The sequence below is a fragment of the Corynebacterium ihumii genome (assembly GCF_028609825.1).
Taxonomy (GTDB): Bacteria; Actinomycetota; Actinomycetes; order Mycobacteriales; family Mycobacteriaceae; genus Corynebacterium; species Corynebacterium afermentans.
The window spans coordinates 1,123,452-1,352,358 of record NZ_CP063190.1; the positions used below are offsets into that span (position 1 = coordinate 1,123,452).

The 228,907-nt window shown below is 64.9% G+C and carries 210 protein-coding genes, 8 tRNA genes and 2 pseudogenes (2 of these 220 only partly in view); 77 read left to right on the forward strand and 143 right to left on the reverse strand.

Features of this window, described 5'->3' with window-relative positions; genetic code table 11:
• Nucleotides 1–1,261: the 5' portion of a DEAD/DEAH box helicase gene (locus CIHUM_RS05580; protein ID WP_034999047.1), read on the reverse strand. The gene continues 50 nt to the left of window position 1, outside the view; only the first 1,261 of its 1,311 coding nucleotides appear in the window; it begins with the start codon at nt 1,259–1,261; its stop codon lies beyond the left edge, outside the window.
• A gap of 43 nt (nt 1,262–1,304) precedes the next feature.
• Nucleotides 1,305–2,774, reverse strand: coding sequence for an NADP-dependent phosphogluconate dehydrogenase (gene gndA / locus CIHUM_RS05585; protein ID WP_034999045.1), 1,470 nt, complete (start codon nt 2,772–2,774; stop codon nt 1,305–1,307).
• Nucleotides 2,775–2,826: 52 nt separating this feature from the next.
• On the opposite strand from gndA, the gene CIHUM_RS05590 reads away from it, so the two are divergent.
• Nucleotides 2,827–3,276, forward strand: coding sequence for a PaaI family thioesterase (locus tag CIHUM_RS05590; protein ID WP_239218927.1), 450 nt, complete (start codon nt 2,827–2,829; stop codon nt 3,274–3,276).
• Here CIHUM_RS05590 and CIHUM_RS05595 read toward each other — a convergent pair whose 3' ends face one another.
• The 5 genes and pseudogenes from CIHUM_RS05595 to CIHUM_RS05615 all read right to left on the reverse strand — a co-directional run bounded on the left by CIHUM_RS05595 (nt 3,277) and on the right by CIHUM_RS05615 (nt 9,446).
• Nucleotides 3,277–4,347, reverse strand: a complete 1,071-nt coding sequence (locus tag CIHUM_RS05595; protein WP_034999043.1) for a magnesium and cobalt transport protein CorA — start codon at nt 4,345–4,347, stop codon at nt 3,277–3,279.
• Between the two features lie 206 nt (nt 4,348–4,553).
• Entirely contained in the window at nt 4,554–5,429 is an 876-nt protein-coding gene (pflA, locus tag CIHUM_RS05600) for a pyruvate formate-lyase-activating protein (RefSeq protein ID WP_034999041.1), read from the reverse strand.
• A gap of 3 nt (nt 5,430–5,432) precedes the next feature.
• Nucleotides 5,433–6,041, reverse strand: a pseudogene (gene grcA2 / locus CIHUM_RS11040) (autonomous glycyl radical cofactor GrcA2).
• Nucleotides 6,021–8,024, reverse strand: a pseudogene (locus CIHUM_RS05610) (pyruvate formate lyase family protein); the annotation flags it as partial. The pseudogenes grcA2 and CIHUM_RS05610, both read right to left, overlap by 21 nt.
• Before the next feature lie 84 nt (nt 8,025–8,108).
• Nucleotides 8,109–9,446, reverse strand: a complete 1,338-nt coding sequence (locus tag CIHUM_RS05615) for an NAD(P)/FAD-dependent oxidoreductase (protein ID WP_034999036.1) — start codon at nt 9,444–9,446, stop codon at nt 8,109–8,111.
• A gap of 133 nt (nt 9,447–9,579) precedes the next feature.
• Here CIHUM_RS05615 and CIHUM_RS05620 point away from each other — a divergent pair, with 133 nt between their 5' ends.
• Nucleotides 9,580–10,899, forward strand: a complete 1,320-nt coding sequence (locus tag CIHUM_RS05620) for an SAM-dependent methyltransferase (RefSeq protein WP_034999034.1) — start codon at nt 9,580–9,582, stop codon at nt 10,897–10,899.
• Nucleotides 10,900–11,051: 152 nt separating this feature from the next.
• Here the strand turns inward: CIHUM_RS05620 and CIHUM_RS05625 are convergent, their stop codons facing one another.
• Together CIHUM_RS05625 and CIHUM_RS05630 are read right to left on the reverse strand one after the other, a co-directional pair.
• Entirely contained in the window at nt 11,052–11,762 is a 711-nt protein-coding gene (locus CIHUM_RS05625) for a YceI family protein (protein ID WP_273680249.1), read from the reverse strand.
• 7 nt (nt 11,763–11,769) lie between these two features.
• Nucleotides 11,770–12,117 carry a hypothetical protein gene (locus CIHUM_RS05630; protein ID WP_238635272.1) on the reverse strand — a complete coding sequence of 116 codons (348 nt, stop codon included), beginning with the start codon at nt 12,115–12,117 and terminating at the stop codon, nt 11,770–11,772.
• A gap of 119 nt (nt 12,118–12,236) precedes the next feature.
• On the opposite strand from CIHUM_RS05630, the gene CIHUM_RS05635 reads away from it, so the two are divergent.
• Nucleotides 12,237–12,614: an RNA polymerase-binding protein RbpA gene (locus CIHUM_RS05635; protein WP_034999032.1), complete on the forward strand. Its 378-nt coding sequence runs from the start codon at nt 12,237–12,239 to the stop codon at nt 12,612–12,614.
• Nucleotides 12,615–12,696: 82 nt separating this feature from the next.
• Here CIHUM_RS05635 and CIHUM_RS05640 read toward each other — a convergent pair whose 3' ends face one another.
• The 5 genes from CIHUM_RS05640 to CIHUM_RS05660 are packed head-to-tail and all read right to left on the reverse strand — an operon-like array spanning nt 12,697 to nt 17,686.
• Entirely contained in the window at nt 12,697–13,740 is a 1,044-nt protein-coding gene (locus CIHUM_RS05640; RefSeq protein WP_081634427.1) for a polyprenol monophosphomannose synthase, read from the reverse strand.
• Nucleotides 13,697–15,274, reverse strand: a complete 1,578-nt coding sequence (gene lnt / locus CIHUM_RS05645; protein WP_034999030.1) for an apolipoprotein N-acyltransferase — start codon at nt 15,272–15,274, stop codon at nt 13,697–13,699. The genes CIHUM_RS05640 and lnt overlap by 44 nt, the downstream gene beginning before the upstream one ends.
• Nucleotides 15,275–15,817: an FxsA family protein gene (locus CIHUM_RS05650; RefSeq protein ID WP_051106426.1), complete on the reverse strand. Its 543-nt coding sequence runs from the start codon at nt 15,815–15,817 to the stop codon at nt 15,275–15,277. It abuts the gene before it with no gap.
• 26 nt (nt 15,818–15,843) lie between these two features.
• Nucleotides 15,844–16,578 (reverse strand): SDR family oxidoreductase, encoded by a 735-nt coding sequence (locus CIHUM_RS05655; protein WP_034999028.1) that lies wholly within the window; start codon nt 16,576–16,578, stop codon nt 15,844–15,846.
• Nucleotides 16,571–17,686, reverse strand: coding sequence for a M24 family metallopeptidase (locus CIHUM_RS05660; RefSeq protein ID WP_420536124.1), 1,116 nt, complete (start codon nt 17,684–17,686; stop codon nt 16,571–16,573). The genes CIHUM_RS05655 and CIHUM_RS05660 overlap by 8 nt, the downstream gene beginning before the upstream one ends.
• Before the next feature lie 23 nt (nt 17,687–17,709).
• Here CIHUM_RS05660 and CIHUM_RS05665 point away from each other — a divergent pair, with 23 nt between their 5' ends.
• Nucleotides 17,710–18,279, forward strand: a complete 570-nt coding sequence (locus CIHUM_RS05665) for a trypsin-like serine peptidase (protein WP_034999022.1) — start codon at nt 17,710–17,712, stop codon at nt 18,277–18,279.
• Here CIHUM_RS05665 and CIHUM_RS05670 read toward each other — a convergent pair.
• Genes CIHUM_RS05670 through dop form a run of 8 tightly spaced genes read right to left on the reverse strand, consistent with a single transcriptional unit; the run spans nt 18,276 to nt 27,343 of the window.
• Nucleotides 18,276–21,038 (reverse strand): DEAD/DEAH box helicase, encoded by a 2,763-nt coding sequence (locus CIHUM_RS05670; RefSeq protein ID WP_034999020.1) that lies wholly within the window; start codon nt 21,036–21,038, stop codon nt 18,276–18,278. The two genes, CIHUM_RS05665 and CIHUM_RS05670, sit on opposite strands and share 4 nt — an antisense overlap.
• Nucleotides 21,039–21,043: 5 nt before the next feature.
• Entirely contained in the window at nt 21,044–22,054 is a 1,011-nt protein-coding gene (tatC, locus tag CIHUM_RS05675; protein WP_243427150.1) for a twin-arginine translocase subunit TatC, read from the reverse strand.
• 9 nt (nt 22,055–22,063) lie between these two features.
• Nucleotides 22,064–22,327: a Sec-independent protein translocase subunit TatA gene (gene tatA, locus CIHUM_RS05680; protein ID WP_034999018.1), complete on the reverse strand. Its 264-nt coding sequence runs from the start codon at nt 22,325–22,327 to the stop codon at nt 22,064–22,066.
• A gap of 35 nt (nt 22,328–22,362) precedes the next feature.
• Nucleotides 22,363–23,289: a helix-turn-helix transcriptional regulator gene (locus CIHUM_RS05685; RefSeq protein ID WP_034999016.1), complete on the reverse strand. Its 927-nt coding sequence runs from the start codon at nt 23,287–23,289 to the stop codon at nt 22,363–22,365.
• Nucleotides 23,289–24,242: a helix-turn-helix transcriptional regulator gene (locus CIHUM_RS05690; protein WP_051106390.1), complete on the reverse strand. Its 954-nt coding sequence runs from the start codon at nt 24,240–24,242 to the stop codon at nt 23,289–23,291. The genes CIHUM_RS05685 and CIHUM_RS05690 overlap by 1 nt, the downstream gene beginning before the upstream one ends.
• Nucleotides 24,243–24,248: 6 nt before the next feature.
• On the reverse strand, nt 24,249–25,616 hold the full coding sequence (pafA, locus tag CIHUM_RS05695; RefSeq protein ID WP_101494235.1) for a Pup--protein ligase: 1,368 nt from the start codon (nt 25,614–25,616) through the stop codon (nt 24,249–24,251).
• Between the two features lie 28 nt (nt 25,617–25,644).
• Nucleotides 25,645–25,833 (reverse strand): ubiquitin-like protein Pup, encoded by a 189-nt coding sequence (locus CIHUM_RS05700; RefSeq protein WP_034999014.1) that lies wholly within the window; start codon nt 25,831–25,833, stop codon nt 25,645–25,647.
• A 10-nt stretch (nt 25,834–25,843) separates the two neighbouring features.
• Complete coding sequence (gene dop, locus CIHUM_RS05705) at nt 25,844–27,343, reverse strand: depupylase/deamidase Dop (RefSeq protein ID WP_034999012.1); 1,500 nt, start codon at nt 27,341–27,343, stop codon at nt 25,844–25,846.
• 66 nt (nt 27,344–27,409) lie between these two features.
• On the opposite strand from dop, the gene CIHUM_RS05710 reads away from it, so the two are divergent.
• Entirely contained in the window at nt 27,410–28,894 is a 1,485-nt protein-coding gene (locus CIHUM_RS05710) for a peptide MFS transporter (protein ID WP_034999010.1), read from the forward strand.
• 103 nt (nt 28,895–28,997) lie between these two features.
• On the opposite strand, the gene pdxS is transcribed toward CIHUM_RS05710, so the two are convergent.
• Nucleotides 28,998–29,873 (reverse strand): pyridoxal 5'-phosphate synthase lyase subunit PdxS, encoded by an 876-nt coding sequence (gene pdxS / locus CIHUM_RS05715; protein WP_101494234.1) that lies wholly within the window; start codon nt 29,871–29,873, stop codon nt 28,998–29,000.
• 58 nt (nt 29,874–29,931) lie between these two features.
• Between pdxS and pdxR the strand changes: the two genes are divergently transcribed.
• Entirely contained in the window at nt 29,932–31,314 is a 1,383-nt protein-coding gene (gene pdxR, locus CIHUM_RS05720; RefSeq protein WP_262360371.1) for a MocR-like pyridoxine biosynthesis transcription factor PdxR, read from the forward strand.
• Between the two features lie 19 nt (nt 31,315–31,333).
• Complete coding sequence (locus CIHUM_RS05725) at nt 31,334–32,356, forward strand: NAD(P)/FAD-dependent oxidoreductase (protein WP_081634426.1); 1,023 nt, start codon at nt 31,334–31,336, stop codon at nt 32,354–32,356.
• An 18-nt stretch (nt 32,357–32,374) separates the two neighbouring features.
• On the opposite strand, the gene arc is transcribed toward CIHUM_RS05725, so the two are convergent.
• From arc to CIHUM_RS05740, 3 genes are read right to left on the reverse strand one after another with little or no spacing between them, the layout of a single operon-like run.
• The gene (arc, locus tag CIHUM_RS05730; protein ID WP_081634425.1) at nt 32,375–33,895 is read right to left on the reverse strand and encodes a proteasome ATPase; all 1,521 of its coding nucleotides are present in this window, start codon (nt 33,893–33,895) and stop codon (nt 32,375–32,377) included.
• A 29-nt stretch (nt 33,896–33,924) separates the two neighbouring features.
• On the reverse strand, nt 33,925–34,758 hold the full coding sequence (locus CIHUM_RS05735; protein WP_034999003.1) for a tRNA (adenine-N1)-methyltransferase: 834 nt from the start codon (nt 34,756–34,758) through the stop codon (nt 33,925–33,927).
• A gap of 15 nt (nt 34,759–34,773) precedes the next feature.
• Nucleotides 34,774–35,985 (reverse strand): M18 family aminopeptidase, encoded by a 1,212-nt coding sequence (locus CIHUM_RS05740; RefSeq protein ID WP_034999000.1) that lies wholly within the window; start codon nt 35,983–35,985, stop codon nt 34,774–34,776.
• Nucleotides 35,986–36,011: 26 nt separating this feature from the next.
• Between CIHUM_RS05740 and CIHUM_RS05745 the strand changes: the two genes are divergently transcribed.
• Nucleotides 36,012–36,887: a RecB family exonuclease gene (locus CIHUM_RS05745; RefSeq protein ID WP_051106424.1), complete on the forward strand. Its 876-nt coding sequence runs from the start codon at nt 36,012–36,014 to the stop codon at nt 36,885–36,887.
• Here CIHUM_RS05745 and CIHUM_RS05750 read toward each other — a convergent pair.
• The 7 genes from CIHUM_RS05750 to CIHUM_RS05780 all read right to left on the reverse strand — a co-directional run bounded on the left by CIHUM_RS05750 (nt 36,884) and on the right by CIHUM_RS05780 (nt 44,620).
• Complete coding sequence (locus CIHUM_RS05750) at nt 36,884–38,551, reverse strand: formate--tetrahydrofolate ligase (protein WP_034998998.1); 1,668 nt, start codon at nt 38,549–38,551, stop codon at nt 36,884–36,886. The two genes, CIHUM_RS05745 and CIHUM_RS05750, sit on opposite strands and share 4 nt — an antisense overlap.
• Nucleotides 38,552–38,556: 5 nt before the next feature.
• Nucleotides 38,557–39,867, reverse strand: coding sequence for an anaerobic C4-dicarboxylate transporter (locus CIHUM_RS05755; RefSeq protein WP_034998996.1), 1,311 nt, complete (start codon nt 39,865–39,867; stop codon nt 38,557–38,559).
• A 98-nt stretch (nt 39,868–39,965) separates the two neighbouring features.
• The gene (gene aspA, locus CIHUM_RS05760) at nt 39,966–41,405 is read right to left on the reverse strand and encodes an aspartate ammonia-lyase (RefSeq protein WP_034998994.1); all 1,440 of its coding nucleotides are present in this window, start codon (nt 41,403–41,405) and stop codon (nt 39,966–39,968) included.
• Nucleotides 41,406–41,459: 54 nt separating this feature from the next.
• Nucleotides 41,460–42,128, reverse strand: coding sequence for an HAD family hydrolase (locus CIHUM_RS05765; RefSeq protein ID WP_262360370.1), 669 nt, complete (start codon nt 42,126–42,128; stop codon nt 41,460–41,462).
• Nucleotides 42,121–42,519 carry a hypothetical protein gene (locus CIHUM_RS05770; protein ID WP_034998990.1) on the reverse strand — a complete coding sequence of 133 codons (399 nt, stop codon included), beginning with the start codon at nt 42,517–42,519 and terminating at the stop codon, nt 42,121–42,123. Before CIHUM_RS05770 ends, CIHUM_RS05765 begins: the two co-directional genes overlap by 8 nt.
• Before the next feature lie 24 nt (nt 42,520–42,543).
• Complete coding sequence (mshC, locus tag CIHUM_RS05775) at nt 42,544–43,758, reverse strand: cysteine--1-D-myo-inosityl 2-amino-2-deoxy-alpha-D-glucopyranoside ligase (protein ID WP_034998989.1); 1,215 nt, start codon at nt 43,756–43,758, stop codon at nt 42,544–42,546.
• Nucleotides 43,759–43,774: 16 nt separating this feature from the next.
• Entirely contained in the window at nt 43,775–44,620 is an 846-nt protein-coding gene (locus CIHUM_RS05780) for an undecaprenyl-diphosphate phosphatase (RefSeq protein ID WP_034998987.1), read from the reverse strand.
• 70 nt (nt 44,621–44,690) lie between these two features.
• On the opposite strand from CIHUM_RS05780, the gene CIHUM_RS05785 reads away from it, so the two are divergent.
• Both CIHUM_RS05785 and CIHUM_RS05790 read left to right on the forward strand, forming a co-directional pair.
• Nucleotides 44,691–45,743 (forward strand): YncE family protein, encoded by a 1,053-nt coding sequence (locus CIHUM_RS05785; RefSeq protein ID WP_034998986.1) that lies wholly within the window; start codon nt 44,691–44,693, stop codon nt 45,741–45,743.
• 12 nt (nt 45,744–45,755) lie between these two features.
• Complete coding sequence (locus tag CIHUM_RS05790; RefSeq protein WP_034998985.1) at nt 45,756–46,835, forward strand: quinone-dependent dihydroorotate dehydrogenase; 1,080 nt, start codon at nt 45,756–45,758, stop codon at nt 46,833–46,835.
• Here the strand turns inward: CIHUM_RS05790 and CIHUM_RS05795 are convergent.
• From CIHUM_RS05795 to tetA, 4 genes are read right to left on the reverse strand one after another with little or no spacing between them, the layout of a single operon-like run.
• On the reverse strand, nt 46,832–47,188 hold the full coding sequence (locus tag CIHUM_RS05795) for a hypothetical protein (protein WP_034998984.1): 357 nt from the start codon (nt 47,186–47,188) through the stop codon (nt 46,832–46,834). The genes CIHUM_RS05790 and CIHUM_RS05795 overlap by 4 nt on opposite strands.
• A gap of 10 nt (nt 47,189–47,198) precedes the next feature.
• Nucleotides 47,199–47,732: a YbhB/YbcL family Raf kinase inhibitor-like protein gene (locus CIHUM_RS05800; protein ID WP_034998982.1), complete on the reverse strand. Its 534-nt coding sequence runs from the start codon at nt 47,730–47,732 to the stop codon at nt 47,199–47,201.
• A 21-nt stretch (nt 47,733–47,753) separates the two neighbouring features.
• Nucleotides 47,754–49,559 carry an ABC transporter ATP-binding protein gene (locus tag CIHUM_RS05805; RefSeq protein ID WP_034998980.1) on the reverse strand — a complete coding sequence of 602 codons (1,806 nt, stop codon included), beginning with the start codon at nt 49,557–49,559 and terminating at the stop codon, nt 47,754–47,756.
• Nucleotides 49,560–51,122, reverse strand: a complete 1,563-nt coding sequence (tetA, locus tag CIHUM_RS05810; RefSeq protein WP_420536125.1) for a tetracycline efflux ABC transporter TetAB subunit A — start codon at nt 51,120–51,122, stop codon at nt 49,560–49,562.
• Nucleotides 51,123–51,230: 108 nt separating this feature from the next.
• Between tetA and CIHUM_RS05815 the strand changes: the two genes are divergently transcribed.
• Nucleotides 51,231–51,319, forward strand: a tRNA-Leu gene (locus CIHUM_RS05815).
• Between the two features lie 57 nt (nt 51,320–51,376).
• Here CIHUM_RS05815 and CIHUM_RS05820 read toward each other — a convergent pair.
• Nucleotides 51,377–51,604, reverse strand: a complete 228-nt coding sequence (locus CIHUM_RS05820; RefSeq protein WP_034998976.1) for a hypothetical protein — start codon at nt 51,602–51,604, stop codon at nt 51,377–51,379.
• A 65-nt stretch (nt 51,605–51,669) separates the two neighbouring features.
• On the opposite strand from CIHUM_RS05820, the gene CIHUM_RS05825 reads away from it, so the two are divergent.
• The 4 genes from CIHUM_RS05825 (at nt 51,670) to CIHUM_RS05840 (ending at nt 55,564) form a co-directional block, all read left to right on the forward strand.
• Nucleotides 51,670–52,338, forward strand: a complete 669-nt coding sequence (locus CIHUM_RS05825; RefSeq protein WP_081634424.1) for an ABC transporter ATP-binding protein — start codon at nt 51,670–51,672, stop codon at nt 52,336–52,338.
• 3 nt (nt 52,339–52,341) lie between these two features.
• Nucleotides 52,342–54,084, forward strand: coding sequence for an FtsX-like permease family protein (locus CIHUM_RS05830; RefSeq protein ID WP_034998974.1), 1,743 nt, complete (start codon nt 52,342–52,344; stop codon nt 54,082–54,084).
• Nucleotides 54,085–54,281: 197 nt separating this feature from the next.
• Entirely contained in the window at nt 54,282–54,974 is a 693-nt protein-coding gene (locus CIHUM_RS05835; RefSeq protein WP_034999349.1) for a TVP38/TMEM64 family protein, read from the forward strand.
• 20 nt (nt 54,975–54,994) lie between these two features.
• Nucleotides 54,995–55,564: a hypothetical protein gene (locus CIHUM_RS05840; RefSeq protein WP_034998972.1), complete on the forward strand. Its 570-nt coding sequence runs from the start codon at nt 54,995–54,997 to the stop codon at nt 55,562–55,564.
• On the opposite strand, the gene CIHUM_RS05845 is transcribed toward CIHUM_RS05840, so the two are convergent.
• The 3 genes from CIHUM_RS05845 to CIHUM_RS05855 are packed head-to-tail and all read right to left on the reverse strand — an operon-like array spanning nt 55,536 to nt 58,103.
• Nucleotides 55,536–56,810 (reverse strand): SPFH domain-containing protein, encoded by a 1,275-nt coding sequence (locus CIHUM_RS05845; protein ID WP_051106387.1) that lies wholly within the window; start codon nt 56,808–56,810, stop codon nt 55,536–55,538. The genes CIHUM_RS05840 and CIHUM_RS05845 overlap by 29 nt on opposite strands.
• The gene (locus CIHUM_RS05850; RefSeq protein WP_034998970.1) at nt 56,811–57,239 is read right to left on the reverse strand and encodes an NfeD family protein; all 429 of its coding nucleotides are present in this window, start codon (nt 57,237–57,239) and stop codon (nt 56,811–56,813) included.
• A gap of 21 nt (nt 57,240–57,260) precedes the next feature.
• The gene (locus tag CIHUM_RS05855) at nt 57,261–58,103 is read right to left on the reverse strand and encodes a DUF3097 domain-containing protein (RefSeq protein WP_034998969.1); all 843 of its coding nucleotides are present in this window, start codon (nt 58,101–58,103) and stop codon (nt 57,261–57,263) included.
• Nucleotides 58,104–58,143: 40 nt separating this feature from the next.
• Here CIHUM_RS05855 and CIHUM_RS05860 point away from each other — a divergent pair, with 40 nt between their 5' ends.
• A complete protein-coding gene (locus tag CIHUM_RS05860) occupies nt 58,144–58,896 on the forward strand; it encodes a hypothetical protein (protein ID WP_034998968.1) in 753 nt (250 codons plus the stop codon).
• Here CIHUM_RS05860 and CIHUM_RS05865 read toward each other — a convergent pair.
• The 3 genes from CIHUM_RS05865 to CIHUM_RS05875 all read right to left on the reverse strand — a co-directional run bounded on the left by CIHUM_RS05865 (nt 58,893) and on the right by CIHUM_RS05875 (nt 62,704).
• A complete protein-coding gene (locus CIHUM_RS05865; protein WP_034998966.1) occupies nt 58,893–59,930 on the reverse strand; it encodes a ferrochelatase in 1,038 nt (345 codons plus the stop codon). The genes CIHUM_RS05860 and CIHUM_RS05865 overlap by 4 nt on opposite strands.
• Before the next feature lie 18 nt (nt 59,931–59,948).
• Nucleotides 59,949–61,679: a DIP1281 family NlpC/P60 protein gene (locus CIHUM_RS05870; protein ID WP_034998965.1), complete on the reverse strand. Its 1,731-nt coding sequence runs from the start codon at nt 61,677–61,679 to the stop codon at nt 59,949–59,951.
• Between the two features lie 548 nt (nt 61,680–62,227).
• A complete protein-coding gene (locus CIHUM_RS05875) occupies nt 62,228–62,704 on the reverse strand; it encodes an Rv1476 family membrane protein (RefSeq protein WP_051106385.1) in 477 nt (158 codons plus the stop codon).
• Between the two features lie 209 nt (nt 62,705–62,913).
• Here CIHUM_RS05875 and acnA point away from each other — a divergent pair, with 209 nt between their 5' ends.
• The 3 genes from acnA (at nt 62,914) to CIHUM_RS05890 (ending at nt 67,096) form a co-directional block, all read left to right on the forward strand.
• Entirely contained in the window at nt 62,914–65,691 is a 2,778-nt protein-coding gene (gene acnA / locus CIHUM_RS05880) for an aconitate hydratase AcnA (protein ID WP_187370386.1), read from the forward strand.
• Between the two features lie 93 nt (nt 65,692–65,784).
• A complete protein-coding gene (locus CIHUM_RS05885; protein WP_034998960.1) occupies nt 65,785–66,336 on the forward strand; it encodes a TetR/AcrR family transcriptional regulator in 552 nt (183 codons plus the stop codon).
• A 37-nt stretch (nt 66,337–66,373) separates the two neighbouring features.
• On the forward strand, nt 66,374–67,096 hold the full coding sequence (locus CIHUM_RS05890) for a glutamine amidotransferase-related protein (protein ID WP_034998958.1): 723 nt from the start codon (nt 66,374–66,376) through the stop codon (nt 67,094–67,096).
• Here CIHUM_RS05890 and CIHUM_RS05895 read toward each other — a convergent pair.
• Nucleotides 67,093–67,761, reverse strand: a complete 669-nt coding sequence (locus CIHUM_RS05895) for an NAD(P)H-binding protein (RefSeq protein ID WP_034998957.1) — start codon at nt 67,759–67,761, stop codon at nt 67,093–67,095. The two genes, CIHUM_RS05890 and CIHUM_RS05895, sit on opposite strands and share 4 nt — an antisense overlap.
• 41 nt (nt 67,762–67,802) lie before the next feature.
• On the opposite strand from CIHUM_RS05895, the gene CIHUM_RS05900 reads away from it, so the two are divergent.
• Genes CIHUM_RS05900 through CIHUM_RS05910 form a run of 3 tightly spaced genes read left to right on the forward strand, consistent with a single transcriptional unit; the run spans nt 67,803 to nt 70,189 of the window.
• A complete protein-coding gene (locus CIHUM_RS05900) occupies nt 67,803–68,072 on the forward strand; it encodes an ACT domain-containing protein (protein ID WP_034998955.1) in 270 nt (89 codons plus the stop codon).
• Nucleotides 68,073–68,081: 9 nt separating this feature from the next.
• Nucleotides 68,082–69,446: a PFL family protein gene (locus CIHUM_RS05905; protein WP_034998953.1), complete on the forward strand. Its 1,365-nt coding sequence runs from the start codon at nt 68,082–68,084 to the stop codon at nt 69,444–69,446.
• 53 nt (nt 69,447–69,499) lie between these two features.
• A complete protein-coding gene (locus CIHUM_RS05910) occupies nt 69,500–70,189 on the forward strand; it encodes a MerR family transcriptional regulator (RefSeq protein WP_074432005.1) in 690 nt (229 codons plus the stop codon).
• A gap of 581 nt (nt 70,190–70,770) precedes the next feature.
• Here CIHUM_RS05910 and CIHUM_RS05915 read toward each other — a convergent pair.
• Both CIHUM_RS05915 and CIHUM_RS05920 read right to left on the reverse strand, forming a co-directional pair.
• Nucleotides 70,771–71,013, reverse strand: coding sequence for a PLDc N-terminal domain-containing protein (locus tag CIHUM_RS05915; RefSeq protein WP_034998951.1), 243 nt, complete (start codon nt 71,011–71,013; stop codon nt 70,771–70,773).
• A gap of 903 nt (nt 71,014–71,916) precedes the next feature.
• Complete coding sequence (locus tag CIHUM_RS05920; RefSeq protein WP_148363845.1) at nt 71,917–72,213, reverse strand: hypothetical protein; 297 nt, start codon at nt 72,211–72,213, stop codon at nt 71,917–71,919.
• Nucleotides 72,214–72,928: 715 nt separating this feature from the next.
• Between CIHUM_RS05920 and CIHUM_RS05925 the strand changes: the two genes are divergently transcribed.
• Both CIHUM_RS05925 and CIHUM_RS05930 read left to right on the forward strand, forming a co-directional pair.
• Nucleotides 72,929–73,621, forward strand: a complete 693-nt coding sequence (locus CIHUM_RS05925; protein WP_034998949.1) for a hypothetical protein — start codon at nt 72,929–72,931, stop codon at nt 73,619–73,621.
• 128 nt (nt 73,622–73,749) lie between these two features.
• Nucleotides 73,750–75,351: an HNH endonuclease signature motif containing protein gene (locus CIHUM_RS05930; RefSeq protein ID WP_051106384.1), complete on the forward strand. Its 1,602-nt coding sequence runs from the start codon at nt 73,750–73,752 to the stop codon at nt 75,349–75,351.
• Between the two features lie 25 nt (nt 75,352–75,376).
• On the opposite strand, the gene CIHUM_RS05935 is transcribed toward CIHUM_RS05930, so the two are convergent.
• From CIHUM_RS05935 to CIHUM_RS05970, 8 genes are all read right to left on the reverse strand, one after another.
• Entirely contained in the window at nt 75,377–77,005 is a 1,629-nt protein-coding gene (locus CIHUM_RS05935; protein ID WP_034998947.1) for an ABC-F family ATP-binding cassette domain-containing protein, read from the reverse strand.
• A gap of 210 nt (nt 77,006–77,215) precedes the next feature.
• A complete protein-coding gene (locus tag CIHUM_RS05940; protein ID WP_034998945.1) occupies nt 77,216–77,590 on the reverse strand; it encodes a metal-sulfur cluster assembly factor in 375 nt (124 codons plus the stop codon).
• Nucleotides 77,591–77,592: 2 nt separating this feature from the next.
• Nucleotides 77,593–78,042 carry a Fe-S cluster assembly sulfur transfer protein SufU gene (gene sufU / locus CIHUM_RS05945; protein ID WP_034998943.1) on the reverse strand — a complete coding sequence of 150 codons (450 nt, stop codon included), beginning with the start codon at nt 78,040–78,042 and terminating at the stop codon, nt 77,593–77,595.
• Entirely contained in the window at nt 78,039–79,271 is a 1,233-nt protein-coding gene (locus CIHUM_RS05950) for a cysteine desulfurase (protein WP_034998941.1), read from the reverse strand. The genes sufU and CIHUM_RS05950 overlap by 4 nt, the downstream gene beginning before the upstream one ends.
• Nucleotides 79,271–80,026 carry a Fe-S cluster assembly ATPase SufC gene (gene sufC / locus CIHUM_RS05955; RefSeq protein WP_034998939.1) on the reverse strand — a complete coding sequence of 252 codons (756 nt, stop codon included), beginning with the start codon at nt 80,024–80,026 and terminating at the stop codon, nt 79,271–79,273. The genes CIHUM_RS05950 and sufC overlap by 1 nt, the downstream gene beginning before the upstream one ends.
• 12 nt (nt 80,027–80,038) lie before the next feature.
• Nucleotides 80,039–81,202 (reverse strand): Fe-S cluster assembly protein SufD, encoded by a 1,164-nt coding sequence (gene sufD, locus CIHUM_RS05960; RefSeq protein WP_034998938.1) that lies wholly within the window; start codon nt 81,200–81,202, stop codon nt 80,039–80,041.
• Complete coding sequence (gene sufB / locus CIHUM_RS05965; protein WP_034998936.1) at nt 81,203–82,648, reverse strand: Fe-S cluster assembly protein SufB; 1,446 nt, start codon at nt 82,646–82,648, stop codon at nt 81,203–81,205.
• Entirely contained in the window at nt 82,641–83,408 is a 768-nt protein-coding gene (locus CIHUM_RS05970; protein ID WP_262360369.1) for a helix-turn-helix transcriptional regulator, read from the reverse strand. Before CIHUM_RS05970 ends, sufB begins: the two co-directional genes overlap by 8 nt.
• A 122-nt stretch (nt 83,409–83,530) precedes the next feature.
• Here CIHUM_RS05970 and mptB point away from each other — a divergent pair, with 122 nt between their 5' ends.
• The 5 genes from mptB (at nt 83,531) to CIHUM_RS05995 (ending at nt 88,883) form a co-directional block, all read left to right on the forward strand.
• Nucleotides 83,531–85,243 carry a polyprenol phosphomannose-dependent alpha 1,6 mannosyltransferase MptB gene (gene mptB, locus CIHUM_RS05975; protein ID WP_243427149.1) on the forward strand — a complete coding sequence of 571 codons (1,713 nt, stop codon included), beginning with the start codon at nt 83,531–83,533 and terminating at the stop codon, nt 85,241–85,243.
• On the forward strand, nt 85,236–86,162 hold the full coding sequence (locus tag CIHUM_RS05980) for an ABC transporter ATP-binding protein (protein ID WP_034998934.1): 927 nt from the start codon (nt 85,236–85,238) through the stop codon (nt 86,160–86,162). The genes mptB and CIHUM_RS05980 overlap by 8 nt, the downstream gene beginning before the upstream one ends.
• Nucleotides 86,162–86,926 carry an ABC transporter permease gene (locus CIHUM_RS05985; protein WP_034998932.1) on the forward strand — a complete coding sequence of 255 codons (765 nt, stop codon included), beginning with the start codon at nt 86,162–86,164 and terminating at the stop codon, nt 86,924–86,926. The genes CIHUM_RS05980 and CIHUM_RS05985 overlap by 1 nt, the downstream gene beginning before the upstream one ends.
• A gap of 135 nt (nt 86,927–87,061) precedes the next feature.
• A complete protein-coding gene (locus CIHUM_RS05990; protein WP_081634448.1) occupies nt 87,062–87,925 on the forward strand; it encodes a COX15/CtaA family protein in 864 nt (287 codons plus the stop codon).
• A 1-nt stretch (nt 87,926) separates the two neighbouring features.
• On the forward strand, nt 87,927–88,883 hold the full coding sequence (locus CIHUM_RS05995) for a quinone oxidoreductase family protein (RefSeq protein WP_034998929.1): 957 nt from the start codon (nt 87,927–87,929) through the stop codon (nt 88,881–88,883).
• Here CIHUM_RS05995 and CIHUM_RS06000 read toward each other — a convergent pair.
• Nucleotides 88,880–89,833: a heme o synthase gene (locus CIHUM_RS06000; RefSeq protein ID WP_262360368.1), complete on the reverse strand. Its 954-nt coding sequence runs from the start codon at nt 89,831–89,833 to the stop codon at nt 88,880–88,882. The two genes, CIHUM_RS05995 and CIHUM_RS06000, sit on opposite strands and share 4 nt — an antisense overlap.
• A 120-nt stretch (nt 89,834–89,953) precedes the next feature.
• Between CIHUM_RS06000 and tkt the strand changes: the two genes are divergently transcribed.
• From tkt to pgl, 5 genes are read left to right on the forward strand one after another with little or no spacing between them, the layout of a single operon-like run.
• On the forward strand, nt 89,954–92,125 hold the full coding sequence (gene tkt / locus CIHUM_RS06005; protein WP_081634422.1) for a transketolase: 2,172 nt from the start codon (nt 89,954–89,956) through the stop codon (nt 92,123–92,125).
• A 9-nt stretch (nt 92,126–92,134) separates the two neighbouring features.
• Entirely contained in the window at nt 92,135–93,226 is a 1,092-nt protein-coding gene (gene tal / locus CIHUM_RS06010; protein WP_034998925.1) for a transaldolase, read from the forward strand.
• A 1-nt stretch (nt 93,227) separates the two neighbouring features.
• Nucleotides 93,228–94,766: a glucose-6-phosphate dehydrogenase gene (gene zwf / locus CIHUM_RS06015; RefSeq protein ID WP_034998923.1), complete on the forward strand. Its 1,539-nt coding sequence runs from the start codon at nt 93,228–93,230 to the stop codon at nt 94,764–94,766.
• A 17-nt stretch (nt 94,767–94,783) separates the two neighbouring features.
• On the forward strand, nt 94,784–95,713 hold the full coding sequence (locus CIHUM_RS06020) for a glucose-6-phosphate dehydrogenase assembly protein OpcA (RefSeq protein ID WP_034998920.1): 930 nt from the start codon (nt 94,784–94,786) through the stop codon (nt 95,711–95,713).
• Nucleotides 95,703–96,386 carry a 6-phosphogluconolactonase gene (gene pgl, locus CIHUM_RS06025; protein WP_034998917.1) on the forward strand — a complete coding sequence of 228 codons (684 nt, stop codon included), beginning with the start codon at nt 95,703–95,705 and terminating at the stop codon, nt 96,384–96,386. Before CIHUM_RS06020 ends, pgl begins: the two co-directional genes overlap by 11 nt.
• Nucleotides 96,387–96,409: 23 nt before the next feature.
• Here the strand turns inward: pgl and secG are convergent, their stop codons facing one another.
• The 18 genes from secG to CIHUM_RS06115 all read right to left on the reverse strand — a co-directional run bounded on the left by secG (nt 96,410) and on the right by CIHUM_RS06115 (nt 114,697).
• Nucleotides 96,410–96,646 carry a preprotein translocase subunit SecG gene (gene secG, locus CIHUM_RS06030; protein ID WP_034998914.1) on the reverse strand — a complete coding sequence of 79 codons (237 nt, stop codon included), beginning with the start codon at nt 96,644–96,646 and terminating at the stop codon, nt 96,410–96,412.
• A gap of 81 nt (nt 96,647–96,727) precedes the next feature.
• Nucleotides 96,728–97,501, reverse strand: a complete 774-nt coding sequence (tpiA, locus tag CIHUM_RS06035) for a triose-phosphate isomerase (RefSeq protein ID WP_034998912.1) — start codon at nt 97,499–97,501, stop codon at nt 96,728–96,730.
• Between the two features lie 14 nt (nt 97,502–97,515).
• Nucleotides 97,516–98,727: a phosphoglycerate kinase gene (locus CIHUM_RS06040; protein ID WP_034998911.1), complete on the reverse strand. Its 1,212-nt coding sequence runs from the start codon at nt 98,725–98,727 to the stop codon at nt 97,516–97,518.
• A gap of 91 nt (nt 98,728–98,818) precedes the next feature.
• The gene (gene gap, locus CIHUM_RS06045; protein WP_034998910.1) at nt 98,819–99,829 is read right to left on the reverse strand and encodes a type I glyceraldehyde-3-phosphate dehydrogenase; all 1,011 of its coding nucleotides are present in this window, start codon (nt 99,827–99,829) and stop codon (nt 98,819–98,821) included.
• Nucleotides 99,830–100,067: 238 nt separating this feature from the next.
• Nucleotides 100,068–101,036 (reverse strand): DNA-binding protein WhiA, encoded by a 969-nt coding sequence (gene whiA, locus CIHUM_RS06050; protein WP_034998909.1) that lies wholly within the window; start codon nt 101,034–101,036, stop codon nt 100,068–100,070.
• Nucleotides 101,037–101,086: 50 nt separating this feature from the next.
• Nucleotides 101,087–102,052 carry a gluconeogenesis factor YvcK family protein gene (locus CIHUM_RS06055; RefSeq protein ID WP_034998908.1) on the reverse strand — a complete coding sequence of 322 codons (966 nt, stop codon included), beginning with the start codon at nt 102,050–102,052 and terminating at the stop codon, nt 101,087–101,089.
• A 34-nt stretch (nt 102,053–102,086) separates the two neighbouring features.
• On the reverse strand, nt 102,087–102,998 hold the full coding sequence (rapZ, locus tag CIHUM_RS06060) for an RNase adapter RapZ (protein ID WP_101494233.1): 912 nt from the start codon (nt 102,996–102,998) through the stop codon (nt 102,087–102,089).
• 54 nt (nt 102,999–103,052) lie between these two features.
• On the reverse strand, nt 103,053–105,113 hold the full coding sequence (uvrC, locus tag CIHUM_RS06065; RefSeq protein ID WP_034998904.1) for an excinuclease ABC subunit UvrC: 2,061 nt from the start codon (nt 105,111–105,113) through the stop codon (nt 103,053–103,055).
• Nucleotides 105,114–105,116: 3 nt separating this feature from the next.
• Nucleotides 105,117–105,650 carry a PH domain-containing protein gene (locus tag CIHUM_RS06070; RefSeq protein WP_034998903.1) on the reverse strand — a complete coding sequence of 178 codons (534 nt, stop codon included), beginning with the start codon at nt 105,648–105,650 and terminating at the stop codon, nt 105,117–105,119.
• 77 nt (nt 105,651–105,727) lie between these two features.
• Nucleotides 105,728–106,213 carry a 6,7-dimethyl-8-ribityllumazine synthase gene (gene ribH, locus CIHUM_RS06075; RefSeq protein WP_074432002.1) on the reverse strand — a complete coding sequence of 162 codons (486 nt, stop codon included), beginning with the start codon at nt 106,211–106,213 and terminating at the stop codon, nt 105,728–105,730.
• A 23-nt stretch (nt 106,214–106,236) separates the two neighbouring features.
• Nucleotides 106,237–107,490, reverse strand: a complete 1,254-nt coding sequence (locus tag CIHUM_RS06080; RefSeq protein WP_034998901.1) for a bifunctional 3,4-dihydroxy-2-butanone-4-phosphate synthase/GTP cyclohydrolase II — start codon at nt 107,488–107,490, stop codon at nt 106,237–106,239.
• 11 nt (nt 107,491–107,501) lie between these two features.
• A complete protein-coding gene (locus tag CIHUM_RS06085; protein WP_034998900.1) occupies nt 107,502–108,089 on the reverse strand; it encodes a riboflavin synthase in 588 nt (195 codons plus the stop codon).
• Nucleotides 108,070–109,068 carry a bifunctional diaminohydroxyphosphoribosylaminopyrimidine deaminase/5-amino-6-(5-phosphoribosylamino)uracil reductase RibD gene (gene ribD / locus CIHUM_RS06090; RefSeq protein ID WP_034998898.1) on the reverse strand — a complete coding sequence of 333 codons (999 nt, stop codon included), beginning with the start codon at nt 109,066–109,068 and terminating at the stop codon, nt 108,070–108,072. The genes CIHUM_RS06085 and ribD overlap by 20 nt, the downstream gene beginning before the upstream one ends.
• Nucleotides 109,065–109,727 carry a ribulose-phosphate 3-epimerase gene (gene rpe, locus CIHUM_RS06095; protein WP_034998895.1) on the reverse strand — a complete coding sequence of 221 codons (663 nt, stop codon included), beginning with the start codon at nt 109,725–109,727 and terminating at the stop codon, nt 109,065–109,067. Before rpe ends, ribD begins: the two co-directional genes overlap by 4 nt.
• A 10-nt stretch (nt 109,728–109,737) precedes the next feature.
• Nucleotides 109,738–111,216, reverse strand: coding sequence for an RsmB/NOP family class I SAM-dependent RNA methyltransferase (locus CIHUM_RS06100; protein ID WP_034998892.1), 1,479 nt, complete (start codon nt 111,214–111,216; stop codon nt 109,738–109,740).
• Nucleotides 111,213–112,142: a methionyl-tRNA formyltransferase gene (gene fmt / locus CIHUM_RS06105; protein ID WP_034998890.1), complete on the reverse strand. Its 930-nt coding sequence runs from the start codon at nt 112,140–112,142 to the stop codon at nt 111,213–111,215. Before fmt ends, CIHUM_RS06100 begins: the two co-directional genes overlap by 4 nt.
• Before the next feature lie 13 nt (nt 112,143–112,155).
• Complete coding sequence (gene def / locus CIHUM_RS06110) at nt 112,156–112,647, reverse strand: peptide deformylase (RefSeq protein ID WP_034998887.1); 492 nt, start codon at nt 112,645–112,647, stop codon at nt 112,156–112,158.
• A 40-nt stretch (nt 112,648–112,687) separates the two neighbouring features.
• Entirely contained in the window at nt 112,688–114,697 is a 2,010-nt protein-coding gene (locus tag CIHUM_RS06115; RefSeq protein ID WP_034998885.1) for a primosomal protein N', read from the reverse strand.
• A gap of 135 nt (nt 114,698–114,832) precedes the next feature.
• On the opposite strand from CIHUM_RS06115, the gene CIHUM_RS06120 reads away from it, so the two are divergent.
• Genes CIHUM_RS06120 through CIHUM_RS06130 form a run of 3 tightly spaced genes read left to right on the forward strand, consistent with a single transcriptional unit; the run spans nt 114,833 to nt 117,063 of the window.
• Nucleotides 114,833–115,816 carry a polysaccharide deacetylase family protein gene (locus CIHUM_RS06120; RefSeq protein ID WP_051106381.1) on the forward strand — a complete coding sequence of 328 codons (984 nt, stop codon included), beginning with the start codon at nt 114,833–114,835 and terminating at the stop codon, nt 115,814–115,816.
• 17 nt (nt 115,817–115,833) lie between these two features.
• Nucleotides 115,834–116,193, forward strand: a complete 360-nt coding sequence (locus CIHUM_RS06125) for a hypothetical protein (RefSeq protein WP_034998882.1) — start codon at nt 115,834–115,836, stop codon at nt 116,191–116,193.
• Nucleotides 116,194–116,196: 3 nt separating this feature from the next.
• On the forward strand, nt 116,197–117,063 hold the full coding sequence (locus tag CIHUM_RS06130) for a hypothetical protein (RefSeq protein WP_034998879.1): 867 nt from the start codon (nt 116,197–116,199) through the stop codon (nt 117,061–117,063).
• Here the strand turns inward: CIHUM_RS06130 and metK are convergent.
• The 11 genes from metK to pyrR all read right to left on the reverse strand — a co-directional run bounded on the left by metK (nt 117,060) and on the right by pyrR (nt 128,725).
• Complete coding sequence (gene metK / locus CIHUM_RS06135) at nt 117,060–118,277, reverse strand: methionine adenosyltransferase (RefSeq protein ID WP_034998877.1); 1,218 nt, start codon at nt 118,275–118,277, stop codon at nt 117,060–117,062. The genes CIHUM_RS06130 and metK overlap by 4 nt on opposite strands.
• A 141-nt stretch (nt 118,278–118,418) precedes the next feature.
• The gene (coaBC, locus tag CIHUM_RS06140; RefSeq protein ID WP_034998875.1) at nt 118,419–119,675 is read right to left on the reverse strand and encodes a bifunctional phosphopantothenoylcysteine decarboxylase/phosphopantothenate--cysteine ligase CoaBC; all 1,257 of its coding nucleotides are present in this window, start codon (nt 119,673–119,675) and stop codon (nt 118,419–118,421) included.
• Nucleotides 119,676–119,763: 88 nt separating this feature from the next.
• Nucleotides 119,764–120,060, reverse strand: a complete 297-nt coding sequence (rpoZ, locus tag CIHUM_RS06145; RefSeq protein WP_289624555.1) for a DNA-directed RNA polymerase subunit omega — start codon at nt 120,058–120,060, stop codon at nt 119,764–119,766.
• Nucleotides 120,061–120,095: 35 nt separating this feature from the next.
• A complete protein-coding gene (gmk, locus tag CIHUM_RS06150; RefSeq protein ID WP_034998871.1) occupies nt 120,096–120,683 on the reverse strand; it encodes a guanylate kinase in 588 nt (195 codons plus the stop codon).
• 2 nt (nt 120,684–120,685) lie between these two features.
• Nucleotides 120,686–121,009: an integration host factor, actinobacterial type gene (mihF, locus tag CIHUM_RS06155; protein ID WP_034999332.1), complete on the reverse strand. Its 324-nt coding sequence runs from the start codon at nt 121,007–121,009 to the stop codon at nt 120,686–120,688.
• Nucleotides 121,010–121,232: 223 nt separating this feature from the next.
• Entirely contained in the window at nt 121,233–122,060 is an 828-nt protein-coding gene (pyrF, locus tag CIHUM_RS06160) for an orotidine-5'-phosphate decarboxylase (RefSeq protein ID WP_034998870.1), read from the reverse strand.
• Nucleotides 122,060–125,416 (reverse strand): carbamoyl-phosphate synthase large subunit, encoded by a 3,357-nt coding sequence (gene carB / locus CIHUM_RS06165; RefSeq protein ID WP_034998868.1) that lies wholly within the window; start codon nt 125,414–125,416, stop codon nt 122,060–122,062. The genes pyrF and carB overlap by 1 nt, the downstream gene beginning before the upstream one ends.
• Before the next feature lie 23 nt (nt 125,417–125,439).
• Entirely contained in the window at nt 125,440–125,919 is a 480-nt protein-coding gene (locus CIHUM_RS06170) for a carbamoyl-phosphate synthase domain-containing protein (protein WP_034998867.1), read from the reverse strand.
• A gap of 3 nt (nt 125,920–125,922) precedes the next feature.
• The gene (locus CIHUM_RS06175) at nt 125,923–127,206 is read right to left on the reverse strand and encodes a dihydroorotase (RefSeq protein WP_273680161.1); all 1,284 of its coding nucleotides are present in this window, start codon (nt 127,204–127,206) and stop codon (nt 125,923–125,925) included.
• Nucleotides 127,203–128,153, reverse strand: coding sequence for an aspartate carbamoyltransferase catalytic subunit (locus tag CIHUM_RS06180; RefSeq protein ID WP_034998865.1), 951 nt, complete (start codon nt 128,151–128,153; stop codon nt 127,203–127,205). Before CIHUM_RS06180 ends, CIHUM_RS06175 begins: the two co-directional genes overlap by 4 nt.
• The gene (pyrR, locus tag CIHUM_RS06185; protein WP_034998864.1) at nt 128,150–128,725 is read right to left on the reverse strand and encodes a bifunctional pyr operon transcriptional regulator/uracil phosphoribosyltransferase PyrR; all 576 of its coding nucleotides are present in this window, start codon (nt 128,723–128,725) and stop codon (nt 128,150–128,152) included. Before pyrR ends, CIHUM_RS06180 begins: the two co-directional genes overlap by 4 nt.
• Before the next feature lie 130 nt (nt 128,726–128,855).
• On the opposite strand from pyrR, the gene CIHUM_RS06190 reads away from it, so the two are divergent.
• The 3 genes from CIHUM_RS06190 to CIHUM_RS06200 are packed head-to-tail and all read left to right on the forward strand — an operon-like array spanning nt 128,856 to nt 131,142.
• Nucleotides 128,856–130,187, forward strand: a complete 1,332-nt coding sequence (locus CIHUM_RS06190; protein ID WP_034998863.1) for a TIGR01777 family oxidoreductase — start codon at nt 128,856–128,858, stop codon at nt 130,185–130,187.
• Nucleotides 130,184–130,666: a type III secretion system chaperone family protein gene (locus CIHUM_RS06195; RefSeq protein ID WP_034998862.1), complete on the forward strand. Its 483-nt coding sequence runs from the start codon at nt 130,184–130,186 to the stop codon at nt 130,664–130,666. Before CIHUM_RS06190 ends, CIHUM_RS06195 begins: the two co-directional genes overlap by 4 nt.
• The gene (locus CIHUM_RS06200; RefSeq protein WP_034998860.1) at nt 130,666–131,142 is read left to right on the forward strand and encodes a YbjN domain-containing protein; all 477 of its coding nucleotides are present in this window, start codon (nt 130,666–130,668) and stop codon (nt 131,140–131,142) included. Before CIHUM_RS06195 ends, CIHUM_RS06200 begins: the two co-directional genes overlap by 1 nt.
• Here CIHUM_RS06200 and CIHUM_RS06205 read toward each other — a convergent pair.
• The 16 genes from CIHUM_RS06205 to aspS all read right to left on the reverse strand — a co-directional run bounded on the left by CIHUM_RS06205 (nt 131,139) and on the right by aspS (nt 148,128).
• Complete coding sequence (locus tag CIHUM_RS06205) at nt 131,139–131,981, reverse strand: PPK2 family polyphosphate kinase (protein WP_034998858.1); 843 nt, start codon at nt 131,979–131,981, stop codon at nt 131,139–131,141. The two genes, CIHUM_RS06200 and CIHUM_RS06205, sit on opposite strands and share 4 nt — an antisense overlap.
• Before the next feature lie 113 nt (nt 131,982–132,094).
• Nucleotides 132,095–132,727: a transcription antitermination factor NusB gene (gene nusB / locus CIHUM_RS06210; protein ID WP_273680162.1), complete on the reverse strand. Its 633-nt coding sequence runs from the start codon at nt 132,725–132,727 to the stop codon at nt 132,095–132,097.
• Nucleotides 132,727–133,290 (reverse strand): elongation factor P, encoded by a 564-nt coding sequence (gene efp / locus CIHUM_RS06215; protein ID WP_034998857.1) that lies wholly within the window; start codon nt 133,288–133,290, stop codon nt 132,727–132,729. Before efp ends, nusB begins: the two co-directional genes overlap by 1 nt.
• A 51-nt stretch (nt 133,291–133,341) precedes the next feature.
• Nucleotides 133,342–134,433, reverse strand: a complete 1,092-nt coding sequence (locus CIHUM_RS06220; protein ID WP_034998855.1) for an aminopeptidase P family protein — start codon at nt 134,431–134,433, stop codon at nt 133,342–133,344.
• Nucleotides 134,433–134,867, reverse strand: coding sequence for a type II 3-dehydroquinate dehydratase (gene aroQ / locus CIHUM_RS06225; RefSeq protein WP_034998853.1), 435 nt, complete (start codon nt 134,865–134,867; stop codon nt 134,433–134,435). The genes CIHUM_RS06220 and aroQ overlap by 1 nt, the downstream gene beginning before the upstream one ends.
• Nucleotides 134,868–134,869: 2 nt before the next feature.
• On the reverse strand, nt 134,870–135,922 hold the full coding sequence (aroB, locus tag CIHUM_RS06230) for a 3-dehydroquinate synthase (protein ID WP_034998851.1): 1,053 nt from the start codon (nt 135,920–135,922) through the stop codon (nt 134,870–134,872).
• Between the two features lie 31 nt (nt 135,923–135,953).
• Nucleotides 135,954–136,469, reverse strand: coding sequence for a shikimate kinase (locus tag CIHUM_RS06235; RefSeq protein WP_034999328.1), 516 nt, complete (start codon nt 136,467–136,469; stop codon nt 135,954–135,956).
• A gap of 149 nt (nt 136,470–136,618) precedes the next feature.
• Nucleotides 136,619–137,842 carry a chorismate synthase gene (aroC, locus tag CIHUM_RS06240; protein WP_034998850.1) on the reverse strand — a complete coding sequence of 408 codons (1,224 nt, stop codon included), beginning with the start codon at nt 137,840–137,842 and terminating at the stop codon, nt 136,619–136,621.
• 37 nt (nt 137,843–137,879) lie between these two features.
• Nucleotides 137,880–138,380 carry an A24 family peptidase gene (locus tag CIHUM_RS06245; protein WP_337956117.1) on the reverse strand — a complete coding sequence of 167 codons (501 nt, stop codon included), beginning with the start codon at nt 138,378–138,380 and terminating at the stop codon, nt 137,880–137,882.
• Nucleotides 138,316–139,137 (reverse strand): shikimate dehydrogenase, encoded by an 822-nt coding sequence (locus CIHUM_RS06250; RefSeq protein WP_034998847.1) that lies wholly within the window; start codon nt 139,135–139,137, stop codon nt 138,316–138,318. The genes CIHUM_RS06245 and CIHUM_RS06250 overlap by 65 nt, the downstream gene beginning before the upstream one ends.
• Before the next feature lie 3 nt (nt 139,138–139,140).
• Nucleotides 139,141–140,289: an endolytic transglycosylase MltG gene (locus CIHUM_RS06255; RefSeq protein WP_243427148.1), complete on the reverse strand. Its 1,149-nt coding sequence runs from the start codon at nt 140,287–140,289 to the stop codon at nt 139,141–139,143.
• A gap of 2 nt (nt 140,290–140,291) precedes the next feature.
• On the reverse strand, nt 140,292–140,780 hold the full coding sequence (gene ruvX, locus CIHUM_RS06260; RefSeq protein ID WP_034998843.1) for a Holliday junction resolvase RuvX: 489 nt from the start codon (nt 140,778–140,780) through the stop codon (nt 140,292–140,294).
• 140 nt (nt 140,781–140,920) lie between these two features.
• On the reverse strand, nt 140,921–143,587 hold the full coding sequence (gene alaS, locus CIHUM_RS06265; protein ID WP_034998841.1) for an alanine--tRNA ligase: 2,667 nt from the start codon (nt 143,585–143,587) through the stop codon (nt 140,921–140,923).
• 73 nt (nt 143,588–143,660) lie between these two features.
• Nucleotides 143,661–145,022 carry a replication-associated recombination protein A gene (locus CIHUM_RS06270; RefSeq protein WP_034998840.1) on the reverse strand — a complete coding sequence of 454 codons (1,362 nt, stop codon included), beginning with the start codon at nt 145,020–145,022 and terminating at the stop codon, nt 143,661–143,663.
• Between the two features lie 12 nt (nt 145,023–145,034).
• Nucleotides 145,035–146,297, reverse strand: coding sequence for a protein kinase family protein (locus CIHUM_RS06275; protein WP_034998838.1), 1,263 nt, complete (start codon nt 146,295–146,297; stop codon nt 145,035–145,037).
• Nucleotides 146,298–146,304: 7 nt separating this feature from the next.
• Nucleotides 146,305–148,128: an aspartate--tRNA ligase gene (gene aspS / locus CIHUM_RS06280; protein WP_034999326.1), complete on the reverse strand. Its 1,824-nt coding sequence runs from the start codon at nt 148,126–148,128 to the stop codon at nt 146,305–146,307.
• A 181-nt stretch (nt 148,129–148,309) separates the two neighbouring features.
• Between aspS and ypfJ the strand changes: the two genes are divergently transcribed.
• On the forward strand, nt 148,310–149,236 hold the full coding sequence (gene ypfJ, locus CIHUM_RS06285) for a KPN_02809 family neutral zinc metallopeptidase (protein WP_034998836.1): 927 nt from the start codon (nt 148,310–148,312) through the stop codon (nt 149,234–149,236).
• 136 nt (nt 149,237–149,372) lie between these two features.
• Here ypfJ and CIHUM_RS06290 read toward each other — a convergent pair whose 3' ends face one another.
• Nucleotides 149,373–151,091, reverse strand: coding sequence for an IS3 family transposase (locus CIHUM_RS06290; protein WP_273680163.1), 1,719 nt, complete (start codon nt 151,089–151,091; stop codon nt 149,373–149,375).
• Nucleotides 151,092–151,264: 173 nt separating this feature from the next.
• On the opposite strand from CIHUM_RS06290, the gene CIHUM_RS06295 reads away from it, so the two are divergent.
• Nucleotides 151,265–151,987, forward strand: coding sequence for a CBS domain-containing protein (locus tag CIHUM_RS06295; RefSeq protein WP_034999324.1), 723 nt, complete (start codon nt 151,265–151,267; stop codon nt 151,985–151,987).
• A 55-nt stretch (nt 151,988–152,042) separates the two neighbouring features.
• A complete protein-coding gene (locus CIHUM_RS06300) occupies nt 152,043–153,437 on the forward strand; it encodes an L-serine ammonia-lyase (protein ID WP_034999322.1) in 1,395 nt (464 codons plus the stop codon).
• Here the strand turns inward: CIHUM_RS06300 and hisS are convergent.
• The gene (gene hisS / locus CIHUM_RS06305) at nt 153,434–154,732 is read right to left on the reverse strand and encodes a histidine--tRNA ligase (protein WP_034998835.1); all 1,299 of its coding nucleotides are present in this window, start codon (nt 154,730–154,732) and stop codon (nt 153,434–153,436) included. The genes CIHUM_RS06300 and hisS overlap by 4 nt on opposite strands.
• Before the next feature lie 48 nt (nt 154,733–154,780).
• Nucleotides 154,781–155,416, reverse strand: coding sequence for an MBL fold metallo-hydrolase (locus CIHUM_RS06310; RefSeq protein ID WP_187370384.1), 636 nt, complete (start codon nt 155,414–155,416; stop codon nt 154,781–154,783).
• Nucleotides 155,417–155,523: 107 nt separating this feature from the next.
• Here CIHUM_RS06310 and CIHUM_RS06315 point away from each other — a divergent pair, with 107 nt between their 5' ends.
• Together CIHUM_RS06315 and CIHUM_RS06320 are read left to right on the forward strand one after the other, a co-directional pair.
• Complete coding sequence (locus CIHUM_RS06315; RefSeq protein WP_034998831.1) at nt 155,524–156,483, forward strand: peptidylprolyl isomerase; 960 nt, start codon at nt 155,524–155,526, stop codon at nt 156,481–156,483.
• A 142-nt stretch (nt 156,484–156,625) separates the two neighbouring features.
• Nucleotides 156,626–156,925: a hypothetical protein gene (locus CIHUM_RS06320; protein WP_034998829.1), complete on the forward strand. Its 300-nt coding sequence runs from the start codon at nt 156,626–156,628 to the stop codon at nt 156,923–156,925.
• Nucleotides 156,926–157,152: 227 nt separating this feature from the next.
• Here CIHUM_RS06320 and CIHUM_RS06325 read toward each other — a convergent pair whose 3' ends face one another.
• From CIHUM_RS06325 to CIHUM_RS06420, 20 genes are all read right to left on the reverse strand, one after another.
• Nucleotides 157,153–159,207: a bifunctional metallophosphatase/5'-nucleotidase gene (locus CIHUM_RS06325; RefSeq protein ID WP_034998828.1), complete on the reverse strand. Its 2,055-nt coding sequence runs from the start codon at nt 159,205–159,207 to the stop codon at nt 157,153–157,155.
• 185 nt (nt 159,208–159,392) lie between these two features.
• A complete protein-coding gene (locus CIHUM_RS06330) occupies nt 159,393–161,624 on the reverse strand; it encodes a RelA/SpoT family protein (protein WP_051106379.1) in 2,232 nt (743 codons plus the stop codon).
• A 92-nt stretch (nt 161,625–161,716) separates the two neighbouring features.
• Nucleotides 161,717–162,292: an adenine phosphoribosyltransferase gene (locus CIHUM_RS06335; protein ID WP_051106378.1), complete on the reverse strand. Its 576-nt coding sequence runs from the start codon at nt 162,290–162,292 to the stop codon at nt 161,717–161,719.
• A 17-nt stretch (nt 162,293–162,309) separates the two neighbouring features.
• Nucleotides 162,310–163,932: an ABC transporter substrate-binding protein gene (locus CIHUM_RS06340; RefSeq protein WP_034998824.1), complete on the reverse strand. Its 1,623-nt coding sequence runs from the start codon at nt 163,930–163,932 to the stop codon at nt 162,310–162,312.
• A 13-nt stretch (nt 163,933–163,945) separates the two neighbouring features.
• Complete coding sequence (gene secF, locus CIHUM_RS06345; protein WP_074432001.1) at nt 163,946–165,157, reverse strand: protein translocase subunit SecF; 1,212 nt, start codon at nt 165,155–165,157, stop codon at nt 163,946–163,948.
• A 2-nt stretch (nt 165,158–165,159) separates the two neighbouring features.
• Entirely contained in the window at nt 165,160–167,085 is a 1,926-nt protein-coding gene (gene secD / locus CIHUM_RS06350; RefSeq protein WP_074432000.1) for a protein translocase subunit SecD, read from the reverse strand.
• Between the two features lie 156 nt (nt 167,086–167,241).
• Entirely contained in the window at nt 167,242–168,318 is a 1,077-nt protein-coding gene (ruvB, locus tag CIHUM_RS06355; RefSeq protein WP_034998823.1) for a Holliday junction branch migration DNA helicase RuvB, read from the reverse strand.
• Nucleotides 168,319–168,330: 12 nt separating this feature from the next.
• A complete protein-coding gene (gene ruvA / locus CIHUM_RS06360) occupies nt 168,331–168,945 on the reverse strand; it encodes a Holliday junction branch migration protein RuvA (protein ID WP_034998821.1) in 615 nt (204 codons plus the stop codon).
• Nucleotides 168,942–169,475, reverse strand: a complete 534-nt coding sequence (gene ruvC, locus CIHUM_RS06365; RefSeq protein WP_034998819.1) for a crossover junction endodeoxyribonuclease RuvC — start codon at nt 169,473–169,475, stop codon at nt 168,942–168,944. Before ruvC ends, ruvA begins: the two co-directional genes overlap by 4 nt.
• Nucleotides 169,476–169,579: 104 nt before the next feature.
• A complete protein-coding gene (locus CIHUM_RS06370) occupies nt 169,580–170,332 on the reverse strand; it encodes a YebC/PmpR family DNA-binding transcriptional regulator (RefSeq protein WP_034998818.1) in 753 nt (250 codons plus the stop codon).
• 66 nt (nt 170,333–170,398) lie between these two features.
• Nucleotides 170,399–170,854, reverse strand: coding sequence for a hypothetical protein (locus CIHUM_RS06375; protein WP_034998816.1), 456 nt, complete (start codon nt 170,852–170,854; stop codon nt 170,399–170,401).
• Nucleotides 170,851–171,939, reverse strand: a complete 1,089-nt coding sequence (locus tag CIHUM_RS06380; protein WP_034998815.1) for a glycosyltransferase family 4 protein — start codon at nt 171,937–171,939, stop codon at nt 170,851–170,853. The genes CIHUM_RS06375 and CIHUM_RS06380 overlap by 4 nt, the downstream gene beginning before the upstream one ends.
• 5 nt (nt 171,940–171,944) lie before the next feature.
• Nucleotides 171,945–172,889 carry a phosphatidylinositol mannoside acyltransferase gene (locus CIHUM_RS06385; RefSeq protein WP_034998813.1) on the reverse strand — a complete coding sequence of 315 codons (945 nt, stop codon included), beginning with the start codon at nt 172,887–172,889 and terminating at the stop codon, nt 171,945–171,947.
• Nucleotides 172,890–173,525 carry a phosphatidylinositol phosphate synthase gene (gene pgsA / locus CIHUM_RS06390; protein WP_034998811.1) on the reverse strand — a complete coding sequence of 212 codons (636 nt, stop codon included), beginning with the start codon at nt 173,523–173,525 and terminating at the stop codon, nt 172,890–172,892.
• A complete protein-coding gene (locus tag CIHUM_RS06395) occupies nt 173,518–174,138 on the reverse strand; it encodes an ATP adenylyltransferase (RefSeq protein WP_034998810.1) in 621 nt (206 codons plus the stop codon). The genes pgsA and CIHUM_RS06395 overlap by 8 nt, the downstream gene beginning before the upstream one ends.
• The gene (gene thrS, locus CIHUM_RS06400; RefSeq protein WP_034998808.1) at nt 174,122–176,176 is read right to left on the reverse strand and encodes a threonine--tRNA ligase; all 2,055 of its coding nucleotides are present in this window, start codon (nt 176,174–176,176) and stop codon (nt 174,122–174,124) included. The genes CIHUM_RS06395 and thrS overlap by 17 nt, the downstream gene beginning before the upstream one ends.
• A 109-nt stretch (nt 176,177–176,285) precedes the next feature.
• Nucleotides 176,286–177,503, reverse strand: coding sequence for a Dyp-type peroxidase (locus tag CIHUM_RS06405; RefSeq protein WP_034998806.1), 1,218 nt, complete (start codon nt 177,501–177,503; stop codon nt 176,286–176,288).
• 13 nt (nt 177,504–177,516) lie between these two features.
• A complete protein-coding gene (locus tag CIHUM_RS06410) occupies nt 177,517–178,128 on the reverse strand; it encodes a copper chaperone PCu(A)C (RefSeq protein WP_034998805.1) in 612 nt (203 codons plus the stop codon).
• A 10-nt stretch (nt 178,129–178,138) separates the two neighbouring features.
• Entirely contained in the window at nt 178,139–178,711 is a 573-nt protein-coding gene (locus CIHUM_RS06415) for a copper resistance CopC family protein (protein WP_051106377.1), read from the reverse strand.
• A 258-nt stretch (nt 178,712–178,969) separates the two neighbouring features.
• Nucleotides 178,970–179,041 (reverse strand) — tRNA-Val (locus CIHUM_RS06420).
• A 237-nt stretch (nt 179,042–179,278) separates the two neighbouring features.
• Between CIHUM_RS06420 and CIHUM_RS06425 the strand changes: the two genes are divergently transcribed.
• The 6 genes from CIHUM_RS06425 (at nt 179,279) to CIHUM_RS06450 (ending at nt 179,871) form a co-directional block, all read left to right on the forward strand.
• A tRNA-Gly gene (locus tag CIHUM_RS06425) sits at nt 179,279–179,354 on the forward strand.
• Between the two features lie 19 nt (nt 179,355–179,373).
• A tRNA-Val gene (locus CIHUM_RS06430) sits at nt 179,374–179,445 on the forward strand.
• 35 nt (nt 179,446–179,480) lie between these two features.
• Nucleotides 179,481–179,556: transfer RNA gene (locus CIHUM_RS06435), tRNA-Gly, on the forward strand.
• Nucleotides 179,557–179,599: 43 nt separating this feature from the next.
• Nucleotides 179,600–179,673: transfer RNA gene (locus tag CIHUM_RS06440), tRNA-Cys, on the forward strand.
• Nucleotides 179,674–179,688: 15 nt separating this feature from the next.
• Nucleotides 179,689–179,760: transfer RNA gene (locus tag CIHUM_RS06445), tRNA-Val, on the forward strand.
• Nucleotides 179,761–179,795: 35 nt separating this feature from the next.
• Nucleotides 179,796–179,871, forward strand: a tRNA-Gly gene (locus CIHUM_RS06450).
• Nucleotides 179,872–179,913: 42 nt separating this feature from the next.
• Here CIHUM_RS06450 and CIHUM_RS06455 read toward each other — a convergent pair.
• Nucleotides 179,914–180,888 (reverse strand): asparagine synthase C-terminal domain-containing protein, encoded by a 975-nt coding sequence (locus CIHUM_RS06455; RefSeq protein ID WP_034998803.1) that lies wholly within the window; start codon nt 180,886–180,888, stop codon nt 179,914–179,916.
• A 2-nt stretch (nt 180,889–180,890) separates the two neighbouring features.
• Complete coding sequence (locus CIHUM_RS06460) at nt 180,891–182,351, reverse strand: hypothetical protein (protein ID WP_034998802.1); 1,461 nt, start codon at nt 182,349–182,351, stop codon at nt 180,891–180,893.
• 81 nt (nt 182,352–182,432) lie between these two features.
• Here CIHUM_RS06460 and CIHUM_RS06465 point away from each other — a divergent pair, with 81 nt between their 5' ends.
• The 3 genes from CIHUM_RS06465 to msrB are packed head-to-tail and all read left to right on the forward strand — an operon-like array spanning nt 182,433 to nt 184,790.
• On the forward strand, nt 182,433–183,128 hold the full coding sequence (locus CIHUM_RS06465) for a pyrimidine reductase family protein (RefSeq protein WP_158293373.1): 696 nt from the start codon (nt 182,433–182,435) through the stop codon (nt 183,126–183,128).
• Between the two features lie 28 nt (nt 183,129–183,156).
• Nucleotides 183,157–184,392, forward strand: a complete 1,236-nt coding sequence (locus CIHUM_RS06470; RefSeq protein WP_243427147.1) for a glycosyltransferase family 87 protein — start codon at nt 183,157–183,159, stop codon at nt 184,390–184,392.
• Nucleotides 184,389–184,790 (forward strand): peptide-methionine (R)-S-oxide reductase MsrB, encoded by a 402-nt coding sequence (msrB, locus tag CIHUM_RS06475; protein ID WP_034998800.1) that lies wholly within the window; start codon nt 184,389–184,391, stop codon nt 184,788–184,790. The genes CIHUM_RS06470 and msrB overlap by 4 nt, the downstream gene beginning before the upstream one ends.
• 53 nt (nt 184,791–184,843) lie before the next feature.
• On the opposite strand, the gene hemQ is transcribed toward msrB, so the two are convergent.
• Nucleotides 184,844–185,545: a hydrogen peroxide-dependent heme synthase gene (hemQ, locus tag CIHUM_RS06480; protein ID WP_034998798.1), complete on the reverse strand. Its 702-nt coding sequence runs from the start codon at nt 185,543–185,545 to the stop codon at nt 184,844–184,846.
• Nucleotides 185,546–185,697: 152 nt separating this feature from the next.
• On the opposite strand from hemQ, the gene CIHUM_RS06485 reads away from it, so the two are divergent.
• Together CIHUM_RS06485 and CIHUM_RS06490 are read left to right on the forward strand one after the other, a co-directional pair.
• Entirely contained in the window at nt 185,698–186,312 is a 615-nt protein-coding gene (locus tag CIHUM_RS06485) for a DUF3000 domain-containing protein (RefSeq protein ID WP_034999308.1), read from the forward strand.
• A gap of 12 nt (nt 186,313–186,324) precedes the next feature.
• Nucleotides 186,325–187,530 carry an HRDC domain-containing protein gene (locus tag CIHUM_RS06490; RefSeq protein WP_034999306.1) on the forward strand — a complete coding sequence of 402 codons (1,206 nt, stop codon included), beginning with the start codon at nt 186,325–186,327 and terminating at the stop codon, nt 187,528–187,530.
• Here the strand turns inward: CIHUM_RS06490 and dxs are convergent.
• The 4 genes from dxs to dut all read right to left on the reverse strand — a co-directional run bounded on the left by dxs (nt 187,527) and on the right by dut (nt 192,335).
• Nucleotides 187,527–189,464: a 1-deoxy-D-xylulose-5-phosphate synthase gene (gene dxs, locus CIHUM_RS06495; RefSeq protein ID WP_034999303.1), complete on the reverse strand. Its 1,938-nt coding sequence runs from the start codon at nt 189,462–189,464 to the stop codon at nt 187,527–187,529. The two genes, CIHUM_RS06490 and dxs, sit on opposite strands and share 4 nt — an antisense overlap.
• 89 nt (nt 189,465–189,553) lie before the next feature.
• Nucleotides 189,554–190,831, reverse strand: coding sequence for a class I SAM-dependent RNA methyltransferase (locus CIHUM_RS06500; RefSeq protein WP_187370383.1), 1,278 nt, complete (start codon nt 190,829–190,831; stop codon nt 189,554–189,556).
• A complete protein-coding gene (locus CIHUM_RS06505; protein WP_051106375.1) occupies nt 190,832–191,821 on the reverse strand; it encodes a DUF3710 domain-containing protein in 990 nt (329 codons plus the stop codon).
• Between the two features lie 85 nt (nt 191,822–191,906).
• Nucleotides 191,907–192,335 carry a dUTP diphosphatase gene (gene dut, locus CIHUM_RS06510; RefSeq protein WP_034999296.1) on the reverse strand — a complete coding sequence of 143 codons (429 nt, stop codon included), beginning with the start codon at nt 192,333–192,335 and terminating at the stop codon, nt 191,907–191,909.
• A 192-nt stretch (nt 192,336–192,527) separates the two neighbouring features.
• On the opposite strand from dut, the gene CIHUM_RS06515 reads away from it, so the two are divergent.
• Entirely contained in the window at nt 192,528–193,061 is a 534-nt protein-coding gene (locus tag CIHUM_RS06515; protein ID WP_243427146.1) for a DUF3093 domain-containing protein, read from the forward strand.
• Between the two features lie 80 nt (nt 193,062–193,141).
• Here CIHUM_RS06515 and CIHUM_RS06520 read toward each other — a convergent pair whose 3' ends face one another.
• A complete protein-coding gene (locus tag CIHUM_RS06520) occupies nt 193,142–193,435 on the reverse strand; it encodes a DUF4193 domain-containing protein (protein WP_034998795.1) in 294 nt (97 codons plus the stop codon).
• 166 nt (nt 193,436–193,601) lie between these two features.
• Between CIHUM_RS06520 and ppgK the strand changes: the two genes are divergently transcribed.
• Together ppgK and CIHUM_RS06530 are read left to right on the forward strand one after the other, a co-directional pair.
• Nucleotides 193,602–194,360: a polyphosphate--glucose phosphotransferase gene (gene ppgK / locus CIHUM_RS06525; protein ID WP_034998793.1), complete on the forward strand. Its 759-nt coding sequence runs from the start codon at nt 193,602–193,604 to the stop codon at nt 194,358–194,360.
• Between the two features lie 168 nt (nt 194,361–194,528).
• On the forward strand, nt 194,529–196,046 hold the full coding sequence (locus tag CIHUM_RS06530) for an RNA polymerase sigma factor (RefSeq protein WP_273680165.1): 1,518 nt from the start codon (nt 194,529–194,531) through the stop codon (nt 196,044–196,046).
• Between the two features lie 85 nt (nt 196,047–196,131).
• Here CIHUM_RS06530 and CIHUM_RS06535 read toward each other — a convergent pair whose 3' ends face one another.
• From CIHUM_RS06535 to CIHUM_RS06545, 3 genes are read right to left on the reverse strand one after another with little or no spacing between them, the layout of a single operon-like run.
• Nucleotides 196,132–196,746, reverse strand: a complete 615-nt coding sequence (locus tag CIHUM_RS06535) for a DUF4190 domain-containing protein (RefSeq protein WP_051106373.1) — start codon at nt 196,744–196,746, stop codon at nt 196,132–196,134.
• Between the two features lie 48 nt (nt 196,747–196,794).
• Complete coding sequence (locus CIHUM_RS06540; RefSeq protein WP_034998790.1) at nt 196,795–198,558, reverse strand: DEAD/DEAH box helicase; 1,764 nt, start codon at nt 198,556–198,558, stop codon at nt 196,795–196,797.
• Nucleotides 198,555–198,809, reverse strand: coding sequence for a DUF3039 domain-containing protein (locus CIHUM_RS06545; RefSeq protein ID WP_034999293.1), 255 nt, complete (start codon nt 198,807–198,809; stop codon nt 198,555–198,557). Before CIHUM_RS06545 ends, CIHUM_RS06540 begins: the two co-directional genes overlap by 4 nt.
• Before the next feature lie 51 nt (nt 198,810–198,860).
• On the opposite strand from CIHUM_RS06545, the gene CIHUM_RS06550 reads away from it, so the two are divergent.
• From CIHUM_RS06550 to galE, 6 genes are all read left to right on the forward strand, one after another.
• On the forward strand, nt 198,861–199,283 hold the full coding sequence (locus CIHUM_RS06550; protein ID WP_051106372.1) for a DUF3099 domain-containing protein: 423 nt from the start codon (nt 198,861–198,863) through the stop codon (nt 199,281–199,283).
• Between the two features lie 26 nt (nt 199,284–199,309).
• On the forward strand, nt 199,310–200,869 hold the full coding sequence (locus CIHUM_RS06555) for a DUF7782 domain-containing protein (protein ID WP_243427144.1): 1,560 nt from the start codon (nt 199,310–199,312) through the stop codon (nt 200,867–200,869).
• A gap of 16 nt (nt 200,870–200,885) precedes the next feature.
• A complete protein-coding gene (gene dtd, locus CIHUM_RS06560; RefSeq protein ID WP_034998789.1) occupies nt 200,886–201,320 on the forward strand; it encodes a D-aminoacyl-tRNA deacylase in 435 nt (144 codons plus the stop codon).
• Nucleotides 201,321–201,431: 111 nt separating this feature from the next.
• On the forward strand, nt 201,432–202,433 hold the full coding sequence (locus tag CIHUM_RS06565; RefSeq protein WP_034998787.1) for a sigma-70 family RNA polymerase sigma factor: 1,002 nt from the start codon (nt 201,432–201,434) through the stop codon (nt 202,431–202,433).
• 136 nt (nt 202,434–202,569) lie between these two features.
• Nucleotides 202,570–203,247 (forward strand): metal-dependent transcriptional regulator, encoded by a 678-nt coding sequence (locus tag CIHUM_RS06570; protein WP_034998786.1) that lies wholly within the window; start codon nt 202,570–202,572, stop codon nt 203,245–203,247.
• A gap of 37 nt (nt 203,248–203,284) precedes the next feature.
• Nucleotides 203,285–204,274: a UDP-glucose 4-epimerase GalE gene (galE, locus tag CIHUM_RS06575; RefSeq protein WP_034998784.1), complete on the forward strand. Its 990-nt coding sequence runs from the start codon at nt 203,285–203,287 to the stop codon at nt 204,272–204,274.
• A 7-nt stretch (nt 204,275–204,281) separates the two neighbouring features.
• Here the strand turns inward: galE and CIHUM_RS06580 are convergent, their stop codons facing one another.
• Entirely contained in the window at nt 204,282–205,469 is a 1,188-nt protein-coding gene (locus CIHUM_RS06580) for a DUF4192 domain-containing protein (RefSeq protein WP_158293372.1), read from the reverse strand.
• A 181-nt stretch (nt 205,470–205,650) separates the two neighbouring features.
• Between CIHUM_RS06580 and CIHUM_RS06585 the strand changes: the two genes are divergently transcribed.
• The 4 genes from CIHUM_RS06585 to CIHUM_RS06600 all read left to right on the forward strand — a co-directional run bounded on the left by CIHUM_RS06585 (nt 205,651) and on the right by CIHUM_RS06600 (nt 214,216).
• Nucleotides 205,651–206,718, forward strand: coding sequence for a PAC2 family protein (locus tag CIHUM_RS06585; RefSeq protein WP_243427143.1), 1,068 nt, complete (start codon nt 205,651–205,653; stop codon nt 206,716–206,718).
• Between the two features lie 33 nt (nt 206,719–206,751).
• Nucleotides 206,752–209,292, forward strand: a complete 2,541-nt coding sequence (locus CIHUM_RS06590) for a DEAD/DEAH box helicase (RefSeq protein ID WP_081634417.1) — start codon at nt 206,752–206,754, stop codon at nt 209,290–209,292.
• 98 nt (nt 209,293–209,390) lie between these two features.
• Entirely contained in the window at nt 209,391–210,638 is a 1,248-nt protein-coding gene (locus tag CIHUM_RS06595) for an NAD(P)/FAD-dependent oxidoreductase (RefSeq protein ID WP_034998777.1), read from the forward strand.
• A gap of 146 nt (nt 210,639–210,784) precedes the next feature.
• Nucleotides 210,785–214,216 carry a bifunctional proline dehydrogenase/L-glutamate gamma-semialdehyde dehydrogenase gene (locus CIHUM_RS06600; RefSeq protein WP_034998776.1) on the forward strand — a complete coding sequence of 1,144 codons (3,432 nt, stop codon included), beginning with the start codon at nt 210,785–210,787 and terminating at the stop codon, nt 214,214–214,216.
• Between the two features lie 142 nt (nt 214,217–214,358).
• Here the strand turns inward: CIHUM_RS06600 and ahpD are convergent, their stop codons facing one another.
• Together ahpD and CIHUM_RS06610 are read right to left on the reverse strand one after the other, a co-directional pair.
• Entirely contained in the window at nt 214,359–214,883 is a 525-nt protein-coding gene (ahpD, locus tag CIHUM_RS06605) for an alkylhydroperoxidase, AhpD family (RefSeq protein WP_034998774.1), read from the reverse strand.
• A 39-nt stretch (nt 214,884–214,922) separates the two neighbouring features.
• Entirely contained in the window at nt 214,923–215,519 is a 597-nt protein-coding gene (locus tag CIHUM_RS06610; RefSeq protein WP_034998772.1) for a peroxiredoxin, read from the reverse strand.
• Nucleotides 215,520–215,636: 117 nt separating this feature from the next.
• On the opposite strand from CIHUM_RS06610, the gene CIHUM_RS06615 reads away from it, so the two are divergent.
• Complete coding sequence (locus CIHUM_RS06615; protein ID WP_034998771.1) at nt 215,637–216,593, forward strand: hydrogen peroxide-inducible genes activator; 957 nt, start codon at nt 215,637–215,639, stop codon at nt 216,591–216,593.
• Nucleotides 216,594–216,608: 15 nt separating this feature from the next.
• Entirely contained in the window at nt 216,609–220,574 is a 3,966-nt protein-coding gene (hrpA, locus tag CIHUM_RS06620) for an ATP-dependent RNA helicase HrpA (protein ID WP_034998767.1), read from the forward strand.
• A gap of 15 nt (nt 220,575–220,589) precedes the next feature.
• Here hrpA and nrdR read toward each other — a convergent pair whose 3' ends face one another.
• Nucleotides 220,590–221,048 carry a transcriptional regulator NrdR gene (gene nrdR / locus CIHUM_RS06625; protein WP_034998765.1) on the reverse strand — a complete coding sequence of 153 codons (459 nt, stop codon included), beginning with the start codon at nt 221,046–221,048 and terminating at the stop codon, nt 220,590–220,592.
• A gap of 56 nt (nt 221,049–221,104) precedes the next feature.
• Nucleotides 221,105–221,227, reverse strand: a complete 123-nt coding sequence (locus tag CIHUM_RS06630; RefSeq protein ID WP_262360367.1) for a hypothetical protein — start codon at nt 221,225–221,227, stop codon at nt 221,105–221,107.
• Nucleotides 221,228–221,695: 468 nt separating this feature from the next.
• Here CIHUM_RS06630 and lexA point away from each other — a divergent pair, with 468 nt between their 5' ends.
• The 3 genes from lexA to CIHUM_RS06645 all read left to right on the forward strand — a co-directional run bounded on the left by lexA (nt 221,696) and on the right by CIHUM_RS06645 (nt 223,570).
• Entirely contained in the window at nt 221,696–222,376 is a 681-nt protein-coding gene (gene lexA, locus CIHUM_RS06635; protein WP_034998763.1) for a transcriptional repressor LexA, read from the forward strand.
• 50 nt (nt 222,377–222,426) lie between these two features.
• Entirely contained in the window at nt 222,427–223,215 is a 789-nt protein-coding gene (locus CIHUM_RS06640; protein ID WP_034998761.1) for a DeoR/GlpR family DNA-binding transcription regulator, read from the forward strand.
• A gap of 85 nt (nt 223,216–223,300) precedes the next feature.
• On the forward strand, nt 223,301–223,570 hold the full coding sequence (locus CIHUM_RS06645; protein WP_034998759.1) for an HPr family phosphocarrier protein: 270 nt from the start codon (nt 223,301–223,303) through the stop codon (nt 223,568–223,570).
• Nucleotides 223,571–223,645: 75 nt separating this feature from the next.
• On the opposite strand, the gene CIHUM_RS06650 is transcribed toward CIHUM_RS06645, so the two are convergent.
• On the reverse strand, nt 223,646–224,956 hold the full coding sequence (locus tag CIHUM_RS06650; RefSeq protein ID WP_034998757.1) for a uracil-xanthine permease family protein: 1,311 nt from the start codon (nt 224,954–224,956) through the stop codon (nt 223,646–223,648).
• Nucleotides 224,957–225,057: 101 nt separating this feature from the next.
• Here CIHUM_RS06650 and nagB point away from each other — a divergent pair, with 101 nt between their 5' ends.
• Nucleotides 225,058–225,783, forward strand: coding sequence for a glucosamine-6-phosphate deaminase (gene nagB / locus CIHUM_RS06655; protein WP_034999287.1), 726 nt, complete (start codon nt 225,058–225,060; stop codon nt 225,781–225,783).
• Here nagB and hflX read toward each other — a convergent pair.
• Nucleotides 225,780–227,315: a GTPase HflX gene (hflX, locus tag CIHUM_RS06660; protein ID WP_081634416.1), complete on the reverse strand. Its 1,536-nt coding sequence runs from the start codon at nt 227,313–227,315 to the stop codon at nt 225,780–225,782. The genes nagB and hflX overlap by 4 nt on opposite strands.
• Nucleotides 227,316–227,385: 70 nt before the next feature.
• Between hflX and CIHUM_RS06665 the strand changes: the two genes are divergently transcribed.
• Both CIHUM_RS06665 and CIHUM_RS06670 read left to right on the forward strand, forming a co-directional pair.
• Complete coding sequence (locus tag CIHUM_RS06665) at nt 227,386–228,138, forward strand: hypothetical protein (protein ID WP_034998755.1); 753 nt, start codon at nt 227,386–227,388, stop codon at nt 228,136–228,138.
• A 19-nt stretch (nt 228,139–228,157) separates the two neighbouring features.
• The gene (locus CIHUM_RS06670) at nt 228,158–228,673 is read left to right on the forward strand and encodes a hypothetical protein (protein WP_034998753.1); all 516 of its coding nucleotides are present in this window, start codon (nt 228,158–228,160) and stop codon (nt 228,671–228,673) included.
• Nucleotides 228,674–228,712: 39 nt separating this feature from the next.
• Here the strand turns inward: CIHUM_RS06670 and CIHUM_RS06675 are convergent, their stop codons facing one another.
• Nucleotides 228,713–228,907: the 3' portion of a hypothetical protein gene (locus CIHUM_RS06675; protein WP_034998751.1), read on the reverse strand. It continues 717 nt past the right edge of the window; only the last 195 of its 912 coding nucleotides appear in the window; the start codon falls outside the window, past its right edge; the stop codon is at nt 228,713–228,715.

Sequence of the window (228,907 nt, forward strand, 5' to 3'; positions counted from 1 at the left end):
GGTTGTTTCCGCCGCCGCGGTTAGCATTGCGGCTCCGGTTGCCGGAGGCAGCGGGCTTGTTGGTCCGCCGGGGCTGGCCCGGCGGAGGAAGTGGCGCGCCTTCCGGTTTGCGTGCACCGGTGATTGTAACCAAGGATTCCGACAGCGGAGCCACCCGAACCTCGGGCGCGTTAACGCCAGCCTTGCGCAAAAGCTGCGCAACTTCCTTGGTTTGGTCGTCCATCACGAGTGTGACCACGGTGCCGGACGTGCCCGCGCGCGCCGTGCGGCCGGCTCGGTGCAGGTACGCCTTGTGCTCCGCGGGCGGGTCAACGTGCACGACCAGGGAGACGTCGTCGACGTCGATGCCGCGCGCGGCGATATCTGTCGCAACCAACACCGGGGTGGAGCCGTCGGCGAAGCCCTCCAGTGCGCGGGTACGCGCACCCTGGCCCTTGTCGCCGTGCAGGCCCTGGGCCTGGATGCCAGCGCGGCGCAATTTCTTCACCTGGCGGTCCACACCGTGCTTCGTGCGCATAAACATGATCGTCTTGCCCTCACGCGCGGCGATCTGCAGGGCGATCTCGTTGCGCTCCTCACGGCCGCCCACCAGGAGGCGGTAGTGGTCCATCGTGTCCACCGCGGCCTGCACTGGGGCGGTGGAGTGGGTCACGGGATCGTGCATGTAGCGGGTGATGAGCTTTTCCACGTCCCCGTCGAGGGTGGCGGAAAACAGCAGTCGCTGGCCGTCTTTCGGTGTGCGGTCCAAAAGCTTGCGCACCTGCGGCAAAAAGCCCATGTCCGCCATCTGATCTGCCTCGTCGAGCGCGGTGATCTCCACGGCGTCGAAGAAGAGTTTTTTCTGGTTGATCAGGTCCTCGGCCCGGCCGGGGGTGGCCACCAGCAGGTCCACCGGAGAGGCAAGGGAGCGGATGTGGTGGTTGATGTTCACTCCGCCCACGACGTCGAGCACGCGCAGACCCAGCGCGGCCGCCGGGTCCTCGAGGCGCTCGCGGATCTGGGCGGCAAGCTCACGCGTCGGCGCCAGCACCAGCCCGCGCGGGTGGCCCGGGGAGCTCGGCGCACCGGCGAGGCGCGCCAGCATGGGCAGGCCGAACGTGAAGGTCTTGCCGGAGCCTGTCGGTCCGCGGCCGAGCACGTCCTGGCCGGCGAGCGCGTCGGGGATCGCCGCCTTTTGGATGGGGAAGGCCTCGGTGATGCCCTGCTTGCTCAAGACGTTGACAATGGCCCGGGGCAAACCGAGGTCGGCGAAAGTAGTCATTCAGTGCAGTCTACGCGGTCAGGGGTACCCGGGAAAAGCCGAACTAATAGCTGAGTTCCTCGCGCTCGCCGGACCAGGTGGTGTGGAACGTGCCCTCCATGTCCACGCGCTTGTACGTGTGGGCGCCGAAGAAGTCGCGCTGGCCCTGAATCAGGGCGGCCGGCAGGCGCTTGGTGCGCAGCGAGTCGTAGTAGGACAGCGAGGAAGCGAACACCGGCACAGGCAGGCCCAGCTGGGTCGCGGCGACGACGACGCGGCGCCAGGAATCCACCAGCCCCTTTTCCAGCTCGCCCTTGAAATACGGGTCCAGCAGCAGCGACGGCAGCTCCGGATCCTTCTCGTACGCCTCGGTGATGCGGTCCAGGAACTTCGCGCGGATGATGCAGCCGCCGCGCCAAATACGCGCCAGATCACCCGGCTTGATGTCCCAGTTGTGTTCCTGGGAGCCGGCGTTGATCTCGTCGAAGCCCTGTGCGTACGCCACCAGCTTGGAGGCGTAGAGCGCGCGTCGTACGTCTTCAATGAACGATTGCTTATCGACGCCTACGGTGTCCAACGTCGTCGTCTCACCCGCCGGCAACCCGATCTCCTGGGCCGCTTCGCGCTGCGCAAGGGCAGAAGACAACGCGCGGGCGAAGACGGCCTCGCCGATGGCCGTGGTGGGCACGCCGAGGTCCAGGGCCTCCTTGACCGTCCAGCGGCCGGTGCCCTTCTGGCCGGCGGCGTCCACGATGATGTCCATGAACGGCTTGCCGGTGCGCGCGTCCACCTGGCGCAGCACCTCAGCGGTGATTTCGATGAGGTAGGAATCCAGGTCGCCCTTGTTCCACTCCGTGAAGATGTCGGCGATCTCTGCGGGCTCAAGGCCCGCCGCATAACGCAGTAGGTGGTAGGCCTCTCCGATGACCTGCATGTCGGCGTACTCGATGCCGTTGTGCACCATTTTGACAAAGTGCCCGGCGCCGTCAGGGCCGATGTGGGTCACGCACGGGGTGCCGTCCACCTTCGCGGAGATGTCCTCCAGCAGCGGCCCGAGGGTCTCCCAGGACTCCGCCGGACCACCGGGCATGATGGACGGCCCGCGCAGCGCGCCCTCCTCGCCGCCGGAGATGCCAGCGCCGACGAAGTGGCGGCCGGCAGCGGCCACCTCGCGTTCGCGGCGGATGGTGTCGGTGAACAGGGCATTGCCGCCGTCGATAATGATGTCGCCCTCATCCATCGCCTCCACGATCTGGGCGATCACCGCATCCGTGGCGGCGCCGGCCTGGACCATTATCACGGCCTTGCGCGGGCGCTCCAGCGACGCGACAAACTCCTCGATCGTCTCCGCGGGAATAAAGTCGCCCTCGTGGCCGAACTCGTCGATCACCGCACGGGTCTTTTCCGGGGAGCGGTTGAAAATCGCCACCGTGTGGCCCTTGGAGGCGAAGTTGCGGGCGAGGTTGGAGCCCATCACCGCCATACCGACAACACCGATTTGAGCAAGCTGGTCACCGTTGCGTGTAGCAGTCATACGCCGGATTCTACGCGGGGTGCATCCGCTCGCGCCCGTATGATTGGCCGCCATGGACATGGAGAAGAATCTGCGCCTGTACCAAGAGGTCATCGAGGTCCCGCTGAGCAGCGAAGAGCTCGAGTACATCAACTCCGTCGAGTTCGACTTCGCCCAGACCCTCGGGCTGAAGCTGACCTACTGCTCCAAGGACCGCCTGGAAGGCGAACTTGAGGTGGAACAGCGCCACCTGCAGCCCACCGGCATCGTCAACGGCGGACTCTACTGCGTGATCGGGGAGACGCTGGCATCTATCGCAGCGGTGGCTGCGAGCGGAAAGCCCGCGGTGGGGATGAGCAACTACACTGACCTGCTCGGCAGCGTGCGGGGAGGCCAGACGATTCGTGCGGTGGCCGAGCCCGTGCACGTCGGTAAGCGAACGCATCTTTGGCGAGTGGAGATGACCGCCGACGGCAAACTGGCCGCCGTGACCAACCTGAAGCTGATGGTGCTAGAGGTCTAGCTACAGCCAGTTGTTCTTGCGGAACCACCACCAGATCGCCGTGATCGCCGCGAACATGACCAGCAGCGCGGCCGGGTAGCCGTAGCGCCAGCCCAGCTCCGGCATGACTTCGAAGTTCATGCCGTAGATACCGGCGATCAGCGTCGGCACGGCAGCCATCCCGACCACCGCAGAGATCGTGCGCATGTCCGAGTTCTGCTGCATGGTGATCTTTGCTACCGACGCATCAAGAAGCGACGTGAGACGCTCATCGAAGCCGGACAGGCGGTCGCTGACGATAGTGGAGTTGTCCTGCACGTCGCGGAAGTAGGTGCGCAACACCTTTCGCATGAAGTCCTTGTTGTTGGTCAAGCCATTGCGCAAGGCGGGAGCGAGCGGATCGATGGCGTGGCGCATCTCCAAAATCTCACGCTTGTAGGTGTAGATCTTGTCGATGTTGATGTCCCGGCGCGGGGTGAACACCTCGTTTTCCAGCTCGTCCACGTCGTTTTCCAACAGGTCGGTGACCTTGAGGTAGTTGTCCACCAAGTAGTCCGACACCGCCCAAGCAACAGCCGTGGGGCCGAGCACGGCCAGATCCTCCTCATCCTCGATCTTTGGGGTCAGATCTGGCAGGTGTGCGCCGTGGCGAATGGTGATGGCGAACTTCTCGCTGACAATCATCTGCACCTCGCCGGTGGAAATGATCTCGCGGGCGTCCGCGACCTCTTCATCGTCGCGGTAGGACACCGAACGCACGACCATGAATAGCTGCTCGTCGTGGCGCTCGATTTTCGGGCGCTGGTGAGCGTCCACAACGTCGTCGACCACGAGGTCTTCGATGTCGAAGATCTCCGCGATCTTTTCCATCTGCTCCGTAGACGGCTCTTTCAGGCTGAGCCACACGAAGGCATTTTCGTAGCGCTCTACAACCTCCAGCGCATGCGCCATGCGCACATTGCCAGGCTGGCGCTTGCCGTCCACGAACACGCGGCAGAAGTCGATTTGGCGTTCGAGGGGGACCGGAATGCTGCGCGTGGGGGGCTGTACCTTCTTTGGACGTTGCCCCGGCATTGGGATACGAGGCGGCATAGCTTCAAGCCCCCTTTCACTGGTACGAGGGGCTCGAGGCATGAAGCGTTCGCCCCTGTGCGGCGGGAGAGCGCGCTGCGGGGCGCGCCGGTCAACTTAGGTGATATTACGCGCTAACGGGCGGTTGTCTAACGGGGGTGCAAAACTGCACAACCCCGTTTCCGACAACCGCCCTTAATGCGGGTTAGCGCGTGTAAAGAACCTCGCTAGAATACGTTCAGACCGCGACTGCGGAAGATCTCGCGGACGTGTTCCACGGACTCCGGCGACGGGGGAGAGACCCCTTTGAGCTCGTAGTCCATGCCAATGCGGTTCCATTTGTCCTCGCCCATGTTGTGGAAGGGGAGGACCTCAACGCGCTCCACGGTGCCCTTCCAGCGTGCGACAATGTCGGCCACGGCCTGCACATTGTCCTCGCTGTCCGTCAGGCCGGGCACAAGCACGAAGCGGATCCACACCGATTTGCCCTTTTCGTGCAGCCGGTCGCCGAAGTCGATCGTCGGCTGCAGCTGGCGCGCGGTGACATTCTCGTACGTGCCGGGCAGACCCGACTTCACGTCCAGCAGGAACAGATCGATGTTGTCCAGGTCCTCGTCCGTCAGGCGGGAGCCGAGGAATCCGGAGGTGTCGATCGTGGTGTGCACACCAGCGTCGTGGACTGCCTTGAGCAGGCGACGAGTGAACGCGATCTGGAATAGCGGCTCACCGCCGGAGAGGGTCAGTCCGCCACCAGAGGCGTTGAACACCGGCTTGTAGCGAAGCACGCGGCGCACGACATCGTCGATTTGCTCGAGCGTGCCGTCCTTCATTTCCATCGTGTCCGGGTTGTGGCAGTACTTGCACCGCAGCGGGCAACCGGACAAGAAGATGGTCATCCGGGTGCCGGGGCCGTCGACAGCTGTGACCAGCTCCCACGAGTGGATAAGACCAATCTCGCCTGTGCGGCGGGCCTCAAACAGCTCGGGGCGGGTGATCTCAAGGTCGTCGGTGGACAGTCCGCCTAAACCGGCAGCGACGCCGCGCACGCGCTCGCCCTGTTCGGGCGCAAGCGTGACGACGCCGCTAGTTCCGTCTTGCGCCATATGTTAAGCGCCCTGGTGGAAGGTACGGGAGATGACGTCGCGCTGCTGCTCCTTCGTCAGCTTGACGAAGTTGACGGCGTAGCCGGAGACGCGGACGGTGAGGTTCGGGTAGTTCTCCGGGTGCTCCATAGCGTCCTCCAGCGTGGACTCGTCCAACACGTTGATGTTGGCGTGGTACAGGCCGGAGTCCATGTTGTTAGCGGAGCGGGAAGCCTTCATGGAAGCGAGGCGCTCGTCGAAAGTAGGGGTGGTCATGATGTTTTCTCCTTCAGAGTGAAAAGGTGGATGGGGAAGTCTGAGTTAGGCGGGGTTGATGACCGTGTCGGCGTGGTCCATGATGAAGCCGGCGTCCAGGACACCGACCAGGTTGGTCACCTGCTCGTCTTTGTTTCGGCCCAGGCCCGACGGGGTGATGGTGTTGGTCAGCGAGATACCGTCCAGCGCATCGTTGTAGTCGAGCTTGCCCACGGAGAGCATGGACGCGACCATGCCGTGGTTGTCCGCGCCGTTCTCCGGGTTAGCGCCCGGTGCGAACGGGGTGCCGGCCTTGTGGCCGGAGGGGAACGAACCGGTTGCCTTGCCGTAGACCACGTTGGAGGTAATCGTCAGCACCGACTGGGTCGGGATGGCGTCGCGGTACAGCGGGATCGCCTTGATCTTCTGCATCACCGTGTGCACCACCGTGGCCGCGATGTCGTCCGCGCGGTCGTCGTCGTTGCCGTAGAACGGGAACTCGCCCTCGGTGACGTAGTCGACGATCAGGCCGGTCTCGTCGCGGACCGGGGTGACCTTCGCGTACTTAATAGCCGACAGGGAGTCCGCCACGATGGACAGGCCGGCAATACCGCAGCCCATGGTGCGAACGATATCGGAGTCGTGCAGCGCCATCTCGATGGACTCGAAGGCGTAGCGGTCGTGGCAGTAGTGGATGATGTTCAGGGCCTCGACGTAGGTGCCGACAACCCAGTCAAGCATCTCCTCGTACTTCTGCCAGACCTCGTCGAAGTCCAGCGGACCGTCGCCCTGAATCGGGGTGTGGTCGCCGTCGGTGACCTGCTTGCCGGTGACTTCGTCGCGGCCGCCGTTCATGGCGTACAGCAGAGCCTTCGCGGCATTGACACGGGCGCCGAAGAACTGCATCTGCTTGCCAACCTGCATCGGGGACACGCAGCAGGCGATGGCGGCATCGTCGCCCCACTTGTCGCGGATCTGCTTGTCGGACTCGTACTGCAGCGACGAGGTCTCGATGGAGATCGCGGCGCAGAATTCCTTGTAGCCCTCCGGAAGCGCCGGGTCCCAGAAGATGGTGATGTTCGGCTCCGGAGCCGGACCTAGGTTGCGCAGCGTCTGCAGTAGACGGAACGCGGTCTTGGTCACCTGGTGGCGGCCGTCCTCGGAGAAGCCGGCATCAGTCCAGGTTGCCCAGTACGGGTCGCCGGAGAAGATCTGGTCGTAGTCCTCGGTGCGCAGGAAGCGGACGATGCGCAGCTTGATCACCAGTGCGTCGATGATCTCCTGAGCCTCGACCTCGGTCAGGGTGCCGTTGGCCAAGTCGCGCTCGAAGTACGCATCCAGGAAGGGGGAGAGGCGACCAATGGACATGGCGGCGCCGTCCTGGCTCTTCACGGAGGCGAGGTAGCCGAAGTAGGTCCACTGCACGGCTTCCTTGGCGTTGGTTGCCGGGCCGGAGATGTCGAAGCCGTAGTCCTCAGCCATCTTCTTCAGCTTCTTCAGCGCCTTGATCTGCTCGGCGTGCTCCTCACGGTAGCGAGCCCAGTGCTCGGAGAAGCCCTTCTCCAAGGAAGCGTTCTTCGCCTGCTGCTTCTCCTCGATAAGGAAATCCACACCGTAGAGAGCCACACGGCGGTAGTCGCCGATGATGCGGCCACGGCCGTAAGCATCCGGCAGGCCCGTCACGATGTGGGAGGAGCGCGCCGCGCGGATGCGCGGGGTGTAGATGTCAAAGACGGCGTCGTTGTGGGTCTTGCGGTACTGCGTGAAGATCTTCTTCACGTCCGGGTTGACCTCTTTGCCGGCCTCCTTGATGGCCTGCTCAACCATGCGCCAGCCACCGTTCGGCATCATTGCGCGCTTGGTCGGAGTGTCCGTCTGCAGACCAACAACGACGTCGTCGTCCTCCGAGATGTATCCCGGCTTGAAGGCGTCGATGTCGGCGGGTGTTTCCGTGTCCACGTCGTAGACACGGCGCTCACGCTCGACGGCGAGGTAGTTCTTGTCAAGGTAGTCCCAGAGGCGCAAGGTCTTTTCCGTGGCACCTTCAAGGAACGATGCATCCCCGTCGTACGGGGTGTAGTTGCGCTGGACGAAATCGCGGACGTCGATGCGTTCCATCCACGGGCCCGGCTTGAAGCCGTCCCACGCGCGGTTTTCAATTTGCGGCTCTGTCGAAACAGTCACAGTTGCACAGTCCTTCTTTAAAGCATTTGAGGATCTCGCGGCTGCGCTTGCCCATTTACTTACCCATGTACTTTCAAAGCGCGGGCCGCTCAAGAACCATTGTAAGCGATGATTCAGAGCTAATAGTAATACGATTGGTGTGACATTGTGCACAACTGTCGTGGGTGAAAATGGCATGAAAGAACCGGCCCAATGCCTGTGGAGATAGGTTCTGGGCCGGTTTGGATCGTCGTCGGCGAAACGCCAGGGGAGGACGAAGGGTTACTTCTCGTTGTCCAGCACAGGTCCCTCGAGCTGCCCCTCGGTCACCGCGAGGTTGTGGCGGGTACGCGAGAACGCGTTGATGGTCCACTCGGTGGCGGCCACAAGACGGTTGCGGGTGCCAGTGAGGAAGGACAGGTGCACGCCCAGCCACATCAGCCAGCCGATGAAGCCGGTGATTTCCACCTTGCCCATCTTCACAACCGCGTTGAAGCGGTTGATGATGGCCATAGAGCCCTTGTCGAAGTACTCGAACGGGTCACGGTTTTCCGGAGCGACGTCGTGTTCGACCTGCTCCTTGATGATCTTGCCCACGTAAGCACCGGACTGGATAGCTACCTGCGCAACGCCCGGGAGGCGGTCGCGGTTCATCATGTCGCCGACGATGAACAGGTTCGGCTCGTCGCCCACGGACAGGTCGGCGTTGACCGCAACCTTGCCGGCGCGGTCGGCCTCGACACCGAGCTGATCGGCAATCTGCTTGCCCAGCGGGGAAGCGGCAACACCAGCGGACCAAATCTTGGTCGGGGTGCTGATGGTGGTCTCCTGCTCGGTCTTCATGTCCTTGTAGGTCACGGAATCCGCGTCCACGTTGGTCACCATCGCGTTGAGGATGACGGTCACGCCCGCCTTCTCCAGCTCGCGCTGCGCCTTCTTGCCCAGGCGCTTGCCAAACGGTGGCAGGACCTGTGGCGCGCCGTCCAGCAGGTAGATCTTGGACTGCTCGGTGCTAAAGGAGTAGCGGCCGGAGGTGAATGCGCGGTGCGCCATCTCGGCCACCTGGCCGGCCAGCTCCACACCGGTCGGGCCTGCGCCGACGATGACGAAGGTCAGCTCACGCTCGCGCTCTTCCGGCGTTTGCGCCAGCTCAGCGCGCTCGAAGGCTGCGATGAGGCGGGCGCGGATCTCAAACGCGTGGTCCAACGTCTTCAGACCCGGAGCGAACTGCGCAAAGTGGTCGTTGCCAAAGTACGACTGGCCAGCACCGGCGGCGACGATGAGCGAGTCGTAGGAGAAGGTGGTCTCCTTGTCGCCCTCGACGGAGGTGACGGTCTTCGCCGGAACATCGACGGTCTCCACGGTGCCGCGAACAACGCGGACGTTCTGTTGACTGCCAAACATCTGGCGCACATCGCCGGTGATTTCGCCGGAAGACATCAGGCCGGTTGCCACCTGGTAAAGCAGCGGCGGGAAGAGGTGGTGGTTGGTGTTGTTGATCAGCGTGATGTCGACATCTGCGTCTGCGAGCTCTTTCGCCGCATTCACGCCGCCAAAACCTGCGCCCACGATGACAACGTGGTGGCGACTACCTTCGGGGCGGTACACCTGAGAGGCCATGAGTGATATCTCCTCGGGATAATGACGTTATTGATGGAACGGCATACATAGTACGCGCCCTCCAATAAACTGCGCGGGCAGGCTCCGCCGTGGCACCTCATATCTCAGTGCTGCGCGGACTAGCATTCGAGAAATGGCCGAGAGCACTCCCGCGAACATCCCCGTGCACCTTCAACCAGTTGATGCAGACGCGTGGCCGGGGGTGGCCGATATTCCGAAGCCGGGCAGGTTGCGAACGAGGCTCGCGGAGGCCGGCTTCGCTCGTGCTTGTGCGAAAGCGGGCCTGTCGTTCGAAGGAGACGGCGCAGATATAGCGGTTGAGCGCGCTGAGGTGTTTCAACGCGTCGCGGCGAGCGGGTGGGTTGGGCTCGCGGAGGGCTACATGGCGGGAGAGTGGTCGACAGGGGGTTCGCAGCAGCTTGTCGACGTCCTGACGGCCCTCCTACGTACCGGCTACTGCCCGCGCACCCGCCGCGTGGACGCAGTGCGGCCAGCAACGCCAGGGGAGTTGCCGCCGGATCTAGTAGCGCACTTTTCGGGCGATGGACTCAGCGCGTTCCAGGGGCATTTCGCCACCGGAGTGGCCACCACGCAACGGGTGCGGATGAAGTCGCACACTAAAGGCGCAGGCAGAGGTCGTGAGCCCCGCGATCATTTCGTAGACGTGACGGAAATTGGGGCGCCCATGGAGTCCGGCAGGGCGGATCTGCAAGATGCGCAAAACCGCAGCATAGAAGCTATTTTAGAGAGCCTGAACGTGGCATCTGGCACGCACCTGTTGGAGTATCCGTCCGGAGGCGGCGCTTTAGCGTTCGAGGCCGCTGCGCGCGGGGCGACTGTCGATGCCGTGACCCGCGATTCGCGTCTGTACGCCGCGATGCGCGAGCGGCTGATTCTCGCGGGCACAGACGGATCCGTCACCGTGGACCGCATCGCGGAGGGCCCGGCAGCCGTAGCCAAGCAACGAAGCGGTGCTTACGACGCGGTCGCGAGCATGGAGGTGTTTGAAACCATGCCGCAACGCCAGCAGAGAAAGTATCTGCTTGCCGTGGACGCGCTGCTTGGTCAGGGAGGGCGAGCAGCCATGCAAACGATGGTGCGCACGCAGGCGTACAACCGCACGGCGGATCTCGCGCTGGAGTCGCTGCGGGCATATATCTGGCCGGGACTGTATTTTTCGACGGTTACGGAGATTGGCAAGACAGTCGACCGCGAGACCGAACTGCGCGTCGTGGCGCAGACGTCGGCGCCGGAGCACCTCGCAGCGTCGCTGCGTCTGCAGCGCGTCACGTTCGACGGCAAGCTGCGCGACGCGGCGGCCGACGGCTACGATGCCGTGTTCCGCCGCCTGTGGGTGTGGCAGTTCGCGTTGCGTGAGGCGATGGCGCGGCTGGGGATGATCGATCTGACGCAGATCACGTTCGCGCGGAGAAACAGGAGAGGACGCCGCTAGTGGGTGGTCGCGGCCATCGGAACGTTACTTGACATAATGTACATTATCGGACAGGCATATACGGATAAACAGTAAAAGGGCGCCGCACGCTCCTTGCGTCCGGCGCCCTTCCATATACCCCTGTTAACGTAACGTTACGTAAAGGAGTCCATCTACTTGGTCATGTTGATCCGCACGTTCACTTCGCCCTCCTCGGCGATTTTCGCCGCGACGAGCTCCGGGGTCTCAACGCCATAGTCCAGGCGGTTGATCGGAATATCGCCGGCGACGATCAAACGGTCGCCCGAACGCGCAACGTCGAACTCGTGCGTCACCTCGTTCGTCGTGCCGTGGATGGTTAGCTCGCCGGTGAGTTCTGCGGTGCCCACGCTGCCGTCCTCCGGCACGGCGGACACATCAGCCGGTTGCGTCACCTTGAACGTAGCCTCCGAATACTCGTCCGTGTGGAAGATGCGGCGCCGCACCGACGAGTCGCGCTTGTCGCTGTCGGACGACAAGTGCTGCATGTCAACGGTAATCTCGCCGGCGGACAGCGTGCCTTCGGTAATCGTGGCAAAGCCTGTGACCGCGCGCGTGGACGCCGATGTGCTGCGGCGCTCGCCCGGCAGCACCTCTTCAAATGTGAAGCCGGCGGATGTGACGTTGTCGCCCGGGCGGTTAGTTACCGTCCATTCGCCGTCAAGCTCTGTGGAGGCTGCGGACACGTTGTCGGCGTCAATCCCCTCTGTCTTCACGCCGCCGCCCTTAAACAGGGTCATAAACAGCGGAATCATGGCCACGAGCACCGCCACGACGATGAAAATGGAAACGAAAACGATTAAGGTTGTGCGCGTCTTTGCGCTGGTTGCCGCGCGTTTTTCCACTTGGAAATCACCTCAGCCTTTCAAGTTGCTGAGCCAATTCTACTAATTCGTCACAAAGCGGTGCCAAATCGTCAGGGCCTGCCCCTTCCGCTGCTGCCGTGCGGATATCCTCCGCGGCGCACCGCAGTGCGTACAGGCGATCGCGGTATTCTGCGACCTTGTTGCGGTTGAGGATGACCGCGTCCTCCTCAACGGACGTACCGGCAAGCATGGTGCGCTGCTCGTAGGCGCGCTGCTTGCAGGAGGGTCCGCAGTACTTGCGCTTTCGGCCACGGCCTCGGTTTACCGGGATCTCCTTGCCGCACCAGGCGCATGTGGCTGTCTTCTTGGTCAGGGCACGTAGCTTATCCGTCACAGCTTCCTAGTCTATTACATGTGTCGATTACGCGAAAGTGGCCGGGAACAATTCCCAGAACTGCACCGTTATACTGAAGCGACTGAAAAACAAACGGGTTGAAAAGGATGGTGAGTGCCATGGCTGATCGAGTTCTTCGCGGAAGCCGCATGGGCGCAGTCAGCTACGAAACGGACCGCGACCACGATCTCGCGCCACGCCGGATGGCAAAGTACCGCACCCCCAACGGTGAAGTGTTCGAGGTGCCGTTTGCGGACGACGCCGAAATTCCCGAGGAATGGATGTGCAAGAACGGCCAGGTAGGCACCCTCATGGAGGGCGAAGGCGTGGAATCCAAGCCCGCCAAGCCGCCGCGCACCCACTGGGACATGCTGCGGGAGCGTCGCAGCATCGAGGAGCTCGACGTCCTGCTTGAGGAGCGCCTTGAGCAGCTGCGTAAGCGCCGCCGCACCGCCGCCCGCATTGCGAAGGAACAGCAGCAGGCCAACGAGAGCTAACGCCGCTTCAGGACGGCGTAACGCACGTGCCCGCCCCCGCGAAACGAATTCGCGGCGGCGGGCACGTGCCTATGAGCTGCCGTTAATTCTTCCGCTTGCCGTCGAAGCCGAGCGCGTAGAGCGCCTGGCGGAAGGTTTCCTCGCCCAGGTGGATTGCGGTGTTGAGGCGGCGGGCGGCGTTTGACTGGAGCTTGCCCAGGTTGGCGTTGTCGATCTCGTGCTTAGCCACCGCTCCGAAATCGCCGAGCGCGTTGACAATCTGCTCGGGAGCGTCGGCGGCCGTGCGGCGGACGTCGGAAAGCTTCGAGTGCTCCACGGCGTAGACGAGCTGGCGCACGGTCTCGGAGGTCAGATCCTTGACAAAGGTTGCCTTCTCCGAAACACCCCACTTGGTGACCTCGGCCAGCGATGCGGTGGCGAAGCTGGCGTCCAATTTGGACTCGCCGAGCTTACGGTCCTCAAACGTGATCGGCACCTCGCGGATGTCGAAGCCGAGCTTGTCCACCTTGTGGGCGATCTCTACCTGGAAGATGTATCCCTTGGTAGACAGGGAATCCAAGTCTAACTCCTCCAGCACCTCGCGCTTGAAGGCGCGGTAGCCGGCGGTCATATCGGCCACGTCCGTGCCGAGGGCGAGAGAGACGTACTGGTTGCCCAGCTTGGACAGCAGGAAACGGTTCTTCGGCCAGTTCACCACTTCCCCGCCCTCGATGTAGCGGGAGCCGATGGCCAGGTCCGCGCCGTTATCCAACGCGTCGAGCAGCCCGTGCAGCTCCTCCGGTGCGTGCGAGCCGTCGGCGTCCATCTGCACCAGCACCTGGTAGTCGCGCTCCAGGCCCCAGTTGAAGCCGGCGCGGTAGGCGGCGAGCAGGCCGTCCTTGCCGGTGCGGTGCAGCACGTTGACCTCGTCATGGGCCGCGGCGAGCTCGTCGGCCTTCGCACCGGTGCCGTCCGGCGAGTTGTCGTCAACGACGAGGATGTCCACGGCATCCTTCGTAGCCAGTACGCGCTCGACGATAAGCGGGAGGTTCTCTACCTCGTTGTAGGTCGGAATGATCACCAGGGTCTGGTTGGCCACGGCGCTAGTTCTCCTCGGTTTTACGCTGTTGTTCTCCGGTAGGAGCATACCCGCGCCCACGTTGGCGCGCGGACACGGCTGCGGCAATCATCAGCGCCACACCGGCGGCGACCATCAGCCACTCCAAAAGCTGCCCGAACCGCACCGCGGGAGTAGTACCGGTACGCAGCGGAAGCGTCTCGATCAGATGCGCGGGTTCGAAGATCTCCGTCTGCTGGGACACTCGTCCATCCGGGTGCACGATCGCCGAGACACCCGAGGTGGCAACGACCACCACTGCCCTGTCGGTTGCGATCGCGCGCATCCGGCTCATCGCCAGCTGCTGATACGTCATGTCCGTGAACCCGAAGGTGGCGTTGTTCGTCGGCGTGGACAGGATCTGCGCGCCGCCGCGCACCGCCATGCGGTACGCCTCGTCTTCCGCCACCTCGTAACAGGTGGCAACGCCAACTGGAATGCCGCCCATGTGGACTACACCGTTGTCGTCGCCAGGCTTGAAGTCGCCCGCCAAGTCCACCAGATCCGAGAAGTTGCGGAAGAAATCGCGCATGGGCATGTATTCGCCGAACGGCTGCAGGAAGCGCTTGTCGTGGCGCTCGCCTGGCCCTGTCTCCGGGTCGAAGACCACCATGGTGTTGCGGGCGCCGACATCGTCGCGGGTGAGCGTGCCCACCAGCAACGGCGCATCCACGCCGCGCACTGCCGCACCCACCAGGGCCTCGGCCTGCGTGTCGACGAACGGGTTGACGTCGGAGGCATTTTCCGGCCAGAACACCATGTCCAACTTGTCGCCGGATTCGTTTGCTTCTTCCGCGAGCCGCAGGGTCTCGTTGACGTGGTTGCTCAGTACCGCCCGGCGCTGCTCATTGAAATCCAGACCCAAACGCGGCACGTTGCCTTGCACGGCCCCCACCCGTGCCTGGTCGACGGTGGAGCTGTCCTTTCCCACGCCGATATTGGCGATCAAGCCGGCAGCCAACGGCAGGATGATGGCGGCAACGGCCGCGCGGCGCGAAGCGGCGTCGAGAAGCGAGACGCACCCGACCGCCACGAGCACGGTGGCGACGGTGACCAGCGCGGGCCCACCCCACGCCGATAGTGCCGCGAGCGGGCCGTTGATCTGCCCCCACGCCAGGCGCACCCACGCAAAGCCACCGAAGGGCCACGAGGAACGCACGAACTCGACCGCCAGGTAGACCAGCGGGAACGTGAACGCACCGTAGCGCCAGCGGGCCACCAACACGCCGAACGCGCCGGTGGCCAGCGCGTAGAGCGCCATCGTGATGGCCAGTGCGATGTATGGCATGGCGCCGACAAACTCGCCGACCCACGGCAGCAGGAACAGGTAGCAAAACAAGCCATGCGTGAACCCGATCAGCGCACCGAAGCGGGCGGAAGGACGCTCCTGCGCCTCCCCGGCCATGCCCAGCGCCGCGGTGGCGCGCCTGGGCCACGGCATGAGTGTGAGCCACAGCAGCGCGATGCCGAGCACGGCAGCCCACCAGTGGCCGAGAGGTTCGTACGAAAGGTAAACCAGCCAGCCAGAAACGGCGGCGAGTCCGAAACGGAGAAACGCCGGCATTTAGCGCGCCCCGCCGGCGCTGCCGCCGCCACCGTCCGGATCCTGCGGGCGCTCAGGGCTGTCCATGCGGTACCACTGCTCTAGCTCGTCGGCGTCGATGACCGACTCCTGCGGCTGCGCGTCGCCTTGCTGCTTGAAGGATCCGTAGGTGGTTTGGAACTGCCCCATCGGCGTGGCGTCGTAGACACGCACACCGAGGTTCTCCACGGCGGCGCGCGCCCGCTTGGTCATGGTCTTGCGGATCAACGCGCGCGTCGGGCCAAACACCAGCGGCAGGCCGATCAGCGAAGTGACGAAGCCGGGGATGACGGAGAGCGTCCAGCCCCCGATGAGCAGCGCGGAATCACCCGCGAGCTTGCCCACGCTAGAGCGGCCGTGCGCTGCCTGCAGCAGCGAGTTGCGCAGCGCCATGCTGGCTGCGGCGCCGCCGGCAATCATGAGCACGAAAATCGCCAAAAGCGCCCAGCCAACACCGATGGCTTTGGCCACCAGGAAAAACGCGAGCGCTTCGACGACGAAGTATGCGAGAAGAGGAATCGGCATGGCCACGAGGGTACCTGGCTCGGCGGCTACCTCGGCATGTGCCTCCACACCGGCCTCGGCACCACGAGCATGACGGCTGCGAGGACGGCCAGGCGCCGCGGGATCCACACCGTGGCGCTTTTGCCCCGCGCCGCGGCGTCCACCACCGCGTCTGCGACAACATCCGGGGTCACCGACATCACCGCAGGTTTCATCCCTTCAGTCATGGATCCGATGACGAAGCCTGGTCGCGCGAGGATGAGGCTCAGACCTGTGCCGTGCAGCCGGTCCATCAGGCCTTGGCAAAACGCGTCCAGGCCCGCCTTAGTGGAGCCGTAGACGTAGTTGGCGCGGCGTGCCCGCCACCCGGCGATGGAGGAGAAGGCGAAGATCTCCCCGCGTGCCATCTCGTCAGAAAGCACCGTAAGCATGCTCACCTGCGCAAGGTAGTCCACAGTGGCGATGCGCGCGGCCTCGTGCTCGTTGCGCTCTGCGAGCTCCTGGTCGCCGAGGATGCCGAACGCCACGATCGCGGTGGTGACATCGCCCGCCTCGCGCACGATGCGGCGGTGCGCGTCTAAGTCGGTGGCGTCGAAATCGAACGTTCGCACCGCTGTGGCACCCGCGGCGAACAATCGCTTCTCGACGTCCGCCAGGCCCCCACTCCCCCTGGCCGCCAACACGACCTCACGGCCCTGGCAGACGCGTGCCGCGATCTCGCCGCCGATGTCGCTGCGCGCCCCGAGCAGGAGCACTGCGCCCTGACCAGCAGCGCTAGGCATCGTTTACGCCTAGCGTGCGGCGGGTGTGGTTGAGCGTTTCAATGACGTTCGCGGTCATGCGCACGATGTCCTCGATGCGCATGCCCCACTTGCCTGGCACGTAGATGCCCGGCTCGATGGAAAATGCCATGCCCTCGCGCAGCACCACGTCGGAGCCGGCGATAATGAACGGCTGCTCGTGGCCGGAAAGGCCGATGCCGTGGCCCAGGCGGTGAGTGAAATATTCGCCGTACCCGGCGTCTTCGATCACCTCGCGCGCGGCGGCGTCGAGCTCGCCGGCAGTGATGCCGGGCTTGGCGGCAGCGCACGCGGCGTCGAACGCGCGCTCAAGCACTGCGTAGGCCTCCAGGAAGTCCTTCGGTGCCTTGGCAGTCTCGCCTACCACGTGGGTGCGGGTGCAATCGGACTGGTAGCCGGACGGCAGCGCGCCACCCAGGTCCACCACCACGGGGTCCCCCTCTTCGAGGACACGGTCGGAGAAGTCGTGGTGCGGGTTGGAACCATTGGGCCCGGAGCCGACGATGACGAAGGAGACGGATTCGTGCTCCTCCAGGATCAGCGCGTGCAGCTCGTCCGCGATCTCGCGCTCCGTGCGTCCGGGCTGGAGCAGATCAGCGGCGCGCTCGTGCACGCGGTCGATGGCTGCGCCGGCCTTTGCCAGCTCGACGGCCTCCTCGTCGTCTTTGACCATGAACAGCTCCGCCACCGCGTCGGAGGCAAGCTCGGTTGCAGGCAGCAGCGCCTGGAGGGCGAAGACGTGGTCCGCGGTCAGCGACGACCCGAGGCCCACGGTGCCGTCTTCAAGCGTGTCCGCTACCAGCTTGTACGGGTCTTCCCCGTCGCGCCAGCCGATGACTTCGACGTCTGCGGCGCCGTCCAGCCCCAGCGACTGGATGTCGGTCACCGGTGCCACCACGGTGGTGCCGCCAGGCGCGATCACAAGCGCGGTGAGCCTCTCGTGCGAGGAAGTCCAGGAACCGGTGAGGTAGGCGAACTCGGCGCCGGTGCCGATGACCAGCCCACCCAGACCGCGCTGTTTGACCAACTCGACGGCTTCCTGGCGGCGTGCGGTGTACGTATCAGAGTCGAATGCAGTCATGTGCGCCATGGTAGATCGCTAGCATCGTGGGAGTGTTGCCTGCCCTGAACCGCTCCGTCGCCCGCCTCAGCGCTCCGGGTGGCGGCTACTGCTCGGGTGCGCTCATCGCCCCCGACATCGTGCTCACCTGCGCGCATTTCTTCCGTGAGCGCCCGCATGCAGGGGCGCGGGTGCGTGTCGACGGCTCCGTGTTCCCCGTCGACAGTCTCAACATTCTGGCCGGCACGGATGTCGCACTCGTCCGGCTGCCGGATCGAGTTGAGGCTACTCCGTTCGAGCTCGGGCCGTCGCCGCGCTTGTTCGCCCGTACGCTCACTCTCGGATACGGCGGTCAGGCTCGCAGCGTCCAGGCGCGGCCGGGTCTCTACCTGGGCACCCTGCCGGTATCCTGGTCCAGGAAGCGCGTGACCCGGGTGCGTCCGGCTGGCCTGGTGTACGCCAACCCGCCGGCGGTGAAGGGCGATTCCGGCGGTCCTGTGCTGGTCGGGGGAAAGGTCGTTGGCGTGCAATCCCTCATCCTGGATCCGGGCGGCACGAACCTGCGCATCGCCACCGTGTCGCTGTGGCCGCGGGGGCTGGCGCGGTCGCTGCGGGGGCTCTAGTTGCCGATCGCCACCACGCCGCGACGGATCGCGTCAACAGCCCGGTTGGCGTTGTCCCGGATCTGGTCCGAATAGCCGGTCTTTTTGATCTGTTCCAACAGGTCGATCGCCTGGCGGCACCAGCGCACGAAGTCGCCGGGAGTAAGTTCGGCGCCCGATTCCGCCGCCGCGGCCAGTGCGTAGCCCAGCGGCGCACCGGCGGTCCACTGATGGATGGACAGACAGAACCCGGGGTCCGGCAGACGGGTCGCGGGCAGGTTGTGGCGCTGCTCGTCGGCAACCAGCTCGCCGTAGATGCGCATCGTCTCGTTCATCGCGTCAGCCATGGCGTCGGTGGCGGCTTCGGGGCTGCCGCCGGTGGCACGCCGGTTTTCAAAAACCACCATGGAGGCCACACCGGCGAGTTCGGCCGGGTCCAGGTTGTCCCAAATGCCGCGCTTGAGGCACTGCGCGACCAAAAGATCGGAGACGTTGTGGATGCGGGAGAGGCGCTCGCCTTCGTCGGTGACCTGCGGTTCACCGTCGAGAAGCTCAACGTAATCCATCTCCGTGAGCAACCCGATGATGCGCTCGAACGTGCGGCCCAGCGAATCTGTGGAGGTATCCACGCGCCGCTCCAGCTTGGCAAGCGTGCGCTCCTCGCGCACGATTTCCTCGGCGGTGCGCGCCAGAATCTCCCTATCCGCCGCCGGCCAGTCGTGCACCGGGTGGTTGCGGATGGCCTCACGCAGCGCGGTGACCTTCTTGTTCGGCCGCACCCGGGACTGCTCACGCAGGCGTTTCGGTGCGTTGAAGTGGCCCCGGTGCAGAAGTGACGCGACCTTGCGGGCGTGGCGGCGCGGCTGGTCCTGCATGTGTCGCGGCACCTTGATGCGGCCCACAACAAGTGGCGGGTTCTTGAACGCAGCGGCGTCGATGCGCCCGGACCAGCCGCGCTCCGTGGTCACCCAGGGGCGCGGGTCGTGCGGCTTGCCCGCGGGTTGCACCACGGCGGCAAGCTCCGGCTTGCGCTTGCTGGGCAGCGCGATGACCTGACCCACCTGCAGCGAGCCGAGGATCTTGATGGTTTCGGTGTGGCGGCTGTCCAGGTGGTCGCGGCGGGCTTGCTTTTCCTCCTCCGACAGATCTCGGCGCAGCTGGGAGTACTCGACCAGCTCGGCGGCCGCGTCGTCGCTCGGCGGAGCAAAGGCGGAGATGTCACGCTCGAGCTTGGAGCGCAGCGAGCGCACTTTCTGCTGGAGACGCTCGATGTCGCGCACCTCGCCGACGACGGAGCGGTCCGTTTGGAACTGGGCGAAGGACTGCTCGATCAGACGGATGGAATCGTCGAAGCCATTCATGGCCAGCATGTTGATGGCCATGTTGTAGCCGGGCTGGAACTGGGAAATCAGCGGATACGTGCGTGTGGACGCCAACCCCGCCACCTGGTGCGGGTCCATCGCGGGCGCCCACTGCACCACGGCGTTGCCGATGTGGTCGATGCCACGCCGGCCAGCGCGCCCCGTGAGCTGGGTGTACTGGCCCGGGGTGAGGTCCACGTGCGCTTCGCCGTTGAACTTGACCATCTTCTCCAACACAACGGTGCGCGCCGGCATATTGATGCCCAGCGCCAGGGTCTCGGTGGCGAAAACGACCTTGACTAAGCCGCGAACGAACAGTTGCTCCACGATGTGCTTGAACGCGGGCAACAGGCCAGCGTGGTGCGCGGCGAACCCACGCATCCAGGCGGTGCGCACCTGGCGGAAGTTCAGCACCTCCAAGTCCTCTTCGGGGATGCCTTCCACGCCGTCGTCGATGATCTGCTCGATCTCCGCGCGCTCCTCAGGCGTGGTCAGCTCCTTGCGGGAGCGCAAACACTGAAACAATGCTCCGTCGCAGCCCGCGCGGGAGAAGATGAACACGATCGCCGGCAGCATGTCCTGGCCTTGCAGCGCGGAGACGACCTCGGGCCGGCCGACGGGGCGCACTTTGTCCTGGCCGCGCGAGCGTCCGCTGCGCGAGCGCGAGCGAAAGCCCCTCCCCTCCTCGAAGTCGCGGCGGCCCTCGTCGGAGGAGCCCGCCTCTATGCGCTCGATGGCGTGCTCGAGGCTGCGGTTGACCCGCCCGCCGGTGCCAGGCTCGAACAGCGGGAACATCTTGCGGCCGACCATCATGTACTGGCTCAGCGGCACCGGACGGTGCTCGGAAACGATGACCTCAGTGTCACCGCGCACTGCGTCGAGCCACTCGCCGAATTCCTCGGAGTTGGACACGGTGGCGGACAGGCCGATCAGGCTCACGGAATCGTCGAGGTTGAGGATGATTTCCTCCCACACAGCACCCCGGTCCCGGTCCGCAAGGTAGTGGATCTCGTCCATCACCACGTGCGTGAGCCGATCCAGCTGCGGAGACTCCGCGTACAGCATGTTGCGCAGCACCTCGGTGGTCATCACCACGATCTCGGCAGAGCCGTTGATGCTGGTATCCCCGGTAAGCAGGCCTACCGCGTCCTCACCGTGCTCTGCGACTAAGTCGTGGTACTTCTGGTTGCTCAGCGCCTTAATCGGTGTGGTGTAGAAGCACTTCGTGCCGCGGTGCAGTGCGAGCGCGACGGCAAACTCGCCGACGATGGTCTTGCCCGAACCGGTGGGCGCGCACACCAGCACGCCGCGGTCCTGCTCCACCGCCTGGCAGGCATGGAGCTGAAAGTCGTCGAGTGCAAACGGCTTCGCGTCGGCGAATTCCCGCAGAAACGATGTACCAGGATCGGGGGAAAGCATGCCCCCTACAGTACGTCCCTGAAATCTGCTCCGCCCGCGTAGCCCCGCGGCGAGGAGTTGCGCTGGCGCTCCGGTGCGCGCTGCACCGGTGCCGGGCGCTCAACCGCCTCCGCCCCGATGCTGCTTGCGGGGCCGACGGATGTCGGCGCCTCAATCGGGCCGGAGGCTTCCTCGTCGTCCAGATCCATCCAGTCGGGGCGCTCGCGCTTTTGCTTGCGGTCGTTCCAGCGGCAGAACTGGAAGGCCATCTCCACCAGCAGACAGATGGAGATCGCCAGCGCTACCATGGAAAACGGCTCCTGGCCCGGCGTCATCACCGCGGCGAAGGCGAAGATGCCCACGATGATCAGGCGGCGCTTGTCCTTGACGTGCTCGTAGCGCAGGATGCCCAACATGTTGAGCATGATGATGATCAGCGGCACCTCGAAGCTGACGCCGAAGATGACGACGAGCGCGAGGAGGAAGTTGTAGTACTCCCCACCTGTCAGTGCGGCGACCTGGAACTCGCTGCCCATGGTAATCAGCACGTACAGGCCCTTATCCAGCACGAAGTACGCGAGCAACGCACCGGAGACGAACAGCAGCACCGCAATGGTGATGAAGCTGAACGTGTAGCGGCGCTCGTTTTTGTGCAGGCCCGGGGTGATGAAGTTCCAGATCTGCATGAGCCACACCGGCGATGAAAGAACCAGCCCAGCGAGAGCGCCCACTTTAAGGCGCAGCATAAACATCTCAAACGGGTTGGTAGCGAGCAGGCGGCATTCGCCGTCGCCAGTGAAATCCGCCCGGAGATTCGACGGCAGGTTGCAGTAGGGTCCGCGGATGATCTCGCCCAGCGGCATCATGCGCGGCGGGGCGGCCTGGTACCAGATGAAGCCGATGATGGTGCCGACGACGATCGCGGCCAGCGAAATTATCACTCGCCGCCGGAGCTCCTGGAGGTGCTCCACCAGCGACATCTCACCGGCCGGGTTCTTCGCTCGCTTCGGCTTCTTGGGAGTTTTCGTGCGTGCCATCAGGCAGACTTAGCGCGGATTGTTCTCCGGACGCTCCCAGAAGTCCGCCTCCTGGGCAGCGCTGCGGGTCTCCTGTGCCGGCGCAGCGTCGATCTGACGCTGCTGTGCCGGGGTGTCCGCCTCGTCTTCGTTTCGCATCTCCTTGACCTCGGACTTGAAGATGCGTGCGGAGCGACCCATGGAACGCGCCAGGTCCGGCAGCTTGTTTGCGCCGAACAAGAGCAGCACGAGGAAGATGACGATGATGAGCTCGGTCCATCCAATACTTGGCATGGGTTGTCCTTTCCGAAGACGGTGTAACGCTCAGATTAGTCTAACGCGTCTAGTGCACGTTGCGCGCGCGACATAGCTTCTGCGGCCAGAACTGCAGGTTCGACGATGCGAACCCGGTCAGCTTGGCTGAGGCTGAAGCGAACCAGCCAGCTGTCGCTGCCGTAGCGCATGGTCGCCGGGAGCCATGCGCCCTGCGCTTGCGCATCTTCCAGTTCGATGTCCCAGTAGTCCGCAAGCCACGTGGCCTCTTTATGGATCAGCAGTTTGGCTTGCGGCTGGTCGGCCATGCCGAACGGGTCCGCCGGGTCGAAGTCTGTGCCGGGGGTCTCCGAAGGAACGTCGAGAAGCTCAGCATGCTGGATCCTGTCCAGGCGGAACGTCTTCGTCTCCCCGCTGTCCGTGGCGCGCAGGTAGGTAGCGCCGGACTGGTGGAACAGGCTCGCGGGGTCCACCTCGCGCTCGGTGACGGTGTCCGAGGATGCGGAGTAGTAGGTGATGCGCAGCTTGCGCTTGGCGGCGAGCGCCTCCGCCACGGTGCTAGCGACGCCGGCTTCAGCGGTGTGCTCCGCGTCGCCGACCGCCTGCGACGTCGTCACCGCGCGGATCTTCTCCGCGGCGGAGCGCACCGCGCGGCCGTCCACAAGTCCCGGCATGGTTTCCAGGGAATCCAGCAGGATGAGCAGGGCGCTCGCCTCCGCCGGGGAAAGACGCAGCGGGGTGGTCATCCCCTGGTCGTCTATGATGTCGACGCCCTTCCAGGAGTACTCCAGGTCGATCATCTCGCCGGGGCCGGTACCCACGCCGGAAAGAAACAGCAGCTCGAAATCGTCGCGCACCTGCATCGGGTCCGCGCCCAGGTCGCGGGCGATCTCCATCGGCGTCAGTCCCGGGTGGTTCGATGCGTACGCCAGCAGGTTCAGCAGGCGCACCACGCGCTCCTGGCGCTTGAAGTCCACGGCCATTAGTCGCTCCCCTCTACAGCGGTGCGCAGCAGCTTAACGACGTCCTGTCGGACCTGCACCGGCTCCACCGCGACCACGCTCCCGGCGAGGCTGGCGATGGTCCGCACAGCCCAGTCGCGGTCCACGTCGCGCAGCGTGATGGTGTCATGGTCTTGCCCACCCGTCTCGACTCCGGAGGCGCGGGTGCCGCGCTGGGCGAGTTCTTCGCCGGTGCCGTGGGTGACGGTGACGGTGGCGTCGATAAGCTCGCCGCGCAGCGTCTCCTCTACCAGCGCCTGCAGGTCGCCTGCGCGCTCGTGGAACGCGTCGCTGTGGCGCACCTTCTTCAGCCCCGAGATCTTTTTCAGGCGGAACACGCGCACGTCTTCACGCTCGATGTCGTAGCCGACGAAGTAGGCGCGGTTGTTCAAAGACACCACGCCCCACGGATCCACCACGCGGCGCTCCGGGTCCTTGCCTGGGGCGCGGACGAAGTCGAAGGAGATGCGCTGCTTCGCCTGCACACACTTCACAATCGCGCGCAGGGTGTCGGGACGCAGCTGGAAGATGTCGTTGGACACGCTCATCAGCGCCGGCGCGTCCATGGAGCGCGTCGCGCCCGAGGCTGCGAGCTTGGTCCAGCCGGAACGGGCAAACTCGCCGAGCGAGCCCGGCTTGCTCAAATCCGCGGCAAGGCCCACCACGGAGGCTTCCTCGGCGGTCAGGTCCACGGCGGGCAACTCGTAGAGGTCCTTGACCACCCAGACTTCGCCGTCCTGGTAGCGCGCGGGCACGCCGAGGTCGCGCAGCTCGCGCACGTCGCGCTCAATGAGGTGGGTGGCGGCGTCGCGGGTGCGTCCCCCGTAGCCGTCCACATTCGTCTGCACCCAGGCCACGTCGCGTTTTGCGGGCGAGGCCAGCAACGCAAACGTGAGCCCGACTTGGCGCACGACCATGTCATTGTCGTTGGGCACCGCGACCTACCCTTCTGCTGCTTCTTGCGCCCGCACCCAGCTAATCAGGTCGGCTGCGGCATCGTCCGCGTTGGCGAACGGGTCCTGCAGCTCCACGGTGCGGGGTTCCGGGCGGTTGACCTTCAAGTGCACCCAGTCGACATTATGCGCAAGGCCCCGCTCGCGCACGGCGGTGAGGAACTCGCCGCGGATGGCTGCGCGCGTTGTCGCCGGCGGGTTGTCCACCGCCTGCTCGATGGCGGCATCCTCGATCCAGCGCGCCGCCAACCCCTTACGCTCCAGCAGGTAGAACAGGCCGCGCTCGGGGTTGATGTCGTGGTACGTTAGGTCAATCTGGGCGAGTTTCGGGTGGTCCCAGCCGCAGCCGAGCCGGTCTTTGAACTGGGTGAGCAGTTTGCGCTTGATCACCCATTCGATCTCCGCGTCCACGCCAGAGAAGTCCTGCGTGGCAATGGCGTCGAGCACGCGGGACCACAGGTCCACCACCCGCGCCATCTCCTCATTCGGCGTGCCCTCATCCGGGCGCTGCTCAAGCCAGCGCTTCGCCGCGTCGAGGGTGCGCTGCTGCACCTCGAGCGCGGTGACGGTGCCGCCCGCTGCAAGGGTGAGTTCGATAGCACCTGTGGGGTCAGCGGCGATGTCGCGGATGTGCGCAATCGGATCCGCCAGTTCCATGTCAGGCAGGTCGAAGCCCGCTTCCAGCATCTCGATAACCAGCAGCATCGAGCCGACCTTCAGGGCGAAGGTGGGCTCGGACATGTTGGAATCGCCCACAATCACGTGCATGCGGCGGTACCGGTGGGAATCACCGTGAGGTTCATCGCGAGTGTTGATGATCGGCCTGGTCCGCGTGGTGGCGGACGAAACGCCCTCCCACACCTGGTCTGCGCGCTGGGAGATGACGAACTTGTCCCCCGCGATCTTGCCCGCGCCGCAGATCAGCTGGCGAGTGATCAGAAACGGCAACAACTGTTGGCCGAAGGACTTCAGCGCGAGCTCGCGGCTGATCAGGTAGTTCTCGTGCGCACCGTAGGAGTTCCCGCGCGAATCCACGTTGTTTTTGAACAGGTAGGTCGAACCTGCGAAGCCGTCGTTACGCAGCGCCTCATCGCACTGCTGCGACAACTGGTGGAAGATCCGCTCCCCCGCCTTGTCGTAGGCGAGCAGTTGGCTCAGCGAATCGCACTCCGCGGTCGCGTACTCAGGGTGCGAGCCCACATCCAGGTACAGGCGCGAAGCGTTTGAGGTGAACACGTTGGAGCTGCGGTGCTGCGCGACCACCGGGCGAAACAGGTAGCGCGCGACCTCTTCGGGCGTGAGCACCTGACGTGAGCCGTCGTAGGCGGCCACGCCGAACTCCGTTTCCACGCCCATGACTCGGCGCGGGTAGCTGGTGGTCAGCTTACTGCCCGCCCTTCTGCACAAACGACTTCACAAACTCCTCCGCGTTTGTGTCCAACAGCGCGTCAATTTCGTCGAGCAGGTCGTCGGTGCCGGAGGTGTTGATCTGGGCCTGGCCGGCCGATTCCGCGGCGACGTCCTCGCCGTGGTTGTCCCCGCCGCCGGAAGCGTGTGTCTGTTGCGTAGCCATAGATGCAACCTTAGCGTTCTGGGGTCAGCCCCAGGCCGGACAACAGCTCGCGTGTTGTCGCGGAGTTTTCGATTAACTCCCCCACGTCCGCTTTCGTGTGGCTGCCCAGCAGGTCCAGCGGTACCCGGTAGAGCTGCCCGTCCACCGTAAACAGCATGGACTGCCAGTTCGACGCCGTTAGGTCCTCGGCGAACTTCTCGCCGGCGCGTCCCCGAAAGTAGGCGCGGGTGTCCTCCGGCGGGTGCACCGCGGCACGCGCGATCTCCTCAGCGCTAACCATCGTGCGCATCGCTCCCTTGCGCACCAGCGCGTGGTACAGGGACGTCTTTGGATCGATGTCCGCGTACTGCAAATCAATCGCCTGCAGCTTCGCCTGGGTTGCGCCGCGCTGCTCAAACCTGCGCACCAGCGCCCACTTCGCCGTCCAATCCAGCCGGTCGGCGGTGGACAGCGGGTCGCGCTCGAGATCGTCGAGGACCTCGCCCCACATCTTGAGCACTTGCTTATCGACGTCACTGCGCCCCTCGCAGCCAGCCCTGTATTCACGGAGGATGGAGATCGCTGACAACCTCTGGCCGTCGAGAAGCTCAAGCTCGTATTGCAGCGTGGGGTCGTGGCTGACTGCCTTGATGTCCCCCACCGGGTCTTTCAGGCGCAAGTGCGAAAAATCCACGCCAGACTCAATCGCGTCGAGCACAAGCGAGGTCATGCCGAGTTTGAGGAAGTTTGAGAACTGGCTCATGTTCGCATCGCCCACGATGACGTGCAGGCGGCGGAATTCCTCCTCGGGTGCGTGCGGCTCGTCGCGCGTGTTGACGATGCCGCGGTTGAGCGTGGTCTCCAGCGAAACTTCCTGCTCGAAGTAGTCCGCGCGCTGGGAGATTTGGAAGCCCGGTTCCTGCGACTCCTGGCCGATGCCCACCCGGCCCGCACCGATGATGACCTGGCGGGTAACGAAGAATGGGATCAGCGCCTGGGTGAGGTCCTCGAAGTTGGTGTGGCGCGAATACAGGTAGTTTTCGTGGCTGCCGTAGGAGCGGCCCTTGCCGTCGACGTTGTTCTTGTAGAACTTCAGCGGCGGGCACGGCTCGTGCTTGGCCAGCACGGAGACCTGCTGCTCCCACAGCTCGCGTATGCAGGCGGCGGCGTCGTTGAGGACGATGTCGCCGGCGGCATCAAAGACCATGGCGTCGAAGGCGTTCGAGCATTCCGGGCTGGAGTATTCCGGGTGCCCGTGGTCGACGTAGTAGCGCGCGCCGTTGGTGGTGACTACGTTGGCCACCCCGATCGCGTTTGCGTCCACAACCGGCACGCTTCGGTAGCGCTGCAGGTCGAAGCCGCGGGCGTCTTTCAGCGGGGCTTCTTCCGCATAGTCCCAGCGGGTGCGGGCCTGGGTGCGCAGCGCCGCGTAGGCAACCACCGAGTGCGTGGAGGTAACCAGCGGGCTGATCTGCGGATTGTCCGGGCAGGTGATGCCGTACTCCGTCTCGGTTCCCAAGTAACGCGTCATAGGTAACGAGCCTACAGGCGTGTCTGTGTTTGGAAAATAATACGATGCGACGTATTTTATTTGAGTATGACTTACGTAACACAGCCCGGTGCGGCCGTGCCGCAGACCGAGCGCAAATTCTTTGGCCAGCCCTGGGGGCTGGCCAACCTCTTCGGCATTGAGCTGTGGGAGCGCTTCAGTTTCTACGGCATGCAGGCGCTGCTGGCCTACTACATGTACTACTCGGCAACCGAGGGTGGTCTCGGCATCGACGAGCCCACCGCGCTGAGCCTGGTTGGCGCATACGGCGGCTTCGTCTACATGATGGCGCTGCTCGCCTCCTTCGTGGGCGACCGCATCCTCGGCGCCGAGCGCACCCTGTTCTACTCGGCGATCCTGGTCATGATCGGCCACGTCGTGCTCGCCCTCGTTCCGGGCGCCACGGGACTCGCCATCGGCCTGGTGTGCATCGGCATCGGTTCCGGCGGCGTGAAGACGGCGACCCAGGTGGTGCTCGGCGACCTGTACACCCGCGAGGACCCGCGCCGCGACGCAGGCTTTTCCATCTTCTACATGTCCGTCAACATCGGCGGCCTGCTCGGCCCTTGGCTTACGGGCTTAGTGTGGGGGCAGGCTGGCTTCCACTGGGGCTTCGGCCTGGCCGCCATCGGTATGGCTATCGGCCTGGTGCAGTACATGCTCATGCGCAAATCCACCATCGGCGCCGCCGGCTCCGAGGTGCCCAACCCGCTGCCGCGCTCGAAATGGGCACCCGTAGGTTTCGGCGCGCTTGCCGTTGCCGCGATCGTGGTCGGTCTGCTCACCACGGGCATCCTGCCACTGGACTTGCTGAGCTGGGTTGTCTTCGCCATCGCCCTTGCTGCGACGGTCATTCTGCTGTGGGAGATGTTCGCCTCCGACAAGGTCACCGCCCACGAGAAGTCGCGCCTGACCGGCTACATCCCGCTGCTCGCCGGCTCTGTCGCGTTTTTCGCCATCTTCCAGTCGCAGTTCACTGTAGTGGCGCTGTACACGGATCAGCGAGCCAATTTGGACTTCTTCTGGACTGAACTCGAGCCCTCACAGGTGCAGTCCTTCAACCCGCTGTTCATCATCATCTTCGCGCCGATATTCGCCGCCATGTGGACGAAACTGGGCGAGCGCCAGTGGGCTTCTGCCACGAAGTTCGGCGTGGCCAACATCATCATCGGCCTGTCGCTGTTCATCTTCCTGCCGTATGTGGGCAAGGGCGAAAACTCCACCCCGCTTGCTGTACTGGTGCTGATCCTGTTCCTGTTCACCATGGGCGAGTTGCTGCTCTCCCCTGTCGGTAACTCGCTGGCCACCAAGGTCGCCCCGGTGGCGTTCAAGTCGCGCCTGTTCGCGGTGTGGCTGATGTCCGTATCCATGGGTACCGCGCTATCCGGCGTGCTTGGCTCGCTGTATAACCCAGACGACGCCACCGCGGAGCGCACCTTCTTCCTCACTCTGTCCGCGATCACCATCGCACTCGGCGTGGCGCTTATCGCCATCAGCCGTTGGGTCGTGCGCAAGTTTGGGGACGTGCGCTAGGCGGAGCTTGCGTCGCTAAGCAAAAGCTCGTTACTCGCACATCGTTTATCGCCTCTCGGGGACTAACGAGGTGCAGGTAACGAGCTTTACGCGTTTCTCGGCCCTACCAGCCGCGCTCGGCCAGGCGGTGCGGCGCGGGAAGGTCTGCGACGTTGATGCCGACCATCGCCTCGCCCAGGCCGCGGGACGCCTCGGTGACCACCGCGATGTCGTTGAAGTTCTTCGTGGCCTTCACCACGGCCTTCGCGCGGGCCTCCGGGTTGCCGGACTTGAAGATGCCAGAGCCGACGAAGACACCGTCCGCGCCGAGCTCCATCATGAACGCGGCGTCCGCCGGGGTGGACACGCCGCCGGCGACGAGCAGCGGTACCGGCAGCTTGCCGTTTTCCGCCACCTGGGCCACCAACTGGTACGGAGCCTGCAGCTCCTTGGCCGCGACGTAGAGCTCATCGCGGTTGTTCGCCCAGATCGCCTGCAGCGCTGCGATCTCGCTGGTGATCTTGCGGATGTGCTTGGTGGCCTCAGAGACGTCACCGGTGCCGGCCTCGCCCTTGGAGCGGATCATGGACGCGCCCTCGTTGATGCGGCGCAGCGCCTCGCCGAGGTTGGTCGCGCCGCAGACGAACGGCACGGAAAAGCCCCGCTTGTCGATGTGGTTGACGTAGTCGGCGGGGCTGAGCACCTCGGATTCGTCGATGTAGTCCACGCCCAGGTGCTCGAGGATCTTCGCCTCCACCACGTGGCCGATGCGGGCCTTGGCCATCACCGGGATGTCGACGGTGTCGATGATGCCCTCGATGAGATCCGGGTCAGACATGCGGGCCACACCACCCTGGGCGCGGATATCGGCAGGCACGCGCTCCAGCGCCATGACGGCGGACGCGCCTGCATCCTCGGCGATCTTGGCCTGCTCGGGCGTGACCACGTCCATGATCACGCCGCCGATGAATTTCTGGTTCAACTGTTCTGCATCAGACATACCGCTTAGTCTGCCCCGCCAACTGGTAGATTCCAAGTGCCAGTTCCATTTAGTTTCTTTGGACCAGTTGATGCTGCTGCACATCTCCCGCGACCACCCAACGCCCATCCCCGCGCAGATCGCCGCGGGCATTCGCGACGCCGTTGCCACAGGCGCGCTTTCGCCTAACGACGCCATCCCGTCCACCCGCGCCCTCGCCGAACAAATCGGCGTCTCCCGCGGCAGCGTGGTGACCGCCTACGACCAGCTCGAGGGCGAGGGCTACCTTCTGACCAGCCAGGGCGCACCGACGCGGATCCACCCGGACCTCACCGTCGCCACGCCTCTGCCCGAGCCCATCGCCGACACGCCTGACCGCACAACCCCGAAGGCCCGAATCTCCCTAAAGCCCTCGCCCGGCAGCGCGGGCACGATCCGCCCTGCAACGTGGCGAAAGGCGTGGCGCGAGGCCGCCGCGGAACCCGGCAACACCGTGGACAAGTCCGGCGAGCCCGAGCTGCGCCACGCCGTGGCCGAGCACCTCCGCCTCGCCCGAAGCATGCGCGTGTCCCCGGACCAGATCGTGGCCACCGGCGGCTCACGCGAGGGGCTCATGTGCATCCTGACTGCTCTCGGCCCTAACCTGCGGGTCGGCGTGGAAGACCCCGGGCATCCTGGCCTGCGTCGCGTGATCCCGCTTGCCGGCCACGAGGTCGTGGAATGCGTAACTGACTCCGACGGCATAGTGGTCAACGAACTCCCCGACTCCCTCGACGCCTTGCTGGTCACCCCGTCGCACCTTTACCCTTTCGGCGGCGCTATGCCCGCCGCCCGCCGTGTGGAGTTGCTCGAGTGGGCCGCGCGCACCAGCACCGTGGTAATCGAGGACGACTTCAACACTGAACTGCGCTACCGTATCTCCCCGCAGCCGGCGCTGTCCTCGCTTGCCACCCGCGCGGACGTGCTCACCCTCGGCACGTTTTCAACGCTGCTGTCGCGAGAGCTCGCTGCGGGGTACGTCGTAGCCTCGCCTGCAACTACCGAGTTGCTACGCGAAGTCCGCAGCGTGCTCGGCATGCCGGTTTCTTCCGTGACGCAGCGGGCGATCGCGCACCTGCTTAACGACGGCGTCGCCCGCCGCGCCTCCCGCGCCGTCCATCGAGGGCTGGCGCAGCGCCGCGAAGTTCTAAACGAGCAGCTTGTCCCACTGTTCAAGGGCGCCCGACTCGCACCCGGCGACGGCGCGGACCTCACGGTTCGTTTCGGCACCCGAGAAGAGCGCGACGAGTTTGAAACGCGTCTGCTTGAGGCCGGCATCGCGTCCGGGCACGAATCCACCTTGTGGACCAACAGCGGCGACGGTTTGGTGCTGAGCTTTGCACACCTCAGCGCCGGCGATTTCGATGTCGCTGTCGACACAGTTGCTCAGACGCTCGCTACCCTGGGCAGAGCCCAGACGTGAAGCGAAAGAGGGAACGGATATGGACGAGACCAGCTACCTACTGAACTCACCTGCAAATGCACGGGCGCTGCGCGAGCGTCTCGTTCGTCTTGAAGGCAACGTCGCCGAGAGCAAGGAACTCGCATCCGACGCAACAAGCTTTGCGAGTCAACACTTTGACGTCGTTGTCGTCGGTGGCGGATTCGCCGGGACCGCGGCAGCGATCAATCTCGCGCGAGCGAACAGGAAGGTATGCCTCGTGGACGCGGGTACGCCTAGGAACCGCAATAGTGAGCACATGCACGGCGTGATCGGTCTCGACGCAGCGAATCCCTCCGCACTGCTTGCCCGCGGCCACGCCGAGTTCGTGTCGTACGAGGGCCTTCTCATCGATGGACGCGTAGAAGCCCTGGAGCACCTGGACACGGGTGATTGGTTGGTGAAGCTTGCGTCAGGCGAGGCATCCACGGCTTCGCAAGTGCTGGTTGCAACCGGAATCACGGATGTGCTTCCCGAAGTGCCTGGGTTGAGCGAGATGTGGGGAACCCGTGTCTTTCACTGCCCCTACTGCCACGGCTACGAAGTCAACGGCAAGAACCTCGGTGTCGTAGGAGGCAAGAACCCGGGGTTCACCACCAGGATCGCAACGCTGCTGACCAAGTGGGCCTCCAGCGTCACGCTTTACGCCAACGGGATGGACCTGAGCCCAGAACAGCGCGAACGCCTTGAACAATGCGGGGTAGCTCTCGTCGTCGATGACGTATTGCGAGTTTCACCAGCCACTGACGACGACCACGCCGTCGAGATCACCACTGGCTCAGAGTCGGTTCATTATGAAGCCTGCTTCACTGGTCCGGAGTTCAAGCCGAACGACGAACTCCTCCGGGGAGCTGGCTGCAGTGTTGCAGATGGCTGGGTCCAGGTGGAAGGAGGAAAGACCTCACAGCCTGGACTGTGGGCGGTCGGCAACGTAGTTAGCTCGCCGGATCAGGTCTCTCAAGCGCTTGGATCGGGTGCCGCCGTGGCTATCGCCATCGACCAGCATCTCTTCGACCAGAACTAGACGACGGAAAGCGATCCGCTACCCGATGACCTCCGCGGCGACGACGCGCTTGCCGTGGCGACCAGTGATCCGCGCCCACTCGTCCGGGTTGGCGGTGTTCGGCATGTCCTCGCTCTCGTCCTGCTCGGCGCGGACAGCCTGGCGCAGGTGCTCCTCGGTCAGGCCCGCGGTAGATACGCCGGAGAGGTGGTCCTTGATGGCCAGCTTCTTGGCGCGGTCCACCACGTTGGCGATCATCGCGCCGGAGACGAAGTGGTGGTAGTGCAGGGTTTCGGCGGAGCCGTCGACAAGCTCTAAGCGCACATAGGGGCGCGGGGCGAACATGGCGTCGGCGGTGGCGTCGATAAGCACCTCGCGCGGGGACGCAAGTGGGACCTCGTCGGTGATGTAGCGGGCGAGGATGTCCTTGGCTTCGTCTTTGTTGGGGCGCGAGACGCGGATTTTGATGTCCAGGCGGCCTGGGCGCAGGATGGCCGGGTCGATGAGTTCCTCGCGGTTGGTCGCGCCGATGACGATGACGTTGGCGATGTCCTCCACGCCGTCGATCTCGGTGAGCAGCTGCGGCACCACCGTGGTCTCCATGTCGGAGGACACGCCGGAGCCGCGGGTGCGGAAGATGGACTCCATCTCGTCGAAAAAGACGATCACCGGGTTGCCTCCGGCGGCCAGTTCTCGGGCGCGCTCGAAGATCAGGCGGATGCGGCGCTCGGTTTCGCCGACAAATTTGTTCAGCAGCTCAGGGCCCTTGACGTTGATAAAGTGCGCCTGTCCCCCGTCGCCGATGCGCTGCGACAGCGAATTCGCCACCGCCTTGGCGATGAGCGTCTTGCCGCAGCCGGGCGGGCCGTACAGCAAAAGCCCCTTCGGCGGGCGCAGGTCGTAGGCCTGGTAAAGCTCCGGGTGGGAAAACGGCAGCTCCACGGAATCCTGGATCGTCTCGATCTGGGAGCTCAAACCACCGATGTCGGCGTAGGTGACGTCCGGGATCTCGTCCAGGGACAGCTGGTTGACCTCGGTCTTCGCGATACGCTCAAACGCGTAGCCGGCAGAGGCGTTGACCAGCACCGTGTCGCCGGCGCGGGCGGATTCGCGCAGCGGCCCGGCGAGCATGACGATCGATTCGGCGCCCTGCTGGTCCGTCACAATCGCTCGGTCCGCGCCGACGCGCTCGACCATGGTGGCCAACTGACCGGTGGGGTCGAACCCGCAGGTCTCCACCACGATCGTGCCTTCGCCCAGCCGCACGAGCGTGCCGGGAACCAGCTTGGAGGGATCCACCAGCGGCGAGACCTTCAGCCGCATGCGCCGGCCGGTAGTGTGCACCTCCGCCTCCCCGTCGCGCGGGGCGGGTGCGAGGTAAATCCCGTACGTCGATGCCGGCTCGTTGAGCTCCTCGACCTTCGCGTACAAGTCGTTGAGCTTGTCGCGGCTGACTTTCAGCAGCTCAGCGAGCTTCTCGTTGCGCGACCCGAGATCGCGGTTCTTGCGCTTGAGTTCACGCAGCTCCGGTCCGAAGGCATCGTCGTGGATTTCAGGCATGCGTTCGAGCCTACATAGGAGCGGGCTGCCTATCGACGAGCTTTGCGCTGCGGCCGCGGCGGCGTCACCCCGTCGGCAAGCCTGCGGGTCCACACGAGGAATGCCGTGTGCGCGTTCATGCGGTGCTCCGGGCGCGTGGCAAGGCCATCCACCTTCCACTCGCGCAGCAGGGTTTCCCACGCGCGCGGCTCGGTGAAGCACTTCGCCTCGCGGATAGCCTCCATGATGTTCATCAACTGCGGCACGGTGGCCACGTACGTCATGAACACACCACCGGGGATGAGGACGTTTTTCACCGTGGCGATGAAGTGCCACGGCTCCACCATGTCCAAGATGACGCGGTCGACCTGGCCGTCCAAGTCTTCCGGGGTGACCTCGCCGAAGTCGCCGAGACGCGGGGTCCACCACTCGGGCTCGCCGCCGAAGTAATCGGCGACGTTGTCTTTGGCGAACGCCAGGTGGTCGTCGCGGATCTCGTAGGAGTAGACGTGGCCTTCCGGGCCCACGGCGCGCAGCAGCGACATGGTTAGCGCGCCGGAGCCGGCGCCCGCCTCGAGCACGCGGGCGCCCATGAAGATGTCGCCCTCGACCAGGATCTGGGCGGCGTCTTTCGGGTAGATCACCGCGGCGCCGCGGGGCATGGACAGCACGTGGTCCACCAGCAGGTGGCGGAAGCACAGGTAATCGGAGCCGAGTGTTGACTTCACCACGGTTCCTTCATCGGCGCCGATGATGTCGTCGTGGCTGACTATGCCCTTGTGCGAGTGGAACTGCCCGCCCTCTTTCAGTTCGATGGTGAAGTGGCGGCGCTTCGCGTCGGTGAGCTGCACCTTGTCGCCTGGCTGGAACGGTCCCGAATACATGGCGGTAAGTATGCCTTACTGCGCCACCGCATAAAAAGCCGTCAGCGCGCGCACGAAGTAGTCCATGTCGTCCACACCGCACAGCTCGCGCGCGGAGTGCATGGACAAAAGCGGCACGCCGACGTCCACCGTGGGAAGGCCCAAGCGCGTCGCCGAAATCGGGCCGATGGTGGATCCGCACGGCACGGCGTTGTTACCCACGAACGTCTGGTGCGGCACACCCGCCGCGCGGCAGGCCAGGATCCATTCCGTCTCCGTGGCGGCGTTGGAGGCATAGCGCTGGTTCGCGTTGATCTTGAGCACCGGGCCCTTGTTCACCAGCGGGTGGTGGGTGGGGTCGTGCTTGCCCGGGTAGTTCGGGTGCACAGCGTGGGCCGCGTCGGCGGAGACCTGGATGGAATTTGCAATGATCTCGGCCGGGTCGCCGAAGCCCGCCGCAACCTTGGCCAGCACCCGCTCCAGCAGCGGGCCGCCGGCGCCCGCGGTGGATGCGGAACCGACCTCCTCGTGGTTGAAAGCCGCAAGCACCAGGATGTCCTCGGCGTCGTCCTTCGCCGCCAGCATTGCCTCAAGGGACGCCCACACGCTGGTCAGGTTGTCCAGGCGGCCGGCGGCCAGCAGGTCGCCTAAAACCTCGCCGCGCTGCGCGTCCGCGGTGATCAACTCGTGCGCCACAATGTCCTCGGCGTTAAGCCCCGCAGACTTTGCCGCTAGCTCCAGCAGCGGTCGGTCCACGCCCAGGATTGGCTGGGTGTGCACCTGGCGGTCGATCTCCGGCATCTCGCCGCGGTAGAGGTGGATGGCCAGGTTGGGCACTCGCGCGACCGGGCCGGTGTTGACCAGGTGCTCGGTGCGGTCCGCGGTGACCACACGGCCCGCAAACATCAGGTCGCGGTCGAACCAGCTGGCCAGAATCGGCCCGCCGTAGACCTCCACCGCAGCCTGGCGGAAGCCCTCGCGCACCACGTCAGGGTCCGGCTTGGCCATCAGTCCCGGCGAATCTGTGTGGGAGCCGACCACCCTGAACCGTGGGCGGGCTTTTTCGGGCACCCACCAGGCGACCACAGCGCCGTCGCGCTCAATGAGGTGGCCGCCGGGGGCGTGTGCGCCGTCGTCAAGCGAAATGCTCCGTGTAAACCCCGCGGCCTGAAGCCTTTCGGCGACGGCCGCGCTCGCATGGAACGCGGAGGGGCTTTGGGCGATGAAATCGATGAACGGCTGTGTCATGGCTCCACTCTATGATGTTGGGCACCATGTCTGATGCCAGCACTCCCCCACGCCCAATTGCCATCTCACCGTCGCGCGCCTCCGACTACAAACGCTGCCCGCTGCAGTACAGGCTGCGCGCCATTGACAAGATCCCGGAACCGTCCACGGAGGCGCAGGTCAAAGGCACACTGGTGCACGCCGTGCTGGAAGAAATGTTCGCCTGGCCCCGCGAGGAACGCACGTACCCGGCGGCGGTCAAACGGCTCAAGCCGAACTGGGAGAAGATGCGCGAAGCCGACCCCGCTTGCGCCGAGCCGGTCGCGGACGAGTACCAGTTGCTTGTCGACGCCCGCACGTTGCTGCGCGGCTACTTCACCATGGAAAACCCCCTGGGTTTCGATGCGCAAGCCCAAGAGTTGCCGGTGGACTTCACGCTGCCCAACGGGGTACCGGTGCGCGGGTTCATCGACCGTGTGGACATTGCTCCCACCGGCGAGGTGCGCGTGGTCGACTACAAAACCGGCAAAAAGCCGCTGCCCCGCTACTCCCAGGACGCGCAGTTCCAGATGCGCTTCTACGCGCTGGTGTACTGGCGCATGTTCGGGGTAGTGCCCACGCAGCTGAAGCTGATGTATCTGAAGGTGATGGACTCGATGATCCTCGCCCCGTCACGCGAGGAACTGGAGTACTTCGAACGAGACCTAGCGGAGCTGTGGTTCAAGATCGAGGCCGACGGCAAGGCCGGCACGTTCCGCCCGCAGCAGTCTAAGCTGTGCGGATGGTGCGCCTTCCAGCACCTGTGCCCGGTCTTCGGCGGCACTCCCCCTGAATACCCCGGGTGGCCGGGGTCGCGGGCGGAGGCACGTAGCGACGGCGGCGCCTCCGACGGCGCCGCGCCCGGGGATGGGACTGAGGCCTAGAACAGGCCGGAAACCACGCCGTCGGCGTCGACGTCGATGTTGTTGGCGGCCGGCTGCTTGGGCAGGCCCGGCATGGTCATCACGTCGCCGGTGAGCACGAGCACAAAACCGGCGCCGGTGCGCGGAACGATGTTGCGCACGTGCAGCGTGTGGCCCTCCGGTGCGCCGAGCTGTGTCGGGTCGTCCGAGAAGGAGTACTGCGTCTTGGAGATGCACACCGGCAGGTTGTCAAAGCCGTTGTCCTTGAGGGTCTGCAGGTCCTTCCGCGCTGCGGCGGAGTACTGCACGTCGGCGGCGCGGTAGATCTCCTTCGCGATCGTCTCGATGGACGCCTCCACACCTTCGGCGGGGTCGTAGAGCGGGTGCGAAGTGCCCTCGGTGAGGTTGTCCAGCAGGGTCTGTGCAAGCTCGAGCGCGCCGTCGCCGCCCTTCGCCCACACATCCGCCTCAGCCAGCGCGATGTCCTTGGCCTGCGCCCAGTTCTTCAGGAATTCGAGCTCGGCCTCGGAATCCGTGGCGAAGCGATTGAGCGCAACCACAGGGGTCACACCGAACTTGCGAACGTTTTCCACGTGGCGCTCAAGGTTGACAATTCCTTCCTCCAGAGCACCGACGTTCTCCGCCGACAGGTCCGCCTTGGCCACGCCCGCGTTGTATTTGATGGAGCGGATCGTGGCCACAATGACGGCACCGGCGACATCGAGGTCCCCGTAGCGCGCCTTAATGTCGAAGAACTTCTCCGCGCCCAGGTCGGAGCCGAAGCCGGCCTCCGTGAGCACGATGTCCGCGTACTGCTGGGCGGTGCGGGTGGCGATCAGGGTGTTGCAGCCGTGGGCGATGTTGGCAAACGGGCCGCCGTGGATGAACGCCGGCGTCCCGCCGAGAGTCTGCACCAGGTTCGGGTTGACCGCATCCTTGAGCAGCGCGGCCATCGCGCCCTGGGCACCGAGGTCGCCGGCTGTGATCGGCTTCTTGTCATAGGTCAGCCCGATGGTGATGTTGGCCAGGCGCTGCTTCAGATCCTCCAGGTCCGTGGCCAGACCCAGAATCGCCATGATCTCGGAGGCGGCGGTGATGGTGAAGCCGGTCTCCGCCGGCACGCCGTGGGCCGGCCCGCCCAGGCCGGTGACGACGTTGCGCAGCGCGCGGTCGTTGACATCCACACAGCGCTGCCAGGTCACACGGCGCGGATCGATGTTGAGCGCGTTGCCCTGGTGGATGTGGTTGTCAATGAGCGCGGCCAGCGTGTTGTTGGCACTGGTGATCGCGTGGAAATCGCCGGTGAAGTGCAGGTTGATCTGTTCCATCGGGACCACCTGGGAGTAACCGCCGCCGGCGGCGCCGCCCTTGATGCCCATCACGGGGCCGAGCGACGGCTCACGCAGGGCCACCATGGCGTTCTTGCCCAGCTTCGCCAGCGCGTCCGTCAGACCGATCAGCGTAGTGGACTTGCCCTCGCCCGCAGGGGTTGGCGAAACACCGGTGACCACGACGAGCTTGCCGGGGGCGTTCCCCGGGCTCTGGGTGATGTCCACCTTGGCCATGTGCTTGCCGTACGGGATCAGCGCATCGTCGGACACCCCAGCCTTCTCAGCGATCTCCGCATTCGGAGCGAGTGTGTGGGCCTGAGCAATTTCGACGTCAGTCAACGGTTGTGCAGTCATGCACCTCACACTACAACGGCACCAATGGCATAACCCAGAATTACGCTGACAAAGATGCACACCACACCCGGAACAAGGAACGGGTGGTTAAACACGTATTTACCGATGCGGGTGGAGCCGGTGTCGTCCATCTCCACCGCGGCGAGCAACGTCGGGTACGTCGGCAGCACGAACAGCGCCGAGACTGCGGGGAAGGCGGCGAGCGCAGTCAGCGGGCTCACACCGATCGCAAGCGCCGCCGGAATGAGCGCCTTCGCCGTCGCCGCTTGGGAGTACAGCAGCGATGCGGCGATGAAAAGCACGACCGCGAGCAGCCACGGCTGTGCAGTGAGCACGTCGCCGGCGATGTTTTGGATGTCCTCGATGTAGTAGTTGATAAACGTCGTGCCCAGCCAGGCCACACCGAGCACGCACACGCAGGCGGACATGCCGGAACGGAATACCTGCGTGTTCAGGATCTCCGCTGCCGTCGTGCGGGTGACCAGGACGATGGTTGCCGCGGCTCCGAGCATGATGGCCATGATCGCCTCGTTGCGCGGGATGGTCGGGTTGGCAATGAGCCCCACCTGATCAGAGATCAGCGTGGCGTAGACCATCACAACCACAATTGCGGCGAGGAAGATGCCCACCGAGGCCTTTGCTCCCTGGGGCGGGACGTAGTGCTCGCGCGATGCCGGCTGCGCAACGAGGCCTTCGGACACCCGCTTGCGGTAGACCGGATCATCCTCGAGATCCGCGCCCGATGTGTTGGCGATCCAGGCCATGGGGAAAATTGCCAAGAACGTCGCGGGGATCATCACCGCCAGCAGCTGGAGGTATCCCACCCCGAGCGGCTCGAGTACGGAGGCCATGAACACCACCGCGGCGGAAATCGGCGAGGCGACGATAGCCATCTGCGAGGCGATCACGGCCGCCGACAGCGGACGCGAGGGCCGCACCTTGCCTTCCTTGGCCACCTCCACGATGACGGGCATGGTGGAAAAGGCGGTGTGGCCGGTGCCGGCGAGCACCGTCATCAGCCACGTGACAATTGGGGCGTAGACCGTGATGCGCTTCGGGTTGCGGCGCAGGAAACGCTCTGCCAAATCCACCAGGTAGTCCATGCCGCCGGCGAGCTGCATCGCGGAGATAGCGGCGATAACGCACATGATGATGCCGATGACATCGAACGGGATAGCCTCCGCGCTGACTGGCATCCCGGTGGCGCCCAGCAGCAGCACGCCGAGCCCGCCGGCGAAGCCGATGGCGATAGATCCCATCCGCGCTCCCACCACAATCGCTCCGAGGAGGATGATGATGTGGACGGCAAGTAACACGACGGGCTCCTTCAGACAGTTATTAGGTCATCCCATTATCTGTCCGGAGGAGCCCGAAACGGAAATGCAGCCGATGTGATGTTGGCTACGCGGCTCGGCTACCCTTCCAAGCTCGGCTCGTCGTCGACGTAGAGCTTGCCCCGGTACTCGGGGTGCATGAGGTTTTCCTTGCTCAGCAGCTTCTTCAGGTCCTCTTCCTCGATGAGGCCCTTCTCCAGCACGAGGTCGTAGACACTCTTGCCGGTTTCCGCCGCCTCGCGGCCGATGAGGTCGCCGTTGTGGTGGCCGATCACCGGGTTGAGGTAGGTGATAATCCCGATGGAGTTGGTCACGTACGCCTCGCACACATCCTGGTTGGCAGTGATGCCGGTGACGCACTTCTCGCGCAGGGTCTTCGCTGCATTGGCGAGCAGGCGGATGGACTCGAACAGGGATTGACCGATGACCGGCTCCATCACGTTGAGCTGGAGCTGCCCCGCCTCGGAGGCCATGGAGATGGTCACGTCGTTGCCGAAGACCTTGAAGCAGACCTGGTTGACCACTTCGGGGATCACCGGGTTGACCTTCGCCGGCATGATCGAGGACCCCGCCTGCCTCTCCGGCAGGTTGATTTCGTTCAGACCGGCGCGCGGGCCGGACGACAGCAGGCGCAGGTCGTTGCAGATCTTCGACAGCTTCATCGCGGCTCGCTTGATAGCGCTGTGCATCATCACGTAACCGCCCGTGTCGGAGGTGGCCTCGATCAGGTCCGGCGACGCTTGGATGTCCAGGCCGGTGACCTCGCGCAGTGCTGAGACCACCTGGTCACGGTAGCCGCTCGGGGTGTTGATGCCGGTGCCAATGGCGGTGGCACCCAGGTTGACCTCCAGCAGCGAGTCGGCCGCGCCGCTAATAGTGCGCTGCTCCTCAGCGAGGTTGGCGCCGAATGCGGTGAATTCCTGGCCCAGGGTCATCGGGACGGCGTCCTGCAGCTGGGTGCGGCCCATCTTGATGATGTCGGCGAACTCGTCGCCCTTCGCACGCAGTGCCTTCTGCAGCTCGTCGAGCTCCTCCAACAGCCCCTGCACCGCGTAGTACACGCCGAGGCGGAAACCGGTCGGGTACGCGTCGTTAGTGGACTGCGACATGTTGACGTCGTCGTTCGGGTTGATCACCGAGTAGTCGCCCTTATCGCGGCCGATCAACTCGAGCGCGAGGTTGGCCACCACTTCGTTGGTGTTCATATTCAGTGACGTGCCCGCGCCGCCCTGGAAAACGTCGATCGGGAACTGGTCCATGCACACGCCCTCGTCCAGGATCTTGTCGCAGGCCGCCATGATTGCCTCGGATTTGTCCTTCGGCAGGGCGTGCAGGCGGCGGTTAGCCATCGCGGTGGCTTTCTTCACCTGCACCATGCCGCGAATGAACTCCGGCACGTCGTTGACGGTGCTCCCGGAGATCTGGAAATTGTCCCTGGCGCGCTGGGCGTGGATGCCGTAGTAGACGTCAGCGGGGACCTCGGCGGTGCCGAGGAGGTCTTCTTCAGTACGAGTGCTCATGAGCGCCACTATACGTAGCAAGAAGCTTCTCGACGGGCGCTGCGTACCCCCGTTTTATGCCTGTCGAGCTGCAGAAAACCAATCGTCCACGTCACTGGCGCCCGAGCCGACAAAATTGTCCGGAGCGAACTTCAACACACCGGCGGGAACCTCATCGGCAAGGCCCAGCACCGCGCAGCCGGCGGCGGCACCTGCGGACATGCCGTGCCAAGAGTCCTCCACCACGAGACACTCCCCCGGTTCTGCGCCCGCGCGGCGGGCGGCCTCGAGGTACATGTCCGGCGCCGGTTTGGAGCGCTTCACCTCGTCGCCGGTAATGGTGCCGGCGAAAAACTCACGGCCGATCGCGTCGATGCACGGATCAGCCAGCACCCGCTCCGTGTTGGTGCACACGAACATCGGCGTGCCCCGCCGCGCGAGCGACTCGAGCACTCCTCCGATGCCGGGGTTGAGCTCGATGCCGGTGGCGAACAGCTCGCGCATGCGGTCGAACATCCAGGTGCGGTAGCGCTCCAGGTCGCCGTCTCGAAGCTCGTAGCCCGCCCACTCGGCCACCACGTTCAAGGTGTTGGGGAAGCTGCCGCCGATGGTCTTGGCGCGCACCTCGGGGGTCAGCGGGCGTCCCAGTAGCTCGCCGAGCTCGTAGGTGGCCTTGCCCCACAGCGGTTCCGTGTCGATAAGTGTGCCGTCCATGTCCCAGAGGACGGCGGCCGGCCTACTCAAGTTCCGGCAGCTCGTTGAGCGCCTCGTCCGTGGCACCGGTCGCGGCCGCGGCACGGAACACCAAGGTCTCGATGTCGGCCTTCTCCTCCGGCTCGAGCACCGCGTTGGCGTGCTTCTCGTTGAATTCCTCGAGGTTGTCGTAGAACGGCGCCACGACCTTGACCAGCGCGTCGCCCTCAGGGTCGTCGCCGAGCAAGTCGAGTGCGTCCAGGAACATCTCCAGGAGCTTTTTCAGATCCGGCAGCACTGCCGGGTCGAAGGGCTCTTCCCACAGGTCCTTGTCCTCGTCCTGGAGGTAGGAGCCGGTGGCGAAGGTGGTTAGGTCGTCGATGAATTCGTCTACCTCGGGCTGAAACTGGGCCCGAATCGAGTTGTCCGCAGCTGCGCTCATGCGCCCCATTGTGCGCGAGACGAGCTAAATGCGCACGCCGAGCAGCCCGTCGAGGGCGGTGGCGATGATCTGGTTGTGGTCGCCGGCCACGCCGTCGAGAAGCGAAAGTGCCTCGGGGGTGTTGAGATCGTCGGCGAGAATCGCGCGAAGCTTGTGGACGACTTCCGTCGCCTCCGCCTCACTGACCTCCTCCGAAAGCTGCTCTCGCCAACGCGCGAGACGCTCTTCTGCCTCGGCGAGGATCGCGTCGGAGAAGTCCCGGTCCTCGCGGTAGTGGCCCGCAAAGACGGCCAGGCGGATCGCCGACGGGTCGTGGCCCGCCTCCGAGAGCTTGTGCACGAACACGAGGTTGCCCAGGGACTTGGACATCTTCACCCCGTCGAGGGCGATCATGCCGGCGTGGACGTAGTGGCCAGCCATGCGGTCGACCTCCAGCGCCGCCTCAGCGTGCGCCGCGGAAAATTCGTGGTGCGGAAACGCCAGGTCGGATCCGCCGCCCTGGATGGAGAAGTGCCCGCCCAGACGGTTGGTCGCAATCGCGGAGCACTCCACGTGCCAGCCCGGCCGGCCCGGCCCGAACGGCGAATCCCAGGCGGGCTCGCCCTCGCGGTGGCCGCGCCACACCAGCGCGTCCAACGGGTCGCGCTTGCCTTCGCGGTCTGGATCGCCGCCGCGCTCAGCGAAGTACTCCTCCATGGTCGCACGGTCCAGGTTGGACTCGTAGCCGAACTGCTTGGTGGCCTCGATGGAGGCGTAGATGTCGCCGTGGTCGAGCTCGTAGGCGGCGCCGGCGTCGAGAAGCTGCTGGACCATCGCGATCACCTCGTCGACTGACTCCATCGCGCCGATGTAGTCGCGCGGCGGGATCACGGACAGGATCTCCATGTCGCTGCGGAACAGGTCGATCTGGCTGGTGCCGAGTTCGCGCCAGTCCACACCGTCGCGTTCAGCGCGCTCGAACAGCGGATCGTCCACGTCGGTGATGTTTTGCACGTAGTGGACCTTGTGGCCGTTGGCCATGAGTTGGCGCTGCGCCAGATCGAAAGTGAGGTAGGTTGCGGCGTGGCCGAGGTGGGTGGAGTCGTACGGCGTGATGCCGCAGACGTACATCCCCACCTCCCCGTTCGCGTCCGGGGTGGTGTCTACTTCCTTGACGCGCTGATCGGCGGTGTCGTAGAGCTTCAGCGCCACCGGGGTGCCGGCGACTGCGGGTACGGACGGGTCGGGCCATGCATGCATGCGCACAACCCTACAACTACGCGGCCATGACGCCAGTGCCGAGCAGCGCCATGACGAGTAGGCCCAGCGGAATGCGGTAGGCGGCGAACCACGCGAACGAGTGGTTGGACACGAACTTCAGCAGCCAGGCAATCGAGATGTAGCCGACCACGAAGCCGATGCCGGAGCCGACGAGCAGCTGCAGACCGCTCGCCGCCTGACCCGCCTGAGGGTCGAAGGCGTCCGGCAGGGAGAACAGCCCGGAGGCCAGCACGGCGGGAATGGCAAGCAGGAAGGAAAAACGGGTGGCAACCTCGCGGTCGACGTTGAGCAAGAGGCCGCCGGAGATGGTGCCGCCGGAGCGCGACACACCCGGGATGAGCGCCAGGCACTGCCACAGACCCATCACAACCGCGTCCTTCATGGTCAGGTCTTCGAACCCGCGAGTTTTCTTGCCGCGGCGCTCGGCCAGGATGAACACCAACGAGAACAGGATCAGCACGGTGGCGGTGATCCAGAGGTTGCGGAAGTTCTCGCGGATTAAATCCTTGAGCAGCACGCCCGCGATGCCGACCGGGATGGTGCCGGCGATGACCATCCAGCCCATGCGGTAATCGAAATTCCTCTTGGACTTGTCCGCCAGGCCGGCGAACCAGGCGGTGAGGATGCGCCAGATGTCTTTGGCAAAAAACACCAGCACGGCCAGCTCAGTGCCCAGCTGGATCACGGCGGTGAAGCTGGCTCCGGCGTCTTCGCCCCAAAACAGTTGGGAGACGATGCGCAGGTGGCCCGAGGAAGACACTGGTAGAAACTCGGTGAGGCCCTGGACGATGGACAGGACGATCACCTGGGCCCAGGACATTGTGGTGGCGGGATCAGTCATGGCGAAAGACACTACCCCGCCCGCTTAGCCATCGCGGTACGCGACGGGCGCGTTGCTAGGCTTTGACCTTGTGAATGCTCGTTTGTTTGCCCCCAGTTCCCGCCTCCGCTTCGCCGCAGTTTCCGGTGCCGTCGCGGCAGCCCTGGCCTTGAGCGCCTGCGGCGCGTCTCCCTCCGCCAAGATCGAGGAAGCCGGCGGTGAGGCGGCCGCGAACATGGGCAGCGCTGAGCCTGTGCAGTCCCCGCAATCTTCGGGCCCGGCGGGCACCGTGGTGGATTTCGAGCCGGTGCGCGATGTGGACGTCACGAACGGCCGCATCGGCGTGCGCACGGACAACGCGCTGACCATCGGCACGCTGGAAGAGATCCAGCAGGGCAAGGCCGCCCGCCACGAGCTGGATGCCTCCTGCGGAGAGGCTTCTGCCAACGCCGGCACCTTCGCGCTTGCCTGCGCAGGCGAGATCAAGCTTTTCGGCGACCGGGAGGAGACTATTGCCACGGAGAAGCCGGTCACGGTGGCCACGGTGGCGTCGACAGGCGAGGTGCTCGCAGGCAGCGACACTGAGCGCAAGGTGTGGGTCTTCGACGGCGACGAGCTGAAGGACACCATCGATGTCGCGCGCGAGACCGACCAGCTTGAGGCGGTGCAAGTGGACGGCCAGCGCGACTCCGTGGTGCGCACCAACCGCTTCGACACCACCATTCAGGACATCGACTGGAACGGCTCGCGCCAAGGCGGCACCCTGCGCGTGGGCCTAGGCGTGAGCAAGGTGCGCGGCGGCGAGCACGGCCTGGTGCTGGCCGCGGACTCCAACGGCAACCAGATCCACGTCTACACCACCGACGACATCATCCGCCTCCAGCAATCCGCACCGGTGCCGGAGGCTCCCTGGGACGCCGCGTGGGACCCAGCGCAGCGCCTCGCGTGGGTCAGCTCGCTTGCCAGCAACACGGCCACCGGTTACGACATCTCCCAAGGCGTTCCGGTGAAACGCAAGCACTTCGCCACCGTCGCCGATGCCCAGAGCATCATTACGCTTGACGACGGCACCGTGGTCGCCGCCTCCGCATCCGGCGACGGCATCCAGATCGTCTCCCCCGCCGACCAGACAGAGAGCAAATAGGAGATACCACCCATGACGCTCTACGACCGCGCACTCAAGCTCATGTTCCTGTTGCCGCCGGAGCGCATCCACGGCATCATCAGCGGCGCACTACAGACGCTGCACCTGGCCACCCCGGTCAACCGAGTGATGGAAAAGGCCGTGCGCGTGCACGACCCGGTGCTGCGCCAGACCGTTTTCGGCGTGGACTTCCCCGCCCCGCTGGGCCTGGCGGCCGGCTTCGATAAGAACGCCGAGGCGATCGACGCTTGGGGCGCGGTCGGCTTCGGCTACGCCGAGATGGGCACCGTGACCCCGAAGTCCCAGCCGGGCAACCCCACACCGCGCTTGTTCCGCTTGCCGGAAGACAAAGCGATTTTGAACCGCATGGGCTTCAACAACAAGGGCGCGCTCATGGTCGCCGACAACCTCCGCGCGCGTCGCTCCCGCGACGTGGTGGGCATCAACATCGGTAAGAACAAGACGTCCGAAGACGCCGTGGCGGATTACCGCGCCACCGCGACGCTGCTCGGCGGGCTGGCGGATTACCTGGTGGTCAACGTCTCATCCCCCAACACCCCGGGTCTGCGCGACCTGCAGGCGGTTAAGGAGCTGCGCCCGATCTTGGAGGTGGTAAAGAAGTCCACCACCACCCCGGTGCTGGTGAAGATCGCCCCGGATCTTTCCGACGAAGACATCGACGCCGTGGCTGACCTCGCCGTGGAGCTGGACCTTGCCGGCATCGTGGCCACCAACACCACCATCTCCCGCGACGGGCTGAACACTCCCGCTTCCAGGGTGGAGAAGATGGGCGCGGGCGGGATCAGCGGTGCCCCGTTGGAGAAGCGTTCGCTCGAGGTGCTCAAGCGCCTCAACGAGCGCGTGGGCGACAAGCTGGTGCTGGTCAGCGTTGGCGGCATCTCCACACCGGAGCAGGCGTGGGAGCGCATCGCCGCGGGCGCGAGCCTGCTGCAGGGCTACACTCCGTTCATCTACGGCGGGCTGGGCTGGATCCGCGGCATCCACCGCGGGATCGCCGCGCAGATTAAAGCCCACGGCCTGGACTCGATCGAGCAGGCCGTGGGCAGCGGGCTAGAGTGGAAAGCGCTTTAAGCGTGACCGGCTGCGCTGCGGCGCAGCACCACCGCGCACAGCCCAGCGGCGAGCGCCCAGCCGATCAGCCAGAACGGTGTGGTCGCCATCAGCTGGGTGTCCGGCGCGATGAACCCGAGCCCGATGAGCACTACGGCTGCGATAAGTGCACCCACCTGGGTGCGCGAGCCTTCCTGTTTGGTGTTGTAGGTGGCAAAGGCGCCGACGATAGCCACCGCAGCGATGACGGAGAGCACCTGCGGGGTAATCGGGAACGTGGCGTCGCCTCGGAGCAGCGCCAGCACGGCGTAGAGCACTAACACGAGTGCGATGCCCAAAAACGCGCCGCCGACGCGAAGTTGCACTGGAACCATTCGGCGAATCTTACTGGTTTTCGTACCAGCCCCAGATGATGGCGCGGCCGAGCGAGTGGAAGTTCAGGTTGAAGCCGAGCTGGGTGGGGTTGGCAATCTCGTCCGCGGGCAGCTCCATGTCCACCGCGTGCACGGCGAAGAGGTAGCGGTGCGGGCCGTGGCCTGCCGGCGGATTGGCGCCGTAGTAGCCCTTAACGCCGCTGTCGCCGGTGAGCACCACTGCACCGACGCCGAGACCCTCCTTCGCACCTGCTCCGGCGGGCAGCTCGGTGACGTCCGCGGGGATGTTGAAAGCGGACCAGTGCCAGAAACCTGACGCAGTCGGTGCGTCCGGGTCGAAACAGGTCACCGCGAAGGTCTTGGTGCCCTCCGGGGCGCCGGACCAGGACAGCTGCGGGCTGGTCGCGTTGTCGCCGGCTAGTGCGTCGGCAAGACGCTCGCCGTCGACGATGTCCTCGGAGACGATGTCGAAGGACGGCACGTCCGTCAGCGGCGCGTACGGGTCGGGGCCGGGGAAACGGTCGGATACATAGTTGGCAGTCATGTCCCCATTCCTACCGGAGAGCTAGTGACACCCGCCACTCCACGCGGCGAAAAGTTGCGCGTATCTCCCGCCGGCTGCCATGAGCTGGGCGTGGGTGCCGTCCTCGATGATGCGTCCGGCGTCCATGACCAATATTCGGTCCGCGGCCGCTGCCTGGTCCAGGCGGTGCGCCACCACCAACGCCGTGGTGCCCTCCGCGATGCGTGCGGCCGCCTCTTCCAGCGCGTTCGTGGCGTCGCTGCCGGCTTCTGCCGTGGCCTCGTCCAGGATGAGCACCTTCGGGCCTGACAGTGCGACACGCGCGAGCGCGAGCTGCTGCTCCACCTCCGGCGGCAGCTCCTCCGCGCCCGCGCCGACGGCGGTGTCCAGCCCTTTCGGGAACAGGCGCGCGAACTGGGTGCCATCGGGGTCGAGCCCGACGGTTGCCAACGCCCGCAATAGGTCCGTGTCGGTCGCACCCTGTGCTGCCATCGAGAGATCCTCGCGCAGGGAGCCGGCGAACAGGTGGACGTCCTGGGTGAGCAGAGTGACGTTCCTCGCGGTCCACGTGTCGCTGACCTGCGAGGTGTCCACCCCTCCCACCCTGATGCTGCCAGCCGTGGGCTCCACCAACCCCGCGATAAGCGCGGTGAGGGTGGACTTGCCAGCGCCCGAGGTCCCCACCAGCGCGGTGGTCGTTCCCGCCTCGAGTGTGACGGAGAGATCCTCCAGCACATTGGCGCCACCCGGGTACGCGAAGGAGACGTGGTCGACTGCCACATCCACGGGCTTGGTCAGGTCCTCCGGTACGACTGTGGCGACGCGGCCGTCCGCGAGCTTGGCCAGGCTCACCGCGCGGCCCACGGCGGTGGCCGCACTCTGCAGCTCCCCGACGAAGAACAGAGCGTTGAACACCATGACTTCGGCGCGGATCACCATGAACACCGCTGCACTCGCCTGGCCCGGGGTGACAGCGCCGGTGGAGGCAAGCCAGGCACCCACACCGAGGGTGAGCAGCACCCACGCGGCGAAAGCGACCTGACCGATGCCCATGAGCCGGATGAACCAGGGCACGCGGTCCATCTCCGCCTCTACCGCGCCCCAGGAGGTCCGCCGCATCCGGGCCAACGCCCAACGCTCCAGGTCGAAGGCGCGCAGCGTGGGCAGGCCCCGGACGGTGTCCAGCAGCACCGCGTTGCGATGCGCCTCCGCCACGCTCACCGCGTTGGAGGCATCCGGGATGGCGCGGACCACCGCGCGGGCGAACGGGTAGGTGCAGACGCAGATCAATAGCAGGATCCCGGCGAAGCGGACGTCGATAAGCAAAAGCCCGATAAACGTGATCGGAAAGACGAACACGGTGGTAAGCACGCGCGAGCCGATAGCGGTGATGGTTTGGACGACGTCGTCGATGTCCTTGGTCATGCGCGTGATCACGTTGCCGGTGCCGAGCTCCATCACCCGCGGCACGGGTGCGCGCAGGATCGCGTCGAGGCAGCGACGGCGCAGGTCGATGGACGCGCGGGCGACCTTGAGGCCCACCACGTAGTTGCCCAGGGCCCGCAGGAACATCTCGACGAGCATGCAGGCCAACGCGAGACCTACGGTCCACATGAAGGCGCGGGTGCCGGTGCCCAGCAGCGGAACCGCACCGCCGGTAAGCGGGTCGACGCTGCGGCCGAACAGGTTTGACTGTGTGGTGTAGACGGCGACGGTGAGCGCCTGGATGATCAAAAGCCCCGTCCACCAACGCCTGTCCAGCGCGTTCGGCAGTGCCGAGAGGTACGCGAAGGTTTCCTTCACGCTCGCGGGGGCGACCGCGTCAGTGCGTTCGTACTCGCGCTGCATCTACGCCACCTCCAATGCGGTTCCGGCGTGCTGCCACGCCGAGTTTCCGGTGATCACCACGGTCGTTTTGTCCGCCCTGAGCACCGCTACGGCTTCCACGACATCCGCCTGGGTCACGGAATCGAGCCCCGTGGTCGGATCGTCCAAGATCAACACCTCAGGGTCGGCGGCGAGCGCCCGAGCCAGCGCGACGCGCTGCCGCTGCCCGCCGGAAAGGTTCAGGCCGGCCTCCCCCAGCGGCGCGTCCGGCAGCTCGCCGTTTTCGCCTATGCCGCCGAGCCTGCGGAGGATGTCCTGGCAGTGGGCGGCCGCGAGCGCTTGCTTCACCGCGTCCTCCGGCACGTCCCCGCGCGGATTCACATTGTCCGCAATGGTGCCCTCAAAAACGTTGACGGTGTGCGGCGGGAACAGCACATCGGCGCGCTGCGCCCACGCAACGGCTGTGGCGTAGGAGCGCTCCGCCGGCTCGAGGATCCACAGTCCCGCACCTGGGACCGGGGTGTCTGTCGGCTCAGGCCCCGCGGTGTCGTCGCCCGCGTGGTGCAGTTGCTGGATACGCTGGCCGCTGGCCACCGCCCTGCCCCACCCGCTGGCTAAGTCGCCGAACGCGAAGCCCGCCATGTTCAGCGCGGGCGGCACCAGAAGCGCCACGGACGTCAACTGGCCCGGGGTGATCTCGCCGCGCAGCGTCATCCATGCGGCCAGCCCCACGATGCCCAGGTTGCACAACCACGCCACGCATAACCGGGCAAAACCCAGCCACACCTCTACGCGCAGATGGGTGAGCATGAGGCGCTTCGCCTTGGCCGTCTCCGTGTGAAAGCGGTGAGCGACGGTCCCGCCCGCCCCCAGGCCCTTGACAGTGCGCAGGCCCTGCGAGGTATCCGTGGCCAAGCTCGCCACGTCAGCCTCCGCAGCACGCCGCTTGAGCGACACCCGTGTCACCGGACCGGCAGTCCACGCCGCAAACAACGCGATGACAAGCGCGCTTACGGGAATGGCGAGCGAGACCCACGGACTAACCGTCCACATCGCCACAATTGCGCCCGCGGCGTAGCCGATGGCCATCAGCGGAAACGACAGCAGCTCGCGGTAGCGGCCAATAGTGTTCGCGTCGGCGTCGATGGTGTTGAGCACCGTGCCAGGGCTCATCGCCCCCGCCCCGCGGCGCAGCACGCCCGAGGACAGGTGTTGCTGCGCGTTGTGGGTGACGCGGCGCACCGAGGCTGCGGCCAAGCCGTCGCCAGTGGCCTCACCGGCGAACTGGATGATGAAGATGCCGACCAGCACACCGAAGAGCCACCACGCGTTGAACTTTTCTTCCCCCACCAGGCCGTCCACGATCATGCCCACCACTACCGGCGCAAAGGCAGCGATGCCGGAGCCGATGAGGTAGCTCAGAATGTGCAGCACCAACACGCCCGGATATGCGCCAACCATGTCCCTGACCACCCGGTTCCCGCTGCTCCAGCGTGCCGGATGGAGCCGTGCCGGATCGTCCGCTGGCGGCGCGGGCGGGACGAACCAGCTGTACGTCTTCATTCTGCGCGGCGGTGGCATCATTCTGGAAAATCTAGCAAATATTCAGGGTTGTACTGGCGATTTGGCGGTTCAATCGCCCCGCCCTATAGTTATGCGAGTGCCCAGCCGAGAGGCTGAAAAACACCCTAAGCCCGGGTGGCGGAATGGCAGACGCGCTAGCTTGAGGTGCTAGTGTCCTATTAACGGACGTGGGGGTTCAAGTCCCCCTCCGGGCACCATCGGATACCCCCGTCGCAATGTTGTGGCGGGGCGTTTTTTATTTTCGCTGTTGACCACTACGACCAGCTGGGTCCATTCATCGCGCCGATCAATCCCCCGCTCGATCCATCTGTGCCCGGATTCTCAAACTCGAAGTGCCGGTCCAAAATCACCACGAACAACAACCCGAGCGCAGAGAACACGAGCAGCACCGCCAGCAGGTGGTACTCGGAGATCTGCCCTTTCGCTACCGGCCCGACGATGAACACGGTGGCTAGCTGGCTCGCAGGCGATAACCCGCCCACAGGCTGTCACTCATGATAAACGTGTTCGTGCAATTGCCGATAGGGGTTTGGTGCTCGGGTAGCGGATGCCCTCTAACAAGATAGGAATTGTGATGGTCGCAATAGTTTGGAATAAAATCTCTTTCCGATACTCGAAATATGGGCCATATATTCTGCGGGATGCCGCGCTGTCGTTGTCACAGCCTGGCATCTACGAAGTCCGGGGCCCATCGGGAAGCGGTAAATCCACGGTTCTGGATCTGTTAGCCGGTCTGCGCTCACCCAGTGAAGGCAGGGTAACCATCGACGGTAAACGGTTCGGAAAGGGCGCGGCCAAGAAGCTAACCTCGTGGCGGGCCACGCACGTCGGGTACGCACCACAGGCACCGACCCTCCTGCCTAGCCTCAGCTGCCGGGAGAACCTCGAGCTGGCAGTTCACGTTGCCGGACGGGGCCTCGACGCCCAGGGCAGGGAAGAGCTGCTTGGCACGTTGGGCATGCAGCCTTTCACAGAAGCCCTGCCGGCGGAGCTATCCGGGGGTCAACGCCAACGCATTGCGGTGGCCCAGGCACTAGCTTCCCAACCGGACTTGGTGCTCATGGATGAGCCCGTCAGCGCGCTTGATGGAGCGAATGTCACCGTGGTCGAGGACTTGTTGCGCCAGTCGGCGAAGCGGGGAGCGATAGTGGTCTATTGCTCCCACCGTGAGCTTTTCGACGGGCAGGCAAAAACGCTGCTGCAGATGGGGGCATAGCCCATGAAGACCATGACTCCCACCGCCGCCTACCGGAGAGAGCTGTCGGTGACGGCGCGCCCCTTCATCGGGGGCATCGTACTGGCTGCGGTAGTAATAGGCACGCTCGTCGGCACCATCCTTTACGTCGCATTCTCGACTGGCGGAAGCAGCGACTTCAAGGCCGGCGTGACGAATATGAGCCTGATTGCGATCATCCCGGCATTCGCCGGAGTCCGGTTGGCGCATCAGAATTTTATCGCTGACCACCGAAATACCGTGCAAGCGCTGCGGATTCTCGGCATAGGCAGGGCGTTTTTCACCAGACACCTGCTCCTGCAAGGGGCGTGCCTGGCGCTTCTAGCAAGCGCTTCGGCGGTCGTGTTGGGACGGTTGTTAGCGACGCCGCTTTTCAAGGTGATTCTGCTAGGGCTCAACAAGCAGCTGCCAGATCACTGGGGCTCGCCCATTGACGTTGCCTGGTCGTCACCGCTGGTCTTAGTCCCCCTGTACCTTCTCGGCGTGGGGATTCTCAACGTCGACAAGGAGCTAGCCAAAACCGGGGATCTGGGAGCGGCGACAGTAGGTAAGTCCAAATCCTTGATGGGGCTGGTTGGCCTAGTGCTCGCAGTGGTCAATATTGCCGCGGGTATCTGGTGCATGGTGGCGACTCCGCCAGGGCCTGTCGTGTTGATATTCGTCTTCACCTTGCCGTTCCTCGCTGTCACACTTGCCGGCACCTTCGCCCGGGCGCTAGCTCGCTGGGCAGCAGCGGCGATCAAAAAGGTGAGCGGATGGTCGGCACCCGCGCTAGGCATCCGCTCCTCCGAAACCGTCGGGACGACCTCGAGGGTGGGGCTTGCTACCGCGCTCGTAGCCATTCCGCTGGCAGGCTTCACAGGTGCACAGACCTCGTTATGGGCGGCAAATTACGTAGGCTCCCAGAATTTCCAAACGGTCCCAGTCGTCGTTGGCCAAGATTTTCGCCTACTAGAAGCGCAGGAAGCAGACGGTGTATGTGAGGAGATCGGCGACGACTGCCGTGGGGTGGTCTACTGGCAGCCTTCGGACTTCGAATCCGCCGGGGAGACCTCCGTACCGATGGAGAAAGCGAATGACTATTCTCTGGCCGGATCGAATGACCAAGTGTTAGGGCAGCTACTCTCGCCCGCGGCGCCGGTGAAAGCTCACAGCCCCTTCTACCCAGACTTCATGGTGCCGTTCTCCGGTATTTCTAGCGAGTCTCCGGTCGAACCGGAATGGGGGCTTCCCGTGGTCGCAGAATCGGTTAGCGCACCGGATCATCTCCGGGTGGAGTCCGCGCAGGATTGGGTACGGCATGTGGATATGGATAGCCAGATCATGTACGGGCCCCACGGCGACGGAACCGCCGGCTTCGTCCCCACCGCGGCCTACACTCTGCTGGCGATCTGCCTGGTCCTTGCGGTCTCTGTGATGGGCAAGCGGGCCAATTTGCATGCGTTCTTCTCACCACTGCGTCTTCTGGGCCGTACCCAAGGCGCGATCCAGCGAGCAGAGTTCTGGGCAATCCTCTTTCCGTACTGTGTTGCCATGCTGACAGCGCTCCTAGTGGGCATCTGGTACACGGTCGCCGTCCATGTCGCAGTCTCGGGGTACCCGGGGGCGCTGCTGCCTTACCTTCCCCCAGGGCTATGGGTGCTCTTTGTCCTCGTCTTCTTAGGCACGAGTTCGACTGCCTTCTTGCCAACTCCAGACAAGGACGAGCGTGGCGCAGATGCGCCCTAGACACTGGTGTGCCGGCGCCTAAGAGGCTCTTCCGGTTTCGGGTTGCAACAACAGCGACCGCGCCGTCGGCTCATAGGACACCCCGATTCCAAGCACTGTAAATGCCAAAGAAAGTACAAACAGGCCGACGCACGATGGGTTGCGTTGACGTGAGCTCATGAGTCCCCCTCCTCAAGTTGGTTCCAGACTACAGCCCGATGGAAGATAGCGGGGTGAATCGTTTGCGGAAGGCACCACGGAACCGGATCGCACTTATCGTTGCGGCCGGCGCGTTGTTCGTCGCAGCATGGATGCTTCTCGACGTCCCTCCGCTGTCGACGCTCCGCACCTGGTCCGATGAGACCGGTGTCTGGTTCCCTGTCCTGTTCTGGCTGCTGTACGTACTGATCACCCAGTTCCCCATCCCCAGGACGCTGATGACTGTCTCCGCCGGCATCCTTTTCGGCACCGCCCGCGGAATACTCATCGCGCTGACGGCCACGACGGTCAGCGCAGTCATTTCGCTACTCATCGTCCGGACGCTACTGAGGGACTGGGTGGAGCCGCGCCTGACACACCCGGCCGTTGAGAACATCAACCGGCGGCTTGAACAACGTGGTTGGTTGGCTATTTTGAGCTTGCGCATGATCGCAGCGGTGCCATTTTCCATCATGAACTACGCCGCGGCACTCACCCGTGTGCCCGTGGCCCCGTTCGCGCTGGCGACCCTGGTGGGTTCTGCGCCCGGCACGATCCTGGTCACCCTGTTCGGCGACACGCTCACCGGCGATGCGGACCCGGTGTTCGTGGCGATCATGGCGGTGCTAGCTGTCGTCGGCGTCGCGGGGCTGCTGCTGGACGCGCGCTTGCCCACCCGCTCAGGACGTGTCGGAGTCAAGCCCCAAGGGTAGACAGGGGTACGCTACGGCCCATGATTGCCGTGCATGCGAGGTACCGGGGCCGCGAGAAGGCCCGCGCCACCGTGGTGGAGCGCTCCGCCGAGGCGCTGAGCTCCCTGCCCGGTGTCGCAGGCTTCGAGGTGCTCGGGGTGGAGGACATCCGCTCGCAGGTCGCGGACGCGGAGGCTGCGCTCAACCTGATCATGGCTCTGCTTTCAGACGGCAACTGGGCCATCGGGCTCGGCATCGCCGACGGCGCAGGCTCCACCCGCGACGCTTCTGCCACGGCGACTACTGCTGTCGGGACGAGGGCGGGCCAGGTGCGGGTGATCGTCGATAGGCAAAATGCGACGACTGAAGCCGCGGACATCGCGGCGACCTTCGCCCTGATGTCGCACGTGCTGCACAAGCGCACCTACGAAGGGCGCGAGGCGACGTCGCTGGTGCGACGCGGCATGAACCAAAATGAGGCCGCCGCAACCCTGGGCATCTCCAAACAGGCGATGAGCCAGCGGTTGCAGGCGGCCGGGTGGCCCGCGGAGCAGGCCGGGTGGCAGCTAGCGCTGAATTTGATTACTCGGGCTGCTGGTCAGGGCGAGTAACAGGGCGCGAGACCGGGTCGGACTGCGCCTCCGGCTGGAAGGTCTGCTCAAAACCGGTCTGCTGCGGCTCGCCCGTGGTGATCTCGCGGCGGGTGGCGCCGCTGGATTCCGGTTTGATCGAATCCTGCGCTGAATCCTGGGTCGGATCCGGGTCGTCCACGTGCTTGTTCGCCACCGCACGCGCCTCGGCGAGCGCCTTCGCCAGCTCCGGGTCGGTGGAGGTGTCGAACCAGCGGTCGGTGTTGTCCGCCTGGGCCATCTCCCGGTCGCGGTCGTTCGGGGACTCCGCCTCGTAGCGGAACACGCCGTCGTCGTCCTTGTCGGCGAACGCGCGGGCGAACTGCTGCAGCGAGTCGCCGAACTGGGACGGGATCATCCACATCGTCGCCGCGTCGTTGTTGGCGATCTTCGGCAGCTGCTCCAGGTACTGGTACGCCAAAAGCTCCGGAGTGACGCCGGAAGACTTGATCGCAGCGTTGACCTTCTGGATCGCGCGGGCCTCACCCTGCGCAGCCAGGTACTTGGCGGCGCGCTCACCCTCGGCGCGCAGCATCATCGCCTGGCGCTCCGCCTCCGCGTTGAGAATCGCGGCGTGCTTCTCGCCCTCCGCGGAGAGGATGCGGGCCTGCTTCTCACCTTCTGCGGTCTTGATGTCGGACTCGCGCTTACCTTCCGCGGTGAGAATCATAGCGCGCTTCTCACGGTCCGCCTTCATCTGCATCTCCATGGACTGCTGGATGGACGGCGGCGGATCAATCGCCTTGAGCTCCACACGGCTAATGCGCAGGCCCCACTTCGCGGTGGCCGCGTCCAGCTCGCCGCGCAACCGGCGGTTGATGGTCTCGCGCGAGGTCAGCGTCTCTTCAAGCGTCATGCCGCCGACGACGTCGCGGAGCGTAGCCACAGAAATCTGCTCCACGCCGACCAGGTAGTTGTCCACGCCATAGATTGCCTTGGCCGGGTCGTTGATCTGGAACGTGACCACCGTGTCGATCGCCACAGTCAGGTTGTCCTGCGTGATCACGGCCTGCGGCGGAAAGGACACCACGCGCTCACGAGTGTCCACGCGCTCGCGCACCCGGTCGATATAGGGCACGAGGAACGTCAGCCCGCCGGATGCGGTGCGGGTGTAGCGGCCGAGACGCTCAATAACCGCCGCTTCGCCTTGCGGGATCAGCTTGATTGACGCGGTGAGAATTGCCACCACCAGCGCGATGATGACGAAGAATGTGATAAACCCTCCCATTTAGGGCTCCTTCCACACGACAGCGACGGGGCCGTCAATATCGTAAACGGTCACGCGGGATCCCGCCGGGATGGTTTCCGCCGGATCGAGGCCGCGGGCGGACCACAGGGAGCCGTCGAAACGCACCTGGCCCTCGCCGCCCACGATGTCCTCGACGACCTCCGCAGTGCTGCCGACCAGCGCCCGCGGCGAATCGTCCAACACCAGCGGCTTTTCCATGCGCCGGCGCAGTGGCGGACGCAGGAAGAACCAGAACAGCGCGGACGAGACGGCGAACACAGCGACTTCCGCCCACATGGGCACGCCGCCGAGCGCCACAAGCGCGGTGGTCAGCGCGCCCGCGCCGAGCATGAGCAGCGTCAGCTCGCCCACAGTCAATTCCAGAAGCGCCAGCAGCGCCGCAGCTAAAAACCAAAGCAAAGGTCCCACGTGACGTACCTTACATGTGTTCTAGAGATCGTTTTTGGATAATTCCGGGTTGGTGACGAAGTCCACCAACCGCTCTACCGCTCCGATGAGCGTGGAATCCAGGTCCCGGAAGGTGCTCACTGACGACGACACACGCCGCCACCCTTCCTTCGGGTCCGACCACCCCAGCCGGCGGCACACCCCGGTCTTCCAATCCTCACCGTAGGGCACCTCCGGCCACGCGGGAATACCCACACTAGACGGCTTCACCGCAGCCCAGATGTCAACGTATGGGTGGCCCGTGACCAGCACGTGCGGGCCGACGTGCTCCACCAGCCGGGATTCCTTCGTGCCTTCGATCAGGTGGTCCGCCAGCACGCCGATGCGCCGGCCCGGGCCGGGCTGGAACTCATCCAGGCGCTCCTGCAGGTTGTCCAGGCCTTCCAGGTACTCCACCACCACGCCTTCGACGCGGAGGTCGTGGCCCCACACCTGCTCCACAATCGCGGCGTCGTGGATGCCTTCCACCCAGATGCGCGACGGCATGGCCACTTTGGCCTCGACGTTGCCTACTTTCCGGGAGCCGGAGTTGGACCGCTTCGGCCCGTCGTCGCGCGGCGCCACGTAGCGGGTCAGCGTCACGCGCTGGCCCTCCACCATGAACGCGCCGGGCAACATCTTGAACAGGCGCTGGGTGCCGTAGCGGTCCTCCAAGCGCACGAAGTCGCCGTCGTAGGTCCGCTCGAAGCCCACCACCGCGCCGACGAAGTCGTTGCCCACGATCTCCACGATGATGCCGGGTTCCGCCGGCATCTCCGGGTAGCTCGGGCGCTTGCTCCGCGCGTGTCCGCTGAAAATGTCTCCGCTGTACCGGCTATCTCCCATAATGCGTCCGCATTGTATCGGCCCCGTTACACTGGCCCGGATGCACACGCGCGCCGAAGTCTATTCACCCCTGCAAAACACCGCCGTCTGGCTGGCGGCGTGGCTCTACAACGTCGAATCCTCCGACGACACCGTCGACGCGCTCACGGATCTCGGAGGTGCACACTCGTACGGCAGCCTGCCTATGGCGCATTTGCTTCACGACGTCCGCTCCGCCGCCGACCTCACCACCCCCGGCCCCGCAATCAGACTCGTCCTCTGGGGTCCTGGCCAGGCACCGCGGCTGCGGGCTGGGTCCCGCGCGATGGAGGCGCTGACCCAGGCCGGGGCGCTGGTGGTGCGCGGGGCGGGGATGCACCACATTCTGGTGCCGGAATACTCTGGCAGCGGGGTGAGTTGGCGCTGGTTCGAAGACCCGGAACCGCTGCCGGAGCCGGAATGGCTCTCCCCTGGCGAGGCGGACCAGCTGCTCTCCCGCGCCACCGACCAGGCGGCCGTGCTGATCGAGGCAGCCGGCGGCACCCGAAAGGATCTGCCCAACCCGCGGCTGGCGGTGGGCACGCTCGCGGACTTCTACGACACCCCGGGGCTTCCCGCCGGTGTCACCCCGCGCGCGGCGAAACTCTTCGCCCGGGCGGACAGGGTGGCTGCCACGATTGAAACGGTCACCGACCGCCTGGACGACCACTCCTTCGACCCGCAGCTGTTCGCGCTCTGGCGCCACGTGCGCTCCGCCCGCATGGCTGGTGTGGCCGATGCGGTGGTGGACTACCAGCGCGAGTGGGCGCGCTAGCGGCCCGGCCGCTTCACCGGCGCGCAGCACCCTTCCTTGCACGGCGCGCCATTAACGGTGCAGCCCTGCACCGTGACTGAAGACAAGGTTTTAGGCTTGACTTCCGTGCCGACGGCCTCGGCGATATCGACCACCATGCCGGCGAACGCGGGCTTGAGGCCGACGGTCGGGGTGCGCGTCAGGGAAACCCCCATCTCCTCGCACGCTTGCTTCAGCTCGGTGTCGAGGTCCCAGACCACCTCCATGTGGTCGGTAATAAACCCGATAGGCACACAGATGAGGTGCTCCATCCCCTCGCGCTGAAGCTCCTTGGCGCGGTCCACCACGTCCGGCTCCAGCCACGGCGTCGCCGGGTTTCCGGAGCGCGACTGCCACACCACCTCGTAGCTATCTACGCCGGCTTGCTTTGCGACGAGCTTCGCCGCCTCTGCAACCTGCCTCGAGTACAGGTGTTGGTCTGCCGGCCCGCCGGAGTTCTGGTCCGCGGCGGTGGGCACGCTGTGCGCGGTGAACAGCACGCGGGTGTCGCCGGTTGCCTTCTCCACGGCAGCGCGCAATCCCTCTGCCACGAGGTCCACGAATGTCGGGTGCCCGTAAAACTGCCAGAGCTTCGTGTAGGTGATCTCCGGCGTGACCTCCCGGATTCGTTGGATGTCCTCGTCGTACTGCCGGCAGGCTGAATACCCGCCCCAGGCACTGGTGGCGAATACGAGGACGTTCCTGTGGCCGTCGTCAAGCAATTGCTTCGCTGTCTCCTCGGCGACCGGGTGCCAGTTGCGGTTGCCGAAGTAGACGGGCAGGTCGATGCCGCGCGCCGACAGCTCAGCCTCGATCTTGGCGATGAGCTTGCGGTTTTGCCCGTTGATGGGGCTCACACCGCCGAAGTGGAAGTAGTGCTCGCCGACCTGTGCCAGCCGCTCGCGCGGGATGCCGCGCCCGCGAGTGACGTTCTCAAGAAAAGGAATAACCTCGTCCTCCCCTTCGGGGCCGCCGAAGGAAAGGACGAGGAGTGCGTCGTAGTCGTTGAGAGCCATGCCCTCGAGTTTATCCCGCTAGAGCAGGCGCACCGCGTTCGGAGCCATGCCGGACCAACGCACCGGAGCAATGGTGACGTTCTGGCCGGCCTGCGGTGCCTCGATCATGGTGCCGTCGCCGAGGTAGATGGCCACGTGCTGGTTGCCGCCCGGGCCCCAGAACAGTAGGTCGCCGCGTTGGGCCTCGCTCGCCGGGACCTGGGTGCCGCGCTGGTACTGGTACCCGGTGTAGTGCGGCAGCGCCACGCCGGCGGCCGCAAACGCGTAGAGCACCAAGCCGGAGCAGTCGAAGCCGGACACCGAGCCGCCGTTCACGCCGGTGGTCGGGCCGTTGGCGTCGCCGCCGCCCCACACGTACGGGGTGCCAATCTGGGACTGCGCACGCGCGATCACAGCCTCCACCTGGGAGGAATCCGATACCGCGGCGACAGACTTCTGCGACTTGGCGGAGACGTCAGCGGCGGTCTCGACCTCGGGCAGCACTGCGGAGAGGGAATCCGTAGAGTCCGCAGTTTCCGTGGTGTCGGAAGTTTGCTCGACCGTGCCGAGTGCACCGTTGAGACTGTCCGCGAAGGCGGTGACCAGCTCGGCGGCATCCGCATTGGAATTGTCGAAGGAGCCGTGGTTGGCCGCCACGCCGCCGACCATCGCGATACCAGCCGCGACAGCGCCAACCTTCGCGATCGTGTCGCTGTCCAGCGCCGGTAGGCCGGCGGTGGACGACAGCGCCGCAATATCGCTATCCGACGACGTCTGCGCCACGGTGCGCACCGCATCGACCACGGTTTCACGGCTGGGCTCGGGCGCCTCCGGAGCGTCGTTGGACACGCGCTGACGAACCAGATCCACGACCTCTTCCGGCACCTCGTAGGTGGTGTCGCCCTTGGACACGGTCAGCGTGGCCGCGTACGGGTCGGCAGCGATGGCGTTGTCGGACTCGGCTGCGGCGGTGTCTGAAGTTTCAGGCTGCGCCTGGGGCGCGTCAGCCTCCACTTCGGTCTGGGCCTGGTCCACTTGCGCCTTATCGGTCTGGGCGGGGCGCTGTTGATCCAGTTCCTTCTGAGCAGAATCCAGCTGGGACTGGGCGGCGTCGCGTTCGGCGACGGATGCCTCGAGGGCGGCGCGGTTGGCGTCGAGAAGCTCACGCGCGCTCGCCTCGGCCTGCTTCGCCTCGGCCTCCGAAGCGTCGGCAAGCTCGCTGGCCTGGCGAAGCGTGGCCTCCTCATTAGCCGCCTGGGCGCGGGCCTGCTCGGCTTCAGCAAGCTTCGCCCGCTTCTCCTCCGAGCGCTGGCGAAGGAAAAGCGAGCGATCCAGCACGTCGCGCTGGGTGTCCTTGCCACTGACGGCGACGAGCGCGTCGCTCGGGCTGGAGCCACGGTACTGCGCTCGGCTCAGATCATCGAGCTCGGCGCGCAGGGCGTCGACACGCTCCTGCGCCTCGTTGAGACGGCGCTTCGCCTCATCCTTGCCGCGACGAGCCTGCTCTGCCTTGACCTGCGCATCGTGCAGGTCCACCAGCGACTGGTTGACGGACTCCTGCAGGCCGCCGAGGTCCAAGTTGAGCGCGTCGACGTCGGCCTGCGCACGGGACACAGCGGTCACAAGCTCGCTCATTCCGGAAGCGGAACTCTGACCATTGGCGGCCGGGCTGACTAGGCCCGCCACCAAAGAAATGGTTGCGGCACACACGGTGGCGCCGAGCACATTTCGCGCACGGCCAAACCGGGTGCCCCTTTGTGGATTAGCCACGAAGGTGCTCCTCACACCGCCCGTCGCGCACACTTCAACAGCGCTCGGGCGATCAAGAAAACCCGAGGCTTCAAAGCGCATGCGAAAACCGTGACTAGCGGTTCCACGAGCGGTCTAGATGTTGACTACTGACGCGGCAGCACGAATCGCGACTGCCACAGCGGTGCCCTGGAACCTGGTACTCGGCGTGCTTCCCCACATGCCCGAACCTTCGCGGACGCTTGACTAGAGCGCCCTTACGGTGCCATTGCGTTGCGTGTGACAATCATCGACCCGCGAGCCGATACGGGAACCATACGTCAAGGCAACAAACTTGTATCTCTTTTGTTACAAACAATCTCCTGAGTCAAGCCTGTTCACATGATTCACACCCGTCTCACCAGCGCGAACTTCGACCTCGGCGCGTTACGTGACTTTTGTCACACCAACGGCTGCGTGCTCGTAGAAGTTGACCAAACTGTTGAAATCGCGGAATTTGACCTGAGGGTTTTCGGGCGGCTTGTCAACTTTTACGAGCGAGGAGGTCAAGCGCCCAGGCTTGTCGACGCCTAGTCGCCGTGGCGGGCGGAAAGCGCCGCTGCCGTGGCAACCACGGCGAGCACCAACACAGCGACCGCCACGGTCAGCGGCCAGTTCACCGAGAACGTGTTGGCGGCGTCGGCGAAGGCGTGGACGCCGACAACATAGTCCGGCTCAGCGACCATCGTCCGTTCCCCGCGCTCCACCTGTGCGCGGGTCAAAGAGTCGCTGACCCCGACAGCCACTTGCGGGGTACGCACCAGAACCGTGTCCAAACCAGTCTCGGCGGCGGCGTCCTGCGCCAGGTCGCGCAGGTCCGCGATAACTGGCGGTGTCTGCTCGAGCACAATCATTCCCACCGGAGCGAAAGCGTCGGTGTTGGCGTCGGCGAGAGCGGCCTCGAGGGCCGGACCCAGCTCCGCGTTGACGGGATTGTCGGTACCGAACGCGACAGGGGACGATGCGAGCTGGGAGGCGAGCTCTTCAAGCGTGGCTTCGGTCTGCATTGGCGTCTCTCCTCGGGCTGCCCGACGATCCAGATGGTCGATTTTGGAGTCTAACGGTGGGAACCGTTGGTGCGTCGATAGGCGCAATGCAAAAACATAACGCGCGTACTGTTAATATGGGCGCGGAACTATGGAAGGTCGCATAGACTGGTGGCTTGACCATAGGGTCGCTAATCCCTGATTTCATACGACGAGAATTGGAGCTCACCGTGGCAGAAAGCAAGAACTCGTTCGGTGCCAAAAAGACACTCGAGGTCGGCGGGAAGTCCTACGACTACTTCGCACTCGACGCCGTCGAAGGCATGGAGAAACTCCCCTACTCCCTCAAGGTGCTGGGCGAGAACCTCCTGCGCACCGAGGACGGCAAGAACGTCACCGAGGACCACATCAAGGCCATCGCAAACTGGGACCCCTCGGCAGAGCCGAGCGTGGAGATTCAGTTCACCCCGGCCCGCGTCCTCATGCAGGACTTCACCGGCGTGCCCTGCGTGGTCGACCTTGCAACCATGCGTGAGGCCGTGAGCACCCTCGGCGGCAACCCGGACCAGGTCAACCCGCTGAACCCGGCTGAGATGGTCATCGACCACTCCGTGATTATCGAGGCATTCGGCTCCACCGACGCCATCGACAAGAACGTCGAGATCGAGTACCAGCGCAACGAGGAGCGCTACCAGTTCCTGCGCTGGGGTGCAGAGAACTTCTCCAACTTCCGCGTCGTCCCGCCGGGAACCGGCATTGTCCACCAGGTCAACATCGAGTACCTCTCCCGCGTCGTCTTCGACAACGAGGGTCTGGCTTACCCGGACACCTGCATCGGCACCGACTCCCACACCACCATGGAAAACGGCCTGGGCATCCTGGGCTGGGGTGTGGGCGGCATCGAGGCTGAGGCCGCGATGCTGGGCCAGCCGGTGTCCATGCTCATCCCGCGCGTCGTGGGCTTTAAGCTCACCGGCGAGATCCCGACCGGTGTGACCGCAACCGACGTCGTGCTCACCATCACCGAGATGCTGCGCGAGCACGGCGTGGTGCAGAAGTTCGTCGAGTTCTACGGCAACGGCGTCAAGGAAATCCCGCTGGCCAACCGCGCCACCATCGGCAACATGTCCCCGGAGTTCGGCTCCACCTGCGCGATCTTCCCGATCGACGAGGAGACCATCAACTACCTGCACCTGACCGGCCGCTCCCAGGAGGACATCGACCGCGTCGAGGCGTACGCCAAGGCACAGGGCATGTGGCTGGAGCAGGACGCCACCGAGGCCGAGTACTCCGAGTACCTCGAGCTGGACCTGTCCACCGTCGTCCCGTCCATTGCGGGCCCGAAGCGCCCGCAGGACCGCATCCTGCTGTCCGAGTCCAAGGACACCTTCCGCAAGCAGCTGCCGGACTACAACACTGCCGGCGAGGGCACCTCCGAGCCGGTTCGCGCCGAGAACGTTGACGCTGTCTCCTACAACGAGTCCTGGGCAGCCAACGGCGAGTCCGCCGCTGAGGGTGCAGAGGGCCGCGCTTCCAAGCCGGTCATCGTCGAGTCCCCGAAGGGCGGCGAGTACACCCTGGACCACGGCTTCGTGGCCATCGCCGCTGTGACCTCCTGCACCAACACCTCCAACCCGTCCGTCATGGTCGGCGCTGCACTGCTGGCACGCAAGGCCGCCGAGAAGGGCCTGAAGGCCAAGCCGTGGGTCAAGACGATTATGGCTCCGGGCTCCCAGGTCGTTGACGGCTACTACGAGCGCGCTGACCTGTGGAAGGACCTGGAGGCCGTCGGCTTCTACCTCTCCGGCTTCGGCTGCGCATCCTGCATCGGCAACTCCGGCCCGCTGCCGGCCGAGGTCTCCGACGCAGTCAACGAGTTCGACCTCACCGCAACCGCAGTCCTTTCCGGCAACCGCAACTTCGAAGGCCGCATCTCCCCGGACGTGAAGATGAACTACCTCGCGTCCCCGCTGCTGGTCATCGCCTACGCTATCGCCGGCACGATGGACTTCGACTTCGAGACCCAGCCGCTGGGCCAGGACGCCGACGGCAACGACGTCTTCCTCAAGGACGTTTGGCCGTCCACCGAGGAGATCGAAGAGACCATCGCTGGCACCATTTCCCGCGAGATGTACGAGGCCGACTACGCCGACGTGTTTAAGGGCGACGAGCAGTGGCAGGGTCTGGACATCCCGACCGGCAAGACCTTCGACTGGAACGAGGACTCCACCTACATCCGCAAGGCACCGTACTTCGACGGTATGCCGGATGAGCCGGAGGCAGTCGAGGACATCGAGGGCGCACGCGTGCTGGCGAAGCTGGGCGACTCGGTGACCACCGACCACATCTCGCCGGCTTCCTCCATCAAGCCGGGCACCCCGGCCGCGAACTACCTGGATGCCAACGGTGTTGAGCGCAAGGACTACAACTCCTTCGGCTCCCGCCGCGGCAACCACGAGGTCATGGTCCGCGGTACCTTCGCGAACATCCGCCTGCGCAACCAGCTGGTGGACGAGCAGGGCGGCTACACCCGCGACTTCACGCAGGAGGGCGCACCGCAGGCGTACATTTACGACGCCGCGATGAACTACGCCGAGAAGGACATCCCGCTGGTGGTCATCGCCGGCAAGGAGTACGGCACCGGTTCCTCCCGCGACTGGGCGGCGAAGGGCACCAACCTGCTGGGTGTGAAGGCCGTCATCGCCGAGTCCTTCGAGCGCATCCACCGCTCGAACCTGATCGGCATGGGCGTGCTGCCGCTGCAGTTCCCGGAGGGCGAGTCCCACGAGTCTCTCGGCCTGGACGGCACCGAGACGTTCACCCTGACGGGCATCACCGAGTTCAACAACGGTGAGATCCCGGCCACGGTTCACGTGAAGGCGGAGAAGGACGGCGCCGACGCTGTCGAATTCGACGCAGTGGTGCGCGTGGATACGCCGGGTGAGGCGGAGTACTTCCGCCACGGCGGCATTCTGCAGTACGTGCTGCGTCAGATGGTCAAGAGCTAACAAGCTTTCGGCCGTCGCTTAAGGGGCCCCGCACGCCGCGGGGCCCCTTCCCCATTTTTCTCACCCCTTTCTGGAGCCCGAAGGAGCCCCCTCATGCCGATTGTCAGCGATGAAGAGCTGAAGCGCCGCCGCGGCGAGATCATCGACACCGCCCGCGTCTGCTTCGCGCACTACGGCTACGAGGGGGCGACCGTGGCCCGTCTGGAAGAGGCCACCGGCAAAACGCGTGGCGCTATCTTCCACCACTTCGGCGACAAGGAAACACTGTTCCTGGCCATCGCCGAAGCAGACGCGGAGCGGCAGGCCCAGGTGGTCAGCGAACGCGGTTTGGTGGAGGTCATGCGCGGGATGCTCGTGGACCGCACCTCCAACGACTGGTTCACCACCCGCGCCGAGATCCTCCGCAAGCTGCGCACTGACCCAGAGTTCGAGGCGCGTTGGCGCGAGCACCAGGAGGTGCTGGACTGTGCGGTCCGCGAGCGCTTGGAGTCAAACAAGCAGATGCGTGACGACGTCCCCGTCGCCGTCGTGCAGACCTACCTGGAGACAGTGCTCGAGGGCTTCATCACCAAACTCGCCTCCGGTGAGCCTGTGGACCGGCTCGAGGCGATGCTCGACGTGGTAGAGCAGTCAGTCCGCGGGTAATTCCGAAAAATAGACTAAGCGGTATAGAATTGCCGCTATGTCAAAGCTGCTTTTCCTCTCCCTTCGCAACGGCGAGATCGGGCCGGACGTCGCCCACGCCGAATACCACGACGCCCTGCGGGCCACGGGCGTAAGCGAAGTGGACATGGAGCTGCGTGTCATCGACTCCCCCGACTCCGAGCTCGGCCCCCTCGACCCCGTCAGCGGCATCATCGTCGGCGGCTGCTCACTGAATGTGACCAACCCCGAGCGCGATCCGTGGCACAAGCGTATCGACGACATCCTGTCCGCCACCGTCAACTCCGGCAAACCCGTCTTCTTTGTCTGCTTCGGCATCTCTTGGCTGGTGGACCACCTCGGCGGCGAGGTCGGGCGCACCCACCCCGAGCCGTCCGGCCCGACCACCGTGAACGTGGTGGCGGAAGACGAGCTCGCCGGTCCTAGCGGCACGTTCACCGCCCTGACCGGCCACACCGAGAACCCGGTGCGCGTGCCCGATTCCCTCACCGTTGTGGCCACCGGGGCCGACGGGTTGGTACAGATGGTCCGCTACGGCGACCGGGTGTGGGCAACCCAGTTCCACGCCGAGATGGATGCTGACGCGATGCGCACACGCATGGACTTCTTCCACGACTACGGTTACTTCCCCGCCGAGGAGTATGCCCGCATCGTCGCCGACTTGCCCAACCACGACGTAAGCCGGGCGAATGGGCTGTTGCGCACCTTCGCCCGGCTCTGCACCGAGGACCAGTTCGACTAGATCTCGGAGACTTTCGCGTCGCCGCCTTCGAAATCGAGCGGGTTGCGGTCGAACTGCGTGCCGCGGCCGACCGACTCGACGATCACATCCGCTACGAGCTCGCGCGGGGTTTCTGACGAGGGGTCCCTTTGGCCGTCGAGAAGCGCGATGCCCTCCGACGGGTCATCGGTGAGGCGGGTGGGGCCGAGGATCTGGAACGGCAGGTCAGAGGCGAGCAGACGCTTATCGACGGCCTTCTTCGCCTCGACATAGGCGTACCACGGGCCGCCGTCGTCCTCCGTGGTGGCCTCGGCGGCGCCGGCATAGGAGACCATGACGGTAAACGGGGCGAACTCGCCGAGCTCCTCGAGCGCGTCGATCATCGCCATCGCCGCGTCGCGGTCCACGGCATAGGTGGCGTCTGCGGAGCCGCCGCCGGCGCCCGCGGACCACACGACCACGTCGAACGGGGTGAGCAGGCGGGCCCAGTCTTCCTCGTTGAGGGTGGTCAGGTCGCGGACGATGGCAGTCGCGCCGTCGTCGACGAGCTGCTGCGCATGGTCAGGGTTGCGCACGAGGGCACTGACGCTGTGGCCAGCTTTTACTAGCTTGGGGACGGAGTGGTGCGAAACGTTGCCGCCCGCGCCGAGAACGAGCACGTGTTGGTTTTGCTTAGGTGTTTCCATAACCCCCACCGTAACGCTATTTCAGCGCCTATACTTTGCGCATGCACGCAATTATTACGACCACTGGTAAAGACCGCCCCGGCGTCATCGCCGCAGTTGCCAAGACCGCCGCAGACGAGGGGCTGAACATCCTCGATGTCTCCCAGACCATCATGGACGACTTCTTCACCATGATCATGCGCGTCGCACTGCCCGAGGGCGATGTGGACATGGGGGCGCTGCAGGAGGCGTTCGACGCCGCCGGCAAGCCGCTCGGCATGGTCGTGCGCATCCAGTCCGAGGCCCTGTTCAGCGCCATCAACGACATCTAAGGGGCGGCTGTGAATTTCGAGTTTTCAGACGCGCGGTTCCTCGACGTCATCCGCATGATCGAGGATTACCGCCTAGACATCCGCACCGTGACCATGGGCATTTCGCTTATCGGCTGCACCCGCCCCACGATGGAGGCCACCGCGCAGGCGGTGTACGACCGGGTTGTGGAGCGCGCGCGTGATCTCGTACCGGTGTGCGAGGACATCGAGCGCGAGCTTGGCATCCCGATCGTGAACAAGCGCATCTCCGTCACCCCCGTCGCGCTGGTGGCGGCGGGCGCCGAGGGCAACCCGGTGGAGATTGCCCGCGCGCTGGATCGCGCGGCCGGCGAGCTCGGCGTGAACTTCGTCGGCGGCTACTCCGCGCTGGTGGAAAAGGGCGGCACCACCGCTGACAAGAAGCTGATTTACTCCATCCCGGAGGCGCTGAGCGTTACCGATAACGTGTGCGGATCGGTCAACGTGGCGTCGTCACGCGCCGGCATCAACATGAACGCCGTGGCCAAGATGGGCGAGATTGTCAAAGAGGCGGCGGAGGCGACCGCGGACCGCTCCTCCATCGCCTGCGCAAAGCTGGTCGTCTTCGCCAACGCCGTGGGCGACAACCCGTTCATGGCCGGCGCGTTCCACGGCATTGAGGAGCCGGACACGGTGATCTCGGTCGGTGTGTCGGGCCCCGGCGTCGTCGATAATGCGATCGCTCCGCTCAAGGGGGCAACCTTGAACGAGGTCGCCGAGGAGATTAAGAAGGCCGCGTTCAAGATCACCCGCGCGGGTCAGCTCGTGGGGACGATGGCTGCGGAGCGCCTCGGCATGCCGTTTGGCATCGTGGACCTCTCGCTCGCGCCGACGGCGGAGATGGGCGATTCGGTGGCGCACGTGCTCGAGCGCATGGGCCTGGACCAGGTGGGCACGCACGGGACTACTGCTGCGTTGGCGCTGCTCAACGACGCCGTGAAGAAGGGCGGCATGATGGCCTGCTCCCGCGTCGGCGGCCTGTCCGGCTCGTTCATCCCGGTCTCCGAGGACAAGGGCATGATCGACGCGGTTCATAGCGGCGCCATCTCCATGGACAAGCTCGAGGCGATGACCTCAATCTGCTCCGTGGGCTTCGACATGATCGCCATCCCCGGCGACACTTCACCGGAGCTCATCGCAGGCATGATTGCCGACGAAGCCGCGATCGGCGTGATGAACCACAAGACCACCGCTTCGCGCCTGATCCCGGTGCCCGGCACCAAGCCCGGCGACGAAGTGAACTTCGGCGGACTGCTCGGCTACGCACCGGTGATTCCGGTGAACAAGGTGGGTAACGACGAATTCATCCACCGCGGCGGATTCATCCCCGCGCCGGTGCACGGTTTCAGGAACTAGTTTGCTCCCAATCTTCTTGACCCTGACACAGTGTCAAGGTCAAGAATGGTCGTGTGAAGATTTCAGAAGTCGCCGCAGTCGCCGGCTGCTCCGTTCGGGCTGTGCGTCACCTTCATACGAGTGGCGCAGTCCCCGAGCCAGCTCGCACGAGTGGAAACTACCGCAACTATTCGATTTCCGACCTCGCAGCGGTCATTCGGGCCAGAGCACTCGTTGACGCTGGAGTCCCAGTTTCAGCTGTCCAAACCCCGAATGCCGTTGAGCGATCACTTAGGCTTCTCGACGAGCGCATCACACTTCTTCAGCGCCAAAAACGTCGCCTTCTCGCTCTGTTGACGTCACCCTATGGAACGCCAGAGGACATCCGCATTTCCCTCAGATCCCTCTATGACGATCCATCGCTATTACAAACAGAGTTGGACTCATGGGACCTCATGGCGCTGACCGGCGTTGCCACGCCGGAAACGTGGGAGCAGCTTCGAAAGAATCTTCAAGATCCCAGCTGTCTCACTGCAGCGCGAAAGTCAGCGATGTTTTGGCAAAAACTTGGTGAAATGCAGCCAACAGACCCTGCCGTTGACAACGTGATCCGAACACTACAAGCGCTGGCGCAATCCGGCCTAATGCGAGACATCTTCCCGACTCTCACCCCAGGTGACGTACCACTTGCTCTGTCCGATGTGCCGACAAAGGGAGCGCAAGGGGTGGCTCTTCGGGTCTTGGCAGGTGATCCCTCTGCGTAGATTCCTTCACCTTCTTCATAAACACCCCGGCTTCAGACTCGCCAAGTATGAACTCGGGCTTTACCGAGATCTCATGCGTTGGGCTCGCCGCAAGACTCTCGTCCCCGAAGACGCCACCGCACTGCCCCATCAACCGGGTCGAATACAAATGCTAGCAATGATCTCAGCAGTACTCGTGATCGAGGCAGTCGTTGTCCACCTTGTGCTGCCTGCAGGGACCATTCGTATTGTTGCGTTGCTGCTGTCGCTGTGGGCCGTTGTCTTTGTTTGGGGGCTCATCGCCGCAGAGCGGATTCGGCCTAGCTATTTTGATGACAAAATCGTTGTTTTCCGGCGTGGGCGAACGTCCTTTGCGGAATTGCCAACGGCTTCCATTCGAAGCGTGGTGGACAGACCCTCTCACTCTTCAACAATCGAGATCGCCGATGGAGTGCTCACTCTCGGTGGGCCCGCTGGGACGGACACACTTATCTGCCTAACTGAGGACGTCCTGGCCTACCCCGATCGATACCCGTGGCAACGACCCGCCCCTCAAAGCATCAGGCAGATCAGGTTCTATCGCGGAGAGACTGCCGCGGTTCCTAGCGCTTCTTCCCAATGACGAAGTAGCCAACCCAGCCCAGGGTGTTGACTGCGCCGATCACCGGGGTCCACAGCCACTTCGGACCCCGGACACGCTTGGAGTTGGTACGTGCAAGGTCGCGCAGCGCAAACGCTTTACCGACGGTGTCGATGGTGGCGAGCACGCCGGCAATGGTCTTCTGGTCGGAAGAAAGGCCGTTCCAGGCGTCCTTGATGGTGTCGATGATGTCGTTGTTTGCCATATTGCGAGTGTAGCGGGCTGCTTTCGGGGTCCACGCTTCGTCCGTCGATAAGCAAGATGCTCACTATAGTGGGCAAACTCTTGTGCGGTTTATGTTTCGGTTTGTACGTTCGTGGAAACGAATCTTCCGAACCGAAGGAGCAAGAAAATGCAACGTCGTAAACTTCTGCACATCATTACCGAACGCGTTAACTGCGAACCCCGCGGGATCACAGTCGATTCAAACATTATGCAGTTCGAGTGGATTCTCGGTGACATTTTTTGCTCGTGGTCGGATTGACGTTGTTGTCTTGGTGACAGTGACCCCCTCGGTGGAAGCTTCAATGCCGGCGTTGGGCCAAATATTTGCAATATCGGCGATTGCTTCACTCGTACGTCTTCTAAAATCTCTCATTTGAGCCGAGGACGTAACAGCTGATGTTGAGAAGTTTGCTGCCATCATGTCCCAGGTGAAGGTGTAGGCGACAATCAGACTGACTATACCTATCCTAGATATTCTTGAGCATTAGCAGGAAACAACGCCATCAAACCTTGCTTTTAGGTTCCACCAACTGCCAAAGTGATGATCGTGCGTTGCGTGAGGTGCGAGATATACGCATTCAGAATCTTGGCCGAAAGCGATTAAGACTTTGATTCCCTGTTTCCCTGGGCAATTATTTGTTACTTTTACGTTGTCAGCGCTTGGCTGGACGTTAACGCAGGTAGCAACCGGGGATGAGGCGGAAAAGAAGCTAATTTCGCCCTCAGCCGTATTTGGGAGAAAACCGTCTGGGTCAACAGAGGGTGGCACGGTGTCCCCAGGTTGATACTGATTATTTTCAGATGCCTGGGCGGTGACGGGGGACACTGCAGTTAGTAAAGCGCAACCTATTAAAGTGAGCCCTTTTTTCCATACCATTGGTGATCATCCTTTCTGGATATATTCCATAGAATTGAATCTATTCTTTTCAGGGGTTGAGGTAAGGAACATCTCTACAAAACCAGAGCCCTGGAGCATTTCGTCCCACTCGATAGATTCTTCATTTTTACTTAAATCAGGGAATCTTCCCCAAAGACGAACAACTTTTCCTTCGTGAAGTCCAGGGTTAAAGAGATCGAAGTGGTACCAGAGCTGATTTTCGGGGGAGCCGCTGTTTCTTCCCGCTTGGATGCCGACTCCTGCTAAAATTGTTTCCTCTGGGAGTATGGTGTCTTGAAACATTTGGGTGGATATATTTTTCAAAAACTTGATTTCATCAGTCGTGATAGAAATAAATTGATTGATGACTATTCTCCTAGCGGTAGAAAGCAGTGATTATTCCGACAGGTCGGCCGTCTCCGCTTGCGGGATCTACTCGCTCTGTGGCAACAACCGTCATAACTCTTCCATTGATTGGGTAAGAGCATTCTTTCTTGCCATTTCCTACATTTAAGCCGCCTTTGCATTCGGGGGCGTTATGTAAAACTGTGTCAATCTCTGTAGTGGCTGGAACGAAACCGCCGTGACTGTCCTTGATGTGAGAAAGCCCAAAACCAACACTGCCGGGCTCATCTCCCTGCCCTACGCGGAGTGGAAGATCCTCGCCTTTCGGGCCAATGATTGTTTGGCTAATAGTCTAGTCAATTGGCTGAGCGGCCACTGCAGTGGGGGAAACAAGCAACCCGATAAATGCCACCAAAGTGGCGGATAGAAAATTCCTTACTTTCACGGGCAACACCCTTCAAATATATTTGGAAGATGTGCGACGGGAGAGAATAAACCTTTGGCGCTGATGTTGGGGTCAAGTGAGACATGAATCAAAAAGGAAACCCTGTCTCATTACTTATGATGGTCTAGCTCTCCGTTTCCCGCAAGACCTTTTGTGACAATATAAATTAATTTATTCAGAATCGACACCTCAGATCCTTTTCGGGGGCTGGGGCAGGCACTTACTTGGGTGTTCCACTGGAACTCAACGCCATTCGGCGCGAGCGTCACTGGCGAGCTTCTTGATGTCCACAGCGAAGAATATTTGACGTTGGATTACGCTCGAGGTGAGGTGACCCCGCAGGTCAGTGGGATGCCGAAGATGCGCAGCGCGCTAACCCCAGATGACGTGTATCCCTTATTCGAGCTGGTCTGGGCCAAAAATGAGCCAGACCCATACGGAGAGACGCCGAAGTTTCCGAAGCGCTCGGCGGTGCGGCTCATTTGCGAACGCAGTGGAGAACTCGCCTCCGGCATAGACGTCTTCTACCCAGTGGGCGGTGAAGACGCCATAGAGAAGTTCCTTCCCCGAGTTCACTGGGGCCAGACAGTTGATTCACTCTTCTCCGACCTCTGGCACTTCGGAGAGCTGAACGCTTTGGTGAAACCGTTTCAATTCCTGAAAATCGGCAACGAGTACGCGACTACGACACCGCCACCGCTCGAGGTTGACTGCCCGATGGTCACCGTTGATGTCCCCAACGAGTCGCTTCGGATGAGCACGGCTGACGGCGATTTGCTAATGATTGTGGACCTCACCGATGAGGCCGTTGAGCGGATGTTGGCCGAATTTAGGCTGCTAGTGGACCCCTGGGCGCAGCCTCGGATGCCCGTCGGCTCACATCCCGACTATGAGCACTGGGCTGGCGTTGTGCCATTCTGAACAATGTGATCCTCGTAACAGTTTTTCTTCTTATGTGTTCGCTGGTGGACATAGATCCTGTTTATGTCGGGGCGGCTTGTAGGTTAATCGTAAACCCATTCGATTAGGCAACTTGAAAGGAGGGCGAAATGACCGTTGAACTGCGAAAGCACGTCGACACAATCACTCATGCCCTCCTGGCCATGAAGGACCTGTGTGCAGACCCCGATGCGGTCGAGTTCGGGGAGGTTCGGGAGGATTTCGAGCGCCTCGAAGCAATATTCAACGTGAAGGCTACGCTCGACGCGCTTTTCGCGTACGTGTGCGAGCGTGACGACGCCGGGCGCGTCGTCGGCTCAAAGCACGCCAATCAGTACCTTCAGAAGAAGCTCGGGTTGGAGCCCAAGGACGCCTACGACCGTCTCGCCCGAGGCCGGGACTACTACGGTGAGCCCGAGGTTGAAGAGGAGCAGGTCACCGACCTGTTCGATACCGATTGTGAGGAAACCCCCGCGGATCCGGCGGCGGAGGCAGAGCGGGAGGAAGCGGCCCGCGAGGCTGCTCGAGCAGCTGCCCGCGAAGAGGCGCGGCGCAAGCAAGAAGAAGCCCGCCGTGCCGCCGAGCGCGTGAACGCCGAGAAACAGCGCGTGATCCGCCAAGAGCTAGACAAGCTTGTCGGGGATGCGAAGGGAGCGCGTGCCCGTCTCCAGGCGGACGCGCTCGCGGAGGCTCCTCGACGTTCCGTGAAAGATTTGCGCGCCACCGTGCGCCGCTGGGTCGAGCGCGAGAACCGCAAGCACGTCGAGCCCACGAACCCGAACGCGGGCATGGAAAACCGCGGGCTGCACATCGGCACCCAGCGCGCAGACGGGACATGCCGGATCACTATCGATGCCGTGGCCTCTGATTCAGCGCTGTTCAAAGCGCTGAGCGATAAGGGGTTGGTGCCCAACTCGAACCTCCCCGAGGGTGTCGAGGATTACCGTACGCCGTCGCAACGCAGGTACGACCAGTTCTCCGAGATACTCAAGCATTACGACGCCTGTGAGAAGCCAACCGGCGGCGGGTGCGCGTCCGTGGTTGTGTCGGTGACGCTGGACGAGCTGGCGGAGGCCGAGCCGACCACGAAGTTCGCCACCAACACCGGAATCGAGCTCGACTCCTTCGACCTCGTGCGTTTGGGCATGGACGGAACCTCTGACTTCGTGCTGACTGTCGACGATGCAAGGTCGTTGCCGTTGAACCTCTACCGGACGCGGCGATTGGCGTCGCTTGCGCAACGGATCACTTTGCTGGCAGTGCAGGGCGTGTGCGCCTGGACTGGCTGCACCGCCCCGCTCACGGAGACGGAGATCCACCACATCACATCATGGCTCCAAGGCGGTGACACCAACATCGACAACCTCACAGCGCTGTGCCGGACCCACCACCGCTGCAACAACGACTTCAAAGACCACAGAAACAACACCAGCCACATGGATGTGGACCCGGCGACGGGTCGGGCCGGAGTGAAGGAACCCGGGTGTGCAACGCTGCAGTTCAACCACGCGGACGCGGCCGAGCATTCGGCGGTGAACAGGTTACGGAAGAGACACCGGCAGCGGAATCGGGCAACCGTGCCCGATCCGGGTGGCGGTACGGCCCCACCGGAAACTCGCGAACCACCAGAACCGCCGGATCCGCCTCCCCCACGGGAGCCGGTGGAACCCCCGCCATGGGCGAAGGGGCAAGACCCGTACCCGCCGTTCTAGATGCGCCCACCTGGTCGGTGGCTGGTTAGGCGAGCTCGACGATCTCCATGTACTCGTCGCTCCACATGTCCTCGTCGCCCTCGGGCATGATGATGACCCGCTCCGGCTCGAGCGCGCGCACCGCGCCCGGGTCGTGGGTGACCAGGACGACGGCACCCGTGTAGGTCTTCAGAGCGTCGAGAACCTGCTCGCGGGATTGGGGGTCGAGGTTGTTGGTGGGCTCGTCGAGAAGCAGCACGTTCGCGCGCGAGGAGACGAGGGTGGCCAGCGCGAGGCGGGTCTTCTCGCCGCCCGAGAGGGTGCCGGCGGGCTGCTCCAGCTTGTCGCCCGAGAACATGAAGGCACCGAGGAGGCCGCGCAGGTCCTGCTGGCCGGCGTCGGGGCAGGCCTCAATGGTGTTCTCCCAGACGCTCTTGTCGCCGTCGATGGTGTCGTGCTCCTGGGCGAAGTAGCCGATCTTCAGCCCGTGGCCCGAGACCACGCCGCCCTCGCCGTCGGTGCGCTCCACCCCGGCGAGCAGCTTGAGCAGGGTGGTCTTGCCGGCGCCGTTGGTGCCCAGCACGACCACGCGCGAGCCCTTGTCCACCGCCAAGTCCACTCCCGCGAAGACCTCAAGGGAGCCGTACATCTTGGTCAAACCCTTGCCAAACAGCGGGGTCTTGCCACACGGCGCCGGCTCCGGGAAGGAGATGGAGGCGACCTTGTCGGCCACCCGGACCTCGTCGAGCTCCCCCATCATGCGCTCGGCGCGCGCCATCATCTGCTTCGCGGCCGATGCCTTCGTGGCCTTCGCGCCCAACTTTGCGGCCTGCTTCTGCAAGGCTGAGGCCTTCTTCTCGGCGTTGGCGCGCTCGCGGCGGCGCCGGGCCTCATCGAGGGCGCGGGCGTCCTTGTACTTCGAAAAGCCCATGTTGTACACGTCGGCCTCGGCGCGCACCGCGTCCAAGAACCAGACCTTGTTGCACACCGCGTCGAGCAGCTCGACGTCGTGGGAGATCATGATCAGCCCGCCCTCGTGCTTGGACAGGAAGTTGCGCAGCCAGGTGATGGAGTCGGCGTCGAGGTGGTTGGTCGGCTCGTCGAGAAGCAGGGTGGTCTGCGACTTGCCCGAACCCTGGCGCGAGGCGAACAGGATCTGGGCGAGCTCCACGCGGCGGCGCTGGCCGCCCGACAGGGTCTTCAGCTGCTGGTCCAGGATGCGCTCCGGCAGCCCCAGGTTGTCGCAGATCTGCGCCGCCTCCGCGTTCGCCTCGTAGCCGCCGAGCGCCTGGTAGCGCTCCTCAAGGCGGGAAAATTTCGCGATGGCCTTGTCGCGCTCTTCGCCGTCCGTTTCCTCCATCAGCTTCTGCTGCTTGGCCATCGAGCGCTGGATCTGGTCCAGGCCGCGGGCCGAGAGCACACGGTCGCGGGCGGTCTGCTCGATGTCGCCCTCTTTGGAGTCCTGCGGGAGGTAGCCGATCTCGCCCGAGCGGGTCACCGAGCCGCCGTAGGGTTCGGTCTCCCCCGCCAGGATGCGCATCGTGGTGGTCTTGCCCGCGCCGTTGCGGCCGACAAGGCCGATGCGGTCGCCGGGTTGGACGCGGAGGTGCTGGCCGGGGGCGTCGAGAAGCGTGCGCGCGCCGACGCGGACCTCGAGATCATTGGTGACAATCACGGGGAAACTGTATCAACAGCCCCCAAATCGGGATCTACTTCTTCGAGACTGCGCGCACGATCCAAATGATCAGCGCGACGATCATCGCAACCAGGCTGGCGGTACCGAGCAGGACCAAAATTTCAGCAAGCCCAAGGTTCACAACAATCCTCCCTCACAACGCGAAAATCCCCCACAGGTTAACAACCTGGGGGGATTACAAGAGGTGTTTTAGACCGCGAAACCGAGGGCGCGGAGCTGCTCGCGGCCCTCCTCGGTGATGAACTGCGGGCCCCACGGCGGCATCCAGACCCAGTTGAGCTCCAGCTCGTCGACCGCAGTGTTGTTCACGACCGACAGGGTCGCCTGCTCCTCGATCACGTCAGTGAGCGGGCACGCCGGCGAGGTCAGCGTCATGTTGAGCACCGCGACGGTTTTGCCCTCGTGCTCCTCAATCCACAAGTCATAGACCAGCCCCAGGTCAACCACGTTGATGCCCAGCTCCGGGTCGATCACGTCGTGGAGGTACTCCTCCACCTCGCCGATGAGCTTGAGCTGCTCTTCGGTCTGCTGCGGGCGCTCCGCCTGCTTGTCCGGTTCAGTCATAGCTACTCCTTCTCTCCCAGGGCGTCCGACGTCGCCGCCTGGAACGCCTTCCACCCCATCAGCGCGCACTTCACGCGTGCCGGGAACTTGGCTACACCGGCGAACGCCACGCCGTCGCCGATCATCTCGGCATCGCCCTCGACGGTGCCGCGCGAGGTGATCATCTCGTCGAACGACGCGAGCTTCTTCATTGCCTCGTCGACCGGCAGGCCGATGATTTCTTCAGCCATCACCGACGTGGAGGCCTGCGAGATCGAGCAGCCTTCAGCGTCGTAGGAGACGTCCTCGACCGTGGAGCCGTCCTCCGACAGGTGCACGCGCAGCGTCAGTTCGTCGCCACACGACGGGTTGACGTGGTGCACCTCCGCCTCGAACGGCTCGCGCAGCCCCGCGTGCTGCGGGTTCTTGTAGTGGTCCAGGATGACTTCCTGGTACATGGATTCGAGGTTCATCGCGCGAAAAACTCCTTCGCTTTGCTAATCGACGACACCAAGGTATCAACCTCATCCAGCGTGTTGTACAGGTAGAAGCTCGCCCTGGACGTGGACTGCATGTCCAGGCCACGGTGCAGTGGCCACGCGCAGTGGTGGCCGGTGCGGATGGCAACGCCCTCGGAGTCGAGCACCTGGCCCAGGTCGTGCGGGTGCACGCCCTCGACCGTAAAGGCGATCGCGCCGCCGCGGTTGTCGGCGGTAAGCGGCCCGGCGATCCGGAGGCCGTCGATACGCTGCATCTGCTCCAGGGCGTACGCGGTGAGCTCGCGCTCGTGCGCCTGGATGTCCTCCATGCCGACCTCGGTGAGGAAGCGCACCGCCTCGCCCAGTCCCACGACCTGGGAGGTCATCTGGGTGCCCGCTTCGAAGCGCTGCGGCGCCGACGCGTAAGTGGAACCCTCCATGCGCACGACCTCGATCATCGAGCCGCCCGTGAGGAACGGCGGCAGCTCGTTGAGGTGCTTCGAGTACAGCGCGCCCACGCCGGACGGGCCGCACATCTTGTGCCCGGAAAGCGCCGCGAAGTCGACGTCGAGGGCGTGGAAGTCCACCGGCATGTGGGGCACCGACTGGCAGGCGTCGAGCACAGTGAGCGCGCCGACGGCCTTTGCGCGGCGCACCATCTCGGCCACGTCCGCGTGCGCGCCGGTGACGTTAGACTGGTGGGTAAACGCCACAACCTTGACCGTGTCGTCGAGCTCGAGCGAGTCGAGGTCGATGCGGCCGTCCTCCGTCATCGCATACCACTTCAACGTCGCTCCGGTGCGGCGCGCCAGCTCCTGCCACGGCACGAGGTTGGCGTGGTGCTCGAGCTCCGTGATCACGATGGTGTCGCCCTCGCCCACCGCGAACTCGCCTGCGCGGGAATCGCCCAGCACGTACGCGACCAGGTTCAACGCCTCGGTGGCGTTTTTGGTGAACGCGATCTCGTCGTTGTCCGCGCCGACGAAGGCCGCGATGGCCTCACGGGCGGACTCGTACGCGTCGGTGGCCTCCTCCGCCAGCTCGTAGGAGCCGCGGTGCACGGGCGCGTTGCAGCCGAGCACGAAGTCACGCTCAGCGTCCCACACCCGCTGCGGGCGCTGCGACGTCGCCCCCGAATCCAGGTACACCAGCGGTTTGCCGCCGCGCACGGTGCGAGACAGGATCGGGAACTCCTTGCGGATGGCTGTTACGTCGAGCGCCATCAGATGAACTTCTCGTAGCCCTCGGCCTCGAGCTGGTCGGCGATGGATGCGTCGCCGGTCTGCACGATCTTGCCGTCGGCGAAGACGTGGATGTAGTCGGGCTTGACGTAGTTCAAGATGCGCTTGTAGTGCGTGATCATGAGGACGCCGCCGCCGGTCTCGTCCTGGTAGCGGTTGATGCCCTCGGAGACGATGCGCAGCGCGTCGACGTCCAGGCCGGAGTCGGTCTCGTCCATGACCGCGAACTTCGGCTTCATCAGGGCCAGCTGCATGACCTCGTGGCGCTTCTTCTCGCCGCCGGAGAAGCCCTCGTTGACGGAGCGCTCGGAGAAGGAGGCATCCATCTGCAGCGCCTCGCGGGCGGTGTTGAGCTCGCCGACCCACTCACGCAGCTTCGGGGCCTCGCCGCGCACGGCGGTGACCGCGGAGCGCATGAAGTTCGACGAGGACACGCCCGGCACCTCCACCGGGTACTGCATGGCCAGGAAGAGGCCGGCGCGGGCGCGCTCGTCGATTTCCATGTCGAGCACGTTCTCGCCGTCGAGAAGCACCTCGCCCTCGGTCACCTCGTACTTCGGGTGGCCCGCCAGGGTGTAGGCGAGGGTGGACTTGCCGGAGCCGTTCGGGCCCATGATCGCGTGGGTCTCACCGCCCTTGATGGTCAGGTTGACGCCCTTGAGGATCGGCTTCGGCTCCTGGCCTTCCTCGGTGGGCAGGACGTTGGCGTGCAGGTTCTTAATTTCCAGGGTGGACATGTATTGCTCCTTTTAGTTTTCGTTGCGCTCGAGCTCGCCGGCGACGCGGGCGATGAGTTCTTCGCGGATCGACTCGACGGGGATCTGGTTGAGGACCTCGTTGAAGAAGCCGCGGATGATCAGGCGGGTGGCGTCTTCCTCGCGGATGCCGCGGGAGCGCAGGTAGAACAGCTGGTCGTCGTCGAAGCGACCGACGGTTGCGGCGTGGCCCGCGCCGGCGATCTCGCCGGTTTCGATCTCCAGGTTCGGGATGGCGTCGGCGCGTGCGCCGTCGGTGAGCACCAGGTTGCGGTTGGTCTCGTAGGTGTCGGTGCCCTTCGCCTCGGCACGGATGAGCACGTCGCCCACCCAGCAGGTGCGCGCCTCCGGCAGCTTGGATGCCTTGTCGCCCTGCAGCGCGCCCTTGTACAGCACGTTGGAGCGGCAGTTCGGCACCGCGTGGTCCACCAGGAGGCGGTTCTCGATGTACTGGCCCGCGTCGGCGAAGTACACGCCGGTCAGCTCGGCGTCGCCGCCCGGCGCCTCGAAGGCGAGGCGCGGGGTTATGCGGACGATCTCGCCGCCGAAGGTGGCAACGTGGTGGCGCAGGGTCGCATCGCGCTTCACGACGATCGACTGCTGGCAAACGTGCACCGCATCCAGGTCCCAGTCGGCGTCCACCACGGCGTTGACGCGGGAGCCTTCGCCGATGACCCAGTTGACGTTGTCGGCGTGGGTGCCGGAGCCGGCATAGCGCACCACAACGGTGGCCTCGGAGTTCGCGCCGGATTCGAACACGACGGTGCCGAAGGTGGTCTTGTCCGCGCCCGCGCCGGTGATGGTCACGGTGATCGGCTCAGTCAGCTCCGCGTTTGCCGGCACCGAAATCAGGGTGGCGTTTTCGGAGGAGGTCCACGCCTGAGCGGCGATGCGGTCGACGGGGGCGCCGGCGGCGGTCACGCGCTCGTCGTCAAGCGAAACTTGCTCGACTGCGACCTCGCTGGGGCCCTCGACCGCAATCTGGGCCTCGGCCTGCGGGGCGAACTTGCCGTTGTGCAGGCCGCGAAGGCGGCGCAGGGAGATGAAGCGCCAGACCTCGTCGCGGCCGCCCGGGACCTCGAAGTCCTCCACGTTGAAGGAGGAAAACAGGTCGCCCTTGTTGTTGTGCGTGGTGGCGTTTTTGACGGTTTCAGCCATTTAGCCCACCGATCCTTCCATTTGCAGCTCGATGAGGCGGTTCAGCTCGAGGGCGTACTCCATGGGCAGCTCCTTGGCGATCGGCTCGACGAAGCCGCGCACGATCATGGCCATAGCCTCTTCCTCGGCGATGCCGCGGGACATCAGGTAGAACAGCTGGTCCTCGGAGACCTTGGACACCTTCGCCTCGTGGCCCAGGGTCACGCGGTCGTTGCGGATGTCGTTGTACGGGTATGTATCCGAGCGCGAGATGTCGTCCACCAACAACGCGTCGCACTCCACGTTCGAGGCGGAATCGTGGGCGTTGGCGTTGATCTGCACCAAGCCGCGGTAGGCGGCGCGGCCGCCGCCGCGGGCCACGGACTTGGACACGATGGACGAGGAGGTGTGCGGCGCCATGTGCGTCATCTTTGCGCCGGTGTCCTGGAACTGGCCCTCGCCTGCGAACGCGACGGAGAGCACCTCGCCGCGAGCGTGCTCGCCGGTCATCCACACGGCCGGGTACTTCATGGTGACCTTGGAGCCGATGTTGCCGTCGACCCACTCCATGGTCGCGCCCTCTTCAGCCTTCGCGCGCTTGGTCACCAGGTTGTAGACGTTGTTGGACCAGTTCTGGATGGTGGTGTAGCGGCAGCGGCCGCCCTTCTTCACGATGATCTCCACCACGGCGGAGTGCAGGGAGTCCGACTTGTAGATAGGCGCGGTGCAGCCCTCGACGTAGTGCACGTACGCGTCCTCGTCGACGATGATGAGGGTGCGCTCGAACTGGCCCATGTTCTCCGTGTTGATACGGAAGTATGCCTGCAGCGGGATGTCCACGTGGACCCCCGGCGGGACGTAAATGAAGGAGCCGCCGGACCACACGGCGGTGTTCAGTGCGGAGAACTTGTTGTCGCCGGCCGGAATGACGGAGCCGAAGTACTCCTTGAACAGATCCTCGTGCTCGCGCAGGGCGGTGTCGGTGTCGACGAAGATAACGCCCTTTTCCTCCAGGTCCTCGCGGATCTGGTGGTAGACCACCTCGGACTCGTACTGCGCAGCAACACCTGCGACGAGGCGCTGCTTCTCCGCCTCGGGGATGCCCAGCTTGTCGTAGGTGTTCTTGATGTCCTCCGGCAGGTCGTCCCAGCTGGCGGCCTGCTCCTCGGTGGAGCGGACGTAGTATTTGATGTTGTCGAAGTCGATGTCGGACAGGTCCGCGCCCCAGGTGGGCATCGGTTTTTTGTCAAAGACCTCCAGCGCCTTCACACGCTGGTTGAGCATCCATTCCGGCTCACCCTTGGTGCCGGAGATGTCGCGCACGACCTCTTCATTCAGGCCACGGCGCGCGGAGGCGCCAGCGGCGTCAGAGTCGTGCCAGCCGTAGTTGTAGGCGCCGATCGACTCGATGATCTCGTCGTCGTTCATCGGCTTCTCAAGGCCTGGTGTGGGCTTCACTTCAGTCATGGTCAGCCGCTCCTTTCGTTGCTGTTCCCGCCGGGCGCGTTCGGGTCCGCGCCGCGGCAAGGGGGATGTTAGTTGTGCAGATGCCGTCGCCGTCGGAGATGAGGGCGAGCGACTGCACATGCGTATCGACGATCCGGGCCACCGCTTCCCTTTCCGCCTCGCAGAACTCCGGGTGTGCTGCGGCGACCGCGGCCACCGGGCAGTGGTGCTGGCAGATCTGGATGCCCGCATCGGTGCGGTGGACGCTCGGGGCGTAGCCGTGCTTTTCCAGCGCGGCGGCGACGCGCCGCGCCGTGACCTCCGGATCATCCGAGGGCTCTACGTTGCCGAGGATCTTTTCCACGCGGGCGCGGGCGAAGTCGCGCACCGCGTCTTCGCCCCCGATCTGCTGGATCAGTTCCACGGCGTCGAGCGCGAGTCCGTCGTAATGCGAACCGAAGCGCTCGCGACCCGCGGCGGTGAGCTGGAAGTGCTTGGCCGGACGGCCGCGCCCCTGCTCCTCGCCCGCGACGGCGCGTGGCGCGCAGGATTCCGCAAGCTTTTCCTCGACAAGCTTGTCAACGTGCCTGCGCACGCCGGCCGCCGATAAGTCGAGCTCTTCCGCAATGTCGCTGGCCGCTACCGGGCCCCGCTTGAGCAGGACCGACATCACCTGCGAGCGCGTGTCGCCGCCAACGCGGGACGCGTCCGCAGGAGCGGGGGTGCGGGTATTCGGCGTAGCCGCAGTATCCGCTGTATCCGCTGTTTCCGCTGTTTCCACGATGGCACCACCTTTCGCTCAATGTGGTCTGGGTCGCTGCCTTTTCACAACACTAGTGTGTTGTAAATATTCCCGCTGCACCGGGTGGGCGCGTGTCGGGGCGCGCCTTAGACTGTTCAACCGTGACTGCACCCGACCGCCCGCACGGCTCCCGACGCCCACGCCGCACCCCGCGCCTGAGCGTAGCCAGCGAGCTGCCCCGCTTCGGCAGGCCCGGGTCCCGCTCGACCCTGCTGCACGACCCGGCAGCGCCTGCGCAGACCGCGCCGTCGAGCGTCGCGGTGCGTGCCCGCGAGCGCGGCCGGTTCTCGGTGCTGCGCTGGGTGGGCGCCGCCGGGTCGTGCCTGACCGCCTTCGCGGGCATCGGCGGCGGCGCCCTGCCGGTAGTGGAAAACCCGTGGCAGAACTTCCCCTTCGGCGCGGAGATGGGCCGCATGATGCTCACCGCCAACGCGCTCGTACTCATCGGCGTCGGCGTATTGGTTGCCGCATGGCTGGCTTTGGCCCCGTTCGTCGGGGCGTCGCCGGGCGCTGCACGCGGAGCGCGGGTGAGCAACCCAGAGATGCTGCGCACCTTCATCGCCTGGGTGATCCCGCTGCTCGCCACCGCTCCACTATTCACCCAGGACATCTACTCCTACTTGGCTAACGGCAGCATCGTGCGCCAGGGGCTCGACCCGTACTCCTCCGGCCCCGTGGAGCTTTTGGGCGTGGAGCACCACCTCGCCCGCTCCGTGCCGTTTATTTGGGCGCACTCCCCCAGCCCATATGGTCCGGTGGCACTCGGCACCGCGGCGGTGATCTCGCATATCACCGGCGACTCGATCTTCTGGGGTGTTCTCGCCCACCGCGCCGTGTCGGTGGCGGGCATCCTCGCCGCGGCCTGGGCGGTGCTCGCGCTGGCGAAGCGCTGCGGCGTGACCGGCCCGGCCGCGCTGTGGCTGGGCATACTTAACCCGCTGACGGTGCTGCACATGGTGGGCGGCATCCACAACGAGGCCATCATGATGGGCCTGCTGCTCGTCGGCCTCGAGGTGGGGCTGCGCGGAATCGACCGGCTCGAGCTTGACCGCCGCTCCGGCTGGGCGCTGCTCGCTGCCTCGGCCGCACTGATCAGCTGCGCAGGCATGGTGAAGGTGATCGGCTTTTTGGCCCTCGGTTTCACCGGCATGGCCCTCGCCCGCCACCTGCGCACCCGCCCGCAGCGCCAGCGCAGCGGGCCCCGCGCAATCGCCACCTCTGCCGCCCTGCATGCAGCCACGCTGGTGGCCACCGCCATCGCGGTCTCGCTGGTCTCCGGCATCGGGCTGGGCTGGGTCACCGGCCAGGGCGGCGCCGCCCAAATCCGTAGCTGGCTGTCGCTGACCACCGACATCGGCGTCGCCGGCGGGTTCCTCGGCATGAACTTAGGCCTGGGCGACCACACGGACGCCATGCTCAGCGTGACCCGCTGGGCGGGCCTCAGCGTCGCCGCGGCTTTCGCGGTGCGCATGCTGTGGGCCACCTACCGCGGCACCATCCACCCGGTTGGCGGGCTCGGCGTGTCCACGTTCGTTTTGGTGGTGCTGTTTCCCGTCGTGCACCCCTGGTACCCGCTGTGGGCCGTGCTTCCCCTGGCGGCGTGGGCGAACCGATTCGCCTTCCGCGCCTCGGTGGCCGGGTACTCGGCGCTGGTCAGCTTCCTCGTCCTCCCGCGTGGTCTGAAGCTCCAAGCGGGGGCCGTGGCCACGATTTACGTCTCCGCCATCGTCGGGTTCGTCCTCCTCGCGGTGTGCGTGGCCCTGACGCTTCGGGGGTGGCGGCGTAGGCGGTCTACACTCATCAGCCATGAGTGATCACGCGCTGGTCGTCGATAGCGTTGTCAAGCGCTTCGGCGAGAAAACGGCGGTTGACGGGCTCTCTTTCACAGCGCGGCGCGGCGAGCTGCTGGCGCTTTTGGGCCCCAACGGCGCCGGCAAAACCACCACCATCGAGATGTGCGAGGGCTTTACCAAGCCCACCTCCGGGTCGATCCGGGTACTCGGCATCGACCCGGTCGCGCAACCGCAGAAGGTGCGCGACCGCATCGGCATCATGCTCCAGGGCGGCGGCTCCTACACCGGCGTGTCCGTGGAGGAGATGCTCAACCTGGCCGCCAGCTACAACAAGCACCCCCACGACCCGAAGTGGCTAATGGAGCTGGTGGGCCTGGAAGGCGCGGCCAAGACCACCTACCGGCGCCTCTCGGGCGGCCAGCAGCAGCGCCTGTCGCTGGCGCTGGCGCTGATCGGCCGGCCGGAGCTGATCTTTTTGGACGAACCCACCGCGGGTCTGGATGCCCAGTCGCGCATGGCGGTGTGGGACATCATCTCGGCGCTCAAACGCGACGGGGTAAGCGTCCTGCTCACCACCCACCTCATGGACGAAGCGGAAAGGCTCGCCGATGACGTGGTCATCATCGACCACGGCAAGGTCGTCGCCCAGGGCTCCCCCGAGGCGCTGACCAGCCACGAGGAGTTTCCGCTGCTCGCTGTCGAGACCGCAGATGCGCTCGACGTGCACAGGCTTAACGACGAGCTCACGCCCGCCGGCCTCACCGTCGAAGAAATCCGCCCCCGCAGTTACCGGATCAAGGGCACGGGGTCGCCGGAGGTCGTCGAGAAGCTGGCGCGCGAGGCCGCACGACAAGGGGTGCTGATCCGCGAGCTGAGCGTGTCCCACCGCAACTTGGAGGACGTGTTTTTGGACATCACAGGAAGGGAGCTGAGGAGCTGATGAAAAAGCTCACCCCCGGCATTTTCGCCCCGGCGCCGCAGCGGGCGTCCTTCGGCCAGATGGCTGCGGCCCAGGGCCGCATCGAGGCGAAATTGATGCTGCGCCACGGCGAGCAGCTGCTGCTGAACGTGCTGATCCCCGCGGCGATCCTGGTGGCCGCCCACTTCGCGCCGATTTTGGGCGACAACACCGAGTTCGACGTGCTGGTGCCAATGGTCTTCGCCGTGGCCGCGACCGGCGCCGGTTTCACCGGGCAAGCCATCGCCGTCGCCTTCGACCGCCGCTACGGGGCGCTAAAGCGCACCGGCGCGTCCGGGGTGCCGCCCTGGACCATCATCGTGGGCAAGATCCTCGGCGTGCTGGCCACGGTGGTGGTGCAGCTGGTGGTGCTCGGCGCGATCGCGCTGGCGCTGGGGTGGCGTGTCTGCCCTGCCGGCGCCGTGTTCGGGCTGGCCACGCTCCTCGTCGGCGTCGCCGCGTTCACCGCGATGGGGCTACTCATGGGCGGCACCCTGCGAGCCGAGCTGGTGCTGGCCCTTGCGAACCTGATCTGGCTGGTGCTGATGGGCATCCTCGGCTGGGTGGGCTACTCCGGCGACATCGCGCACGCCGGGTGGTGGAACGCAGTGCCCACCGTGGCGTTGGCGGGCGCGCTCGTGCAAGCACTGTCGTTGCAGGTCAACTGGGTGGCGTGGGCCTCACTCGCCGCCTGGGGGGTAGCCGCGATGACCGCGGCCGTGCGCCTGTTCCGCTTTGACGGCTAGGCACGATACACTCACCACGATCAACATCGTCCGAAAGTTGGAGAAACAGTGACCGCAACCACAGCTGAGACACACCCGCGTTCCTGGAGGGAGGCCTGGCGCGACCCCTCGCTGAAGCTGCAGCGCACCCTCGCCATGGTGTTGCTGCTGTGCCAGGGCGGCATCACCGTCACCGGCTCGCTGGTTCGCGTGACCGGCTCCGGCCTCGGCTGCGACACCTGGCCGCTCTGCCACGAGGGGTCACTCGTGCCGGTCGCCGGCGCGGCACCCTGGATCCACCAGGCCATCGAATTCGGCAACCGCCTCCTCGCCTTCGTGGTGGCCGCGGCCGCCGGCCTCATGCTCTTCGCCGTGATCCGCGCCGGGCGCCGCAAAGACATCAAGACGCTGGCCTGGATCTCCCTGATCGGCGTGGTAGTGCAGGCCGTCATCGGCGGCATCTCCGTGCGGCTGGACCTGCGTTGGTGGTCCGTGGCGGTGCACTTCCTGCCGTCGATGGTGCTCGTGTTCGTCGCCGCGATGCTCTACATGCGCATCGCCGAAACCGACTCCGCGGTACCCACCCGCCGCTACCCCGGTTCGGCGCAGACGTGGACGCTCATCGCCGCCGCGGCGCTGTGCCTCGTGCTCGTCACCGGCACCATGGTCACCGGCTCCGGCCCGCATTCCGGCGACGCGGGCGCGGGCATGGAGGGCCGCCTCCAGATGGACACGCGCGTGCTCGCCTACGTGCACTCTGTATGCATGTACCTCTACCTCATCGCCACGATCATCACCACGGTGCTGCTGCGCAACTCCGGCGCCCCGGACGACGCCAAGCGAACCGCTTACGTGCTCATCGCGATGATCCTGGTGCAGTGGGCCATCGGCGTGATCCAGTTCCGCATGGGGGTTCCGCGCTGGACAATCCCTGCGCATATCGCCATGTCGTCGGTCGTGGTTGCGTTTAGCGGCTTCCTTTTTGCACATGGGAAGCGCAGGTTGCCTACGCTCGTGTGACATGAAAGCAATCGTTGTCACATCCCAAGGCGGTCCGGAAGTCCTCGAGTACAAGGACGTCGAGCCGCCACAGCCGTCTGAGGGGCAGTTGCTTGTCGACGTCACCTACGCCGGCATCAACTACATCGACACCTACTTCCGCTCCGGAACGTACCCCTCGAATCCGCCCTACATCCCGGGCACGGAGGGCTGCGGCCGCGTGGTGGAAGATCCCTTGGGCAAGATCGCGCCCGGCACCCTAGTGGCCTGGCACGCCGCACCCGGCTCCTACGCCGAGCAGGTGGCGGTGGACCGCAACCGTCTGGTGGCCGTGCCGGAAGGTGTGGCACCGGAGGTGGCGGCCTCGATGCTGCTGCAGGGCATGACCTCGCACTACCTGCTCCACGGCGTGCGGGAGACGCAGCCGGGCGACACCATGGTGGTCACCGCTGGCGCCGGCGGCGTCGGGCTGATACTGACCCAGATGGCGGCCGCCGAGGAGGCGACCGTGTACTCGGTGGTCTCCACCGAGGAGAAGGAGAAGCTCGCCTACGAGGCCGGCGCGACCAAGGTGTTCCGCTACGGCGAGGACCTGGCGGAGCAGATCAAGGCCGAAAACGGCGGCGGCGTGGACGTGGTCTACGACGGCGTCGGGCAGGACACCTTCGCGATGTGCCTTAACGTCACCCGCCCGCGAGGGTTGGTGTGTTCCTTCGGCTCTGCCTCGGGCGACGTCGAGCCGTTCAAAATCCAGGAACTGAACGCCCACGGCGCGCTGTTTCTCACCCGCCCGTCACTGAAGCATTACGTGGCCACCGACGACGAGTTCCTCATGCGCGCCCAAGCCGTGGCCCGGGCGGTGGAGGAAGGCACGGTGAAGATCCGTGTGCACCCGCCCTACTCACTAGAAAACGCCCGCCAGGCCCACGAGGACCTGCAGGCGCGCAAAACCACCGGCTCGGTTGTGCTGAACGTCTAGAACAGCAGCTGGCCCACAGTTTCCCAGCCGAGCACCGCGTCGAAGGACAGACCCAAAAACAGCGCGGCGAGGTAGTTGTTGGAGAGGATGAACAGCTTCAGCGGCTTGACGTTCTCGCCGCGCACAATCCCCTGGTGCAGCTTGGACGCCATGACCAAAAACGCCACGCCGGAGATGATCGCGGCAGCCAGGTAGATCCAGGACGCGGCCGGCACCAGCAGCAGGGACACCGCCACGGTGAGCCAGGAGTAGATCACGATCTGGCGTGAGGTCTCCTCGGCGGAGGCCACCACCGGCAGCATGGGGACATTGGCCCGGGCGTAGTCGTCCTTGTACTTCATGGCCAGCGCCCAGGTGTGCGGCGGGGTCCAGAAGAAGATGATCAAAAACAGCACGATGGCCTGCCACCAGTTGTCGGCGGAGCCGTCGTGGACGTTGTCGCGGATGACGGCCCAGCCCACCATCACGGGCATACAGCCGGCCGCACCACCCCAGATGACGTTTTGCCAGGTGCGGCGCTTCAGCCACTTCGTGTAGACGAAGATGTAGAAGAAGTTGGTCAGCAGGATGAAAAACGCCGCCAGCCAGGAGTTGCACAGCACCCCGAGCCACAGCACGGACAGCGCCAGCATGACCCAGGCGAATACGGCCGCCTTCTGCTTGGTCACCGAGTGTCGCACCAGCGGGCGGGCGCGGGTGCGGCCCATCTTCTGGTCGATGTCGTAGTCCGCGACCATGTTGAACGTGTTCGCGGCCGCGGCACCCATCCAGCCGCCGAGCAGGGTGCCCAGCACGAGCCAGAGGTGCATCTCGCCGCGGTGCGCCTGCAGCATCGCGGGGATCGCGGCGACCAAGAGAAGTTCAATGACCCTCGGCTTCGTCAACGCGAAATATGCCTTGATGGTCTCCAACAACTCTCTCCTTTTTGTACCGCCTTGGGGCGCGGGCAATCATACCTTTGGACGATGGTAGCTCCAACCTGCGTGAGTCAACGAATCGAGCAACGGGTGGGACCGGAGGCGTCGATAAGCGATATGCTTTTGTGCGACCTTAAAGAAAGCGAGGAACCCATGACGCTGCCCCCGAAACTGCAGGCAATGACCGAGCGCAACTACCCGCAGGACTGGACCGAGACCGACACCCGCGCCGTTGACACGGCCAGGGTGCTCGCGGCGGACGCGGTGGAAAACTGCGGCTCCGGCCACCCCGGCACCGCCATGAGCCTCGCGCCGCTGGCCTACACCTTGTTCCAGCGCGTGATGGACGTGGACCCGGCCGACAAGGACTGGGTGGGCCGCGACCGTTTCGTGCTGTCCAACGGCCACTCCTCGCTCACGCAGTACGTGCAGCTTTACCTCGGCGGCTTCGGGCTGGAGCTGCAGGACCTGAAGGCCTTGCGCACCTGGGGCTCGAACACGCCGGGCCACCCGGAGTACAACCACACCGACCACATCGAAATCACCACCGGCCCGCTCGGCCAGGGCCTCGCCTCCGCCGTGGGCATGGCGATGGCTTCTCGACGTGAACGCGGCCTGTTCGACCCCGACGCCCCCGCCGGAGAGTCCCCCTTCGACCACTACATCTACGTCGTGGCCGGCGACGGCTGCCTGCAGGAAGGCGTGACCGCGGAGGCGTCGTCGCTGGCCGGCACGCAGCAGCTGGGCAACCTCATCCTGTTCTGGGACGACAACCGCATCTCCATCGAGGATGACACCCAGATCGCGTTCACCGAGGACGTGCTCAAGCGTTACGACGCCTACGGCTGGCAGACCCTCACCGTCGAATCCGGCGAGGACGTCGCCGCCATCGAGGCCGCCGTGGCCGAGGCGAAGGCGGAGCCAACAAAGCCGACGATTGTCCGCGTCAAGACCGTGATCGGCTACCCGGCCCCGAACCTGATGAACACCGGCGCCATCCACGGCGCAGCTCTCGGCGCCGACGAGGTCGCCGCGGTGAAGGAGGCGCTCGGCTTCGACCCGGCCGTGAACTTCCCTGAAGAAGACGAGGTGATCACCCACACCCGCAAGCTGCGCGAGCGCGCGGCTTCCAAGCGAGCTGCCTGGGACGAGAAATTCAACGCCTGGGCAGAGGCGAACCCGGAGCGCAAGGCTTTGCTGGACCGCCTCACGGCCCGCGAGCTGCCGGCCGATTGGAAGAAGGACTTCCCCACCTGGGAGGCGGATGCGAAGGGGGTGGCCACCCGCAAGGCTTCCGCCGCCGCGATCCAGGCCGCCGCGGCCGCGCTGCCTGAGCTGTGGGGCGGCTCCGCCGACCTGGCCGGGTCCAACAACACCCTGATCAAGGACGAGAAGTCCTTCGGCCCGCGCTCTATTTCCACCGAGATGTTCTCCGCCGACCCGTACGGCCGCAACCTGCATTTCGGCATCCGCGAGCACGCCATGGGCGCGGTGATGAACGGCATCGCCCTGCACGGCGGCACCCGCGTCTACGGCGGCACCTTCCTCATCTTCTCCGAGTACCTCTACCCCGCCATCCGCGTCGCCGCCCTGTCCGGCATCGACGGCTACTACGTGTTCACCCACGATTCCATCGGCCTTGGCGAGGACGGCCCGACCCACCAGCCGGTGGAGACCCTCGCCGCCCTGCGCGCCATCCCGGACGTCGCCGTGATCCGCCCGGCGGACGCGAACGAGACCTCCGCCGCCTGGATCGCCGCGCTGGAGGCGAAGGAGCAGCCGAAGGCGCTGGCGCTGTCCCGCCAGAACCTGCCGGTGCTCGAGGGCACCAAGGAGAAGGCCTTCGAGGGTGTGGCCCGCGGCGCCTATGTGCTGGTTAAGGAGTCTGCCGACACCCCGGATGTGATCCTTTTGGCCTCCGGCTCCGAGGTGCAGTACGCCGTCGGTGCCGCCAAGGCGCTCGAGGCCGAGGGCACCGCCACCCGCGTGGTGTCCGTTCCGTCCATGGACTGGTTCATGGAACAGGACGACGCCTACATCGACTCCGTGCTGCCGCGCGACGTCAAGGCCCGCGTCTCCGTGGAAGCCGCGACCTCGATGCCGTGGTTCCGCTTCCTGGGAGAGTACGGCCGTGCCGTGTCCCTGGAGCACTTCGGCGCCTCCGCCCCGGGTGCGGAGCTGTTCGAGCGCTTCGGCTTCACCACCGACAACGTCGTACGCACCGCCCGCGAGACCCTCGAGTGCGTGCGCGAGGAGCGCAGCGTGGCAACGAGCGTGCGCGTGGGCGACACCGAGGCTGAGCCGACCCGCGGCGACGGAAAGTAGGGTGGCGGCATGACTGCTATCGACGATCTGTACCAGGCCGGCACCTCCACCTGGCTCGACGACCTCTCCCGCGAGCGCATCGCCACCGGCAACCTTGCCGAGGTGAAGGACGCGAAATCCATCGTGGGTGTAACCACGAACCCGGCGATCTTCGCCGCCGCCATGGGCTCCGGCAACCACTACGACGAGCAGCTCGCCGAGCTGAAGCAGGCTGGCACCACCGCCGACGCCGCCGTCTACGCCATGAGCGTCAAGGACGTCCAGGACGCCTGCGACCTGTTCCGCGACACCTACGAGGCCACCGGCGGCAAGGACGGCCGCGTCTCCATCGAAGTGGACCCGCGCTTCGCCGCCGACGAGCAGAAGACTATCGCGCAGGCCCGCGAGTTGTGGCAGCTGGTGGACCGCGACAACCTCATGATCAAGATCCCGGCGACCGACGAGTCGCTGCCCGCCGTCACCGCCGCGTTGGCCGAGGGCATCTCCGTCAACGTCACCCTGATCTTCTCCGTGGAGCGCTACCAGCAGGTCATCGACGCCTACAAGGACGGCATTCGCAAGGCCGCCGCGAACGGCCACGATGTCAGCCACATCCACTCGGTGGCGTCGTTCTTCGTATCCCGCATGGACACCGAGGTGGACAAGCGCCTCGAGGCCATCGGCACCGACGAAGCGCTGGCGCTGCGCGGCAAGGCGGGCATCGCCAACGCACGTCTGGCGTATGCGCTGTTTGAGCGTGAGTTCGGCGACGTTGACGTCGCTAAGCTTCCTGCGAATGCGAACGCTCAGCGCCCCCTGTGGGCGTCGACCGGTGTGAAGAACCCGGACTACCCGGCGACGATGTACGTCACCGAGCTCGCCGGCCCGCAGACCGTGAACACGATGCCGGAGAAGACGCTCGACGCCGTGCTTCGCGACGGCGGCGTGCACGGCGACACCCTCACCGGCACCGAAGCCGTCTCCCGCGAGACCTTCGCCGCGCTGCGCGGTGTGGGCATCGACCTCGACGACGTGGTTGCCGTGCTGGAGCGCGAAGGCGTGGAGAAGTTCGTGGATGCGTGGCAGGAGCTGCTCGATTCCATGACTGCTAGGCTCGCCTAACGTGACTTCTCCGCACCAGCAGTGGAACAACCCGCTGCGCTCCCCCGCCGACAAACGCCTCCCCCAAATCGCCGGGCCGTCCGGCATGGTGATCTTCGGGGTGACCGGCGACCTTGCACGCAAGAAGCTGCTGCCGGCCGTCTACGACCTGGCCAACCGCGGCCTTTTGCCCGGCGGGTTCACGCTGGTCGGCTACGGGCGGCGCGACTGGTCCAAGGCCGACTTTGAGGCGTACGTGCGCAAAGCTATCGACGAAGGCGCGCGCACCGAGTTCCACGAGAACGTCTGGCAGCGCCTCGCCGAAGGCCTCGAGTTTGTCCAGGGCAACTTCGACGACGACGCCGCCTTCGACCGCCTCGCCGCCACCTGCAAACGCAGCGACGACGAGCGCGGCACCGCCGGCAACTGGGCCTACTACCTGTCCGTGCCGCCGGAGTTTTTCGCCGAGGTTGTCCACCAGTTGGATCGCTCCGGCATGGCGCACGAGGGCGAAAACCAGTGGCGCCGCGTGATCATTGAAAAGCCGTTCGGCCACGACCTAGAGTCTGCCAAGGAGCTCAACGAGGTCGTCGGCGCGGTGTTCGATGAGCGGTCCGTGTTCCGCATCGACCACTACCTGGGCAAGGAAACGGTCCAGAACATCCTTGCGCTGCGCTTTTCCAACCAGATGTTTGAGCCGGTGTGGAACTCCCACTACATCGATCACGTGCAGATCACCATGGCGGAAGACATCGGCCTTGGCGGGCGCGCCAGCTACTACGACGGCATCGGCGCCGCCCGCGACGTGATCCAAAACCACCTGATCCAGCTGCTCGCCCTGGTGGCTATGGAGGAACCGACCTCCTTTTCCCCCGGCCAGCTGCGCGCCGAGAAGCTCAAGGTGCTGCGCGCCACCTCGGCGGTGGGCCCGTTCGGCAAAACCACCGCGCGCGGGCAGTACACCGCCGGGTGGCAGGGCTCGAAGAAAGTGGTCGGCCTGCGCGAGGAGGAAGGGTTTGACCCGAACTCCACCACCGAGACGTTCGCGGCCTGCACCTTGCAGATCGATTCCCGCCGCTGGGCCGGCGTGCCGTTCTACCTGCGAACCGGCAAACGGCTGGGCCGCCGCGTCACCGAGATCGCGCTGGTGTTCAAGCGCCCGCCGTACCAGCCGTTCTCCCAGGGACAGACGGACCTTCTGACCAACAACGCCGTCGTCATCCGCGTCCAGCCCGACGAGGGTGTACTGATGCGCTTCGGCTCCAAGGTCCCCGGCCCCGGCATGGAGCTGCGCGACGTGAACATGGACTTCTCCTACTCCGAGGCGTTCACCGAGCAGTCGCCAGAGGCCTACGAGCGCCTCATCCTCGATGCCCTTTTGGATGAATCGAGCCTGTTTCCCACCAACTCCGAGGTGGAGCGCAGCTGGGAGATCCTAGACCCGGTGCTGAACTACTGGGCCGATCAAGGCAGACCCGACGACTACGCCGCCGGCACCTGGGGGCCGGCCTCCGCCGAGCGCATGCTGTCGAAGGACGGCCGTGCCTGGCGGCGTCCATAAGCACGAAAGGCTCGAGCATGATCACCGAATTGCCGGACACCACCACTAAGGCCATCGCCGCCGAACTCGCCCACGCGCGCGAGCGTCACTCGCTTGCCACCGGGCGCGTGCTCACCCTGCTGGTGGCTATTGACGACTCGCGCGAGGACAGCATCGACGAGACCCTCGCGACCCTGCGCGACGCCTCCTTCGAACACCCCGCCCGCGTGCTGGTACTCATCTCCGGCGATTCGGAGGCCGACACCCGCCTCGACGCGCAGGTGCTCGTGGCCACCGACGCCGGCGCCTCCGAGGTCGTGGTCATGCGCCTGTACGGCGAACTGACGGGGCACATGGGAGCCGTAGTCACCCCGCTGCTGCTCCCCGATACCCCCGTGGTGGCGTGCTGGCCGCAGAAGGCCCCGAAGCACCCGGCCGGCACGCAGCTGGGCAGGATCGCGCAGCGCCGCATCACGAACCTGCGCCGCGGCACGAACGGCGTGACCCTCCAGCAGCTCACGGACGGCTACGAGCACGGCGACTCCGACATGATGTGGTCGCGGATCACCCCGTGGCGCGGCATCGTCGCCTCCGCCCTGGACCGTCACCCGGGCACGCGTGTCCACAGCGCCGAGATCGCTGGCGCTGCCGGAGACCCGAGCGTGGATCTCGCCGCGGGCTGGCTCGCCTCCAGCTTGGGCGTGAAGGTGACCCGCTGCGAGGCCGAGGCGGCCGGCGACTTCCCCATCGCCCGCCTCGTGCTGCACTGCGACGGCGGCGACGTGGAGGTCGCGGTCCAGGACAGCCACACCGTGCGCATTTCCGCGCCCGGCCACGCCGATTCCTTCGTGGCCATGGGCGAACGCAGCGAGGCCGAAAGCCTCGCCGAGGACTTGCGCCACCTCGGCCCGGACACCACCTACGAGCGCGCGCTGCGCGGACTTCAAGGAGTGCACAATGAGCTTTAACGACCTTGCATCGCTTCTCGACGAAGCAACTTCCCGGTTTAGCGCCCTCATGTCCGACATCCACGCCGAGGGTCGCACCGCACGTGTGGTGCTCACCGGCGGCACCGCCGGCATCGCACTGCTGGAGCGCCTCGCCGGCGAGGACATCGACTGGTCGCGCGTGGAAGTCTTCTTCGGCGACGAGCGCAACGTGCCCGCCAGCCACCCCGACTCCAACGAAGGCCAAGCACGAGCGGCGCTGCTGTCCAAGGTGGACATCCCAGAGGAGAACATCCACGGCTACGGCCTCGACGGCGGCCCGATGGACGCCGCGGTGGAGCGCTACCGCACACTCGTCGGCGACGGCGGCTTCGACCTGCACCTTTTGGGCATGGGCGGCGAGGGCCACATCAACTCCCTGTTCCCCCACAGCGACGCGGTGCGCGAGCGCGACGCGATGGTCGTGGCGGTGACGGACTCGCCGAAGCCGCCCGCCGAGCGCGCCACCCTGACCCTGCCGGCGGTGCAGTCCGCCGACCGGGTGTGGCTGCTGGTCTCCGGCGCAGAGAAGGCGGAGGCCGCGAGCCATGCCGGCGACGGCGCCGAGGCCGCCGACGACTGGCCGGTCGCCGGCGCTATCGGGCGCAAAGAAACGGTCCTGTTCGCCACGAAAGACGCAACAGGACCGTTCTAGTTTCGCGCGTGCGAACCGCGCGCTTAGACCGCGAAGCTCTGAATCAGATTCAGGCCGATGATGCAGAGGATCCAGATCAGGGCCAACAGCACGGTGACGCGGTCGAGGTTCTTCTCCACCGTGGTCGAACCGGACAGGTTTGCCTGGACGCCGCCGCCGAACAGGCTGGACAGGCCGCCGCCCTTACCCTTGTGGAGCAGGACGAAGACAGTCATGAGGATCGCGGCGATCACCAGCACAATCTCAAGGGCTAAAGCCATGTGTGCGACACCTTTCAAAATGGGCGATGGTGCAAACTCCCGATGAGCTTACACCACCGCAAAGACGAACCCAGCAGCGACTTACATCACCGCGTTGGCGGCCGCCGCGGCAAGCTTGGCAAAGTCCTGCCCGTCAAGGGAGGCACCGCCGACCAGGCCGCCGTCCACGTCCGGCTGCGAGATGATCTCGGCCACCGTGTCGGCCTTGACTGAGCCGCCATAGAGGATGCGGATCGTGTCGGCGACGGAGTCGTCGCTAAGCTCCCGCACGAGCTCGCGGATGCCGTGGCAGACCTCCTGGGCATCCTCTGCTGAGGCGACCTTGCCGGTGCCGATCGCCCAGACCGGCTCGTAGGCGATGACCGCCTTGGACAGGTCCACGCCCGCGAGCGACTCGCGCGCCTGCTGCACCACGAAGGAGACGTGCTCGCCGGCCTCGCGCACCTCGAGCGGCTCGCCGACGCAGACGATCGGGGCGATGCCGTGCTCGATGGCCTTGGCGGCCTTTGCCGCGACCTGCTCGTTGGTCTCGCTGTGGTACTCGCGGCGCTCCGAGTGGCCGACGACCACCCAGGAGCACCCCAGCTTCTCCAGCATCGCCGCGGAGATGTCGCCGGTGTAGGCGCCGTTGTCGTGCTCGGAGACGTCCTGGGCGCCGTAGGTGATCTTGAGCTTGTCGCCCTCCACCAGGGTCTGGATGGAACGCAGGTCCGTGAACGGGACCGTCAGCGCGATGTCGACGTACTCGTAGCCGTCCTTCGGAAACGCGAAGGCGAGCTTCTGGGCGCTCTGGATGGCCTCGAGGTGGTCGTGGTTCATCTTCCAGTTGCCCGCGATAAGTGGCGTGCGTGCCATAGGTTGCAAACCTCCTAGTTCAGTACGGAAACGCCCGGCAGTTCCTTGCCCTCGATCAGCTCGAGGGAGGCGCCGCCGCCGGTGGAGATGTGGCTGAAGCCGCCCTCGTCCAGGCCGAGGGTGCGCACCGACGACGCGGAATCGCCGCCGCCGACGACGGTGAAGGAGTCGTTGTCCTTCGTCGCCGCGATCATGGCCTCGGCCACAGCCTTGGTGCCGTCCGCGAAGTTCGGGAACTCGAACACGCCCATCGGGCCGTTCCAGAACACCGTCTTGGAGTCCTTGATGGCCTCGGCGTAGTTCTTGGCGGTCTCCGGGCCGATGTCCAGGCCCATCCAGCCCTCCGGGATCTCGTCCAGGCCGACGATCTTCTTCTCGGTGTCCTTGTCAAACTCTGCGCCGGCTGCGACGTCCACCGGCAGCAGCAGCTTGTCGCCGAAGCGCTCGATGAGCTCCTTGCAGGTATCCACCATGTCGTCTTGCAGCAGCGACTTCTGCACGTTGTGGCCCTGGGCGGCGAGGAAGGTGTAGCACATGCCGCCGCCGATGATGATCTTGTCGGCCTTTTCCGCCAGCGCCTCGATCACGCCGAGCTTGTCGGAAACCTTGGAGCCGCCCAGCACCACCACGTACGGGTGCTGCGGGTCGTCCTTCACGGAAGACAGCGTCGCCACCTCCTTGTCCACGAGGTAGCCGGCGTAGGCCGGAAGCTTCTTTGCCACTTCGAAGACGGAGGCCTGCGCGCGGTGCACGACGCCGAAGCCGTCGGAGACGAACGCGCCGTTGTCGGCGGCGAGTTCGGCGAGTTCCTCGGCGAACGCGGTGCGCTCCGCCTCATCCTTGGAGGTCTCGCGCGCGTCGAAGCGGACGTTTTCGAGCAGGAGGATTTCGCCCTCGGTCAGGCCGTTGGCGCGCTCGTGGGCGTCCTCGCCGGAGACGTCGCCCGCCAGCGGGACGAACTGGCCCAGGCGCTCGGACAGCGCTTCCGCCACCGGGGCGAGGGAGAACTTCGGGTTGACCTCGCCCTTCGGGCGGCCCAGGTGCGCCATGACGATCACCTTGGCGCCGCCGTCCAGCAGCGCCTTCAGGGTGGGCAGGGAGGCGTCGATGCGGCCGGCGTCGGTGATGTTGCCCTCATCGTCCAGGGGGACGTTGAAGTCGGACCGCACGAGGACGTGGCGGCCGTCCACGCCCTCGTCGAGAAGCTGCTGCAAGTTCTTGGTCATAGGTATCTCCTTTGCTCTGTAGACACTCACCATCGTATGAAAAACGGGCCCGCCGTGCCGGAAGACACCACGGGCCCAGAGACCGAAGCCTTTAAAGCTTGTCCGCCACGAACTTGGTCAGGCGGATGTACTGGGCGGTGTAGGACCACTCGTTGTCGTACCAGGAGATGATCTTGGCCAGGTTGCCGTCCTTCACTCGGGTCATGCCCGCGTCGAAGATGGCGCCGTGCGGGTTGCCGATGATGTCGGAGGAGACGATCGGGTCCTCCGTGTACTTCAGCGCCAGACCGAACTCGGCGTCCTCGGCGGCCTTCTTCACCGCCGCGTTGAGCTCCTCAACGGTGGTCTCCTTGCTCAGGATGACGGTGAGGTCGGTGGCGGAGCCGGTGATGGTGGGCACGCGCATGGCGAAGCCGTCGAGCTTGCCGTCCAGGTTCGGCAGCACCAGGCCGACGGCCTTGGCGGCGCCGGTGGTGGTGGGCACGATGTTCTGGGCGGCGGCGCGGGCGCGGCGCAGATCCTTGTGGGGCGCGTCCTGCAGGCGCTGGTCGCCGGTGTAGGCGTGGATGGTGGTCATCAGACCGCGTTCGATGCCGAAGGCCTCGTCGAGCACCTTGGCCACCGGTGCCAGGGAGTTGGTGGTGCAGGACGCAGCGGAGATGACTTCCTCGGAGCCGGTGTAGTCGGTGTGGTTGACACCCCAGACGTAGGTGCCGTCGACTTCCTTGCCCGGTGCGGAGATGATGACCTTCTTCGCACCGGCATCGATGTGCGCCTTCGCCTGCGGACCCTTACGGAACACGCCGGTGCACTCGAGCACGATGTCCACGTCGACGTCGCCCCATGCGAGGTTGGCCGGGTCCTTCTCCGCGGAGACCTCGATGCGGCGGCCGTCGATGGTGATGGAGTCGTCGTCGTGCTCGATCTCGTGGTTGAACTGGCCGTACGCGGTGTCGTACTTCATCAGGTGCGCCAGGGTCTCGTTGTCGGTGAGATCGTTGATCTTCACAACCTCGAGCTCGCCCTTGTATTCGTCCTCGATGATGCGCAGCGCTGCGCGGCCGATGCGGCCAAAACCGTTGATGCCAATGCGGGTAGTCACAGTCAACACTCCTCGTGCTCGTGGTCTGTCGGTCCACCCCCGAGTGTAATGAGCAGGACTCTTACCTGCAGAAAGCTTTTTGCCTATCGACGAAACCAGGGGTGCTAACCGCAATCAGCCCCCGCCTTAGATGTTGGTTTATGCCCGGTTTCGAGCACCAGGGGGAGGCTTTCCCGACGCTTCTACCCCCGACACGGGTCGCTAGGGCCCATTGTGAAGTGCGTCACCCACGCGGGTTTTAGGTGGTCGGGCTCCCGTGCGTGTCCTCCACTCCCAGTTCAGCGGCGCGTTTGTCTGCCAGGGAAAGCAGGCGCCGGATGCGTCCGGCCACGGCGTCCTTGGTCATCTGCGGTTCCGCCAACCGTCCCAGCTCCTCCAGGGAGGCGTGGCGGTGCTCCGCGCGCAGGAAGCCGGCTTCGGCGAGGTGCTCCGGGACATCGTCGCCGAGGATCTCCATGGCGCGCTCCACGCGGGCGGCGGCCGCCGCCGCGGCCTGGGCCGAGCGGCGGGTGTTCGCGTCGTCGAAGGTGGCGAGCCTGCTGTTGGCTTTCGCCTTCACGGCGCGGGATTCCCGCTTGGTGTCCCACTCGATGCGGGTGGCCGGCGCGCCCATGCGGCTCAGCAGGATGCCGATGGCCTCCCCGTCGCGAAGCGTCACCCGCTCGATGCCGCGGGTCTCACGCGTCTTGGCGGTCAGCCCCATGCGGCGGGCAAGCCCCACAAGCGCAAGCGCCGCCTCCTGGCCCGGGCAGGCGACCTCGAGGGTGGCAGTCCGGCCCGGTTCGGCCAGACGCCCACGGGCGAGGAACGCGCCGCGCCACGCGGCCTCCACCCCGGACATGTCGCCGGAGATGATCTGGCGCGGCATCCCCACCACTGGGTGCCCGGACGCGGTAACCAGCTTCAGGCGGCGGATGACGTCGGCGGCGCCGTCGCAGACACGCACCTCGTAGCGGGACTCACGGCTTCCGGATGTCGGCGGGAGCAGTTCCACACTCGCCTCGACTGCGCACAGGTCTGTCAGCGTAACAGCGAGGCGCCGGGCAACCGCCTCCTCCTCGAAGTCGGCAACGATAGCGACTCCGTTCTCGGACGGCTGGAGCTCCCCGCCGAACCGGATCAACGCGGTCGCCTCCGCCGCGCGCGCCTCGAGCCCGCCGCCGGTGGCGCGCAGGAGTTCGTCCTTGGCCTTCGCCGTAAGCGCCACCGGCGCCTCCCCTCGTTTACGTGTGTTGAAGCTTTGAACCGCCCAGCATTCTAGCGTGCCGGCCGGAGGGCCTTGAGTGCAGCTGCCAATTGCATCGGGTCGTGGCGGTTCAGCGGGGCGCCTTCGGCGTCGATTTCGCGCATGGGAGCGAAGACTACCTTTGCGTCGAGACGGGAGGCGGCGCGCGCAATGTTGTCGCGCTCACCCTCGGAGGTGGCGGTGTTCTCGTCGGCGAGGAAGTAGTCCACGTCCAACTGCGGGGCGTGCTGGGAGAAAACGTGGATGTGCCGCTCGGTGGTGAACCCGTGGGTCTCCCCCGCCTCCGGCGAAAGGTTCAGGATTACCACCACCGTCGCCGAGGTTTCGTTGAGCGCCTGCGCGATGTCGGGCACGAGGATGTGCGGAATCACCGAGGAGAACCAGGAGCCCGGGCCGATGGTCACCACGTCCGCATCCATGATCGCTTGCACCGCCGCCTCGCTCGCCGCCGGCTGGGCCGGGGTAAGGCGAACGCGCCGCACCGCCCCTGGCGTGGTGGCAACCGCCACTTGGCCGCGCACGGAGCGCAGCACGCGCGGGTCGTCGTCAAGGCCCGCCACGTCCGCCTCGATGTCCAGCGGCTGCGGGCACACCGGGATCACGCGGCCGGCGGATCCGGTCCACGCCGCAACCTGATCCAGCGCGGCCTGGGTGTCCCCGAGTCGCTCCGCCAGCCCCGTGATCAGGAGATTTCCTAGTGCGTGGCCAGCCATGGCGCCGTGCCCGCCGAAGCGGTGCTGCAGGGTGTCGCGCCACTGGGCGCCGCCCTCACCGTCGGCGGTTAAGGCCGCGAGCGCCATGCGCAGATCCCCCGGCGGAACGATCTCCATCTCGCGGCGCAGGCGTCCCGAGGAGCCGCCGTCGTCCGCCACGGTGACCACGGCGTTGATCGTGGACGCGCCGGCTTGACGCGCAGCGGTGAGCGTCTGGTACAGGCCGTGCCCTCCCCCAAGGCAGGTGAACGACGTATGGCTCAATTGACCCTTCTTTCTTACGGCCTAACCGACTTGCTTAGTGGCGCTCAAGATCGCGGTGGATCACGTTGACATCCACATTGCCCTGCTGCCGCAAACGCTTTCCGACGGCCTCCGCCACCGCCACCGAGCGGTGGTGCCCGCCCGTGCAGCCGATGCCGACGGTGATGAAATCCTTGCCCTCGTGGCGGTAGCCGCCCAGAGTGCTGGAAAGCAGGTCGACGAAGTTGTCCACGTAGTCGCGGGCACCGTCCTGGTTGAGCACATAGTCGGATACCGCCTGGTCGACGCCACGGAACTCCCGGAGCTCTTCCACCCAGTACGGGTTAGGCAGGAAACGAACGTCAAGCACAATATCAGCGTCGCGCGGCGAGCCGTGCTTGAACCCGAAGGATTCGATGGTGACGTGCTGGCGCCCCACCGGCAGCTCGCCGACGGATGCCTCCACCGCGCGCCGCAGATCGTGCACCGACAAGTTGGATGTGTCGATGATGACGTCCGCGGAGGCGCGCAGTTCCTCCATCTCCTCCCGCTCGTGCTCGATGCCGGACTGCAGCGTGCCGTCGCCCTGCAAAGGGTGGGTGCGGCGCACCGAGTCGAAGCGGCGGATGAGCACGTCATCTCGAGCCTCCAAGAACAGCACGAACGGCTCATGGCCGCGCTCCCGGATCGTCGCGATGGTGCCAAGCAGAGCGCCGTTGAATTTCGCCGCGCGGATATCGCTAACCACCGCGAGCCGCTCCACCGGGGAATCGTCCGCGGCGGCCAAGTCCACCAGCTCCAAAATCAACTGCGGCGGTAGGTTCTGGGAGACGAAAAAGCCCTTGTCCTCGAATACCTTCGCTGCCGTGGACAAGCCACCGCCGGACAGGCCCGTGATGATCACGGGCCGCATCGGTGTCGCGGTATTTTCCTGGGGCAATGCGTGTGCGGAGGATGTCGTGGGCATAGGTATCATCCTAGACAAGGACGGGGCGAAGCGCCGTCGATTAGCAGTCTGCTTTTACTGGTGCAGGTGCTGGTAGATAGTCTCCGCGAGTTTCGGGCCGACGCCCTTGACCTGCTGGATCTCCTCCACCGAGGCCTCCTTGATCTTCTTCACGGACCCGAAGTGCTTGACCAGGTCCGTGCGACGGGCGGGGCCAAGCCCCGGCACCGCATCCAGCGCGGATGCGCGCATCCGCTTGGAGCGCTGCTGGCGGTGGTAGGTGATGGCGAAGCGGTGCGCCTCGTCGCGGATCTGCTGCAGCAGGTACATGCCCTCGGAGTTGCGCGGCAGGATGACCGGCTCGTCGTCGTCCGGCACCCACACCTCCTCCAGGCGCTTGGCTAACCCGATGAGCTGCACGTCCACGATGCCCAGCTCGTCGAACACCGCTTGCGCGGCGTTGACCTGGGGCTTGCCGCCGTCGACGATGAACAGCTGCGGCGGGTAGGCGAAGCGCTTCGCGCCGGTGGACTCGTCCGCCTCGTCCGCGAAGGTCTGCGCATCTGCGACCTCATCCGGATTCGCCAGCTTGTCCTCGTTGTAGCGCTTGAAGCGGCGCTGAGTCACCTCGGCGATCGAGCCGACGTCGTCGGAGCGGCCGTCGCCGGCGGCCTCCTTGATGCGGTAGCGGCGGTAGTCGTTCTTTTTGGGCAGGCCGTCCTCGAACACGACGAGCGACGCCACCACGTCCGTGCCCTGGATGTGCGAGATGTCGGTGCACTCGATGCGCAGCGGCGCCTCGTCCATGCCGAGGGCGTCCTGGATGTCCTGCAGCGCCTGAGAGCGGGCAGTAAGGTCGCCGACGCGCTTGAGTTTGTGCTGGTGCAGTGCCTCGGAGGCGTTCTTGTGCACCGTCTCCATCAGCGCCCGCTTGTCGCCGCGCTGCGGCACACGGATTTCCACCGGGCCGCCGCGCAACTCCGCGAGCAGCTCGGCGACCTCGGGCAGCTCCGCAGGCAACGTTTCCACGAGGATCTCGCGCGGCACCGGCATCGGCGTCTTTGCTTTCGCGCGCGACTCCTGGTCCACGCCACGGCGGCGCACCTTCTGCGCCTCAATCGTGCGGTCTTCCTCCTGCTCCTGGCGCACACGATCCACCGCGTCGGAGTAGTACTGCACAAGGAAGTTCTGCATGAGTGTGGGCAAAGTGGGGTCTTGTTGCCCCTCGTCGAGCCGCTCGGCAGCGCCGGGCTCGTCGCCGGTTTTCTCCACTACCCAGCCGCGCTGGGCGCGGATGCGCCCGTCGCGGACGTTGAAGATCTGCACCGCCGCTTCCAGCTCGTCGGTGTCGAAGGCAATGACGTCGGCGTCGGTGTCCTGCCCCAAAACCACAGTCTGGCGTTCCATGACCTTGTTTACGGCGCCGAGGTCGTCGCGAAGCCTGGCGGCCTTCTCAAACTCCAGGTTCTCGGAAGCTTCCTGCATCTGCGCGGTGATCCCGCGCACGAGCTGGTCGGTGCGGCCCGACATGAAGCCCAAAAAGCCCTGCACGATCTCGTCGTAGTCGGCCTCGTCCACGCGCCCGACGCACGGGGCGGCGCACTTGTCGATGTAGCCGAGCAGGCACGGCCGCCCCAGCGACTCGTGCCGGTTGAACACGCCGTTGGAACAGGTGCGGATGGGAAACACTCGCGTGAGCAGGTCGAGGGTCTCGCGCACCGCCCACGCGTGCGAGTACGGCCCGAAGTAGCGCACGCCCTTTCGCTTCGGCCCGCGGTAGAAAAACGCGCGCGGGTAGCGCTCCCTCACACTCACCGCGAGCATGGGGTACGTCTTGTCGTCGCGGTACATGACGTTGAACCACGGGTCGAAGCGCTTGATCCAGGTGTACTCCAGCTGCAGCGCCTCCACCTCGGAGGCCACCACGGTCCACTCCACCGAGGCGCCGGTATAGACCATTTGGCGGGTGCGCGGGTGCAGCGTGTGCGGCGGCTGGAAGTAGTTGTTCAGGCGCGCGCGCAGGTTTTTGGCCTTGCCCACGTAGATGACGCGGCCGTCGCGGTCGCGGAACTTGTATACCCCGGGGTCGGTCGGGATGGTGCCCGGCGCCGGGCGGTAGCTTTGCGGGTCCGCCAACGCTTAGTCCTGCGGCATGTACTTGGCTTCGAGCGCGCGGAACTCTTCCACGGCCTTCAAGGCGTGCTCCTTGTCGCCGGACTGGATGGCCCACAGGGGCACGTACTCGAACTCCGGCAGCTCAAGGCGGGCCATGCGCGAGCCCTTCGGAAAGCTCAGTCCGTAGATCACGGTCCACGGGTAGAAGCGGGTGCCGATGATGTTGCGCACCTGCACACCGTCCTCATTCGCGCGCACCCGCGGGCGCGTCAGCGCGATCCAGGACAGCACGGAGATGATCAGGCCGACACCGATGAAGGCGAACTTGTCCATGCTGGTGATGGCCACGCCGGTGAACTCGGCGTCCACGGCCCAGGACATGAACACGTGCACAGCCATGACCACAACAATCCAACCCACGGCCATCTTGCGCAGAAACTTCGAGGTCAGCTCGAGTTCCCAGGGTTTCGTGGTGGTGGTGGCGTGCGGGTCGAGCGCGTTGAGGTAGGCAATCTCGTCCCGGCCCGAAAGTCCCGCGGTTTGGTGCTGTTCAGCCACTGCCTTACTCCTTACAAGCGCTCGAGCATTGTTGCGTGTCGACGTCCCAAAGGCCGCTCCACGCCCTCCGAGTTACCTTAACCCTTCAACGGCAGAGCGCGAACTTTGCGCAGCTCCGCGGCAGTGCCGGCGGCGGCGCGCATGGCCTCGGCACCCTTGTCTTCCTTGGCGTCCTCGCCGCCGGCGCGCTCGTAGGCCTGGTCCTCGTCGTCCACGGTGAGCACGCCGTTTCCGACCGGGGTCTGCTCGTCCAGCGCCACGCGGGTCAGCCCGGCGGTCACGGAGTCGCACACGTACTGGAAGTGGGCCGTCTCGCCGCGGATGACGCAGCCGAGGGCGACCACGGCGTCGTAACGCTTGGCACATGCCTGCGCCACCACCGGCAGCTCGAGGGCGCCTGCGACGGCGTACTCCTCCACCTTCACGCCGAGCCCCCGGGCCTCATCCCGCGCGCCGGCGCGCAGCAGGTCGACGATCTTGTCGTTCCAGCGGGTGTAGACCACGGCGATGGTCATGCCCTCCGCCTGTATGGAATAGTCCTCGGGTGCTCCGCTCGATGCCACTTACAGCTCCTTTTGGGTCCGTTTTAGGTTCCGTACCCCGGATGGGCGTGGAGCCACTCGGCCACGCCAGGCAGGTCGTGGCCCATCCGGTCGCGCTTGGTGCGCAGGTACTCGATGTTGTCGTGTGTGGGAACGATCTCGATCCTACTGCGGCGCGCCACCTGGGGGCCGTAGCCCGCCAGCGCGTCGGACTTGTCCGGGTTGTTGGTGAGCAGCTCGAAGGTGTCCACCCCCAGATCCGCCAGGATCTGCCCTGCCGCGGAGTACTCTCGTGCGTCCGCCGGCAGGCCCTGCTCCAGGTTCGCGTCCACGGTGTCCAGGCCCGCGTCCTGCAGCCGGTATGCCTGCAGTTTCGCCATCAGTCCGACACCTCGGCCCTCGTGCCCACGCAGGTAGACCACCACACCACGGCCGGCGGCCTGGATGCGCCGCATGGATTCGCGCAGCTGCGGGCCGCAGTCGCAGCGCGTGGAGGCGAAGACGTCGCCGGTGAGGCACTCGGAGTGCACCCGCACCAGCACGTCGGAAGCGTGCGCAAGCTTGTCGACGCCTCCGGCGACCAACGCCACATGCTCCACCCCGAAGACAGTGTCGCGGTAGCCCACCGCGGTGAATTCGCCGAACTCGGTGGGAAGCTTCGCCTGCGTGACACGCTCGACGGTTCGCTCGTGGTGGCGACGGTACTCAGCCAGTTGCTCGATGGAGATCATTGGCAGCCCGTGGCTGTCGGCGAACCGGCGCAGCTCGTCGAAACGCGCCATGTCAGTCGGGTCATCCTCGGAGACAATCTCGCACAGCGCACCAACCGGGGTCTTGCCCGCGAGCCGCGCCAGGTCCACGGCCGCCTCCGTGTGGCCCGGACGTTCCAGCACGCCGCCGGCTTTGGCCCGCAGGGGCACCACGTGGCCGGGGCGGGTGAATGACGCGGCGGTGGCGGAGTCGTCGGCAAGCAAAGCGATCGTCGTTGCGCGCGAGCGCGCGGAAATGCCGGTGGTGCCGGTGTCTGCGTCCACGGTGACGGCGTACGCGGTGCCGTGCAGGTCCTGGTTGTTCGCCACCATCGGCGGCAGCTCGAGCGCGGTGGCGCGCTCGTCCGACATGGACACACAGATGTAGCCGGAGGTGTGGCGCACCATGAAGGCAACCAGTTCCGGGGTGGCGTCCTCGGCGGCGAAGATGAGGTCGCCCTCGTTCTCGCGGTCCTCGCTGTCCACCACGACAACGCCCTTGCCAGCGCGGATGGCGGCGAGAGCCTCCTCGACCGTATTCAACGTCATACCGTCCAAGCCTATCCCTGCACCATTTTCTCAACGTATTTGGCCACGATGTCCACCTCCAGGTTCACTAGGTCGCCGGGCGCGAGCGCGCCGGCGGTGGTCTCGCGCAGTGTGGTTGGGATGAGCGAGACTTCGAAGTAGCCCTCGCCCACCGCCGAGACGGTCAGCGAGGTGCCATTGACCGCGATGGAGCCTTTCTCGACGACGTAGCGGGAAAGCTGCTCCGGAAGCGTGAAGCGCACAACCTCCCAGTGCTCCGACGGGGTGCGCGAAACCACCTCGGCCACGCCGTCGACGTGGCCCTGGACGATGTGGCCGCCCATGCGCTGGCCCGCGGCGAGCGCCCGCTCGAGGTTCACCCTGGAACCAGCCTTGTAGGTGCCGAGCCGGGAGCGGTCCAAGGTTTCGCGCATCACGTCCGCGGTAAAGGTGCCGTCGACGCTGTCCACCACCGTCAGGCACACCCCGTCCACGGCGATCGAGTCGCCGGGTGCGGCATCTTCGGTGACTTTGGGGGCGCGGACGGCGATCCGGACGGCGTCGTCAAGCTGCTCAAGCTCCTCTACCACCCCGATTTCCTCAACGAGTCCCGTAAACATCTCTCTCCATTTCTAAGAACACGTCGTTTCCCACCGGCCGCACGAGCGTGGTGCGGAAGCGGCGGGCGTCGGCGATAGTGCCTGCAATAGCGCGGTCCAGCACCCCGCGGCCGGCGCCGAGGAGCGCGGGCGCGATGTAGGCATGCACCGCGTCAACCAGATCCAGCTCGAGAAAGCTCGCGGCGAGTGCCGCGCCGCCTTCCACCAGCACGTCGCGCGCACCGGTCTCCCAAAGGGCTTTTAGCGCCTCCGCTGGTGTGGCGTACTGCTCGAAGCCCAAACGAGTAAGGTTGCCCTCGGGCACCTCCCGGGAGCCGACCACCACGCGGCGCGGCTGGTGCTCGCGCAAGGTGCCGCCCGGGAACCGCGCGGTCAGCGACGGGTTGTCGGCGATCGCGGTGCCGGTGCCGACGATGATCGCGTCGAGCTTCGCGCGGTCCGCGTGCACCAACTCCCGGGCATCCTCGCCGGTGATCCACTTGCTCGTGCCGTCCGCCGCGGCGGTGAAACCATCGAGCGTGGAGGCGAACTTCAACGTCACGCTCGGTCGGCCCAGACGCACCGAGCGCAGCCAGGGCTGCAGCGCCGCGACCCGCACCGGATGAAAGTCCACCTCGACGCCGTGGGCGCGCAGGTAATCGGCCCCGCCGGCGGCCGCTTCGTTGGGGTCGGCGGTGAAATACACCACCCGCCGGATCCCCGCCTCCACGAGTGCCTCAGAGCAGGGACCGGTGCGGCCGGTGTGGTTGCACGGCTCCAGGGTCACCACGGCAGTAGCACCTTGGGCGCGCTCGCCCGCTTCGCGCAGGGCGTTGACCTCCGCGTGCGGCCCGCCTGCCGGCGAGGTCGCGCCGGTGGCGATGAGCTCGCCGGAGGCGGAAATAAGCGCGCAGCCCACCGGAGGATTTGGCGAGGTGGCACCCCGGACGGACTCGCCGGCCTCGATCGCGGCGGAGAAGGCGCCGAGTTCCTCGGTCACCCTTGCGCCGCCTCCCGGGCGAGCTCGCGCAGGCGCTCTACCGCCTCTGCCGGGTTGTCGGCGCCGAAGACTGCGGAACCGGCCACGAACGCATCCACGCCAGCCTCCGCAGCCTGTGCGATGGTCGCGCCCGCGATGCCGCCGTCAATGCCGATGATGGTGTCCAAGCTCGCCTCCTTGATGCGGTCGCGCAGCACCATCACCTTGCTCAACACCTCCGGCATGAACTTCTGGCCGCCGAAACCGGGCTCCACGCTCATGACCATGACCTGGTCGAAGTGCTCCAGATCGTCCAGGTATGGCTCAATCGCGGTACCGGGCTTGATGGCAAATCCGGACTGCACGCCCAGCTCGCGGCACTGCTTCGCGGCCGCGACGTGGTCGCCCACGGCTTCGACGTGGAAGACGAGACGGTCGCCGCCGGCTTTGACGTAGGTTTCAAACCAGCGCTCCGGCTCCTCGATCATCAGGTGCATGTCCAGGAACTGGTCGGTGACGCCGTTGACCGCCTTGGTCACGTCCGGGCCGAAGGAGAGGTTGGGCACGAAGTGGCCGTCCATGATGTCCACGTGGATCAGGTCCGCGTTAGCCACCTTGCGCACGTCGTCGCCGAGCGCGGCGTAGTTCGCGGCCAGAATTGATGGGGCGATCTGAATCATGGGTTCTACCTTAGCTTTTGCGCAGCACAGCGAAGAACATTGCGTCGGTGCCGTGGCGGTGCGGCCACATCTGCACGCTCGGGCCCTCGCCCACATCCTCCATGCCGGCGGCCCACTGCCGCGCGTCGAGCTCCTCAACGCCGCCTTTCGCCAGGAGCTTCTCCACGACTCCCCGGGTCTCTCGCACATCCGGCGAGCACGTGGAGTAGACCACCACCCCACCCGGCTTGGCTAGGTTCACGGCGGATTGGAGCAGCTCTTCCTGCAGCTGGGTCAGCTCCGCGATGTCGTCTTCGGACTTCGTCCAGCGCGCCTCTGGGCGCCGACGCAGCGCGCCCAGCCCGGAGCAGGGGGCGTCCACCAGGATGCGGTCGTAGCCCGGCTCGAGTTTCGGGTCGCGCCCGTCCGCGGTGTGGACGGTCACCGGCAGGCCGCGCACCGTCTTGGAGATCAGCTCCGCGCGGTGCGGGCTGACTTCAACGGCGTCGACCGCCGCGGCGTCGATAGCCGCGATCGCCCCGATGAGCGCAGCCTTGCCACCGGGGCCCGCACACAGGTCAAGCCAACGGCCTTGATCCTGCTCGACAGGGACCTCGGTGACAGCACGCGCGATGATCTGCGAGCCCTCGTCCTGCACCGCGGCGAGGCCCTCGCGCACCGGCTCGAGTTGGCCTGGGTCCCCCTCCGGCAGGTACACCGCGTACGGCGAGTACTTGCCCTGCTCGCTGCCGGTGCTAAGCGCCAGCTCTTCCGCGGAGATCTCCCCCGGGCGCGCCACCAGGTGCACGACCGGGCGGGCCGAGTCCGCCTCGAGCGCGGCTTCCAGCTCGTTGCGCTTGTCGCCGAGAGCCTCCGCGAAAGACCGCGCGATCCACTCCGGGTGGGCGTGGGTGAACGCCAGCGCGCCCAGCTCGCTGTCCGGGGCGAGGGTGCGCAGCCACTCGTCGGCGGGCGCGCGGGCAATGGAACGCAGCACACCGTTGGCGAAGCCCTTCGCCTTCTCGTGGCCGGCGGACTCGACGAGCCGCACCGAGGTGTCCACCGCGGCGTGATCGCCTACGCGGGTGTAGAGCAGCTGGTAAGCGCCCAGGCGAAGCGCGGCGAGCACCTCGGGCGCGATCCGTTCAAGCTCCCGCGAGGAGTTCTTCGCGATCACCGCGTCGAGCACCCCGAGGCTGCGCAACGTGCCGTAGGCCAGCTCGGTGGCGAACGCGGCGTCTCGGCCGGTGATCTTCCGCTCGCGCAGGATGCCGGGCAGGGTGAGGTTGGCAAAGGCGTCGTCACGGGCGACGCGCAGCACCACCTCGAAGGCCGTCTCGCGCGCCGGGTCGCCGATGCTGGCCGGACGTCCTTTCACCGTGTAGCGCTGGCGCCCACCGCTCTGCTTGCGCGGCTGCTGCGCTGCACCGCGGCCCTGCTTCCGGTTGCGCTGGTGCGCCGGCTTGTCTTCGCGCCGCCCCGCGGAGCGCGACCTGAATCCTCCGCTCACTCGAACACCACTCCTTCTTTCGCGTCAGCGGCCAACCCGCGGGCCCAGTCCGCCGCGTTCATCATCTTTTTGCCCGGCGGCTGGATCGTGCCCAGCCGCACGTCGCCGTCGGCGGTGCCCACGAGCACCTCATTCTTGCCAAGCGCGGCCTCACCCGGAGCCAACGAGCCCTCCCCGGTCGGGGTGACCGGGCCGAGCTTGAAGCGGTTCTCCCCGCGCATAGTCCACGCACCCGGCGCCGGGGTGTGGGCGCGAATGCCGCGGTCGATCACGGCGGCCGGCTGGTTCCAGTCCACCCGGGCGTCCGCCGGGGCGATCTTGTGGGCATAGGTGCCCTCTTCCGGTTGCGGCGTCGGTTCCGCGGTGCCTGCGTCCAGCGCGTCCATGGTCTTAACCAGCAGGTCAGCTCCGGCGTAGGCGAGGCGCTCCAGCAGCTCGCCGCTGGTTTCCGCCTCCCCGACTTCTGTTTCCAGCGTGTCCAGGATGTCGCCGGTGTCCAGACCCTCGTTAATACGGAAGGTGGTCGCGCCGGTGACCGCGTCCCCGGCGGCGATCGCAGCCTGCACCGGTGCCGCCCCACGCCACTTGGGCAGCAGGGAGAAGTGCAGGTTCACCCAGCCGTGTGCGGGGATGTCCAGCATGTCCGCCGGAATGAGGTTGCCGTAGGCCACCACCGGGATCGCGTCGGGCGCCAGCTCCTCCAGTTGGTGCCGGATGGCGTCGTCGCGCGTGAGGCTTTCCGGGGTGAGCACTGCAATGCCGTGCTCGACGGCGAGCGCCTTTACCGGAGACGGGTGCAGCGTGCGCCCACGGCCGCGGCGCGCATCCGGGCGGGTGAGCACCGCGACGACCTCGTGGTCGGAGGCGATGAGCCGCTCGAGTGCCGCGGCGGCGGGTTCGGGGGTGCCGGCGAATACGAGTCGCATAAAAACGTTCTCCTTAGCTCCAGTCGGCGGCCCGGATCGCCGCCATCGCTTCCTTGCGTCGCTCCGGTGCCATCCTGCGCATGAACATCACGCCATCCAAGTGGTCCGCTTCGTGCTGGATGCAGCGCGCCAACAACCCGGTGCCGCGCAGGGTAAGCGGACGCCCGTAGCAGTCCTGGCCGCGGGCCACCACCGTCCTGTGGCGGGTGACCTCCCCGCGCACGTCCGGCACCGACAGGCAGCCCTCGACGCCGGTCTGCATCTTGTCGCCCAACGGTTCCCACACGGGGTTGACGATGTGTCCGCGCATGCCCTGGCAGTCGAACACGAAGATCCGGCGCGCAAGCCCGATCTGGTTCGCGGCCAGGCCCACCCCGCCAGCGTGGTCCATGGTTTCCAGCATGTCGGCGACCAGTCGCTCGAGGGCGGCGTCGAAAACGGTGACCTCTGCTGCAGCGGTGTTGAGCACTGGGTCGCCGAACAGGCGGATGTCGCGGATAGCCATGGGGTGCAAGTGTAGTGCCACGCCCAATCACGCGACCCAGCTAGCCGATGTCCACCGGATTGACCTGGACGCGCAGCGGCAAGTCCTGCTTTGCTGTCGTCCACGCCACCGCGCCCGCTCGAAGCGCCTTGCCCAGCGCGGTGCGCCCGGCAAGCGGGGTGCGCACCAGCATCCGCTGCGCAGGCCCGAGCGCCTCCCGGTTCCACTCGCCCGGCAGCCGCACCCCCGGCGGCAGATCCACCGGGCCGAGCAGCTCGGCGTGCTCGGGTAGCTCGGTGCGCGCGAAGAACTCGTCTAACCCATCTCGCGGGGCGTCCACCACCGCCACGTGCACCGCCGGCGGAAAGCGGGCCTCGCGCCGCAGTGACAGCTCGAGGGCTGCGAACCCGGGCGCGCCCCAGCGGATCAAGTGCTGCACCACAGGCAGCGAGGGCTCTGCCACCACGACCACCTCCCCGCCAGCGCTATGCGGCTCCACCAGCGTGGCCGCCCCCATCCACTTGGCAAAGGTGTCCTCCACCGCGCGCAGGTCCGGCCGTTGCATCAGCGCCCAGGCGTCCAGAAGCACCGCCGCACCGTAGCCTCCTTCAACATGCGGCTCCGCACCCGGCGTGGCCACCACCAGCGCCGGGCCCGGCTGCACCTGCGCACGCACGTTCTCGCCGCCTGAGGTGATCACCTTGTACTTGGCAAAGGCACGCCCCAGCTCCTCGGCCGTGCGCTCCGTGCCCAGCACCACCGCGCGCAGCCTGCGCGAGCCGCAGGCCGGGCACACGTGCGCCGGGTCCATCCGCCCACACCACCGGCACGTCGGCGCCGCGGCCTCGCCGCCCGAAGGCAGGCTCAGAGGCCCGTTGCACCACCGGCAGCGCGCCGGAGTCCGGCACTGCCCGCACGCAAGCGACTGGATGTAGCCGGTGCGCGGCACCTGGAACAGCACAGGGGCACCGCGCTCGAGCGCTCGTGTCGCCGCCTGGAACGCCGACGACGGCAGGCGGGCCTGCTTCGCGCGCGGGTCGCGCTCCATCTCAAAGTCCGAATCCCCCGCCGCGTGGATGTACGGCGAACGGGTGCGCAAGCTCTGGCGCGGGGCGACCAGCTCGTGCATCCACCCGGATTCCACCAGCAGCTGCGCCTCGGCCGTGCGCGCATGCCCGCCGAGAATCAACGAGCACCCCTCCTGCGCCGATCGCGTGGTCAGCACCTCGCGCGCGTGCACGTACGGCGCGCGCGGATCCACCAGGTTGTCGTCGCCGTCGAACATGAGCGCCGCAAACCGCAGGTTTTCCACCGGAGCGAACGCGGCCGAGCGCGTGCCCACCACAATCCGACCTTGCCCGTGCAGCACCGATAAGTAGCGCGAGTACCGCGCCTGCGGGCCCTGCGATGCCGACAGCGTTGTCACCTGCCGCGCCCCGACGATCTCTTTCAGCGCCACCTCGCACGCGTCCACGTCTTTCTGGTCCGGCACCACGATCAGCGCGCCCGCTCCATCCAACGCCACCTTCGCCGCCAGCGACGCCAACGCCGCCGCCCAGTCGTCTCCAGGTGCAACCTGCCACGCCGCCCGCGCAATCTTGCCGCCCACCACCGCGTCCACGAAAGACTCGCCAAAGGTGTACGCGGTCCACGCCGACAAGTCCGGCTCCCCGGCCTCCCCCAAATCCTCCCATGGAGTGGAGGTGTCCGTTTCCTCCGCCTTCGCGTGGCGCGCCGGGATAGCCGAGCGGTAGATATCGGATCGCACGCCCGCGTAACGGTCCGCGAGCGCGTCGATAAGCTCGCGCGTTTTCGCCGGAGCCACAACCTCCGACGAGATGACCCGCTCGATGAAGCGCAACGACCCCACGTGCCGCGATTGCGAGGCGCGCTCGAGCACCACCGCGTCCACGAGCCGCCCCGCAAAGCGCACGCGCACCCGCACCCCGGGCTGCACTGCGTCCGCATCCTGGGAGGGCACCAGGTAGTCGAAGGGCCTGTCCAGATGCGCGAGACCGAGCATGGGCAACACGCGCGCGATTGGGGCTTCGGCGGCGGGCGTGTCAGACATGACCCCGGATTCTAAACCACCGCCCGACACCGCCTTCGGGCGCGAGCACCCCAATCGCCCATTCCGGGCTTGTTTGGAGTACTAATAAGACTGAAAGAATTATCCTCACGCGCGTTTGAAAGACTTGGCCCCCTGATGAAACGCCTGCTTACCGTAGTCGCCTCTGCCGCCCTCCTCGCCGCTGTAGCGATCTCGCCTACCCCCGCCTCCGCTGATGCGGCCAAAGTGACGCAGCTGGCCCTGCGGCAAGGCACGCAGATCATCCCCGGCGATTCCTTCGGCCCCATCCTCGCACAGGGAGCAGGTTCGCCTATCGACGGCAGCTCCGCCTTCATCACCGGCTCCTCCGACCACGCACGCAGCGCCGTGGAGGACGGCTGGCGCCGCGCCTTCGACGGCCTGCCTGACCAGGTGAAGCAGGCCGTGCCCCCGCACCTGCGCCCGCCGGAGCCGGCGAAACCGGCCGACGTCACCGTGGTACCCGCGCAGGAGCCCTCGCCTTCGCCGGTGCCGCCGAAGTGCTACAACTGCGTCGCCATCACCTACGACGACGGCCCGGTCCCCAGCTCCACCGAGCGCCTGCTGGATATCCTCAAGCGCAAGGACGCGCACGCCACCTTCTTCGTGGTGGGCCGCAACGCCAACGCCTACCCGCAGATTCTGCGCCGGATCCGCGACGAGGGCCACACCATCGGCAACCACTCCGTTGACCACCCCGACCTGGCCAGGCAGTCCGATGCCGCAATCACCGCCCAACTGGACGGCACGAACGCTGCGCTGAAGAAGCAGGCCGGTGTGGAGCCGCACTGGATGCGCCCGCCGTACGGTTCCTACGATTCGCGCGTGGCCTCCGCCGCCGGCGAGCGCGGCATGTCGCTGGCCATCTGGGACGTGGACACCGCCGACTGGCAGCACCGCAATCCAACCACCACCTGCAAGCGTGCGGTGGAAGGTGCCCGCGAGGGCTCCATCATCCTCATGCACGACATCCACCAGCCCACCGTCGACGCGGCGGAGTGCGTCATCGATGGCCTGCGTGCCAAGGGGCTCAAGCCGGTCGGGCTCGACGAAATGATCAAGCGCCCCGAAGCCGGTCACGTGTACACGAGGGCGGATTAGTTCCTATACTCCTGCCCATGACTGAACAGCAGGACAACGACGCCCGCAAAGGATGGGTCAAAGCCATCCCCTATGCCATGTTCGCTGCCTACGCCCTCGGGCCGTTGCTGCTCATCCCGTTGGTGCGCAACCCGTGGGTGATGGTCGGGTTCATCTTCGGGGTGGCCATCATCGCCGGGCTTATCGACGGCATCGCTTTCCGCCGCAATTGGTCCCTGCCACTGCTGACAGGGGTGGGTTTCTGGATTGCCAAGACCTTGTACTTCAACGACGGCACGTTCATATATGCCATCGGTGTGACGCTTGCCTGCGCGGCGGCGATGTGGGTGGGGTCGTTGGCGGGCGGCAGCTCGTCTAGAAGCAATGCGGAGGTGTAACCGATGGAAACCTGGAGCCTCAACCACCCCGAATACGGCCTGATCGAGGTCCGCGTCGGTTTCGACCGCGACTTCGCCGCAGAGGACGCAAGCTGGCCCGGCGAGGAGGCGGACAAGCCGGGCACCCTGGCGACGGCGGAGAGTTCGTTCAAAGAGCGGATCCAGCTGTGGTCGAAAAACCCCACCGAGCGCATGGAGGTGCGCGTCGACGGCGCGGTGCAGCACCGCTACAACGACGTCAACAGCACCCGTCTACCGCTGTTCGGCGACGGCCCGAAAGACGAGCTGGAAACACCGATGCTGGTGGGACTCGACCGTTCGAAGCCACACCTGAAGCTGCGGGTCAGTGGCTTGGATGAGCTGCTGAGCGTGGAGTTCCGCGAAGGCGACACGGTGGTGGAGTTCGACCCGCCCGCCGGCTCACGCGGCGCGCACCGTCGCGAAACCATGGAGTCCAGCGAGCTCAAACGCACCCTGATCCCCATGGCCGAAGGCTTGGGCAAGGGCGGATGGGCGCTCGCCGTGCTGCTGCTCGGCCCAATCCTCTCCCGGTTTCTCAAGTGGTTGCTGGGTTTTCTGCCTGACTGGGACCTGCCGGACCTCCCCGATTGGCAACTGCCCCACATGAACCTGCCGGTACCTGAGCTGCCGGAGCTTAATTTGCCCCTGCCCGACATCAACTGGCCAGATCTCGACCTGCCCGAGGTGCCCGAGTGGGTGCTGTGGCTGCTGGAGTACACCAGGATTTGGTTGCCGGTGGTCATCGGCATCGTCGCCGGCGTGGTCGTGCTGCGCAACCATAAACGCTCCGAGCGAGAAAAAGCCGCCTGGCGCAACCACCAGGCGGAGGGAAAGACGGAGACGGATTAGACGCCGGCGGCGGCCTTGAGGTCGTCGACCTTGTCGGTGCGTTCCCACGGCACGTCGATGTCCGTGCGGCCGAAGTGGCCGTACGCGGCAGTTCGCGCGTAGATCGGGCGCTTGAGGTCCAGTTCGCGGATGACCACCTCCGGGCGAAGGTCGAAGACCTTCTCCACCGCCTGCTGGATGCTCTCGTCCGTCTGCCCCTCGGTGGCGGTGCCGAACGTCTCAACGTATAGGCCCACCGGGTTCGCGCGGCCGATGGCGTACGCCACCTGCACCTCAACGCGCTCCGCCAGGCCCGCGGCGACGATATTCTTAGCCACCCAGCGCATCGCGTACGCGCCGGAACGGTCCACCTTTGAGGGATCCTTGCCGGAAAACGCGCCGCCGCCGTGGCGGGCCATGCCGCCGTAGGTGTCCACGATGATCTTGCGGCCGGTTAGGCCTGCATCACTCATGGGGCCGCCCTGGATGAAGGAACCGGACGGGTTGACCAGCACCTTGGTGTCCTCGCGGTAGTAACGCTCCAGGTCGGCGTCCTTGAGCACCCAGTTGATCACGTGCTCGCGCAGCGCCGCCTCCAGCGGCTCGCCGGTGAAGTCCGGGTCGTGCTGCGTGGAGATGACGATCGTGTCAATGAATGCCGGGGTCTGGCCGTCGTAAGCGAAGGTCACCTGGGTCTTGCCGTCCGGGCGCAGCCCATCCACGATGCCCTCGTGGCGCACCTGGGACAGCCGGCGCGCCAGGTGGTGCGCCGTGGAGATCGGCAGCGGCATGAACTCCGGGGTCTCGTTGGTGGCGTAGCCGAACATCAGGCCCTGGTCGCCCGCGCCGGTCTGGTCCTCCGCGCCGGTGGAGGTGTTCTCGCGGACCTCCTGGGAGGTCACCACGGAATCGTGGATCTCCGCCGATTGGTCCCCGATCGCGATGTTCACGCCGCAGCTGCGGCCGTCGAAGCCGACCTCGGAAGAGTCGAAGCCGATCTCCACCAGTTTCTCGCGCACGATCCGGGCGATGTTTGAGTAGGCGGAGGTACGCACCTCTCCCACCACGTGTACCTGGCCGGTCGTGGCGAGGGTCTCCACGGCCACCTTCGCGTCCGGGTCCTGGGCGAGCATGTCGTCCAGGATCGCGTCCGAGATCGCGTCGCAGATCTTGTCGGGGTGGCCCTCAGTGACCGATTCGCTTGTGAACAAGCGGAAGTACGTATCAGTGGACAAAGCAGTCTTTCCTTTGCATCTGGGCGGACGGGTTGCGTTCCGGCGCACCTGCTGGGCGGCTCAGCTTTACACGGGCTGAAACGGGAACGGCACGTCGTTAAGTCATGCCCACGATAGACCAAGCTGTCTAAATGTGCAATCTCACAGCGCGAGACGCTCTATCGCGTCCCAGATGTGTACCGCCACCTCGTGCTTAGTGCCATCCGGAATCTCCTCCTCGCCACCGTCGGCGCTGAGCAGCCAACCCCGGTTGCGGGCCTGCCCGAACACGCCGCCGCCGGCCACGGAGTTGAGCATGAGCATGTCCGCGCCCTTTCGCTTGAGCTTCGCGCGGCCGTTTTCCAGCTCGTTGTCCGTCTCCGCGGCGAAACCGATGATGGTCGAGGCGACCTGCCCCGCCTCGCGCATGTCCACGAGGTCCTTGAGAATGTCCGGGTTCTCCGTGAGCCGGATCGTGGACAACGCGTCGTCCGCCTGCCCCTTCTTCAGCTTCGTGTTCGCTTCCGCTTCTGGACGAAAATCTGCCACCGCGGCCGCCATGATCACCACGTCAGCGTCCGGTGCGCGATCCACCATCGCCTGCCGCATCTCCCGGGTGGAGCCGACCTTGACCACCTCCGCGCCCGACGGCGGTTCCAGCTCGTCGGTCGCGCCCGCCACGATGGTCACCTTGGCGCCGCGCTGCGCGGCGATGTCCCCCAGGGCGTAGCCCTGCTTGCCGGAGGACCGGTTGCCGATGTAGCGCACCGGATCGATGTTCTCCTGGGTGCCACCCGCGCTGATCAGCACGCGCTTGCCCGCAAGCGTCCGAGCGAACGCATTCGCGCCGTTCGTACGCAGCACAGTACGCGCTAGCTGGGCGATCACATCCGGCTCCGGCAAGCGCCCAGGGCCGGTGTCTCTACCCGTGAGCCGCCCGTGCGCGGGTTCGAGCACGGTAATCCCGCGCTCGCGCAGCGTTGCGACGTTTACCTGCGTCGCTGGGTTGAGCCACATCTCCGTGTGCATGGCAGGCGCCAGCACCACCGGGCACGTAGCCACGAGGATTGTGGAGGTGAGCAGGTCGTCTGCTCTCCCGGCGGCCACCCGAGCAATCAGGTCCGCCGTCGCGGGCGCGACGACGATCAGATCCGCCTCCTGTCCTACCCTCACATGCTGCACCTCGTCCACGCGGGTGAATACGCCGGTGTCCACCGGGTTGCCGCTCAGCGCTTCAAACGTGGCAGCGCCAACGAAGTTCAGCGCGTTTGTGGTCGGAATGACGCGGACCTCGTCCCCCGCCTCCTTGAAGTTCCGAACTAGGTGGCACGCCTTGTACGCGGCGATCCCGCCGGATACTCCAATGACTACGCGCAGCGGCTGCGTCGGGTTCTGGGCCGGGTTCTGGGCTTCGCTCATGAGCCCCAAGCATACAAAACCGCCGCCGCCCAGCGGTGTTGCTGGGCGGCGGCGGTGACCTACCGTGCGCTACTGCTGCGCGACAGGCTTACTGGCCTTCCTCGTGCTCGAGCAGGCCAGCCTCGATCTCGCGCAGAGCGATCGACAGCGGCTTCTCGCCCGGCTCCGGGGAAACCAGCGGTCCCACGAACTCGAAGACACCGTCCTCGGAATTCTGGTAGAAGCTGTTGATCTGGCGGGCACGCTTCGCTGCGAAGATGACGAGCGCGTACTTCGACGACACTTTCGTCAAAAGCTCGTCGATCGGGGGCGCCGTAATGCCCTCCGGAGTGTCGTAGACGTTGTCCTGCTGAGGGGTTTCCTCGGCAGCGGACGTCTCGGACAGATCCTTAGTTGTGTTGCTCACGTGTAACCCACTCGCTAACTGTTGTTGGAAGATGTGCCTTGAAGAATGCCGGCGATGGCCGCCACCGCCGCATCCACGTCGTCGTTGACCACCACGGTGTCGAATTCGCCCTGAGCGTCGAGCTCCTTCCGGGCGGTGGTGAGCCTGCGCTCAATCACCTCGGGAGTCTCAGTGCCGCGCCCGGTGAGGCGCTGAACGAGCACGTCCCACGACGGCGGCGCCAAAAACACGGTCCGTGCTTCCGGCAACAGTCGCTTGATGTTGCGTGCACCTGCTAGGTCAACTTCGACGAGAACGGGCCGCCCGGCTTCCATAGCCTCCTGCACCGGACCGGCAGGGGTGCCGGAGCGCTGCAGGCCTCCGTGAATGTCGGCCCACTCCAGCATCTCTCCGCGGTCAATTCGGCCCTGGAAGTGTTCGGGGGTGACAAAGAAGTAGTCCTTACCGTCCACCTCACCCGGACGCGGTGCGCGGGTAGTCATGGAGACGGAGAAGTACAAATCCGGTACGGCACTGCGAAGGCCGCCCACCACCGTCGACTTTCCCACCGCAGACGGGCCAGCCAGGACGACCAGCTGTCCGCGGGGAGCCACCTCGGACACGTTTAGTTCTCTTCGTAGCCGAAGCGCTCGAGCAGCGCGCGACGCTGACGGTCACCGAGGCCACGCAGACGACGGGTCTGAGCGATCTCCAGCTCCTCCATGATCTCGCGAGCCTTGACCTTGCCCACCTTCGGCATAGCCTCGAGGAGTGCGGAGACCTTGGTCTTGCCGATGATCTCGTCGGTGTCAGCCTTGTCCAGGACGTCCTTCAGCGTGGTCTCGCCGCGCTTGAGGGATGCCTTCAGCTCGGCACGAGCCTTGCGGGCCTCAGCAGCCTTCTCAAGTGCTGCCTTGCGCTGCTCATCGGTCAACTGTGGAAGTGCCACGGGTTCCTCCATGTGATAGTTACGAACATTTATCCAGTCCGACATGTGCCGGATCCGGGGCGCACTCCGCCGAATATCATCGGTGCAATTCGCCACGTTCGGCACAGTCTAACACTGCTTTTCTCTGCAACGGTGCTGCGGAGCGCGTTATGCACCGCATTTCTCCACGTCACCGTGCGACGGAATTAAACTACCAGGGATTTTGCTAGGCGGTAAATGCACCCTAGCCTTTCGCCTGTTTCCCCAGGTCAGACACACGTTTACGCAGCTCAGCGACTTCCGGCCCTGCCGCGAGGACGGAGCGGGAAACGCTGGGGAAAACGAGGTGCCCCACCTCACCCGCAATCGCTTGGGCATCGTCCATCGTCGCTCCTTGGGCACCCACGCCCGGCATCAGCACCGGCGCGTTCAGCTGATCCAGCACCGGCGGGTTTTGCACAGTCGCGCCGACGACCACACCGACGTGCCCAATGTATTCAGCATCGTCGCCACGGTTGTACTCCGCGCACTCATCCACCATCCGCTGCGCGAGCATCTTCCCGTCGATAGTGCCGGTCTGCAGCGCCACCGCCTCCGGGTTGGAATTGGCGGCCATGACAAACACGCCTTTGCCGTGCTGGGCCGCCAGCTCGATCGCCGGGTCGAGCGAGCCAACACCAAGGTACGGCGTCAAGGTCATCGCGTCGGCCTCCAACGGAGAACCCGGCGCTAGCCAGGCCGCCGCGTAGCCCGCCATCGTGGACCCGATGTCGCCGCGTTTCGCATCGGCGATTACCAAGGTGCCGCTCTCACGCAGTTGCGCGAGCGTGTCCTCGAGCACCGCGTATCCGGCTGAGCCGAAGCGCTCGAAAAACGCCACCTGTGGCTTGACCACCGCGGCGTGGCCGGCGAATGCCTCCACACAGGTCTCGGAGAACGCCCGCAGACCCTCGACGGTGTCTTCAAGCCCCCACTGTGCAAGCAGCGCGGCGTGAGGGTCGATGCCCACGCACAGACGGCCATACTCCCGCCCGGCCTCAACGAGGCGCTCGCCGAAGCCCTGTGCCGTCATTACTTCGCCTCCGTCTTGCCGTGCTCGAGCTCCTGCAGGCTGGTCACGGAGAACTCCTTGGCGCGGGTCGCCTCGATGCCCTGCACTGCTGCGGTGACGCCCTGCACGGTGGTCATGATGGCCACGTCTGCGATAACGGCCGCCGCGCGGATGTCGTAACCGTCGTGGCGCGCGCCTGCGGAGCCAGCTGGGGTGTTCAACACCAGGTCGATCTCGCCATCCAGGATGCGGTCCACAATGGACTTCCCCTCAGCGCCCTCACGCACCTGTGATCCCTTGAGCACGACCTCGCATTCGATGCCGTTGCGGCGCAGCATCTGCGCCGTGCCCTCCGTTGCCAGGACCTTGAATCCCATGGTGGACAGGCGCTGGATCGGGAAAATCAGGGTGCGCTTGTCGCGGTTGGCAAGCGAGACAAACACAGTGCCTTCGGTAGGCAATTCGCCGAATGCCGCGGCCTCCGCCTTAGCGTACGCCATTCCGAAGGACGGTGCCAGGCCCATGACTTCGCCGGTAGATTTCATCTCCGGGCCGAGGATGGTGTCCAGCAGCGCGCCGTCCGGGCGGCGGAACCGGGTAAACGGCAGCACCGCTTCCTTCACCGCGATCGGGTGCTCCAGCGGCAAGGATCCGCCGTCGTAGTCGGACGGGATCAACCCTTCGGTACGCAGCTGCGCAATCGTGGCACCCATCATGATGCGCGCGGCTGCCTTGGCCAGATGCACGCCGGTGGCCTTGGACACGAACGGCACGGTGCGCGACGCGCGCGGGTTGGCTTCGATGACGTAGAGGATGTCATCCTTGAGCGCGAACTGCACGTTCATCAGGCCCTCGACGCCAATGCCGTGCGCGAGAGCTTCTGCGGAACGGCGGACCTTGGCAATGTCGTCCGGCCCCAGCGTCATCGGCGGCAGCGCGCAGGCGGAGTCGCCGGAGTGGATGCCGGCTTCCTCGATGTGCTCCATCACGCCGCCGAGGTAGACGTCCGTGCCGTCGCAGAGCACGTCGACGTCGATCTCGATAGCGTTGTCCAAAAAGCGGTCCACCAGCACCGGGTGGTCCGGGGACAGCTCGGTGGCGCGGTTGATGTAGTCGCGCAGGTTGTCCTCGTCATAGACAATCTCCATGCCGCGGCCACCTAGCACGTAGGAGGGGCGCACCAGCACCGGGTAGCCAATGCGGTCCGCCACCTCGCGTGCGCCTTCGAAGGTGGTGGCAGTGCCGAAGGCCGGCGCCGGCAGGTTCGCCGCGTCGAGCACCTTGCCAAACTCGCCGCGGTCCTCCGCCATGTCAATGGCCTCGGGGGAAGTGCCGACCACGGGCACGCCGGCGTCTTCAAGCTGCTGCGCCAGACCCAGCGGCGTCTGGCCGCCGAGCTGCACGATCACGCCTGCGACGGTGCCGGTGGCGGCCTCAGCGCGGTAGATCTCCATGACATCTTCGAACGTCAGCGGCTCGAAGTAGAGGCGGTCAGCGGTGTCGTAGTCGGTGGAAACGGTCTCCGGGTTGCAGTTGACCATCACCGTCTCGTAGCCCACACGCGACAGCTCCAGCGCAGCGTGCACGCAGGAGTAGTCGAACTCGATGCCCTGGCCGATGCGGTTCGGGCCGGAGCCGAGGATGATGACCTTTTCCTTCTCGCTGCCGCCCGAAGAAGCAACAACCTCGGATTCGGCGTCCGGGTCGAGCTCGTAGGCGGAGTACAGGTAAGGCACCTTCGCGTCGAACTGGCCGGAGCAGGTGTCCACCGTCTTAAACGTCGGGGTAATGCCCAGCGACCAGCGCAGCTGGCGCACACCGGACTCCCCCGCCAGCTCCGGGCGCAGCGCGGCGATCTGGGCGTCGGACAGGCCAAACGCCTTCGCTTCGCGCAACAGCTCGGCGTCGAGCACCGGGGCGTCGAGAAGCTGCTGCCTAAATTCGATGAGTGCGACGAGCTCCTCCAGGAACCACGGGTCGATGCCGGAGGCTTCGTACACTTCGTCCACGCTGGCGCCGAGGCGCAGCGCGAGCTCCACGTCGTAGAGGCGCTTGTCGGTGGGCACCTTCAGGTCCTCGAGCACCGCGGCGACGTCGGTGGCGCGCTCGCCAGCGAAGTACTCGTCCGGGCGGGTCCAGAAGCCGTTCGGCTTGTCCTCCATCGAGCGCATGACCTTGTTCAGGCCCTGGATGTAGTTACGGCCGATGCCCATGGCCTCGCCCACCGCCTTCATCGACGTGCCCAGGGTCTCGTCGGAGCCCGGGAACTTCTCAAAGGCAAAGCGCGGCATTTTCACAATGACGTAGTCCAGCGACGGCTCCGCGAGCGCCGTGGTCTCCCCGCCGGTCATGTCGTTGGGGATCTCGTCGAGGGTGTAGCCGATGGCGAGCAAGGTGGCCATCTTCGCAATCGGGTAGCCCGTGGCCTTGGACGCCAAAGCAGACGAACGCGACACGCGCGGGTTCATCTCGATTGTGATCATGCGGCCGTCTTCGGGGTTGATGGCGAACTGGATGTTGCAGCCGCCCGTTTTCACACCGACTTCGCGGATGATGGCCTTGCCCTGCTCGATCATGGTGGTCACCTCAGGCTCGGTCATGGTCAGCACCGGAGCCACGGTGACGGAGTCGCCGGTGTGCACGCCCATCGCGTCCACGTTCTCGATGGTGGCGACGGCGATGCAGTTATCCGCGGAGTCGCGGATGAGTTCCAGCTCGATTTCCTTCCAGCCCAGGATGGATTCCTCGATCAGCACGTTCGCCTCCGGCGAGGCCACTAGGCCGTCGCCGGCGATGCGGTGCAGATCGACCATGTCGTAGGCCAGGCCGGAGCCGAGGCCGCCCATGGTAAACGAGGGGCGCACCACGCACGGGAAGCCCAGTTCCGCGACGGTTTCCTCGACCTCTTCCATGGTGTAGCACACGCGGGAGCGGGCGGATTCGCCGCCGATTTTCTCCACGATGTCCTTGAACTTCTGGCGGTCCTCGCCGCGCTCGATGGCCTCGATGTCGGCGCCGATGAGCTCCACCCCGTGCTTTTTCAAAATGCCAAGGCGATCCAGCTTGATCGCGGCGTTCAGGGCGGTCTGGCCACCGAGCGTGGGCAGGATCGCGTCCACCGGGTGGCCCTGCTCTGCCTCGCGGGCGAGGATCCGGTCGATGTAGCTGGGCTCAATCGGTTCCACGTAGGTGTGGTCGGCGAACTCCGGGTCGGTCATGATCGTCGCCGGGTTGGAGTTCACCAGCGTTACCCGCAGGCCCTCGTTTTTGAGCACGCGGCACGCCTGGGTGCCGGAGTAGTCGAACTCGCAAGCCTGGCCGATCACGATCGGGCCGGAGCCGATGACCAGGACGTGGTTTAAGTCGTTGCGCTTCATGTGTGTATCTCCTGGTCTTTCTCTTAGGCTTCGTGCTTATCGACGGTGACCTGGCCCCGCACCGTCTTTCCCTCGCGGGCGGCGTTTGCCAGGTGGCGGACGAGCTTGCGGGTGTCCACGCCCCACAAGCCGGTGACACCCTGCGCCGCAAGCTCTTCGGCCAGGGTGCGCTGGGCGTTGTGGTTGGAGGCAATGCGCGCGACGTCGCGCACGATGACGGCTGCGGCGGTGATCTCGGTGCTGCCGGACGCGCCCTCGCCGGTCCAGCCGACGTTGCCCACCTGCGGGGAGGCGAAAACAAGGATCTGGCCTTGTCGATTGGCCTCGCACAGTTCGCGCTCGTAGCCGAACATGTCGGCGGTGAAGGCGACCTCGCCGGCGATCTCGTCCGAGGTGTTTGCTGCGGGCGTCGCCCCGAAAACGAAGCCGGGGAAGGCGGAGCCGTCGTCAAGCACGAGCGTCGCGCGCGTGCGCTGGGGTTGCTTGGTGGTGTTGTCAAACATGGTTTACGCCTTCTTCGCGTCGTAGGTTTGGGTGCCGCGCAGCCAGGTGCCAACCACGCGGGCCGAAAATTCGATGTCTTCGTACGGGGTGTTGGATGCCTTGGACGCCATCTCATCGCCGTGGGCGGTCCACGGCGACTGCGGGTCCACCAGCACCAGGTTGGCCGGCTCACCGACGTTGATCGGTCGGCCCTGGTCTTCAAGTCGCAGGATCTCAGCCGGACGCTCGCTCATGACCTTGGCCACGAAGCGCCAATCGGCCTCGCCCGACTCCACGAAGATGCGGTGGACCACGGCCAAAGAGGTCTCCAGGCCGAGCATGCCGGGCTTGGCGTGCTCGAACTCCACGCACTTGTCCTCGGAGCCGTGCGGGGCGTGGTCGGTGGCGACCACGTCAACGTTGCCGTCGAGAAGCGCTTGCTTGAGCGCTTCGGCGTCGCGGGCCTCGCGCAACGGCGGGTTCACGCGGAACAGGCCGTCGTAGGTGGCGAGCTTCTCGTCGGTGAGCATGAGGTGGTGCGGGGTGACCTCGGCGGTGACGTCGATGCCCTGGTTCTTAGCAAAGCGCAGAAGCTCCACGGTGCCCTCGGTGGAGGCGTGGCACAGGTGGTAGCGGCCGCCGTAGTCGCGGGTCATGATCGCGTCGCGCGCCACAATGGACTCCTCCGCCACGCGCGGCCAACCGCGCAGGCCCAGGCGCGCGGCCTGCTCGCCCTCGTGGGCGACGGAGCCCTCGGTCATGCGGTGGTCCTCGGCGTGCTGCGCGAGCACCACGTCGTGCGCCTTGGCGTACTCGATGGCGCGGCGCATCAGCTGCGGGTCGTTGACGCACTTGCCGTCGTCGGAGAACATGCGCACGCCGCTGCGGGACATCAGCCCGATCTCGGTGAGCTGCTCACCCTTCAAACCCTGGGAAATGGAGCCCACCGGGTAGACGTCGCACTTGCCGTACTCCTGGCCCTTCGTCCACACCGCCTCAGCGAGGAACGGCTGGTCGATCACTGGGGAGGTGTTGGCCATGGTGAACACGGCGGTGAACCCGCCCTTGGCCGCGGCGTCAGAGCCGGTGGCGATCGTCTCAGTGTCCTCGCGGCCCGGCTCGCGCAGGTGCACGTGCATGTCCACCAGGCCCGGCAGCAGCACGTTGCCCCCGCAGTCCACGACCTCGTCCGCGTCGTCGAAGGGGTTCTCCCCGACCGCGTCGATCACGCCGTCGGTGACATCGATGAGAATGTTGGTCACGTCCTCGCCGTACGGGCGGACGTTGTTCAAAGCGAGCGTGGTCACTTGATGGCTCCTTCCTCAGCGCTGCCCCGCTCGTCAGAGCTAGCCAGCAGGGTAAACAGCACGGCCATGCGGGTGTAGACACCGTTGGAGACCTGGCCCAGCACCACGGCGTTGTCGCGGTCCGCGACATCGAAGTTGATTTCCATGCCGCGCAACATCGGGCCCGGGTGCATGATCAGCGCCGAGTCCTTCATGCGGTTCGCGCGGTCCTTGCTCAGCCCGTACAGGGTGGCGTACTCGCGGTGCGACGGGAAGAAGCCGCCGTGCATACGCTCAGCCTGCACGCGCAGCATCATCACCACGTCCGCCTGCTCGACCTCGGCGTCGAAGTCGTGTGACACGCGCGCCGGCCAGTACTGCACCCCGGTGGGCAGCAGCGTCGGCGGGGCCACCAGCACAACCTCGGCACCGAGCGTGTACAGCAGGTCCACGTTGGAGCGCGCCACGCGCGAGTGCAGGACGTCGCCAACGATGAGCACGGTCTTGCCCGCCACGTCGCCGATGTGCTGGCGCATGGTCACCGCGTCCAAAAGCGCCTGGGTGGGGTGCTGGTGCTGGCCGTCGCCAGCGTTAATGATGCTGGTTTCCGGCAGCCACTTACGCAGCAGCTGCGATGCGCCCGAAGCCGGGTGGCGCATGATGATCGCATCCGCGCCGATCGCCTCGAGGGTCGCGGCGGTGTCTTTGAGCGACTCGCCCTTCTTCACCGACGACGAGGACGCGGACAGGTTGATCACGTCCGCGCTCATCCATTTGCCCGCGGTCTCAAACGATGACCGGGTGCGGGTGGAGTTTTCATAGAACAGCGTCATCACCGTGCGGCCACGCAGGGTGGGCAGCTTCTTAATCTCGCGGCCGTCCAAGGCTTCGCGGAAACGGTCCGCCTCGTCCATCAGGCCGACAATTTCCTCGCGGGACAGATCCGCGATGTCGATCAGGTGCTTCATTTCGTGCCTCCCTCTGCAGGCCTGGACAGGGTGACCCGGTCCTCGGCATCGAGCGGCGTCAGCGACACGGTGACGTCCTCGTCCTTCGAGGTCGGGATGTTCTTGCCCACGTAGTCCGCGCGGATGGGCAGTTCTCTGTGGCCGCGGTCCACCAGCACCGCCAGTTGGATGGCTGCGGGGCGGCCGATGTCGCGCAAAGAATCCAGCGCCGCGCGGATGGTGCGGCCGGAGTACAGCACATCGTCGACCAGAATCACCACCGCCCCGTCGATATCCACCGGGATATTGGTGGGCCGCAGGGCGCGGTGGGGGCGGTTGCGCAAATCATCGCGGTACAGCGTCGTGTCCAGGCTGCCCACGGGGATTGCCACCCCGGAAAATTCTTCAACGGCTACTGCAATTCGCTGTGCCAGCGGCACTCCCCCGGACGGAATTCCCAAAAGCAGAACCTGTGGGCTGGTCTCATCGTCCAACGCCGTTTTCTCAATAATCTGATGCGCGATGCGTGCAACAGTGCGGCCGACGTCTTGAGCGTTCAGCAACTCGACGGTCGACCGTTCGTTCTCACTCATCGAACCTCCTTCCCCGCCTCACAGTGCGGAATTTAAAGGATTTCGAACCGGCCCCACTTGCCGGGGCCGTGTGTAGTCTTGGGACCGCGTTTCACCTTAGCACCTGCATGTATAAACCGGGAAGGATTCCATGGGCATCCGCGCTGAGTACACCCTGCCTTTCGACCGCGACACCGTATGGCGCTGGCACACCCGCCCGGGCGCCGTCACCCGCCTCACCCCCGGGTTCCTGCCAATGCGGGTGCAAAGCGAAGCGGCGTCGATACGCAATGGCACCACTGTGTTCCGCCTCCCCGCGGGCCAGCAGTGGGTCGCGCGCCACTGCGCCGACGGCTACATCGCGGGCGGCCAGTTCACCGACGTCGCAGCGAACCAGCCGCTGCGCGCGGCTACCGGTTGGCGCCACGTGCACCGTTTCGAGGACGTAGGTGAGGGCACTTTGCTTATCGACGACGTCACGGCCCGCATCCCGCAAGCCCTGCTGCGTCCAGCCTGGGCCTACCGCCAGCGCCAGTTGGTGGAAGACCTGCGCTTCATCGCCTCCCTGCCGGATACTGCCCCGAAGACGGTGGCCATGACAGGTTCCAGCGGCCTCGTCGGCACTCACCTGCGCGCGCAACTGACCACCGCCGGGCACACCGTGATCCCGCTGGTGCGCGGCTCAGCGGGCCCGGGCGAGCGGCACTGGGACATGGACGATCCAGCACCTGACCTGCTGCGCGGCGTCGACGGGGTGATCCACCTCGCGGGCGAGACAATCATGGGCCGGTTCACCGAGGAAAAGAAGCGTAAGATCCGCGACTCGCGGGTAGAACCCACCCGCAAGCTCGCCCGCTTGGCCGCGGACTCCGGCGTGGACGTCTTCGTCGGCGCCTCCGCGGTCGGCTACTACGGCACCGAGGCCGGAAGCGTGCCCCGCACCGAAACTGACGGTCCCGGCGAAGGTTTTCTGGCCGAGGTCTGCAACGCCTGGGAAGAGGCGGCACGCGTCGAGGGGTTACGCAGCGTGCACATCCGCACCGGCCTGGCGCTTTCCAGCGCGGGTGGACTACTGCCGGTGCTCAAGGCCAGCGTCAATGCGGGACTCTCCGCGCGGTTCGGGCGCGGGGATTTTTGGATGAGCTGGGTGGCGCTGGACGACCTCACCGATTTCTACGTGCGCGCGCTCCTGGACGGCACCGTCTCCGGGCCCGTCAACGCCACCGCCCCGGAACCTGTGACCAACGCCGAACTGTCCTCCACCCTTGCACGTTTGCTGCGCCGGCCGGACCCGTTTCCCATCCCGACGTTCGGCCCGAAACTGCTGCTGGGCGAAGAAGGCGCGCACGAGCTCGCGCTGGCGGACCAACGTGCCCTTCCCACCGTGGCGGCCGAGCGCGGCTGGCGGCTGCGCTACCCCACCCTCAACGCCGCCCTGCGCCACCAGTTGGGCCGCGAGCAGCTGCTAGTCTCGCAGGCGTGACTACTGATCAAACCGAAGAGCCCGTCCAGCCGAGCGAGCACCCCGAACGCAACGTGACCGAGAAGGTCACGCCTGAGGCCGTCGCCGCGATCTTCGAGGAAGAAAACCTCGAGTACCGCATCGAAGACCAGGTGGTGCGCTCCGGCTTCATCAACGCCGCCATCGTGGTCGCCATCGACGGCGACCACCTCGTGTTCGAAGCACTGTGGCGCGGCGAGTTCCCCCGCGAAATGGCGCCGAAAGTGCTTTACGCCTGCAACGAGCACAACCAGACGCATTTCGCGCCTACCCTGCGCTTCTTCGAGCGCGGCGAGGATCAGCTGGCCATCAGCGCCATCCGTTCAATGCGCATCGCCGAGAGCGCGTCGTTCAACCAGCTTGGCGCCTTCATCGTCAGCTCCATCGACGCCACTTTGCAGGCCTTCGACTTTTTGAAGAACACTTTCCCCACCGTTGTCACCTGGGAGGAGCCGCAGTAATGAGCAACGCAACGCTCGTGACCATCGACCGCGTGATCAAGGCCATGGCAGGCCACGACGTTGAGGTCGCCGACGACCCCTCGGGCCGCGCGGCCCACGCCAACGTCAACGGCTACAACCTTCTTTTCGTGCTGCTGGATTCCGTGCTCATCGTGCGCGCCGACTCCGTCACCGACACTCCGGCCGACACCCCGGACGCCACCTTGTACCTGGCGGCGAACCAGGTCAACAGCTCCTACCTGGATGCCCGCGCACTCGTGGTCAACCGCACCGAGAACCTCGTCGTGCGCACCGAGTCCGAGATCCAGGTCGGCGCGGGGCTTGCCGACGACCAGCTCTCCAACGCGCTCAAGGCCGCCGTCGACGGCGTGCTGGCCACCCAGGACGCGATGCGCGCCCTGGTCAGCGAAATCCAGAAGCAGGCCGAAGCCGCAGACACCGCCCCGGCAGACGGCGAAACCGACTCCGCCGACTAGGAGTTCTCCAGGCGCTCCAGCTCAACCTCGGGGTCAAAGTCGACGGCAGGCCACTCGAGGTTGAGCGACTTTAGAGCGTCGAAAAGCAATGCCTTGACCACCGTGCGGCAGTACTTCTTGTTGTCGGACGGGATGCAGTACCACGGCGCGACTTCGGTGGACGTGCGCGTCATGGCGATCTGGTAGGCGGCCATGAACTGGCTCCACAGCTTGCGGTCCTCGATGTCACTCGGGTTGTACTTCCAGTGCTTGTCCGCCCGCTCGATGCGCTCTTTGAGGTTCTCCGCCTGGAACTCGCGCGAGATGTGCGGCATCACCTTGATGATCTTCGTGCCGTTGGCCGCCAGCTCGCTTTCAAACTCCACGATCGCACCGTAGCGGCGCTCAATCTCCTCCGGCGGCGCCATTTGCTTCACGCGCTGCACCAGCACGTCCTCGTAGTGCGAGCGGTCGAATACCGCGATCTGTCCCGGCTTGGGCAGGTGCGGAGTAAAGCGCCATAAGAAGTCGTGCGCTGCCTCCTCCTCCGTCGGGCGCCCGAAGCCCTGGACGTGCACGCCCTGCAAGTCCATGGTCGCGCCGATAACGTGGCGAACAATACCGCCTTTGCCGGCCGTGTCCATGCCTTGCAGCACCAGCAGAATCGAACCGGCATTATCGTTGCCGGCGCGGCCGTTGGCGAAGAGCATCTCCTGCAGCTCATCCAGGTCGTCGTCGTAGTCGTTGAAGGCGTCGTCCACGTCCGAGACGCCTGGGGTGGCGGCCGGGTCCACGTCCGCGAGCTGAAAATCGGGGCCAACGAAGAACTGTTTGGCTTCCTCGACGGTGAGTTTCGACATGTCGGTTCCTTTCGGTGGTGTTCGGTATAGAAGTCGAGTAAAGGAGGTCGAGTACGCCGCTCAATGGGCGTGAACTCGACCTCCTCTACTCGACTTTCTGCCGGGGCCCGGTACTAGCCGCGGGTCCCGTCCGTCGCCGGTTCCCCGGCCTCCAAGTCCTCGGTGGACTCGGCGATCTCGCGGTCGGTGGCTGCGTCGGTGTCCTCCGCCTGCTCCAGCCCGAGGTCCTCCGAGTGCTCATCGGTGGGGGCACTCTCGTCCTCAACCGGGTAGGCGTCTTCCGCTCCCTCGCCGGCAAACGGCGAGTTGGATGCCGCACGTTGCGCGATGCCGTCGAGCACGACGTTGATGTACGGCGCTGCCTGGGCCCCGGAGTACTCGGCGGCCATCTCCACGCCCTCAGCGATGGACACGGGTGCGTCGACCTCGTCGTTGAAGAGAATCTCCCATGCGGCAACGCGAAGAATCTGTCGGTCAACGGCGGGCAGGCGGAACAGCTCCCAGTCCTCGGAGAGGTGGCGCTCGATCGCGTCGTCGAGGTCGTCCAGCTTCTCCGCGGCACCCGCGACAATGGTTCGGGTGTAGTCCGCTACCGGCGCGACGGCGTTGAGCGGGTTCTGCGACAGCTGCGAACGGTCCTCAACGATGGCGACCGGGTCGATGTCGCGGGTTTCCGCCTCAAAAAGAATGTCTACTGCCCGGCGGCGTGCACGGTAACGCGCGCCGTGTCGTTTGTAATCGGGCATTAGTTGTTCACGCGAGACAGGTACTCGCCGGTGCGGGTGTCCACCTTGACCACGTTGCCGGTCTCCAAAAACAGCGGCACCTGGATCTCGGCACCAGTCTCGAGGGTGGCCGGCTTGGTGCCGCCGGAGGAGCGGTCGCCCTGCAGGCCCGGCTCGGTGTGGTCGATCTTCAGGTCCACAGAAATCGGCAGCTCCGCAAAGAGCGCGTCGCCCTCGTGGAAGGACACCTGCACGCGCATGTTCTCCAGCAAGAAACGGGCGGCATCGCCGAACTTCTCCGCCGGCAGCTCGAACTGCTCGAAGGTCTTGTCGTCCATGACAACGTAGTTGGTGCCGTCGTTGTACAGGTAGGTCATGTCGCGGCGGTCCACGGTCGCGGTCTCCACCTTCACGCCCGCGTTCCAGGTCTTCTCCACGGTCTTGCCCGAAACGACATCCTTGAGCTTGGTGCGCACGAACGCCGGACCCTTACCCGGCTTCACGTGCTGGAATTCGACAATCTGCTGCAGCTTGCCGTCGTTCTTCAGCACCAGGCCGTTCTTAAAATCGGCGGTAGTTGCCATCTTGAGTACCTTCCTCCTGGGAGTATCGGGGCGTGTACAAACACAGCAATGTTACAGCACCATCAGTTCCTTGCTGCACTCCGTGATCACCTTCGGTGCCGCCGAGGTGATGATGAGGGTGTCCTCGATGCGCACCCCCGCCTTGCCTGGGATGTAAATTCCGGGCTCGATAGTTAGCGTCATGCCCTCTTCGAGCACGCCTGTCCCGGTCTTCGCGGCGCTGGGAGCCTCGTGCACATCTAGGCCCACACCGTGGCCGGTGGAGTGCACGAAGTACTCGCCGTAGCCAGCTTCAGCGATTACGTCGCGGCAGGCCTTGTCCACGTCCACAAGCTTTGCCCCCGGCACCGCGGCCTTCACTCCCGCAAGCTGGGCGGCGAGGGTCACCTCGTAGATCTCGCGCTCAAGCTCGCCGATTTGACCGATCGCGAACGTGCGCGTCATGTCCGAGTTGAAGCCGAGGCGGTGCATACCGAAATCGATGGTGACTAGGTCACCGTCCGCAATGACACGGTCGCCCGCGCCGTGGTGCGGCTTCGCCGAGTTCGGCCCGGAGGCGACGATGGTGTCGAAGCTGACGCGCTCCGCGCCGAGGACCCGCATGCGGTTCTCCAGGTCCGCAGCCACCTCGCGCTCGGTGCGGCCGGCGCGGAGCTGACCGGCCTGCAGCAGTCCATCGAGCGCCTCGACCGTCAGCTCCGCCGCCTCCGTCAAGCGGGTGAGCTCAAGGTTGTCTTTGGTTAAGCGGATCTCCTCGATAACCCCGCTGACCGGTACGAGGGTGACGCCCTCGGGGCAGGCCTCGCGCAGCTTCTCTAGCTGAGCTACCGAAACATAGTCGGCCTCGAAACCCACGCGGTGCCCCTCGGCGGCCTTGGACAGCATGGCGACGCCGACGTTGCGCTCAATCGTGGCCTCGATGTCCGGCACTTCCTCGCCGATTTGGGTGGTGTAGCGCCCGTCGGTGGCGATTGCGGCAGTGCGGTCCTTCGACACCAGCATGGCGCCGTTCGACCCCGAAAAGCCTGACAGGTAACGCACGTGTGTCAGGTGCGTCACCAGCATGTCGTCGATGCGGCGCTCCGCCAGCTTCGTGGACAGTTTGCGGCGGCGGTCCTCAAATCGGGTGTCTGCCAGTGCCATCAGAGCCTCCTTGCGTAGTAGTCGAGCGCGAGCCGGTAGCCGTCCACCCCCAACCCGGCGATGACGCCTTCGGCGATCGGCGAAAGGTAGGAGTGCGCCCTAAACGGCTCGCGTGCGTGCACGTTGGAAATGTGCACCTCGATAAAGCCGTGGTGATCTTTCAGTTCTACCAGCGCGTCACGCAGCGCGACGGAGGTATGGGTAAATCCGCCGGGGTTGATTACCACGGCCCACCCGTTGTCCGCCGCCTCGTGCACCCAGTCGATCAATTCGCCCTCGTGGTTGGACTGGCGGCATTCCACCTCCAGACCGAGCTCGCCGCCGCGATCAAGCAATCGCTTTTCGACGTCCGCCAGCGTCACCGACCCGTAGATCTCCGGCTGCCGCTTGCCCAGCCTGTTCAAATTCGGCCCGTTAAGCACCAAAATCTTCATCGTTACTCCGAAATCGCCTCGTAGGCGGCACGCATCTCGTCTGCCGTCGTGTCCTCGAGCCGGGTGCAAGAGCCCAACCCGTCGAGAACGACAAAGCGGATGCGGCCGTCACGGTTTTTCTTGTCCAACAGCATCGCGTCGTGCAGCTCGTCGAAAGCGCCCGCCTCGTAGCGGGTGGGAAGGCCGGCTGTGGTCAGGATTTCTTCGTGGAGGGCGACCAACGGTGCGTCGACAAGCCTCCTGCCCAATGCCAGGTGAGCCACAAACATCATGCCCACCGCGACCGCGTTGCCGTGCCGCCAAGAGTAGTTTTCGCGGCGCTCGATGGCGTGACCGAGAGTGTGGCCGTAGTTGAGAATTTCGCGCAGGCCGGACTCCTTCAAGTCCTGGCCGACAACCCTCGCCTTCACCGCCACGGAACGCTCTACCAGCTCCGGCCAATGCTTTTCGGCACCGTCCTGGTAGAGCTCGAGGATGCGCGGATCCGCGATAAAACCGGTTTTGATCAGCTCCGCGGAACCGGAGACGACCTCCGGTTCCGGGAGGGTGTCAATGCGGGCGAGGTCGATGAACACGCTGTCCGGCTCGTGGAACGCGCCAACAAGGTTTTTGCCGGCGGAAGTGTTGATTCCGGTCTTGCCGCCGACAGCTGCATCCACCATCGCCAGCAGCGTGGTGGGCACCTGCACGACCTTGATGCCGCGCATCCACGTCGCCGCGGCGAAGCCGGCGAGATCCGTCACCGCGCCGCCGCCGAGGCCGACCACCGCGTCCTGGCGGGAAAAACCGCGCTCACCGAGCGTGTCCCAGAGATTGGAAAGGACCTTCAGGTTTTTGCCGGCTTCCGCGTCCGGCACGCACACCGTCACCGGCTCTACTCCGACGGCATCAAGCGTGCGGCCAAGTTGATCTGCCGCATTTGCAAGTGGCGCCTGGTGCACAACGAGCGCCCGGCGGGCGCCGATGCGTGCGACACGCTGGGCAGCCTGGTCCAAATTGTCACGCTCGATATGGATGGAGTACGGGTTTTGGCCCGTGACCTCAACTACGGCCATGCGTCTCGCCTTTCTGATGAGTTAGCCCACGTTAATCCACGTCGATGAACCCGAGGATCTCCGCCACCACACGCTGAGGCGGGCGTTCGTCCGTGCGCACACGGAAGCTGGATACCTCGCGGTACAACGGCTCGCGCTGCTCCATCAGGTCGCGGTAGCGCTGCTGCCGGTCGTCGCCGTCAAGCACGGGACGCGACGCGTCCTCAGCAGTGCGACGGATGCCCTCCTCCGCGGTGACGTCTATCCACACAACGGTGTGTCGCTGTAGCAGCGTGCGCACCTGTTTGGAGACAACCGCACCGCCGCCGAGGCTGACTACCCCGCCGGTGGCGAGCGCGCGGGCGACGTAGCCGACCTCGAGCTCGCGGAATGCCTCCTCGCCCAGCTGCGCGTACACCTCGCCGCAGGCCTTGCCCTCGCCTTGCTCTATCAGCACGTCGGAGTCCACGATGGGCAGGTTCAACGCGCTGGCGATGCGGCGGCCAATGGTGGACTTTCCGGCCCCCGGCATGCCAACCAGCACGACCCGCGGTGCGGCGTACACCATCGCCGGCGAGGCAGCGACAAGCTCGGTCGCGCTAGGCGCGTCGTTCTCTTCAAACGACGTCGCCTCCTTCTCGGCTTCCGCAGGTTTCGGGGCAAGTTCATCCACCAAGTCGTTCACGATATCTACCGGGGCTCCCCCGGTCTGGGTGGTCATGCCATGTCCTCCTCTTGGGCAAACGTGAGCCGGTCCGCAGCGTACGCGCGGTAGGCCTCCACGTTGCGCCGCACCTCGTCCACAGTATCGCCACCGAACTTCTCGGACACGGCTTGCGCCAAAACCAACGCGACCATCGCCTCGGCGACCACACCGCCAGCGGGCACCGCGCACACATCCGAGCGCTGGTGGATGCCGGTCGCGGCTTCGCCGGTGGACATATCCACGGTCTTCAGCGCGCGCGGAACCGTCGAGATCGGTTTCAACGCCGCACGCAGACGCAACTGTTCGCCGTTGGTCATGCCTCCTTCGAGGCCGCCCGCGCGGTTAGTGGAGCGCTCGATGCCGTCGGCGCCCCGCACCATCTCGTCGTGCGCCTGGGAGCCACGGCGGCGCGCTTCCTCAAATCCGTCGCCGACCTCGACGCCCTTCACCGACTGGATGCCCATCAGCGCGCCAGCCAGGCGCGCGTCCAAGCGACGCTCGCCGGAGACATGTGAGCCCAGGCCGACGGGCAGCCCGTCCACGATCACCTCGACAATGCCGCCGAGGGTGTCGCCGTCCTTCTTCGCCGCCTCGATGCGGGCGACCATGTCCGCTTCCGCGTTCTTGTCGTAGGCGCGCACCGGGGAGGCGTCGATAGCCTCAATGTCTTTGAAGCTCGGGTGCGGGCCCGCGTACGGTGCGGACTCGCCGATGGAGATCACATGTGAGAACACCTCGACACCAAGCGTTTCGCGCAGGAAGCTGCGGGCCACCGTCGCCGCCGCCACGCGCGCGGCAGTCTCGCGCGCAGACGAGCGCTCAAGCACCGGACGCGCGGAGTCAAAGCCGTACTTGATCATGCCGGCAAAGTCCGCGTGTCCCGGGCGCGGGCGGGTCAGCGACGCTCCGCGCCCCGACGCCATCGCCTTCGCCACATCGGGGTCCTGCATGTCCACGGGCTCCGCCGACATGATCGTGGTCCACTTCGGCCACTCCGTGTTGCCGATCTGGATGGCAATGGGGCTGCCGATTGAAGTGCCGTGCACCACTCCGGTGAGGAGGGTGAGCTCATCGGCTTCAAACTTCATACGGGCGCCACGCCCGTAGCCGAGGCGGCGACGCGCCAATTGATGGGCAATCTCATCTTTGCGCACCGGCAGACCTGCCGGCGCATTTTCCACCAGCGCAATGAGGGCTTGGCCGTGCGATTCACCGGCCGTTGTCCAACGAAACATGGCGACATTCTTACACAACCAATGCGTGCTTCTGCCTTCAAACCCCCGAATACATACACAAAAAAGGAAACAGCACCCACAGAGCGCAGAGCATCGACGGGCCATGCGGCACAGAACGCTTCCGAAACACCACCGCCACGCCTACGGTGAACAGGCCGGATAGCCCAAACGCGGCAACAACTCCAAGGGGCCCGCCGGCGGCCGCGCAAGCCACGCCGAGCGGGACTGCGAGCTTGATGTCTCCCCCACCGATGCCCCGGCCCACCAGCAGATACCACGTCGGCCACAGCAGCCCCCACGCCAGGGACGGCTGCCACAAGCAGGCGGTCAAAGCTGCGACCGCGGGCGGCCCCGTTAGCGCATCCGGCAGCCTGCGCTCGCGGATGTCGAAGACACACAGTAGCGCTGACCATGCAAGAAAAACAGCCCCTGCCGCATAGGCGGCGAATCCCCCAGTCCCCACGCCTGTGAGGTTAGTGGGTGTGCTCCCAGTGGCGCAACAGCGCTTCACGCATCTCCGACCGTGGAGCAGCAACACCAGTGAACTGCTCGAACTGGGCGTACGACTGCCCCGCCAGCATGGACAAGCCCCCCACCACTGGGTAGCCGTTCGAGGCGGCGCTCACGGCCAACGACGTGGGCCATGGGTTGTAAATCACGTCGAACACCGGAGCATGCCCAAGTGTCTTGGCATGCTGTTCCAGCGCATCCGCGGGCACGGTGGAGGCGACAACGTCCGCTTCCAAAGCAACCGGCTCTAGGTCAGCGTCGAAGGTGCAGAAGGACACGTCCATGCCCTGTGCCAGTTCCACGTACTCCGCTGCGCGGTCCGAGCGGTTGACCACGGTCACCTGCTCGCATCCGCTCTCGCGCAACGCCCATATCACGGCGCGAGCTGTGCCACCCGCACCGACTAGAACTGCGCGCTTTGCCGGGGTCGTCTCTCCCAGCAGCTCCTGCAGCGCCACCATGGCGCCTTCGCAATCGGTGTTGTCGGCGCGCCAGCCGCCGTCGATACGCGTGAGCGTGTTCGCGGAACCAATTTGCTGCGCACGCTCGGTGACCTCGTCCGCGAAGTCCAGCGCCTCGAACTTACACGGCATGGTCACCGAGAAGCCGCGGAACGTCTCGTACGCCTCCCCCACAATGCCTGGCAGGTCGTCCGCTTCGCAGAGGATGCGGGTGTACTCCCAGCCGTCCAAGCCCAGCGCCTGGTACCCGGCGCTGTGCAGCACCGGGGAGAGCGAGTGCCCGATCGGCGCGCCGAGGACCGCGGCGCGGTGCGTGGGCCCCATGGGTTAGCGCTGCGAATCCAGCACGCCAGAATCCACCGCACGCTGGGTGTCGTTGAGGTGCTGCTCGAACGTGTCGTTAAAGGTGGTCGTGCCGTCCTTGTCCACGGTGACGAAGAACAGCCAGTTGCCTTCGGCCGGGTTTTCCATTGCCTCGATGGCCTCGATGGACGGAGAAGCGATCGGGGTCTGCGGCAGGCCGTCCATGGCGTAGGTGTTCCACGGGGTGACGCGGCCGCGGTCTTCGTCGGTGGTGGCAACCTCAACGGAAGGCAGGCCGTAGTTCACTGTGGAGTCGAATTCCAGGCGCATCGGCTCGTCCAGACGGTTCAGGATCACTCGCGCGACCTTGTCGAACTCGCCTGCCGGAGCCTCGCGCTCGACCAGGGACGCTGCCGTGAGCAGCTCGTACGGGGTCAGGCCAACCGCCTTGGCACGGCCGACAATGTCGGTGGACTCGTACTGCTTGGCGGAGCGCGTGATCAGATCGGTGAGGATCTCCTCGGCGCTCGCGTGCGGGTCGATGATGTACTCGCCCGGGGCGATGAGGCCTTCGAGCCTCTTCGCGTCGCCAGCCCGGCCGGCAACGGTCTCGCGGGCCCACTCAGGAACACCAAGAGCCTCTGGATCCGCTTCCGCAGCAACCTTGTTCAGCTCTTCCAGCTTCAGGCAGTCCGGCGCTGGTTCCTCGCCGCAGGCGGACTGCTGAATCATGGTCAAAATTCCCAAGCGCTTCTGTCCGCCGAGGATATTAATGTCCATCAAGGTAGCCCCGCCGTAGACCTGCAACGGAGTAATGCGCTGCTGCGGATCCAAAAGCGCGCTCACCGCGGAGTCGGCGCTCATCTCTCCCTGCAGGCGGTAGAAGCCCGGCTGGATATTGTCGGCGTTCGCATTGTTTGCCGCGGCAGTTTGGAACGCGTTGTCGGAGGCGACGATGCCACGCTCCTCCAGCTCAGGACCAAGCGCGGAAAGGCTTGCGCCTTCCTTGATGTGCACTACCTGTTCTTCGCCGTTACCAGTGCCCTCGAAGTCGGACACGTTGTTGCCGCGGGCGATGGCAATCCAAGCGATCAGGCCGATGATCAGCAGGAGCGAAGTAACCAGCACCGCGGTGCTTCGTGTGCGCCGCATGGCGGCTTGTCGTGGGGTCACGGTTAATTCTCCTTGAGGTAGTTTTTGCGACCGTCCAGCCATGATTGCAGAATCTCTACCGCCGCCGCTTGGTCGATCACGGCGCGCGCGTCCTTTTCCCGCACGCCGGAGGCACGCAGTGCCTGGGTGGCCGCGACCGTGGTCAGCCGCTCGTCCGCCATTTTCACAGGCACGTCGCTGCGGCGCTTGATGCGGAAGGCTATTTCCTTTGCATGCTTGACGCTCTTGGAGCCGTCGCCGTTGAGGTTCGACGGCAGGCCGACGACAACTTCCACGGCTTCAAACTCGTCGATAAGCTCAAGCAAACGCTCGATGTCCTCGCCGTCGCGGTCTTTGAATCCGGTGACCCGGCGGACCGTTTCCACCGGGGTGGCAAGCGACGCGTCCTGGTCGGAGGAGGCCACGCCGATGCGGACAGTGCCCACATCAATGCCGATGCGGCGCCCCTTCCCCGGGTCGTTGAGCCCCGGGGTGTCTGGCTGCACCTTCATCCGTGTGTCCTTTCCACCTTCGGCGCCTACGGGAACAGGCCGGTTAACGGCTGGGCGGCCAACTGGCCTTGGTTAAACCTAACCGTTTCCTGTGGAACCGGCGGGGTGCTGCCTCGGCGTGTCACGCATTACATCGCTGATTACTCCGCGAGCGATTCACGCACCGCGCGCAGCGCATCTTCGATTCCGGCCGGGTTCGCACCGGTGCCCTGTGCCAGGTCCGGCTTACCGCCTCCCTTACCGTCGACGTACTGCCCGATCAGCTTCACCAGGTCGCCGGCCTTCACACCGGACTGCACAGCCTGCTGCGTTGCGGCAGCGGCCAGGGAGACCTTGCCGTCCACCTGGGACAGCAGCACGATCACAGCGTCTTCTGCCTGGAGCTTGCCGCGCAAGTCGTTGGCGATCGTGCGCAGGTCGCCAGTGGTAATGCCTTCGGGCAGGTGCTTTGCGACGACACGGTGTTCGCCCACCGTCTGCGCCTCATCCGCCAAGTTGGCGGTGGATGCTAGAAGCTGCTGGCGGTGCAGGTTCGCAATTTCCTTTTCTGCCGCGCGCAGACGCTCGCTGAGCTGGGCGATGCGGTCCGGCAGCTCCTCGGTCGGCGCCTTCAATTCCGCCGCCAGGCCAGACGCGAGTGCAGCCTCCTTGGACAGGTACTTGAAGGAATCCATGCCGGAGTACGCCTCAATGCGGCGCGCGCCGGAGCCGACGGAGGACTCGCCGAGGACGGCCACCGGGCCGATCTGGGAGGCGTGCTCGACGTGGGTGCCGCCGCACAGCTCGACGGAGAACGGGCCGCCGATCTCCACCACGCGCACGGTGTCGCCGTAGCTCTCGCCGAACAGCGCCATCGCGCCCATCTCCTTCGCCTTGTCCAGCGAGGTTTCAATCGTGTTGACTGCGAAGTCCGCGTCCACCGCCTGGTTGGTGATAGTGGCGATTTCCTGCAGCTGCGCGTCCGTGAGCTGGTCGGTGTAGTTGAAGTCGAAGCGCAGGTACCCCGGCTTGTTCAAGGAACCAGCCTGGACTGCGGCGGGGCCGAGCACCTGGCGGATCGCCGCGTGGATCAGGTGGGTCGCGGAGTGCGCCTGTCGCGCGCCGTGGCGCCACGCGCCGTCCACCTCGGCGGTGACGGTGGAGCCCAGATCCAGCCCGCCGTTTTGCACCGTGGCCTTGTGCAGCCACAGCTTCTTGCCCACGCGCTGGACGTCGTTGACGTTGAGGATGGTCTCGCCCATGAGCAGGCGGCCGCGGTCTGCCATCTGGCCGCCGGACTCGGCGTACATCGGGGTGACATCGAGGATGACCTCGACCTCGTCGCCCTGGGAGACCTCGCCGACCTTTTCGCCGCCGCGCACGAGACCGATTACCTTCGCGTCGTGGGTGAGCTGGTCGTAGCCGACGAACTCGGTCGGGTTCGCATCCACCCACTCGCGGTAGAGCGATTCGTCCACGTTGCGGTGCTTCTTCGCCTTGTTGTCTGCCTTGGCGCGCTCGCGCTGCTCCTGCATCGCGGCGTTGAAGGCGTCCATGTCCACGTCCAGGCCAGCCTCGCGCGCCATCTCCACGGTCAGGTCGATTGGGAAACCGTAGGTGTCGTGCAGCTCGAAGGCCTGCGCGCCCGGCAGGACCTTGGCGCCGGATGCGGACACGGCGGACGCGGCCTCGTCGAAACGCGAGGTGCCCGCCTCCAGGGTCTTGGAAAACGCCTTCTCCTCGGCGACCGCCACGCGCAGGATGCGCTCGCGGTTGTCCGCGATCTCCGGAAACGACGGGGTCATGGTGTCCATGATGGTGTTCATCAGCGTCTCCATCACCGGGCCGGTGGCGCCCAGCAGGCGCGCGGAGCGGATGATGCGGCGCAACAGGCGGCGCAGGATGTAGCCGCGGCCCTCGTTGGAGGGGGTCACGCCGTCGAGGATGATCATCATGCCGGTGCGCGCGTGGTCGGCGACGACGCGGAAGCGGACATCGTTGTCCTTGTTGCCGGCGTCGTACTTCGCTCCTGTGAGCTCGACAGCGGCGTCAATGACGGGGCGCAGGAGGTCGGTCTCGTAGACGTTGTCCACGCCTTGGAGCAGGCAAGCCACGCGTTCGATGCCCATGCCGGTATCGATGTTTTTCTGCGGCAGCTCGCCGACGATCTCGAAGTTGCCCTTCTTGTCGCCCTCGCCGCGGATGGACTCCATGAACACGAGGTTCCAGATCTCCATGTAGCGGTTGTCGTCGGCGATCGGCCCGCCCTCGACGCCGTATTCCGGGCCGCGGTCGTAGTAGATCTCAGAGCAGGGGCCGCACGGACCCGGGATGCCCATGGACCAGAAGTTGTCCTCCATGCCCATACGCTGGATGCGCTCTTCTGGGATGCCGATCTTGTCGCGCCAGATCGAGGCCGCCTCGTCATCGTCCAGGTAAACGGTCACCCACAGGCGCTCCGGATCCAGGCCCAGACCGCCGTCTTCGACAGCACCAGTGAGCAGGGTCCAGGCGTGCGTGATTGCGCCTTCCTTGAAGTACTGGCCGAAGGAGAAGTTGCCGGCCATCTGGAAAAACGTGTTGTGGCGGGTGGTGATGCCCACTTCCTCGATGTCCAGGGTGCGCACGCACTTCTGGATGGAGGTGGCGGTGCCGTTTTTGAAATCCGGAGTCTGGTCGCCCAGAAAGTACGGCTTGAACGGCACCATGCCGGCGTTGACGAACAGCAGCGTCGGGTCATCCAGAATCAGCGGGGCGCTCGGCACCGGGGTGTGGCCAGCCTCGACGAAGTGGTTGGTGAACCGCTCTCGGATCTCATGGGTTTGCACGCGTGATTGTCCTTTCAGCAGCGCCGGTTTTTATCCGCGCTTACTCTACCCCGCGCCCGCACGCAGCCCGGTGTCACCGTCCGCGGACGAGGGCACGCAACCTACCGATGAAGTCTTTGATGCGCCGCTCCGCACCATGGTCGGTGGGTTCGTAGTAGACAGCATCTTCGAGACCGTCGGGCATGTACTGCTGCTTAACGACGCCCAAAGGATCACCATGCGGATAGACATATCCCACCGCATTGCCCATGGCCTTCGCGCCTTCATAGTGCCCGTCGCGCAGGTGCGCCGGCACCGGCGGGGCGTAGCCTGCGCGCACGTCCGCCAACGCCCGGTCGATGGACTGGATCACCGACGGCGACTTCGGCGCTGTGGCCAAGTGGATCGTCGCCTGCGCAAGGGCGAGCCTTCCCTCGGGCATGCCGATGAACTGCACCGCGTTCGCCGCCGCGTTGGCGGTCTGGAGCGCAGTTGGATCCGCCATGCCAATGTCTTCGGACGCGTGGATGACCAGGCGGCGGGCAATGAACCGCGGGTCCTCGCCCGCCTCAATCATCCGCGCCAGGTAATGCAGCGCGGCATCCACGTCGGAACCGCGGATAGATTTGATGAACGCACTAACGATGTCGTAATGCTGGTCGCCGTCGCGGTCGTAGCGCACCACCGCGCGGTTCACGTTTTCTTTGACGGTGTCGACGGTGATGGTCTCCCCCGGCTGCACCGCCTCCGCCGCAGCTTCCAGATAGGTCAGCGCCCGGCGGGCGTCGCCGCCGGCGAGGAGGACCAGCTGGTCCCGTGCAGCGCTGTCAAGCTCGAATTCGCCGCCAAATCCGCGTTCGTCTGCCATCGCCCGGTCCAGCACCCCGCGCAGGTCGTCCTCGTTCAAAGACTCCAGCTTCAGCAGCAGCGAACGCGACAGCAGCGGCGCTACCACGCTGAAACTCGGATTCTCTGTCGTCGCCGCGACCAGCAGCACGGTGCGGTTTTCCACGGCGGCCAGCAACGCGTCCTGCTGGGTCTTAGAAAACCGGTGCACCTCGTCGATGAACAGCACGGTTTTCTCGCCGCGAATTAGGTCTCGCCGTGCTTCGTCAATTACGGCACGAACTTCCTTCACACCCGAGGACAGCGCCGACAGGGCGACGAAGTTCTGCCCCATCGCAGACGCGATCAGCGATGCGATGGTGGTCTTGCCGGTGCCCGGCGGGCCGTAGAGGATCACCGAGGCGGCCCCAGAGCCGTCGATAAGCCTGCGCAGCGGCTTGCCCTCGCTGAGTAGGTGACGCTGGCCCGCGATCTCGTCGAGGGTCCGCGGACGCATGCGCGCGGCCAAAGGGGCAGATGCCCCCGCCTCGAAGAAGGCGGTGCCACGGTTTCCCAACTCACCGCGGCCGTCTTGCCCTGCGGCTGCGGAGAAAAGTCCCTCTTGCTCCACCCAAACCTCTCCTTATCGCAAGCGCTCAGCCAGCGTCTGGGCGAAGTGGCTTATCGTTTGGTACGCGGGATCCTTGCCCGCGCCCGCGAATGCTGCGAGGGACTCGAACGTCTCACGCAAATCCCTGCGCACCAGCGCTTCGTCTGCGGTGAACGACCCCTTCGAGTACGGACGCAGAACGTCACCGGCATGGTCTGCGGGATGCTCTTCAGTCTCTCCGCCCGCTTCAAGCGGCCCGAGGTCAGACACGTCGAGACCGGCGGCCTCGAAGTCCTCTTTGAGCTTGGTGTCGTGCTCTAGCAATTCGGCCGGGCTGACCGGGTCCAGCATCGCCACACTGCTCATGGCCCACCCGATAATGCCTGCAGTGATCCGCGCTTGGAGCGTATCCGGGTGCTCCACGCTGGGCCAGATGCCTCGCACTTCGCTCACCCAAGCGTCAATGAACGCCTCGGTCGCTTCCGCGTTAAACGGCTGCGCCGCAAGAAAGACTGGGAAGCGTGCGACCACAAACGCCACATCGAAGGTCACATCCCTGAAGCCTGCCCACTCGTAATCCAAAAAGTGGAAGGAGTTGCCGGTCTGAATGACGTTGTCCGGGGTCAGGTCGAACGGCGTGAACGCTCGCATGCCTCCCCGCAGCAGACGGGTGCGCACGTTTGTGGCCGCGAACCGGACCTCCCCCGGGATCTCGATGCCGGCGTTTTCCAAAAACTCCACGCCGATGCGGATGCGGTGCGACAGCAGGCGATCACGCAGCAGCTGCAAGTTCGCCGCGTTCTTCCGCGAACGCGTCATGCGCTGGAACAGCACATTGAACGCGTCCTCGTCGTCCGCGGTGCCGGCATGCATCTTGCCCAACGCCCGGCCGAGCCGGCGCAGCAGGTCCACGTGGGTTTCCGGGTCCGCGTCCTGCAGCAAGTCGGCCAGTGTGCGGCCGTCGCCCAGGTCCGAGATGATCAGGATGCGCTGTGCGGCGTCGTAGCCCAGCAGCACCGGTCCCGGGCGTACTTCCTCGCTTAACGACGTCGCGAACTGATAGGCCACCGTCTCGCGCAAAAATGCCGCGTCCGCCAGCTCGTCACCGGTTGCCGGCGAATGCTTCACCACCACCGAGCGGTGCTGGAAAAACGGGTTGTTAACCACGCGCGCCCGGAATACGTCAGCCAGCCCTGAGCCGTCGAGTCTTTCGACGTCCACAAGCTGCTGCTCGCCGCCATAGCGCTTGGTCAGTATGTCGGCGGCTGCGCGGATGATCTCCTGCGTATCGCCCATCGCTGGCCTACTTGTCGGCTCCTGCCGCCTCGGCCTCGCCGCCTTTGCTCTCGGCGTCCTTCTTCGGCTTAAAGTCCACGCCGGTCTCCTTGCGCTGCTCCGCCGGAATCGGCGCCGGGGCATCGGTCAACGGATCCACGCCGCCGCCCGACTTCGGGAAGGCGATGACATCGCGGATGGATTCGAAGCCACCGAGCAGGGACACGATGCGGTCCCAACCGAAGGCGATGCCGCCGTGCGGCGGGGCGCCGTACTGGAATGCATCCAGCAGGAAGCCGAACTTCTCGTCCGCTTCCTCGTCGGTGATACCCATGACTTCGAACACGCGCTTTTGCACATCGTGCTCGTGGATACGGATGGAGCCGCCGCCGATCTCGTTGCCGTTGCACACGATGTCGTAGGCGTAGGCGAGTGCCTCGCCCGGGTTCTTTTCGAAGTTGTCCAGGAACTCCGGCTTCGGGGAGGTAAAGGCGTGATGCACGGCGGTCCACTTGGAATGGCCGAGCGCGACGTCGCCGGAAGCGGTGGCATCGGCGGCCGGCTCAAACAGCGGCGCGTCGACGACCCAGGTAAACGCCCAGTCGCCGTCCTTGATCAGGTCCAGCTTGCGGGCAATCTCGCCGCGGGCTGCACCCAGCAGCGCACGGGACGCCTTCGTTTCGCCGGCGGCGAAGAAGATGCAGTCGCCCGGCTTCGCGCCGACGTGCTCGGCGATGCCGGCCTTCTCCTCGTCGGTGATGTTCTTGGCCACCGGGCCAGTCAACTCGCCGTCCTCCTGGACCAGGATGTAGGCAAGACCCTTGGCGCCGCGCTGCTTCGCCCACTCCTGCCACGCATCGAGCTGGCGACGCGGCTGGGAGGCGCCGCCTTCCATGACAACGGCGCCGACGTACTCGGCCTTGAACACGCGGAAGGTGGTGTCCTTGAAGAACTCGGTGCACTCCACCAGCGGGATGTCGAAGCGCAGGTCCGGCTTGTCAGAGCCGTACTTCTCCATCGCCTCCTTGTAGGTCATGCGCGGGATCGGAGTCTGGATGTCGTAGCCGATCAGCTTCCACAGCTCCACCAGGATCTCTTCGGCGAGCTCGATGATGTCGTCCTGGTCCACGAAGCTGGCCTCAACGTCTAGCTGGGTGAACTCCGGCTGACGGTCCGCACGGAAATCCTCGTCGCGGTAGCAGCGTGCCAGCTGGTAGTAACGCTCCATGCCGGCCACCATGAGTAGCTGCTTGAACAGCTGCGGCGACTGCGGCAGCGCGTACCAGGAGCCCGGCTTCAAACGAGCCGGCACGAGGAAGTCACGCGCGCCCTCCGGGGTGGAGCGCGTCAGCGTCGGGGTTTCAATCTCGGTGAAGTCGTGGTTGTCCAGCACGCGGCGCGCTGCCTGGTTCGCCTTCGCGCGCAGACGCATCGCTTTCGCCTGGCGCTCGCGGCGCAGATCCAGGTAGCGATAGCGCAGGCGAGCTTCCTCGCCGACCTCGCTGGAGGATGCGTCCTCGATCTGGAACGGCAGCGCCGCCGCCTTGTTCAGCACCTTCAGGTCAGTGACGTTGACCTCGATCTCACCGGAGGCGAGGTTCGGGTTCGCCGAGCCCTCCGGGCGTGGCTCAACCGTGCCAGTGACCTGGACGACAAACTCGCTGCGCAGGTCATGCGCGGCCTCCGCGACCGCGGACTCACGGAAGACCACCTGAGCCAGCCCAGAGCGGTCGCGCAGGTCGATAAAGATCACGCCGCCATGGTCGCGACGGCGGGCCACCCAGCCGGTGAGAGTGACAGTTTGGCCTTCGAGTTCTTTATTCAGGTTCCCCGCAAGGTGAGTGCGCAGCACGGTTTCCACGTCCTTCCACGTGATGGCGAATCTAACCTGGCAAAGTTTACCCGGCGCTGAGGCGACGCGCGTCCGCCCCCCTGAAGCACGCTAGAGAACTGGGTACCTCGTACGGGACTGGCCCCCGACTAAACCGACCCAGATCCAACACGTGCCCTAGGTATTTGGCACAATTCTGACCATGACTTTCAGAGGCGATTACGCGCAGGGCCAAGGTGGCAACGTCAATACCAGTTCCGGTGGCGGCCGCGGAGGCGGCGGCCTGGGTGGCGGCGCGATGATGCTGCTGCCGCTCCTTTTGCGCGGAGGCGGCGGCGGAACCATCATTTTGGTCCTGCTGGCGCTGCTGTACTTCAGCGGTGCGTTCAACGGCATTCTCGGTGGTGGAGGCAACGACTCCCAGTCGCAGTCCCAGGACGAGTACTCGCTGGAGCACTGCCAGGAAGCCGGTTCTTCCAACGAGTACGACGATTGCCGCGCGGCAGCGACGATGGGGTCGTTGAACGCCGTTTGGGCAGACGTGCTGCCTGCCCAGTCCGAAACCCAGTTCACCAAACCGGAGATGACCATCTTCAAAGGCAGCGTGAACTCCGGCTGTGGCTTTGCAAGCTCTGACACCGGCCCGTTCTACTGCCCGCAGGACACCACCGCGTACCTGGACGTTAGCTTCTTCGACCAGCTGTCCCAGCTCGGCGGCTCCAACGGCCCGCTGGCGCAGGAGTACGCCACCGCTCACGAGTACGGCCACCACATCCAAAACCTTGAGGGCACCCTCGGTTTAAGCGACTACAAGAACCCGGGCCAGGATTCCGCCGCGGTGGCTATCGAGCTGCAGGCCGACTGCTACGCGGGCCTGTGGGCGCACCACGCCTCCAAGGGTGAGAACGCAGCACTTGAGCCGATCACCGACGAGCAGCTGCAACAGGCGCTGCAGGCGGCGCAATCCATCGGCGACGACAACATCCAGAAGCGCTCCGGCGGCGAGGTCGACCCGGACGCGTGGACCCACGGTTCTTCGGAACAGCGCATGCAGGCGTTCAAGTCCGGCTACGAAACTGGCCAAATGTCAGCTTGCGACACGCTCAACCGCGGCGTGTACAAGAGCTAAACCGCCGACTCACCGCGCACGAGATCTATCGCATCCTTTCCCCTTTACCCCGCCGGGGCTGGATCCAGCTAGTGGCACCTCGTTTAGGGGCTGCGGACAAAATCTTGGAGTGCGTTTGGGGGACTTTGTCTCGTTGTTATGCACTCAGTGCTTGTCGGTGTTCGGCGATGGTGGTGTACCCGTCGCCGAGTGTCGACTTCAATCGTCTGTGGATGTAGAAGTCGATGTAGGTGTCAATATAGTCGCGCATCTGCGCCACCGTCATCGTTGACACCACAGGTCTGCCTTTGAGCAGTTCCTGTTTCATCGTGCCGAAGAACCCTTCGGTGCGCGCATTGTCGCCGCTGGTGGCTTTGCGTGACAGTGACGGGATGTAGCGCCACCGGTTGTCACACCACGCATCGGCCTGGCAGTCCGGGCAATCCAGGCTGTTGTGGGCGTGGTTGGTAATCAGGCTGACCCAGCGTGGGCTGCGGTAGAGCCCACCGCGGTCGGAATGGATGATTGGTTGCGCACCGTCGGGTTTTAGCTTGTCGATTCGCGCGATCATCTCGGCGACAAGATCGTGATTCGGTGACGTCGACATGGTCACTGCAATCGGCATCCCGTCGTAGAAATCGATCGCTGCCGACAGGAACAACTTCCCGTCTGGGCAGTGGATTTCGGTGACATCAGTGCCGATTTTCTCCCACGGCGCATCCGCGTGGAAATCGTGGGTAAGCCCTTTGGCGTCGGCGTGGTCGGTGAAGTACTGCGACGGTTCGATCACCGGGCGGGCCACATCCGAATCCCGGTCATCGTCGGTGCCGTCGGTTGGGGTGATCAGTAGCAGGTTTGCTGGCTTGTGGTCGGTTTCACCGGTGTAGGAGGAGTACTTGCCCGACGCCTTCGCTGGCGGGCGGCACCCCAGATCCGCCATGAGGGTGCGCACGATCTTTTCCGACACCGTATGCCCCATGATCTTCAACCAGGCGTGGATGCGTCGGTATCCGTAGCTTTGTCCGGATTCGGCCGCTGCCTGCAAGATCAATGGTTTAAGTGCAGCGCGGCGCTGTTCGCGCTGTTGCACCACCTTCGTGTGTTTGTGTCGGTGGTAGTAAAACGTCGACTGCGCAATCCCGACTACCGCGCATGCTTGCGCGATGGAAAACCCGTGGGCGTCCGTGAGGGCAACCACCACAGCGGCTTTCGCCGCGGTGGACAGCTCACCGTCACGGACGTCGTCTTTTCCCCGCGGCTCACCATCGCTCATGAGCACTTGGATAATGGCGTCTTTGACCGTTTCCCGGTCACGCATCTCAACAATGAGCTTTTTCAGCTCGTCCATGTCACTGGGTAAATCAGCGATATCGTCTACCGGACCAGGCCCCGGCAGCCACTCGTTGACTGGCCGTGGTGGTCGTTTCGCATCGGCTGCCTTATCGACTCGCTGCTGCTGATGGTTGCGTTGGACTTTGCGTTGCTTGCTCACGCGTTCCATTGTCGCCGCATAGGCCTCGTCGAATGTCATCGACGCTGCCAAAACGCGTTCGTCATCGTCGGGCCAATACCGCTTCGTCCAGGTCAGCGCCGCGGTGTCGTTGACGTCGAACTCCACAGCGATGTCACGCACCGTCGCCTGTGAGGTCAACCTGCGTGCGACAACTTTTGCGATGGTCTCAGCGTCGTAGGCGCGTCTGGCACCGTCAAAGCTCTGGCCGCGGCGCTTGGCTGCAACCCAGTTGCCGACCGTGTCTACCGACGGTCGGCGACCACACGCGTCTTCAGCCCAGTCGCAGGCCTCACGGGCAGACGACCCAGCCAAAAACCTCTCAACCGCACCATCGCGGATATCAGATGGAAACCCTGCGGGCATCGGAATACCTTCCAGCCCCCAACACTCCAACTTTTTGTCCGCGCTCCCTTTATCGCCCCCTTGGGCCGATTAGCTGGACCGTGATAGCTGGATTCGCGGATGGAGCCCACGCCAAAAACCCACCGAAACGCTTGCTATCCACTTCGAAACGGCACGACGCTACAGTGGCCGGCATGAGCAATGCTGAGCCCAACCGCGCCGTGCCGTTTCTTGCTGCGTTCAACTCCATCGAGAAATTCTTGCGCACCGAACTCGATGCCAAACGGTCCGATTCTTTTTCGTGGATGGCCCGTCTCGCGGCGAAGAAGGGCATTGTCGCACTGGAGCAATCCGAGACGCTGCAGGAGTTCGCCGATCTGCGCAACGCGATTAGCCACGGCGAGTACGACAACTTGCGCCCGATCGCCGAGCCACTGCCGGAAACCGTCGTCGAGATCGAGCGGATCCGGGATTCGCTGCTCGCACCGACGCTGGCTCTGGAAGTAGTTGAGCACCAGCGGGTGGTCACCTTCTCCCCTGACGCCGACATCCACGAGCCGCTAGGGATTATCGCCTCTGAGGGCCTCGCCCAATTCCCGGTCTACGAAGGCGGCGAGTGCGTCGGCCTCCTCACCACCAATGCGATTGCGCGGTGGCTGGCAGCAGAGCTGCGTGAGGACGACACGATCGCGGCAGGCACCGTGGCAGACGTGATTGAACACAGCGGCAAGTTGGACCAGCCGATTTTCCTGCCGCGCAACGTCACCGCGGCGGCTGCCGTAGAGGCGCTGAGCACCCCGCTCGAGTCTGGCGCGGTTCCCCGCCTCGCCATCATCACCGAACACGGAAAGCCGACGCAGAAGCCGATATCGGTGCTAGGTGCGACCGACATTCCGGCCCTTGCGCAGGAAACCTAATAAACCCGGTTTCGCTGTGGCGCTGCACACCTTTTCGTGCTGTAGTATCCGCGACATGTCTGCAAACTTTGTAAGCGTTGTTGACCTGTTCAGCATTGGCATCGGCCCGTCTTCCTCCCACACCGTCGGTCCGATGCGCGCCGCCCAAACGTTCATACGCAATCTCGACAGCTTCCCGGCCAAGGTGCTGGTGGAGCTGCGCGGATCTCTCGCGGCCACCGGCGTCGGCCACGGCACCGATCGCGCAGCGCTGCTGGGCCTTGTCGGCTACACCCCCACGACCACGTCGGCTGATGTCGAGCCGAAACCGGGAGAGCCGATTCCCGCCACCGGCCACATTTCCGGGCCGGCCGGCACCGTCGAGTACGTGCTGCGGTTCGACCCCGCTCCTGTGGCGGCGCACCCGAACTGCCTCATCTTCGACGCGTGGGACGCAAACGGCAATGTGCTTGCCGAGCGCGAGGATTACTACTCCGTCGGCGGCGGCTTCATCCAAGACCGCTGGGAGATGGAGGCTCACCGCGACGAAACCGGCGTGGCCTCCGCCCGTGAGATTCCGTCGGTGCCCTATCCCTTCAACACCGCAGCGGAGCTCATGCAGCTTTGCGACGAGACCGGCTTGACCATCGCCGAAATCATGCGCGCCAACGAAGAGTCCATCCACGGCCGTGAAAAACTCGACGCCCACTTGGACGCGGTGTGGAACGTGATGCAGGAATGCGTCGCACACGGTTTGAAGACTGAGGGCACCCTGCCCGGCGGGCTGAACGTCAGGCGGCGCGCGAACCGTCTCCACCGCCTGCTCACCGCCGAGTACGAAGCGTCCACCGCCCGCGGGCTGGACGCGATGGAGTGGGTCAACCTCTACGCGCTGGCCGTCAACGAGGAAAACGCCGCGCACGGCCAGGTGGTCACCGCGCCGACGAACGGCGCCGCCGGCATCATCCCCGCGGTGATGCACTACTGCCGCGACTTCACCGACGACTTCACCGTCGAGCGCGCCCGCAACTTCCTGCTCACTGCGGGCGCAGTCGGCTCCATTATCAAGACCAACGCATCCATCTCAGGTGCTGAGGTGGGCTGCCAGGGCGAGGTCGGCTCTGCCTCATCCATGGCGGCCGCCGGCATGTGCGCCGCGCTGGGTGGCACGCCTGCCCAGGTGGAAAACGCCGCGGAGATCGCCCTCGAGCACAACCTCGGCCTGACCTGCGACCCCGTCGGCGGGCTTGTGCAAGTGCCCTGCATCGAGCGCAACGCCATCGGCGGTGTGAAGGCCATCAACGCAGCCCGTCTGGCCAAGCTCGGCGACGGCACCAACATCGTCACCCTCGACGATGTGGTGGAGACCATGGCCGCCACCGGCCGCGACATGATGACGCAGTACAAGGAGACGTCCATGGGCGGCCTTGCAGTGCAACTGGGCCTGCCGGTGAACATCACCGAGTGCTAAATGTCGGCTCCCCCGCTGGCGATCGCCTGGGTCACGGCCTGGACTGACAGCGCCACGGACTCCTGCGAGTGCTGCGCGAGGTCCTTCACAGCCACCTCGCCGGCCTCCAACTCGCGCTCGCCGAGCACGAGCGCGTACTTCGCACCGGCGCGATCGGCGCCCTTCATCGAGCCCTTGAGTCCGCGCTGCCCGTAGGACATGTCGGCGGAAACGCCAGCGGCGCGGAGCTCGTCGATAAGCTTGCTCATCTTCACACGCGCCTTGTCGCCGATAGCGATGCCAAACACGTCCACACGGTGCGAAGCCTCTTCGAGCTCGACGCCCTCAGCCTCAAGGGCGAGGACGGCGCGGTCGACGCCGAGGCCGTAGCCGATGCCGGACAGATCCGGGCCGCCGATCTGGGCCATCAAGCCGTCGTAGCGGCCGCCGCCGCCGATGCCGGACTGCGCGCCCAAGCCGTCGTGGACGAACTCGAAAGTGGTCTTGGTGTAGTAGTCCAGCCCGCGCACCATGCGGGGGTTGATCACGTACGGCACACCGAAGCTGTCCAGAGCCGCGGTGACAGCGTCGAAGTGGGCGCGGCAATCGTCGCAGAGGTGATCCAGCATCAGCGGCGCATCCGCGGTCATCTCGCGGACTTCCTCGCGCTTGTCGTCCAGCACGCGCAGCGGGTTGATCTCCGCGCGCTTGCGGGTTTCCTCGTCCAACGGCAGGTCGAAGAGGAACTGCTGCAGCTTCTCGCGGTACGCCGGCCGGCAGTTCCTATCGCCCAGGCTGGTCAGCTCGAGGCGGAACCCGCTCAGGCCGATAGCACGGTAGCTACGGTCGGCCAACGCGATGACCTCAGCGTCTAACAGCGGATCGTCCATGCCGATGGCCTCCACGCCCACCTGCTGCAGCTGGCGGTAACGGCCGGCCTGGGGGCGCTCGTAGCGGAAGAACGGGCCGTAGTAATTCAGCTTCACCGGCAGGTAACCGCGGTCCATGTTGTGCTCGATAAACGCGCGCATCACGCCGGCAGTGCCCTCCGGGCGCAGCGTGACGGAGCGGCCGCCGCGGTCCTCGAAGGTGTACATCTCCTTGCTCACCACGTCAGTGGATTCGCCCACACCGCGGGCGAAGAGCGTCGTGTCCTCGAACACCGGCAGCTCGATGTGCTGGTAGCCGGCGATGCGCGCCTGGCGGGCAAACTCGTCGCGCACATGGATAAACGCCGCCGATTGCGGCGGCGCGTAATCCGGCACACCCTTCGGGGCGGAAAGCTTCTGAAACTGGTCGTTCTTGTTCTCGCTCACACCGGGCAAGTCTAGTCCAGCCCTCCCCCGCCCGGAGCGAGTACCCGTTTAGCGGTCCGAGTTGGCCTGGCGCAGGTACGGGTTGGTTGCGCGCTCCTGCGCTACCGTCGTAGCCGGGCCGTGGCCGGGCAGCACCTGCAGTTCGTCGCTCAGATCCCACACCGGATCGCGGAGGGACTGACGCATCTGCTCCGGGTCCGAATCCGGCAGGTCCGTACGGCCGATAGACCCGCGGAACAGCACGTCTCCGGAGAAGACCACATCGTCGGCAACAAGCATCACACAGCCCGGCGAGTGCCCCGGTGCGTGCACCACGCGCAACTCCACGCCCGCGACTTGCAGCGCTTGCCCATCCTCGAGCGGCGTGGGGTTGTCGATTGGGGGCATGGCGGAGGCGTCGTAAAGCTGGCGTGCTTGCTCGCTGACCCCCTCGCCGCGCAGCAGCATGAATGCGTCGGCGGGGTGGATGAACGTCTCAACTCCGAACGCAGCGGCATCGCGGATGTGGTCGATGTGGCCGTGCGTGAGCACCACCGCCTCGACGGTCAGCCCCTGCTCCTGCGCCATCTGGCTCACCGCCTCGTGCGCGCCCAGCCCCGGGTCGATCACAAACGCGCGATCCCCATGAGCAACGACATAGCAGTTGGTTTGAAAAGGTCCTGCGGCGAAACCGGCGATTCTCATGCTGGCCACTATATCGGTGCTGATAGGCTTTCTAGCCGTTCAAGGGGCGGATGCTTAACGACGTCCAGCTCCGCCCATCCCAACAAATTGGCGAGGTGTAAACCCCAGTGGCATCGAACGAACAGCGCGGCAAAGAAGCCCTGTCCCACCTGAAAAGCGAGCTGGACTCGCGCGACCGCAAAGAAAAGTCCCGCCCGTGGTCGGTGGCGGCAATCTCCGCGGCAGTGATCGCGCTGATCGGCGGCGGCATTTACTTTGCGGCCAACAACGACAGCGGCGAGGACCTCGCTGCCAGCGAAACTACCGCTGCTTCCGAGTCCACTACCGAGGAGCAGGAGCCTTTCGACGCGTCGGAGTTCGAACCGATCGCCACTAAGCGCGAGCAGGCGCTGCCGCCGACTGTGAACTGCGCCTACAACGAGGCTGCGGAGCAGGGCGGCGACGGCGTTGGCACCCCGAAGACTGAGGGAGTGTCCACCGAGGGCACCCTCACCGTTGAGCTGGACACCAACCAGGGCCCGATCGGCATGGAGCTGGACCGTGCGGCCTCCCCCTGCACCGTCAACGCCATCGAGTACCTCGCTGAGGAAGGCTTCTACGACGACACCGTCTGCCACCGCCTGACTACAGGCGACGGCCTGAAGGTGCTGCAGTGCGGCGACCGTGCCGGCACCGGCGCCGGCGGACCGGGCTTCCAGTTCGCTAACGAGCTGCCCACCGACAAGGCGCTTGAGGGCATCGACCTGTCTGAGGCGGGCATCCCGGAGGGTGCCTCGGAGGAAGAGATGATGCAGGCCAAGACGATGCTGCTGCAGCAAAGCAGCGAGCCGCAGCGCTACGACCGCGGCACCATCGCCATGGCGAACGCCGGCGTGGACACCAACGGCTCCCAGTTCTTCCTCAACTACGGCGACTCCGTGCTGCCGCCGCTGTACACCTACTTCGGCCAGATCGACGACGAGGGTCTTGCCACCCTGGACAAGATCGCCGAGGCTGGCGTTGAAGGTGGTCAGCAGGGCGGCGCCCCGGCCGACGAGGTCCGCGTCAAAAAGGCGTCCGTGAAGTAGCACGGTGGAGTAACGCTTCCGCGCGCTGAAGCGACGTAGCTCTGGGAATCACCTCAAAATCTGCTGTCCGGTGTAGCGCACCACCAGCGCACCCATTAGCATTCCGAGAAGAACACACATTTTTACGAGTGAGGAAAATTCGATGAAGCTTCGCACCAGCCTTGCAGCGGCAGCAACCGCCACCGCGGTCATGATTTCCGGCGCCGCAGTCGCCGACGCTGCACCCACTGTCAACGACACCGCGGAGAGCAAGTCCAAGGACTCCAACGACAAGGACTCTGACAAGAAGACCATCAAGGACAGCTTGTCCTCGTCTGATGAGGAAGGTTCCTCCATCGAGGACATGAGCCCGGAGGAGCTGAAGAGCTGGATCGCCGTGGTCACCGCGATCATCGGCATGCTCACCCAGGTGCTCTCCATCGCGGCCAAGTTCGCACGCTAGTCCTCGCGCCGCTGTCCTCGAAGCAGCGCGGGTGGTCTCCCGCGTTGCTGCGTGTAGACAAAACCGGCTCCCTACAACCGGCTACCAACGGAATTTTCCAAAGGTAACCGGCTCTAGGTAGCCGGTTCTTTTCATTCCTTCAAATAAGCAGCGCCGCCGTTTCCCAGCCGTGGGGAATCGGCGGCGCTGTCGCGTGCAACCTGTATCAGATCAGGCTCATGCTCGTCTTACTTGTTGTTGATCAGCGCGATCGGGCCGAGCACCGAGTCGATCGGGAATGCCAGTGCCAGCGGGAGCACCAGTACCAGGACAGCGGCGATCACACCGAGGATGACACCGATCGGTGCATCGGAGGAGCCGTTGTCCTCAGCCGGCTTGTCCTTGCCGTCGTCTTCAGCCGGTTTGTCAGCCTGAGCGACGGTCACCGGCAGGGACACCTTGGTGCCTGCGTCGGTGGTGATCTCCAGGGTCTGCTCACCTGTGGCCTCTGCCGGGATCTCGAGCTCGACCTTTGCGCGGCCCTGCTCGCCGAAGCCCGTGTCGGCTTCGGTGACCTCGTTGTCCACCTCGGCCTCGGCGGTTGCTTCGCCCAGCTTGACGGAAGCGGTCTTCGCCATCGGCTCACCCTCGGAGGAGTAGCTCAGGGAGGTCAGCTCGATGGTGTTCTTCTGGCCAGCCTTCAGGCCGCCCTCCGGGAGCACAACGCCGACGTCCTTCTGACCCGTGCGGATCTTGGCAGCGCCGGACTCGAGGTAGTCAACGAACGCCTGCAGGTCGTTGTAGCCCACGGTGTTGCGCTCAGTCGCCTTGGCCGGGTCGATGAATTCGTCACCGCCGTCAAAGAGGAAGGAAGATGCTGCCACGCGGTACTTCCTATCCATCTCCATCGGCTTGCCGTCGATGGAGATAGAGGTGATCTTCTCACCGCGCGGGGCGTCCGGGTTGTAGGTGTAGGAGACGTTGTCGGACAGGCCCATGTCCAGGCGCGGGCGGCCCGACTTTTCTGCGGCCTCCGGGGTCTGCCACTGGTTTTCCAGGGCCTCCTTGATGGCCGCGCCGGTGAGGGTTGCGACATCGATGCTGTTGCCGAACGGCTGGACGCTGAAGGCCTGCTGGTAGGTCACATCGCCTTCCTTGAGGTCATCGCGGACACCGCCCGCATTCATCACACCTAAGTCGATGTCTTCCTCGAGGAACTTCTCAAGGGCGACCAGCGCGGACTCGGCGATCATGTTGTTGGCGGTGGACTCAGTGCCGCGGTTGGTGCCGGTCTCGTCACCCGGGTTGGAGCCGCGCTGGAAGGTATCGCCAACTTTGGCCACAACCTTCTGGCCCAGCTCGTCCGCCTCAGCCTTGGCTTTTTCGACCAGAGCCTCGACCTCCTCGTCCGGAGTGATACCGAGCTTCTCCAAGTCGGTGATGTCGTACTGCTCCGCGGAGTGGGAGACGATGTCCTTCGTCTCCTTGTCGAAGGTGAACGCCAGATCAGTGACGATCTTGCCGTACTCGTAGGACTGGAAGTACGGAACATCCGCGTCCACGTTCATGTCCTGGATGTGGGAGTCGCCACCGAAGACGAAGTCCACGTAGTCCTTGTCGAGCTTCTCGGAGGCTTCCTTGGCCGGATCGTGGATCAAAGCGATGACGACGTCTGCCTCGCCGTTGTCCTTGATCTTCTTGGCTTCCTCGTTGACCTGCAGCGCGGAGTCCCTGATGTCCAGGCCCTTGACATTTTCCGGGTTGGACTTGGCTACGGTCAGGTTGGAGGTGGTGCCCACCAGCGCGATCTTGACACCATCGCGCTCGACGATGATGTACGGCTTGACCTCGCGGGTGCCGTCCTCCTTGAAGATGTTCGCACCGATCTGCTTGTCGTTGGTGCCCGGGATGATGCGCTCGATCAGGTCCTGGTAGCCCTTGTCGAACTCGTGGTTGCCCACGGCGGTGCCATCGGTGCCGATGGCGTTGACGAAGTCCATGGTGTACTTGTCGTCGGAGATCGCGGAGATAAACGCGGAGCCGCCCTGGTTGTCGCCGGAGTTGGTGACAATGGTGTTCGGGTTCTTGGAGCGGATGTAGTTCATGATGCCGGCGACGTTGGCGGCACCCATCTCCTTGTTGCGCTCGTTGTACTCCAGGCGACCGTGGAAGTCGGTGATGTTGGCGACGTTGATGGTGACCTGGTCAGCCTCAGCAGCTGCAACGAACGGTGCTGCGGTGAGCACAACGGCGGTCGTGGTGGTTGCGGCGATCAGCGCGCCAGCGCGGCGGAAATCAAACACGGGGAACTCCTCAAATTCGGGGGACGGTGTCCTTTCCTTGTATCTCTTTTCCGGCGTTCCCGCAGGGCAACCACCCAGACCGCTCTCACTTTTGCTGGGGAAATAACCTCGCGTGCACCAACAATTCACCTGCTGGAAACCTGGAGGCAGGTTTGGGTGAGGGTGAGGGGAACCTTTGGCCGTCGTTAAGCAGTGACGCGATAGACGTCGAAGACTCCCTCGATGTTGCGGATCTGATTCATGATGGATCCCAGCTGCTTGATATCGGAGACCTCGATGGTCAAACGAATCATGGCGATGCGGTCGTCTCCCGCCTGAGACGACATGGCCAGGATGGGCAGCTTTGCCTCCGAAAGCACCCCGGTGGTCTCCGTGAGCAGGCCATTTCGGTCCAGTGCCTCCAGCTGGATGGTGGCCCGCGACGAGCTCTTGTGCGAACGCTGGTTCGCCCACTCGACATCGACCAGGCGCTCCGGCTCGCCCTTGAGCTTGTTGGCGTTGGTGCAATCGGTGCGGTGCACCGACACTCCCCCGCCGCGGGTGACAAAACCGAAAATGGCGTCGCCGGGCACCGGCTGGCAGCACTTAGCCAGCTTCGCCATCACATCCGGGCTGCCCTCCACCAGGATCGCGGGACCGTCGCCGCTGGCCTGCGGGCGCACCAACGCCGACATCGGGGTACGCGCCGTGAGCGCATCAACAGCGTCGTCGTCGCCGCCGAACATGTCCATCAGCAGGTGCGCGACGTGCTGACTGGAGACGTTGCCCGCGCCGATCGCCGTGTACAGCGCGTCCACGTCCTGGTAGTGCAGGCGAGTAGCCACCTGTCGCATGGACTCGTTGGTGAAAAGACGGTGCATTGGCAACCCGCCGCGCTGCACCTCCGCGGCCAGCGCATCGCGGCCCGCCTCGAGCTGCTCTTCACGGCGCTCCTTGGCAAACCACTGGCGGATCTTCGCCTTAGCGCGCGGGGAAACCACAAAATCCCGCCAGTCGCGCGACGGTCCCGCGTTCTGGTCCTTGGAGGTGAAGATCTCCACCCTGTCGCCGGATTTGAGCTCAGTTTCCAACGTCACCAGTTTGCCGTTGACCTTGGCGCCAATGCAGCGGTGGCCAACCTCGGTGTGCACCGCATATGCGAAGTCCACCGGGGTGGAACCAGCGGGCAGGTCCACCACATCGCCCTTCGGGGTAAAGGCGAAGATTTGCTGGCTCGCTAGGTCGTAGCGCAGGGAATCCAGGAACTCGTTCGGGTCGGCTGCTTCCTTCTGCCAGTCCAGCAGCTGGCGCATCCACGCCATCTGGTCCACTTCGGACTGGTCGCCCTTGTGCGAGCCCTTCGTTTCTTTGTAGCGCCAGTGCGCCGCCACGCCGAACTCGGCGTTGTAGTGCATCTCATGGGTGCGCACCTGCACCTCGAGCGGGCGGCCTGTCTGCGTCATCACCGTGGTGTGCAGCGACTGGTACACACCGAAACGCGGGTTGGAGATGTAGTCCTTGAACCGGCCCGGCATCACGGAGTACAGGGAGTGCACCACGCCGATCGCCGCGTAGCAGTCGTTGACGGTCTCTACCAGCACGCGAATGCCCACCAGGTCGAAGATCTCGTTGAAGTCGTGGCCGCGCACGGCCATCTTCTGGTAAATCGACCAGTAGTGTTTCGGTCGCCCCATCACCTCGGCGGTGATGCCGTTGGAGGCAAGCTCTCGTTGCAGCACGTCGGTGATCTCCCGCAGCGCCCTGTCGCGGGACGGCGCGTGGTCCGCGACCATGCGCACAATCTCCTCGTACTTCTTCGGCTGCAGGATGGCGAAAGCCAGGTCTTCCAACTCCCACTTCACACTCGCCATGCCCAGGCGGTGCGCCAGCGGGGCGATGACGTCGAGCGTTTCCTGCGCCTTCTTCGCCTGCTTCTCCGGCGGCAGAAAGCGCATGGTCCGCATGTTGTGCAGGCGGTCGGCCACCTTGATCACCAGCACGCGCGGATCTTCTGCCATCGCCACGATCATCTTGCGGATGGTCTCCGCCTCGGCCGCCGCGCCGAGCGCAACCTTGTCCAGCTTGGTCACCCCGTTGACCAGTTTGGCCACCTCGGGCCCGAAATCGCGGGTGAGGTCGTCGAGGGAGTAGTCGGTGTCCTCCACCGTGTCGTGCAGCAGCGCCGCCACCAGCGTGGTGGTGTCCATGCCAATTTCGGCGCAGATGGCCGCCACCGCGAGTGGGTGCGTGATGTACGGATCCCCCGATTTACGGAAAACCCCCTCGTGCAGGCGCTCCGCAGTGGAATACGCGCGGTCGAGCAGTTCCGCGTCAGCCTTGGGGTGGAATTTGCGGTGCAACGACAGCAGCGGGTCCAGCACCGGGTTTGTCTTCGACCGGCTGTTGCCCGTCAGCGACCGCGCCAGACGGGCAGACATGCTGCGCACGGAGGGGCCTGTCCTCTTCACCGGCTTGTCAGACACTTTTAGCCTCCGATTCCAGAACTTCTCCCGCGACTAAAAACGTAAGCCTACGCGTTCTCGGGGTGCTCTTCGCCGAGAACCACCAGCGGGGCGTCGCCAAGCTTGCTGCGCCCGCCGAGGCCCGGCACCTCGAGGACGACCACATAGCCTGCGACGGTGCCGCCGGCGCGCTCGATCAAGTCTCGAGCGGCGACGAGGGTGCCGCCGGTGGCCAGCACGTCGTCTACAAGCACGATGCTCTTGCCGGTGATATCCACACCGTCAGCCGGAATCTCGAGTGCGGCCGAGCTGTACTCCGTGGTGTACTCCTGAGTGATCACCGGCGGCGGCAGCTTGCCCTTCTTCCGGATCGCCAGGATGCCGGTGCCGAGCTCATACGCCACAGCCGAGCCGAGCAGGAATCCACGCGCGTCCAGGCCGCCGATGAGGTCGGCGCCGAGCTTGCGGCTGGCGGTGGCCATTTCCGCAATGACGATGTTCAACGCTGCCGGATCTGCGAGCACCGGGGTGAGGTCCTCGAACAGGACGCCTTCTTCCGGGAAGTCCTGCACCTGACGGATCTTGTCCTTCAAGGCGTCGCGGGCGGTGGCGTAGCGGTTGCCGTCGATAGGTGTGGGGGCCATTGGTGTGGATTCTCCTGTTACTTTTCGGCCGGGGTTGTTTCTGTGCTCAGCTGCCACCGGTCCATGTTCCAGCCGATGCCGGCAAGACCTGTGTACGGCACCACGTTACGCACTGCGCCATCTACGGCGAAGGTGCGGGGCTGCGCGGCGAGCGGAATTGACGGCAACTGCTTCCACAGGTGCCCTTCCTGGGCGCGCAAGGCACCGAGTTCCTGAGCGCGGTTATTGGCGGACGGGAACTCCCGCATGGGGTCCGTGGCGTGCAAAATTACGTCGGCCGCGCCGTCGGTCCAAGTCTCGTTGCCCCACTCGTCGTACTCCGCCCGTGGCAGATCCGCGAGCGTTTTTCCGCCCTCGGTCACGTCCTTAACCGTAATTCCCGCGGGCTCGCACGTGCGGCGGATAGATTCCACCATGGCGGCGAAACGCGCGTCCGGGTACGGGTAGCCGATGCGGATCTCTGTGCCGGAAAGCACGGATGCGCCCTCAATGTCCACGTTGAGGTTCGACGCCGCTACGTCCTTGACGCGCGCGGACAGCGGGTCGGCGTGGGGCAGCACGTGCAACGGCGTGACCGGCACGTCAATGCCAGCAACATCGCTCGATGCCTTTGCGACGGCGCGCGGGTCCACGCACTTGGCAAACGCCTGGCGGTTCTCGTGGAAAGCCCACATACCGACGAGTGGGAAGGTCAGCGACTCTGTAAGTTCACCGATCTGGCTGTCAACACTGAGGCGGTTGCCCTCGGCATCCACATCGTGCCAGGCAGGCGAGGTCTGCCGCAAGTCACCGATGCGCAGCGCTTCGTCCTCTGCCAACTCGCCGGAATCAGCGGATCCGGGCCAGATCACCATTTCCGGGGTCTGCGGCGCATCACCGTAGTAGTGCTCGTTGGCTACTAGCGTCACTTCACCCCGCTCCCCGACCTCCGCGATCTTAAACGGGCCGAAGGACACCTGCAGTGCAGGATCGAACTCGGCAAGACTGAAGCCGTGGCGCCACACGTCGCCGATTGGCTTCAGGCGGGAAAAGTCGTTGGACTGCAAGTCGCTGTCGAGTTCTTCGACGCTTTTGCCCAACTTGGCCGCCACTGCGTGAGCGGGCAGCACGGTGCCGGCGTCGAAAAGCCCGCGCCAGCGAGCGCCACGCTTCTCCTTGAAGGTGAGCGTGAATTCCTTGGACCCTGGGGTGCAGGACAGCTCCTCAGTGTCGTCGAACAGAGGCATGTGGGAGCCGAACATGCTGGGATAGTGCCCCGCGGTAAACGTGAGCAGGAAGTCGGAACAGGTCACCGGTGTGCCGTCGGAAAACACTGCTGCGTCGGACAGCGTGTAGATCACCTTGCGCTGATCGCTCGGCAGGACCTGGGTGGTAACCAAGTCCGTGTTCGGGATCATCTGCCCGCTCGGCCCAGGCACGTACACCCCCGGATACAGGCGCACGGAAAGCTGCTCCGCTAGGTCGGTGGCACCTTCCAACGTGCCAGAGTTGGTGGTGCGCAACTCGCCGAGCGCTTGGTAGCCGAACAGCTTCTTCGACTCTTCATTCTCACTGTCGCTTGTGTCGCACGCGGTTACAGCGAAGATGCTCACAGCCGCTGCAGCCACCGCTGCGACCGCACGGGTGAAACGTCCTGACATGGTTTACCGCCGTCTACCTGCCCGGACGCCAAGTTGAGGAACCGATAGCCCCATCAGCGCTGTCGAGAGAGCTCCCGGCACGGCGCACCGGAGCGGCAACTTGGCGCTTTTCGGGGGTGGCCTTTTCGTCGGCCTCCTCTTCGAGCTCGTCGGTGCCGCGGGAGCGGAAGCGCTCCACGGCTGCGTTGTGGTCCTTGTACTTCTTCTTACGGTTGACCAGGCTCACCAGCAGCGGGGTGGCCAGGAACAGGGAGGAGAAGATGCCCTCGATCACGCCGATGAGCTGGATCAGGGCGAGATCCTTCAGGGTGCCCACGCCAAGCATCCACACGGCCACGATCATCAGCGCCACAATCGGCAGCGCGGAAATGACGGAGGTGGAAATGGAGCGCATCACCGTCTGGTTCACCGCCAGGTTCGCCTCTTCGGCGTAGGTGGAACGGCGTGAATCCAGCACGCCCGAAGTGTTTTCGCGCACCTTGTCAAAGACAATGACCGTGTCGTAGAGGGAGAAGGTCAAAACGGTGAGCAGACCGATGATCATCGCGGGGGTGATCTCGAGTCCGAACAGGGCGTAGATACCGGCGATCAGCACACCGTCCACGATGAGTGCGGCCATCGCGGCGGCCGCCATCTCGCGCTGCAGGCGCACCGCCACGTACACGGCGGCAGCGACGAGGAAGACCGCCATCGCCAGCAGCATGCGGTTGGTGATGGTGGAGCCCCAGGACTCGGAGACCGTGGAGTCGCCGATCGCGTCGGCGCTGGGTTCGCCGTTGTGGTCTTCGATCTGGTACTCGTCGAAGATTGCCTGGCGTGCTGCGTCGATCTGCTCCTGCGTCAGGTGGCCGGAGTTGATCTCAAGCGTGCGGGTGTCGCCGGAGCCGACGATCTGGGTCAGCTCCGGGGTCACGCCGGTGGCGTCGACGAAGGTTTCCTCCACTTCTTCGGCCACGAGCTCGCCGGCCGGCATCGTCATCTTGGTGCCGCCCTCGAAGTCGATGCCCATGTTGAAGCCGCGAAAGAGCATGGCCAGCAGGGAGATCACCACAAGCGCGAGCGTGATGCCGTACCACAGCTTGCGGCGGCCAACGAAGTCGATGGCGCCGGTGCCGTCGTACAGCGTCTCCGCCGAGCGCTTCGCTTTCACGGGGGCGGCGACGGTGTTACCTGCGTCCGCTGCCTCGGTGGAGGTGTGTGTCGAAGTTGCCTTGGTGCTCGACATGTCTAGTTCTCCTCAATCGTTGCGGCCGGTTGGAGCGTGTGCTTATCGACGTCATCCTGCTGGTCGCCGTGTTGCGCCTGCGCCCGACGTGCCTCGGCGGTCTTAAACGCCTTGCCCATGCCGTTGACGGAAGGCTTGGACCAGAATCCGCTGCGAGACGCGATGATCAGTAGCGGCGCGGTAACCAGGAAGGTGACAAGCAGGTCGAACACGGTGGTCAGGCCCATAGTGAAGGCGAAGCCCTTCACGTCGCCAACAGCAAGGAAGTAGATGATCACCGCACCGATCAAGGTGACCATGTTGCCGGTGATGACCGTGTCCTTCGCCCGCTGCCAGCCGGATGCGGTGGCGGAGCGGAACGTCTTGCCCTTGCGCACTTCGTCCTTAATGCGCTCGTAAATGACGATGAAGGAGTCGGCGGTTGCGCCGATACCGATGACCAGACCAGCGATGCCGGAAAGGTCCAGGGAGTAGCCGATCCAGCGGCCCAGCAGCACCAGGGTGCCGTAGACAAGTGCGCCAGCGGCGACGAGCGACGCCAGCGAGATCAGACCGTAGAGGCGGTAGTAGGCGAAGACGAACAACGCCACCAGGATCAGGCCCACCAGGCCGGAGTACAGGCCCGCCTTCAGCGATGCCTGGCCCAGTGACGGCGGAACGGACAGAGCGGTGCCGCCCGGCTCGCCGTTCTCACCCGCAAAGGACAGTGGCAGTGCGCCGTAGCGCAGGTTGTTGGCAAGGCCCTCGGCCTCTTCCTGGGTGAAGTTGCCGGTGATAGACGTTGCGGAACCAACCGGGGTCGGGCTCTGGATCACCGGTGCGGAAATCACCTGGGAGTCCAATGTGATCGCGATCTGCTTCTGCAGCATCTCGCTAGTCAGGTGCGCCCAGGTCTCGGAGCCGTTGGGCTCGCCCGCCTGGCTGAAGGCGAAGCTGATCTCCATCTGGCTGGACTGCGGGTTGAAGCCGCCGGTGATCGCACGGTTGGTATCGATCTGCTCGCCGGTCAGGCGCGGGCCGTCAGCGTCGGTGACGCCGGTAAGCAGAGGAACCTCGTCGAGAAGCAACGGCTGGCCCGACGTCGGGTCGCAAGAAACCAGGGGCAGATCCGCCTTGTCGGAGCCGGCTAACGGGTCGGTGATCTGGCCCATGCAACGCGCCGACATCAGGGTCAGTGCCGCGAACTGCTCGGTCGGGTCGGTGGACTGACGGGTGCGCCGCAGCATGTCCGTCGTTTCCTGGCGGCGCTCAGCCGCCTCTACCGGGCCGTTTGGCTCCGGCAGCGGCTTGGCGCTCACCTGCGGAACGTCCTTGGGCGCCTCCGGGGCTTCCTCTTCCTTCGGCGCGACGTCCTTGCCTTCACCGCTTTCTTCCTGCGGGTTCTCGGCGGCCTTTTCAGCCTCCTTCTCCGCAGCCTGCTTACGCGCGGCGATCTGAGTGAGCACCGCCTGGCCCTCCTGCGGGGTGAAGATGCCGTACTTGACCCACTCGTTGGTCATGTCCAAGGTGACCTGGTCAATCTTGGTGCTATCCGCGGCCGGCGGGTCAAGCACCGGACGGAAGAAGAGCTGCGAGGTCTGACCGATGTTGCGAATCTCGGCCGTGTCGTCGCCGGCGGCCTCAATGACGATGGTGTTTCCGTCCACAACAACGGACGCACCGGAGACACCCATGCCGTTCACACGGTTTTCGAGGATGTTGCGCGCATCCTCCAGCTGCTCGCTTGTCGGTTCATCGCCCTGGGGAACGAGAGTGACACGCGTGCCACCCTGCAGGTCAATGCCGAGCTTCGGCTCAGCCGTTTTAGTTCCGGTGAAAAATACTAGGGCGTAGATGCCGATGACAATGAGGGTGAATAACGCGAGCAGCCGAGCGGGCCAGCGCTTCTTTCCCTTCACCTCGCGGGACCGCCGAGTGTTGTTGGACACTGAGCTGACTCCTCTGCTTTCCGAGCTCCAATTTTCCCCTCCACCGAGCCCTACAACACCCGGGAAGAGGCATAAGCGAAGGGCGTGCCGGTGGAGACACAACGGAACATGCTACGGCATAGCCCCGCAAAACCAGCAGTCCGGTCCGCGCCAGCCTTAATAAAGCGACATTTGCCCCGGTGCATCTGGCGGCGCCTGCAACCCCAGGTGCTCCCACGCCGCGGCAGTCGCCACTCGCCCGCGCCCAGTACGAGACATCAACCCCGCGCGTACAAGGTAGGGCTCGCACACCTCCTCGATGGTGCCGGGTTCCTCGCCAACGGCGATGGCAAGCGTGCCCACGCCCACCGGCCCCCCGCCGTGGCCGCGGATCAACGCATCTAGAACCGCACGGTCCAGTCGGTCCAGGCCCAACTCGTCCACGTCGAACACGCTCAACGCCGAGCGCGCCGCCTCGAGGTTGACGTGGCCGTCGCCATGCACGTCCGCCCAGTCGCGCACTCGGCGCAGTAGGCGATTTGCAATGCGTGGCGTGCCGCGCGAACGCGAAGCGATTTCCACCGCCGCGTCCGTGTCTATGTGCATAGCGAGGATGTCCGCGGCGCGGCTGACCACTTGGGTCAAGTCCTCCACGTCATAAAACTCCATCTGGGCGGTGAACCCGAAACGGTCGCGCAGTGGGCCTGTGAGCATGCCCGCGCGGGTTGTCGCCCCGACGAGGGTAAACGGTGGGATCTCCAACGGGATCGAAGTCGCACCGGGACCTTTGCCCACGATCACGTCGATGCGGAAGTCCTCCATTGCCATGTAGAGCATTTCCTCTGCAGGGCGGGCGATGCGGTGGATTTCGTCGATGAACAGCACGTCGCCTTCCATCAGGTTGGAAAGCATCGCAGCTAGATCGCCTGCGCGCTCAAGTGCCGGACCCGACGTCATCCGCAGCGAGGTTCCCAATTCCTGCGCCACGATCATCGCCATGGTGGTCTTGCCCAACCCCGGCGGGCCGGACAGAAGGATGTGGTCCGGGGTCACCCCGCGGCTGCGCGCACCCGCAAGCACCAGGTTGAGCTGCTCACGCACCTTGGGCTGGCCGATAAACTCATTGATCGATTTCGGGCGTAGCGAACGCTCGATGTCATGCTCGTCTGCCTGCGCGTGCGCGTCTACTGGCGACGGAGCCTTCGCCGCGAACCCTTCCGGCAGCTCAAACTCTGTCTTTTCCACATCCGACACGGCGATACCTCCTTACTTTTTGCCCAGCTGGCTCAGCGCTTGACGCAGCAGTGCGGAAGCGTCTTCCTCCGGCTGCTCCTCCACCAACGCGTCGACCACCGGCCGCGCCGAACGCTCCTGGAAACCCAGCCCCACCAACGCCTCGACCACCTGCTCAGAAATGAGCGACGAGCCCTTGTTCGCCCCGGTTGCCTCTGCAGCGGCCGGCGCATCGCCCGCCGGGACAAACGCCTCCACCTTGTCTTTGAGCTCGAGAGCGATCCGTTCCGCCATCTTCTTGCCCACACCCGGAATGGACTGGATCGTCTTCGCATCTCCGGCTGCGATGTGGGAGGACAGCTCGCCTGGGTCAAACACGGACAACGAGGCGAGCGCTAATTTTGGCCCCAGTCCGGAGACGTTCTGCAGCTTGTGGAACATCTCGCGGGCATCCGCGTCCCCGAAGCCGTACAGGGTCACACCATCGTCTTTGACCACCATCGACGTCATCACCCGGGCGCTCTCGCCGCGGGTCAAGCGGCCTAGCGTTTGTGGGGTGGCCAGGAAGCGGTAGCCCACGCCCGAGCATTCGATAACCGCATGGTCGAGTCCGATGGTGAGCACTTCGCCGTTGAGAGAATCAATCATTGGTTCGCCGCTTTCATGGTCAACTGGTTGGTCCGTGCGATCAGGGGGGCGCGCCAGCAGTGGCACACCGCGATAGCCAGCGCGTCCGCCGCGTCCGCGGGCTTCGGCGCTTCAGACAGGCCGAGAATCCGCGTGATCATCACCGTCATCTGCTTCTTGTCCGCCCGCCCGTTGCCGGAGACGGCCTTTTTCACCTCTGACGGGGTGTACATGTACACCGGGATGCCCCGCTCCGCCGCGGCCAGCACCATCACACCGACGGCGTGCGCGGTGTGCATGACGGTTGATACATTGCCGCGCTCAAAGATGCGCTCCATGGCGATGACGTCCGGCTCGTAGTCGTCGATCCACTCACCCACCGCCCGCGACAGGCGCAGAAGACGCTCCGCTAGTTCCGCAGTGGACGGGGTGCGCACCACGCCAACCGCCACGGGGATGATCTGGCGGCCCCGGCCAGCTTGCACCACGGAAAGACCGCAACGCGTCAAGCCCGGGTCGATGCCCATCACCCGCAGACCTTCCAGCGACATCGCATCCTCCCTTCCGCACAGGTGACACATATGTTCTACCACAGGAGACACAACGAACGCCCGTGCCACCGTCGGCGGCACGGGCGTTGGCCACGATGAAAGACTTAGTCCTCCAGCTGCGCCACGACCTCGTCGGAGAGGTTCATGTTGGTGTAGACGTTCTGCACGTCGTCCGAGTCTTCCAGCGCGTCGATGATGCGCATCATCTTCTTCGCGCCTTCGACGTCGAGGTCTACCTCCACGTCCGCACGGAACTCCTGGCCTGCTTCCTCAATCTCAATACCTTCGCCTGCCAGCGCCTCGCGAACTGCCGGCAGGTCGGTCGGCTTGCAGGTGATCTCAAACTCCTCGCCGAGGTCGGTGACCTCCTCGGCTCCGGCATCGAGCACAGCCATGAGCACGTCGTCCTCGCTGAGCTCGCCCTTCTGAATGGTCACCACACCGGTGCGCTCGAACATGTAGCCGACGGAGCCGGACTCGCCGAGGTTGCCACCATTTTTGGTCATGGCGGTACGCACCTCGGTAGCTGCACGGTTGCGGTTGTCCGTAAGGCACTCGATGAGCACTGCCACGCCGTTCACGCCGTAACCCTCGTACATCACGGTCTCCCAGTTCGCGCCGCCGGCTTCCTCACCGGAGCCGCGCTTGCGGGCGCGCTCGATGTTGTCGCCAGGCACCGAAGCCTTCTTGGCCTTGCGGATCATGTCGTCCAGGGTGGGGTTCGCGGCCGGATCGCCGCCGCCGGTTCGTGCCGCGACCTCGATGTCCTTGATCATCTTCGCCCACAACTTCGACCGCTTCGCGTCGTTTGCGGCCTTCTTGTGCTTCGTGGTTGCCCACTTTGAGTGGCCCGCCATAACGCACCCCTTTTCCTCGGTTGACGTGTAACAGACGGCATTATACGCACCGGCTTGCTGAAGCTATTACTGGTCGTCCCGCACGAACTGCGGCAGTGCCGCTGTACCGCCGAGGCGCAAAAAGCTTACCGACGGCCGAAGGCGCAACGCCCGCGTGTCCGCCACCGCATCGTTGTAGAAACGTGTGGCCAGCTCGACTCGGATGTCCGCGTCGCTGAGCGGACCCGGCATTTCCTCGCCCGCGACCCATTCTGCCACCAGCGCCGAGAGTTGTTCCTCCTGCGCAAGACGCGTGTGTATGTCCTGCGGTGCCATCCTGACGTGCTCCGCGTCCTCCGCCACCGAACGAAGTTCGGGATAGACCGCAGCGATGACAGCGCAGCGCCGGTCCAGCGCCGCCTGCAGGGCGTCGCGCGAACGGTCGAGCCGGATATGCAGGCGGTTGAGCCGCTGCGCCGTGTTGTAGGCCCACGCCGCCAGCACAGTCACCACCACCGCCACAGCGATCCACACCATCGTCATAGCCACCCCTCCACCCCGACCGTCTCCCCGATAGACACTGCCTCGTACACCGCCAGGACCCGACGCGCCACAACGGACCAGTCGAAGTCTTTTGCCCGCTGCACGCCTTTAGCGCAGAGGTTGGTGCGAAGCGGGAGCTCGTCGATAAGCAACTGCAACTGCTGCGCGAGCGCCGACGCGTCACCGGGCGGAAACAGCAACCCCGCATCCTTGCCGCAGACCGCGGCGAACGCGGGGATGTTGCTGGCGAGTACAGCGCAGCCGGCAGCCATCGCCTCCACGAGGATGATCCCGAACGATTCGCCGCCGAGGTTCGGCGCGACAAAGATATCCGCGCGGCCGAGAATCTGCGCCTTCTCATCCTCAGAAACCAGCCCCGTAAACTCGACGCCCGCAAACTCGCGGGGCGCCCCAGCTCCGATGACGGTGACGCGCGGCTTGCGCGGGAGCTGATCCACGGCCCGCAGGAACACGTCGAGGCCCTTGCGGGGTTCGTCCAAGCGGCCCATGAACACCACTTCTGGCATTGATTGTCTTCCTGGGGTGTGCCGCGCCGCTTGAAATCTGGCGGTGTCCACACCGTTCGGGATGATCACGGGATCAGTGCCCACCTGCTGCGACTGCCAGCGCCACGCCTCCTTACTCACCGCGATACCGGCGCGGATCTTCTCTAGGCTGCCGCGGAGTGCCGGCAGCACGAGCTTGAGCGCGTAAGAGGATTCCGCTGAGGCGTGGTAGGTGGCCACGATCGGGCCGGTAGCCATGCGCAACGCCGCCATGGAGTAGCTCGGCGAGTTCGGCTCGTGTACGTGCAAAATGTCAAAGTTGCCGCGCTCGATGAAATGCCGGGTGGTACGGCGCACTTGCGGGCCGAAGGACAGCCGCGCGACTGAGCCGTTGTAGCGCACCGGCACCGCGGCGCCGCCGCGGGTGACCCACTCCGGAAGCTCGACAGCCTTCGAGGCCGGGCCGAGCACCTCGGTGTGGTGGCCCATTTCACGCAATCGGGCAGCCAGGTCAAGCACGTGGGCTTGAACTCCGCCCGGCACGTTGAAGGAGTACGGACACACAAGACCGATCCGCACGCCGACTACCTCCCCTGTTCGCGCGGTTGCCGCAGCCGCCGTTCCATCTCCCGGCGGCGGCTCGGCTTCGGCACGTCTTTAGGCCACAGCGGCTGCAGCATGTGCCAGTCCGCCGGGTGGGCGGCAATGTTTTGGGCGAACTGGTCGGCCACGCGCTGCGCAGTGCCCTCGAGCGTGGTCACCTCCACCGGGGCGGAGATGCTAAAGCCCCAGCCGGGGTTGCGCCGCGTGCCCGTGAACCAGGAGTGCGCAACTAAAAGCGTCGCGCCGGTGTCCCGCGCTAGCTTGGTCGGGCCGACGGGAAAGGTCGTTTCCTCGCCGAAGAACTCAACCGGCACCCCGCGTCGAGAGAAGTCCCGCTCCCCCAACAGGCACACGATCCCGCCGTCAGCGAGCACCTCTTTCAACCGCTCGAACGGCGGCTGCTCACCGCCGGTCAGCGGCACGACCTCGAAGCCGAGGGTCTCGCGGAACTGCACGAACGCGTCGAACAGCGCCTCAGGTTCAAGCCGCTCCGCAACGGTGGTGAACCCGCCGAAGCTTTTCGCCAGCCATGTTCCCGCCATGTCCCAGTTACCGGTGTGCGGCAGCGTGAGTACAACCCCGTGGCCCTGCGCCACGGCAGAATCCAAGTGTTCCCGCCCGACCACACCAGCCGAAAGCTTCGCGTTCAACTCCGGCTCGCCCGCCATCCGCGGCAGACGGAATGCTTCCAACCAATAGCGAGCGTAGGAGCGCATGGCGTCGCGCACCAGCTGCCGGGTGACGTTTTCCGGCCCCACCACGCGTGCGAGGTTGCGCCGCAGCATCTCCATGCCAGCGCCCTCGCCGGAAGCACGGTCCGCGGCCCACTCGGCTGCCCGCGCGGTCAACGGTGTAGGCAGCGCTCCGACGATCTTCCAGCCGGCGATGTAACCCGCGGCTACGAGCCGCTCGCGCGCGAAGCCCATTTACGCTCCCGCTGGCGGCGCGACCTTCGCGTCCGCCCCCTCGTCGCGTCCGGCGAACATCAGGCGCTGCACAACGGTGATCACGGAGCCGACTAGCAGGATCCATAGCGAGACCACCACCGCGTTGGGCACGCCAAAGCCCTCCAGGGCTAGGCCACCGAGGCTCAAAATCAACCGTTCGGGACGCTCGACCAGCCCGCCGACGATCTTCAGCCCACCGGCCTCGCCGCGGGCCTTGATGTAGCTGATGGTCGGCGAAAGCACGGTGACCGCCAGGCACACCGCCACGTTCACCGGCGCGGCGTCCGCGACGTAGATCAGCCACATGGCGATCGAGCCGAACAGCGCGCCGTCGGTAAGCCGGTCGCAGCTCGCATCCAGCGTCGCGCCAAACGCGGTGCCTCCGCCGCGCAGCCTGGCCATCGTGCCGTCGACCATGTCGAAGGCGGCGAAGAACAGGCTGAGCACCGCCGCCCACACCAAGTGTCCGGTGGGGATCAGCACCATAGCCGTGAGCATGGTCAGCGCGGTTCCCGCAATCGTTGTCGCGTTCGGAGTCAGACCGATGCGCAACAGGCCTTTGGCCACCGGCTCGACCGCTACTGCGGCGGGTTTGCGTCCGTGCACGCTAAGCATCGCGTTCACCTGATTCCGTCTCGTGGACCTCGCGCCAGCCGTCTGCGAGCAGCGTCCGCGTCTCCTGCAGCAGTTGCGGCAGCACCTTGGTGCCGCCGATGACGGCCATGAAATTCGCGTCGCCCGCCCAGCGCGGCACAACGTGCAGGTGCAGGTGGTCGCTCACCGACCCGCCCGAGGCCTTGCCCAGGTTCAGCCCAACGTTGATCGCCTCCGGTTTGGACACGCGCTTGAGCGTTTTCACCGCATGCTTGGCAAACGCCATCAGCTCGGCCGTCTCCGCGTCGGTGAGTTCTTCCAAGTCAGCGACTTTGCGGTACGGCACCACCATCAGGTGGCCGGCGTTGTACGGGTACAGGTTGCACACCGCGTACACCGTCTCCCCGCGCGCGACGATCAGGCCGTCTTCGTCGCTCATCTGCGGGATTTCGAGGAAGGGATCGCCGTTGCTTCTCGACGATCCTTCGGCCTCCCCCGTATCCTGCCCCACCTTGCCGTCGGCCGGCATCTTGGTGATGTAGCTGGAACGGTACGGCGCCCACAGGCGGGTGAGGCGGTCCGGGTCGCCTACGCCGGTGTCGACGTAGGTCTCGCCGTTAGTTGCCCGCTGCAACGGTTTCCTCGCTCGGCTGCTCGTTGCGCTTGGCGGAGATCCAGTCGGCGATCAGCTCCACTGCGCGCTCGACCGGTACCCCGTTGATCTGGCTGCCGTCGAGGAAGCGGAAGCTGACCGCATTCGCCTCCACGTCGCGCTCGCCGGCGAGCAGCATGAACGGCACCTTGCCGGTGGTGTGGGTGCGGATCTTTTTCTGCATGCGGTCGTCAGAGTGGTCGACCTCCGCGCGGATGCCGCGCTCACGCAGGGCACCGACGACGTCTTCGAGGTGGTCGGCGAATGCGTCGGCCACCGGGATGCCCACCACCTGGTGCGGGGCCAGCCAGGCCGGGAACGCGCCGGCGTAGTGCTCGAGCAGCACGCCGAAGAAGCGCTCGATGGAGCCGAAGAGCGCGCGGTGGATCATCACCGGACGCTTCTTCGAGCCGTCCGAGGAGGTGTAGGTCAGATCGAAGCGCTCCGGCAGGTTGAAGTCCAGCTGCACGGTGGACATCTGCCAGGTGCGGCCGATGGCGTCGCGGGCCTGCACCGAGATCTTCGGGCCGTAGAACGCGGCGCCCGCCGGGTCCGGCACGAGCTCCAAGCCGGACTTTTTGGCCACAGACTCCAGGATGTTGGTCGAGCGCTCCCAGATCTCGTCGTCGCCGATGTACTTGTTCGGGTCCTTGGTGGAAAGTTCCAGGTAGAAGTCGTCCAGGCCGTAGTCCTGCAGCAGGGAGATGATGAACTCCAGCACGCTGGTCAGCTCGTCTTCCAGCTGCTCCTCGGTGCAGTAGATGTGTGCGTCGTCCTGCGTGAATCCGCGGGCGCGGGTCAAGCCGTGGACCACGCCGGACTTCTCGTAACGGTACACGGTGCCGAACTCGAACAGGCGCAGCGGCAGCTCGCGGTAGGAACGCCCGCGCGAGTCGAAGATGAGGTTGTGCATCGGGCAGTTCATCGGCTTGGCGTAGTAGTCCACCGGCTGCTTGGTCACGTTGCCGTCTTCATCGACCTCGCCGTCGAGCTTCATCGGCGGGAACATGCCGTCGGCGTACCAGTCCAGGTGGCCAGACTGCTGGAACAAGTCGCCCTTGGTCACGTGCGGGGTGTTGACAAAGGAGTAGCCGGCGGCGACATGGCGCTCGCGCGAGTGCTGCTCCATGGTCATGCGCACGATACCGCCGTCCGGGTGGAACACCGGCAGGCCGGAGCCGACCTCGTCCGGGAAGGAAAACAGGTCCAGCTCGTTGCCCAGGCGACGGTGGTCGCGCTTTTCCGCCTCCTCAAGCATGGTCATATACTCTTCGAGTTTTTCCTTGGACTCCCAAGCGGTGCCGTAGACACGCTGCAGGCCGGCGTTGTTCTGGTCGCCGCGCCAGTAGGCGGCGGACGAGCGGGTCAGCGCGAACGCCGGGATGTACTTCGTGGTGGGCACGTGCGGGCCGCGGCACAGGTCGTGCCACTCAACCTCGTTCGTGCGCGGGTTGACGTTGTCATAGTGCGTCAGCTCGCCGGCACCGATTTCGGTGGCCTCATCGGAGTCCGGATCGACGTTGCCTTTGTCGTTGATCAGTTCGAGTTTGTACGGCTCGTCCTCGAGGTCTTCTGCAGCCTCTTCTGCGGAGGCGTAGACGCCGCGGACGAACTTCTGTCCCTGCTTGATGATCTTCTTCATGCGCTTTTCCAGCGTCTTCAGATCCTCGGGCGTAAACGGCTCCGCAACGTCGAAGTCGTAGTAGAAACCGTCGTTGATCGCCGGGCCAATGCCCAGCTTGGTGCCGGGGAACTCGGCCTGCACGGCCTGGGCGAGCACGTGGGCGCAGGAATGGCGGATCACGGAGCGGCCGAGCTCAGTGTTTGCGGCTACCGGCATAAACGTCGCGGTGGTATCGGGGACGTGCGAGAGATCCTTCAGCTCTCCCGCCTCGTCTTGGACGCACACCACGGCGTCCTCCCCCTTGTTCGGCAGGTTCAGCTCCCGCATGGCGGCGCCGACGGCGGTGCCGGCGGGAACCTCGAACGGTGCGAATTCGACTGCTGCTTCGGTAGACATATCTGTCGTGCGCTCCTTTGCGCGTCACTGGGTTGCGTCATACCTGGACGCAACCCATCTTCTACGTTCTCTCCCGACGGCGCTGCTGGCGCGCCGGATGCCTGGGATACTACCCTTGGGCACCCGAAAGTACCGTCTCGCCCCAGTACGTATCGCGGCCCGCGTCCCCACCGGGCTCACGTGTGCCCGGTGGGATCCAGTAGACCGCGGAGCCGATGTGCGTGGTCCATTCGTTGAGGCGGTCCACCTCCAAAAGCCGTTGCAGCACAGGGGTGAACTGGACATCCGGGTCCTTTTGGTAGGCCAAAAAGACCAAACCCGCGTTGGACAGCTCACCGGGTGCCGGGGGCAGCGAGTAATTGTACGGCCTGCGCAAAAACTTCTGCTCCGGGTGGTCCGCGGGCGGCATGGCGCGGGCCATGTGGGAGTTCTTGTCGATCACGGGCAGCCCGTACTCGTCCAGCGCCTCCATGTCCGGCGCATCAAACTCGTCCTCGCCGGTCAGCGGGGCGCCGTCGGAAAGCTTTCGCCCCACCGCCGCCTCGCGTGACGTGCGGTCCAGCCGCTCCCAATCGTCGAGGTCCATCGCGATGCGGCGCACCACCAGCGACGACGAGCCGCCGTCCGCGAACACCTGCTCGGCGTACTCATCGTCCGAGTGCGGGTTGACCGTGCCGTCCACCTGCCCGAAGAGGTTGCGCGGCGTTTGGCCTTTGGGGATGGAGCCAAACGCGTTCATGAACCCCTGCTGCAACCAGGCGGTTTCAACGTAGTCCATGCCGGCGCGCGTCATGTGGCGCAGCGCCCAGGCGCTCATCACCGGGTCGTCGGAGCAGATCTGCAGCACCAGATCCGTCTGCCCCCACTCCGGCCGCAACTCTTCGCGCGGCATCGCGGGGATGTCGTGCAGCCACGCCGGCTTTTGATCCGGTGCCGCGATATCGAAGACGCGCTCACCGAACCCGCAGGTGATGGTCAAGTTGGCGGGCCACTGCGTCATCTCCGGCTCCAGGCTGGACAGCGGGTTGCGGCCGGCGGTCAGCTCGCGGGCGTCTTCCGTCCACAGACGCATCAGCCTGACCACGCCAGCAGCTTCCACCCCGTCCTTGAGGTTGAACCCGGCCAGGTTGAGCGACGCCTGCGTCGGCGTCTGGATGCCAGCCTGGTGGGCACCGTCGAAGGCGACGGACGCCTCCGTCAAAGGTTTGGTGTTCGGCGCGGAGTTGCTCGGCTCGTTATCGCACGCCGCCAGCAGCATGCCTGACGACGCCACCCCGGCCACACCAGCCGTCCCCGCCAAAAACCCCCGCCGGCTCACACCCGGCATGACGCATCCTCCTCTAGTGCTTGTGTTCAGCGTGGTCAGCGTGGTCGGCGTGCTCAGCGTGGTCGGCGTGCTCGCCGAGGTCGCCGTAGCTTTCGTCGCCAGGCAGCATGGTGCGCACGGCAACATCGGACACGGTCGCGGTCGCGCCGCCTTCCAGCAGCAGGGTCACATCGATGGTGTCGCCTGCCTCGATGGCCGGCTCGTAGTCCATCACCATGAAGTGGTCGCCGCCCGGGGCGAGCTCGTGGGTGCCGCCCGCGGGGATGTCGAAGCCGCCGTCCTTTTGGCGCATCACCCCGTCCACGACTTCGTGGATCTGGTAGCTCGCCTCGCCGAGCGAGGTAGTGAAGCCAACCACGGTGATGTCCTTGTCGGAGTTGTTGTGCAGCGTGCCGAAGATAGCAGTCATATCGCTGCCGTCGGCCGCATCCTTCGCCGCCTTCGCGCGGACGGCGCCCTGCTCCAGCGTCACCGCGCCGTTGCCCAGGTCGTCGGCTGCGGCACCCACCTCCGAGGTGGTCTCGTTGTAGGCCGACTGCTGCTGTGCTGCGTCGTTCGGTTCGTCGGAGCAACCGGCCAGTATCAAAGCTGCAGCTGCAAGGCCGGTAACAATTCGCTTGTTCATTGGTGTTGTCCTACTTGTCCCTATCAGTGTTGGTTTCAGAGATCCGGCGGCTCTTCGCTAGGGCACCAACGCCTGCACCTGCGACGACAAGCACGCCGGCGAGGGCGAGCAGCACCTTCATGGTGGTGCTCATGCCGTCGGCAGCGTCGACGACCGGGTCTTTGCTCGCGTCCGCGGTCGCCGCGCCGGACGGGTTGAAGCTGAACGAGGTCATCCCCTTCGTTGAGTGACCGTCGGAGGACACGATCTGGAAACCGACCTTGTAGTCGCCCGGCTGCGCATCCAGGTCTGCCGGTAGGTCGAGGGTGACAAACCGGCCGTCGATCTCGGGCTCGCCGGAGTAGACCACCTCGGACTGCCCGTTGGCATCGCGGGAAAGCGCCACGGTGTTGAAGCCGTCCTGGATCTCCCCGGAAAACTCCAGGGTGACCGCTTCAGGTAACTCACTGACCACGCCCTTGTCCTCCGGGTCCGAGCCAATCACGGAATCGTGAGCGATTGCTGGCGCCGCCGCAACCAACGCCGCAGTGGCCGCTGCGGCTGCGACCGCGCAACCTCGTGTGAATGTTGCCGGGCTGAGCATGGTGCCTCCTCAATTAAAACCAACGCGCAGATTGGCGCTAAGAGCACTAGTCGTATCCAAACCAACGTTAGTTCCCGTCACACCCGCCCCAAAACTATGAACCGGGCAATGCAGCCTAAACGCCGATATCGGCGTTTACCCCCGGGCCCGAGACGGGACCTGGGCTTTCCCAAGGGCCGAACCCACAAATGCCGATATCGGCGTTTAGCGGGCAAACGCAAAACGCCCCAGGCTGTTTCCAACCTGGGGCGTGTTTTGTGGTCCTAGCTGGGATCGAACCAGCGACCTTTCCGGTGTGAACGGAACGCTCTTCCACTGAGCCATAGGACCGAACGAGAAGAGAGATTACACACCAAAGCCGAAAGTTCCGAATCGGCTGGTCATCACGGATAACGGTGGGTGCCGAAACGTGGGCCGTCGAGAAGCAAATGCACCACGGGATCAAATTGCACCCGCGTAATTCACACATGACCCCCTGAAAGTGGCCGTGACATGGCGATTTGTAACGGCGGGCAGTATGCGGATAAGGTTTGTTCTCGCATTCAACGCGGACAGCGTGGAACGCATGCGGATGTAGCGCAGTTGGTAGCGCATCACCTTGCCAAGGTGAGGGTCGCGAGTTCGAGTCTCGTCATCCGCTCCAGTTCCCCAGAGGAACTTGGGCGCGATTAGCTCAGCGGTAGAGCACTACCTCGACACGGTAGGGGTCACTGGTTCGATCCCAGTATCGCGCACAGAGGGTTTATCCCCTCGGTAACTGAATAGCAATGCGGATGTAGCGCAGTTGGTAGCGCATCACCTTGCCAAGGTGAGGGTCGCGAGTTCGAGTCTCGTCATCCGCTCCAAGTACTTCGGGGTTGAAGCCGAATACTTTGGAGGTAACTCCACGGTGGATTGGTCGAGTGGTTAGGCAACGGTCTGCAAAACCGTGTACACGGGTTCGATTCCCGTATCCACCTCCAAGCTGCAATAGCCTTGCGCGATTAGCTCAGCGGTAGAGCACTACCTCGACACGGTAGGGGTCACTGGTTCGATCCCAGTATCGCGCACAGAGGGTTTATCCCCTCGGTAACTGAATAGCAATGCGGATGTAGCGCAGTTGGTAGCGCATCACCTTGCCAAGGTGAGGGTCGCGAGTTCGAGTCTCGTCATCCGCTCCACTTGAAAAAAAGGGGGCCACCTTCCTGGTGGGCCCCTTTTTGCTATTTGCGCTCCTCCCCGGCCAGGCGTTGGAGGTACAGCCGGGCAACGGTGAACTCCAGCTGCTCTTGCAGCGGCGAGGAGTACGTGCGCTCTCCAAAGTCACGCTCAAGCTGGCGGCGGGCCGCGTCCACAATGGCGCCGACGAGCCCGGATGAGACCTGCATCGGGTTCTTCGGTGCGAACGCCACCTCAGCTGGGACGCCCCGGTCCACCGCGAGCTTGCGGAAGATGTACTTGTCGTGGCTGCTGTCGTCGGGCTGCACCAGCGACGGGTGGATGCGCTGGGCCAACTCAACCGCAGCGTGGGTCTGCCAGATCTGCACGTGGCGCTCAGGATCGTCCAGGAGCCGCTCGTAGAAGTCTGGCACAAAACGCTCGCGCTTGAAGTTTTTAGACACGTTTGCTCGCAGCGTCGCATCCCACGCGTCAACGAGGCTCTCCCCCGCCGCGGGAAACACCGTGTGGCCACCCATAAACAGCGCGTCGGCCCCGGCTCCGGAGAGAAGTACGCCTTCGGCGCCGTGCTCGTGCGAAGCACCGTCGATAGCTTCCAGCACACAGCCCGCCGAGATCTCCCACGGTTCCGGGAACTCGAGGGCCCGCACGACCCGCGCGAGAAGCCGCTCGAAGTCTTCGTCGGTGGGGCGAAAAATCACGTGCTCGAGGCCGCATTGCTTTGCGACGGCTGCCGCCCTGCCCACCTCCGGGTCCTCCACATGCTGACTGTAGGTCACGGCCAACGCGCCCGGCGCGACCTCAGCAACGTAGGTGGCCAGCAAGATGGAATCGATGCCGCCGGAGAGTTGGAGCACGGTTCGCCCGGCGCTGCGGGCGACGGCGGCGGTGACGCGTACGCGAAGGTAGTGGTCGATCGTGGCGGCCGCTTCGCCGGCGTCGGCAATGTCGTAGGGACCTTTCGTCAGTTCCCGTTCGTCTGCAACGTATTCGAGCGCTGCCCCAGTGATGTCGTGCATAGCTACGGTGTCCTTTCGCGGTAGCCGTCGTGAAGCTGCGCACCGGTGCGTCGTTGCTCGCCGGAGGCGCTGTCCAAAAATGGGCCCAGCTGATAGTTGGTGTTTCTCATCCGCTCGATGTCGCGCTCAAGCTCGCTGATCCGCTCTTGGAGCACGGCTGTCTTTCGTGGGCGTCGCAGCGAGAACTTCTGGGGTTTCGTGCGGACCTCCTTGGGTCCCTCCCGGCCTTCGCGCATCCGGAATACGGTGTTGCGCACCAAGAGGAAGAAGCCGACCATGATGAGCGCCATCAAGCCGATGAGCCCGACGCGCTCGAGGGTGGAGATGCCATCGATGCCCAGCACGCTGATGTTGGTGATCAACAACCCCATCAGGGCAGCAAACAGCGACAGCACCTCCACGGATTTCCACACGAGCTGATTCGACTCTGACTCGAGCTGGCGGGACAACGCCTGCACCTTCTCGTCCACGGAAGCTACCTGCCTCTCGACGGCACTGCGGATGGCTGTTTGCACCTGCCACTCGGTGGAGACCAGCAGCCGGTAGTTCTTGTACTCCTCGTGGCGGGCAAGCTGCTGCGGGTCCAGCACACGGATTGCCATGTCCAGAGATTCCACGGCGCGCCGGTAGCAGAAGTTCTGGTCTTCCAACAGCGTCGGGTCAGCGCTGAGTGTCTGCTCCACTTCGAACGCGTGGGTGGCGGACGGCCCAATTTCGAAATCCCACTGCGTTGCCGCGGCGATTCTGCGGTATGCCTCCCCCATCCGGTAGTACGCGTTGCCGTCCTTGGGGTCCGACTTGACCAGAGACTCCGCCAGAATCAGCATCTCTACCCCGTAGAAGCGGAACGGAAACAGCCACAAGCCGTGCAGCAAGAGGTGGCGCAGCTTCACGGGTACACGGTCCAGGTGCCGCGAGAGGTTCGTCGGACTTTCTGGGTCTAGGCCGATGGAGGAAAACAGCTCTGACGGCACGATCCGCTTGCCGGCACTAAGTTGCGCGAACGTGAGGTAGATGCCGTTGAGGTCGTAGGGGCCGACTTGCAGTGGGGCGTCGTCGGCGCGGCTGAGCACTGCAAAAATGCCGTCGTAGTTGAAGTCGAACCGGTACAGCTGCAGCTCAATCAACGCGGTTGCGAGATACAGCAGGCGCGGTTGCTCCACGCTGCCGTGGCGGCGTACGCGCTTCGGCTCATGCGCGCCGAGCCCTCGCTCCCGGGCCTGCCAACAGACGTCGGTGACCATGTTCAGGAAGGGCTCGAACCAGACCATCTCAGTTGCCGTTTCCGCGGTCGGCGCAAACGCCGCCCGCGCGGCTTCAGCGAGGTTGTCTTTCCACACGTGCTTGTCCGAGCGGTCGAACAGGAGGGTGTAAAACTCGGTAGTTTCCGAGTCCGCAATCCAGCCCTTCCTGGCAGCGGCGGCTGCCGCATCGAGGTCAAAACGGTTTCCGGTAGGTTGCACAACATCCCCTTCAACAGACTGGAAGCAAGTGTAATGAACGAGCGGCCTCACACCCTTAATCCGGACCTTCTCATCGGACCGGTGAAGCCTCCCGGACAGCGGGAGACTCGCCTCATGGGCATTGCGGCGCTGACAGGAGCTGCCGCGAGTGACGGCACCTCTTCCGGTTTAGGCAACGACACCGATTTCGCGCTGCTCAACGCTCTGCGCATCTGGTCGGATGCGGTGCTCGTCGGCGCCGAGACCGCACGCAAGGAGAACTACTTCGGGGTGCGCACTACCCAACAGCAGCGCGAGACGCGGCACGCACGCGGGCAAGCTGAAGTGCCGCCGATTGTCGTCATGACAAAGAGCCTGAATTTCGACACTGCAACGCAGCTGTTCACGGACACGCGGACGCCGCCGTTGTTCGCGGTACCCGAGGACGTCTTGAGAGACAAGGACGTCTTTGCACGCGCGCGGAAGATCGAGCAGGCGGGCGGCGTGATCGTGCCGGTGGAAGGCCAAGACGTGTCGGCGGTCGTGGCTGCGCTCCACGCGCGTGGGTTGGCCCGCATCGTGTGCGAAGGCGGGCCCAGCTTGAATGCCCAGCTCATTGGCGCCGGCGAGGTGGATGTGTTCCACTACACCGTCAGCCCGCGTGCGGTGCAGCCGTCCGAACTACGCCTGTTCGCTGAAGCGGACACCCCCTCAGACCGCGCCTTCGTGCTTGAGGCCGCGCACGTCACGTGCGACTCAATGCTCTTCCTGCGCTACCGGAGCGTGCGCGAAGGCTAGCCACACCCCGGCAGGTACGGTTAGGCGCGTGATTGCTACACCACCGCCACGAAGTGAGCCAGCAACGGGTTCGACCGCAGTGCAGGCCCAGCCTGCCGACGAGCGCGCGGGCCTCGCACCGGCAATTGCCGCTGCCGCTTGGCCTGTCGCGGTGCTTCTGGTCGTGCACCGGCTGTTCATCCTCGCGCGCGCAGGTTCAGTGACGGACGATTTCACCACGGTGTGGTCCGCGGCGCGCCGTTTCGTCGAACGCGTCCCCGTGTACAACGAGGTGTACAGCCATGTTAACCCGCACTACCTGTACAACCCGGGCGCGACCCTGCTGCTGTCGCCGATGGGACTCATTGCCGACATCGACGTGGCGCGCCCGGTGTTCATCGCCGTCAACGCCGCGTGCATCATCGCCGCGTTGGCCTGGCTGACCAAGCTTGCGGGCCGCAAGCTTTCCGGGCCGACGTTTCCGGTGGCCATCGCATTAGCGTTTTGCACCGAGGCAGTGACCAACACGCTGGTGTTTTCCAACATCAACGGCATACTCCTGCTGGCGCTAGTGGCATTTATCGCGCTGCTGCTTTCCCGCCGCGATATTGCTGCGGGCATCGTGCTGGGGTTCGCCATCTTGGTCAAGCCGATGTTCGCCCCGCTGCTGGTGCTGCCGCTGTTACAGCTGCGTTGGCGCCCTGCGCTCGGCGCTATCGGCATTCCGGTGGTGATGAACCTCATCGCGTGGCCGCTGACTCCCGGTGCCCGCGACTACCTCGACGTGGTGGTGCCGTATTTGAAGGTCACGCGCGATTACGCCAACTCTTCCCTGTCCGGGTTCGCCGTGTATTTCGGCATGCCTAGCTGGGCGCATGGCGCGCTGTTCGTGCTTCTGGCTGCCGCCGTCGCGGGGGCGGTGCTCGGGCTTTTACGCGTGCGCCACAGCCAGGAGCTGCTGTATCTCGCCGTGGGCTCCGGAGTACTACTCGCCGGGGTGTGCCTTTTGTCCTCCCTGGGCCAGGCGTATTACTCCATGATGCTGTTTCCCGCCTTGTTTACGGTGTTCCACCCGGATAGTCCCCTGCGCAGCTGGCCCGCCTGGCTCGGCGCCGCACTGTGCCTGTCCCCCTTGAACTGGTCCAGCTCGTTGCACCCGCTGACCGGCAGCTGGCTCAACACGTTTTTGCCAACCGCCGGGTGGGCCGTGTTTATTGTCGCGTGCGCAGCGTGGGTATTGTTTAGGCACACCTTGCTCGCTCCGACAGAAAGGATTGGGCGATGACGGATTTCAAGGACTTCACCGACGCGCAGTGGCGCGAGAAACTCAGCCCGGAGGAGTTCCACGTCCTGCGGGGAGCAGGCACGGAACCCCCAGGCGTCGGCGAGTACACCAACACCACCACCGAGGGTGTGTACCGCTGCCGCGCGTGCGGCGCCGAGCTGTTCCGCTCCACCGAGAAGTTCGACGCCCACTGCGGCTGGCCCTCGTTCTTCTCCCCGCTGGCGGGTGACGCCATCATTGAGCGCGAGGACACCTCCCTCGGCATGGTGCGCACCGAGGTACTGTGCGCAAACTGCCACTCGCACCTGGGCCATGTCTTCGCCGGCGAGGGTTTCAACACCCCCACCGATCTGCGCTACTGCATTAATTCCATTTCGTTGACGCTCGACGAAGCGTAGAAAAGGCGCCGGTAAGCAATTGCTTTCCGACGCCACCTCCGGTGCCCAGCCTCCTAGGGCAGCACCGAGATGATTTCGCCGATGTCGCCGACCCGGCGGCCCGTCTGGAACGGGATCTCCTCGCGCACGTGCAGGCGCGCCTCGGTGTAGCGCATGGTCTTCATCAACGCCTCGATACGCTCCAGCGTCGGTGCCTCAAAGGCGAGCATCCACTCGTAGTCGCCGAGCGTGAATGCCTCGACGGTGTTGGCTCGCACATCCGCAAAATCGCGGGCCGCCATGCCGTGCTCCGCAAGGATGCGGCGGCGCTCCTGCGGGTCCATCACGTACCAGTCGTAGGAGCGCACGAACGGGTAGACCGTAATCCAGTCCCCCGGCTCCTCGCCCATGATGAAGCTGGGCAGGTGCGACTTGTTGAACTCGGCGGGGCGGTGCAGCCCGTTGCCGATCCAGCTCAGTTCCACCTTCTGCCCGAACTCCGTCTCGCGGCGGAAATCCGCGAGGGCCTTTTGCAGATGCTCGAACTCTTCGGCGTGCCACCAGATCATGAAGTCAGCGTCGGCGCGGATACCGGTGTTGTCGTAGATGCCGCGGACCGTGACTACGCCTTCCTGCTCGAGGTTGGAGAAGAAGGCGCGAGCTTCGTCGATAAGCTGGCTGCGCTCGGCGCCAAGCACCCCGGGGAGCGCGCGAAACACAGCGAACTGCAGAAAGCGCTGCGTGGCGTTGAGTTTGTCAAAGTCGAGCTTGGCCATAGATTTTGCCCCTTCCCTGCCGGACGGCAGATCAAACGAAAGTCGTAGGACATTCTACGCCCTAGGTTGTGGCACTCACGGCGCGCCTCCCCCAACGACGCCGGTTGCTGGATACGTTTGAGCCTGTGATGAAACCGGACACCACCTCGCCCATGTCCGCCGGAGGCGCGGGCGGCAACAGGGACGACCACGGCAACAGCGATTCCTGGCCCGCGGAATTCAGTGCGGCCGTTGAATCCATGCACGCGGCGCGCCTGCGCCCCGAAATCACCCTGGGCACCATCCGCCCGCCGCAGCGCCCCGCACCGTTTAGCCACGCCGTCGGCTTGGAGGTCGCGCACGCGGACGAAGAAAACGTCCCGGTCGACTCTGAAGGCGATGCCTTCGGCCGCCTGATCTTGTTGCATTCGCCCGCCGCAGAAGAAGCGTGGGAAGGCACCATGCGCCTGGTCGCCTACATCCAGGCCGACATGGACGACGCCGTAGCCTCGGACCCGCTGCTTCCGGACGTAGCCTGGCAGTGGCTCAACGAATCGCTGGCTGAGACCGGCGCGCGCCACACCAACCTCGGCGGCACCGTCACCTCGACTGCCTCTGTGCGCTTCGGCGAGATCGGCGGGCCGCCACGCGCCTACCAGCTGGAGATGCGCGCGTCCTGGACCGCGGAGGGCACCGACCTTCAACACCACGTCGAAGCGTTTTCCAAGGTTCTCGCACACGTGGCTGGTTTGCCTCCGGAGGGTGTGGCACAGCTCGGCGCGCGCTAATATCGTTTTTTGATGAGTGCCCGGCTGGACTACCGCCTTGTAGATACGCCCGCCGCCTTTCGTGAGGCTGCGGGCGCGCTCGCGCACGGTCGCGGACCGTTCGCCGTGGACACTGAACGCGCTTCTTCCTTCCGCTACGGCAACCGCGCATTTCTTGTGCAAGTAGCGCGACGTGGCGCAGGAACGTTTCTGATAGCGCCCGAAGGCCACCGCGACGAGGTGCGCGAGATCTTCGCCCCCGTGCTAGGTGGACAAGAATGGATCATCCACGCCGCGGGAGAAGACCTGCGCAGCCTTGCACTGCTCGGCTTGCACCCCGGCATCCTTTTCGACACCGAGCTGGCATCACGGATCGTCGGCCACGACCGCCCCAACCTCGCCGCCATGGTCGAACGTTTCGTCGGTGTGGAGCTGGAGAAAGGCCACGGCCACGAGGATTGGTCGCGCACGCCGCTGCCAAAGTCGTGGCAAGACTACGCCGCACTCGACGTGGAATATCTCCACGAGCTGGCAGAAGCGCTCACGGAAGTCCTCGACGCTCAGGGCAAACTGCATTGGGCATTCGAGGAGTTCGCGCACCTGATCGCCGTATATTCAAAGACTCCCTACCCGGAGAAGACTTGGCGGGATATGAAAGGGCTCGCGTCGGTACGTGACCAATCCGGGCTCCAAGTCGCCCGCGAACTCTGGCACGCGCGTGAAGAGATCAGCGAGCAGCGCGACATCGCTCCGGGGCGGCTACTTCCCAACCGGGCCTTATTGGCTATCGCGCTCGCCGAGCCGGACTCTCCTCACGGACTGACTCGTGCGATCGGGGGTAAAGGCATGCCCTCGCGGGACGTGCGGCGCTGGCTCGGCGTGGTCGAACGCGCACTTTCGGCGGACCCAGCCACGTGGCCGCGACGCCGAGATCCGCGTGAAAACGGCACACCGTCGAAATCCGGCTGGGAGCGCCACTACCCCGAATCGTGGCAGATGCTGCAGCTGTGCCGCGAAGACATCGCCGCCAGCGCAGAAGACTTAGATATTCGTCCCGACATTTTGCTCACGCCCGCGATTTTGCGCGAGACGGTGTGGAACGCGCCCGACAAGGCGCCGGCGTGGGATACCCACCAGGCAGCGACCGCCCTGGAGAAAGCGGGCGCGCGACCGTGGCAGATCCAAATCACTGCACCGATCCTGGCCGCAGCGCACGCGGAGATGCTCGATTTGGTCTAGCGCTTCGCTTCAGCTTCCGGATCCGCCAGGCTGTCTGCCCACTGACGAACCTGATCCGCAGCAGAGACTGGATCAAGGCCGTACTCCTGCAGGATCTCGCCGCGAGATGCGTGCAGCGGGAAAATATCCGGGAAAGCGAGCTGCCGCACCGGGGTATCCACCTCCGCAGCAGCAAGCGCCTCGGCAACAGCGGATCCCACGCCACCGCGGACCACGCCGTCTTCATACACCACCACCAGGTCGGCTTCCGCGGCCAACTCCAGCACGTCAGAGGAGACGGGGATAACCCAGCGCGGGTCTACCACGGTTGCCCGGATGCCGTCGTCACGCACCGCCTTTGCTACCTCGAGGCCGTACCTCGCAAAGGCGCCGACGGCGACGATCAGCACGTCGATGTCGTCCTCGGTGCCCTCGCCCTCCGGGCGTGCCAGCACGTCGGTACCGCCGGCAAGACGCTCAACGACATCAATATCAGCGCCAACCGCGCCCTTGGGGAAGCGAACAACCGTCGGCCCGTCGTCGACAGCAATAGCCTCGGCGAACTCCTCACGCAGACGCGCCGCATCCCGCGGCGCTGCAATGCGGATGCCCGGCACGATGGAGGCGATCGCCATATCCCACACGCCGTTATGGCTGGCACCGTCCGAACCGGTCACGCCGGCGCGGTCGAGCACCAACGTCACAGGCTGATCAATCAGCCCCACATCCATGAGCAGTTGGTCGAACGCCCGGTTCAAAAACGTCGAGTACACCGCAACGACCGGGTGCAGGCCGCCGAGCGCCATCCCGGAGGCGGAAGCGACAGCGTGCTGCTCCGCAATACCGACATCGAAGAAACGGTCCGGGAACTGCTCCGCAAAAGGTTGCAAGCCGGTCGGCCCCGCCATCGCCGCGGTGATGGCCACGATATCGTCGCGCTCGTGGCCGGCGCGCAGCAGCTCCTCAGTGAACACAGACGTCCAGCCCGGCTCAGACGCGGCGAGCGACTGCCCTGTCACCGGGTCGATGACACCCGTGGAGTGCATCTGATCCGCCACATTGTTCACGGCCGGGGCGAACCCGTGGCCCTTTTCAGTGACCACGTGCACGATCAGCGGCCCCTCATAGCGCTTGGCGTATTTGAAAGCGTTGAGCAAGCTTTTAATGTCGTGGCCTTCAACCGGGCCGACGTACTTCATCCCCAGCTCCGGGAACATCTCGGTGGGCAGCACCTGGTACTTCACGCCTTCTTTGAGCGCGTGCAGTGCGTCGAACGTGCGCTCGCCCACCCAGCCCATGGACTTCAGCGTCTTCTTGCCGGACTCCATCACTTCGTCGTACGCCGGCTGCATTCGAAGCGCCGCAAGCTGGTCGCGAAGCTTTGTCAGGTTGTTGGCGAACCCGCCGATGGTCGGCGAGTAGGACCGTCCGTTGTCGTTGACCACGATGACAACGTTGCGGTTGGCCGCCGCAATGTTGTTTAGCGCCTCCCAGCACATGCCACCGGTCAACGCACCGTCTCCTACGACGGCGACAACGTTGGCGTCATCGCTGCCCTTCAGCGCCTTTGCCTTGGCAAGACCGTCCGCATACGACAACGACGCGCTCGCGTGCGAGGACTCGGTCCAATCGTGCTCCGACTCCGCGCGCGCCGTGTATCCGGATAGCCCGCCCTTTTTACGCAGCGTGTCAAACTGCCCTCCGCGGCCGGTGAGGATCTTGTGCACGTACGACTGGTGGGAGGTGTCCCAAATAATCGGGTCGTTCGGTGAATCGAAGATGTAGTGCAGTGCGATGGTCATCTCCACCACACCCAGGTTGGGGCCGAGGTGCCCGCCGGTGGCGGAGACCTTCTGGATCAGCATCTCGCGGATCTCATCCGCCAGAGCTTCAAGCTGCGCAGGAGAAAGCTTGCGGACATCCGCTGGCGTCGCAATGTGCTCGAGCAGTGCCACAGTCCTGTCGTACTCCTTCGCCATATCGGGCGCGCCCGGGAGTGGGCGCAGCTGCCGTTTCGTTCACGCTAGTTTACACGCTGGTTTTCTCACGAAGATTCGTCCCGCGGCACCGGCTCAAGCATCGCCATCACTTCGAAGTGGTGGGTGTTCGGGAACGCGTCGATAAGCTTCATTTGCTTCACCGCGTAGCCGTGTTCGCCAAAGCCCGCTAAATCGCGAGCGAACGTCGCCGGGTCGCATCCGACGTGGATGATGCGCTCTGGTGCCGCTTGAACAATCGCGCGGACCACGTCCGCGCCCGCACCTGCCCGCGGCGGGTCCAGCACAACTAAGCCGGGACGCTCCAGCTCCCCCACGACTGCCGCCGTATCGCCGTGGTGCACGCGCACATCGCACGCGTCGGCGACCTGCTGGTGGCGGGAGGTGGCGGCGCTGGAGTAGTCCACTGTCTCAATCCGGCCGCCGCCGAGCGCCGCGCTCATCGCCGGCACAAACGCGCCGACGCCGCCGTAGAGGTCCCAACCCACGCGGTTGGCGTACGCGCCTGCACCCCACTGGTAGATCACATCGGAATACGCCTCCGGGGCGCGCTGGTGCGCTTGCCAGAACGCAGTCGGCGGAAAAACGAAGTCCAACCCGCGCACGTGTTCTACCAGCTCACCCGGCCCTTCAAGAAGGCGCTCGACGCGCTCCACGCGGCGCCCACGTTGCGCAGCCCGGGTCTCCACCACATGCCGGGTTCCCTTCGCGTCAACCGCAACTACGAGCTCGGCTCCCGGGGTGAACGTTGCAGCTCCCTCGCCCACAATGCCGTCGAGCAAGCCCGCCTTCGGCTGCGTGCACTGCACCCCAGCGACAACTTCAGCGGATCGCGCCCTCCGCATGCCGGCATTGCCCTTACGGTCTACGCCCAGCCTGACGCGGGTCCGCCACCCGGTCACTGGCTCAAGCTGAATCGCCTCCACCTCATGGAGTTCGTACCCGTCCAACACCCCCGAGCGGGAGGACAGCGCCCCCAGTTGCCCCAGGAGCACCTCGCGTTTGAACTCCAGCTGCGCGTGGGCGGCGATATGGGAAAAGTCGCAGCACCCCGCACCTGCGGCAGCCGCGGGGCAAGTGGGGTCGACGCGGTGCGGCGACGGATCAAGCACGGCGGTAGCCTCCGCGCGGGCCCACCGCTTCTTCACCTTTGTCAGCGTCGCCTCCACCGTGTCGCCGGGGATTGCGCCACGGACGAACACCACACGCCCGTCGGGCGCGTCGGCGATGCCTTCGCCGCCGTGCGCCATGGCACGGACGTGCAAACGCACCGGCGCCCCCGCCGCTACAGCGGGCGCACCGGTGCTATCAGCCAGATCCGCCATTTACTCGGCAGCAGACGGGCTGCCGCCGCCTGCCTTGGAGCTGCCGCCGGCGGCGCGACGCTCGCGCAGTTCCTGCAGCTGCTTCTGGTTCTCCACGTTCTGGGCGATGATTTGCTTCAGTGCGTCACCCAGGGCGTTCGGGTTGCCCTCCGCCGGTGCCTGCGCGGAAGCCTGGCCCTGACGCGCCTTGGTCTCGGCTGCGGCCTGCACCTGCTGAGCAAGCTGCGCTGGCAGGACCACCTGCAGGGAGTTGCCGGCCAGGATCGGGTCCTCGCCACGGTAGACAAAAGAGCGCGCGACGGTCTCGCGGCCGATCTCCGCGAGCTGGTCTTCGGAGCCGGTCGGCGCCGCCAAAGTGACGCGGTAGAGCCAGCGCGGACCCTCCACACCGATAATGCGGATCACGCCGTTGGTGCCGGTGCCAACGATCTCTTGGCCCCACGGGCCCTGCTGGATTTCCACCGGCATGCCTTCGGCGCGCATGCCCGCAATGATCTCCTCCGAGGATTCCTCCCAGAGGCCGCCGGTGCGCGGTGCGGCGAATGCGACCGGGGTGATACGGCCGTAGCGGGTGACCACGTGGACCATCTTCGGGCCTTGCTCACCCATCTCCACCTGCACCTGGGATTCCTTCGGCAGCGGCACACGGATGGATCCGAGGTTCAGGGTGACGTCGGAAAAGTCCGAGAAGTCGAAGTCCTCAATGTCGACGTTGTCGCCGTCGAACGGGCCAGTGGAGCCGCCGACCGGGTCGTAGTCCGTCAGTGCCTCCACACCCGCTGCGGCGGAGGCGACAGGTGCGGCAGCCGGAGCAGTTTCCTGCTTCTCAACGGGCGACGCCTCCTCAGCGGCCTCAGTCTGCGGCGCCACCTCGGCATCAGCCGCAGGGGCCTGAGCGCCGGGCTGTTCCTGCTTCGGCTCCAGCGGCGAGGACTCTACGGACTTTTCCTGCTGCTTCTTCTTTTTCTTGCCAAACGGCCAAAATGCCATCGGTGGTCACTCCCTAAAATTGGTGGTCGCAGATGAGTGTAATTCTTGCGTTTGCGGTTATTGACTGTAGTCCGTGCTAGCGGCGCTAGTGGGTTCCGGTCGAGCCGTACCCGCCGTCGCCGCGCTGCGTCTCGTCCAGAGCGTCAACTTCGGTGAAATCCACCAACTCCACACGCTGAATCACCAGCTGCGCAATCCGCATGCCACGGGTGATTTCGATCGGCTCGGAGCGGTCGGTGTTGAGCAGGCAGACCTTCAACTCCCCACGGTAACCCGCGTCAATGGTGCCGGGCGTGTTGACAATGCTCAGTCCGTGCTTGGCAGCCATGCCAGATCGCGGGTGGATCAAACCGACCGTCCCCACGGGCAGCGCGATCGCCATGCCTGTAGCCACGAGTGCCCGCTCCCCCGGCTGCAGCACCAAATCTTCCGCGGAATACAGGTCCGCGCCGGCGTCTTCTGGGTGCGCCCGCATCGGCATTGGCAGCTCCGGGTCAAGGCGCTTGACTGGGATCGGCGGGAGCGGATCGCCCGTGTGCGCGCCGTTGGGGTTGTGTGTGCTGTGCTCGCTGTTTTGCTTCTCCACCCGCCCCACACTACGTCAGGGTCAGTGCGTCAGCGCCACTCCGCCAATGCGCGGCACCGGTCTCCCCCGCGACTGCCCTGCAAGTATGCCCCTGCACTGGGCACGCCTATTGTGGAGTGCGTGAGTGAGACCGCTTCGACCCCTTCAAACCCCGGCCCCGAGAAGGCAGCGACGGCACCTCAGGCGAAGGTGCTGTACACGGAGCGTCAGTGGGTGCCTTGGTATTGGTGGGCTGCCCTCGCCGGGCTCGCGTTGCTGCTCGCCGGACAGTTTGGCCTCAACCGCAACGTCTGGTGGTTCGCGGTCCCGCTGGTGCTGTTCTCGGCGCTGTTCGCGTGGTTTTTGTTCTGGCTATCGCGCACCACGGTCTCCGTGGAACAGGACCCGGACGGCACGCGCTGGTTGCTCGTCGACGACGCGAACCTGCCCAACACCGTGGTCTCGCGCTCCATGGTGGTCCCGGGTTCCGCCCGCCAGAACGCGCTCGGGCGCCAACTGGACCCGGCGGCGTACTTGGTCTCTCGCCCGTGGGTGAGCGAACACGTCCTCATCGTCTTGGAGGACCCGGAGGATCCCACCCCGTACTGGTTGATCTCCGCGAAACACCCCGAAGATGTCCTGGCGGCGTTCGCCCCCGGCACTACCGCCGGATAACCGGGCAGCGGGACAAAAGACTCAAGGGCGGCGCCACCTGACTAGGTGGGGCCGCCCTTTAGCCGTCGATAGGCAACTGCTTACTCGCAGTCGAGGCAGATCTTCGAACCGTCGTCCTCGGTGTAGGCGAGGCGCTTGTTCTTCTGCACAAGGAAGCAGGACGCGCAGGTGAACTCGTCGTCCTGGCGCGGCTTGACCTCTACGTTGAGCTCCTCGCCGGAGAGGTCCTGGGTCGGAGGCTCCACGGGCTCAACGATCTCGCCGTCGTCGTCCATGCTGCTGCCAGCTACTTCAGCAGCCTTGAGACCTTCCAAGGAGTCGGTCTCAATATCGTCATCCATGCGGCGGCGCGGCGCATCGTAATCGGTGGCCATGGTGGTGTGTCCTCCAGCTCAGCGTGGTCGCCCCGGGAGGGGCCTGAATGTCGTTATTTGAGCGGAATACTAGGTCAAACACATAGCCCTGTCATCTTCCCTGCTCAGACACCAGAAACTTCGCTCAGAAGGCAGGTGTCGCATCGCGTTTGTACACTTCCATTGCATGACGCAAAAGGCTCTGGGTTTCGGTGTGGATATCGGCGGTTCCGGCGTGAAGGGCGCCGTGGTGGATCTTCGCACCGGCGTTTTTGTGGGCGAGCGGGTAAAAATTGCCACGCCGCAACCTGCAACACCGGAGGCGGTCGCCGAGGTCGTCGGGCAGATCGTAGATGAATGCGCGTGGGAGGGCCCAGTCGGCATCACTCTCCCATCGGTGGTGACCCAGCAGGTCGCGCGCACCGCCGCCAACATCGATGAGTCGTGGGTGGGCACCAACGTACATGACCTATTCACCCAGGCGCTGGGCCGCGAAACAATCTCGGTGCTCAACGACGCGGATGCGGCGGGCATCGCCGAGGTGGCCTTCGGCAGCGACACCGCCCGCAGCGGCGCAGTCATCTTCCTCACTTTCGGCACCGGCATCGGCTCTGCGTTCCTGGTCGACGGCACATTGTTCCCCAACACCGAACTCGGGCACATGCTTGTCGACGGCACCGAGGCAGAGCACTTCGCCTCCTCCGCTGCAAAGGACCGGGAAGAGCTGAGCTACAAAAAGTGGGCCAAGCGCGTGGATAAAGTCCTCCACGAATACGACCGGCTGTTTAACCCGGCGGCGTTTATTGTCGGCGGCGGCATTTCCCGGCACGCGGACAAATGGGTTCCGCTTCTGACAGTAGATACCCCGGTGGCGCCGGCGGCGTTGCGCAACAGGGCCGGGATCGTGGGAGCGGCGATGGCTGCCCAGGACCATGTCGCACCGTAGGTCCTCGGGGGGCGGTAATGTACGGTGGTTGCCGTTCAACGGTCGGCCCGCGCGGGGCACGGAATACTCCGCCTGGACGGCTGTTAATATTGGCGTTCTGAAAATTTTTGGACGCATACGTACCCTGGATTGCCAGTGGTAAGGTCCGATTGACTCGAAAGGGCGTACGTGGTAGCCAGCGAAGCTTCAAGCAAAAATGCCGACGACGTGACTGCAGTTTCGTCCGACGGTGGCGCAGGCAGCGTTGCCAAATCCAGCGCGAAAAAAGCGGCTAAGAAGGCTGCGAAGAAGACCGCGAAAAAGACCGCCAAGAAGACGGTGAAGAAGGCCGCCAAGAAAACGGCGAGAAAGACCGCGAAGAAGGCTGCGAAGAAGACCGCAAGAAAGACGACTGCGAAAAAGGCGACGGCAAAGAAGGCAACTAAGGCAGCGAAGGATACTGCCGCAGATGCCGACGAGTTGGAGGACGAGCTCCAGGCCGGCGGTAGCGACGCTGACGAGCTGAACGAGCAGGGTGTCGACCGCGACGATACGGATTTCGATCCGGAGATCGACGACGAGGACGACACCTTCGACGAAGACATCGACGACACGCTCGGCGATGATGATGAGGACGGCGCGCGCGATGGCGACGCCGAGGATGACGAGGACGAGGACGAGGACGAGGAAAGCGAAGACAGTTCCTCCGTCTGGGACATCGAAGAGTCCGCCGCACTGCGCCAGGCACGCAAGGACGCGCAGCTCACGGCATCTGCGGACTCGGTGCGCGCGTACCTCAAGCAGATCGGCAAGGTCGCTCTGCTCGATGCCGAGCAGGAGGTCTCGCTTGCCAAGCGTATCGAGGCCGGGTTGTACGCGCAGTACCGTCTCGACGAAATGGCGCGCGCAGCCGCCGAAGGCGACAAAGACGCCAAGCTCACCCCCGCCGTGAAGCGCGACCTGCGGTCGGTTGCGCGCGACGGCCGCAAGGCGAAGAACCACCTGCTGGAAGCAAACCTGCGCCTGGTGGTCTCCCTGGCGAAGCGCTACACCGGCCGCGGCATGGCTTTCTTGGACCTGATCCAGGAGGGCAACCTCGGCCTGATTCGCGCCGTGGAGAAGTTCGACTACTCCAAGGGCTACAAGTTCTCCACCTACGCAACGTGGTGGATCCGCCAAGCCATCACCCGCGCCATGGCGGACCAGGCCCGCACCATCCGTATTCCGGTGCACATGGTCGAAGTCATCAACAAACTCGGCCGTATCCAGCGCGAGTTGCTGCAGGACCTCGGCCGCGAGCCCACGCCGCTCGAGCTGGCGAAGGAAATGGATATCACCGAGGAGAAGGTCCTCGAGATCCAGCAGTACGCCCGCGAGCCGATCTCGCTTGACCAGACCATCGGCGACGAGGGCGACAGCCAGCTCGGCGACTTCATCGAGGACTCCGAGGCTGTCGTGGCTGTGGACGCGGTGTCGTTCACGCTGCTACAGGACCAGCTGCAAGACGTGCTGCATACCCTGTCCGAGCGTGAGGCCGGTGTTGTGCGTCTGCGTTTCGGCCTCACAGACGGGATGCCGCGCACCCTCGACGAGATCGGCCAGGTCTACGGTGTGACGCGCGAGCGCATTCGCCAGATCGAATCCAAGACTATGTCGAAGCTGCGCCACCCGTCGCGTTCACAGGTGCTGCGCGACTACCTGGATTAATTCCGCAGTCTGGGTATTCTCCCCGCAACGTTTAAGCGCCCCGACCGTTCGTGGTCGGGGCGCTTAAACGTGGTCAAGCAAGTGCTTAGTTGTTCAAGCTCTTGTCAATTTCGTCCTCGATGCAGGACTCGTACTGCTCATTATCGCCCTGGAACTGCTCGCACGCTTCAAACACACCGTCATCGAGAAGCTGCTTCGCCACAGAAATGCCGAAGATGAGCATGAGCGCGGACAGGATCGTGGCAATGGCACCCATGACGATGCCGGAGATTGCCATGCCCTTGCGGGAGCCCGGGCCGACGATGGAGTTCGCCTTCTTCACACCGACGATGCCCAGGATCAGCGCGATCACGCCGAGCACGAGGCCCGGGAGGAGAAACAGCAGGCCCAGCAGGGACAAGATGCCCACGACCATCGCGGCGAGGGCTACACCGTTATTCTGTTGCGCTGGGGCTGCCTCGTAGCCGTACGACGTCGGCGCCTGATTGTAGTTTCCGCCCGCCATGCCGTATCCGGGCTGGCCCGGTTCGCCGCGGGTGTGATCCGGCTGCAGCTGCTCGTGGCCAGCGTAATCGCCGTAGTTGGAAACACCCTCCGGGTGGCTGCCGGCGGGGTTGGTGCCGTACTCGTCGCCACCGTAGGGGTTTTCACCGTAGGGGTTCTGGCCGTTCGGATTCTGGCCGTTGTAAGGGGTGCTCATCACAGTTCCTTTCGTTTCATTGCGGTGCACGCCACTTTACAGTCGGGGCTACCAGTCTCGCAGGAAGGCGATTCGCTCGCGTAACTGTTCGGCGTTGCACAGTGCGGTTGGCGGTCCGCCGCAGGCTTTGCGCACCTCGGTGTGGATCGCGCCGTGGGGCCGGCCGCTCTTACCCGCCGCGATGGCCACGCGGGCGTTGAGTTCCTTGCGCAGTGCGGGGATTTGGTCTGCGGCGGTTGTAGCTTCGCCGGCTGCCGCTTCCGGGGCCGGGGGAGGCTTTGCCGCCGGCTCGCCGAGTACCTCCGCCCGTTCGCGCGCCTTCCGTTCTTCGGCCCTGCGCGCCCGCTCTTCAGCGTCGCGCGCGTCCAGTTGATCGCTTTGGCGCTTGGCCAAAAGGGTGCGCACCTGATCGGCGTCGAGCAGGCCGGGCAGGCCGAGGAAGTCCTGTTCCTCCGCAGAGCCGGCTTGGGTAGGGGTGCCGTAGGTGGAGCCGTCGAAAATCAGCGAATCCAGCTCAGCGGAAGCGCCGATGGATTCGTAGGACGGCATATCGTCCGGCTCGGTTTGGGTGCGGTTGGCTTGCTCCAGCAGCTCGTCGGACCAGCCTGACTCCCGGTGGGGTTTGCCCAGAACGTGATCGCGCGAGACCTCCATCTCCTCCGCCAGTCGCAGCAGCACCGGCACCGACGGCAGGAACACGGAAGCAGACTCGCCCGGCATACGGGAGCGCACGAAGCGGCCGATCGCCTGGGCGAAGAACAACGGAGTGGACGCGGAGGTGGCGTACACGCCCACGGACAGCCGCGGCACGTCCACGCCCTCAGAGACCATGCGCACCGCCACCATCCACTCGTCGCGCGAGGCGGAGAACTCGTCGATGCGGTCGGACGCGCCCGGTTCGTCGGAAAGCACCACAGTGACCGGAGTGTTGGACAGCTTCGTCAGAATCTTCGCGTAGGCGCGGGCGGTGGTCTTGTTCGTGGCGATGACTAGGCCGCCGGCATCCGGCATGTTGGCGCGGATTTTCATCAACCTGGTGTGCGCGGCGGAAAGCACAGCGGCAATCCAGTCGCCCTTCGGGTCCAACGCGGTGCGCCAGGCGCGGGTGGTTTGCTCTGCGTTCAGCGGTTCCCCCAAGCGCGCGGAATACTCCTCACCCGCCGAGTCCTTCCACTGTGCCTCTCCCGAGTACGCGAGGAAGACGACGGGGCGCACCACACCGTCGGCAAGCGCATGCGAATAGCCGTAGGTGTAGTCCGCCTCTGAAACCAAGTGGCCTTCACCGTCCTCGACGTAACGCACAAACGGGATCTGCGAATCGTCAGAACGAAACGGCGTACCGGTCAGCGCCAGTCGGTGTTCGACATCGTTGTACGCCTCATAGACGCCGTCGCCCCAGCTCTTGGAGTCGCCGGCGTGGTGGATCTCGTCCAAGATCACCAGCGTGCGACGCGCAGACGCCACAGCGTGGTGTTTGAAGGGATGCATGCCCACCTGCGCGTAGGTGACCACAATGCCGTCGTAAGAGGCGTTAACGGCAGAAGAATTAGTGAAGTTCGGGTCCAAGGACAGCCCGAAACGCTTCGCCGCGTCGGACCACTGGTGCTTCAGGTGCTCCGTGGGCACGACGACAATGATGCGTTGGACAGTCTTGTCCTCTTTTAAACGCGAGGCCAGAGTCAGCGCGAAGGTGGTTTTGCCCGCGCCTGGGGTTGCCACGGCCATGAAGTCGCGCGGCTTGTCGCGGAGAAACGAATCAAGGGCCTCCTGCTGCCATTTGCGCAGCTGGGGCCCAGAAGTCGCGGCGGTCACTTGCGGCGCAGCCCCTTGTAAATCCGTTCGCAGTCGGGGCACACCGGGGACCCCGGCTTGGCCTGCTTTTTCACCGGGAAGGTCTCGCCGCACAACGCCACCACCATTTTGCCGGAGATGGCGGAATCGACGATCTGGTCCTTCTTCACGTAGTGGAAGAACTTGGGGGTGCCGTCGTCTGTGGTCGACGAGGTGTCTTCCCTGAGGTCCGGGCGCTCGAGCGTCTTCGTCGTCGTATTCACGGCATCCATCATGCCCCAATTCGGGCGAGAGGTTAAGCCGGAGGGCTAACCTCAAGGTTCATGAGCGCCAACGAACAGCCATCCACTGAGCGCGTCTCCCGCCGCTTCCGCCGGGGCAGGAAATCCCGCGCGCTGATCACGGATGCTTCCTACACTCCCGAGCAGAACAGGCAGTCACGCGAGAAGCAGTACGCAGTCCTGCAGGGGTTGCGCTTACCGTTCATCGTCGCGGCCGTGGCTGCGGCGTGGGCGAATTGGTGGGTGCTCGCCGGCATTTTGTTCGTGGTATCTGTCCCGTTGCCGTGGATTGCTGTAGTGCGAGGGAACACACAGGGCGAGGTACGGGATGCCCGCCAAAAGAACGTGTACAAGCCTGCCGTGGCACGCCAGGAGCAGCAGATGTTGGCGCAGCAGCGCACGGCGCTGGAATCGGCCGAGACGGATCGCGGCAGCTCCCCCGCTATCATCGACCACGACGAATAAGCCCCCTCGCACTGCAGGAGTCGCGCGTGATTGCACCAGAACCTCTCTCCCCTAACTTTCCCGCAGTTGCCCAGGCGCTTGCCAAAGAACTCGACGCGGCGGGTTTCAGCGCCGACGGCATCGCGGCCCACCTCGGGCCGGAGGCCACCGAGGCGCTCTACCGCCGCGAGCCGGGGGTTGTTCTGGCGGTGTGTTCCGACGACGCGCGCCTGTCGCGCCTGATCCGGTTCTTCGTGCTGCGTCGCCCCGCAACAGCGGAGGCATTGGGTGAGATGCTCACCCCGAAGCTTGCGCTTTCGCTTATCGACGACCACTTGGTACTGCCCGTGCCAGACTCATCCACCTACCGTATTGCCGTCGAGGTACGTCCCCACGTCGTGGCCGGCACACCGAGGTTGGTGCTTTCGGATTTGGATGCCTCGATGACCGCCCGCGTCCCGGGCCGCGACCACGTCCTCGGCGTCGGCTCGGCATCTCTGTCGTTGCTGTCCGCAACTCCGTGCACGCCCGTGGATTCTGTGCTGGATTTGGGGACTGGCTCCGGAGTCCAAGCACTTGCACAAGCGGACAACGCCACCCACGTGGTGGCCACCGATGTGCACGCCCGCGCACTGGAGTTCGCCGAGGCGACACTGCGGGCGAACGGGGTGGACAACGTGGAGTTGCGCCAAGGCGAATGGTTCGAGCCGGTCCAGGGCGAGCTGTTTGACCGGATCGTGGCTAATCCCCCCTTTGTGGTGGGCCTGCCGGAAGTTGGCCATGTCTACCGTGATTCTGGCTTGGACCTCGACGGCGCCACCGAACTGGTGCTCAGCCAAGCACCGGAGCACCTTGCCGAAGGCGGCCGCGCCTCTATCCTCGGTTCCTGGGTGCATGTGCTTGACCAGCCCTGGCAGTCCCGGGTCGCGTCCTGGTTGCCTTCCCACGGCGTGAGCGCCTGGGTGCTGCAGCGAGACGTGGTCGATCCCGGCATGTACGTCTCCACTTGGTTGCGAGACGAGTCCATCGATCCGCGCTCGGACGAAGGCGTCGCGCGCACCGTGCAGTGGCTCGACCACTTCGCCGACAACGACGTCCACGCCGTGGGCTTTGGCTGGATACTTTTGGAAGACATCGGCGACGCGCCGAGCGAGGTCACCTGCGAGGAGCTGTCCCAGCCGTTTACAGACCCGCTCGGCCCGGAAGCCGAAGAGTACTTCACCCGGACCGCGTGGCTGCGCGGCAAGGACCGCGACGACATCCTCGACGCGAATTACGTGGTCCGGCCCACTGTGGCGTTGGAGGACATCAAGCTCGCCGACACCGATCTCGGAATGGGGTTCGCGGACGAGACGCTGCGTATCACTCGGACCGACGGGCCACGGTTTTCCCACACCATCGACGCCGGCATCCTCTCGCTGATCTCCGGACTGCACCCGAACGGCTTGCCGCTGCGCGACGTGGTTGGCCTGTACGCGGCTTCGCGCGGGACGGGGCAACCGGAGGACGTCGAAAAGCTTGAGGCTGAGGCGGCGAAAGCTGTAGTCGACCTCGTGCGCCACGGGCTGGTTCTGCCCGCAGAGATCGCGCAACTTACCCACCTCTAGACGGAACGGAGCATCAATGAAAGCTGTACTCACGCGCGTGACGAGCGCGTCGGTGACCGTGGACGGAGAAACCGTCGGAGCGATCGACTGCCCCGACACCGGCGGGATCCTCGCCCTCGTAGGTGCGGGCCGCGAGGACGCGGACGATGCGTGGGAGACAGTGGCGCGCAAGATCGCAGAGTTGCGCATCCTCGACGGCGAGCGGTCGGTGGAAGACGCTGGCGCACCGGTATTGCTGGTCAGCCAGTTCACGTTGATGGGCCGCACGGCGAAAGGCCGGCGTCCGTCCTGGAGCGACGCGGCACCCGGCGATGCGGCGGAGCCGGTGATCGGCGCTATCGCCGAAGCACTTCGCTCGCGCGACATCCACGTCGAGGAAGGGCGTTTTGGAGCACACATGCAGGTCGCGAGCGTCAACGATGGGCCCTTTACCGTCATTGTGGAAGCATGACCTGAATATATTTCCCGCGGGCGGGAACACTACAGGACAGCCAAGCGTTTCCCATCTAGACTGCCCAGCTGTCCCCCAGCTCTTCCACCTAGTCCGAGGAGGCGTTGCCACATGACCCAACCGGATCACGCTGCACAGGGAACTCAACAATCCGGGGAGACCGTCGACCGCGGTAGCCGACGGAACCAGACCAACGACAACCCTTCTGCGGACCTCGTCCGCGTCTACCTCAACGGCATCGGCAAGACTGCCCTGCTCAACGCTGAGGAAGAGGTTGAACTCGCTCAACAAATCGAGGTCGGCCTGTACGCGCAGCGCCTTTTGGACGATCCAGAGGTGAAGCTGACTCGCGCGAAGAAGCGTGACTTGAAGATTCTGGCCAAGGAAGGCCGCAAGGCCCGCGCCCACCTGCTTGAGGCAAACCTGCGCCTCGTGGTCTCCCTGGCCAAGCGCTACACCGGCCGCGGCATGCCGCTTTTGGACCTGATCCAGGAGGGCAACCTGGGCCTGATCCGCGCGATGGAGAAGTTCGACTACTCCAAGGGCTTCAAGTTCTCCACCTACGCCACATGGTGGATCCGCCAGGCAATTACGCGCGGCATGGCGGACCAGTCCCGCACGATCCGCCTCCCAGTCCACCTGGTGGAGCAGGTGAACAAACTGTCCCGCATCCGCCGCGAGATGTACCAGTCCCTGGGCCGCGAGCCCACGAACGAAGAGCTTGCGGAAGAATCCGGCATCGAGGAGTCCAAGATTGAGATGCTGCTGCGCCAGTCCCGGGACCCGGTGAGCTTGGACATGCCGGTCGGCGCGGATGAGGAAGCGCCGTTGGGAGACTTCATCGAGGACGCCGAGGCCACCGACGCCGAGGACGCGGTGGTGACCACACTGCGCCACGACGATATCGAGGACATCATCAACGGCCTCGAGCAGCGTGAGCAGGACGTCATTCGCATGCGCTATGGCCTGACCGACGGTGTGCCGCGCACTTTGGACCAGATCGGCCGCCAGTTCGGACTGTCGCGCGAGCGCGTCCGCCAGATCGAGCGTGAAGTGATGGCGAAGCTGCGCGCTGGCGAGCGCGCCGACCGCCTGCGCGATTACGCGCTCTAATCGGCACTGCGCTCCGCAGCTTTCAGCCCAGCACCCTGTTTCAGGTTTACCGGTACAGCCACAGGTGCTGGGCTAAAGTATTGCCACATGGTTTTCGGACCTCTAACCAGTACCGCGATTGGAAGGGAGCATCACAGTGCGTGATCTCGTTGACACCACAGAGATGTATCTGCGCACCGTCTACGAACTGGAAGAGGAAGGCATTACGCCGCTGCGCGCGCGAATCGCGGAGCGCCTCGAGCAGTCTGGGCCGACCGTCTCGCAGACGGTGGCGCGCATGGAGCGCGACGGTCTGATGGTGGTTGAACACGACCGCTCCCTGTCGTTGACTGAGGAGGGGCGGCGGCGCGCGACCGCCGTGATGCGCAAGCACCGTCTCGCGGAGCGTTTACTTACCGACGTACTGAAGATGGACCTCGCTCAGGTCCATGATGAGGCGTGCCGGTGGGAGCACGTGATGAGTGAAGAGGTGGAGCGCCGGGTCGTCGCGGTGCTTGACAACGTGGACCGCTCCCCCTTCGGCAACCCGATCCCCGCCCTCGCCGAGCTCGGCGCAAGCGCTGGCACCGCTGAGCAAGTGGGCACCCGGGCCAGTGATCTGCGTCTGAAAGAACCGGCGCGCGCGAAGGTGGTGCAGATCAGCGAGATCCTGCAGGACGGCGCATTGCCGAAATCCGCAGGCCAGCTTGTGGGACAAACGGTGGATCTGCACCCACTGGAGGACGGCGCGCTGGAGGTCTCCACCGATGAGGGTGAGACTTTCGTGCTCACCGCAGATGTCTCGCACGCCCTGCGCGTGGAGCTTCAGGGCTAACAAGACTGAGAGACTCACCAGCACGGAAAGGACTTCCATGAAGCTTGTTGTCACCGGCGGCGCCGGCTATGTGGGCAGCGTATGCGCTGCCATCCTGCTTGAAGCGGGACACGAGGTGATCGTCGTGGACGATCTGTCTACCGGCAACCGTTACGCCGTTCCGAAAGCTGCCACGTTTGTCGAAGGCAAGATTCAAGACGTCATCGACGACGTGCTCGCCACAGACGGCGGCGCCCCGGTGGACGGTGTGTTGCACTTTGCGGCGAAGTCTCTTGTCGGCGAGTCCATGGAAGACCCCACCAAGTATTGGCACGGCAACCTCGACGTGTCGTTGGCGCTGCTCGATTCCATGCGCCGCCACGACGTGAAGTCGTTGGTTTTCTCTTCCACCGCGGCAACGTACGGTGAGCCGGATATCGTGCCGATTGCCGAAGACGCACCGACCCGGCCGACAAACCCGTACGGTGCCACGAAGTTGGCCATCGACTACGCCATTACGTCCTATTGCAACGCCTACGGCCTGGGCGCTACCAGCCTGCGCTACTTCAACGTCGCCGGCGCTTACGAAGGTATCGGTGAAAACCACATCACCGAGACGCACCTGATCCCCATCGTGCTGCAGGTGGCGCTGGGCTACCGCGACAAGATCATGATGTACGGCGACGACTGGCCAACAAAGGACGGCACGTGCGTGCGCGATTACATCCATATCCGGGATCTCGCGGACGCGCACGTGCTCGCACTCGAAGCCAATTCCCCCGGCACGCACCAGATCTATAACTTGGGCTCCGGCGACGGGTACTCCGTGCGCGAGGTGGTCGAGGTCTGCCGCGAGGTCACCGGCCACCCGATCCCGGCGGAGGTTGCTCCGCGCCGAGCCGGCGACCCGGCAACGCTGATCGCATCCTCGGAAAAGATACGCAAGTCGCTTGGTTGGGAGCCGTCGCGGACGGATCTGCGCACCATTGTCGAAGACGCCTGGGAGTTCACCCGCCAGCTCGGCGACCGGTCGCACTCCGCGCGCTAGACGCGTACTACCGTTCGAGCTCGCTCCAGGTGTCCACACACCCCTGGCGGCACAGTTCGAGCACAGCGTGGCCCTGCCCGACGTCCATCACGCTTCCCAGCAATCCGGACAGGTTATGCCCTGGCAGTTCTCCCTCGGCGCAGGATAGTGCTGCGCTGGCCCAACCGACGAGTCCCTGAGACAGGGCGACCATAGCCCACAGACACAGGGCGTTCGCCCTGATCTCCCCTCGGAAGTTGCGGGCGATGGTCAATAGCACCGCCCCAGCCGCACGCGGGCGTTCTAGCGCGTCGACGATGAGAAAGTCGCGCAGTCTGCTTCCGGAGAGCATGGCGGCAAACAGCTCGACATCGTCTGGGGTGTTGAATACGTCGTCGATGATGATGTCGCCTTCGATGTCGATGAGCCCCACGTTCGGTGCTGCAGCAAACACACCGCATGCTTTATCGATGTGGGCATGCGCGACTGCCGGGGCATGCTTCAGATGGCAGAAGAGTTCGGTGCCGCGTTTATGGGCGCCGGGTGTGAGAGCTTCCCCCGTTTCCGCATCAGGCTCAAACACCGGAGCAAAGTGGGAGAATACTTCGCTTTTGTGCAGCTCCGGCAGGACTCCGTGGTCGATGAGCGGGCCCATCGGCTCTGCGGCCGCCACCGACGTCACGGTGCCCTGCTCGTATCCTTCGCTCCACTCCCACACTGCGTTGGCGGTATCCGGGTCGGGCCCAAATAGCAGCTGGTAAGGCGTACCGTCGGCGATTTCAGAAACAGTCCAGCAGGCTTCAACGATCTCCCCGAAGGCGTCCGCCGCCATTCGCAATCCTTCCGCAGCTACCGAAACCATCTGCGATTCCGGCACCCGCGTCACAATCACTGCGAAGGTGGCCACATGACGTGGTAGCGGAATTCGTTGCAGCGCGCGCTGGATACTTTCGGTGTTGCCCACATCGGCGTCGAGGTAGGCCCCAATCTCCAACGTTGGAGAGGCCCCTGGCGGACTGTACGCGTTAATGAGCACTACCGACTCGTTGGGAAAGTAGCCCAGTGCGGCGGGAATGGACGCGATGAGTTGTGCCGGCGAACGGAGAAGTTCCGCGCTCGGATACGGCGTTATTGGAGTGGTCGGACGGTTTGTTTCGTGCGGTTGTGGCTGAATATCCATAACTGTTAGACGCTCGCCGGGCGGTTTCGGTTCCATGGGGCGTGAAATTTTCTCAACGCCACTTCCTACGCATCCTTTTCGGCCGCGGTGCCACCTTGCGGTTGCTGGTCGGGCACAATGGAATATTCTGCGACACCAACCGTTGTGTGGGTGGAGCACTAAAGCCGGTAAGGCGAGCGATTTCAGGAGGCCGAAAACCATGACGCAGGAACGTCCTATGTACGAACTTGAGTACCCAGCTCCGCAGGTGAGCGGGGAGCCTCAAAACGGTCCTGCCCTGATCGTCGCAATGCACGGTTACGCCGATGCAGGCCACGCCATTGAGTCTTCCGCTGACCACCTCAAGGCGGCGCTGGAGTCGAGGACAGTGGCAACGTTTAGCAACGACGAGCTGATTGATTACCGTTCCCGCCGCCCGACGGTGACGTTGTCGCACGCCGAGATCACCGATGTGGCTGATCTGCAGTTGGACATGCGTGTTGTGCGCGATGAGAAGGGCCAGTCCTTCCTGTTGCTTTCCGGACCGGAACCGGACCTGCGGTGGGATGCCTTTAGTAATGCAGTAGCGGATCTCGCGGACCGCTTCGGCGTCAGCAAGACCATTTGCCTCTACGCGGCTCCGATGGGCGCTCCGCACACCCGCCCCCTGGTGGTCTCCGCCCACGGCAACGCCCGTGAGTTGGTCGGCTCAATGTTTACCTTCGACGGCATGGTCAGCGTGCCGGGCTCCGCATCGGTCTTTATCGAGCGGGAGCTGCACAAGCGCGGCCGTCCAGTTGCCGGGTACACCGCACACGTGCCGCACTACGTGGCCGCCTCGCCGTACCCGCACGCGACGTTCCAGCTACTGCAGTCAGTCGAAGACTCCACGAATCTGCAGTTCCCGCTGCGTTCCTTGGAGGCGGATATGCGCCGGGTATCGCAGCAGCTGGCGGAGCAGACGCACAACTCGGACGAAATCACGCACGTGGTGCAGGCTCTTGAGGAACACTACGACCGTGAGATGCAGGAATACCGCGATCGCCATCCGCAAGCGATGATGCCGGGCGAGGCACAGATGCCCAGCGGCGAGGAGATCAGCGAGGCGTTTGAGAACTACCTAACCGCCATCGAAGACCGGGACCGCAATGAGCAGCGCAGCCTCCCCCACAGCGAGGAGACGGATCAGCGTTTGCGCGACCACTTCTTCATCGATCCTTCGTCGCCGGAGCGCTCGCTTGACGACGACCACGGGGATTCCACCGGAGGCGACACCCCTGACGGGGACGGCGACGGCCCCCGTTAGCGTGTCGGCCGGTCGGCTACGGTGAATGCTGTGATGCTGACCGATTTGCTTGAAGACATTGCGCAGGCCCCCGAATCGCTGTTTGAGGATGCCGTCTGGGACTCGTTCAATTCGTGGACGGCCTCCCGCGGCATCTCGTTGTATCCGGCGCAGGAGGATGCCTCGCTCGCGCTGCTTGCGGGCGACAACGTCATCTTGGCTACCCCGACCGGCTCGGGTAAGTCGATGGTGGCCAACGCCGCGCACTTTATCGCGATGGCGCGCGGCCAGCGCTCGTTCTACACCGCACCGATCAAGGCGTTGGTGAGCGAGAAGTTCTTCGCTCTGTGCGAGATTTTCGGAGCGGAAAACGTCGGCATGATGACGGGTGACGCAACCGTGAACTCGAACGCCCCAATCATCGCCGCCACCGCAGAGATCGTGGCGAACATCGCGCTGCGCGAAGGCAAAGACGCCAAGATCGACCAGGTGGTGATGGACGAGTTCCACTACTACTCGGAGCCAGAGCGCGGCTGGGCGTGGCAGGTGCCGCTGTTGGAGCTGCCGAAGGCGCAGTTTTTGCTCATGTCCGCCACCTTGGGCGACACCGCTTGGTTGGAGAAGGACCTCACTGAGCGCACGGGCCGCAAGACCACGTACGTCGGCGGCGCGGAGCGCCCGGTGCCGCTTGACTTCCACTACGTGTTCTCCCCCGTGCACGAAACCATCGAGGAGCTGCTAGAGGGCACAAAGGCGCCAATCTATGTCGTGCACTTTTCCCAGCGCGAGGCCACGGAGCGCGCACAGGCGCTGACGAGTATGAACATCATCACGCCCGAAGAAAAGCAACGTATCGCGGACGAGATTGGGGACTTCCGCTTTACCACGACCTTCGGTAAAACCCTGTCCAAACTGGTCCGCCGCGGCATTGGTGTCCACCACGCTGGCATGCTGCCCAAGTACCGCCGCCTGGTGGAGCGGCTCTCCCAAACTGGACTGCTGAAAGTCATCTGCGGCACCGACACGTTAGGCGTGGGCATCAACGTGCCGATCCGCACCGTGCTGATTACTGGCTTGGCCAAATTCGATGGCACCCGCCAGCGCATCTTGAAGTCCCGCGAATTCCACCAGATCGCCGGGCGAGCCGGACGCGCGGGCTACGACACCGAGGGCACTGTCGTTGTTGAGGCCCCGGAGCATGAGATCGAAAACGTGAAGTTGCGCCGCAAGGCGGGCGATGATCCAAAGAAGCTGAAGAAGATCCGCAAGAAGTCCGCCCGAGACGGCGAAGTGTCCTGGTCCGAGAACACTTTCGAGCGCCTCAAGGTGGCCGAGCCCGAGGAGTTGACCAGCCAGTTCAAGGTGTCCAACTCGATGCTGCTCAACGTGGTGGCACGGCCCGGCGACGGCTACGAGCACATGCGCCACCTGCTGCGCACGAACCACGACCCGCGCGCGAAGCAGAACCGCGACATCATCCAGGCCGTCAACCTGTTCCGCGGCCTGATCAACGCCGGGGTGGTCGAGCGCACGCCGGACTCGCCTGCGTACCGCCCGTACACGCTCACTCAAGAGCTGGATCGCGACTTCGCTCTGAATCAGCCGCTCTCCCCCTTCGCGCTGGCGTTTCTGACATTGCTGGACCCGGAGTCGGAAACCTACACGCTGGACGTAATTTCCGCGTTCGAGGCGATTCTGGACGACCCACGCCAGCTGCTGCAGGCCCAGCAGACCGCTGCCCGCGGCGAGGAGATCGCGGCGTTGAAAGCGGAGGGGGTGGACTACACCGAGCGCATGGCGATTATCGAGGACGTGACCTACCCCAAGCCGCTCGCCGACGAGTTAGACGAGGCATTCGACACCTTCACCCAAGGCAACCCCTGGGCCAAGGAGTTCGAACTGTCGCCGAAGTCCGTGGTGCGCGACATGATCGAGCACGCGATGACGTTTTCGGATCTCATTGCCACCTACGGTCTGGCTCGGTCCGAGGGTGTTGTGCTTCGCTACCTCACCGACGCGTGGCGCACGCTGTCCTATTCCATCCCGGACGCATACATGAACGAGGAACTGGAAGACATCGTTGTCTGGCTCGGCGAGTTGATCAGGCAGGTGGACTCCTCGCTTATCGACGAGTGGGCTCACATGACTGGCGACGACCAGCCGGTCAGCCAGGACACCATCGACCGCGAACTTGCCTTCGGCGTGGAAGACCCCACGGCGCTGACCGCGAACCGCCGCGCCTTCACCATCATGGTGCGCAACTACTTCTTCCGCCTGGTGGAGCTATTCGCCTACGAGAAGGAGGATCAACTGGCGGAGATGCTGGACTACCTGGAGCCGGATGCACGTGTGGACTGGCCGGCGGCGATGGACGACTACTTTGACGAATACGACGACGTCGACTTGGGCCCCGACGCGCGCGGCCCGGAGTTTTTCCGCCTGGCGGACACCACTGGCCGGTCGTGGAAGATCACACAGATCATCAAGGACCCGGAGGGCGACAACGCCTTCCAGTTGCACGGCGAGGTCGATTTGGACGCCTCCGACGATGCCGGTGAAGTGCGACTTTCAGAGTTGGTGATCAAAGGGGGGTAACCGAAGGAACGTCGATACGCGAAATGCGGGGCGGCGACTGGTCCGCTGCGGTACATTGCCTTCAGCACAATCGAGATTCTTTGTGAGGAGGACCATAAATGATCCGCACGATCGTCGTGGGAGCTGGCATGACCGGGCTTTCCACTGCGTGGCATCTACAGGAGTACGGCCATGAGGTGGAGGTACTCGAGCGCATCGACGTCGCCGCTGGTTCGTCCTGGGGCAACGCCGGCTGGCTGGCACCGGGCAAGACCATTCCCCTGTCGAACTCGAGCCTGTGGGCGTACGGTCCGACCGCACTGTTTGATAAGCACGCCGCACTCGATGTGCCCGTGCGCATCGACCCGAAACTGTGGCGCTTCTGCGCCAACTTCATGGCGCACGCCACCGGCCGCGCCTGGGACAAGACCATGGCGGGCCTGACCAAGGCGGACCTCGGAGCCCTCGCGGCCTTCGACGAGCTCGAGGCCGGCGGCGTGAAGGCAACCACCAACGAGGGCCCGTTCATCATCGGTTTCGAAAACGAGATACAAGCCGGCGGCTTCCTCAAGGAGGTCGAAGGTGCGCAGCGCCACGGCCAGGAGATCCCGTTCGAGCAGATCACGCTTGACGACGCCCGCACGGACGCCCCAATGCTCACTGACAAGGTGGGTGCGACCTACCGCATGGGCGGCCAGCGCTTTATCGAGCCGGGCCCCTACTGCCAGGCCATCGCGGACTCCATCGTGGAACGCGGCGGCAAGGTCACCACCGGCGTGGAGGTTGTGGAGGTCAGCTCCACCCGCAAGCCGGCTGCGAAGCTGGCCACCGGCGAGTGGCTGCACGCCGACAATGTGGTGCTGGCCACTGGCGCGTGGCTGCCGAAGCTGGCGAAGAACCTCGGCGTGACCACGCTGATCCAGGCAGGCCGCGGCTACTCCTTCTCTGTGGAGACCGCCGAGCCAGCAACCTGCCCGGTGTATCTGCCGGATCCGAAGATCGCCTGCACCCCGTACCAAGGCCGCTTCCGTATCGCCGGCACCATGGAGTTCCGCGGCCCGGACGAGCCGTTCCAGCCGGGCCGCGTCGCGTCCATGATCCACACCACCAAGCCGTTCTTCCGGGGCATCGACTGGGAGGACCGCCAGGACGAGTGGGTCGGCTCCCGCCCGGTGACCCCGGACGGCCTTCCGTTAGTGGGCGCGACGAAGGTGCCAAACGTCTACACCAACGGCGGTCACGGCATGTGGGGCATCATCCTCGGCCCGCTTTCCGGCAAGATGCTGGCGAAGCAGATTGAGACCGGCGAGGTGGATGAGACCATCGCACCGTTCGATCCGCTGCGCGGCCCCTTCGGCGGCCTCTAGACCACTTTCCCTAGCCCCGGAAAACGCCCGTTTTCCGGGGCTTTTGCGTGCCCTGAAAAGACTTCTCCACAACAGTGGCCTACAGCAAACATTTGCGTTAGCTTGTTGGGTGTCACATCCGTCTGTTGTAGTGGTTAGGAACACTTATGCCGAACTTGCTTACCAATCAGCTTCCCCCGGATAACAGCGCCGACCTCGATCATGCGGTCGATGCGGCCGTGGCCCGCGCGTACCACTGGATGGAAGCGACCGCTGACGCGGATGCGGACGATGCCCAGACGCAACAGCTCGCTGAGATGCTCCGCGACGATAAAGGTGTTCACTTCACCATGGATTTCGTCGACCGCGTGATGCGCCCCGAAGACAACCGTGTGGCGGCGAACGCGCTGCGCGCAATCACCAGGGGCGTCGACGCCTCCTTCCTCGGCCGCATCAACGCCCTGCTCGTCGGTACCGGCGCCTTCGTCGGCCCGTTCCTGCCGTTTGTGGTTGTCCCGGCGGCGCGCATGCGCCTGCGCCAGCTGGTCGGCCACCTCGTGCTCGACGCGGAGTCTGACGCGCTGAACATCCTGCTCGACAACGCAGCAAAGCGCGGCGAAGAGCTCAACCTCAACCTGCTGGGCGAGGCTGTGCTCGGTGAGAAGGAGGCGACGGACCGTGCCGAGCGCACCCTGAACCTGATCAAGAATCCTCGCGTGACGTATGTCTCCGTCAAGGCCTCCTCCATGGTCTCCCAGCTCAACCATTGGGACTACGACGAGTGCGTGCGCCTGGTCAAGGACCGCATCCGCCCGCTGTACCGCGCCGCGCGCGACCGTAGCCCCCAGGTGTTCATCAACATGGACATGGAGGAGTACCACGATCTCCACCTCACGCTTGACGTGTTCACCCAGCTGCTCAGCGAGGACGAGTTCAAGGACTACCAGGGCGGCATCGTGCTGCAGGCGTACCTGCCCGACACGCTCGGCGCCCTGGAGTACCTGGCGGACTTCGCGCAGAAGCGCGTGGCCGACGGCGGCGCCAAGATCAAGATCCGCCTGGTCAAGGGCGCGAACCTATCCATGGAGCGCCATCACGCGGAGGTCAAGGGCTGGGCGCAGGCACCGTACCTGACCAAGGACGAGGTAGACGCGAACTACTACCGCCTGCTCGATTTCATCGTGCGCCCCGAGTACGCCGACAGCATCTCCATCGGCATCGCCTCCCACAACCTGTTCACCTCCGCGCTCGCCTACGAGCTGGCGCAGCGCCGCGGTGTGGCCAGCATGCTCGACTCGGAGATGCTGCAGGGAATGTCGCCGGCGCAGCAGCAGATTTTGCGCGAGGCATACGGCCGCCAGATCCTCTACACCCCCGTCGTGCGCAAGGAAGACTTCGATGTGGCGGTGAGCTACCTCGTGCGCCGACTCGAAGAAAATGCGGCGCCCCAGAACTTCCTGCACGCCCTGTTCGCGCCCAAGACCGCCAAGCGCGACCCGATCAAGGAGCAGGAGGAGGTCTTCCGCTGGGCGGTGGACAACCGATGGGACATCCACAACGGCCCGAACCGGGAGCAGGACCGCACGCAGGAGACCGGGCGCCAGGCCGCCGCGGAGGCCGGCATCACCGGCCGCTTCATCAACGAGCCGGACACCGATCCGGCGCTGGAGGCCAACCGTGCCTGGGCAATCGAGCACCTCGCACACCCGCCGGCGGTGGACACCGGCAACGAGATCACTGATCCGTCCGTGATCGCCGACCACATCGCCCGCGCTAAGGAAGCCCAGATTGCCTGGGGCGCGCTTTCCGCCGGCGAGCGTGCCGACGTCCTCGACGCCATCGGCGACGAGATCGCGCGCCGCCGCGGCGACTTCATCGCGGTCGCCGCCCACGAAGCAGGCAAGACGGTGGACCAGTCCGACCCGGAGATCTCCGAGGCGATCGATTTCTGCACCTACTACGCCGACAGCGCCCGGCACCTCAACGACATTGCCGCGGACTTCGAACCGAACAAACTGACGGTGGTTGTTCCGCCGTGGAACTTCCCGGTTGCCATCCCCACCGGCGGCGTGATGGCCGCGCTTGCTGCCGGCTCCGCGGTGATCCTCAAACCGGCGCCGCAGGTGACGCAGTGCGCCAAGCTCATCGCCGATTGCGTCCAGGCGGTCTTCGCCGAAAAGGGTATTGGCGCCGATACCGTGCAGTACGTGCGCGCGGATGAGGGCGAGGCCGGCAAGGCCCTGCTTACAGACGACGCCGTGGATGCCATCATCCTGACCGGCGCTTCCGAGACTGCTCAGCTGTTCAAGTCCTGGAACCCGCAGCTCAACGTCATGGCAGAAACCTCCGGCAAGAACGCCATCATCATCACCCCGTCCGCCGACCCGGATCTTGCAGTCAACGACCTGTACCTGTCGGCGTTCGGCCATTCGGGCCAGAAGTGCTCCGCGGCCTCACTGGCAATCCTGGTCGGCTCCGCCGGTGAGTCCGAGCGCCTAAAGAACCAGCTACTCGACGCCGCCTCTACCCTGGTGGTGGGCCCGGGCACCGACCTGTCCACCACCATGAACGGGCTCATCGAGCCCCCGGGCGAGAGGCTTGCGCGAGGTCTGACCACGTTAGAGCCGGGCGAGACGTGGCTGCTCAAACCCCGCAAACTCGACGACGAGGGCAAGTTCTGGTCCCCCGGCATCCGCGACGGTGTGAAGCCCGGCTCCTGGTATCACCAGAACGAGTGCTTCGGCCCGGTGTTAGGCATCATGCACGCCAAAGACCTCGACGAGGCGATTGCTTGGCAAAACTCCACCGGCTTCGGCCTCACCGCTGGCATCCACACCCTCAACGGCGAGGAAATCTCCACGTGGCTCTACCGCGTCGAGGCCGGCAACGTCTACGTCAACCGAGGCATCACCGGCGCAATCGTGCAGCGACAGCCGTTCGGTGGCTGGAAGAAGTCCTCTGTGGGGCCCGGCGCGAAGGCGGGCGGGCCGAACTACGTCGCGCAGATGGGTGTGTGGCGGGAAGGGGCGGAGCTGGCGCCGTCGTTAGGCGTGAGCATCTCGGCGAAGGTGCAGGAGCTTCTCGACGCATTCCGCGCCAGCTTAAGCGACGAGGACTTCGGCTGGCTCTCCCGCGCGGCCGAGTACGACCAGCGCGCATGGGACAGGGAATTCGGCCGCGGCCACGACCACTCGGGGCTGCGCTCGGAGGCCAACATTTTCCGCTACCGCAACACCCTTGAGCCGGTAGTGGTCTACGTCGGCGAGGGCTACCAGCTGCGGGAGGTGTACCGCCAGCTGCTCGCCGCCGCGATCACCGGCACCGAGGTGCGCGTGGTCGCCCCGGATGCTGTCGCCCGCGAGCTTGAGGCAGCCGATGTCACCGTCGATGCACACGCTGTCACCGGTACGCCTGACCGCATCCGCGTGGTCGGCGAGGCCCCCGAGGAGCTCTACGGCGACATCGCCACCGCGGTCTTCGACGGGCCAGTGCTCATCGACGGGCGCCGCGAGCTCCTGCCCTACCTGCTGGAGCAGGCCGTCTCTGCGACGCTGCACCGCTTCGGCGTGATTCACGATCCGGCCAACATCCGGAGTTAAGACCCGAATCCGCCTAGACACCCAGGGTTCGCAACGTGCTCAGACCGCTGTAAACCGCCCCTGCTTCACCAAGAAACCTCCGGCAGTACCCCGCCCGATGCGGGATCCTGCCGGAGGTTTCGCCGTCGTAACGCTCGAATGCTTAGCGTGCGTCCTCGATGGTCAGGGTCTGAGCCACGGCCTGGACAACGCCAGCGACCTTGACGGTCTCCCAGACCTGCTCCTTGGTCACGCCTTCCTCGCGGACGGTGTTCGCGTGCGCCACGGCACAGTGCTCGCAACCGTTGATGGCGGAAACAGCGAGCGACCACAGTTCGAAGTCGGCCTTTTCCACGCCCGGCTTCGAGATGATGTTCATGCGAAGGCCAAACTTCACGTTGGCGTAATCGTCGCCGAGCCAGCCCTTGGTGCGGTAGGCGACGTTGTTCATTGCCATGACGGTGGCGGCACCGTACGCGGCCTCCACGGCCTCCTCGGAGAGGTGCTCCTTGGCTTCCTCAGCGATCTCGGCGATGACCTTCGCGTTGCGGGTCGCGGCCGCGGATGCGAGAAGAGCGCCCCAGAGCTGCTGCTCGCTGAGCTCGGTGGAGCGGGTCAGCGAACCGAGGTTGAGCTTCTGATCCTTCGCGTATTCGGGCAGTGCGCCGCGCAGATTCTCAATGGACATCGTGTTCTCCTTTGCCGGACGGGGGTTAACTAACGGGTGTTACTTCAGGGACTCCTGGACCACAGCCATCTTGTCGATGTTCTTGGTCGGGTCGTTCTTCTGCCAATCGCAGGCGCAGACTTCCTCGGACTGCAGCGCGTCGAGCACGCGCAGGACCTCGTCGACGTTGCGGCCGACAGCGTCCGGGGTGACGGAAACGAACTGGATGATGCCGTCCGGGTCGATGATGAAGGTTGCGCGGTCGCACACACCGTCAGCGTTCTCGACGCCGAGAGCGCGGATCAGGTCGTGGCGGACGTCAGCGAACATCGGGAACGGGACGTCCAGCAGTTCCTCGTGGGTCGCGCGCCAGTTGAAGTGGGAGTACTCGTTGTCGGTGGAGCCGCCGAGCACCTGGGTGTCGCGGTCCTCGAACTCCTCGTTGAGCTTGCCGAATGCGGCGATCTCGGTCGGGCAGACGAAGGTGAAGTCCTTCGGGTAGAAGAAGACGATCTTCCACTTGCCCTCGTACTTATCCAGCGACACGTTCTCGAAGTAATCGTCCGGGGAAGCAGCGTTCGCCTCCTTCAGGTTGCCGCCCTTCAGCGCGACGAGGTCGAATTCCGGGAAACGCTCTCCAACAGTCATGATCGGCATATAAATTCCTCCAAAGAAACTGGTCAAAGGGATTTTTCAACGGACAGCAACCAGTATGACACAGATCGCTCCGGCTTTCAACGTAAAAACTTATGAACTTCGTGTAGTTTCATAGGCATGGCTAATCGAGAGTATAAACCGACGCTTGCTCAGCTCCGCACCTTTGTCACCGTCGCCGAGCAGAAGCATTTCGTCTCCGCGGCGAACAAGCTCGGCATCTCGCAGCCCTCCCTTTCACAGGCGCTGGCTGCGTTGGAATCCGGCCTAGGCATCCAGCTCATCGAACGCTCCACCCGGCGCGTCATCGTCACCCCCACCGGCGAGGAGCTCCTCCCCTACGCCAAGGCCACGCTGGAGGCGGCGGACGCGTTCGTTGCGCAATCCCGCGGTGCCCTCGGGGTGCTGGCTGGCCCGCTCAACATCGGCGTGATCCCCACCATCGCGCCGTACATCCTGCCGTCGCTGTTGAAGCTCATCGAGGATGAGTTCCCGGACCTGGAGCCGCGAATTGTGGAAAACCAGACCGAAGAGCTGTTGCTGCGGCTTCGCGACGGCCAGATCGACGTCGCGGTACTCGCCACTCCAACCGACGCCACCGGGGTGTGTGAGATCCCGCTGTACGAAGAAGCCTTCGCCATCGTCACATCCCCCGACCATCCGGCGGCCGGGCGCGGGGATCTCGACCTCAATGCGCTGAAAGACCTCGAGCTGCTGTTGCTTGACGACGGGCACTGCCTACGCGATCAGATTGTGGAACTGTGCAAGATTGCCGAGGTCAACCGCACCCCCGGCGCGCAGTCGGTGACGCGGGCCGCGTCGCTGACCACGGTGGTGCAGCTTGTGGTGGCCGGGCTCGGCTCCACGCTGGTGCCCGTCTCGGCCTTGTCCACGGAGTGCGCGCGCCCCGGACTCGCCATTGCCGCGTTCGGCCCCGGCGTGGATGCGAAGCGCACCGTCGGGCTGGTCATGCGGGCGTCATCGCGACGCCGCCCGGAGTTTGAGCAGCTCGGCGAGTTGGTCTCCCGCGCGTTCGAGCAGGCGACGGAATCGAGCCGTAAGCTGCTGCCGCGCTAGACTCACGCTCTGGTTATGAATGAGCACGAATCCCCTACCTCACCTCCCACGAAACCGCAGTTGTACGAGGCGCTCGACGGCGTCCCGATCGCAGACGTGCGCAGGTTCCGCAGGCGCCTAAAAAACGCCAAATCCCCTGAGGCTTTGTCGGCGATTGGCGCGGACGTGGTCAAGGCGGAAGCTGCCGTCGCTAAGCGTGATGCCCGGATCCCCGAGATTGCGTACCCGGAGAACCTGCCGGTGTCCGCGCGGCGCGAGGACATCATGGAGCTGGTGCGCGACAACCAGGTCGTGGTGATCGCTGGCGAAACCGGCTCCGGTAAGACCACCCAGATTCCGAAGATGCTGCTGGAGCTGGGACGCGGCCGCCGCGGCCTGATCGGCCACACGCAGCCGCGCAGGCTGGCCGCGCGCACTGTGGCGGAGCGCATCGCCGACGAGCTGGGCCAAAACATCGGAGAATCCGTCGGCTACGCCATCCGCTTCGACGACCGCGTCTCCGAATCCACAGCGGTCAAGCTCATGACGGACGGCATCTTACTTGCGGAGATGCAGCGCGACAGGTTCTTAAACGCCTACGACACGATCATCATCGACGAGGCGCACGAGCGCTCGCTGAATATCGACTTTCTGCTCGGATACCTCAAGCGGCTGCTGCCGAAGCGCCCGGACCTGAAGGTGATTGTCACCTCCGCAACCATCGACCCGGAAGCGTTTGCGGAGCACTTCGCAGACGCCGAGGGCAACCCCGCGCCCATCATCGAGGTCTCCGGCCGCACTTACCCCGTGGAGATCCGCTACCGCCCGCTGGTGGAGCAGGTGCAGGGCAAAGACGGCTCCGTCAAGGAAGTCGACACCGACATGATCGACGGTGTGGTCGACGCTTGCAAGGAGCTCATGCGCGAGGGCGAAGGCGACATCTTGTGCTTCTTCGCCTCCGAGCGCGACATCCGCGACTGTATGGAGGCCATTGAAAAACAGCACTGGCGCGGCGTAGAGGTCGTGCCCCTGTTCGGCCGCCTGTCCAACGCGGAGCAGCACCGGGTCTTTGCCCCGCACTCCGGCCGGCGCATCGTGCTGTCCACCAACATCGCGGAAACCTCGCTGACCGTGCCGGGCATCCACTACGTGGTGGACACCGGCCTGGCGCGTATCTCGCGTTACTCCACGCGCACCAAGGTCCAGCGCCTGCCCATTGAGGAGATCTCCCAGGCCTCCGCAAACCAGCGCTCTGGCCGCTCCGGCCGTATCGCTGACGGCGTGGCCATCCGCCTGTACTCGGAGGACAACTTCGAAGCCCGTCCCGAGTTCACCGACCCGGAGATCCTGCGCACCAATCTGGCCTCCGTGGTGCTGCAGATGATCTCCCTGCGCTTGGGCGACATCAACGATTTCCCCTTCATCCAGCCGCCGGACCAAAAGGCCGTTCGCGACGGGTTGCTGCTCCTGCACGAGCTCGGCGCAATCTCGGACAAGGAACGCGGCGGCGCACCGGTGCTCACCGACGTGGGGCGCGACATCGCGCGTATCCCGGTGGACCCGAAGATGGCGCGCATGCTGGTGGAAGCCAACCGCCTCGGCGTGCTAGACGACGTCACCGTGATCGTGGCCAGCATGACCATCCAGGACGTGCGCGAGCGCCCCCTGGAGTACCAGGCGCAGGCGGACCAGGCCCACGCCCGGTTCAAAGACGCAACATCGGACTTCCTGTCCTCGCTCAAGCTGTGGGACTACATCGGCGACTCGCGCGACGAGCTGTCCGGCAACGCCTTCCGCAAGCGTATGAAGCGCGAGTTCTTGCACTACATGCGCATCCGCGAATGGTTCGACCTCGTGCGCCAGCTGCGCGACGTGGAACGCCAGCTGGGCTGGTCGCGCGCCGAGAATGTCGCAGGCGAGCGCGACGCCGACGCGATCCACAGGTCGCTGCTGACGGGCCTGCTGTCCAACATCGGTGCCCGCGACGGCAATTCGAAGGAATTCCAGGGCGCACGCGGGACAAGGTTCTTGGTGTTCCCGGGGTCGTCGCTAAGCAAAAAGCCCCCGGAGTTCCTCATGGCGGCCGAACTCGTGGAAACCTCGCGCCTGTGGGCCCGCGACGTGGCCAAGGTTCAGCCCGCCTGGGTGGAAGCTACTGCAGGCCAGCTGATGAAACACAGCTACTCCGAACCTGTGTGGTCTCGGAAGCGCTCGGCCGCAATGGTGCACCAGAAGTCGATGCTCTACGGCGTGACTATCGTGCGCGACCGGCTTGTGCCCTACCACCGCGTCGACGCCGAGGGCGCGCGCAACATGTTCATCCGCCACGCCCTTCTTGAGGGCGATTGGAACCGCCACCACCACTTCATCGACCACAACGAAGCCCTGCTCGCCGAGGCCGCTGAGGTGGAGGAAAAGGTGCGCCGCCGCGGCCTGGTGGTAGATGAGGACACCCTCTTCGAGTTCTACGACTCACGCCTGCCCAAGACCGTGACCACTGCCCGCCACTTCGATTCCTGGTGGAAGAAAAAGCGGGCTGAAGACAAGCACTACCTGGACTTCGACCCTGCCGCGCTTCTCGACGACGAAGGCGTGGATTCCTCCACCACCGCCTTCCCCGAGGTGTGGCGCCAGGGCTCTATCGATTACGCACTGCGCTACAAGTTTGAGCCGGGCGATCCTTTCGACGGTGTGACCGTGGACGTGCCCGTGCCGCTTCTAGCCAACCTGCGGCCGGAGGGCTTTGACTGGCTGGTGCCGGGGCTGCGCTCGGAGCTGGCCGCGGAGTACATCCGCACACTGCCAAAGGCGTTACGCAAGACGGTTGTGCCGGCTCCCGACTTCGCTGAGCGTGCACTGGAGGCGATCCGGGAGAAGCAGGATGATGACGGCGCCAGTGAGGCCGATCTGCGCGAAACCCCGTTTGCCGAGGCACTCGCGGACGCGCTGCACAGCATCGGCGGGCGCGGCATCAACGGCACCGACTTCAACCCGTCTGCGCTGCCCGAGCATCTGAAGGTGACCTTCGCCGCGATTGACCGCCGCGGCAAAGTGGTCGATCACGACACCGACCTCGGCGCGTTGAAGCGCCGCCAGGCCGGCAAGATCAAATCCTCCGTGTCCAAGGCCGGGCGCACCTCCGAGTCGGATGCGGTGGCGAAGTGGACGACCGATTCCCTCGGCGCGGTGCCGGAGACGGTGACCACAACTATCGACGGCAACGAAGTCGACGCCTACCCGGCACTCGAGGCCACGAAGAACGGTGTGAAGGTCACGGTGCACCCGACGAAGGCCGCGGCGGACGCCTCAATGGTCACAGCGACGCTGACGTTGCTGTTGCGCGAGGTCACGGTCAACGCAGGGCAGATGACCAAGGGGTTGCCGTTGCGCCAGAAGGTGGCGGTGGACCGCTACCCGCACGGCGGCGCCGCCGGGCTCGTGGAGGACGCCCGCGTCGCCGTGATCCGCGACCTGATGTTCTCCTCCGGCGGGCCGGTGCGCTCGCCGGAGGAGTTCGATGCGCTCGTGGCAGAAATCCGCCCCCAGGTCGCTGGTGGGGTGCGCCGCGTGGTGGTCACCTTGGCGCCGGCTCTGGCGGAGTACGCGAATATCGCGGCAGAGCTTGAGCAGTGGGAGGGCCCGGCTATCGACGACATGACGTCGCAGCTGCGGTTTTTCCTGCCGAAGCACGCGGTGACTGTCCACGGCATCGGGCACTTGCAGCACCTGCCCCGCTACATTGACGCGATGCGCATCCGCCTGGAGGACATGCGGCTGGATCCGGACCGCGACGCTGACCGGCAGTCAGTGATTGATTCTGTGAAGGCATATTTGGCGCAGCGCATGAATGCCTTGCCCGCTGGTCGCACGAAGACCAAGGCCTACAAGGATGTTTTGTGGCTGATTGAAGAGCTGCGTGTGAGCTTGTTCGCGCAGCGTTTGGGTACGCCGAAGCCGGTGAGCCAGCGGCGCATTGAGAAGAAGATTGACGCTCTGCGTTAGCGTCAAGACCGCGGGTTAAAAGTCCTCGCGGTCGCGGCGGCGCATGAGCCGGATTTCGGATTCGAAGTCGTCTGCGCTCTCGAACGACTTGTACACCGATGCGAAGCGCAGGTACGCCACTTCATCGAGGGCGCGCAGCGGTTCAAGCACCGCCAGGCCGATCTCGTGGGCGGGCACCTGCGAGCTGCCCTGGGCGCGCACAGTCTCTTCCACTTCCTGGGCAAGGCGTTTCAAAGCGTCGTCGGTGACATCGCGGCCTTGGCATGCTCGACGCACGCCGACGATAAGTTTGTCGCGGTCAAACGGTTCGCTCACGCCGTTGCGTTTCACAACGGTGAGGACTGCCTTTTCCACTGTGGTGAATCGACCCCCGCACTCGGTGCACTCTCTGCGTCGACGAATCGCAGAGCCGGCTTCGACCAGCCGAGAGTCAGTCACACGGGATTGCTCGTTGTGGCAAAAAGGACAAAACACGGTTTTCCACCCCCAGAGTCTTCAAGGCTTGGTGTAGCCGTGAGTCTACGCCCTGCCTATCGCGCCGTTGCCACCGTGGCGGTGTGGGCGACCTGGCTGCCGGTCATCGATGAGGGATCCTGGTCTTGCGCCGAGAAAACGCCGCCGAACGCGGAACCGATAAGCAGCGCCGCAGTCATGCATACGCCAAGCAGGAGCGTATCGCGCGTCTCGTGGCGCGTTTCGAACGTGTTCGCTTCTGTAGAACCGCCCGAAACCCGGTTTGAGACAGAACGAGCACTCGTTCGATGAGACGCAGAAATGGTTCGAACACCGGCCCCGCCGCTTCGACGCTTCGGCACAGAATCAAGGTCCCAAATCTCCGCCGGGGGAACCACGGATGCGGCGCCCGTGCGAGATGCGGATGCATTGTGTACTGGATTGATTGCAATGGACATGGTGAGTCTCCCTTCGTTTCGCGGCACACATTACGTTCGGCGCCGACACGCTCGAACGTTCTAACGTTCATTTGTTCGAATACGCTTACGTGTTCGATTTATAGCACCCCAGCCGACAGGTGTCCACCCTAACGCTGCAACCATCGAACATGAGTGCCCTATCTGGTAGGTTCGTAGGCGCACTACGCCACCGAGCCCAAGGAGAACGTCATGGCACGAAAGAAGGCCGAGCCCGGCAACCCGAATTTCAACGCACTGTCTGACCGTCAGCGCCGTATCCTCCAGGTCATTCAGGACGCTGTTGTCCTGCGCGGTTACCCGCCGAGCATCCGCGAGATCGGCGATGCCGCTGGTTTGCAGTCCACCTCCTCTGTCGCATACCAGCTCAAGGAGCTGGAGAAGAAGGGCTTCCTTCGTCGCGACCCGAACAAGCCGCGCGCCGTGGATCTGCGCCAGCTGCCAGAGACCGGGCGCAAACAGCGCAAGCCGCAGGAAGCGAAGCCGGAGGATTCGGGCAATGCCCGCTACGTGCCGGTGGTTGGCCAGATCGCTGCAGGTGCTCCGATCCTCGCCGAAGAGAACGTGGACACCTACTACCCGCTGCCCGAGGAGCTGCTCGGCGACGGCGATGTCTTCATGCTCAAGGTTGTCGGCGAATCCATGCGCGAGGCCGGCATCCTCGACGGCGACTGGGTTGTTGTCCGCTCCCAGCCGAACGCGGAGGAGGGCGAGTTCGTGGCGGCGCTTCTGGACGGTGAGGCGACGGTCAAGGAGTTCCACCGCGACTCCACCGGTGTGTGGCTGTTGCCCCACAACGACGCTTTCGAGCCGATCAAGGGCGACGAAGCTGAGATCATGGGGCGTGTCATCTCGGTGTTCCGTACTCTGTAACCGGTGCGTGTGCGCCGAGAAAACACGAAGACCCAAAGCGCAGGAGATCGATGTACGCCGAGGAGCGGAGACGCCAGATCGCGTCTTTGACCGCAGTTGAAGGCCGCGTCAATGTCACCGAGTTGGCGCAGCGCTTCGACGTCACCGCGGAAACAATCCGCCGGGACCTTTCTGCGTTGCACGATGAGGGCGCGGTGCAGCGCGTCCACGGTGGCGCGGTGGCCAGCCAGTCGTACCGCTCTACGGAGATCCCGCTGGATACCCGCCAGCGAGCCTCGCTCGCGGCCAAGACCGCGATTGCGGAAACCGCGTTGCAGTTCGTACCGGATACGCAAAACTGCACGATCTTTTTGGACTCGGGCACAACAATCAGCAGCTTGGGCAAGCGACTTGCAGAGACTCGCGGGGATAAGGAGTACTCGGTGGTGACTAACTCCATCCCGACTGCCTTGGAGCTGAGTGATTCCGGTTTACCCGATGTGCAGCTACTCGGTGGCAGTGTCCGTCCGATCAGCCAGGCGGTCGTCGGCAGTACTGCACTTCGCACACTGGCCCTGTTGCGAGCTGACGTTGCGTTTGTGGGCACCAACGCGCTGTCCATCGGTCACGGCCTCTCTACCCCAGACGCCCAGGAAGCTGCGGTGAAAGCTGCGATGGTGACGAATGCCCGCAAGGTTGTTGTGTTGTGCGATTCCACGAAGCTGGGCAACGACTATGTGGTCAGCTTCGCGCCGCTGACGGATATTGATGTGGTGGTCACCGACGCTGAGGCTCCCTCCGCCTTCGTCGACGAGCTGCGCTCGCACGGTATTGAGGTCGTGCTCGCACAGACCCAATAGCGCGAGCAACATGTTGGCATCAACGTCTGTTTGCGACCTACACTCGTTGCAGACCTGAATGAAAAATAACGGAAAGGACACCCGAATGGCTTCCAAGACTGTAAAGGTCGGTTCCACCGTCGGGCTGCACGCACGCCCGGCCACGGTGATCGCCGATGCTGCCGGCGAGTACGATGACGAGATTTTGCTGACCCTTGTCGGTGGCGACGATGACGACGAGACGGACGCTGCCTCCTCGCTGATGATTATGGCCATGGGCGCCGAGCACGGCGATGAGGTCACCGTGACCTCCGACAACCCAGATGCCGTGGAAAAGATCGGGACGCTGATCGAGCAGAACCTCGACGAAGAGTAAGCGCTCCTCGCTTTACCGCGAGCTCACGCCCGGGCCACGCGCCCGGGCGTTTTTACGTGCAATCAGTGCCGGACGCTACAACGTCGACGGCTGAGACACCTCGAAATCCTTTCGGTACTGCCCCTCCCCCAACGTGTCGTACGCCCAGCGCATGAGCGGGTAAACCACAATGATGCCGACCGAGCCCAGCGCGATGCCTTCCAGGGTCACAGCTCCGACATCCAGGGTGAGGTTGCCGATGCCCACAATCAGCGCGACCGCGGCCGCGGTCAGGTTCGCCGGGTCGGTGAAGTCCACCTTGTTGTCCTGCCAGATGCGCACGCCCAGCATGCCGATGAGCCCGTAGAGCACTAGGCACGCGCCGCCGAGCACTCCTGCGGGGATGGTGAAGATTACGGCGCCAAACTTCGGGATGAACGCCAGCACGATCGCGAACACGGCGGCGACCCAGTACGCGGCGGTGGAATACACCTTCGTCGCCGCCATCACACCGATGTTTTCTGCGTAGGTGGTTGTGCCGGATCCGCCGAAGTCGCCGGCGAGTGTGGTGGCAATACCGTCGCCGATCAGCGCTCGCCCCTGCATGTCGTCGAGATTGCGCCCGGTCATCTCCGAGACTGCCTTGACGTGGCCGACGTTCTCCGCGATGAGCACCACCAGCACCGGCAGGGTCACCAGCACCGCGGAAACATGGAACTCGGGCTGGTGAAACTGCGGCAGGCCGATCCACGGCGCGTCGGCAATGGTCTGCAGCGCGTCCTCGCCCAGGCCACCTGTCATGGCAGCAAACAGCCAACCGACGAGCACGCCAATGAGGATGGACAGGCGCGAAAGCAGCCCACGGGTGGCCACTGTCACCACCACGACCGTCAGCAGTGTCACCCCTGCCACCCAGGGCTGGGTTTCCACGTTCGACACTGCAGTCGGAGCGAGGTTGAAGCCGATCAGGGCGACGATGGCTCCGGTGACCGCGGGCGGCATCACCGCGTCGATGACCCGCTTGCCCGCCCATTCCACGATGATGCCGACGAGGATGAGCGTCACACCGGTGAGCAGCACCCCACCCAGCTGCGCACCGACACCGTACTGCTGCGAAGCCGTCAACGGCGCGATAAACGCAAAGGATGAGCCCAGGTAGCTAGGCACTTTGTTGCGGGTAATCAGCAAAAAGATGATGGTTCCCAGGCCGGAGAACAGCAACGTGGTGTTCACCGGGAATCCCGTCAGGGTGGGCACCAGCAGTGTCGCGCCGAACATGGCCACGACGTGCTGCATGCCAATGCCGATTGTGCGCGGCCAGCTCAGCCGCTCGTCCGGGGCGACAACTGCCCCGGGACGCACAGTGCGCCCGTCTCCGTGAAGGGTCCAGCCGAAAGTGTTAGTCACGAAACGCCATTATCACCCCGCCTGCTGAAAATTCCTTTTCCGGGGGTGACAGACGGGCAAAGTACACAGCTCTCAGAGTGGCCTTGCTATTTTTGATCACCATGGAAATCATTGTGCGCCCAACCGCCGAAGACGCAGGCGTGTCCGCAGCCGACATCATCGAACCGTTCGTTCGCGATGGCGCGACGCTCGGCCTGGCCACGGGCTCGACCCCGAACCCCACGTACATGGAGCTGGCCCGCCGCCACCGCGAGGAGAACTTGAGCTTCGCGCAGTGCGACGCGTTCCTCCTGGACGAGTACGTCGGGCTGGAACGCTCCGACGAGCAGTCCTACTACGCCACCATCCGCCGCGAGTTCACCAACCACATCGACATCGACGATGCGAAGGTGCAGTCCCTCGACGGCCTGGCGGCAGACCCCGCGGCAGAAGCCCGCAGCTACGAGGAACGCATCACCGCCGCCGGCGGCGTGGACGTGCAGATCCTCGGCGTCGGCGCCAACGGCCACATCGCGTTCAACGAGCCGCCCAGCGCCCTGGATTCGCGCACGCGCGAGATCGACCTTCACCCCACCACCGTGGCGGATAACGCCCGCTTCTTCGACAACGAGGACCAGGTGCCGCGCAAGGCCATGACCCAGGGCGTGGGCACCATCATGGAGGCGCACACCATTGTGCTCATCGCCACCGGCCCGAATAAGGCCGACGCAGTCAAGGCCCTCGTTGAGGGGCCGGTGACACCGGGTTGCCCGGCATCGGTGCTGCAAAACCACCCGCGAACCACGGTGATCCTCGACGAGGACGCGGCGGCGAAGCTCGAGCGCTAGCTCACCACGAACTCCGCGTACTGCTCTGCGAGTACGCGGGGCAGGCGGACGTCGATACGCGTGCCCGCCTCCTCGTATTCCTCCGAGCGCACCGTGCCCTCGTCGTGGACGCGGCTGACCACGTCGCCGCGGGTGTACGGCACCACCATGGTCACGTGCGCCTCGATGGAGTTGAGGTGCTGCTCAATGCGGGCCTCCAGCTCCTCGATGCCCTCGCCGGTCAGCGCGGAAACGAACACTGCCGTGCGCCCGGTCTTCTCAAACGCGTGGCGCAGCTCGGCTAGCACCAGCGGGTCGGCCTCGTCGATCTTGTTCACCACCACGATCTCCGGGGGTATCTCCTCACCGGAATCGCGGGTGACCTCCGCGAGCACCTCGTTGACGGCCTCGATCTGCTTCAGCGGGAACGCGTCGGAGCCGTCCACGACGTGCAGCACCAGATCGGCCCCCGCGACCTCCTCAAGCGTCGACTTGAATGCCTCGACCAGCTGGGTGGGCAGGTGACGGACGAACCCGACGGTGTCGGTGAGCACCACGTTGCGCCCGTCCGCAAGCTTCGCCTTGCGGGTGGACGGGTCCAGGGTGGCAAACAGGGCGTCCTCCACCAGCACGCCGGCGCCCGTCATGGCGTTGATCAGCGAGGACTTGCCCGCGTTGGTGTAGCCGGCGATGGCAATCTTCGGGATGGTGGAGCGCTGGCGCTTCGCGCGCTTGACCTCTCGCGCGGTGGTCATGTCTCGCAGCTGGTGGCGCAGCTTAGCCATCTCCGTGCGCAGGCGGCGACGGTCTGCCTCAATACGCGTCTCACCGGGACCGCGCAGGCCGACGCCGCCGTTGGAGCCGGCGCGGCCGCCGGCCTGGCGCGACAGGTTGCCGCCCCAGCCGCGGGTGCGGCTGTAGAGGTATTCCATCTGCGCCAGGCTCACCTGGGCTTTACCCTCTTTGCTCTTGGCGTGCTGGGCGAAGATGTCGAGGATGAGCATGGTGCGGTCGATCACTTTGATCTTCAGCGCTTCCTCAAGCGCGATCATCTGCGACGGTGAAAGCTCGCCGTCGAAAATCACCGTGTCCGCACCGGTGGCCTGCACGATTTCGCGCAGTTCCGCCACTTTGCCCGAGCCGATATAGGTGCCCGGGTCCGGCTTATCGCGCTTCTGGTACAGCATGTCCAGTACCTCGGCACCGGCGGTTTTCGCCAGCGCCGCCAGCTCCCACATGCTCGCCTCAATCTCGGCCACGGTGCCTTCGGTCCAGGCGCCGACAAGGAGGACCTGCTCGATGCGGAGCTTTCGGTACTCCACCTCGTAGATGTCGACGTGGTCTTCGGAGCGCAGCTCCGTCGCGCCGGCGACTGAGCGGAAGGAGTTGCGGTCCGCCAGGTCGAGGGCACCGACCGTGGGTTCGGCGCCGGGCTGTGGCTCGTTGTGGCGAAACGCCTGTCGCAGCAGCTCCTCGTGGGTGCGCTGCTCTGGCGTCAGTTCGTCTTCAAGCAAAAAGCGATCTTTCCTGTGTGTTGAATCTGTCACTGTCATATCTACCCGATAGAACGCAGTATGGCCCAGGATTCTTCCCGACTAGGACGATTGACTAGAATCTACGGCCATGAGCACAGCAGTGAGCACCGATCTTTCCGCACTCGGCTTGAGCTTTAACAAGTGGCAGGATGCGGTCGAAGCCGCGATTGCCACCGACCGCCTCGCAGTCGTCGGCGAGGTCCGCGGCGGCCAGCTGATTCAGTACACCGACCCGTCCGGCGCCCAGCTGAACATCCTGGCTGTGGAGCCGTTTGCCACGTTCGCGGGCTTCGAGTCGATCACCCGCACCTACGCGCACATTACGCCGCTTAACGACGTTGTCGCGCTGGCCGATGTTGTCGATCCCCGCGGCAACGCCATGGCATCGCTGACGGTGAACCTCGCGCAGGAGCCGCTGCTTGTGGACGATCCCGCGCTCGAGTGGCAGGAACTCTCCGTCACGGCGCTGGGCTTGGCGGTTGACCGCTACGAATCCACCGAGGCTTACCTTGCGCTGCACCCGGGCGCTGTGGTGGGCACCGTGGCATCCCCCGGCGCCGAGGCCGTAGCGACCGGCAGCGCCACCACCCCGGATGCGAGCGCTGAGTTTTCGGCCCGCGTGCTCGAGGCGGAGTACCGCACCTCCGCGCTGACCGGCCAGCGCTTCATCCACGTCTCCGTGGATGCCGCCTTCCCGTTCGACGTGTGCCTGCCGGACGGCGAGCTGCCCGCCCGCGATTCCGTGATCGCCGGCACCGCCGTGATGGCGGGCTCCATCCCGACGCCTTCCGGTGGCGGCTGTGGGGGCTGCGGCGGATCCTGCGGGTGCGGCGGCCACTAGACGTTACAAAGGCTTCCCGATGAACTCACCGAACAGGGATCTCTCCCGAGCGTTTATCGGCGCACTTGTGCTCGCTGCCGTTGTGCTGCTGGTGTTCACGCTCAAACTGCCGGGTCTTTTGCTGTCGGCACTGCTGATCATCGGGGCGATCTTGCTCGTGCGGCGCGTGCAGATTGACCCGGAGGTCCTGGCCATCCGGTCGTCGCTGCAGTACGCGCGCGACGACATCGCTGAGGTGCTCGACGCCTACGAGCAGCTGCAGCACGGCGCGAGCGCATCCGACATCGCGAACCGCACCTTGCACTACCCCGCCTTGGCGAACCCGGATAATTCGGTGCCACAAGTCAACGAGTTTTTACTCCGCGCGTCTTCCGCCCGGCGCTTCTTAGAGCGCATCGACGGCTACCTGGAGTCCGCATCCACCGACAAGGCGCAGCTGGAGCGCATCCTCACCGTCGCCGACGAGCGCGCCTTCGAGCTGCAGGAGGCCTGGGACGACGCACGCCGGGCCGCGAAAGAGATCGGCCCGGCGTAAGTCTTCAGTTTTTCTCGGATATTCCGAGGGCAGCTGTTGCTAGAACGGCAGCGTGATGCCCAGCTGCGGTGCGAAGGCAACCACACCGCCAGCAATCAGGCCGAGTGCAACCAGCACACCAGCGATAATGCCAATGATCTTGCCGGTGTCCTCGCTGGAGCCGTTGTTCTTGGCGTTGTCGGTGGCCTTGTCGCCGGCCTTGTCACCTGGCTTGGTCTGATCAGTCTTGGTCGT

Coding starts and splice junctions, on each gene's coding strand:
- gndA (WP_034999045.1), bottom strand. CDS start 2,774: ATGACTGCTACACGCAACGGTGACCAGCTTGCTCAAATCGGTGTTGTC.
- CIHUM_RS05590 (WP_239218927.1), top strand. CDS start 2,827: ATGGACATGGAGAAGAATCTGCGCCTGTACCAAGAGGTCATCGAGGTC.
- CIHUM_RS05595 (WP_034999043.1), bottom strand. CDS start 4,347: ATGCCGCCTCGTATCCCAATGCCGGGGCAACGTCCAAAGAAGGTACAG.
- pflA (WP_034999041.1), bottom strand. CDS start 5,429: ATGGCGCAAGACGGAACTAGCGGCGTCGTCACGCTTGCGCCCGAACAG.
- CIHUM_RS05615 (WP_034999036.1), bottom strand. CDS start 9,446: ATGGCCTCTCAGGTGTACCGCCCCGAAGGTAGTCGCCACCACGTTGTC.
- CIHUM_RS05620 (WP_034999034.1), top strand. CDS start 9,580: ATGGCCGAGAGCACTCCCGCGAACATCCCCGTGCACCTTCAACCAGTT.
- CIHUM_RS05635 (WP_034999032.1), top strand. CDS start 12,237: ATGGCTGATCGAGTTCTTCGCGGAAGCCGCATGGGCGCAGTCAGCTAC.
- CIHUM_RS05640 (WP_081634427.1), bottom strand. CDS start 13,740: ATGCTCCTACCGGAGAACAACAGCGTAAAACCGAGGAGAACTAGCGCC.
- lnt (WP_034999030.1), bottom strand. CDS start 15,274: ATGCCGGCGTTTCTCCGTTTCGGACTCGCCGCCGTTTCTGGCTGGCTG.
- CIHUM_RS05650 (WP_051106426.1), bottom strand. CDS start 15,817: ATGCCGATTCCTCTTCTCGCATACTTCGTCGTCGAAGCGCTCGCGTTT.
- CIHUM_RS05655 (WP_034999028.1), bottom strand. CDS start 16,578: ATGCCTAGCGCTGCTGGTCAGGGCGCAGTGCTCCTGCTCGGGGCGCGC.
- CIHUM_RS05660 (WP_420536124.1), bottom strand. CDS start 17,686: ATGGCGCACATGACTGCATTCGACTCTGATACGTACACCGCACGCCGC.
- CIHUM_RS05670 (WP_034999020.1), bottom strand. CDS start 21,038: ATGCTTTCCCCCGATCCTGGTACATCGTTTCTGCGGGAATTCGCCGAC.
- tatC (WP_243427150.1), bottom strand. CDS start 22,054: ATGGCACGCACGAAAACTCCCAAGAAGCCGAAGCGAGCGAAGAACCCG.
- tatA (WP_034999018.1), bottom strand. CDS start 22,327: ATGCCAAGTATTGGATGGACCGAGCTCATCATCGTCATCTTCCTCGTG.
- CIHUM_RS05685 (WP_034999016.1), bottom strand. CDS start 23,289: ATGGCCGTGGACTTCAAGCGCCAGGAGCGCGTGGTGCGCCTGCTGAAC.
- pafA (WP_101494235.1), bottom strand. CDS start 25,616: ATGGGCGTGGAAACGGAGTTCGGCGTGGCCGCCTACGACGGCTCACGT.
- CIHUM_RS05700 (WP_034999014.1), bottom strand. CDS start 25,833: ATGGCTACGCAACAGACACACGCTTCCGGCGGCGGGGACAACCACGGC.
- dop (WP_034999012.1), bottom strand. CDS start 27,343: ATGACGCGTTACTTGGGAACCGAGACGGAGTACGGCATCACCTGCCCG.
- CIHUM_RS05710 (WP_034999010.1), top strand. CDS start 27,410: ATGACTTACGTAACACAGCCCGGTGCGGCCGTGCCGCAGACCGAGCGC.
- pdxS (WP_101494234.1), bottom strand. CDS start 29,873: ATGTCTGATGCAGAACAGTTGAACCAGAAATTCATCGGCGGCGTGATC.
- CIHUM_RS05725 (WP_081634426.1), top strand. CDS start 31,334: ATGGACGAGACCAGCTACCTACTGAACTCACCTGCAAATGCACGGGCG.
- arc (WP_081634425.1), bottom strand. CDS start 33,895: ATGCCTGAAATCCACGACGATGCCTTCGGACCGGAGCTGCGTGAACTC.
- CIHUM_RS05735 (WP_034999003.1), bottom strand. CDS start 34,758: ATGTATTCGGGACCGTTCCAGCCAGGCGACAAGGTGCAGCTCACCGAC.
- CIHUM_RS05740 (WP_034999000.1), bottom strand. CDS start 35,985: ATGACACAGCCGTTCATCGATTTCATCGCCCAAAGCCCCTCCGCGTTC.
- CIHUM_RS05745 (WP_051106424.1), top strand. CDS start 36,012: ATGTCTGATGCCAGCACTCCCCCACGCCCAATTGCCATCTCACCGTCG.
- CIHUM_RS05750 (WP_034998998.1), bottom strand. CDS start 38,551: ATGACTGCACAACCGTTGACTGACGTCGAAATTGCTCAGGCCCACACA.
- aspA (WP_034998994.1), bottom strand. CDS start 41,405: ATGAGCACTCGTACTGAAGAAGACCTCCTCGGCACCGCCGAGGTCCCC.
- CIHUM_RS05770 (WP_034998990.1), bottom strand. CDS start 42,519: ATGAGCGCAGCTGCGGACAACTCGATTCGGGCCCAGTTTCAGCCCGAG.
- mshC (WP_034998989.1), bottom strand. CDS start 43,758: ATGCATGCATGGCCCGACCCGTCCGTACCCGCAGTCGCCGGCACCCCG.
- CIHUM_RS05780 (WP_034998987.1), bottom strand. CDS start 44,620: ATGACTGATCCCGCCACCACAATGTCCTGGGCCCAGGTGATCGTCCTG.
- CIHUM_RS05790 (WP_034998985.1), top strand. CDS start 45,756: ATGACGCTCTACGACCGCGCACTCAAGCTCATGTTCCTGTTGCCGCCG.
- CIHUM_RS05795 (WP_034998984.1), bottom strand. CDS start 47,188: ATGGTTCCAGTGCAACTTCGCGTCGGCGGCGCGTTTTTGGGCATCGCA.
- CIHUM_RS05800 (WP_034998982.1), bottom strand. CDS start 47,732: ATGACTGCCAACTATGTATCCGACCGTTTCCCCGGCCCCGACCCGTAC.
- CIHUM_RS05805 (WP_034998980.1), bottom strand. CDS start 49,559: ATGCAGCGCGAGTACGAACGCACTGACGCGGTCGCCCCCGCGAGCGTG.
- tetA (WP_420536125.1), bottom strand. CDS start 51,122: ATGATGCCACCGCCGCGCAGAATGAAGACGTACAGCTGGTTCGTCCCG.
- CIHUM_RS05825 (WP_081634424.1), top strand. CDS start 51,670: ATGCCCTCTAACAAGATAGGAATTGTGATGGTCGCAATAGTTTGGAAT.
- CIHUM_RS05830 (WP_034998974.1), top strand. CDS start 52,342: ATGAAGACCATGACTCCCACCGCCGCCTACCGGAGAGAGCTGTCGGTG.
- CIHUM_RS05835 (WP_034999349.1), top strand. CDS start 54,282: ATGGAAGATAGCGGGGTGAATCGTTTGCGGAAGGCACCACGGAACCGG.
- CIHUM_RS05840 (WP_034998972.1), top strand. CDS start 54,995: ATGATTGCCGTGCATGCGAGGTACCGGGGCCGCGAGAAGGCCCGCGCC.
- CIHUM_RS05845 (WP_051106387.1), bottom strand. CDS start 56,810: ATGGGAGGGTTTATCACATTCTTCGTCATCATCGCGCTGGTGGTGGCA.
- CIHUM_RS05855 (WP_034998969.1), bottom strand. CDS start 58,103: ATGGGAGATAGCCGGTACAGCGGAGACATTTTCAGCGGACACGCGCGG.
- CIHUM_RS05860 (WP_034998968.1), top strand. CDS start 58,144: ATGCACACGCGCGCCGAAGTCTATTCACCCCTGCAAAACACCGCCGTC.
- CIHUM_RS05865 (WP_034998966.1), bottom strand. CDS start 59,930: ATGGCTCTCAACGACTACGACGCACTCCTCGTCCTTTCCTTCGGCGGC.
- CIHUM_RS05875 (WP_051106385.1), bottom strand. CDS start 62,704: ATGCAGACCGAAGCCACGCTTGAAGAGCTCGCCTCCCAGCTCGCATCG.
- CIHUM_RS05885 (WP_034998960.1), top strand. CDS start 65,785: ATGCCGATTGTCAGCGATGAAGAGCTGAAGCGCCGCCGCGGCGAGATC.
- CIHUM_RS05890 (WP_034998958.1), top strand. CDS start 66,374: ATGTCAAAGCTGCTTTTCCTCTCCCTTCGCAACGGCGAGATCGGGCCG.
- CIHUM_RS05895 (WP_034998957.1), bottom strand. CDS start 67,761: ATGGAAACACCTAAGCAAAACCAACACGTGCTCGTTCTCGGCGCGGGC.
- CIHUM_RS05900 (WP_034998955.1), top strand. CDS start 67,803: ATGCACGCAATTATTACGACCACTGGTAAAGACCGCCCCGGCGTCATC.
- CIHUM_RS05915 (WP_034998951.1), bottom strand. CDS start 71,013: ATGGCAAACAACGACATCATCGACACCATCAAGGACGCCTGGAACGGC.
- CIHUM_RS05920 (WP_148363845.1), bottom strand. CDS start 72,213: ATGTTTCAAGACACCATACTCCCAGAGGAAACAATTTTAGCAGGAGTC.
- CIHUM_RS05930 (WP_051106384.1), top strand. CDS start 73,750: ATGACCGTTGAACTGCGAAAGCACGTCGACACAATCACTCATGCCCTC.
- CIHUM_RS05940 (WP_034998945.1), bottom strand. CDS start 77,590: ATGACTGAACCGGACAAGCAGGCGGAGCGCCCGCAGCAGACCGAAGAG.
- sufU (WP_034998943.1), bottom strand. CDS start 78,042: ATGAACCTCGAATCCATGTACCAGGAAGTCATCCTGGACCACTACAAG.
- CIHUM_RS05950 (WP_034998941.1), bottom strand. CDS start 79,271: ATGGCGCTCGACGTAACAGCCATCCGCAAGGAGTTCCCGATCCTGTCT.
- sufC (WP_034998939.1), bottom strand. CDS start 80,026: ATGTCCACCCTGGAAATTAAGAACCTGCACGCCAACGTCCTGCCCACC.
- sufD (WP_034998938.1), bottom strand. CDS start 81,202: ATGGCTGAAACCGTCAAAAACGCCACCACGCACAACAACAAGGGCGAC.
- sufB (WP_034998936.1), bottom strand. CDS start 82,648: ATGACTGAAGTGAAGCCCACACCAGGCCTTGAGAAGCCGATGAACGAC.
- CIHUM_RS05980 (WP_034998934.1), top strand. CDS start 85,236: ATGAGTGATCACGCGCTGGTCGTCGATAGCGTTGTCAAGCGCTTCGGC.
- CIHUM_RS05985 (WP_034998932.1), top strand. CDS start 86,162: ATGAAAAAGCTCACCCCCGGCATTTTCGCCCCGGCGCCGCAGCGGGCG.
- CIHUM_RS05990 (WP_081634448.1), top strand. CDS start 87,062: ATGGTGTTGCTGCTGTGCCAGGGCGGCATCACCGTCACCGGCTCGCTG.
- CIHUM_RS05995 (WP_034998929.1), top strand. CDS start 87,927: ATGAAAGCAATCGTTGTCACATCCCAAGGCGGTCCGGAAGTCCTCGAG.
- tkt (WP_081634422.1), top strand. CDS start 89,954: ATGACGCTGCCCCCGAAACTGCAGGCAATGACCGAGCGCAACTACCCG.
- tal (WP_034998925.1), top strand. CDS start 92,135: ATGACTGCTATCGACGATCTGTACCAGGCCGGCACCTCCACCTGGCTC.
- CIHUM_RS06020 (WP_034998920.1), top strand. CDS start 94,784: ATGATCACCGAATTGCCGGACACCACCACTAAGGCCATCGCCGCCGAA.
- pgl (WP_034998917.1), top strand. CDS start 95,703: ATGAGCTTTAACGACCTTGCATCGCTTCTCGACGAAGCAACTTCCCGG.
- secG (WP_034998914.1), bottom strand. CDS start 96,646: ATGGCTTTAGCCCTTGAGATTGTGCTGGTGATCGCCGCGATCCTCATG.
- tpiA (WP_034998912.1), bottom strand. CDS start 97,501: ATGGCACGCACGCCACTTATCGCGGGCAACTGGAAGATGAACCACGAC.
- CIHUM_RS06040 (WP_034998911.1), bottom strand. CDS start 98,727: ATGACCAAGAACTTGCAGCAGCTTCTCGACGAGGGCGTGGACGGCCGC.
- rapZ (WP_101494233.1), bottom strand. CDS start 102,998: ATGCCCACGACATCCTCCGCACACGCATTGCCCCAGGAAAATACCGCG.
- CIHUM_RS06080 (WP_034998901.1), bottom strand. CDS start 107,490: ATGACGTTGAATACGGTCGAGGAGGCTCTCGCCGCCATCCGCGCTGGC.
- CIHUM_RS06085 (WP_034998900.1), bottom strand. CDS start 108,089: ATGTTTACGGGACTCGTTGAGGAAATCGGGGTGGTAGAGGAGCTTGAG.
- rpe (WP_034998895.1), bottom strand. CDS start 109,727: ATGATTCAGATCGCCCCATCAATTCTGGCCGCGAACTACGCCGCGCTC.
- fmt (WP_034998890.1), bottom strand. CDS start 112,142: ATGCGACTCGTATTCGCCGGCACCCCCGAACCCGCCGCCGCGGCACTC.
- def (WP_034998887.1), bottom strand. CDS start 112,647: ATGGCTATCCGCGACATCCGCCTGTTCGGCGACCCAGTGCTCAACACC.
- CIHUM_RS06115 (WP_034998885.1), bottom strand. CDS start 114,697: ATGTCTGACACGCCCGCCGCCGAAGCCCCAATCGCGCGCGTGTTGCCC.
- CIHUM_RS06120 (WP_051106381.1), top strand. CDS start 114,833: ATGAAACGCCTGCTTACCGTAGTCGCCTCTGCCGCCCTCCTCGCCGCT.
- CIHUM_RS06125 (WP_034998882.1), top strand. CDS start 115,834: ATGACTGAACAGCAGGACAACGACGCCCGCAAAGGATGGGTCAAAGCC.
- CIHUM_RS06130 (WP_034998879.1), top strand. CDS start 116,197: ATGGAAACCTGGAGCCTCAACCACCCCGAATACGGCCTGATCGAGGTC.
- coaBC (WP_034998875.1), bottom strand. CDS start 119,675: ATGAGCGAAGCCCAGAACCCGGCCCAGAACCCGACGCAGCCGCTGCGC.
- pyrF (WP_034998870.1), bottom strand. CDS start 122,060: ATGACGGCACAGGGCTTCGGCGAGCGCCTCGTTGAGGCCGGGCGGGAG.
- carB (WP_034998868.1), bottom strand. CDS start 125,416: ATGAAGCGCAACGACTTAAACCACGTCCTGGTCATCGGCTCCGGCCCG.
- CIHUM_RS06170 (WP_034998867.1), bottom strand. CDS start 125,919: ATGTTTGACAACACCACCAAGCAACCCCAGCGCACGCGCGCGACGCTC.
- CIHUM_RS06180 (WP_034998865.1), bottom strand. CDS start 128,153: ATGAAGCACCTGATCGACATCGCGGATCTGTCCCGCGAGGAAATTGTC.
- pyrR (WP_034998864.1), bottom strand. CDS start 128,725: ATGAGTGAGAACGAACGGTCGACCGTCGAGTTGCTGAACGCTCAAGAC.
- CIHUM_RS06190 (WP_034998863.1), top strand. CDS start 128,856: ATGGGCATCCGCGCTGAGTACACCCTGCCTTTCGACCGCGACACCGTA.
- CIHUM_RS06200 (WP_034998860.1), top strand. CDS start 130,666: ATGAGCAACGCAACGCTCGTGACCATCGACCGCGTGATCAAGGCCATG.
- CIHUM_RS06205 (WP_034998858.1), bottom strand. CDS start 131,981: ATGTCGAAACTCACCGTCGAGGAAGCCAAACAGTTCTTCGTTGGCCCC.
- nusB (WP_273680162.1), bottom strand. CDS start 132,727: ATGCCCGATTACAAACGACACGGCGCGCGTTACCGTGCACGCCGCCGG.
- efp (WP_034998857.1), bottom strand. CDS start 133,290: ATGGCAACTACCGCCGATTTTAAGAACGGCCTGGTGCTGAAGAACGAC.
- CIHUM_RS06220 (WP_034998855.1), bottom strand. CDS start 134,433: ATGGCACTGGCAGACACCCGATTTGAGGACCGCCGCCGCAAACTGTCC.
- aroQ (WP_034998853.1), bottom strand. CDS start 134,867: ATGAAGATTTTGGTGCTTAACGGGCCGAATTTGAACAGGCTGGGCAAG.
- aroB (WP_034998851.1), bottom strand. CDS start 135,922: ATGGCCGTAGTTGAGGTCACGGGCCAAAACCCGTACTCCATCCATATC.
- CIHUM_RS06235 (WP_034999328.1), bottom strand. CDS start 136,469: ATGGTGTACGCCGCACCGCGGGTCGTGCTGGTTGGCATGCCGGGGGCC.
- aroC (WP_034998850.1), bottom strand. CDS start 137,842: ATGTTTCGTTGGACAACGGCCGGTGAATCGCACGGCCAAGCCCTCATT.
- CIHUM_RS06250 (WP_034998847.1), bottom strand. CDS start 139,137: ATGGGGCCCACGCACCGCGCCGCGGTCCTCGGCGCGCCGATCGGGCAC.
- ruvX (WP_034998843.1), bottom strand. CDS start 140,780: ATGAAGGTGCAGCCAGACACCCCGGGGCTCAACGACCCGGGGAAGGGG.
- CIHUM_RS06275 (WP_034998838.1), bottom strand. CDS start 146,297: ATGGGCGATACGCAGGAGATCATCCGCGCAGCCGCCGACATACTGACC.
- ypfJ (WP_034998836.1), top strand. CDS start 148,310: ATGACTTTCAGAGGCGATTACGCGCAGGGCCAAGGTGGCAACGTCAAT.
- CIHUM_RS06290 (WP_273680163.1), bottom strand. CDS start 151,091: ATGCCCGCAGGGTTTCCATCTGATATCCGCGATGGTGCGGTTGAGAGG.
- CIHUM_RS06295 (WP_034999324.1), top strand. CDS start 151,265: ATGAGCAATGCTGAGCCCAACCGCGCCGTGCCGTTTCTTGCTGCGTTC.
- CIHUM_RS06300 (WP_034999322.1), top strand. CDS start 152,043: ATGTCTGCAAACTTTGTAAGCGTTGTTGACCTGTTCAGCATTGGCATC.
- CIHUM_RS06310 (WP_187370384.1), bottom strand. CDS start 155,416: ATGAGAATCGCCGGTTTCGCCGCAGGACCTTTTCAAACCAACTGCTAT.
- CIHUM_RS06320 (WP_034998829.1), top strand. CDS start 156,626: ATGAAGCTTCGCACCAGCCTTGCAGCGGCAGCAACCGCCACCGCGGTC.
- CIHUM_RS06330 (WP_051106379.1), bottom strand. CDS start 161,624: ATGTCTGCCCGTCTGGCGCGGTCGCTGACGGGCAACAGCCGGTCGAAG.
- CIHUM_RS06335 (WP_051106378.1), bottom strand. CDS start 162,292: ATGGCCCCCACACCTATCGACGGCAACCGCTACGCCACCGCCCGCGAC.
- CIHUM_RS06340 (WP_034998824.1), bottom strand. CDS start 163,932: ATGTCAGGACGTTTCACCCGTGCGGTCGCAGCGGTGGCTGCAGCGGCT.
- secF (WP_074432001.1), bottom strand. CDS start 165,157: ATGTCGAGCACCAAGGCAACTTCGACACACACCTCCACCGAGGCAGCG.
- ruvA (WP_034998821.1), bottom strand. CDS start 168,945: ATGATTGATTCTCTCAACGGCGAAGTGCTCACCATCGGACTCGACCAT.
- ruvC (WP_034998819.1), bottom strand. CDS start 169,475: ATGTCGCTGGAAGGTCTGCGGGTGATGGGCATCGACCCGGGCTTGACG.
- CIHUM_RS06370 (WP_034998818.1), bottom strand. CDS start 170,332: ATGGCGGGCCACTCAAAGTGGGCAACCACGAAGCACAAGAAGGCCGCA.
- CIHUM_RS06375 (WP_034998816.1), bottom strand. CDS start 170,854: ATGACGATGGTGTGGATCGCTGTGGCGGTGGTGGTGACTGTGCTGGCG.
- CIHUM_RS06385 (WP_034998813.1), bottom strand. CDS start 172,889: ATGGGCTTCGCGCGCGAGCGGCTCGTAGCCGCGGGTTACATCGCCGGC.
- pgsA (WP_034998811.1), bottom strand. CDS start 173,525: ATGCTTAGCGTGCACGGACGCAAACCCGCCGCAGTAGCGGTCGAGCCG.
- thrS (WP_034998808.1), bottom strand. CDS start 176,176: ATGTCTACCGAAGCAGCAGTCGAATTCGCACCGTTCGAGGTTCCCGCC.
- CIHUM_RS06405 (WP_034998806.1), bottom strand. CDS start 177,503: ATGCCGGGTGTGAGCCGGCGGGGGTTTTTGGCGGGGACGGCTGGTGTG.
- CIHUM_RS06410 (WP_034998805.1), bottom strand. CDS start 178,128: ATGAACAAGCGAATTGTTACCGGCCTTGCAGCTGCAGCTTTGATACTG.
- CIHUM_RS06415 (WP_051106377.1), bottom strand. CDS start 178,711: ATGCTCAGCCCGGCAACATTCACACGAGGTTGCGCGGTCGCAGCCGCA.
- CIHUM_RS06455 (WP_034998803.1), bottom strand. CDS start 180,888: ATGCACGACATCACTGGGGCAGCGCTCGAATACGTTGCAGACGAACGG.
- msrB (WP_034998800.1), top strand. CDS start 184,389: ATGACGGATTTCAAGGACTTCACCGACGCGCAGTGGCGCGAGAAACTC.
- hemQ (WP_034998798.1), bottom strand. CDS start 185,545: ATGGCCAAGCTCGACTTTGACAAACTCAACGCCACGCAGCGCTTTCTG.
- CIHUM_RS06485 (WP_034999308.1), top strand. CDS start 185,698: ATGTCCGCCGGAGGCGCGGGCGGCAACAGGGACGACCACGGCAACAGC.
- CIHUM_RS06490 (WP_034999306.1), top strand. CDS start 186,325: ATGAGTGCCCGGCTGGACTACCGCCTTGTAGATACGCCCGCCGCCTTT.
- CIHUM_RS06500 (WP_187370383.1), bottom strand. CDS start 190,831: ATGGCGGATCTGGCTGATAGCACCGGTGCGCCCGCTGTAGCGGCGGGG.
- CIHUM_RS06505 (WP_051106375.1), bottom strand. CDS start 191,821: ATGGCATTTTGGCCGTTTGGCAAGAAAAAGAAGAAGCAGCAGGAAAAG.
- CIHUM_RS06520 (WP_034998795.1), bottom strand. CDS start 193,435: ATGGCCACCGATTACGATGCGCCGCGCCGCCGCATGGATGACGATATT.
- ppgK (WP_034998793.1), top strand. CDS start 193,602: ATGACGCAAAAGGCTCTGGGTTTCGGTGTGGATATCGGCGGTTCCGGC.
- CIHUM_RS06535 (WP_051106373.1), bottom strand. CDS start 196,746: ATGAGCACCCCTTACAACGGCCAGAATCCGAACGGCCAGAACCCCTAC.
- CIHUM_RS06545 (WP_034999293.1), bottom strand. CDS start 198,809: ATGGATGCCGTGAATACGACGACGAAGACGCTCGAGCGCCCGGACCTC.
- CIHUM_RS06550 (WP_051106372.1), top strand. CDS start 198,861: ATGAGCGCCAACGAACAGCCATCCACTGAGCGCGTCTCCCGCCGCTTC.
- dtd (WP_034998789.1), top strand. CDS start 200,886: ATGAAAGCTGTACTCACGCGCGTGACGAGCGCGTCGGTGACCGTGGAC.
- CIHUM_RS06565 (WP_034998787.1), top strand. CDS start 201,432: ATGACCCAACCGGATCACGCTGCACAGGGAACTCAACAATCCGGGGAG.
- galE (WP_034998784.1), top strand. CDS start 203,285: ATGAAGCTTGTTGTCACCGGCGGCGCCGGCTATGTGGGCAGCGTATGC.
- CIHUM_RS06580 (WP_158293372.1), bottom strand. CDS start 205,469: ATGGAACCGAAACCGCCCGGCGAGCGTCTAACAGTTATGGATATTCAG.
- CIHUM_RS06585 (WP_243427143.1), top strand. CDS start 205,651: ATGTACGAACTTGAGTACCCAGCTCCGCAGGTGAGCGGGGAGCCTCAA.
- CIHUM_RS06590 (WP_081634417.1), top strand. CDS start 206,752: ATGCTGACCGATTTGCTTGAAGACATTGCGCAGGCCCCCGAATCGCTG.
- CIHUM_RS06595 (WP_034998777.1), top strand. CDS start 209,391: ATGATCCGCACGATCGTCGTGGGAGCTGGCATGACCGGGCTTTCCACT.
- CIHUM_RS06600 (WP_034998776.1), top strand. CDS start 210,785: ATGCCGAACTTGCTTACCAATCAGCTTCCCCCGGATAACAGCGCCGAC.
- ahpD (WP_034998774.1), bottom strand. CDS start 214,883: ATGTCCATTGAGAATCTGCGCGGCGCACTGCCCGAATACGCGAAGGAT.
- CIHUM_RS06610 (WP_034998772.1), bottom strand. CDS start 215,519: ATGCCGATCATGACTGTTGGAGAGCGTTTCCCGGAATTCGACCTCGTC.
- CIHUM_RS06615 (WP_034998771.1), top strand. CDS start 215,637: ATGGCTAATCGAGAGTATAAACCGACGCTTGCTCAGCTCCGCACCTTT.
- hrpA (WP_034998767.1), top strand. CDS start 216,609: ATGAATGAGCACGAATCCCCTACCTCACCTCCCACGAAACCGCAGTTG.
- CIHUM_RS06630 (WP_262360367.1), bottom strand. CDS start 221,227: ATGACTGCGGCGCTGCTTATCGGTTCCGCGTTCGGCGGCGTTTTCTCG.
- lexA (WP_034998763.1), top strand. CDS start 221,696: ATGGCACGAAAGAAGGCCGAGCCCGGCAACCCGAATTTCAACGCACTG.
- CIHUM_RS06640 (WP_034998761.1), top strand. CDS start 222,427: ATGTACGCCGAGGAGCGGAGACGCCAGATCGCGTCTTTGACCGCAGTT.
- CIHUM_RS06645 (WP_034998759.1), top strand. CDS start 223,301: ATGGCTTCCAAGACTGTAAAGGTCGGTTCCACCGTCGGGCTGCACGCA.
- nagB (WP_034999287.1), top strand. CDS start 225,058: ATGGAAATCATTGTGCGCCCAACCGCCGAAGACGCAGGCGTGTCCGCA.
- hflX (WP_081634416.1), bottom strand. CDS start 227,315: ATGACAGTGACAGATTCAACACACAGGAAAGATCGCTTTTTGCTTGAA.
- CIHUM_RS06665 (WP_034998755.1), top strand. CDS start 227,386: ATGAGCACAGCAGTGAGCACCGATCTTTCCGCACTCGGCTTGAGCTTT.
- CIHUM_RS06670 (WP_034998753.1), top strand. CDS start 228,158: ATGAACTCACCGAACAGGGATCTCTCCCGAGCGTTTATCGGCGCACTT.